227 protein-coding genes, 4 pseudogenes and 1 other annotated feature (1 of these 232 cut by a window edge) are annotated in these 230686 nt (G+C 38.0%); of the genes and pseudogenes, 84 read left to right on the top strand and 147 right to left on the bottom strand.

Going from position 1 to position 230686, the window contains the following annotated elements; all coding sequences use genetic code 11:
• The 8 genes from M1R56_RS01150 to M1R56_RS01115 form a co-directional block, all read left to right on the top strand.
• Positions 1-184, top strand: partial view of an XRE/MutR family transcriptional regulator gene (locus tag M1R56_RS01150; protein WP_248034291.1) — the final stretch only. The gene continues 680 nt to the left of window position 1, outside the view; 184 of the gene's 864 nt are visible here — the last part of the coding sequence; its start codon lies off the left edge, out of view; it ends in the stop codon at positions 182-184.
• Between the two features lie 75 nt (positions 185-259).
• Positions 260-1453, top strand: a complete 1194-nt coding sequence (locus tag M1R56_RS01145) for an MFS transporter (RefSeq protein WP_248034290.1) — start codon at positions 260-262, stop codon at positions 1451-1453.
• 409 nt (positions 1454-1862) lie between these two features.
• The gene (locus tag M1R56_RS01140; RefSeq protein WP_248034289.1) at positions 1863-2249 is read left to right on the top strand and encodes a hypothetical protein; all 387 of its coding nucleotides are present in this window, start codon (positions 1863-1865) and stop codon (positions 2247-2249) included.
• 14 nt (positions 2250-2263) lie between these two features.
• A complete protein-coding gene (locus M1R56_RS01135) occupies positions 2264-3235 on the top strand; it encodes a hypothetical protein (RefSeq protein WP_248034288.1) in 972 nt (323 codons plus the stop codon).
• A gap of 89 nt (positions 3236-3324) precedes the next feature.
• Complete coding sequence (locus M1R56_RS01130; protein ID WP_248034287.1) at positions 3325-4083, top strand: alpha/beta hydrolase; 759 nt, start codon at positions 3325-3327, stop codon at positions 4081-4083.
• A gap of 154 nt (positions 4084-4237) precedes the next feature.
• On the top strand, positions 4238-5119 hold the full coding sequence (locus M1R56_RS01125) for a DUF4300 family protein (RefSeq protein ID WP_248034286.1): 882 nt from the start codon (positions 4238-4240) through the stop codon (positions 5117-5119).
• A 93-nt stretch (positions 5120-5212) separates the two neighbouring features.
• Positions 5213-5356 (top strand): hypothetical protein, encoded by a 144-nt coding sequence (locus tag M1R56_RS01120; RefSeq protein WP_248034285.1) that lies wholly within the window; start codon positions 5213-5215, stop codon positions 5354-5356.
• A gap of 215 nt (positions 5357-5571) precedes the next feature.
• Positions 5572-5883 carry a hypothetical protein gene (locus M1R56_RS01115; protein WP_248034284.1) on the top strand — a complete coding sequence of 104 codons (312 nt, stop codon included), beginning with the start codon at positions 5572-5574 and terminating at the stop codon, positions 5881-5883.
• Positions 5884-5935: 52 nt separating this feature from the next.
• On the opposite strand, the gene M1R56_RS01110 is transcribed toward M1R56_RS01115, so the two are convergent.
• Entirely contained in the window at positions 5936-6955 is a 1020-nt protein-coding gene (locus M1R56_RS01110) for a hypothetical protein (RefSeq protein WP_248034283.1), read from the bottom strand.
• 119 nt (positions 6956-7074) lie between these two features.
• Between M1R56_RS01110 and M1R56_RS01105 the strand changes: the two genes are divergently transcribed.
• The 14 genes from M1R56_RS01105 to aguB all read left to right on the top strand — a co-directional run bounded on the left by M1R56_RS01105 (position 7075) and on the right by aguB (position 19674).
• Positions 7075-7581, top strand: coding sequence for a YfbM family protein (locus M1R56_RS01105; protein ID WP_248034282.1), 507 nt, complete (start codon positions 7075-7077; stop codon positions 7579-7581).
• Positions 7582-7613: 32 nt separating this feature from the next.
• Positions 7614-8465, top strand: a complete 852-nt coding sequence (locus M1R56_RS01100) for a CbrC family protein (protein ID WP_248034281.1) — start codon at positions 7614-7616, stop codon at positions 8463-8465.
• An 18-nt stretch (positions 8466-8483) separates the two neighbouring features.
• Complete coding sequence (locus tag M1R56_RS01095; RefSeq protein WP_248034280.1) at positions 8484-8957, top strand: hypothetical protein; 474 nt, start codon at positions 8484-8486, stop codon at positions 8955-8957.
• A gap of 26 nt (positions 8958-8983) precedes the next feature.
• Positions 8984-9538 (top strand): hypothetical protein, encoded by a 555-nt coding sequence (locus tag M1R56_RS01090; RefSeq protein ID WP_248034279.1) that lies wholly within the window; start codon positions 8984-8986, stop codon positions 9536-9538.
• A gap of 10 nt (positions 9539-9548) precedes the next feature.
• Entirely contained in the window at positions 9549-10046 is a 498-nt protein-coding gene (locus tag M1R56_RS01085; RefSeq protein WP_248034278.1) for a hypothetical protein, read from the top strand.
• A gap of 48 nt (positions 10047-10094) precedes the next feature.
• On the top strand, positions 10095-10889 hold the full coding sequence (locus tag M1R56_RS01080; protein WP_248034277.1) for a DUF4261 domain-containing protein: 795 nt from the start codon (positions 10095-10097) through the stop codon (positions 10887-10889).
• A 43-nt stretch (positions 10890-10932) separates the two neighbouring features.
• Positions 10933-11400: a hypothetical protein gene (locus tag M1R56_RS01075; protein ID WP_248034276.1), complete on the top strand. Its 468-nt coding sequence runs from the start codon at positions 10933-10935 to the stop codon at positions 11398-11400.
• Positions 11393-12409: a hypothetical protein gene (locus M1R56_RS01070; protein ID WP_248034275.1), complete on the top strand. Its 1017-nt coding sequence runs from the start codon at positions 11393-11395 to the stop codon at positions 12407-12409. Before M1R56_RS01075 ends, M1R56_RS01070 begins: the two co-directional genes overlap by 8 nt.
• Positions 12410-13008: 599 nt before the next feature.
• Positions 13009-14463: an aminotransferase class I/II-fold pyridoxal phosphate-dependent enzyme gene (locus M1R56_RS01065; RefSeq protein ID WP_248034274.1), complete on the top strand. Its 1455-nt coding sequence runs from the start codon at positions 13009-13011 to the stop codon at positions 14461-14463.
• Positions 14464-15324 (top strand): polyamine aminopropyltransferase, encoded by an 861-nt coding sequence (gene speE, locus M1R56_RS01060; protein WP_248034273.1) that lies wholly within the window; start codon positions 14464-14466, stop codon positions 15322-15324.
• Positions 15321-16580, top strand: coding sequence for a saccharopine dehydrogenase family protein (locus M1R56_RS01055; RefSeq protein ID WP_248034272.1), 1260 nt, complete (start codon positions 15321-15323; stop codon positions 16578-16580). Before speE ends, M1R56_RS01055 begins: the two co-directional genes overlap by 4 nt.
• Positions 16580-17707, top strand: a complete 1128-nt coding sequence (nspC, locus tag M1R56_RS01050; protein ID WP_248034271.1) for a carboxynorspermidine decarboxylase — start codon at positions 16580-16582, stop codon at positions 17705-17707. Before M1R56_RS01055 ends, nspC begins: the two co-directional genes overlap by 1 nt.
• Complete coding sequence (aguA, locus tag M1R56_RS01045; RefSeq protein ID WP_248034270.1) at positions 17704-18789, top strand: agmatine deiminase; 1086 nt, start codon at positions 17704-17706, stop codon at positions 18787-18789. The genes nspC and aguA overlap by 4 nt, the downstream gene beginning before the upstream one ends.
• A 9-nt stretch (positions 18790-18798) precedes the next feature.
• Positions 18799-19674: an N-carbamoylputrescine amidase gene (gene aguB / locus M1R56_RS01040; protein WP_248034269.1), complete on the top strand. Its 876-nt coding sequence runs from the start codon at positions 18799-18801 to the stop codon at positions 19672-19674.
• 31 nt (positions 19675-19705) lie between these two features.
• Here the strand turns inward: aguB and M1R56_RS01035 are convergent, their stop codons facing one another.
• From M1R56_RS01035 to M1R56_RS10040, 3 genes are read right to left on the bottom strand one after another with little or no spacing between them, the layout of a single operon-like run.
• Positions 19706-20521, bottom strand: a complete 816-nt coding sequence (locus M1R56_RS01035) for a TIGR03943 family protein (RefSeq protein ID WP_248034268.1) — start codon at positions 20519-20521, stop codon at positions 19706-19708.
• Positions 20518-21423, bottom strand: coding sequence for a permease (locus M1R56_RS01030; protein ID WP_248034267.1), 906 nt, complete (start codon positions 21421-21423; stop codon positions 20518-20520). The genes M1R56_RS01035 and M1R56_RS01030 overlap by 4 nt, the downstream gene beginning before the upstream one ends.
• On the bottom strand, positions 21424-21555 hold the full coding sequence (locus M1R56_RS10040; RefSeq protein ID WP_000268695.1) for an SPJ_0845 family protein: 132 nt from the start codon (positions 21553-21555) through the stop codon (positions 21424-21426).
• A gap of 155 nt (positions 21556-21710) precedes the next feature.
• Between M1R56_RS10040 and M1R56_RS01025 the strand changes: the two genes are divergently transcribed.
• The 6 genes from M1R56_RS01025 (at position 21711) to M1R56_RS01000 (ending at position 28196) form a co-directional block, all read left to right on the top strand.
• Positions 21711-23840, top strand: a complete 2130-nt coding sequence (locus M1R56_RS01025) for a Tex family protein (RefSeq protein ID WP_248034266.1) — start codon at positions 21711-21713, stop codon at positions 23838-23840.
• Positions 23827-24276 carry a SprT family protein gene (locus M1R56_RS01020; protein ID WP_248034265.1) on the top strand — a complete coding sequence of 150 codons (450 nt, stop codon included), beginning with the start codon at positions 23827-23829 and terminating at the stop codon, positions 24274-24276. The genes M1R56_RS01025 and M1R56_RS01020 overlap by 14 nt, the downstream gene beginning before the upstream one ends.
• 59 nt (positions 24277-24335) lie before the next feature.
• Entirely contained in the window at positions 24336-24608 is a 273-nt protein-coding gene (locus tag M1R56_RS01015; protein WP_045762960.1) for a PspC domain-containing protein, read from the top strand.
• Between the two features lie 113 nt (positions 24609-24721).
• The gene (locus tag M1R56_RS01010) at positions 24722-26356 is read left to right on the top strand and encodes a hypothetical protein (RefSeq protein WP_248034264.1); all 1635 of its coding nucleotides are present in this window, start codon (positions 24722-24724) and stop codon (positions 26354-26356) included.
• Positions 26357-26366: 10 nt separating this feature from the next.
• Complete coding sequence (locus tag M1R56_RS01005) at positions 26367-27095, top strand: hypothetical protein (RefSeq protein ID WP_248034263.1); 729 nt, start codon at positions 26367-26369, stop codon at positions 27093-27095.
• 3 nt (positions 27096-27098) lie between these two features.
• Positions 27099-28196 carry an AAA family ATPase gene (locus M1R56_RS01000; RefSeq protein WP_248034262.1) on the top strand — a complete coding sequence of 366 codons (1098 nt, stop codon included), beginning with the start codon at positions 27099-27101 and terminating at the stop codon, positions 28194-28196.
• Between the two features lie 134 nt (positions 28197-28330).
• Here the strand turns inward: M1R56_RS01000 and M1R56_RS00995 are convergent, their stop codons facing one another.
• The gene (locus M1R56_RS00995; RefSeq protein WP_248034261.1) at positions 28331-29026 is read right to left on the bottom strand and encodes a VIT family protein; all 696 of its coding nucleotides are present in this window, start codon (positions 29024-29026) and stop codon (positions 28331-28333) included.
• Between the two features lie 218 nt (positions 29027-29244).
• Between M1R56_RS00995 and M1R56_RS00990 the strand changes: the two genes are divergently transcribed.
• Positions 29245-30525, top strand: a complete 1281-nt coding sequence (locus tag M1R56_RS00990) for an O-acetylhomoserine aminocarboxypropyltransferase/cysteine synthase family protein (RefSeq protein ID WP_248034260.1) — start codon at positions 29245-29247, stop codon at positions 30523-30525.
• 62 nt (positions 30526-30587) lie between these two features.
• Positions 30588-31268, top strand: coding sequence for a DNA repair protein RadC (gene radC / locus M1R56_RS00985; RefSeq protein WP_248034259.1), 681 nt, complete (start codon positions 30588-30590; stop codon positions 31266-31268).
• 122 nt (positions 31269-31390) lie between these two features.
• Here the strand turns inward: radC and M1R56_RS00980 are convergent, their stop codons facing one another.
• The 7 genes from M1R56_RS00980 to M1R56_RS00950 all read right to left on the bottom strand — a co-directional run bounded on the left by M1R56_RS00980 (position 31391) and on the right by M1R56_RS00950 (position 36165).
• Positions 31391-32080, bottom strand: a complete 690-nt coding sequence (locus M1R56_RS00980; RefSeq protein ID WP_248034258.1) for a gamma-glutamyl-gamma-aminobutyrate hydrolase family protein — start codon at positions 32078-32080, stop codon at positions 31391-31393.
• 15 nt (positions 32081-32095) lie between these two features.
• Positions 32096-32737, bottom strand: a complete 642-nt coding sequence (locus M1R56_RS00975; RefSeq protein ID WP_248034257.1) for a redox-sensing transcriptional repressor Rex — start codon at positions 32735-32737, stop codon at positions 32096-32098.
• A gap of 81 nt (positions 32738-32818) precedes the next feature.
• Positions 32819-33034 (bottom strand): DUF4649 family protein, encoded by a 216-nt coding sequence (locus M1R56_RS00970; RefSeq protein ID WP_070460469.1) that lies wholly within the window; start codon positions 33032-33034, stop codon positions 32819-32821.
• Between the two features lie 9 nt (positions 33035-33043).
• Positions 33044-33391 (bottom strand): DUF1831 domain-containing protein, encoded by a 348-nt coding sequence (locus tag M1R56_RS00965; protein WP_248034256.1) that lies wholly within the window; start codon positions 33389-33391, stop codon positions 33044-33046.
• A 4-nt stretch (positions 33392-33395) separates the two neighbouring features.
• A complete protein-coding gene (locus M1R56_RS00960; RefSeq protein WP_248034255.1) occupies positions 33396-34511 on the bottom strand; it encodes a cysteine desulfurase family protein in 1116 nt (371 codons plus the stop codon).
• 15 nt (positions 34512-34526) lie between these two features.
• Positions 34527-35471: a ribose-phosphate diphosphokinase gene (locus tag M1R56_RS00955; protein WP_049526337.1), complete on the bottom strand. Its 945-nt coding sequence runs from the start codon at positions 35469-35471 to the stop codon at positions 34527-34529.
• A gap of 124 nt (positions 35472-35595) precedes the next feature.
• On the bottom strand, positions 35596-36165 hold the full coding sequence (locus tag M1R56_RS00950; protein WP_248034254.1) for a CYTH domain-containing protein: 570 nt from the start codon (positions 36163-36165) through the stop codon (positions 35596-35598).
• 134 nt (positions 36166-36299) lie between these two features.
• Here M1R56_RS00950 and M1R56_RS00945 point away from each other — a divergent pair, with 134 nt between their 5' ends.
• From M1R56_RS00945 to pta, 4 genes are read left to right on the top strand one after another with little or no spacing between them, the layout of a single operon-like run.
• The gene (locus tag M1R56_RS00945) at positions 36300-36971 is read left to right on the top strand and encodes a GTP pyrophosphokinase family protein (protein WP_049509203.1); all 672 of its coding nucleotides are present in this window, start codon (positions 36300-36302) and stop codon (positions 36969-36971) included.
• Positions 36955-37773 (top strand): NAD kinase, encoded by an 819-nt coding sequence (locus M1R56_RS00940; protein ID WP_025171265.1) that lies wholly within the window; start codon positions 36955-36957, stop codon positions 37771-37773. Before M1R56_RS00945 ends, M1R56_RS00940 begins: the two co-directional genes overlap by 17 nt.
• A complete protein-coding gene (locus M1R56_RS00935) occupies positions 37770-38669 on the top strand; it encodes an RluA family pseudouridine synthase (protein ID WP_248034253.1) in 900 nt (299 codons plus the stop codon). Before M1R56_RS00940 ends, M1R56_RS00935 begins: the two co-directional genes overlap by 4 nt.
• Before the next feature lie 15 nt (positions 38670-38684).
• Positions 38685-39659, top strand: a complete 975-nt coding sequence (gene pta / locus M1R56_RS00930) for a phosphate acetyltransferase (protein ID WP_248034252.1) — start codon at positions 38685-38687, stop codon at positions 39657-39659.
• Positions 39660-39763: 104 nt separating this feature from the next.
• On the opposite strand, the pseudogene M1R56_RS00925 reads toward pta, so the two are convergent.
• A pseudogene (locus M1R56_RS00925) lies at positions 39764-39964 on the bottom strand (transposase); the annotation flags it as partial.
• Positions 39965-40373: 409 nt separating this feature from the next.
• Here M1R56_RS00925 and M1R56_RS00920 point away from each other — a divergent pair.
• From M1R56_RS00920 to M1R56_RS00850, 15 genes are all read left to right on the top strand, one after another.
• Positions 40374-41375, top strand: coding sequence for a hypothetical protein (locus M1R56_RS00920; protein ID WP_248034251.1), 1002 nt, complete (start codon positions 40374-40376; stop codon positions 41373-41375).
• Positions 41372-41569: a hypothetical protein gene (locus M1R56_RS00915; protein ID WP_023942550.1), complete on the top strand. Its 198-nt coding sequence runs from the start codon at positions 41372-41374 to the stop codon at positions 41567-41569. The genes M1R56_RS00920 and M1R56_RS00915 overlap by 4 nt, the downstream gene beginning before the upstream one ends.
• 109 nt (positions 41570-41678) lie before the next feature.
• A complete protein-coding gene (locus M1R56_RS00910; protein ID WP_248034250.1) occupies positions 41679-42968 on the top strand; it encodes a DUF308 domain-containing protein in 1290 nt (429 codons plus the stop codon).
• Between the two features lie 9 nt (positions 42969-42977).
• The gene (locus M1R56_RS00905) at positions 42978-44072 is read left to right on the top strand and encodes an AI-2E family transporter (RefSeq protein ID WP_248034249.1); all 1095 of its coding nucleotides are present in this window, start codon (positions 42978-42980) and stop codon (positions 44070-44072) included.
• Between the two features lie 132 nt (positions 44073-44204).
• Positions 44205-44897, top strand: coding sequence for a YjjG family noncanonical pyrimidine nucleotidase (locus M1R56_RS00900; RefSeq protein ID WP_248034248.1), 693 nt, complete (start codon positions 44205-44207; stop codon positions 44895-44897).
• Positions 44898-44958: 61 nt separating this feature from the next.
• Positions 44959-45612 carry a uracil-DNA glycosylase gene (locus M1R56_RS00895; RefSeq protein ID WP_248034247.1) on the top strand — a complete coding sequence of 218 codons (654 nt, stop codon included), beginning with the start codon at positions 44959-44961 and terminating at the stop codon, positions 45610-45612.
• Positions 45613-45621: 9 nt separating this feature from the next.
• Positions 45622-46086: an 8-oxo-dGTP diphosphatase gene (locus M1R56_RS00890; RefSeq protein ID WP_001135768.1), complete on the top strand. Its 465-nt coding sequence runs from the start codon at positions 45622-45624 to the stop codon at positions 46084-46086.
• A 12-nt stretch (positions 46087-46098) separates the two neighbouring features.
• On the top strand, positions 46099-47370 hold the full coding sequence (locus tag M1R56_RS00885) for a dihydroorotase (RefSeq protein WP_248034246.1): 1272 nt from the start codon (positions 46099-46101) through the stop codon (positions 47368-47370).
• Between the two features lie 10 nt (positions 47371-47380).
• Entirely contained in the window at positions 47381-47641 is a 261-nt protein-coding gene (locus tag M1R56_RS00880; protein ID WP_248034245.1) for a hypothetical protein, read from the top strand.
• An 11-nt stretch (positions 47642-47652) separates the two neighbouring features.
• A complete protein-coding gene (locus M1R56_RS00875; protein WP_248034244.1) occupies positions 47653-48993 on the top strand; it encodes an MATE family efflux transporter in 1341 nt (446 codons plus the stop codon).
• 180 nt (positions 48994-49173) lie between these two features.
• Positions 49174-50142: a thiamine pyrophosphate-dependent dehydrogenase E1 component subunit alpha gene (locus tag M1R56_RS00870; protein WP_248034243.1), complete on the top strand. Its 969-nt coding sequence runs from the start codon at positions 49174-49176 to the stop codon at positions 50140-50142.
• Between the two features lie 16 nt (positions 50143-50158).
• A complete protein-coding gene (locus tag M1R56_RS00865; RefSeq protein ID WP_049548449.1) occupies positions 50159-51151 on the top strand; it encodes an alpha-ketoacid dehydrogenase subunit beta in 993 nt (330 codons plus the stop codon).
• A gap of 327 nt (positions 51152-51478) precedes the next feature.
• On the top strand, positions 51479-52522 hold the full coding sequence (locus M1R56_RS00860; protein WP_248034242.1) for a dihydrolipoamide acetyltransferase: 1044 nt from the start codon (positions 51479-51481) through the stop codon (positions 52520-52522).
• A 39-nt stretch (positions 52523-52561) separates the two neighbouring features.
• Positions 52562-54265: a dihydrolipoyl dehydrogenase gene (gene lpdA, locus M1R56_RS00855; RefSeq protein ID WP_248034241.1), complete on the top strand. Its 1704-nt coding sequence runs from the start codon at positions 52562-52564 to the stop codon at positions 54263-54265.
• Positions 54266-54460: 195 nt separating this feature from the next.
• A complete protein-coding gene (locus M1R56_RS00850) occupies positions 54461-55450 on the top strand; it encodes a lipoate--protein ligase (RefSeq protein ID WP_248034240.1) in 990 nt (329 codons plus the stop codon).
• A gap of 60 nt (positions 55451-55510) precedes the next feature.
• Here M1R56_RS00850 and xerS read toward each other — a convergent pair whose 3' ends face one another.
• The 14 genes from xerS to M1R56_RS00780 form a co-directional block, all read right to left on the bottom strand.
• The gene (gene xerS, locus M1R56_RS00845; RefSeq protein WP_248034239.1) at positions 55511-56581 is read right to left on the bottom strand and encodes a tyrosine recombinase XerS; all 1071 of its coding nucleotides are present in this window, start codon (positions 56579-56581) and stop codon (positions 55511-55513) included.
• A gap of 351 nt (positions 56582-56932) precedes the next feature.
• Entirely contained in the window at positions 56933-58483 is a 1551-nt protein-coding gene (locus M1R56_RS00840; RefSeq protein ID WP_248034238.1) for a ClC family H(+)/Cl(-) exchange transporter, read from the bottom strand.
• 15 nt (positions 58484-58498) lie between these two features.
• The gene (locus M1R56_RS00835) at positions 58499-59278 is read right to left on the bottom strand and encodes a ribonuclease HII (RefSeq protein WP_248034237.1); all 780 of its coding nucleotides are present in this window, start codon (positions 59276-59278) and stop codon (positions 58499-58501) included.
• On the bottom strand, positions 59265-60116 hold the full coding sequence (gene ylqF, locus M1R56_RS00830) for a ribosome biogenesis GTPase YlqF (protein WP_248034236.1): 852 nt from the start codon (positions 60114-60116) through the stop codon (positions 59265-59267). Before ylqF ends, M1R56_RS00835 begins: the two co-directional genes overlap by 14 nt.
• A gap of 250 nt (positions 60117-60366) precedes the next feature.
• The gene (gene imm40 / locus M1R56_RS00825) at positions 60367-60615 is read right to left on the bottom strand and encodes an Imm40 family immunity protein (protein ID WP_248034235.1); all 249 of its coding nucleotides are present in this window, start codon (positions 60613-60615) and stop codon (positions 60367-60369) included.
• Positions 60616-60691: 76 nt separating this feature from the next.
• Entirely contained in the window at positions 60692-62704 is a 2013-nt protein-coding gene (locus M1R56_RS00820) for a glucosaminidase domain-containing protein (RefSeq protein ID WP_248034234.1), read from the bottom strand.
• A 214-nt stretch (positions 62705-62918) separates the two neighbouring features.
• Positions 62919-63365, bottom strand: coding sequence for a hypothetical protein (locus M1R56_RS00815; protein ID WP_153225346.1), 447 nt, complete (start codon positions 63363-63365; stop codon positions 62919-62921).
• A complete protein-coding gene (locus M1R56_RS00810) occupies positions 63346-64257 on the bottom strand; it encodes a phosphodiester glycosidase family protein (RefSeq protein ID WP_049526308.1) in 912 nt (303 codons plus the stop codon). Before M1R56_RS00810 ends, M1R56_RS00815 begins: the two co-directional genes overlap by 20 nt.
• Positions 64254-65297 (bottom strand): bifunctional glycosyltransferase family 2/GtrA family protein, encoded by a 1044-nt coding sequence (locus M1R56_RS00805; RefSeq protein WP_248034233.1) that lies wholly within the window; start codon positions 65295-65297, stop codon positions 64254-64256. The genes M1R56_RS00810 and M1R56_RS00805 overlap by 4 nt, the downstream gene beginning before the upstream one ends.
• A gap of 224 nt (positions 65298-65521) precedes the next feature.
• A complete protein-coding gene (locus tag M1R56_RS00800; RefSeq protein ID WP_248034232.1) occupies positions 65522-66019 on the bottom strand; it encodes a YkgJ family cysteine cluster protein in 498 nt (165 codons plus the stop codon).
• Positions 66020-66146: 127 nt separating this feature from the next.
• Positions 66147-67325: a hypothetical protein gene (locus tag M1R56_RS00795; protein WP_248034231.1), complete on the bottom strand. Its 1179-nt coding sequence runs from the start codon at positions 67323-67325 to the stop codon at positions 66147-66149.
• Between the two features lie 16 nt (positions 67326-67341).
• Positions 67342-70989, bottom strand: a complete 3648-nt coding sequence (gene addA, locus M1R56_RS00790) for a helicase-exonuclease AddAB subunit AddA (protein WP_248034230.1) — start codon at positions 70987-70989, stop codon at positions 67342-67344.
• On the bottom strand, positions 70986-74237 hold the full coding sequence (gene rexB / locus M1R56_RS00785) for an ATP-dependent nuclease subunit B (protein ID WP_248034229.1): 3252 nt from the start codon (positions 74235-74237) through the stop codon (positions 70986-70988). Before rexB ends, addA begins: the two co-directional genes overlap by 4 nt.
• Positions 74238-74367: 130 nt before the next feature.
• Entirely contained in the window at positions 74368-75039 is a 672-nt protein-coding gene (locus M1R56_RS00780) for a CPBP family intramembrane glutamic endopeptidase (protein WP_248034228.1), read from the bottom strand.
• Positions 75040-75218: 179 nt separating this feature from the next.
• Between M1R56_RS00780 and M1R56_RS00775 the strand changes: the two genes are divergently transcribed.
• The gene (locus M1R56_RS00775; protein ID WP_248034227.1) at positions 75219-76028 is read left to right on the top strand and encodes a Cof-type HAD-IIB family hydrolase; all 810 of its coding nucleotides are present in this window, start codon (positions 75219-75221) and stop codon (positions 76026-76028) included.
• 51 nt (positions 76029-76079) lie between these two features.
• Here M1R56_RS00775 and M1R56_RS00770 read toward each other — a convergent pair whose 3' ends face one another.
• The 7 genes from M1R56_RS00770 to glmU form a co-directional block, all read right to left on the bottom strand.
• Positions 76080-76340: a SemiSWEET family transporter gene (locus M1R56_RS00770; RefSeq protein WP_049504794.1), complete on the bottom strand. Its 261-nt coding sequence runs from the start codon at positions 76338-76340 to the stop codon at positions 76080-76082.
• A gap of 171 nt (positions 76341-76511) precedes the next feature.
• Positions 76512-76808 (bottom strand): hypothetical protein, encoded by a 297-nt coding sequence (locus M1R56_RS00765; protein ID WP_248034226.1) that lies wholly within the window; start codon positions 76806-76808, stop codon positions 76512-76514.
• 85 nt (positions 76809-76893) lie between these two features.
• A complete protein-coding gene (pcrA, locus tag M1R56_RS00760) occupies positions 76894-79182 on the bottom strand; it encodes a DNA helicase PcrA (protein WP_248034225.1) in 2289 nt (762 codons plus the stop codon).
• A 292-nt stretch (positions 79183-79474) separates the two neighbouring features.
• Entirely contained in the window at positions 79475-80170 is a 696-nt protein-coding gene (locus M1R56_RS00755; protein WP_248034224.1) for a 5'-methylthioadenosine/adenosylhomocysteine nucleosidase, read from the bottom strand.
• Between the two features lie 10 nt (positions 80171-80180).
• Positions 80181-80492: a cell wall synthase accessory phosphoprotein MacP gene (gene macP, locus M1R56_RS00750; RefSeq protein ID WP_248034223.1), complete on the bottom strand. Its 312-nt coding sequence runs from the start codon at positions 80490-80492 to the stop codon at positions 80181-80183.
• Positions 80485-81048 (bottom strand): NUDIX hydrolase, encoded by a 564-nt coding sequence (locus tag M1R56_RS00745; RefSeq protein WP_248034222.1) that lies wholly within the window; start codon positions 81046-81048, stop codon positions 80485-80487. Before M1R56_RS00745 ends, macP begins: the two co-directional genes overlap by 8 nt.
• Positions 81049-81057: 9 nt before the next feature.
• Positions 81058-82437: a bifunctional UDP-N-acetylglucosamine diphosphorylase/glucosamine-1-phosphate N-acetyltransferase GlmU gene (glmU, locus tag M1R56_RS00740; protein WP_248034221.1), complete on the bottom strand. Its 1380-nt coding sequence runs from the start codon at positions 82435-82437 to the stop codon at positions 81058-81060.
• A 156-nt stretch (positions 82438-82593) separates the two neighbouring features.
• On the opposite strand from glmU, the gene M1R56_RS00735 reads away from it, so the two are divergent.
• The 5 genes from M1R56_RS00735 (at position 82594) to lysS (ending at position 87079) form a co-directional block, all read left to right on the top strand.
• On the top strand, positions 82594-83394 hold the full coding sequence (locus M1R56_RS00735) for a glycoside hydrolase family 25 protein (protein WP_248034220.1): 801 nt from the start codon (positions 82594-82596) through the stop codon (positions 83392-83394).
• 109 nt (positions 83395-83503) lie between these two features.
• Complete coding sequence (locus M1R56_RS00730) at positions 83504-84346, top strand: DUF368 domain-containing protein (protein ID WP_248034219.1); 843 nt, start codon at positions 83504-83506, stop codon at positions 84344-84346.
• A complete protein-coding gene (locus M1R56_RS00725; protein WP_248034218.1) occupies positions 84346-84831 on the top strand; it encodes an aminoacyl-tRNA deacylase in 486 nt (161 codons plus the stop codon). Before M1R56_RS00730 ends, M1R56_RS00725 begins: the two co-directional genes overlap by 1 nt.
• Entirely contained in the window at positions 84828-85448 is a 621-nt protein-coding gene (locus M1R56_RS00720; protein ID WP_248034217.1) for a histidine phosphatase family protein, read from the top strand. Before M1R56_RS00725 ends, M1R56_RS00720 begins: the two co-directional genes overlap by 4 nt.
• Before the next feature lie 140 nt (positions 85449-85588).
• Positions 85589-87079 (top strand): lysine--tRNA ligase, encoded by a 1491-nt coding sequence (lysS, locus tag M1R56_RS00715; protein WP_248034216.1) that lies wholly within the window; start codon positions 85589-85591, stop codon positions 87077-87079.
• A gap of 90 nt (positions 87080-87169) precedes the next feature.
• Here the strand turns inward: lysS and M1R56_RS00710 are convergent, their stop codons facing one another.
• From M1R56_RS00710 to M1R56_RS00700, 3 genes are all read right to left on the bottom strand, one after another.
• Positions 87170-88840, bottom strand: coding sequence for a formate--tetrahydrofolate ligase (locus M1R56_RS00710; RefSeq protein ID WP_248034215.1), 1671 nt, complete (start codon positions 88838-88840; stop codon positions 87170-87172).
• Positions 88841-89011: 171 nt separating this feature from the next.
• Entirely contained in the window at positions 89012-90487 is a 1476-nt protein-coding gene (locus M1R56_RS00705) for a hypothetical protein (RefSeq protein ID WP_248034214.1), read from the bottom strand.
• On the bottom strand, positions 90468-91667 hold the full coding sequence (locus tag M1R56_RS00700; protein WP_248034213.1) for a hypothetical protein: 1200 nt from the start codon (positions 91665-91667) through the stop codon (positions 90468-90470). Before M1R56_RS00700 ends, M1R56_RS00705 begins: the two co-directional genes overlap by 20 nt.
• 141 nt (positions 91668-91808) lie before the next feature.
• On the opposite strand from M1R56_RS00700, the gene coaB reads away from it, so the two are divergent.
• The 3 genes from coaB to M1R56_RS00685 are packed head-to-tail and all read left to right on the top strand — an operon-like array spanning position 91809 to position 93608.
• A complete protein-coding gene (gene coaB / locus M1R56_RS00695) occupies positions 91809-92498 on the top strand; it encodes a phosphopantothenate--cysteine ligase (protein ID WP_248034212.1) in 690 nt (229 codons plus the stop codon).
• Between the two features lie 11 nt (positions 92499-92509).
• Positions 92510-93061: a phosphopantothenoylcysteine decarboxylase gene (coaC, locus tag M1R56_RS00690; protein WP_248034211.1), complete on the top strand. Its 552-nt coding sequence runs from the start codon at positions 92510-92512 to the stop codon at positions 93059-93061.
• The gene (locus M1R56_RS00685; protein WP_075231311.1) at positions 93045-93608 is read left to right on the top strand and encodes an ECF transporter S component; all 564 of its coding nucleotides are present in this window, start codon (positions 93045-93047) and stop codon (positions 93606-93608) included. The genes coaC and M1R56_RS00685 overlap by 17 nt, the downstream gene beginning before the upstream one ends.
• A gap of 200 nt (positions 93609-93808) precedes the next feature.
• Here M1R56_RS00685 and udk read toward each other — a convergent pair whose 3' ends face one another.
• From udk to M1R56_RS00670, 3 genes are all read right to left on the bottom strand, one after another.
• Positions 93809-94447: a uridine kinase gene (gene udk, locus M1R56_RS00680; RefSeq protein ID WP_007555045.1), complete on the bottom strand. Its 639-nt coding sequence runs from the start codon at positions 94445-94447 to the stop codon at positions 93809-93811.
• 124 nt (positions 94448-94571) lie between these two features.
• Positions 94572-96305, bottom strand: a complete 1734-nt coding sequence (ptsP, locus tag M1R56_RS00675) for a phosphoenolpyruvate--protein phosphotransferase (protein ID WP_153225717.1) — start codon at positions 96303-96305, stop codon at positions 94572-94574.
• A 4-nt stretch (positions 96306-96309) separates the two neighbouring features.
• On the bottom strand, positions 96310-96573 hold the full coding sequence (locus M1R56_RS00670) for a phosphocarrier protein HPr (protein WP_000146952.1): 264 nt from the start codon (positions 96571-96573) through the stop codon (positions 96310-96312).
• Between the two features lie 363 nt (positions 96574-96936).
• Between M1R56_RS00670 and nrdH the strand changes: the two genes are divergently transcribed.
• The 6 genes from nrdH to M1R56_RS00640 all read left to right on the top strand — a co-directional run bounded on the left by nrdH (position 96937) and on the right by M1R56_RS00640 (position 104451).
• Positions 96937-97155, top strand: a complete 219-nt coding sequence (gene nrdH, locus M1R56_RS00665) for a glutaredoxin-like protein NrdH (protein WP_000259242.1) — start codon at positions 96937-96939, stop codon at positions 97153-97155.
• 68 nt (positions 97156-97223) lie between these two features.
• On the top strand, positions 97224-99383 hold the full coding sequence (gene nrdE / locus M1R56_RS00660; RefSeq protein ID WP_248034210.1) for a class 1b ribonucleoside-diphosphate reductase subunit alpha: 2160 nt from the start codon (positions 97224-97226) through the stop codon (positions 99381-99383).
• 173 nt (positions 99384-99556) lie between these two features.
• Entirely contained in the window at positions 99557-100519 is a 963-nt protein-coding gene (gene nrdF / locus M1R56_RS00655; protein ID WP_248034209.1) for a class 1b ribonucleoside-diphosphate reductase subunit beta, read from the top strand.
• 131 nt (positions 100520-100650) lie between these two features.
• Positions 100651-101418: a DeoR/GlpR family DNA-binding transcription regulator gene (locus tag M1R56_RS00650; RefSeq protein ID WP_248034208.1), complete on the top strand. Its 768-nt coding sequence runs from the start codon at positions 100651-100653 to the stop codon at positions 101416-101418.
• A 272-nt stretch (positions 101419-101690) separates the two neighbouring features.
• Positions 101691-104030, top strand: coding sequence for a Xaa-Pro dipeptidyl-peptidase (locus tag M1R56_RS00645; RefSeq protein WP_248034207.1), 2340 nt, complete (start codon positions 101691-101693; stop codon positions 104028-104030).
• Entirely contained in the window at positions 103981-104451 is a 471-nt protein-coding gene (locus M1R56_RS00640; RefSeq protein ID WP_075231622.1) for an arginine repressor, read from the top strand. Before M1R56_RS00645 ends, M1R56_RS00640 begins: the two co-directional genes overlap by 50 nt.
• A gap of 35 nt (positions 104452-104486) precedes the next feature.
• Here the strand turns inward: M1R56_RS00640 and M1R56_RS00635 are convergent, their stop codons facing one another.
• The 25 genes from M1R56_RS00635 to M1R56_RS00515 all read right to left on the bottom strand — a co-directional run bounded on the left by M1R56_RS00635 (position 104487) and on the right by M1R56_RS00515 (position 128662).
• On the bottom strand, positions 104487-104651 hold the full coding sequence (locus M1R56_RS00635; protein WP_000502583.1) for a hypothetical protein: 165 nt from the start codon (positions 104649-104651) through the stop codon (positions 104487-104489).
• Between the two features lie 9 nt (positions 104652-104660).
• Positions 104661-105971 (bottom strand): GTPase ObgE, encoded by a 1311-nt coding sequence (obgE, locus tag M1R56_RS00630; protein ID WP_248034206.1) that lies wholly within the window; start codon positions 105969-105971, stop codon positions 104661-104663.
• Positions 105972-106046: 75 nt separating this feature from the next.
• Positions 106047-106181, bottom strand: coding sequence for a DUF4044 domain-containing protein (locus M1R56_RS00625; protein ID WP_049548929.1), 135 nt, complete (start codon positions 106179-106181; stop codon positions 106047-106049).
• A gap of 30 nt (positions 106182-106211) precedes the next feature.
• Positions 106212-106403, bottom strand: a complete 192-nt coding sequence (locus tag M1R56_RS00620) for a PspC domain-containing protein (RefSeq protein WP_075229473.1) — start codon at positions 106401-106403, stop codon at positions 106212-106214.
• 26 nt (positions 106404-106429) lie between these two features.
• Complete coding sequence (locus M1R56_RS00615) at positions 106430-107746, bottom strand: glycosyltransferase family 4 protein (protein ID WP_248034205.1); 1317 nt, start codon at positions 107744-107746, stop codon at positions 106430-106432.
• Between the two features lie 8 nt (positions 107747-107754).
• The gene (locus M1R56_RS00610; RefSeq protein ID WP_248034204.1) at positions 107755-108807 is read right to left on the bottom strand and encodes a glycosyltransferase family 4 protein; all 1053 of its coding nucleotides are present in this window, start codon (positions 108805-108807) and stop codon (positions 107755-107757) included.
• A gap of 100 nt (positions 108808-108907) precedes the next feature.
• On the bottom strand, positions 108908-109237 hold the full coding sequence (locus M1R56_RS00605) for a metal-sulfur cluster assembly factor (RefSeq protein ID WP_000331926.1): 330 nt from the start codon (positions 109235-109237) through the stop codon (positions 108908-108910).
• Positions 109238-109254: 17 nt separating this feature from the next.
• Complete coding sequence (gene rpoD / locus M1R56_RS00600) at positions 109255-110364, bottom strand: RNA polymerase sigma factor RpoD (protein WP_000201894.1); 1110 nt, start codon at positions 110362-110364, stop codon at positions 109255-109257.
• Between the two features lie 2 nt (positions 110365-110366).
• Positions 110367-112127 carry a DNA primase gene (dnaG, locus tag M1R56_RS00595; protein WP_248034203.1) on the bottom strand — a complete coding sequence of 587 codons (1761 nt, stop codon included), beginning with the start codon at positions 112125-112127 and terminating at the stop codon, positions 110367-110369.
• 103 nt (positions 112128-112230) lie between these two features.
• A complete protein-coding gene (locus M1R56_RS00590) occupies positions 112231-112614 on the bottom strand; it encodes a hypothetical protein (RefSeq protein ID WP_248034202.1) in 384 nt (127 codons plus the stop codon).
• Between the two features lie 69 nt (positions 112615-112683).
• Positions 112684-113109, bottom strand: coding sequence for a hypothetical protein (locus M1R56_RS00585; protein WP_075231628.1), 426 nt, complete (start codon positions 113107-113109; stop codon positions 112684-112686).
• A 36-nt stretch (positions 113110-113145) separates the two neighbouring features.
• The gene (locus tag M1R56_RS00580; RefSeq protein ID WP_248034201.1) at positions 113146-113454 is read right to left on the bottom strand and encodes a hypothetical protein; all 309 of its coding nucleotides are present in this window, start codon (positions 113452-113454) and stop codon (positions 113146-113148) included.
• Positions 113455-113743: 289 nt separating this feature from the next.
• Positions 113744-114076, bottom strand: coding sequence for a DUF2185 domain-containing protein (locus M1R56_RS00575; protein WP_248034200.1), 333 nt, complete (start codon positions 114074-114076; stop codon positions 113744-113746).
• A complete protein-coding gene (locus M1R56_RS00570) occupies positions 114069-114608 on the bottom strand; it encodes an ankyrin repeat domain-containing protein (protein WP_248034199.1) in 540 nt (179 codons plus the stop codon). The genes M1R56_RS00575 and M1R56_RS00570 overlap by 8 nt, the downstream gene beginning before the upstream one ends.
• 138 nt (positions 114609-114746) lie before the next feature.
• Entirely contained in the window at positions 114747-115232 is a 486-nt protein-coding gene (locus M1R56_RS00565; protein WP_248034198.1) for a hypothetical protein, read from the bottom strand.
• A 31-nt stretch (positions 115233-115263) separates the two neighbouring features.
• Positions 115264-115791 (bottom strand): hypothetical protein, encoded by a 528-nt coding sequence (locus tag M1R56_RS00560; protein ID WP_248034197.1) that lies wholly within the window; start codon positions 115789-115791, stop codon positions 115264-115266.
• A 39-nt stretch (positions 115792-115830) separates the two neighbouring features.
• Complete coding sequence (locus M1R56_RS00555) at positions 115831-116454, bottom strand: TipC family immunity protein (RefSeq protein ID WP_248034196.1); 624 nt, start codon at positions 116452-116454, stop codon at positions 115831-115833.
• Positions 116455-116826: 372 nt separating this feature from the next.
• The gene (locus M1R56_RS00550) at positions 116827-117549 is read right to left on the bottom strand and encodes a TipC family immunity protein (protein WP_248034195.1); all 723 of its coding nucleotides are present in this window, start codon (positions 117547-117549) and stop codon (positions 116827-116829) included.
• Between the two features lie 86 nt (positions 117550-117635).
• Positions 117636-118358: a TipC family immunity protein gene (locus M1R56_RS00545; protein ID WP_248034194.1), complete on the bottom strand. Its 723-nt coding sequence runs from the start codon at positions 118356-118358 to the stop codon at positions 117636-117638.
• Positions 118359-118622: 264 nt separating this feature from the next.
• On the bottom strand, positions 118623-119381 hold the full coding sequence (locus M1R56_RS00540; protein WP_049530442.1) for an ABC transporter ATP-binding protein: 759 nt from the start codon (positions 119379-119381) through the stop codon (positions 118623-118625).
• Complete coding sequence (locus tag M1R56_RS00535; protein ID WP_223140889.1) at positions 119378-120244, bottom strand: ABC transporter permease; 867 nt, start codon at positions 120242-120244, stop codon at positions 119378-119380. Before M1R56_RS00535 ends, M1R56_RS00540 begins: the two co-directional genes overlap by 4 nt.
• Before the next feature lie 61 nt (positions 120245-120305).
• The gene (gene trpX / locus M1R56_RS00530; RefSeq protein ID WP_248034193.1) at positions 120306-121307 is read right to left on the bottom strand and encodes a tryptophan ABC transporter substrate-binding protein; all 1002 of its coding nucleotides are present in this window, start codon (positions 121305-121307) and stop codon (positions 120306-120308) included.
• Between the two features lie 435 nt (positions 121308-121742).
• On the bottom strand, positions 121743-124568 hold the full coding sequence (gene ppc, locus M1R56_RS00525) for a phosphoenolpyruvate carboxylase (RefSeq protein WP_248034192.1): 2826 nt from the start codon (positions 124566-124568) through the stop codon (positions 121743-121745).
• A gap of 25 nt (positions 124569-124593) precedes the next feature.
• The gene (locus M1R56_RS00520) at positions 124594-125805 is read right to left on the bottom strand and encodes an FtsW/RodA/SpoVE family cell cycle protein (protein ID WP_075231639.1); all 1212 of its coding nucleotides are present in this window, start codon (positions 125803-125805) and stop codon (positions 124594-124596) included.
• Positions 125806-125965: 160 nt separating this feature from the next.
• Positions 125966-128662, bottom strand: coding sequence for an SEC10/PgrA surface exclusion domain-containing protein (locus M1R56_RS00515; protein ID WP_248034191.1), 2697 nt, complete (start codon positions 128660-128662; stop codon positions 125966-125968).
• Positions 128663-128801: 139 nt separating this feature from the next.
• Between M1R56_RS00515 and M1R56_RS00510 the strand changes: the two genes are divergently transcribed.
• Entirely contained in the window at positions 128802-129140 is a 339-nt protein-coding gene (locus M1R56_RS00510; protein WP_153224722.1) for a helix-turn-helix transcriptional regulator, read from the top strand.
• Positions 129141-129187: 47 nt separating this feature from the next.
• Here M1R56_RS00510 and prsA read toward each other — a convergent pair whose 3' ends face one another.
• From prsA to ybeY, 16 genes are all read right to left on the bottom strand, one after another.
• Positions 129188-130129 carry a peptidylprolyl isomerase PrsA gene (gene prsA, locus M1R56_RS00505; protein ID WP_000728085.1) on the bottom strand — a complete coding sequence of 314 codons (942 nt, stop codon included), beginning with the start codon at positions 130127-130129 and terminating at the stop codon, positions 129188-129190.
• A gap of 74 nt (positions 130130-130203) precedes the next feature.
• Complete coding sequence (locus tag M1R56_RS00500) at positions 130204-130917, bottom strand: O-methyltransferase (RefSeq protein WP_248034190.1); 714 nt, start codon at positions 130915-130917, stop codon at positions 130204-130206.
• A 5-nt stretch (positions 130918-130922) separates the two neighbouring features.
• Complete coding sequence (gene pepF, locus M1R56_RS00495; protein WP_248034189.1) at positions 130923-132725, bottom strand: oligoendopeptidase F; 1803 nt, start codon at positions 132723-132725, stop codon at positions 130923-130925.
• An 18-nt stretch (positions 132726-132743) separates the two neighbouring features.
• The gene (locus M1R56_RS00490; RefSeq protein WP_248034188.1) at positions 132744-133700 is read right to left on the bottom strand and encodes a competence protein CoiA family protein; all 957 of its coding nucleotides are present in this window, start codon (positions 133698-133700) and stop codon (positions 132744-132746) included.
• A 96-nt stretch (positions 133701-133796) separates the two neighbouring features.
• Positions 133797-134945, bottom strand: a complete 1149-nt coding sequence (locus tag M1R56_RS00485) for a hypothetical protein (protein ID WP_248034187.1) — start codon at positions 134943-134945, stop codon at positions 133797-133799.
• Between the two features lie 203 nt (positions 134946-135148).
• Entirely contained in the window at positions 135149-136009 is an 861-nt protein-coding gene (gene tehB, locus M1R56_RS00480; RefSeq protein ID WP_248034186.1) for an SAM-dependent methyltransferase TehB, read from the bottom strand.
• 14 nt (positions 136010-136023) lie between these two features.
• Positions 136024-136491 (bottom strand): SsrA-binding protein SmpB, encoded by a 468-nt coding sequence (smpB, locus tag M1R56_RS00475; protein ID WP_153224728.1) that lies wholly within the window; start codon positions 136489-136491, stop codon positions 136024-136026.
• Positions 136454-138796, bottom strand: coding sequence for a ribonuclease R (gene rnr, locus M1R56_RS00470; protein WP_248034185.1), 2343 nt, complete (start codon positions 138794-138796; stop codon positions 136454-136456). Before rnr ends, smpB begins: the two co-directional genes overlap by 38 nt.
• 209 nt (positions 138797-139005) lie before the next feature.
• Positions 139006-139239 carry a preprotein translocase subunit SecG gene (secG, locus tag M1R56_RS00465; protein WP_000282514.1) on the bottom strand — a complete coding sequence of 78 codons (234 nt, stop codon included), beginning with the start codon at positions 139237-139239 and terminating at the stop codon, positions 139006-139008.
• A 39-nt stretch (positions 139240-139278) separates the two neighbouring features.
• Positions 139279-139428 (bottom strand): 50S ribosomal protein L33, encoded by a 150-nt coding sequence (gene rpmG, locus M1R56_RS00460; RefSeq protein ID WP_001809104.1) that lies wholly within the window; start codon positions 139426-139428, stop codon positions 139279-139281.
• Complete coding sequence (locus tag M1R56_RS00455) at positions 139428-140627, bottom strand: multidrug efflux MFS transporter (RefSeq protein ID WP_248034184.1); 1200 nt, start codon at positions 140625-140627, stop codon at positions 139428-139430. The genes rpmG and M1R56_RS00455 overlap by 1 nt, the downstream gene beginning before the upstream one ends.
• Positions 140614-141219, bottom strand: a complete 606-nt coding sequence (coaE, locus tag M1R56_RS00450; RefSeq protein WP_248034183.1) for a dephospho-CoA kinase — start codon at positions 141217-141219, stop codon at positions 140614-140616. Before coaE ends, M1R56_RS00455 begins: the two co-directional genes overlap by 14 nt.
• Positions 141219-142043: a DNA-formamidopyrimidine glycosylase gene (mutM, locus tag M1R56_RS00445; RefSeq protein ID WP_248034182.1), complete on the bottom strand. Its 825-nt coding sequence runs from the start codon at positions 142041-142043 to the stop codon at positions 141219-141221. Before mutM ends, coaE begins: the two co-directional genes overlap by 1 nt.
• A gap of 48 nt (positions 142044-142091) precedes the next feature.
• Positions 142092-142991: a GTPase Era gene (gene era, locus M1R56_RS00440; RefSeq protein WP_248034181.1), complete on the bottom strand. Its 900-nt coding sequence runs from the start codon at positions 142989-142991 to the stop codon at positions 142092-142094.
• Between the two features lie 16 nt (positions 142992-143007).
• Entirely contained in the window at positions 143008-143403 is a 396-nt protein-coding gene (locus M1R56_RS00435) for a diacylglycerol kinase (RefSeq protein WP_248034180.1), read from the bottom strand.
• Positions 143384-143881, bottom strand: coding sequence for an rRNA maturation RNase YbeY (gene ybeY, locus M1R56_RS00430; protein WP_000275150.1), 498 nt, complete (start codon positions 143879-143881; stop codon positions 143384-143386). The genes M1R56_RS00435 and ybeY overlap by 20 nt, the downstream gene beginning before the upstream one ends.
• 104 nt (positions 143882-143985) lie before the next feature.
• Between ybeY and M1R56_RS00425 the strand changes: the two genes are divergently transcribed.
• Positions 143986-145641, top strand: a complete 1656-nt coding sequence (locus tag M1R56_RS00425; protein WP_248034178.1) for an NFACT RNA binding domain-containing protein — start codon at positions 143986-143988, stop codon at positions 145639-145641.
• Positions 145642-145703: 62 nt separating this feature from the next.
• Complete coding sequence (locus tag M1R56_RS00420) at positions 145704-146561, top strand: YitT family protein (RefSeq protein WP_075231659.1); 858 nt, start codon at positions 145704-145706, stop codon at positions 146559-146561.
• A 244-nt stretch (positions 146562-146805) separates the two neighbouring features.
• On the opposite strand, the gene M1R56_RS00415 is transcribed toward M1R56_RS00420, so the two are convergent.
• Positions 146806-148185: an FAD-dependent oxidoreductase gene (locus M1R56_RS00415; protein ID WP_248034176.1), complete on the bottom strand. Its 1380-nt coding sequence runs from the start codon at positions 148183-148185 to the stop codon at positions 146806-146808.
• Between the two features lie 349 nt (positions 148186-148534).
• Here M1R56_RS00415 and M1R56_RS00410 point away from each other — a divergent pair, with 349 nt between their 5' ends.
• From M1R56_RS00410 to M1R56_RS00400, 3 genes are read left to right on the top strand one after another with little or no spacing between them, the layout of a single operon-like run.
• Positions 148535-149425 carry an FAD:protein FMN transferase gene (locus M1R56_RS00410; protein WP_282434651.1) on the top strand — a complete coding sequence of 297 codons (891 nt, stop codon included), beginning with the start codon at positions 148535-148537 and terminating at the stop codon, positions 149423-149425.
• A 33-nt stretch (positions 149426-149458) separates the two neighbouring features.
• The gene (locus tag M1R56_RS00405) at positions 149459-150064 is read left to right on the top strand and encodes an NADPH-dependent FMN reductase (RefSeq protein ID WP_248034173.1); all 606 of its coding nucleotides are present in this window, start codon (positions 149459-149461) and stop codon (positions 150062-150064) included.
• A gap of 17 nt (positions 150065-150081) precedes the next feature.
• Positions 150082-151317 carry an NAD(P)H-dependent oxidoreductase gene (locus M1R56_RS00400; RefSeq protein WP_248034171.1) on the top strand — a complete coding sequence of 412 codons (1236 nt, stop codon included), beginning with the start codon at positions 150082-150084 and terminating at the stop codon, positions 151315-151317.
• A 241-nt stretch (positions 151318-151558) separates the two neighbouring features.
• Here M1R56_RS00400 and M1R56_RS00395 read toward each other — a convergent pair whose 3' ends face one another.
• The 13 genes from M1R56_RS00395 to rplJ all read right to left on the bottom strand — a co-directional run bounded on the left by M1R56_RS00395 (position 151559) and on the right by rplJ (position 162754).
• On the bottom strand, positions 151559-151816 hold the full coding sequence (locus M1R56_RS00395) for a DUF896 family protein (RefSeq protein WP_248034169.1): 258 nt from the start codon (positions 151814-151816) through the stop codon (positions 151559-151561).
• Positions 151817-151845: 29 nt separating this feature from the next.
• Entirely contained in the window at positions 151846-153882 is a 2037-nt protein-coding gene (gene glyS, locus M1R56_RS00390; RefSeq protein WP_248034165.1) for a glycine--tRNA ligase subunit beta, read from the bottom strand.
• Positions 153883-154167: 285 nt separating this feature from the next.
• Positions 154168-155082, bottom strand: a complete 915-nt coding sequence (glyQ, locus tag M1R56_RS00385; protein ID WP_000038761.1) for a glycine--tRNA ligase subunit alpha — start codon at positions 155080-155082, stop codon at positions 154168-154170.
• 1065 nt (positions 155083-156147) lie between these two features.
• The gene (locus M1R56_RS00380) at positions 156148-156570 is read right to left on the bottom strand and encodes a hypothetical protein (RefSeq protein ID WP_248034163.1); all 423 of its coding nucleotides are present in this window, start codon (positions 156568-156570) and stop codon (positions 156148-156150) included.
• A 94-nt stretch (positions 156571-156664) separates the two neighbouring features.
• Positions 156665-157096, bottom strand: a complete 432-nt coding sequence (locus M1R56_RS00375; protein WP_248034161.1) for a hypothetical protein — start codon at positions 157094-157096, stop codon at positions 156665-156667.
• 296 nt (positions 157097-157392) lie between these two features.
• Positions 157393-157809, bottom strand: a complete 417-nt coding sequence (locus M1R56_RS00370; protein WP_248034159.1) for an immunity 70 family protein — start codon at positions 157807-157809, stop codon at positions 157393-157395.
• Positions 157810-158183: 374 nt separating this feature from the next.
• Positions 158184-158834 (bottom strand): DUF443 family protein, encoded by a 651-nt coding sequence (locus tag M1R56_RS00365; protein ID WP_248034157.1) that lies wholly within the window; start codon positions 158832-158834, stop codon positions 158184-158186.
• A gap of 234 nt (positions 158835-159068) precedes the next feature.
• A complete protein-coding gene (locus M1R56_RS00360; protein WP_248034155.1) occupies positions 159069-159491 on the bottom strand; it encodes an SMI1/KNR4 family protein in 423 nt (140 codons plus the stop codon).
• A 112-nt stretch (positions 159492-159603) separates the two neighbouring features.
• Complete coding sequence (locus M1R56_RS00355) at positions 159604-159990, bottom strand: barstar family protein (RefSeq protein ID WP_248034153.1); 387 nt, start codon at positions 159988-159990, stop codon at positions 159604-159606.
• Positions 159991-160336: 346 nt separating this feature from the next.
• Positions 160337-161095 (bottom strand): hypothetical protein, encoded by a 759-nt coding sequence (locus M1R56_RS00350; RefSeq protein WP_248034151.1) that lies wholly within the window; start codon positions 161093-161095, stop codon positions 160337-160339.
• A 251-nt stretch (positions 161096-161346) separates the two neighbouring features.
• Positions 161347-161670 carry a DUF2185 domain-containing protein gene (locus tag M1R56_RS00345; protein ID WP_248034149.1) on the bottom strand — a complete coding sequence of 108 codons (324 nt, stop codon included), beginning with the start codon at positions 161668-161670 and terminating at the stop codon, positions 161347-161349.
• Positions 161671-161812: 142 nt separating this feature from the next.
• The gene (gene rplL / locus M1R56_RS00340; RefSeq protein ID WP_075229428.1) at positions 161813-162178 is read right to left on the bottom strand and encodes a 50S ribosomal protein L7/L12; all 366 of its coding nucleotides are present in this window, start codon (positions 162176-162178) and stop codon (positions 161813-161815) included.
• 75 nt (positions 162179-162253) lie between these two features.
• The gene (rplJ, locus tag M1R56_RS00335) at positions 162254-162754 is read right to left on the bottom strand and encodes a 50S ribosomal protein L10 (RefSeq protein WP_070567620.1); all 501 of its coding nucleotides are present in this window, start codon (positions 162752-162754) and stop codon (positions 162254-162256) included.
• Between the two features lie 38 nt (positions 162755-162792).
• Positions 162793-162928: a sequence feature (ribosomal protein L10 leader region), on the bottom strand.
• 410 nt (positions 162929-163338) lie between these two features.
• Here rplJ and M1R56_RS00330 point away from each other — a divergent pair.
• Both M1R56_RS00330 and M1R56_RS00325 read left to right on the top strand, forming a co-directional pair.
• Positions 163339-163866, top strand: coding sequence for a hypothetical protein (locus M1R56_RS00330; RefSeq protein WP_248034147.1), 528 nt, complete (start codon positions 163339-163341; stop codon positions 163864-163866).
• A gap of 18 nt (positions 163867-163884) precedes the next feature.
• Positions 163885-164400: a transcription repressor NadR gene (locus tag M1R56_RS00325; protein ID WP_248034146.1), complete on the top strand. Its 516-nt coding sequence runs from the start codon at positions 163885-163887 to the stop codon at positions 164398-164400.
• Here the strand turns inward: M1R56_RS00325 and M1R56_RS00320 are convergent.
• The 4 genes from M1R56_RS00320 to uvrB form a co-directional block, all read right to left on the bottom strand.
• Complete coding sequence (locus tag M1R56_RS00320; RefSeq protein ID WP_248034144.1) at positions 164397-164864, bottom strand: 8-oxo-dGTP diphosphatase; 468 nt, start codon at positions 164862-164864, stop codon at positions 164397-164399. The genes M1R56_RS00325 and M1R56_RS00320 overlap by 4 nt on opposite strands.
• Before the next feature lie 22 nt (positions 164865-164886).
• A complete protein-coding gene (locus tag M1R56_RS00315) occupies positions 164887-165321 on the bottom strand; it encodes a hypothetical protein (RefSeq protein ID WP_248034141.1) in 435 nt (144 codons plus the stop codon).
• A gap of 1140 nt (positions 165322-166461) precedes the next feature.
• Positions 166462-167463 carry an acyltransferase family protein gene (locus M1R56_RS00310; protein WP_248034139.1) on the bottom strand — a complete coding sequence of 334 codons (1002 nt, stop codon included), beginning with the start codon at positions 167461-167463 and terminating at the stop codon, positions 166462-166464.
• 33 nt (positions 167464-167496) lie between these two features.
• Positions 167497-169485: an excinuclease ABC subunit UvrB gene (uvrB, locus tag M1R56_RS00305; protein WP_248034137.1), complete on the bottom strand. Its 1989-nt coding sequence runs from the start codon at positions 169483-169485 to the stop codon at positions 167497-167499.
• Positions 169486-169665: 180 nt separating this feature from the next.
• Between uvrB and M1R56_RS00300 the strand changes: the two genes are divergently transcribed.
• The 4 genes from M1R56_RS00300 (at position 169666) to zwf (ending at position 174563) form a co-directional block, all read left to right on the top strand.
• Entirely contained in the window at positions 169666-171840 is a 2175-nt protein-coding gene (locus M1R56_RS00300) for an ABC transporter substrate-binding protein/permease (RefSeq protein ID WP_248034134.1), read from the top strand.
• The gene (locus M1R56_RS00295) at positions 171840-172580 is read left to right on the top strand and encodes an amino acid ABC transporter ATP-binding protein (RefSeq protein WP_049503260.1); all 741 of its coding nucleotides are present in this window, start codon (positions 171840-171842) and stop codon (positions 172578-172580) included. Before M1R56_RS00300 ends, M1R56_RS00295 begins: the two co-directional genes overlap by 1 nt.
• Positions 172581-172695: 115 nt before the next feature.
• Entirely contained in the window at positions 172696-172962 is a 267-nt protein-coding gene (locus tag M1R56_RS00290) for a hypothetical protein (RefSeq protein ID WP_248034132.1), read from the top strand.
• A gap of 113 nt (positions 172963-173075) precedes the next feature.
• Complete coding sequence (gene zwf / locus M1R56_RS00285) at positions 173076-174563, top strand: glucose-6-phosphate dehydrogenase (RefSeq protein ID WP_248034130.1); 1488 nt, start codon at positions 173076-173078, stop codon at positions 174561-174563.
• 39 nt (positions 174564-174602) lie between these two features.
• Here the strand turns inward: zwf and ftsY are convergent, their stop codons facing one another.
• The 3 genes from ftsY to M1R56_RS00270 are packed head-to-tail and all read right to left on the bottom strand — an operon-like array spanning position 174603 to position 177667.
• Positions 174603-176054 (bottom strand): signal recognition particle-docking protein FtsY, encoded by a 1452-nt coding sequence (gene ftsY / locus M1R56_RS00280; RefSeq protein WP_248034128.1) that lies wholly within the window; start codon positions 176052-176054, stop codon positions 174603-174605.
• A gap of 3 nt (positions 176055-176057) precedes the next feature.
• Entirely contained in the window at positions 176058-176876 is an 819-nt protein-coding gene (locus M1R56_RS00275) for a Cof-type HAD-IIB family hydrolase (RefSeq protein WP_248034126.1), read from the bottom strand.
• Positions 176876-177667, bottom strand: a complete 792-nt coding sequence (locus M1R56_RS00270; protein WP_000594105.1) for an HAD family hydrolase — start codon at positions 177665-177667, stop codon at positions 176876-176878. The genes M1R56_RS00275 and M1R56_RS00270 overlap by 1 nt, the downstream gene beginning before the upstream one ends.
• A 331-nt stretch (positions 177668-177998) precedes the next feature.
• Here M1R56_RS00270 and M1R56_RS00265 point away from each other — a divergent pair, with 331 nt between their 5' ends.
• Positions 177999-178466, top strand: coding sequence for an 8-oxo-dGTP diphosphatase (locus tag M1R56_RS00265; protein ID WP_214254575.1), 468 nt, complete (start codon positions 177999-178001; stop codon positions 178464-178466).
• Between the two features lie 412 nt (positions 178467-178878).
• Here M1R56_RS00265 and M1R56_RS00260 read toward each other — a convergent pair whose 3' ends face one another.
• The 4 genes from M1R56_RS00260 to M1R56_RS00245 form a co-directional block, all read right to left on the bottom strand.
• On the bottom strand, positions 178879-179664 hold the full coding sequence (locus M1R56_RS00260; protein WP_003013947.1) for an ABC-2 family transporter protein: 786 nt from the start codon (positions 179662-179664) through the stop codon (positions 178879-178881).
• A 1-nt stretch (position 179665) separates the two neighbouring features.
• A complete protein-coding gene (locus M1R56_RS00255; RefSeq protein WP_003013825.1) occupies positions 179666-180460 on the bottom strand; it encodes an ABC-2 family transporter protein in 795 nt (264 codons plus the stop codon).
• Positions 180457-181443: an ATP-binding cassette domain-containing protein gene (locus M1R56_RS00250; RefSeq protein WP_248034124.1), complete on the bottom strand. Its 987-nt coding sequence runs from the start codon at positions 181441-181443 to the stop codon at positions 180457-180459. Before M1R56_RS00250 ends, M1R56_RS00255 begins: the two co-directional genes overlap by 4 nt.
• Before the next feature lie 1057 nt (positions 181444-182500).
• Complete coding sequence (locus M1R56_RS00245) at positions 182501-183715, bottom strand: MFS transporter (RefSeq protein ID WP_248034122.1); 1215 nt, start codon at positions 183713-183715, stop codon at positions 182501-182503.
• A gap of 398 nt (positions 183716-184113) precedes the next feature.
• Here M1R56_RS00245 and M1R56_RS00240 point away from each other — a divergent pair, with 398 nt between their 5' ends.
• The gene (locus M1R56_RS00240; protein WP_248034120.1) at positions 184114-184962 is read left to right on the top strand and encodes an Rgg/GadR/MutR family transcriptional regulator; all 849 of its coding nucleotides are present in this window, start codon (positions 184114-184116) and stop codon (positions 184960-184962) included.
• A 43-nt stretch (positions 184963-185005) separates the two neighbouring features.
• Here the strand turns inward: M1R56_RS00240 and M1R56_RS00235 are convergent.
• From M1R56_RS00235 to rnc, 5 genes and pseudogenes are all read right to left on the bottom strand, one after another.
• Positions 185006-185956 (bottom strand): annotated as a pseudogene (locus M1R56_RS00235) (helical hairpin domain-containing protein); the annotation flags it as partial.
• A gap of 78 nt (positions 185957-186034) precedes the next feature.
• On the bottom strand, positions 186035-186613 hold the full coding sequence (locus M1R56_RS00230; RefSeq protein ID WP_248034118.1) for an HD domain-containing protein: 579 nt from the start codon (positions 186611-186613) through the stop codon (positions 186035-186037).
• A gap of 138 nt (positions 186614-186751) precedes the next feature.
• Positions 186752-187411 (bottom strand): trimeric intracellular cation channel family protein, encoded by a 660-nt coding sequence (locus tag M1R56_RS00225; protein ID WP_000344917.1) that lies wholly within the window; start codon positions 187409-187411, stop codon positions 186752-186754.
• Positions 187412-187497: 86 nt separating this feature from the next.
• On the bottom strand, positions 187498-191037 hold the full coding sequence (smc, locus tag M1R56_RS00220; protein ID WP_248034116.1) for a chromosome segregation protein SMC: 3540 nt from the start codon (positions 191035-191037) through the stop codon (positions 187498-187500).
• The gene (gene rnc, locus M1R56_RS00215) at positions 191028-191726 is read right to left on the bottom strand and encodes a ribonuclease III (RefSeq protein ID WP_248034114.1); all 699 of its coding nucleotides are present in this window, start codon (positions 191724-191726) and stop codon (positions 191028-191030) included. Before rnc ends, smc begins: the two co-directional genes overlap by 10 nt.
• Positions 191727-191879: 153 nt before the next feature.
• On the opposite strand from rnc, the gene M1R56_RS00210 reads away from it, so the two are divergent.
• From M1R56_RS00210 to ffh, 3 genes are read left to right on the top strand one after another with little or no spacing between them, the layout of a single operon-like run.
• Positions 191880-192212 (top strand): putative DNA-binding protein, encoded by a 333-nt coding sequence (locus M1R56_RS00210; RefSeq protein WP_000402062.1) that lies wholly within the window; start codon positions 191880-191882, stop codon positions 192210-192212.
• Positions 192213-192214: 2 nt separating this feature from the next.
• Positions 192215-192430 carry a 2-oxoglutarate:acceptor oxidoreductase gene (locus M1R56_RS00205; protein WP_248034112.1) on the top strand — a complete coding sequence of 72 codons (216 nt, stop codon included), beginning with the start codon at positions 192215-192217 and terminating at the stop codon, positions 192428-192430.
• A 17-nt stretch (positions 192431-192447) separates the two neighbouring features.
• Positions 192448-194013 (top strand): signal recognition particle protein, encoded by a 1566-nt coding sequence (ffh, locus tag M1R56_RS00200; protein ID WP_248034110.1) that lies wholly within the window; start codon positions 192448-192450, stop codon positions 194011-194013.
• A gap of 29 nt (positions 194014-194042) precedes the next feature.
• On the opposite strand, the gene M1R56_RS00195 is transcribed toward ffh, so the two are convergent.
• The 6 genes from M1R56_RS00195 to M1R56_RS00170 form a co-directional block, all read right to left on the bottom strand.
• Positions 194043-194933, bottom strand: a complete 891-nt coding sequence (locus M1R56_RS00195) for an RluA family pseudouridine synthase (RefSeq protein WP_248034108.1) — start codon at positions 194931-194933, stop codon at positions 194043-194045.
• A complete protein-coding gene (gene lspA / locus M1R56_RS00190; RefSeq protein WP_248034106.1) occupies positions 194923-195384 on the bottom strand; it encodes a signal peptidase II in 462 nt (153 codons plus the stop codon). The genes M1R56_RS00195 and lspA overlap by 11 nt, the downstream gene beginning before the upstream one ends.
• Positions 195381-196289, bottom strand: coding sequence for a LysR family transcriptional regulator (locus tag M1R56_RS00185; RefSeq protein WP_248034104.1), 909 nt, complete (start codon positions 196287-196289; stop codon positions 195381-195383). Before M1R56_RS00185 ends, lspA begins: the two co-directional genes overlap by 4 nt.
• Positions 196290-196445: 156 nt before the next feature.
• Positions 196446-197051, bottom strand: coding sequence for a superoxide dismutase (gene sodA / locus M1R56_RS00180; protein WP_248034102.1), 606 nt, complete (start codon positions 197049-197051; stop codon positions 196446-196448).
• Between the two features lie 69 nt (positions 197052-197120).
• Positions 197121-198158, bottom strand: coding sequence for a DNA polymerase III subunit delta (gene holA, locus M1R56_RS00175; RefSeq protein ID WP_248034100.1), 1038 nt, complete (start codon positions 198156-198158; stop codon positions 197121-197123).
• A 33-nt stretch (positions 198159-198191) separates the two neighbouring features.
• The gene (locus M1R56_RS00170; RefSeq protein WP_248034098.1) at positions 198192-199127 is read right to left on the bottom strand and encodes a dihydroorotate oxidase; all 936 of its coding nucleotides are present in this window, start codon (positions 199125-199127) and stop codon (positions 198192-198194) included.
• A gap of 229 nt (positions 199128-199356) precedes the next feature.
• Here M1R56_RS00170 and gdhA point away from each other — a divergent pair, with 229 nt between their 5' ends.
• Positions 199357-200703, top strand: a complete 1347-nt coding sequence (gdhA, locus tag M1R56_RS00165) for an NADP-specific glutamate dehydrogenase (protein WP_248034096.1) — start codon at positions 199357-199359, stop codon at positions 200701-200703.
• A gap of 233 nt (positions 200704-200936) precedes the next feature.
• Here gdhA and alaS read toward each other — a convergent pair whose 3' ends face one another.
• The 10 genes from alaS to budA all read right to left on the bottom strand — a co-directional run bounded on the left by alaS (position 200937) and on the right by budA (position 211287).
• Complete coding sequence (alaS, locus tag M1R56_RS00160; protein ID WP_248034094.1) at positions 200937-203555, bottom strand: alanine--tRNA ligase; 2619 nt, start codon at positions 203553-203555, stop codon at positions 200937-200939.
• 16 nt (positions 203556-203571) lie between these two features.
• Positions 203572-204057 carry an LURP-one-related family protein gene (locus M1R56_RS00155; RefSeq protein WP_248034093.1) on the bottom strand — a complete coding sequence of 162 codons (486 nt, stop codon included), beginning with the start codon at positions 204055-204057 and terminating at the stop codon, positions 203572-203574.
• 273 nt (positions 204058-204330) lie between these two features.
• On the bottom strand, positions 204331-204582 hold the full coding sequence (locus M1R56_RS00150) for a hypothetical protein (protein ID WP_248034091.1): 252 nt from the start codon (positions 204580-204582) through the stop codon (positions 204331-204333).
• 247 nt (positions 204583-204829) lie between these two features.
• Positions 204830-205900 carry an ABC transporter substrate-binding protein gene (locus M1R56_RS00145; protein ID WP_248034089.1) on the bottom strand — a complete coding sequence of 357 codons (1071 nt, stop codon included), beginning with the start codon at positions 205898-205900 and terminating at the stop codon, positions 204830-204832.
• A complete protein-coding gene (locus M1R56_RS00140) occupies positions 205897-206670 on the bottom strand; it encodes an ABC transporter permease (RefSeq protein ID WP_075229404.1) in 774 nt (257 codons plus the stop codon). The genes M1R56_RS00145 and M1R56_RS00140 overlap by 4 nt, the downstream gene beginning before the upstream one ends.
• Positions 206667-207473, bottom strand: coding sequence for an ABC transporter permease (locus tag M1R56_RS00135; RefSeq protein WP_000754116.1), 807 nt, complete (start codon positions 207471-207473; stop codon positions 206667-206669). The genes M1R56_RS00140 and M1R56_RS00135 overlap by 4 nt, the downstream gene beginning before the upstream one ends.
• A complete protein-coding gene (locus M1R56_RS00130; protein WP_248034087.1) occupies positions 207454-208611 on the bottom strand; it encodes an ABC transporter ATP-binding protein in 1158 nt (385 codons plus the stop codon). Before M1R56_RS00130 ends, M1R56_RS00135 begins: the two co-directional genes overlap by 20 nt.
• A gap of 159 nt (positions 208612-208770) precedes the next feature.
• Positions 208771-209676, bottom strand: coding sequence for a UDP-N-acetylmuramate dehydrogenase (murB, locus tag M1R56_RS00125; protein WP_248034085.1), 906 nt, complete (start codon positions 209674-209676; stop codon positions 208771-208773).
• A gap of 117 nt (positions 209677-209793) precedes the next feature.
• On the bottom strand, positions 209794-210546 hold the full coding sequence (locus M1R56_RS00120; protein WP_075231709.1) for a YhfC family glutamic-type intramembrane protease: 753 nt from the start codon (positions 210544-210546) through the stop codon (positions 209794-209796).
• Positions 210547-210558: 12 nt separating this feature from the next.
• Complete coding sequence (gene budA, locus M1R56_RS00115) at positions 210559-211287, bottom strand: acetolactate decarboxylase (RefSeq protein WP_248034083.1); 729 nt, start codon at positions 211285-211287, stop codon at positions 210559-210561.
• A gap of 83 nt (positions 211288-211370) precedes the next feature.
• On the opposite strand from budA, the gene M1R56_RS00110 reads away from it, so the two are divergent.
• On the top strand, positions 211371-211697 hold the full coding sequence (locus tag M1R56_RS00110; protein ID WP_248034081.1) for a hypothetical protein: 327 nt from the start codon (positions 211371-211373) through the stop codon (positions 211695-211697).
• A 10-nt stretch (positions 211698-211707) separates the two neighbouring features.
• Positions 211708-213036, top strand: a complete 1329-nt coding sequence (locus M1R56_RS00105) for a PLP-dependent aminotransferase family protein (RefSeq protein WP_248034080.1) — start codon at positions 211708-211710, stop codon at positions 213034-213036.
• Between the two features lie 119 nt (positions 213037-213155).
• On the opposite strand, the gene M1R56_RS00100 is transcribed toward M1R56_RS00105, so the two are convergent.
• The 20 genes and pseudogenes from M1R56_RS00100 to M1R56_RS00005 all read right to left on the bottom strand — a co-directional run.
• Positions 213156-213971 carry an ABC transporter substrate-binding protein gene (locus M1R56_RS00100; protein WP_248034078.1) on the bottom strand — a complete coding sequence of 272 codons (816 nt, stop codon included), beginning with the start codon at positions 213969-213971 and terminating at the stop codon, positions 213156-213158.
• Between the two features lie 118 nt (positions 213972-214089).
• Positions 214090-214419: pseudogene (locus M1R56_RS00095) on the bottom strand (NUDIX domain-containing protein); the annotation flags it as partial.
• Between the two features lie 39 nt (positions 214420-214458).
• Positions 214459-216450, bottom strand: coding sequence for an ATP-binding protein (locus M1R56_RS00090; RefSeq protein ID WP_248034076.1), 1992 nt, complete (start codon positions 216448-216450; stop codon positions 214459-214461).
• A complete protein-coding gene (locus M1R56_RS00085; protein ID WP_248034075.1) occupies positions 216447-217499 on the bottom strand; it encodes a DNA cytosine methyltransferase in 1053 nt (350 codons plus the stop codon). The genes M1R56_RS00090 and M1R56_RS00085 overlap by 4 nt, the downstream gene beginning before the upstream one ends.
• A 121-nt stretch (positions 217500-217620) precedes the next feature.
• Positions 217621-217764 (bottom strand): annotated as a pseudogene (locus tag M1R56_RS00080) (DNA mismatch repair protein MutT); the annotation flags it as partial.
• Between the two features lie 91 nt (positions 217765-217855).
• Positions 217856-218509: a phosphate signaling complex protein PhoU gene (gene phoU / locus M1R56_RS00075; RefSeq protein ID WP_045763359.1), complete on the bottom strand. Its 654-nt coding sequence runs from the start codon at positions 218507-218509 to the stop codon at positions 217856-217858.
• Between the two features lie 11 nt (positions 218510-218520).
• Entirely contained in the window at positions 218521-219279 is a 759-nt protein-coding gene (gene pstB, locus M1R56_RS00070; RefSeq protein WP_248034073.1) for a phosphate ABC transporter ATP-binding protein PstB, read from the bottom strand.
• A 12-nt stretch (positions 219280-219291) separates the two neighbouring features.
• Entirely contained in the window at positions 219292-220095 is an 804-nt protein-coding gene (pstB, locus tag M1R56_RS00065) for a phosphate ABC transporter ATP-binding protein PstB (RefSeq protein WP_045763361.1), read from the bottom strand.
• A 10-nt stretch (positions 220096-220105) separates the two neighbouring features.
• Positions 220106-220990 carry a phosphate ABC transporter permease PstA gene (gene pstA, locus M1R56_RS00060; protein ID WP_000543058.1) on the bottom strand — a complete coding sequence of 295 codons (885 nt, stop codon included), beginning with the start codon at positions 220988-220990 and terminating at the stop codon, positions 220106-220108.
• Positions 220980-221897 carry a phosphate ABC transporter permease subunit PstC gene (gene pstC, locus M1R56_RS00055; protein WP_248034071.1) on the bottom strand — a complete coding sequence of 306 codons (918 nt, stop codon included), beginning with the start codon at positions 221895-221897 and terminating at the stop codon, positions 220980-220982. Before pstC ends, pstA begins: the two co-directional genes overlap by 11 nt.
• Complete coding sequence (locus M1R56_RS00050; protein ID WP_045763364.1) at positions 221897-222775, bottom strand: phosphate ABC transporter substrate-binding protein PstS; 879 nt, start codon at positions 222773-222775, stop codon at positions 221897-221899. The genes pstC and M1R56_RS00050 overlap by 1 nt, the downstream gene beginning before the upstream one ends.
• A 109-nt stretch (positions 222776-222884) precedes the next feature.
• Positions 222885-224198 carry an RsmF rRNA methyltransferase first C-terminal domain-containing protein gene (locus tag M1R56_RS00045; protein ID WP_248034069.1) on the bottom strand — a complete coding sequence of 438 codons (1314 nt, stop codon included), beginning with the start codon at positions 224196-224198 and terminating at the stop codon, positions 222885-222887.
• Positions 224199-224204: 6 nt separating this feature from the next.
• Positions 224205-224972, bottom strand: a complete 768-nt coding sequence (locus M1R56_RS00040; protein ID WP_248034068.1) for an inositol monophosphatase family protein — start codon at positions 224970-224972, stop codon at positions 224205-224207.
• Positions 224962-225240, bottom strand: a complete 279-nt coding sequence (locus M1R56_RS00035; protein ID WP_075231718.1) for a UPF0223 family protein — start codon at positions 225238-225240, stop codon at positions 224962-224964. Before M1R56_RS00035 ends, M1R56_RS00040 begins: the two co-directional genes overlap by 11 nt.
• Entirely contained in the window at positions 225241-225642 is a 402-nt protein-coding gene (locus M1R56_RS00030; RefSeq protein ID WP_045763368.1) for a Spx/MgsR family RNA polymerase-binding regulatory protein, read from the bottom strand.
• Between the two features lie 209 nt (positions 225643-225851).
• Entirely contained in the window at positions 225852-226475 is a 624-nt protein-coding gene (locus tag M1R56_RS00025) for a TIGR01906 family membrane protein (RefSeq protein ID WP_248034066.1), read from the bottom strand.
• A complete protein-coding gene (locus tag M1R56_RS00020; protein WP_248034064.1) occupies positions 226465-227238 on the bottom strand; it encodes a TIGR01457 family HAD-type hydrolase in 774 nt (257 codons plus the stop codon). Before M1R56_RS00020 ends, M1R56_RS00025 begins: the two co-directional genes overlap by 11 nt.
• 10 nt (positions 227239-227248) lie before the next feature.
• The gene (locus M1R56_RS00015; protein ID WP_248034062.1) at positions 227249-227986 is read right to left on the bottom strand and encodes an acyl-[acyl-carrier-protein] thioesterase; all 738 of its coding nucleotides are present in this window, start codon (positions 227984-227986) and stop codon (positions 227249-227251) included.
• 4 nt (positions 227987-227990) lie between these two features.
• On the bottom strand, positions 227991-229121 hold the full coding sequence (hemW, locus tag M1R56_RS00010) for a radical SAM family heme chaperone HemW (RefSeq protein WP_248034059.1): 1131 nt from the start codon (positions 229119-229121) through the stop codon (positions 227991-227993).
• A 175-nt stretch (positions 229122-229296) separates the two neighbouring features.
• Positions 229297-230686: LPXTG cell wall anchor domain-containing protein (locus M1R56_RS00005; RefSeq protein ID WP_248034057.1), on the bottom strand; the 1390-nt coding region annotated here is incomplete at its 5' end.

The raw sequence follows: 230686 nt of genomic DNA, 5'->3' as shown, positions 1-230686 counted from the left end.
GAGCATCAAACTCTATGAGCGTAATGTATTCCACTTTCTTAAGGGATTTGCTCTTTATCAGAAGGGGCAAAAAGAAGAAGGTTGTAAACAAATGCAGGAAGCCATGCATATTTTTGATGTGCTAGGTCTTCCAGAGCAAGTAGCTTACTATCAGGAACATTACGATAAATTTGTAAAAGATTAATTTCCCAAATACGGGAAAAATGAGAAACTCCTTCAAGTTTTGATACAATAGTTTCAAAATTTGAGAGGAGTTTTTATGAATCGATATGCAGTACAGTTGATTAGTCGTGGAGCTATTAACAAACTAGGAAATATGCTCTATGATTATGGGAATAGTGTTTGGTTGGCATCGATGGGAACGATTGGGCAAACCGTTCTAGGGATTTATCAGATTTCTGAACTCGTTACATCCATTCTAGTCAATCCTTTTGGTGGAGTGATTTCAGATCGTTTTTCCCGTCGCAAGATTTTGATGACAACAGACTTGGTTTGTGGGATTCTCTGTCTGGCCATTTCTTTTATCAGAAATGATAACTGGATGATTGGAGCTTTGATCTTTGCTAATATTGTCCAGGCCATTGCATTTGCTTTTTCTCGGCCTGCCAATAAAGCTATTATCACAGAGGTGGTAGCAAAGGACGAGATAGTGACCTATAACTCTCGCTTGGAGTTAGTTTTACAGGTTGTAGGAGTCAGTTCTCCGGTGCTTTCTTTCCTTGTTTTACAATTTGCAAGTCTCCATCTGACGCTCTTATTAGATGCTTTGACCTTTTTCATCGCTTTTGCCCTAGTCGCTTTACTTCCCAAAGAAGAATCAAAGGTTCAAGAGCAGAAGAGTTTTACAGGGAAAGATATTTTTGCAGATATCAAAGATGGCTTACACTATATCTGGCATCAAAAAGAAATTTTCTTTCTCTTATTAGTGGCTTCCAGTGTGAATTTCTTTTTTGCAGCTTTTGAGTTTTTGCTCCCTTTTTCAAATAAATTTTATGGTATAGACGGAGCCTATGCAACTATCTTAACCATGGGTGCAATTGGCTCAATCATCGGAGCATTGATTGCAAATAAATTTAAATCCAATATGAATACACTTTTGTTCTTATTGATCCTCACAGGAGTAGGAGTTTTCATGATGGGCTTGCCACTGCCAAATTTTCTAACTTTTTCAGGAAACCTAGTTTGTGAACTCTTTATGACAATTTTTAATATTCACTTCTTTACACAGGTACAGACCAAGGTTGACGGAGAATATCTGGGGAGGGTATTGAGTACCATTTTTACACTGGCAATTCTCTTTATGCCGATTGCGAAAGGGTTAATGACCTGTCTACCGAGCGTCCATTTAGCTTCCTTTTTAATTATCGGACTTGGAGTTATTTTACTTTCGTTGATATCGATAGTCTATATTCAAAGACGGAAGAAGGATTCGAGTGAGAAAAACCAAAATTGAAGATAAAATTGAGTAAATCTGCCCATTATAAAACGTATCGTATCAGTTCATTGAAGTCTTGATATTATACGTTTTTTTAATTTTAAAGACTTTTTAACTATTTTCTACGATTTGTTAAACTTATCAAGGTAAAAAAATGCTACAAGACAGTAGACATCCTGAAGTTTCTATCTTATTTTTAATACTAATTGAGTTATAAAAGGGCATGCTCAAATAACACCTCATCTGTATACAATAAAATGGACTAGGTAATCATTTTAGGGAATTGACCGATTACAATAGTATATATCCGTGAATGCCATCTGCTTCAGTCTTTTTTCTGTTAATGTAGTATAATAAAGGGTGTAGGGATTCTATTTTTTGAAAGGATTTTTCTAAGAACGAAACTCCAATTAGAAAGAGGAGAAGCATGAAGCAATCACTTGAATTTTTAAGAGAAAGAATCACCGATAAGATGTCCTTAGAGGATATGGTAGCTATCTTTGAAGACTTGTGTCGTGAGCCTATTGATGATGAGATGATTTTATTTGAATCAGGGACGTTTACAAGTATATCTGATAATCCCTTGTTTCAACTATCGTTGGTAAGGCAAGCTCCAAATGAAGATGAAGAGTTTTATCAAGTTCACCTTGATATTTTCTATGAAGCTAGTCAAGACAATCAAATCTTTAGTGAATCAACCTGGGATGAAGATTTAGAGGAAAATATTTTTGACTACATTAGAAATTCAGAAGTATTTGCCTATGCTAAAGAGCAGGAATACCTAGCAGTCAAAATGTATCTTGAAGAAACTTAAGAAAAGGTAGTAATATGTTTGATTTTTTTAGAAAGAAAAAAGCTAAGGTCCTTTCTATGAATTTACACGGAAATTCTATCGATGTTCTAGAAACAAGCTTGAATTTCCCTTTATCATTAAAGGATATTGAAACTGTTTTTGGAAAACCTGACCGATTTTTCAAAAAAGAAGGGCAGTTTATCAAATACATTTATGATGAACTTGGTTTCGTATTTGTGCATTCCTTTGAAGTTAAACAACACTTAAAGAGTTGTGAGGTCTATATTGATGAGGAGTATTTAATAACTTCGCTATATTTATATTTTGGAGAGAAGGTCAAACCCATGTGGGACGAGGAAGAATTACCTCTCAATCCTTGCAAGACCCTGATAACTTGTAATGGAAAAAGCCCTTATTTTATTTCTGATAGACAGAGAGTAGGGGATTTTAACTTGATTTTATGGACTCCTTACGGAACTAATTTTAATGGAATTGCAGAGACCATCACTGACACACTTTCTATTTCCTACTTTCCAGAGGTCAAACATGAACGGGAAAGCTACAAGTTAAAAGAAACTGACGAAGAACTGCTACACTTTGACAATATAAATTTTAAACTAACTATTATCCAAGTTTTGATGTATGATTTACTTGTACTGAAACCCTACTTTGACATCTATGATTTTGCGGAAGAATTTAGTGAAGAGGAAATCGACACAGAAAGTATGGAGATTATTCAGCCGGCCCTTGAATATATGATGAATCTTCCTATACCTAAGAAATATGCCGAACAAGTTCAAGAAATCTATATGGATGGCGGAAATGAAATTTATCTGAATTTGATTCCTCAGTGGGATGGAGAAGATGATGGTTTCGATCTAAATGAAGTGAGTCTTAAAGAACTGCAACAGTTTCCAAATCTGAAGCAAGCGACTATCATAAGCAATAATTTTGAACATGTCAAAGAAACGTTCGACAAGCAAGGGGTTCAAGTGAAGTTATTATAATTGTCGCATTTATCTGGATAAATCATAAATGGATGAGATAAGTTCTTTAAGGATAAGGGCTAAAAAGGAAAGAAATCTGGTGTTGGAAAATGAACATTCTTGATCTTAATTCTAATCAGAAAGAGACGATATTGTTAATCCACCCTATGTTATCATCTGCTCAAGGGATGAAGTCCCTTATTGCAGACCAGATGGGGCAAGAGTTTAGATATATCATTCCGGATTTGTCTGCGCATGGGCAATCAGCTTCGGATACTTACGAGTCAGCTCTTAAGGAAAGCCAGATGATCTATGATTATCTAAAAGAACATCAGATAAAAGACCTGAGTTTAGCCTTTGGTGCATCCTTGGGTGGAGTTGTGTTACTGAAATTATTGAATTACAAGGATATCAGGTTTGGGAAACTTGTTTTTGAAGGGGTTAGTTTATGGACCAATGCGCCCTTGCTTGATGTCTTTACTAGGTATTTATTGTTAATAAAGCATAGAAAAGCCTTGCGAAATAGAAATATAGCTGTTCATAAGATGGTTTCACTTTATGGAGAAAAAGGAGAGATGATGGCGGATTCTTTCATTGCTATGGCTGAAGAAAGTATCAGACATATTTCCCATGATTGTGCCTTCGTAGCTTTGCCTAATCTTACGCTAGAGGAACAAAAAAACTGTGTTTTCTTTTATGGTTCAAAAGAATTCGACTTGATAGCTGCTAAAAAAGTTCTTCCAAAAAAGTATCCTCATGCCACATTTCACATTTGGCAAGGATATGACCACTGTCGCAAGATCACTGAAAATTCGGCAGTTTACTCTAAGATCCTGCGAGATGAAATGTTAACTAATGTACAGTATTAGAACACACAAAAAAGACCTATGTGTAAGACCATAGAAATGAGTGAAAATAGATTGATGCAAGATCCTGTATGACCTTAACTTTATCTAAGAGCTGCTAAAATAGTTGCTCGCCAAAAGTGCTTGCAACTCCAAACATATTTAGAAAGATAAATTGATGAAAAAAAACAATCGACTGATAAAAATTGTCCTTTGCTCAACGTTTCTTTTGACCTTAGTAGCTTGCAGTCAACCACAAAAGGCAAGCGATGCTACTACGGAAAACTCAGTAACTCAAACACAGTCTGGTCAAGTTTCCTGGAAAGCGTCTTACACCAATATGAACAGTAAACCAAGTGCAGAAGAAGTTCGAAAAGCTTTGGCTGCGCATTTGGATAAGGACAGTGTGGATGCATTTTTCAACCTTGTAAATGATTATAACAATACTGTCGGTTCAGTTGGTTTAACTGGAGATTTTTCTACATTTACCAAAAACGAGTATGACGTAGAAAAGATTAGTAATCTTTGGACACCGAAAAAAGGTGATTTTGTAGGTACCAACTGTCGTATCAACAGTTATTGTTTATTGAAAAATTCCATCGAAATTCCTAAGTTAGAGAAAGATGATTCCCTTTTGTTTGTCGATAATGATGCTATTGATAAGGGAAAAATCTTTGGTGCAGAAGACAAGGATGCCTTTGATATTCTATTCTCAAGAGTCAAGACCCAAGCAACAACTGATGTCAAGGTTCATGCTGCTAAGATGGAAAACTTCCTTTCTCAATTCAAGTTTAATGAAAATGCAAGAATGTTGTCTGTAGTCGTCCATGATGACTTGGATGGGCAATCCCTCTTTATCGGCCATGTCGGTATACTTGTGCCAAGCGAGGATGGCTGCCTCTTTGTTGAAAAGTTGACCTTTGAGGAACCTTATCAAGCCATTAAATTTGCGACCAAGGAAGATTGCTACAAATATCTAGATACAAAATATGAAAACTATACAGGTGAAGGTCTAGCTAAACCATTTATTATGGATAATGATAAGTGGGTTCAACTCTAAAAGTAGTATTTTTGGGATGATTTGCCTAAAGAGTGGGATAAGAAGTTACCAATCGAATGATAGCTAAATTGATATGATTAGAGGACAGCAAGCATGGATGAACATACATTAAGAGTTGTAAAAATTGATAAGGAAGCTATTTTTGAATTGATCTACGAAACTTTTAGAGCGCAAGAGCAAGAACTGCTGGACCTGTCTCCAGTAGATGTTATCAATGATTGTGCTATGGATTGGTAAAAGGGAGAGTTTATCTTTGCAGCACATCTTCAGGAAAATAGTCTGGGAGAATTGAATCCTCTTCCCAACGATATTGATATCCAAGATTTGCTGCAAAAACTACCTGTTACAACAGATTCCGTTCTTGGCAAAGAAGTGATTTATAGAGACTTTTCATTCGATCAATTAAAAAAATAGTATAATAGTAGTAAATAAAATAGTTATAAGGAGACACAATGGATATTAAAGATTTTACAGAAAAAGAACAAGAAATGATTAAAAAGGGACTAACTTTCTCTAAGCTGAATGATAAGGAAACTGCCGATAAGATTATCGGTTTGATTCCTCAAGATATGATTAAACGGATTCCATTTTTTGTTAGAAAACATGCCATTACACGTACTGTTAAGAGAATCTCGCTCGAGTATCCAGAGTTGTACGCTGTAGCTGAACAAGAAGGCCAACTTCCTGAAAAGGAAGCTCAAGAATTGCGCCAAATTCTTACAGATATTTTCCAAGAAAAAATGAACAAACATAAGATTAAGTAGTTTTTAATTAATTACTAAATCTTATACTTGTTCGTATTGAAATGATAGTATTTTATTCCCACATGCTGTGTTGGGCTCTGACACCATAGCTATCTAGGGAACCATCTCTATTAAACTTAGCTTCAATCCGGTATCTTTTCCAGAGGTCGTAATCTGCTGTTTGGATGGTTAGGATAAAGTTGTTATCCTTATCAGAGACATTATAATCAGCAGGATTAACTTCAAAGATATCAATTAACTTTCGTGTTTGAAAATCTTGGAGTTTGAGATTTGCTAGCTTGATATGATTGATGGAAATTTCTTCTAGTTGCTTGCTATCCTTAGGTGTTCTGTAATAGGTGATGACGCAGTTTTTGAGCTGATCAGTATCTCTTCCCGTAGGAGTAAGGCTCATAAAGCCATAGGACTGATCATCCCGCTTGACTTCGAGAAGATGACCGTAGTAGAAGTGGTCGTTTTTGGGATTGGTGATGGAGCTCTCTGCGCCTTTATCTCCAAAGGTAAAGCCTTGGTCTAAAAGCTCGGAAGCCTTGGTTTCTCCGATAATGACAGTGGTATCTTGAATGGTTACTGGAACAGGTTGAGATGGAAGGCCACTCATCATCATGCAAAACATAAAAACATAGCTCGTTAAAAAAGCTGTTCCTATAAAAGCGTTGGTTGATGCATAGGCATGACTGTTTTGAAAGTTTTTGCTTATAGCCAGTACAACAAATTTGCCAATACTTTTTAAAACCATACTAACAAGTACGATAAAAAATTGTTTTTTCAAACATTCATAAATGGCTTGAGGAAAGCTATTACCATGATAGTAGAAGCCAGCCAATACGAGGAGATTTACGATTAGATAGATTAGAAAGAACCAATGAATCTCTTTAAGGGCATTAGCATCAGTGATTTCTTCATAGTCAACGTGAATTCTACCTTGAATGGCATGGCCGAGTTTATAGATCCATTTTGGGACATCTTTCCCTTGTCTGACTGCAACTACAAGTCTAATATAGAGATAGATAGTAAAGGACAAGGATAGAAAGAAAAGAGCATAAAAACCCAAAACAATACTAGTGAACATTACTATTTCCCCCTATTTAACATTCAATAAAACAATTTCTTAGCTCCATTATAGCATTTTCTATAGAAATGGAGCTAAAAACATCAGGATTATCCTACAAGATTCAAAGGAGAAAAATCATGGGAATGATTGCCAATTATCAATATTTACCAGACAATGAATTAGAACAAATAAAAGGTCTTTCTAACCAAGAAGATGACTTGTTAGACTTTGCTGAGGACTCCGCTGATGGTCATGATATCTTACTAGATATTGACAAAATGTGGGATGCCCTAGTCTTTGTCATGACAGGATTTAGTAGTTCAGAATTTTTGGATGACAATCCCCTGAGAGAAGCTGTTTTAGGGGTGACTCCTCTAGAGGATGTATCTGAATATATTGCCTATACTGAAAAAACCAAGATAGCCGAGATTGTAGAAGCTTTAGAAAGTTTTGACATGGACAGAGCTATGGCTAACTTTAGTATGGAAGCTTGTAAAAAAGCAGACTTGTATCCTGATATTTGGGATTATCTTGAGGAAGAGGAAGAAATCAAGGATGAAATCCGAATCAGTTTTGTAAATATGAAAGAGTTTTACAAAAAGATTCTGGAGCTCAATGGAAATGTCCTGGTCACTATTTGTTAAGATTTTATATCATCCATTAGAAAGGTAGTCCCATGAATCCATTTCTAGAAAAGTATATTACTTTAAAAAAGCAATACCTGGAACAAGATGGAAAGCCTTCAAGTGTCGCAGCCCTTTATGATTTGGCTGATGAATTAGCTAAGTCTGATGATTTAGAAGCGAAGAAAGTCTTAGTTGACCTCTATGAGCAATTGGGTCTCTACACTAGTGCCTATAGCTTATTTATCGAAATCTTAGACAAACCTGATCGAAAACAGATAAAGAAACTGAACCGTTTACAAGAAATGAGTCAGAGTCATGGCGATCGTTTTGCCCTTCTTCGTCCTCTAAGAAAAGAAGAGAAGAAGCAAAGGCAGGAGCTATTACAGTCTTTGCCACATTTTATCTATCATCCAGATCCTCTAGCTACAGGTTCATTTGTTGAAGGAGAAGCCAAGGTTTGTCCATCTTGTGGGAAAGAAAGCAATGTTTATTATGCCTTGATACCTTATTGTATTGACAACATAGAAAACCTTTGTCCATTTTGTATTGCAAACGGGCTAGCAGGCAAGAAATTCGATGCGGAATTTGTCCAAGATGCCGAGTGGCAGGGTGAATTGGATCCAGAAAAGAATCAGCTGCTTTTTTGTCAGACCCCAGGCTACTCTAGTTGGCAGGGAGAATATTGGCTTTCTTGTTGCCAAGATTATTGTGCTTACTTGGGTACAGTTGGAACTCGAGAATTGAAGGATATGGGAATCGCTGAGCAAGTCTTGGCAGACTATGAAGCGCGTGAAGAATATCAAGAGGTAGAAGACTACTTGGTCAAAGACGGGCCTATCTGTGGTTATTTGTTTAGATGTCTACATTGTCAAAAATACCAGATCTGGGTTGATGCAGATTAAATCGAAATGTGACTAGCTATGAAAATTAAAGAGAAGACTATGGAAGAACTAGAATTATTCGAAGCTGCCTCCAAAGATTTATTTGATACTATGCAGGGATTTAAAGACAATCTATCTGTTCAATTTCCCCTATTAGATAGTGATAACTGGCAGTATGATAAGGGAACAATAAAAGTTTGTAAGGCTGATGAGTCAGGATTCAAAAAAAGATGTAGGGTCGGAATCAGCTACAACTTGAAAGTCTCCCTATTAAACGAAGATGCCGAGCAAATCTGGTTACTGTTTAAAGACTGGTTCAATACTAGCAGATTGGGTCAAGTTGAAAGAAATCCTAATAATGAGGATTTGGGAAGATATGTCTTCTCAGCAAGTTCCTCTCTAGGTGATCAGGTAGATTGTTCGATTTATTTGCCTAATGAGTGGAATATCCCTCAGATTAGCTTTTCAGGCTATTTAACAGCTCGTTATAGGGCTTGTGATCTTGATAAATAGCAAGAATAAGATGGAGGTTTTTAGAGATGAGAAAGATTGATTGGGACAAGATAAAGACTCGCTTAGATGCCTTGCTGGTCATTGATGAGTATCTGACAGATCCGAGTGAGGATTGGCTTAGACTCGTGATTAAGACTGAGGAAGACTATGGACTCCGCTACCTTATTGACAATGGCTCTGGTGATTCTTTAGATGTGATTTTGACTGATAAAATGATCCTTATAAAAGGCTTCGATCATGAAAGTAGTTTAAGCCAGTTTGCTGCTGACGAGTGGAATCAATACGTCATTGATGGTTTTTATAAAGGACTGGATGAAAAGTATCTCTCACTTTATTCAGAAGACCAAAAAGATGAAACAACCTTCTTTATCTGGTATGATGGTCACGCGCATCAACAGACTTACCAAGATCAGGATGGCGGAGAATGGTTGCTATCTTACCTCTTTGATAGCTTTGAGAGATTTCATGAGTTTGTGACAGACTATTATGAAATTACAGTTGATAAAGATTTACTTAGGAAACTCTACATGGAAGGACAACTTTCAGACTTAGAATTAAAGCAATTAATCCAGGAGAGTTAAGAGAGTAATCATGAGAGTGAACTATAAAAATACCCCTGAAAACTATCGAGCTATGGTGGAAATAATCATCCCACCCTTGCTTGATTTACTCAAAAGTTTAACCTTGTTAGAAGAGGAAATTTTTGAGCGTAACAGAGTACTGGATAAGGAAAAAGAAGCCCTTGGAATCCCATCTAATCAACTTCACCCTTTGTGGAATGAACTTATGGATGACTATTTTCAGAGGCAAATGCAACTTCTAACTGGACGAGTGACTCAAAAATGCTTGGAAGGAGGAGTTCGAAATTCTTATGGCTCCCCAAGTGAGTATAACTATGTTCAAACGAATGATTTTTCTGTAGATTTTATCATGACAAAAGCTGAAGAAGCAAGAATTATCACCCATTTTCAAGAAGCATTAGAAATGAAGCATCAGTTTGTTCTTAGATTGGTGGATGGAAATTGGCTACTTGATGAGAAATTCTACGGTTTTGAGGATGAGGAAACTTGGTATCTCGACTCACTTTGACCAAGATAGCTTTGCTTCCCAACTAATATGAAAAAAAGGAGAAGTCCTATGAATTTTTTAAAAAATCTATTTGCTAGTAAGAAAGAAAAGTCAGAGAAGAAAAAACAACTGATCTTGTCCATGCCCCTCTTCAAAGGCAAGCAGGCCTATTCTTTAGACCAGGTCGTTCAGGAATTGAAAACTCACTGGGGGCTTGAAATTTCTGAAGTTTCTGGGGATGATTCTAGTGCAACCTTTGTGATTGATGGTGCTCTCGTTGCGCTGGCTTTGATGGATTTGCCTATCCCAAGTCAAGAATTTGAAAAATTGTATGCCTATTCTTACCTCTGGCAGGATGTTGAGAAGGAAACACAGGAGCACACACAACACGCCATTGTTTCTATATTGTCTGACAATCTTTCGCCAGTAGAAACTTATTCCTTATTAACTAAAGTCAATGCCTCTATTCTAAAAACTAGTCAATCAGCTATTGGTATTTATCAGGGTTCTACCACCTTGCTCTTGCCCAAAGATCTTTATCTAGACCTGGCTGACCTTTTGAAAGAAGAAATGCTTCCCCTTCAACTCTGGATTTATATGGGAATTATCAACCAGGGAGATAAAACTAGTATTTACACTTATGGTTTGAAAGAGTTTGGAAAAACTGAGATTGAAATCATTGATTCTGTCATGAATAGCGATGACTTATATTATTTCCTCTTGTCTATTCTTCAGTATGTTTTAGGCAGTGATGTCACCTTAAAGGATGGTGAAACCATTGGTTTTTCAGAAGATCAAAAAATCAAAATCACTGAATCAAAAGCCGTCTATTTGGAAGGCGATTCCTTGAAATTAGATGTTTAGACCATGATTTATAATTGAGTGTCCTTCCTAGATTGGAGGTTTTATGAAGCGTGATATAAAAAAGTATTTTCTCTACCGATTTTTGGTCTATAGATTTGAAAAATTATCTTGTAAGAATCCAAGTCTAAAAGAAATAAAACCAGAGAAGAGAGAAAAAATCGTTCTAGAGGCTACTCGAACTAGTCAAAAGATTATTCTAGTCCTTGGAATTCTTTATGTTTTGCTAAATTCTGCTTTGTTCATTTACCTAAGGCTCAATGATTTTCAAAATCCCTTATTGACTTGGTTTACTGATTACGTCGACTATTTAGGTGGACTGATAAACGGAGAATGGGGCGGTAGTTGGCGTCAAAAGAAAGCTAGTTTTTTGATGATTGCTCTACTGGCTTTGCCCATTGTGGTCATAGAAGGTGGCCCCTTCTTCTTGCTGGTTTTATTAGTTGGGAATTGGACATTAAAGAGAAAAATAAGATTTGAGAGAGAACATAAAGGAGTAGAGAGCCATGGCTAGAACGGTGATAATAGGTACTTTAATAGTTTTTGCAATCTTTAATCTGCTACTCGGTCTGGGCTTTTATCTCTTTCTAAAAAAGAGGAGAGAGAATGGGCAGTCATTGTACGAAACCCCTGTAAATCAACAAACTCGAACAGAAAAACTGGGTCTAGGCGAGATTTTGGTCTACCTGTCCCTGATTGCAATCGCAGGCGTCTTTGCTTTTCAGACCTTAAATAGAGGTGGTGTTGGGAATTCTATTTTAGCCAAAATGATCCTCCTCCCAGCTATAATGGCTCTTTTCAATGCAAGAAAAAGGACTGGAAAGTCTTTACTTGCCCTCCTTATAACCTTGATGGTCTTTCTAGTAGGAGTCATGTTTAATCTCACGATTGGACTCCCACCTCAAGCACCGATTTTGCAAATTAATGAAAGTAAAATCACGTTAGCAGAAACCAAAGCAAGTGATCTGATGGAAGTTGGATTTGATATCTATGTAAGACAGGGTGATGGTGCTAGCGACTACGAAGACCTCCTGACAGATGGCAATTTCCAAAAGTATTCAGGAGATAAGTCAGTCACTATCGAAAAAGGCTTCAGACTTGATAGCAATGCTGTTCCCTACGCTCCCTATCTCTTTGCAAAAGATGGCATAGTTCTTGGGAGTATTTCCTTTTACGGGGCAGAAGATAAGGACGTGGTTCTAGAAGATTCTAAGGTTATTCAGGTCCGATTTAACAAGGAAAGCATTGAAGCAGCTAAGGAACATTCTATCACTCTCAAATTAGATGAACTTGACTTGACTACTCAACTGGATGTTTCTCTTGTTCAAGAAACTTTTAAAAAGCATCTATGGTCAATTCCCCCATCACATACAAGTGATGTCACTCAATTGTGGTATGGATTAAAGTGGTCCAGCAACAGTGACTCTCTATTTTGGAATGAGTATTATAGTCTCATCCATCTGGATGAAAATTACTTGATGACTGATTTTGAGCTAGCTGTTCAAGTAGCGCGAGATGACTAGATAGGATTTTGAATAGTTGATTATGCTTATAATTCATTAAAGAAACTAATCTATTTAGTTTCTTTTTTTGTTTTTTGATTTAAATTTAAAACGATTTCCATTTTGAAACTAAAGCAATTTCACGAACAAAATATTAAATTATTTAAAAAAAGTTTCTAAAAATACTTTACAAGTATCTGAAAACATGATATAGTAATGAAGCTTAGAAAATGAGATGATGTTTTCTAGTAAATATAAACCCGAGTAAAAAATGCCTACGGACAGGCAGGGTTGAATGCCGAAGCGTGGTTGAAAAGCCACATTATTGATAGGGTTAAAAGCCTACTTTTATAAGTTGATGTTAGGACATTTGTCCTAATTCGTATAGATTTGTTAGTGTGGTGAAAGCACACGTCATCTTGTGAAACGATCAATAAAGTACGTAATATTTGCTACTAGAGAGTTAGGAAACATCAGGAACAGACATACTCAAAAGAAACAAACATAAACACGTCAGTAGATTGTAGAGCAGGTGCCAACCTGCTCTTTTTTCATAAGTATCCTTTAGAGGCTTGCATTGTCAAGGTGTAAAAAATATGATAAAGGAGTATGTCTTTATAATGTTAAATCAAAACCAAGCTCCCATCTATGAAGGATTGGTCAAGTTACGAAAGAAAAGAATTGTACCGTTTGACGTACCTGGTCACAAGCGTGGCCGTGGAAACCCAGAGTTGGTTGAACTTTTAGGGGAAAAATGTGTAGGCATAGATGTCAACTCTATGAAGCCCTTGGACAACCTAGGACATCCTATCTCGATTATCCGAGAAGCAGAGGAGTTAGCAGCAGAGGCTTTTGGTGCTGCTCATGCCTTTTTAATGATTGGTGGCACAACATCATCTGTTCAAACTATGATTCTCTCCACCTGTAAAGCGGGAGATAAAATTATCCTTCCTCGAAATGTCCATAAATCAGCCATCAACGCTCTAGTTTTATGTGGTGCTATTCCCATCTATATCGAGATGAGTGTGGATCCAAAAATCGGTATTGCTTTGGGGCTTGAAAATGATCGTGTAGCACAAGCTATAAAGGACCATCCCGATGCTAAGGCCGTCCTAATTAACAATCCAACCTACTATGGTATTTGTTCAGATCTTAAGGGGCTAACAGAGATGGCCCACGCTGCAGGAATGAAAGTCTTAGTAGACGAGGCACACGGTGCTCATCTCCACTTTACAGATAAACTTCCTCTATCTGCTATGGATGCAGGAGCAGATATGTCAGCCGTATCTATGCATAAGTCTGGTGGTAGCTTGACACAAAGTTCACTTCTTTTAGTTGGGGATCAGATGAATCCTGAGTACGTGCGTCAAATCATTAACCTGACCCAATCAACATCAGCATCCTATTTGTTAATGTCTAGTTTGGATATTTCACGCCGCAATCTGGCCCTTCGTGGTAAAGAGTCATTTGAGAAGGTCATTGAGCTATCTGAGTATGCTCGTCGTGAAATCAATGCCATCGGTGGCTACTATGCCTACTCAAAAGAGTTAGTAGATGGCGTGACCGTTTGTGATTTTGACGTTACCAAGCTGTCAGTCTACACTCAGGGAATTGGTTTAACAGGTATTGAAGTTTATGACCTCTTACGGGATGAATATGACATTCAGATTGAGTTTGGTGATATTGGCAATATCTTGGCCTACATTTCGATTGGGGACCGTATCCAAGATATTGAACGCTTGGTTGGTGCTCTGGCTGACATCAAGAGACTCTACTCAAGAGATGGGAAGGACTTGATTGCTGGAGAATATATCCAACCTGAGTTAGTGCTGTCTCCTCAGGAAGCCTTCTATTCAGAGAGAAGAAGTTTAACCCTGGACGAGTCCGTTGGGCAAGTCTGCGGGGAATTTGTCATGTGTTACCCTCCAGGTATTCCTATCCTAGCACCTGGTGAACGCATTACACAAGGTCTTGTCGATTATATTCAATTTGCCAAAGAACGTGGTTGTTCTCTCCAAGGAACGGAAGATCCAGAGGTCAACCACATTAATGTCATTGAGAGAAAGGAGAAGTAAATGGATTTATGGTTTTCTGAAGTTCATACTCCAGATGTGAAATTGTCTTTGAGAACAGCTAAGCAACTTTACGCAGGTAAAAGTGAATGGCAGGATATCGAAGTTTTAGACACGCCTGCTTTTGGGAAGATATTGATTTTAAATGGGCACGTCTTGTTTTCAGATGCAGATGATTTTGTCTACAATGAAATGACTGTTCACGTGCCTATGGCTGTGCACCCTAATCCTAAGAAAGTCTTGGTTATTGGGGGTGGTGACGGTGGTGTTGCCCAGGTATTAACTCTCTATCCAGAATTGGAACAAATCGATATCGTGGAACCAGATGAGATGCTGGTTGAGGTTTGTAGAGAATATTTTCCCGATTTTGCTGCTGGTCTTGATGATCCTCGTGTTACCATCTACTACCAAAATGGACTTCGCTTTTTACGAAACTGTGAAAATGATTACGACATTATCATTAACGATGCGACTGATCCCTTTGGTCATACGGAAGGGCTCTTTACCAAGGAATTTTACGGCAATAGTTATAGGGCTCTTAAAGAGGACGGAATCATGATCTATCAGCATGGTAGTCCCTTCTTTGACGAAGATGAGTCAGCTTGTCGAAGCATGCACCGCAAGGTTAATCAAGCCTTTCCAATCAGTCGAGTTTATCAGGCACATATCCCTACCAGTCCTGCAGGCTATTGGTTATTTGGGTTTGCATCGAAAAAATACCACCCTGTCAAAGATTTTGACAAGGAAGGTTGGAAAAAACGCCAGCTTTTCACAGAATACTACACTGCAAACTTACATGTAGGAGCCTTTATGCTGCCCAAGTATGTAGAAGACATTTTAGAAGAAGAGGAAGGAAGAAAATGAGTCGTTTATTAGTTATCGGATGTGGGGGCGTTGCCCAGGTTGCTATTTCAAAGATTTGTCAAGACAGCGAAACTTTTAAAGAGATTATGATTGCAAGCCGTACCAAGTCAAAATGTGATGACTTGAAGGCTAAATTAGAAGGTAAAACAAATACTAAGATTGAGACAGCTGCTCTTGATGCTGACAAGGTAGAAGAAGTGATTGCCTTGATTGAAAGCTACAAACCAGAAGCTGTTTTGAACGTAGCTCTACCATACCAAGATTTGACTATTATGGATGCTTGTTTGGCAACAGGTGTGCACTATATTGACACAGCTAACTACGAGGCAGAGGATACAGAAGATCCTGAGTGGCGTGCCATCTATGAGAAACGTTGTAAGGAACTTGGTTTTACTGCCTACTTTGACTACTCATGGCAGTGGGCTTACCAAGAAAAATTCAAGGAAGCTGGATTAACCGCTCTGCTTGGATCTGGTTTCGACCCAGGTGTGACCAGCGTCTTTTCAGCATATGCACTCAAACATTATTTTGATGAAATCCATTATATCGACATTTTGGACTGTAATGGTGGTGACCATGGTTATCCATTTGCGACAAACTTTAACCCAGAAATCAATCTACGTGAGGTTTCTGCACCAGGTTCTTACTGGGAAGATGGAAAATGGGTAGAAGTCGAAGCTATGTCTATCAAACGTGAGTATGATTTCCCTCAAGTTGGGCAAAAAGACATGTATCTCCTTCACCATGAAGAAATTGAATCATTAGCAAAGAATATTCCAGGAGTTAAACGCATTCGCTTCTTTATGACCTTTGGTCAATCTTACTTGACGCACATGAAATGTCTTGAAAATGTTGGACTCCTCCGTACAGATACTATTAACTTCAATGGACAAGAAATCGTTCCAATTCAATTCTTGAAAGCCTTGCTTCCAGATCCTGCAAGCCTTGGCCCACGCACTGTTGGTAAAACCAATATCGGCTGTATCTTTACAGGTGTCAAAGATGGCGTTGAGAAGACTATCTACATCTACAATGTTTGCGACCACCAGGAATGCTACGCAGAAGTTGGTTCACAGGCAATTTCTTACACAACAGGTGTTCCTGCCATGATTGGAACAAAATTAGTGATGGATGGTACTTGGAAACAACCAGGAGTTCATAACCTTGAAGAGTTGGATCCAGATCCATTCATGGAAGCCTTGAATAAATACGGTTTGCCATGGGTTGTGGTTGAAAATCCACAAATGGTGGACTAATGAAGTTAGAACAAGTACCAACACCTTCTTATATCATTGACTTAGGAAAATTAGAGGAGAATTGCCGCATTCTACAAGAGGTTCAAGAAAAGGCAGGCTGTAAGGTGTTGCTAGCTCAAAAGGCCTATTCCCTCTATAAAACCTATCCTTTGATTAGTCAGTATCTGTCTGGTACGACAGCTAGTGGTCTCTATGAAGCTAAGCTAGCTAGAGAAGAGTTCCCGGGAGAAGTCCATGTCTTTGCGCCTGCTTTCAAGGAAGCTGACATGGAAGAGTTGCTTCAAATATCTGATCATATTGTTTTTAACTCTGAGAGACAATTACGAAAATATGGTCAACCTTGTCGTGAAGCTGGTATTAGTGTAGGTCTACGCATCAATCCTCAATGTTCAACACAAGGAGATCACGCGCTCTATGACCCTTGTGCTCCTGGATCCCGTTTTGGAGTGACATCAGACAAGATACCGAGTGATTTGCTGGACTTGGTGGACGGCCTTCATTTTCATACTCTTTGTGAGCAAGGGGCAGATGATTTACAAACGACTTTGAAAGCAGTAGAAGAGCAGTTTGGAGCCTATTTGCATGAGGTCAAATGGCTCAATATGGGAGGCGGACACCACATTACGAGAGCCGACTATGATGTGGACTTGCTGATTTCTGAGATTAAACGTATTCGTGAAACCTATAACCTTGACGTCTATATCGAACCAGGAGAAGCGATTGCACTCAATGCTGGTTATTTAGCTACTGAAGTCTTAGACATCGTTGAAAATGGGATTGAGACTTTAGTCTTAGATGCTTCAGCAAGTTGTCATATGCCAGATGTCCTTGAGATGCCCTATCGTCCCCCATTGAGAGATGGCTTTGAAGCGAAAGAAAAAGCCTATACTTATAGATTATCTTCCAATACCTGCCTAACAGGTGATATTATTGGCGACTATAGTTTTGAAAATCCAGTTGAGATTGGAGATAGATTGTACTTCGAGGATATGGCAATCTACTCCTTTGTTAAGAATAATACCTTTAACGGGATTGGACTTCCAAGTTTGTATGTGATGGATAAAGAGGGTGAGTGCAGTCTAGTCAAATCCTTCGGCTACCAAGACTTTAAGGAGAGATTATCATGATGGATAGTCCAAAAAAATTAGGCTATCGTATGCCAGCAGAGTATGAACCCCACCATGGGACTCTCATGATATGGCCTACTCGACCAGGGTCTTGGCCTTTTCAAGGTAAGGCATCTAAAAAAGCTTTTAGTCAGATTATCAAAACCATTACTCAGGGAGAAACAGTTTATCTTTTGGTGGAGCAGGACTATCTATCTGAAGCCCAATCCTATCTTGGAGACCAGGTCGTTTATCTAGATATCCCAACAAATGATGCCTGGGCTCGTGATACAGGTCCGACCATTCTCCTTAATGATAAAAGGGAAAACTTGGCGGTAGATTGGTCTTTCAATGCTTGGGGTGGCTCATATGACGGTCTTTATCAAGACTATGAAGCAGATGACCAAGTGGCCAGTCGCTTTGCAGAAGTTTTAGAGATACCTGTTTACGATGCCAAACCTTTTGTACTGGAAGGTGGTGCTATACACAGTGACGGCCAAGGAACCATTCTTGTGACTGAAAGTTGCCTTCTTAGTCCTGGTCGCAATCCTCACATGACTAAAGAGGAGATTGAAAAGACCTTACTAGAGAGCCTTGGAGCTGAAAAAGTCATCTGGCTTCCTTATGGTATTTATCAAGATGAAACCAATGAACACGTTGACAATGTGGCAGCCTTTGTTGGTCCAGCGGAGATTGTTTTAGCTTGGACGGACGACCAAGACGATCCCCAGTATGCCATGTCTGCAGCTGATTTAGCTCTCTTAGAGAAGGAAACTGATGCAAAAGGCCGTTCCTTTACCATTCATAAACTTCCGATTCCAGCTATCCATCAAGTAGTGACGGAAGAAGATTTGCCAGGCTATTCATATGAAGAAGGCGAAGAGGAGCGCTATGCTGGTGAGCGTTTAGCAGCATCCTATGTGAACTTCTATATTGCCAATAAGTCTGTCTTGGTGCCACAATTTCAGGACGAAAACGACCAAGTGGCCTTGGATATCCTGAGTAAGTGTTTCCCAGACCGTGAAGTCGTCGGAATCCCTGCAAGAGATATTCTTTTAGGTGGTGGAAATATCCACTGTATTACCCAACAAATTCCAGAATAGGAGAAAAAGATGAGAAATGTAACGGTTGCAGCTATTCAAATGCAATGCGCTAAGGATGTGGATACGAATATCCAAACAGCCGAACGTTTAGTACGTCAAGCTACTGAGCAAGGGGCGCAAATTATTCTCTTGCCTGAGTTGTTTGAACGTCCCTATTTCTGTCAGGAACGTCAGTATGACTACTACCAGTATGCCCAGTCGGTGACAGAAAATACTGCTATTCAGCATTTTAAGGTGATTGCTAAGGAGCTAAAAGTCGTTTTACCAATCAGTTTCTACGAAAAGGATGGTAATGTTTTGTACAATTCTATTGCTATCATTGATGCAGATGGAGAAGTACTAGGCGTTTATCGGAAGACGCATATACCAGATGACCATTATTATCAAGAAAAATTCTTCTTTACTCCTGGAAATACTGGTTTTAAAGTTTGGGATACTCGCTATGCCAAGATTGGTATTGGGATCTGCTGGGACCAGTGGTTCCCTGAAACTGCCCGTTGTCTTGCCTTAAATGGCGCAGAATTACTCTTTTACCCAACAGCAATCGGTTCGGAGCCTATTTTGGATACAGATAGTTGTGGTCATTGGCAACGCACCATGCAGGGACACGCTGCAGCAAATATCGTCCCAGTTATTGCGGCTAATCGTTATGGCGTAGAAGAAGTTCAACCTTGCGAGGAAAATGGAGGGCAAAGTTCTATCCTTAACTTCTACGGTTCATCCTTTATGACCGACGAAACAGGAGCTATCTTGACCCAAGCAGAACGACAAGGCGAAGCCATCCTCTTAACAACTTATGACCTCAACAAAGGAGCAAATGAACGCCTAAACTGGGGCTTGTTTAGAGACAGAAGACCAGATATGTATAAAGATATTGTCAGATAATAACAAAAAGTAGCCAGCTCAGGCTACTTTTTTAAAATTCTTTGTAAACATAAGTATTTTCGGGTTTGTCTACTTTGATGAAGGACTGGACTTCAAGGGTTGGGAGGACTTGGTTGAGTTCTTTGTGATAGTGATTCCTAATCTTGCCTTTGACTCTCACCCAAGTGTTATTTTCGTAGTGATTAGTGTTTCCAGTGGTCAAAAGGCCAAAAACTCCAGAATCAGCGATACAGTGCATAATACCAAAGCGAAAAACAAATTGACTCTTGGTATGGTTTGGATCGTTGTAGACAAAGCCAGTAAACTCGATTTCCTTACCTTCAAATTCGTTTGGAAAATCGTAGATAGCTTCCATGACCTCCAGGTAATTTTCATCATTTATAACTATACTAGATTGAGCTAAGTATTTATCAGCACTCTTTCGAATAATATTTTCATGAGCTGTTTGTGAATAAAAGCGACTGGTATCCGGCTTAAGATACTGACTGCTCGTTCCTTCACTTGCTTGGATTGCCTTGTCAGTTCCTTCCGACAAAGGGAAATAATATCCTTTTGCCGATACTGTTTGTGAATCCAGAGTGACAGTTGGAAATGTAAATCCAACTAACAAGGGTAAACTTAAGAGGACAAAACTAGCAAGCTTGGCTGAAAAACTATGTAAGTGACTGTGTTCTTTCAAACGCTTGAAGCAAATATAGGCTTGAACGATGGCTAGTAACAATGACAAAACCATGCTGATATAAGCCAGATAAGAGTAGTGGAGGTTTATATACTGATTGAGCTTACCTGATAGGTGCAGATAAAGGGTTAAGATAAAATAGCCAAATAAGATAAAAAATCGTATCATAGCATCACCCCGACTAGATAAGAATAGACAAGAACAACAAGAGTTACAATTGTCATGAATTGCCAAATAAAGCGAGTTTTGAGATAATTCTTCATCATGAGGAGGTTCTTGACATCAAGCATGGGACCTATAACCAGAAAAGCAAGCACTGGAGCAAAGCCAAAACTTGATAGAAGAGAAGATCCAATAAATGCATCCGCTTCACTACAGAGTGATAGAAGGAAGGATAAGACCATCAGAAGAACAATCGCAAGTAGTGGTGTTGCGCTGATAGATGTCAGAACCCGAGTTGGTACATAGACCTGGACTATGCTGGCAAAAAGACAGCCAAAGACCAAGTAACGCCCCATATCAAAGAATTCATCAATAGCTTGGATAAAGACCTGAAGCAGTTTTTGACTTTTTGACAAGTGAGAAAAATCATGCTCATGGCAAGCCAATCTATTTTCCTTTTGAATAGGTTCCTCCCAGAAAAATCCAAGAAAGATACCCAATATAGTAGCAACTAGAATAGCGCCCAAAGATCTTAGGAAAACCATTTGAATTGAATTACCAAAGGCTGAATAAGTCGCAAAAAGTACGATGGGATTGATGATAGGAGCCGTTACTAGAAAAGATACCGCTGTATAGCTTGGAACCTTTTTTTCTAAAAAGCGATTGATGATAGGGACAATCCCACACTCACAAGAGGGAAAGAGGAAACCGATGAAGCTACCAAAAAAGATTCTCCCCAAACGATTTTTAGGGAGAAATTTATAAACCTTCTCAGGAGTCACATAGACTTCAATGGCACCAGAGATGATGCTACCGATTAAGACGAAGGGTAAAGCTTCAATAATAATTGAAAGAAAAATAGCGCCAGCTTGTAGCACACTAGAAGGTAAACTTTGAAAGAGTGTCATCTATTTTTTCTTTTCTGCCTTATCTTTCTTTTCTTTGTCATCTGGAAATGTTACTTGCTTCAAGTCAGGTAGTTTAGCGAATTCTTCGAACATCTTATCTAAGTCATCAGTTTTTGTAAATTTAACAGCCATAAGGCATACCTCGATTCTTTTAATTAACACTATTATACTATTATTTCTAAGAAATAGTTGGATTTTAAAATAAACATGGCTTTTATCTTTATAAAGTTGAAATAAAGCAACAAATTAATGAAAACAAGCTTTCGCGCTTATGGTATAATAGTTTCATGGATAAAAAATATGAAAAAATTTCCCAAGATTTGGGTGTAACTTTAAAGCAGATTGATACTGTCTTGTCTTTGACAGCAGAAGGAGCAACTATCCCCTTTATCGCCCGTTATCGGAAAGATATGACTGGAAGTCTAGATGAGGTAGCCATTAAGGCTATTATCGACCTCGATAAGAGTTTAACTGCTCTAAATGATCGTAAGGAAGCCGTCTTAGCAAAAATCAAAGAGCAAGGCAAGCTAACTAAGGAGTTAGAAGAAGCTATTTTAGCTGCTGAAAAACTCGCAGATGTAGAAGAACTCTATCTTCCCTATAAGGAGAAACGTCGCACCAAGGCAACGATTGCGCGTGAGGCTGGACTTTTTCCGCTTGCTCGTTTAATTTTACAAAATGTTTCTAACCTAGAAAAAGAAGCAGAAGCTTTTGTCTGTGAAGGATTCGAGACTCCACAAGATGCTTTAGCAGGTGCAGTTGATATTTTGATTGAAGCTCTCTCTGAGGATGTCAACTTACGTTCAATGACTTATCAAGAGGTCCTTAGACATTCTAAGATTACATCTCAACTTAAAGACGAAACTCTTGATGAAAAACAAGTCTTTCAGATTTATTACGATTTCTCAGAAACAGTTGCAAACATGCAAGGTTACCGTACGCTTGCCCTTAATCGTGGTGAGAAGCTAGGCATTTTGAAAATTGGCTTTGAGCATGCGACTGATCGTATTCTATCTTTCTTTAGTGTTCGTTTTAAAGTTAAGAATGCTTATATTGACGAAGTTATTCAGCAATCTGTTAAGAAAAAAGTATTACCAGCTATTGAGCGTCGTATTCGTACAGAATTAACAGAAAAGGCAGAAGAAGGAGCTATCCAACTCTTCTCAGAAAACCTTCGAAATCTTCTCCTTGTTGCACCTCTTAAAGGGCGCGTGGTCCTTGGATTTGACCCTGCCTTTCGTACAGGTGCTAAGCTTGCAGTTGTAGATGCGACTGGGAAGATGCTGACGACCCAGGTCATTTATCCTGTCAAACCAGCCTCTGCCCGTCAGATTGAGGAAGCTAAGCGCGATTTGGCAGATTTGATTGGCCAATACGGTGTTGAAATTATCGCTATCGGAAATGGAACTGCTAGTCGTGAAAGTGAAGCTTTCGTCGCTGAAGTACTTAAAGATTTTCCAGAAGTCAGCTATGTCATTGTCAATGAGAGTGGTGCGTCTGTTTACTCAGCTAGTGAACTTGCCCGTCAGGAGTTCCCAGAACTAACCGTTGAAAAACGTTCGGCTATCTCAATTGCTCGCCGTTTGCAAGACCCGCTTGCTGAGTTGGTTAAAATCGATCCTAAATCCATCGGTGTCGGTCAATATCAGCACGATGTTAGTCAGAAAAAACTGTCTGAAAGTCTGGACTTTGTTGTTGATACAGTAGTGAACCAAGTCGGTGTCAATATCAATACAGCTAGTCCAGCCTTGCTTTCACATGTCGCAGGACTAAACAAAACGATCTCAGAAAATATTGTTAAGTATCGTGAGGAAGAAGGAAAAATCACTTCACGCGCTCAAATTAAGAAGGTTCCTCGTTTAGGTGCCAAAGCATTTGAACAGGCAGCAGGCTTCCTCCGTATTCCTGAAAGCAGCAATATCCTTGACAATACTGGTGTTCACCCAGAAAACTATGCAGCGGTCAAGGAACTCTTCAAACGCTTAGATATTAAAGACCTAAATGAAGAAGCGCAAGCCAAGCTAAAATCCGTTTCAATCAAGGAAATGGCTCAAGAGCTAGAACTTGGCCAGGAAACTCTTAAAGATATTATTGCTGATCTTCTCAAACCAGGTCGTGATTTCCGTGAATCCTTTGATGCTCCAGTCCTTCGTCAGGATGTCTTGGATATCAAAGACTTACAAGTTGGCCAAAAGCTTGAGGGAGTTGTGCGCAACGTCGTTGACTTCGGTGCCTTTGTTGATATCGGTATTCATGAGGACGGTCTCATTCATATCTCTCACATGAGTAAGAAATTTATCAAACATCCAAGTCAGGTAGTGTCTGTCGGTGATTTGGTAACCGTTTGGGTTAAAAAAATCGATGCTGACCGTGAAAAAGTGAATCTGTCGCTTCTTGCACCAAATGAATCTAACTGATTACGTTAAACAGGTCTCTTTAGAGGATTTTGAAAAACCATTCAAACACCAAGCTCAATGGAATACTCGTCTACGGTCGACAGGTGGACGATTTTTCCCAAAAGATGGTCATTTGGATTTTAATCCCAAGGTTTATCAAGAACTTGGTTTAGAGGTTTTTCGTAAAATTGTTCGTCATGAGCTCTGCCATTATCATCTTTACTTTGAAGGTAGAGGCTATCAGCATAAGGATTTAGCCTTTAAGCAACTTCTAAAAGAGGTCGACGGTCTCCGCTTTGTTCCTTCCTTATCAAGTGCTAATCAAAAGCCAAACTTAGTCTATACTTGTCAGACTTGTCACCAAAACTATCAAAGAAAGCGAAAAATCGATACTAAGCGTTATCGTTGTGGTCTCTGTCGTGGAAAGCTCCTCTTGTTAAATCGGCCTAAGGACTGATGTAGCAAATCTAGCTTAGTGCTATACTAAGATTAAGAAATCCGAAAGAGGAATAAATTATGAATACAAAATTTTATAAAATGAGAAGAAATCGTATGGTATCAGGTGTACTTGCAGGTCTATCTGATAAGTGGAATCTTGATGTAACCCTAGTTCGTTTCCTTTTTGCAATCTTTACAATCGCAAACTTTGGACTCGGAATTATTATCTACATTATCCTAGCTTCGATCCTACCAACAAAAGAAGATATCGAAGCTGAAATGTATGGAACAGGCCCACGCAAGATCAAAGAAGCCCAGCCTATCAATGATGACGAAGGTTGGTTTTGGTAAAATAAATAATCAAATAATAAGCTAATTCTATATTGGATTAGCTTTTTTTATGATTGTTAAACTGACAGATAAAATGTTATAATATATTAAAAATGATTAGTTAGGATTTTATGATGGCAAACGAAAACGATTTGTTTGAATTACAAGTATCTGACCCTGATATTGATTATGAACAATTACTTGGTTTAGAGAGTTCTTTAGAAGATAACTTAAAAGACATAGCAGAACACATCGATCAACTTGATATAGATAGAGAAAAATTACAAAATAACGAATATCTTCAAGAATCTATTGAGAATATAGTTTGGGAACAAGTACAACTTCAACTTGCTGCCCAAATAGGTGAAGAGTTTATTAAAGTTAACAATGGCCAAACTCTAGATTTACGAAAAGAAGCACATATACAAACTGCTGAAAATTTTGAAAAGGGGAAATTTGCGACTCATAATAGAGACGTTGATTATCAAGAAAGATATGCTACTTGGCAGAATAATTTTACAACAAATAAAAATGGAGAAAGAGTTCTAAAAAAAGATGCTCGTACTTTTTTTGATAAGGGTAGAGATATGGGTTCTGCTGCCATTAATAAAGACCATACAGTATCCATTAAAGAACAATTAAATGATGTTGAAATGGCAACATTTTTCTCTAAAGATCAAGTTAAAGATTTTGCAAATAGTTCAAAAAATTTGCATGATTTAGATGCTTCTGCAAATAAATCAAAGGGTGACAAAACAATGACTGAATTTTTAAATTCGGAAAGAGATGGATTGAAGCCTGAAGAGCGCTTTAATATTGATAGAAAGCAGTTAGAGAAAGATGATCGAGAGGCTAGAGAAGAACTTCATAAAAGAAAACAAGAAAATAAAGAAAAAGCTATTCAATCTGGTAAAAAATCACGGCGTGATGAAGCATTGAAAGTTTCAGGTAAGGCATTAAAGGCTGCTATTTTCCAACTTTTATCAGAGTTTTTAAAGGAAATAATCAAGAAATTTATAGTTTGGTTGGGTGAAAAGCATAAGAATTTCAATTCATTCCTTGAAAAATTAAAAGAAGCTGTCTCTAATTTTGTTTCAAATTTATCAAACCATATTTTAAATGTTGGTAAATCAATCTTAACAATGCTTGTAACTTCTATTTTTGGAACAGTCGGTGAAGTATTTTTAAAGGTTTGGACATTTATAAAACAGGGATGGTCATCTCTAAAAGATGCTATTGATTATTTGAATAACCCTGAAAATAGTTCCAAAGATATTAATATTATTATTCTCGAACTTGGGAAAATAATTACTGCAGGTATAGTTGTCACAGGAGGACTGGCTTTGGGAGAAATAATTGGTAAATCTCTCATTGCCATTGCGCCTCCACTTGCAGTAGAAATACCTATTCTAGGCTCATTGGCTAGTATTATCGGAACATTTATGGGGGCTACTGTCGCTGGTATAACAGGTGCCTTCGTATTAAAAATGATTGATCAGCAAATTGTCAATAAACAAATTTCTGAACTAAGTTCTAAAAAAATTGATCAAAATAATGAAATGTTAGTCATTCAAGATCAATTGTTAGATGTCAAAAATATTAAGCTACAAGTTGAAAAAAATTCAATCGTTAGTACCATTAAAGAAAGACACGATGTGGCTGCAACTTTAATGAAAGAAAAACTATCTGATATTTTTTCTGAGTCTACAACAGACGATAAAAGTGATTTTGATGAGATTGATGCATTATTACAAGAATTATTAGATTAGGGAGATAAATATGGAAAAAGAAGTAATTGAGCAAGAACAGGAAAAATTCGAAATAAAACTTAGCCACCATGATTTCGATGAGGCAAAAAAACATCTGAAAGAATTTGCTGAACAAAGTCGAGATGATTTGTATTTTGATAAGGTTAGAACTCATGAAGAATTATTTGGTTTTGGTCTTGATTTTGTTGAGCATGGAGTTACTGGTAAAGAGTTTAACACTTTAGTAGAACAAGTTCAAAATTACATTTCAAGATTTTATGAAGATCAACAGAAATTAACTGAAGAATTTGGTCAAGTTTATAAAGCTTTAGAATCTCTAGATAAAGATTATATTCATGCAATTCTTTCTTCGGTAGCAGCAATCGATCATACCAATAAGAAAATTTTAAAAGAGCAAGCTCGTATTGATAAAACAATCGAGAAACAGACATCTACACTCTTAGCACTTAAGCAATTTAAAGAAAAATTAAATGAAAACAATCATAAAGAATCCATTGAGGAACATGAGGAGCGACTTTCTAAATTAGACGATAGAATCGTAAGCTTAGAGGATGCAGTAAGCACGCTTCCTTTAGAACCAGTCTCTCACACTGCTGAGATTGAAGAACTAAGAAAAGAGTTGAAAGAAAGTAGACAACAAATTCAATATATTTCTAATCGACTCCTTACACTTTTTATCATATCCGGAGTAACTATTGGAATGTTAATTATTGCATTACTTTTTATGTTTTTGAGGTAAATTATGAGTACATCCCGTGACAGGCTAATTGAAGCTGCTAAAAAATTAGATCGCCAGAGCCAGATGGACGGTGACGAATTTTATTTCAAAAAAGTTAATGAAATTATCAACGATCGTTATGACACGAAGAAAATATCTGAATTATATCAACATATATATATGCTTCAACATGTACATAGAAGAAATAAGATAACTCCAATGCTAAAAGAATTATCTGATACTTTAGCTTGTTATCTGGGTTACTCTTATATTTCCGAAATATTCGAGAAAGAAGCAGATAAGAAAAAAAACTCTTCCTTAGATGAGTTGATGAATGAATTGAATCAGTTAGTTGGTTTATCAAAAGTTAAAGAGGAAGTGCGTAGATTGGTTATCTACCAGAAGATTCAAGCCAAAAGAAAAGAGTCTGGGCTAAAAGTACCAAAGAGAACTTTACATATGGCGTTTATGGGGAATCCTGGTACTGGAAAGACGACAGTGGCCAGAATTGTAGGTCGGATGTATTATCAATTAGGTCTTCTTTCAAAGGGGCATTTTACCGAAGTCTCCAGAACAGATTTAATCGCTGGTTATCAAGGTCAAACTGCTTTAAAAGTAAAAAGTGTCATTGAAAAAGCAAAAGGTGGCGTTTTATTCATAGATGAAGCTTATAGTATTACAGAAAATGACAATACTGATTCATATGGAAGAGAATGTTTAACTGAACTTACAAAAGCATTAGAGGATTCAAGGGATGATTTAATTGTCATCGTGGCTGGTTATACAGAGCCTATGAATCATTTCTTTCAATCAAATCCTGGTCTGAAGTCCCGATTTAATTACTTTATTAATTTTGAAAACTATTCTTCTACAGAGCTAATAGATATACTCGAAACATTGGCAAGAAAAGATGACTATCAATTAAGTGATGAACTAAAAGAAAGATTATCTTCTTATTTTACCGATGAATTAGAAGCTAAGGTAGAAAATTTTTCAAATGGTCGCTTTGTAAGAAATTTATATGAAGATTTAATTATGAATCAAGCTGTTCGGTTAAATAATACTAAACAATATTCATCTCAGGAACTTTCATTGTTAGAATTAGAAGATTTTATTAGTTGATTAGGATTAATTTATAGACTTATAATTGAAGGACTTTCTAAGGATATAGATCTAACCAATATAGAACTTTAGTAATTAATATTCAAAGTTACTAAGGCATGACTAAGCAAAAAAGATACCGCGCGGTATCTCTTTTAAATACTAAACAACTGACCCAATAGATAGGTCACTCCCATGGTTAAAAGACCGATACAAAGGTTACGAATCATAGCTGTTTTCGTTGGGGCTTTCCCGAGTCTTGCACTGGTGTAACCTGTAATCAATAGAGAAATCGCAACGATAAAGACAGTAGCAGCGATTCTGTATTCGCTTGGGAAAATAATAATCGAAAGCATTGGTGGTAGGCTACCAAGAACAAAAGCGATGAAGCTAGATGTCGCAGCATGCCAAGGATTGGTAAACTCTTCATACTCGATTCCGTATTTTTCCTCAACTAAGGCTTTAAGTGGATTTTTTAGAAAGGCTTTATTGACTAAAAGTTGAGCTGAAGTTTCACACTCACCATTTTGAAGATAAGCAGCATAGAGAGATTTCTTTGCAGCTTCGATATCCTTATCTAAAAGTAATTGCTCACGGGCTACAGCAGCTTCTTCAGTGTCTTTTTGAGTTGATACAGAGACATATTCACCTCCAGCCATAGAGAAGGCTCCTGCAAGGATTGCGGCCAATCCTGAGAGAAAGATAATCCAGATATTGCTGGTTGCACTGGCAACCCCGATAACAACTCCAGCGATAGAAATAATCCCGTCATTAGCTCCAAGAACCCCAGCACGGAGGATATTTAGACGACCTGCAAAGTTTGTATCTATTTCATGTTTATTTTCTGACATAGTATTCTCCTTTATAACTATTATAAAGGATGGAAAAAATTAAGACAAACGTTTTAAACTATCTGAAAAAAGTTCTACAATTCTAATAAAAGATAGCTAGTTTTCTCAATCAGGCATAGCCATAGCTATTTCTTATGCCAAGATATAACAAAGTTGTATTTGTAACTGACTGCCATAGATGATACAATTAATTTGATGAAATCTTTGGAGGACTCACAATGACTCGTGAATTTAAATTTGAAACTCTTCAATTGCATGCAGGACAAGTGGTAGATGCCACTACCAAGTCTCGTGCTGTACCAATTTACCAAACAACATCTTTTGTATTTGAAGATACCCAAGAAGGAGCAGAACTTTTTGCCCTTCAAAAGGCTGGAAATATCTATACTCGTATTACCAATCCAACAACATCAGCCTTTGAAGAGCGTATCGCTGCCCTTGAAGGTGGAGTAGGTGCACTTGCAACAGCTTCTGGGATGGCAGCCCTTACCTATACAATTCTTGGACTAGCTCACGCAGGAGACCATGTAGTTGCGGCATCTACTATCTATGGTGGTACTTTTAACCTATTGAAAGAAACTCTTCCTCGTTATGGAATCACCACAACTTTTGTTGATATTGATAATCTAGAAGAGGTAGAAGCAGCGATTAAAGACAATACTAAACTTGTCTTGATTGAAACCTTGGGAAATCCTGTTATCAACATTCCTGATATCGAAAAAATCGCTGAAATTGCTCACAAACATCAGATTCCATTAGTTGCTGACAATACATTTGCAACACCTTATCTTATCAATGTCTTTTCTCATGGTGTAGACATTGCAGTTCACTCAGCAACTAAGTTTATCGGTGGTCACGGTACAACTATTGGTGGTGTCATCGTTGATAGTGGTAAGTTTGACTGGGCTGCTTCAGGGAAATTCCCTCAATTAGTCGAAGAAGATCCAAGCTACCACAATATCAGTTATACTCGTGATGTTGGTGCTGCAGCCTTTATCGTGGCTGCTCGCGTGCAATTGCTTCGTGATATGGGAGCTGCCCTTTCACCGTTTAACTCATTCTTACTCTTACAAGGTCTTGAAACACTTTCTCTTCGAGTTGAACGCCATGTTCAAAATGCTGAGAAAATCGTTGATTTCCTTGTGAACCATCCAAAGGTTGAAAAAGTCAACTATCCAAAACTTCCAGATAGCCCTTACCACGCATTAGCTGAGAAATATTTACCAAAAGGTGTTGGTTCAATCTTTACTTTCCACGTTAAAGGCGGAGAAGCAGAAGCACGTAAAGTGATTGACAACTTGGAAATCTTTTCAAACTTAGCTAATGTAGCAGATGCTAAATCATTAGTAGTTCACCCTGCAACTACAACACATGCTCAGTTGTCTGACTCAGATCTAGAAGCAGCAGGAGTAACTAAAAATCAAATCCGTCTTTCAATTGGTCTTGAAAATGCTGATGATTTGATCGAAGATTTGCGACTAGCTCTTGAAAAAATCTAAAAATAACTAGTTTTTATCTAATTAAGCATCCTTCTCACGAATAATAAAGTGAGGAGGATTTTATGTATAGTATTTCATTTCAAGAAGATTCACTCTTGCCAAGAGAACGGCTGGTGACAGAAGGAGTAGAGAGTTTGAGTAATCAGGAATTACTTGCTATTTTACTCAGAACAGGAACTCGTCAATCAACTGTTTTTGAAATTGCTCAAAAAGTATTGAATCAATTAAGTTGCTTAACTGATTTGAAAAAAATGACCCTACAAGAACTACAGGGATTATCAGGTATTGGTAGAGTGAAAGCTATTGAGTTGCAAGCCATGATTGAACTGGGCCATCGTATTCATAAACAAGAAACCATTGAGGCAGAGAGTATTCTCAGTAGTCAAAGGTTGGCTAAAAAGATGCAAGCTGAGCTGGGAGATAAAAAACAAGAGCACCTGGTGGCGCTCTATCTTAATACTCAAAATCAAATCATTCATCAGCAAACCATTTTTATCGGCTCAGCTACTAGAAGTATTGCTGAACCACGGGAAATTCTCCACTATGCTTTAAAGCATATGGCAACATCTGTGATACTGGTTCATAATCATCCATCTGGTGCTGTCATGCCAAGTAGAAATGATGACCATGTTACGAAGCTTGTCAAAGAAGCCTGTGAATTAATGGGTTTGGTCTTATTGGACCATTTAATTGTCTCACACTCCGATTATTTTAGTTATCGTGAGAAGACGGATCTCATATAAATGAATTTAATACAAAACTCATCTCTATAGAAAATAATTACATAATAAAAAGCATCATTTCGAGCTTTTTGAACACCTGAAATAATGCCTTTTTCTTTTTTAAACCTTTTTGACCCAGCCACTTACAATTTATTAACGACATAGTCAAAGAGCTTCTTATCCTTGGGACGATTTTCATAGAGACTCTCAGGATGCCATTGAACACCGAGAAAGCGGATCTGATCAGTTGTCATTACAGCCTCGATAATGTTATCTTTTGGATCATAGGCGATAACCTTGAGATTAGGAGCCAAGTCCTTAATGCTCTGGTGGTGGAATGAATTGATATGGGAGATTTCCCCGTAAATTTCTCTAAGAATGTTATCTGGCTCTGTTGCCAAGCGCTGAGTGGTGTATTCGGCAGTAGAGTCTTGCCAGTGGTCTTCAATATCTTGAAACAAGGTACCACCCATAGCAACATTAAAGAGTTGAGTCCCACGACAAACAGAAAAAATCGCTTTGTTTTGCTGGATAGCTTCTTTTATCAGAGCTAACTCAAATATATCTCTCTGTAAGTGGTAGTCATCACTGTCAATGGTTTTTTCTTCATTATAAAACTTAGGATCGACATTTTGCCCACCAGTAAGGATGAGCTTATCTACCATTGAAACATAAGCACGAGCCATGTCTTCATCACCGATGGGTAAAATAAGAGGTATACCACCTGCTTCTTTGACCCCTTCGACAAACCCCTTGATACAATAACTCATCATCAACTCATCATCAGGATGAGTTTTTTCATTTCCAGAAATCCCAATAATTGCTTTGGTCATATATGCTTTCGCTTTCTAATCCTCTTTTCTCATGAAATAGAGGAGAGTTTGCAATTCACTCGTTAAATCAACATACTGGACAACAACATCTTTTGGTAGTTGGAGGTGAACAGGTGAAAAGCTTAGAATCCCTTTGATACCAGCTTCAACCAGGAGATTAGCTACTTCTTGTGATTTGACGCTAGGAACAGTTAGGATAGCAGTTTTTACATCTGCATTTTTTATTTTATCTTTGATTTGGGAAATTCCATAAATTGGGATTCCATCGGGAGTTTTTGTCCCAACCTCAGGATGATCATCCAAATCAAAAGCCATAATGATTTTCATTTTGTTTCGTTCGTGGAAACGGTAGTGAAGGAGAGCGTGCCCCATATTACCAATACCCACCAACATAACATTTGTAATAGAATTATCATTTAGAAGATCAGCAAAAAACGTCATTAGTTTTTTGACATCGTAGCCAAATCCACGGCGACCAAGTTCACCAAAGTAGGAAAAATCTCGTCTAACGGTAGCAGAATCAATACCAATGGCCTCGGCAATTTGTTTTGAGTTGGCTCTTTCAATCTTTTCTGCATGAAATCTTTTAAAGATACGATAATAAAGAGAAAGTCTCTTTGCTGTTGCTTTTGGAATAGCAGACTGTTTTTCTTTCACAAAATCACAACCTTTCTAAATACTATTTTATAGAAAGATTGTGAAAAAATCAACAAAAATAAGAAAAAACTAAGAAAAATCTTAGCTTATCTTCGTAAAATCATAGTGAGATAGAAAACGATAGAGATTTCCCAGAAGCCCCTGATAGATTTCTTTTCCATTATAGGTCAGAGAAGTAATGACAGTAGTATCTGGAAGAGTCACACAGCCTGAAAGTGATAGCATGAGTGCTTCATAATCTTCGTATTCTAAAACGCGATCGACTTGATAGGTGTCTTTGTAAGTTAATCGAAACATGATTGCCTTCTATCTTTCGCTTTTAGTAAAGACATCACGTTCAACAAGACTATCCATCAAGAAGTAAAATTTCTCTTGGTGGATATGAGTTTTTTCTGACTTAAAGATATCGACTAAACGTAGACCAAATTTATCAGTGATGTTGATTTTTGCACCTGTTAAGTCTTTGTTGATGATAATCTTAAGTTGGAAACCTTCCCCACTATTTGGAACTTTTTCAAGAAGACGTGTTAGTTCATAGTTACCAACCTTAGTTTCAAAAAAAGTGTTATCTTTTAGAGTGAACTTTTTGACGGTTGGGCTAAGTGTGTAATTATAACGGCAATTTTTAAGACTAATGGTTTTTTCGAATGCCATTGAGTTAACCTCCAATGATTTCTTTTAGAGTTTGTGCGAGAGTGATTATTTCTTGCTCTGTATTTTGAGGTGAAATGCTGACGCGAACGGATTCGTGTAAGCGAGGAGAGTCTTCACCGTAGAAAGCCTGAAGAACATGACTAACTTGAACGACACCTGCAGTACAAGCAGAGCCAGTTGAAATAGAAATACCTTCAAGATCTAGACGAAGGAGTAGTAGATCATTACGTTGACCTGGGAATCCAATATTAAGGACATAAGGTAGCTGGTCATTTCCTTGATTGAGGTAATAGTCTGTGTCAGCCATTTCCTTTAAGAATGTTTCTTTTAGTTTTTGAACCTTTTCAAAGTTTTGTGCTTGGTTTTCAAGATCATCCTTTAGAGCTGCTACCATTCCCACAATGGCAGGAAGATTTTCTGTTCCTGCTCTTTTTTTCTGCTCTTGTTCGCCACCATGAAGGTAGGAGTCAAAATCTGTAGATGCAGCATAGAGAAAACCAACTCCTTTTGGACCATAAAATTTGTGTGCAGAAGCGCTAAGAAAATCAATTCCCAATTTTTCGGGAAGAATCTCTAATTTACCAACTGCCTGAACCGCATCGACATGATAGACGGCTGGATGATTTTTTAGAACTTCCCCAATTTCAGCAATAGGTAAAAGTGTACCAGTTTCATTGTTTGCAAACATAGTAGAAACAAGAATGGTATCTTCACGAAGTGCATTTTTGACTTGGTCTGCAGTGATTTCTTGATGTTCAGGCTGTAATATAGTCACTTCAAAACCGAAATTTTCAACCAAGTATTTGATGGGTTCTAGAACAGCATGGTGCTCAATCGCAGTAGTGATAATGTGCTTTCCACGATTTTGATGGCGAAGGCAGTAGCCGATGATAGCAGTATTATTGCTTTCAGTGCCACCAGTGGTAAAGAATATATGTTGTGGCTTTGTTCCTAGTAAACTAGCTAGTTCTTGACGAGCTTCTCGTAATAGTTTACCTGCTTGGCGCCCATGGCCATGAATACTAGAAGGGTTGCCATAAGTTTCTTGCATGACTTGAGTCATTGCTGAGATAGCTACTGAAGACATCGGAGTCGTTGCAGCATTATCCAAATAAATCAAAAACTCACCTAATTTCTATTTAAATAGTGGACTAACTGGTTTTCTTTCATGAATACGAACCATAGCATCACCAATCAATTCGCTAGCAGTGATGTATTGCACGTTTTTAGGTTTTCTACTTTCTGTCAAAACAGAATCTGTAACCAAGATTTCCTTAATATTTGTTGCATCTAATAACTCTGCAGCACCGTTAACAAATAGACCATGACTTGAAACCGCATAGATTTCAGTTGCGCCGTCACGCTCTAAAATTTTAGCAGCTTCAGAGAAGGTACGGCCAGTGTTCAGAATGTCATCAATCAAGATTGCCTTTTTACCTTCGACATCTCCGATAATGTAACCTTGACTGCGTTCAGAATCATCTTGTGCATAATCAATGATGGCAATTGGAGCATCTAGGTATTCTGCAAGACTACGCGCACGTTTTACACCAGAGTTTTTAGGACTGACAACAACCACATCTGAACCAGTCAAACCTTTATCGCAGTAATGTTTTGCAAAAAGTGGAATGGTATAGAGATTATCTACAGGAATGTCAAAGAATCCTTGAACCTGAACGGCATGGAGGTCAAGAGTCAATACACGACTAACTCCAGCTTTCACCAACATATTTGCAACCAGTTTTGCAGTAAGTGGTTCGCGAGAAGAAGCGATACGATCTTGGCGAGCGTAGCCGAAGTATGGAAGTACAACGTTAATAGTATTAGCACTAGCGCGAACACAAGCATCAACCATAATCAAGAGTTCCATCAAGTGGTTATTTACTGGATAACTAGTTGATTGGATGATATAAACATCATATCCACGAACACTTTCTTCGATGTTAACTTGGATTTCACCATCTGAAAATTGGCGTGAAGATACTTTTCCAAGTGGAACACCTGCAGCATCTGCGATTCTTTGAGCAATTTCCTGGTTGGAAGATAGTGCGAAAAGTTTCATGTTTTTTGTATCTGACATCGATAAACCGTCCTCTTTAAACTAAGTGAATCGCTGTAGTGAAACACTTTTAGTGATAAATGCTCTCTACAACAGATTCTATTATTTTTCATCCCTTTTATTTTATCAAAAAAAGAAGATTATTTCAGTATTTTTTCATATTTTCTATAAAACGAACCAATTTTGAAGGAGCTTTTTTGTAATGGATTTCATTGGCTTGTAAAAATTCTTGGAAATCAAGACTACCTTGGTTGCCATCTTCCACTTCTAATTCAAGCTCATAGTCAACAATATCAAAGTATTCGCTTTGATCAAGTGCCATGAGTCCGATCGGAGTTTGCTTTTCGTAGCGAACAGTAGTTAGACAACCTAAAACTACCCAGCCACTGGTTGAAAGTCCACGGCTAGTCAATTCGTCAAGAATCATTCCTTGCGGAAGTTTACATTCTTTAAGACAATGGTTTGCTTCCTCAAGGCTTAGATCTTGATTGTACTCCATATTTCCAACTTTTTGTGGGATTTTTATGGTCAATTCAGCGCTATTTTCAAAAGTACGAATGCGCATAGCGATTTTATGTTGGCGAAGGTAAAAATCAGGCGTGTCTAGGTAGTAATTTCTTTGTGTAATAGGTGTAACTCCTGAAAAGTGATCCTGCAATCTTTGATATTCATCCTTGTTTAGAAGTGTTTTCATTTCAATTTCTAAATGTTTCATTTTTTTTACTTTTTCCTTATCTTTGAAAGCGATTGTATGGTATAATAAGCATTGTATTTATTGTATAAGATTTTTCCTAGAAAATCAAAAACTAGATAAATCGAAGTGTATAGAGAATTGGATGAAAAAGATATATGATTACAGAATGGGAAGAATTTTTAGATCCTTACATTCAGGCTGTCGGAGAGCTGAAGATAAAACTCCGAGGTATTCGAAAACAATACCGCAAACAAAATAAACATTCTCCAATTGAGTTTGTAACTGGTCGAGTCAAACCGATCGAAAGTATAAAAGAAAAAATGGCTCGTCGAGGGATTGGATACGATACGTTGGAACAGGACTTGCAAGATATTGCAGGTTTACGCGTCATGGTTCAATTTGTAGATGACGTGAGCGAGGTTGTTGCCATCCTTCGAAAGAGGCAAGACATGAGAGTGGTACAAGAACGTGACTACATTACTCATCGAAAGGCTTCAGGCTATCGTTCTTACCATTTGATTATTGAGTATACAGTTGATACGATCAAGGGGGCAAGAACGATTCTGGTGGAGATTCAGATTCGTACCTTGGCTATGAATTTCTGGGCTACCATCGAGCATTCTCTCAATTATAAATATCAAGGGGATTTTCCAGAAGAAATTAAGAAACGTCTGGAAATCACAGCAAGAATCTCTCACCAATTGGATGAAGAAATGAGTAAAATTCGTGATGATATCCAGGAAGCACAGGCACTCTTTGATCCATTGTATAGAAAGTTAAATGACGGGGTAGGTAATAGTGACGATACCGATGAAGAATACAGGTAAACGAATTGATCTAATCGCTAATCGCAAACCTCAAAGTCAAAGAGTCTTATATGAATTAAGAGATCGACTAAAAAAGAATAACTTTATATTAAATGATAAACATCCCGATATCGTCATTTCCATAGGTGGGGATGGGATGCTTTTGTCTGCTTTTCATAAGTATGAAGACCAGCTGGATAAGGTTCGCTTCGTTGGTGTTCACACAGGTCATTTAGGTTTCTATACGGATTATCGTGATTTTGAACTAGATCAATTGCTTACAAATTTACAGTTGGATACTGGGGCTCGTGTGTCTTACCCACTGTTAAATGTAAAGATATTTTTGGAAAATGGAGAAGTGAAAATTTTCCGTGCTTTGAATGAGGCTAGTATTCGGAGAGCTGATAGGACTATGGTTGCCGATATTATCATTAACCAAGTGCCATTTGAACGTTTTAGGGGAGATGGCCTGACGGTATCGACGCCAACTGGCAGTACAGCCTATAATAAATCTCTTGGTGGAGCTGTTTTGCACCCTACTATTGAGGCCCTACAATTGACAGAAATTGCGAGTCTTAACAATCGTGTCTACAGAACCTTAGGTTCTTCTATCATTGTGCCTAAGAAGGATAAGATAGAATTGATACCAACTCGTAATGACTATCATACGATTTCTGTTGACAATAGCATTTATTCTTACCGTAATATTGAAAGAATAGAATACCAGATAGACCATCATAAGATTCATTTTGTAGCAACACCAAGCCATACTAGTTTTTGGAATCGTGTCAAGGATGCCTTTATTGGTGAGGTGGATGAATGAGGTTTGAATTTATTGCTGACGAACACGTCAAGGTAAAGACTTTTCTGAAAAAGCATGAAGTCTCTAAAGGATTGCTGGCCAAAATCAAGTTTCGAGGCGGAGATATTCGCGTAAACGGTCATCCACAAAATGCAACTTATCTTTTGGATATTGGAGATGTGGTTGTCATCGACATTCCTCCTGAGGAAGGTTTCGAGACACTGGAAGCAATTGATTATCCACTGGAGATTCTGTTTGAAGATGATCATTTCTTAATCCTAAACAAACCCTTTGGTGTGGCCTCGATTCCTAGTGTCAATCATTCCAATACCATTGCCAACTTTATCAAGGGCTACTATGTGAAACAGAACTATGAAAATCAGCAGGTTCACATTGTAACCAGACTAGATCGCGATACTTCGGGTCTCATGCTTTTTGCTAAACATGGTTATGCTCATGCTAGACTAGACAAGCAGTTGCAAAAGAAAGCCATTGAAAAGCGCTATTTTGCACTCGTTAAAGGAGATGGTTTTCTGGAACCTCAAGGTGAAATCATTGCCCCGATTGCCCGTGATGAAGATTCAATCATTACTAGACGAGTGGCAAAAGGTGGTAAATATGCCCATACTTCCTATCGAATAGTGCAGTCTTATGGCAATATTCATCTAGTTGATATTCGACTACATACGGGAAGGACACACCAGATTCGTGTTCATTTCTCCCATATCGGTTTCCCTTTGCTTGGCGATGATCTCTATGGTGGTAGTCTTGAACATGGCATAGAGCGTCAAGCTCTGCATTGCCATTACTTATCGTTTTATCATCCTTTTCTTGAAGGGCAGTTGGAGATGGAAAGTCCACTGCCGGATGATTTCAACACCCTTATTACTCAGTTATCAAATAATAATTTATCTTAAAAGGAGTAAAAACTCATGGAAGTTTTTGAAAGTTTAAAAGCCAACCTAGTTGGTAAAAATGCACGTATTGTCTTGCCTGAAGGTGAAGAACCACGTATTCTTCAAGCAACAAAACGCATCGTAAAAGAAACAGAAGTTATCCCTGTCCTACTAGGAAATCCTGATAAAATTAAAATCTATCTTGAAATTGAAGGAATCATGGATGGTTATGAAGTAATTGACCCAGCACATTATCCTCAATTTGAAGAAATGGTAGCATCACTTGTAGAACGTCGTAAAGGAAAAATGACTGAAGAGGAAGCGAGAGAAGTGCTCATCAATGACGTTAACTATTTTGGTGTTATGTTGGTATACATGGGCTTAGTCGATGGTATGGTTTCAGGAGCTATTCACTCTACTGCGGCAACTGTTCGCCCAGCTCTTCAAATTATCAAGACTCGTCCGAATGTTAGCCGTACTTCAGGTGCCTTCCTCATGGTTCGTGGTACTGAACGTTACCTCTTTGGTGACTGTGCCATCAATATCAATCCTGATGCTGAAGCTTTGGCAGAGATTGCGATTAACTCTGCAATTACAGCTAAAATGTTCGGTATCGAACCAAAAATTGCTATGCTAAGCTATTCAACTAAAGGTTCTGGTTTTGGTGAAAGCGTAGATAAAGTTGTTGAAGCAACTAAGATTGCTCATGATCTTCGTCCTGACCTTGAAATTGATGGGGAATTGCAATTTGATGCTGCCTTCGTTCCAGAAACAGCTGCTCTTAAGGCACCAGGAAGCAAGGTTGCTGGACAAGCAAACGTCTTTATCTTCCCAGGTATCGAAGCAGGAAATATTGGCTACAAGATGGCAGAACGTCTCGGTGGCTTTGCAGCAGTTGGTCCAGTATTGCAAGGTTTGAACAAACCAGTTAATGACCTTTCTCGTGGATGTAACTCAGATGACGTCTTCAAACTTACACTAATCACAGCAGCACAAGCTGTACACCAGTAAAATACAAGATAGCTCCTTTTCTGTTAAAGGAGCTTTTCAAGTAGGGAGTAATTGAAAAAGGCCTTTTGTTTTTTACTAGACTTTGGGGCAAGTTATACTCATACTCAATTATTTTCAAAAAGCAACCTAGTCCATTGTCTGCTGACAGTGGACTTTAAAACGGTTTTTTCCAGTCCTTGAATAACTTCTTGAAGCTTATCAATGACGACTTCTAATGTTTGGAAAGCCTTATTTTTAAAGCCTCGTTTTCGAATTTCTTTCCAGACTTGTTCAATAGGGTTCATTTCTGGTGCATAAGGTGGAATTAGAGGGGATTGCTTTGGGCAGTTCCTTTTTAATGTAAAAGGAGTAGAATCATAGTGTTTCTAAATTGTGAATCACTCAAAACTGATTGTGATGGGACTATTCTAGCTTTAGAATTCTTCAAAAATTAAAATTTAAGGCAATCAATGGCTTAGAATAGTACAAAAACATTTAGTTTATAGGAATTCTAGGCCTAGAATTACAGGGATATTTAGGAAAATAGAGGATTCGATCGTTAGGATTGTTCTATTCTGAAAGATTTGGGATGTCAATTGTATAGGATAGTGTTATTCTATGTTAGATTCCAGTAAAAATGATTGGATAAATAATATTAAAGAAAAATCAAAATCATAATTTTGTTTAATATGGTATAATATTTCTAATAATTTAAACATAATGAGGTAGTAATTTATGGATGAAGCTTTATTTTTTGGAGAAGATGACTTCGATATTCTTGATATTGATGGTTATGAACTAAAACCCTCATCGTTTTTTAATAAGTTACCAGAAATAGCCCAACCTTTAGCCAAAAATGCAAATAAAATCTTATCTGAAGTAGAAAAAATGTTATATTCTGCTCCAGCCTTTATCCATGTTGTCCAATCTAGTATACCTGAAGAGGTTTTTCAGGCAATTCTTTCTCCAGAACAACGGGAACAAATTGCTCAAGGAGTGTTAAAATTAATGACAAAGAAAGATGGCTCTCTCTTGGCGGTATTAGTAGATACTAATACTAATAAAGTCATCGGAAATGTACCATTGAAATCTGTTAAATTGACACCAGAATTAAATAAAGCGTTAGCTGATTATTCGTCGCAAATTCAAATGGCACAGATTGCAGAAGAGATTCAAAATGTACAATTTGCTATTGAGGACGTTAGAAAAGGACAGGAGTCAGATAGACTTGCCATAGCCTATAGTTGTCAACAGAAACTCTTGCAGGCTAGAGAGATATCAGATCCAAACATTAGAACAATGATGTTACTGCAAGTTATTTCAGATGCAGAAGATAGTCGAAACCTTCTAATGCTTAGTCAAAAATCTAATGTAAATTTTATTAAAGAACAACCAGATTCTACCTGGGGTAAGTTATTAAAAGGTGATAAACCAGATAAAATAGAAGCTCGTATGAATGAGATTAGAGATGGATTAGCAGCTGTAAATATCGTTTCACTATCAGCAGCAATAGCTTATAATGAGTTGGGCGAGAAAAAAGCTGCTCAAAAAAGTTTGGATTACTTTGGTAAATTTATTAACGAAACTTATCTCAGTTCTCAAGAATTAGTAGAGAGACTTGATTTACTTGATCCTTCGCCTACAAATTACTGGACAAAAGAATTGCCAAAAATTGAAACTTCTATAATGAAATTGCCAAATAAACCAGATTATATTGAGACAGAGGTGCTGGAATGAAAGAAATAAAAAAATGCAAGACATGTACTAGGGATTTACCATTAAGTTATAAGCACAATAAGTGCGAATCGTGTAGAAACAAAAAAATAGATGAAGCAAAAAAGATACTTAAAGTTGTTGGACAAGTTGGAAGTGTGGTTACTCCAGTTGTAGTTGGTATGTTGATGAATAAAACTAAGAAAAAGAAGAAATAAACTAATCTATTAAGTACCTAGAAAGGAAAACACCAAATTGTCCTACAAATTTCTACTTTTCGAAATGATACAATAAAGGAAATCAAATAATTATAGAGAGTGTATTAAAATGGAAAAAATTCTATCTTTAGGTCTGACAGGTAAGAAATTACTTGCTCAGGGGTTCTTGTTTGTTCTGCTAGGTCTCATCTTGATGGTCACGGGGACTTGGTTGCCAGTAACAGTTATTCGCCTGGTTCTGTTTTTAGCTTGGATAGCAACGGTCGTAGATTTGCTATTAAGAGTTTTCAAAAAAAGCCAGTCAACGGATACCTTGGGAGTTGCACTGGTTAAATTGTTAGTGCTGGGATATTTGCTAGGTTCTAATCTTGCGACTGATATACCGATTTATGTTCTGGCTCTTGTGATTGGAGTTTATCAGATTTTTAGGGCCACGATTAATCTTGTCACCTATGTTCTCTACCGTAAAAATAATATTCGACCTCGTTTTCGTCTCTTACTAGATGGTATTCTACTAGTTTTTCTTGGTGGAGCTAGTCTTTTGTCCTCTACGGGAAATTCTGTCTTTCAACTCTTTGTTTTAGGGGCTTATTTTTTCCTTTATGGTCTGTCCAATATCCGTGACGGTTTCTTATTTGAAGGGGAAATTGGGAAAAACCATCTCAAACGTCGCATTAGAATTAGCTTACCTATTGTCCTAGCCGCTCTCATCCCTGCAAGAACTTTAGCAAAAATTAACAAATTTATGCTGGAAAATGCTGATGAGGAAGAAGATATCCATCTTGGAATAGTGAAGTCTGGTAAGACAGCAGAGCTAGAAATTTTTGTTCATACAGCTGAGACCTCCCTGTTTTCAGCTATTGGTCATGTGGATATCTGCTATCAGGGCCGTGTTATTTCTTATGGCAACTATGATCCGTCATCTGAGACCTTATTTGGTATGGTAGGAGATGGTGTCTTATATTTCTGTGACCGCGATAAGTACATTGATCTATGTAAACGTGAGAGTCAAAAAACACTTTTTGGTTACGGAATAGATTTGACACCTGAAATGGAAAAAGCAATTCAAAAAATGTTGACTGAATTGAAACAACTGACGATTCCATGGGAGCCAAGTGCGGATAAAATCACGACAGGTGATGGTAAGGAAGACTACACCTACGCTTATAAAATCAGACATGAGACGGATGGGGAACTTTATAAATTTATCAAATCTAAGTTTAAATCCTACTTTGTCTTATCCACAAATTGTGTGCTCTTGGCAGATACCATAGTCGGTCAGGCTGGAACAGATATCCTCTCACCCAAAGGATTTATCGCACCAGGAACTTACCAAGCTTACCTTGACCGAGAGTTTGAAAAACCAAATAGTATAGTCGTATCTAAACATGTTTATTAAGGAGAATTTATGAATTTAGTAAAAAAATACACCCCATTAATACTTTTTATAGGGCTGGTTACTCTTGTAATTCTGAATGCATCAAGCTTTATATCAGGGGCAGTATCTCTCTTTGAAGTAACTTCTACCTTGATTTATGGTGCTGTTATTGCTTTTGTGCTCAATGTTCCCATGAAAAAAATTGAAGAATTCCTAGTTAAAATGAAGGTAAAGGCAGGGTTGCGTCGTCCGATTGCTATGGTGCTTGTTTTCCTATCTCTTATCTTAATCGTGATCTGTCTTTTGGTTTTGGTGCTTCCAACCCTTGCTCAGACTATTAGTCAGCTGGGAACAGTCCTTTCAACAGTCCTGACTCAACTTGGTAAACTACTAGACAGCTCGGAATTTGTAACCAAAGACACGCTGTCAACTATCGTATCAGGAATTCAGGGACAGTCTAGCTCTATTAGTCAAGCTTTGATAGCCTTCTTATCCGGTCTGACTAGTAATATAGGAAATATTTTTTCAAGTATAATGAATGCCTTTCTGATTATAGTATTTACCTTTTCATTTTTATCCAGTAAGGAACATCTGGCAGTGATGACGAGTCGACTTCTAAAAGTTATATTTCCAGAGAAAGTGGTGACAAAGTTAACTTACATTGGACAAGTAGCACTAGAGACTTATGACCAATTTTTGATGAGTCAGCTGATTGAAGCAGTCATCATAGGAGTTATGATAGCGGTTGGCTACAGCCTGTTTGGACTACCTTATGGGGTAATGACAGGTATATTTGCAGGAGTACTGTCTTTCATTCCTTATGTTGGTCCTATGATTGCTTGTATTCTGGGAGCGATTTTTATCTTTACAGTAAGTCCAAGTCAAGCCTTACTTTCTATTGTTCTTTATCAAATCATACAACTGATTGAGGGAAATCTTATCTATCCAAAAGTTGTAGGTCAGTCTATTGGTTTACCAGCTATTTTCACGCTTGCGGCTGCTAGTATTGGAGGCAATCTCTTTGGCTTACTTGGGATGATATTCTTTACACCGATATTTGCTGTTATCTATCGATTGGTTAAGGAATTTGTCGTTGCAAAGGAAAATCAGCTAGATAAAAAATAAATTTAATGAGACTTGTTAAATAAATTATCTGTGTGAAAGAAGAAAATAAAATAATTACTTGGACTTTGTCTCTTTTCCTGTTTTGAAGGTTCATGAGACTATTTTATCTCCTTAGAAAGGAAAACTCTCAAATTGTCCTACAAATTTCTACTCTTCGACCTTGACCACACCTTGCTTGATTTTGATGCTGCTGAGGATGTGGCTTTGACGCAACTTCTAAAAGAAGAAGGAGTTGCAGATGTTCAGGCTTATAAAGACTATTACGTTCCTATGAACAAGGCTCTCTGGAAGGAATTGGAGCTGAAGAAAATCAGTAAACAGGAGCTGGTTAACACGCGCTTTTCTCGTTTATTTGGTCATTTTGGACAGGAAAAAGACGGTAGTTTTCTTGCCCAACGTTACCAATTTTACCTAGCCCAACAGGGACAAACTCTTTCAGGCGCTCATGAACTCTTGGACAGCCTTATCGAGCGTGATTATGAGCTGTATGCTGCGACAAATGGGATTACTGCCATTCAGACAGGTCGTTTGGCTCAATCGGGTCTGGCACCCTATTTCAATCAAGTTTTTATCTCTGAACAGCTGCAAACTCAAAAGCCTGATGCTCTCTTTTATGAAAAAATTGGTCATCAGATTGAAGGTTTTAGTAAAGAAGAGACGCTGATGATTGGAGATTCCCTAACCGCCGACATTCAAGGTGGTAATAATGCTGGGATTGACACGATCTGGTACAATCCTCATCACCTCGAAAATCCCACACAAGCCCAGCCAACCTACGAAGTCCATTCTTACCAAGACTTGCTGGATTGCTTAGATAAACTGTAAAAAGTGGTTTAGATAGCCACTTTTTGCTATAATAGAGGCAGTAAAAACGAAGGAGTCGGCTATGGAACACTCGTCTTGGCATGCATTGATTAAGGAGCAATTACCTGAGGGTTATTTTGCGAAAATCAATCAGTTTATGGAGCAGGTCTATGCTCAGGGAACTGTTTATCCACCTAAGGAAAAGGTTTTTCAGGCTCTCTTGACAACTCCTCTGGAAGAGGTTAAGGTAGTGATTCTAGGGCAAGACCCCTATCACGGGCCAGGTCAAGCGCAGGGCTTGAGTTTTTCTGTTCCTGACTCTATCCCAGCTCCGCCATCCTTGCAAAATATCTTGAAAGAATTGTCAGATGATATAGGAGTTAAGAAATCCCATGATTTGACGGCTTGGGCTGAGCAAGGTGTCTTGCTTCTCAATGCTTGCTTGACTGTTCCTGCTGGTCAGGCCAATGGTCATGCGGGTCAAATATGGGAGCCCTTTACAGATGCTGTGATTCAGGTGGTCAATCATCTAGATAGACCAGTGGTCTTTGTACTTTGGGGCGCTTATGCACGTAAGAAGAAGGTCTTGGTTACCAATCCTCACCACTTGATTATCGAATCAGCCCATCCCAGTCCTTTATCTGTTTATAGAGGATTTTGGGGTTCCAAGCCTTTTTCCAAGGCAAATGCATTCTTAAAAGAGACAGGACAAGAGCCAATCAATTGGCTTAGATAAGGAGAAAATATGCCTCAGTTAGCGACGATTTGCTACATTGATAACGGAAAAGAACTGCTCATGCTCCACCGTAATAAGAAACCCAATGATGTCCATGAAGGGAAATGGATTGGTGTTGGTGGGAAGCTAGAGAGAGGAGAGACTCCTCAAGAATGCGCTGCGCGAGAAATCCTTGAAGAAACAGGGCTCAAAGCCAAGCCAGTTCTAAAAGGCGTTATCACTTTTCCAGAATTTACACCAGATTTAGACTGGTACACCTATGTTTTTAAGGTGACAGAGTTTGAGGGTGATTTGATTGACTGTAACGAAGGGACCTTAGAATGGGTTCCTTACGATGAAGTTTTAAGCAAACCGACCTGGGAAGGTGACCATACCTTTGTCGAGTGGCTTTTAGAAGATAAACCCTTCTTTTCAGCCAAGTTTGTCTATGATGGTGATAAGTTATTGGATACCCAAGTGGATTTCTACGAATAAAGGAGTATAGTTATGTTAGTAATCAAAAACGGCCGTGTGATGGATCCAAAGTCTGGTTTGGATCAAGTTTGTGATGTTTTGGTTGATGAAGGGAAAATCATTCAAATCGCTCCTGAAATCCAGGAAGAAGGTGCTCAAGTAATAGATGCTACTGGTCTTGTAGTTGGGCCTGGTTTGGTGGATATCCATGTCCATTTCCGTGAACCGGGTCAGACTCATAAAGAAGACATTCATACAGGAGCACTAGCAGCAGCTGCAGGTGGATTTACAACTGTCGTTATGATGGCTAATACCAATCCAACTATCTCAGATGTTGAGACTTTGCAGGAAGTTCTTCAATCTGCGGCAAAAGAAAAGATCAACGTTAAATCTGTAGCAACAATTACCAAGAACTTTAAAGGCAAAGATTTGACAGACTTTAAGGCGCTTTTAGAGGCTGGAGCTGTAGGTTTTTCTGATGACGGCATTCCGCTTGAAAGCAGTAAAGTGGTCAAGGAAGCTATGGAAGAGGCTAAAAAACTTAACACCTTTATTAGCTTACACGAGGAAGATCCTGGCTTGAATGGAGTTCTCGGTTTTAATGAAAATATCGCTAAAGAACACTTCCATATTTGCGGTGCGACAGGAGTAGCAGAATACGCCATGATTGCGCGTGATGTTATGATAGCATATGCAACTAAGGCTCATGTTCATATCCAGCATTTGTCTAAGGAAGAAAGTGTTAAAGTTGTAGAGTTTGCTCAAAATATGGGAGCAAACGTAACTGCAGAAGTTGCACCCCAGCATTTTTCTAAGACTGAAGCTCTGCTTTTGACTAAAGGAAGTAACGCTAAGATGAATCCACCTCTTCGTTTGGAATCAGACCGACGTGCAGTTATTGAAGGTTTAAAATCTGGAGTCATTTCTGTCATTGCTACTGACCACGCGCCTCACCATGCTGACGAGAAAAATGTTGAGGATATTACCAAAGCGCCATCAGGTATGACAGGCTTGGAAACTTCTTTGTCACTAGGTTTAACCTATTTGGTGGAAGCTGGCGAGTTGAGTTTAATGCAATTGCTAGAAAAAATGACCTATAATCCAGCAAAACTTTATAATTTTGAAGCAGGTTATTTGTCTGAAAATGGACCTGCAGACATTACCATTTTTGACGCTAAGGCAGACCGGATCATAGGATCACATTTTGCTTCTAAATCATCTAATTCACCATTTATCGGTGAAACCTTAAAAGGCCAGGTCAAATACACCATCTGTAAGGGCCAAATCGTTTATCAAGCGGATTAGGAGCTTGAGGATGAATTATTTTCGTAAACTTAGAAATCGTAAACGAAATGCTTGCCATGGAGTATATTGTCCAGCCGCAAACCGTGCTAAAATTCAGTATGAAACCAAGGAAAAAGCTGACCACGCCGTAGACTATGATAATGGTGGCTTGGTTAGGAGTTATTATTGCAACACTTGTAATTGTTGGCACACGACATCAAAAGTTAGTAGTCCGCCATTAAGCTTGAAAAAATACGGCTTAAAGCTTTTTGGCTTGGATGAAAAGGAGTAGAAAGAGTAGGTATGCATACAACAGAAACTATTAAAGACAAAATCATCTTATTTTTAAAAATATTCTTTCCGATATTGATTTACCAATTTGCTAATTATTCAGCTTCCTTTGTTGATACAACAATGACGGGGCAGTATAATACACTGGATCTAGCAGGTGTTTCAATAGCTACAAGCTTATGGAATCCTTTTTTCACCTTTCTGACAGGGATTGTATCAGCCTTAGTACCAATTATCGGACACCATCTGGGACAAGGAAAAAAGAAAGAAGTTTCTTCGGATTTTTATCAATTTATTTATCTATCATTAGCCTTATCCCTTATTCTTTTTATACTAGTCTTCTTTTTAGTACCAGTCATTTTGGGATATATGGGATTAGAGACAGCTGTAGCAAGTGTAACAACCCGTTATTTGTGGCTACTAGCTATTGGTATTATCCCGCTCTTACTTTTCAGTGTGATACGTTCTCTACTTGATACACTCGGATTAACAAAATTATCTATGTATCTCATGCTCCTCTTGCTTCCTTTTAATAGTGGTTTCAACTATGTATTGATTTATGGTGCATTTGGAGTGCCTGAACTTGGAGGTGCAGGAGCAGGTCTTGGTACCTCACTTGCCTATTGGGCTTTGTTATTGATTTCTATCTTAGTCTTGTTAAAGCATAAAAAGCTTAAGGAATATCATCTAGAAGTACCAATGCCCTTGCGAATAGAAAAAATCAAAGAAGCTATTCGTCTTGGGTTACCAATCGGAGGAACTGTCTTTGCGGAAGTAGCTATTTTTTCAGTAGTCGGCTTGATTATGGCGAAATTCTCATCACTTATTATTGCCAGTCATCAGTCAGCTATGAACTTTTCAAATCTGATGTATGCTTTTCCTATGAGTATTTCAACTGCCATGGCCATTGTGATTTCTTATGAGGTAGGAGCTAAACGGTTAGACGATGCAAAACAGTATATCCATATTGGTCGTTTAACAGCTATGGTGTTTGCGGTTTTAACACTTAGTTTTCTCTACATTTATCGTGAAAATGTAGCCAGACTATATGGTCAAGATTCAGAATTTATCCAACTGACAGCATCTTTTATGACCTATAGCTTGTTCTTCCAGTTAGCTGATACCTTTGCGGCACCTTTACAAGGAATTTTAAGAGGTTACAAGGATACGATTGTTCCTTTTTGTCTTGGTCTTCTCGGATACTGGGGCGTAGCTATTCCACTGGGAATAGTCTTAGATTACTGGACAGGATTAGGTGCCTATTCTTATTGGATTGGTTTAATTGTTAGTCTGGTGATTAGTGGAATTCTTTATCAGTGGCGTTTACAAGTTATTATGAAAAAATTCAAATAATTTGATGAAAAAAACTGGAAAAACAGTTTGTGAAATAGTTATTTTATGTAAAGAAAAGTCTTGATTTCATTGGCTTTTCTTTTTCTATATTGTGAAAAATTATCAAGCATAATCTTTGACTCTAGTTAACCTATAAGTTAGAATAGAACTATAAGAAATTAAACTTAGAAAGGCAAGATTATGTCAACTTTAGATAAAAGTCTTTTGCTTGAGATGTTCCGTAAGATGGAAGAAATTCGTCGTATGGATTTAAAAATTGCTCAATTAGTAAAAAAAGGAAAAGTGCCCGGTATGACGCACTTTTCTGTTGGTGAGGAAGCTGCTAACGTTGGGGCTATGTTAGCTCTAAACGAAGACGACCTCATAACATCGAACCACCGTGGTCACGGACAAGCCATTGCTAAAGGAATCGACCTCAATGGTATGATGGCTGAGATCCTTGGTAAATATACGGGAACTTGTAAAGGTAAAGGTGGATCTATGCACATCGCCGACCTTGATGCAGGTAACCTTGGTGCCAACGGTATTGTTGGTGGTGGTATGGGAATCGCAGTAGGGGCTGCCCTTACTCAACAAATGAAAAACACTGGTAAAATCGTTGTCTGCTTCTTTGGTGATGGAGCGACTAATGAAGGTGTATTCCACGAAGCTGTTAATATGGCTTCAATTTGGAATCTTCCGGTAATTTTCTACTGTATCAATAACGGTTATGGAATCTCTGCCGATATTAAGAAAATGACTAATGTCAAGCATATCCATGAGCGTAGTGCTGCTTACGGTATTCCTGGAATGTTTATCGAAGACGGTAACAATGTTATCGATGTCTACGAAGGATTTAAAAAAGCAGTTGACCATGTTCGTTCTGGTAAAGGTCCTGTCTTGATCGAAAGTGTAACCTATCGTTGGCTTGGTCACTCATCATCAGACCCTGGTAAATATCGTACACGTGAAGAAGTCGATGAGTGGAAGGAAAAAGATCCAATCGAAAATCTTCGCAAGTACCTTGTTGAGAACAAGATTGCAAGTGCAGAAGAACTTGAAGAAATTCAAGCGCAAGTTAAGGAAGCAGTGGAAGCATCTGTTAAGTTTGCAGAAGAAAGTCCATTCCCTCCACTAGAATCAGCTTTTGAAGATATTTACGCAGACTAAGGAGAGGTAGAGAAATATGGAAACTAAATTAATGTCTTTCCGCGATACCATTATCCTTGCAATGTCTGAGGAAATGCGTCGCGACGAAAATGTGCTTTTGATGGGTGAAGATGTCGGAGTTTTTGGTGGAGACTTTGGTACATCTGTAGGTATGCTTGAAGAATTTGGACCAGAACGTGTTCGTGACTGTCCGATTTCTGAAGCTGCTATCTCAGGTGCAGCTGCTGGTGCAGCCATGACAGGACTTCGTCCAATCGTTGACATGACTTTCATGGACTTTTCTGTTATTGCCATGGATAATATCGTCAACCAAGCAGCTAAAACTCGTTACATGTTTGGCGGTAAAGGTCAAGTGCCGATTACAATCCGCTGTGCCGCTGGTAACGGAGTAGGTTCTGCAGCTCAGCACTCACAATCATTGGAATCTTGGTTCACTCACATCCCTGGATTGAAGGTTGTTGCTCCAGGTACACCAGCTGATATGAAGGGGCTTCTTAAGTCTTCTATCCGTGACAACAACCCTGTTATCATTCTTGAATACAAATCAGAATTCAACCAAAAAGGTGAAGTACCAGTAGATCCTGACTATACAATTCCGCTTGGTGTTGGTGAAATTAAACGTGAAGGAACTGATGTAACTGTCGTAACATACGGTAAAATGCTACGACGTGTTATGCAAGCAGCTGAAGAATTAGCAGAAGAAGGGATCTCAGTAGAGGTGGTTGACCCACGTACTTTGGTTCCACTTGATAAAGAGATTATTATTAACTCTGTCAAGAAAACAGGAAAAGTAGTTCTCGTCAATGATGCCCACAAGACTAGTGGATTTATCGGAGAAATCTCAGCTATCATTTCTGAATCAGAAGCATTTGATTACTTGGATGCGCCAATTCGTCGCTGCGCAGGGGAAGATGTACCGATGCCATACGCACAAAATCTTGAAAATGCAATGATTCCAACAGTTGAAAGCATCAAAGATGCAATCCGTAAAACTCACAACAAACAATAATACATAAAATAAATTATGTAAACAAATTAATCAGACGAGAAGCTTTGTATCTATAGATGCAAAGTTCTCTACGTCCTTAGTATCTTAGATTAGAGCACGGGCTAAAGTCTGTGTGAAAAAGATAAACTTTCCTAGAAACTAAAGTCTCTTCGTCAAGTTTCCTATTTTCACTTTGACTTTTAACGCCCTTTGCATCATGTAATTGAATTCGGACGGAGGTCTGTGAAAAAAAATAGATTTCCTTGTGTTCATCGAACACATCGTCAATCTCCTATTTTTTCATTGTCCTCTTCGTCCTTAATATCTTAGTATAGAATAGGAGAGGTCATGGCTGATGATAAGCTAAGAGCGACTCCTGCAGCTAGAAAATTAGCAGATGATTTAGGAATTAATCTCTATGACATTTCTGGCTCAGGCGCAAACGGTCGTGTCCACAAAGAAGATGTGGAAACATATAAAGACACTAACGTGGTTCGCATTTCACCACTCGCAAAACGAATTGCATTAGAGCATAATATTGCTTGGCAAGAAATTCAAGGAACTGGTCACCGTGGTAAGATTATGAAGAAGGATGTTTTGGCATTCCTTCCTGAAAATATCGAGAACGAAACAATCAAGTCACCTTCTCAGATTGAAAAAGTGGAAGAAGTTCCAGATAATTTAACACCTTACGGTGAAATCGAACGTATTCCAATGACACCAATGCGTAAGATTATTGCTCAACGTATGGTCGAATCTTACTTGACTGCACCAACCTTTACACTTAACTACGATGTCGATATGTCTGAAATGCTTGCACTTCGTAAGAAAGTTCTTGATCCAATCATGGAAGCAACTGGTAAGAAAATCACTGTTACAGACTTGCTTTCACTTGCAGTTGTTAAGACTCTTATGAAACACCCATACATCAATGCGTCATTAACTGAAGATGGTAAGACAATTATCACTCACAACTATGTAAACCTTGCGATGGCTGTTGGTATGGATAATGGTTTGATGACCCCAGTTGTCTACAATGCTGAAAAAATGAGCTTGTCTGAGTTGGTAGTTGCCTTCAAAGATGTTATCGGACGTACCTTGGATGGTAAACTAGCTCCTAGCGAATTGCAAAATTCAACCTTCACCATCAGTAACTTGGGAATGTTTGGTGTTCAATCATTTGGTCCAATCATTAACCAACCGAACTCAGCAATCCTTGGGGTCAGCTCAACAATTGAGAAACCTGTTGTAGTAAATGGTGAAATCGTGATTCGTCCAATTATGAGTCTTGGTTTAACAATCGACCACCGTGTCGTAGATGGTATGGCTGGTGCTAAGTTTATGAAAGACTTGAAAGCTTTAATTGAAAACCCAATCTCAATGTTGGTTTAGAGAATTTATTTTTAGAAATATAGATAAAGGAAGTAAGATATGGCCTTAGAAGTAATTATGCCAAAAGCCGGCGTGGATATGACAGAAGGACAAATCGTCCAATGGAATAAAAAAGTCGGAGAATTTGTAAAAGAAGGAGAAATCCTTTTGGAAATCATGACTGACAAAGTCAGCATGGAATTGGAAGCAGAAGAAGACGGTTACTTGATCGCTATCCTGAAAGGGGACGGCGAGACTGTTCCTGTTACTGAAGTTATCGGTTATCTTGGTGAGGAAGGGGAAAACATCCCATCAGCTGGAGCAGCTGCACCAGAAGCTAGCCCAGCACCTGCAGCAAGTGCTTCGAACGATGATGGTAAGAGCGATGATGCTTATGATATCGTTGTTATTGGTGGTGGACCTGCTGGTTATGTTTCTGCCATTAAAGCAGCTCAATTAGGTGGTAAGGTTGCTCTTGTTGAGAAATCTGAACTTGGTGGAACTTGTTTGAACCGTGGATGTATCCCAACTAAGACTTACCTTCACAACGCCGAAATTATCGAAAATATCGGTCATGCAGCAAATCGTGGTATCGTAATTGAAAATCCTAATTTCACAGTTGATATGGACAAACTTTTAGAAACAAAATCTAAAGTTGTCAATACCCTTGTAGGTGGTGTTGCAGGACTTCTTCGTAGCTATGGAGTTGATGTTCATAAGGGTATCGGTACTATTACTAAAGATAAAAATGTCTTGGTAAATGGTTCTGAATTGCTTGAAACTAAGAAGATTATTCTTGCTGGTGGTTCAAAAGTAAGCAAGATTAACGTTCCTGGAATGGAATCATCACTTGTTATGACTAGTGACGATATCCTTGAAATGAATGAAGTACCAGAAAGCCTCGTTATCATTGGTGGTGGAGTTGTCGGTATTGAGCTTGGTCAAGCCTTCATGACATTTGGTTCAAAAGTTACTGTTATCGAAATGATGGATCGCATTGTCCCAGCAATGGATGCGGAAGTATCTAAGAATCTTCGCTTGATTCTTGAACGCAAAGGTATGACTATCTTGACAGGTACTAAACTTCAAGAAATCATTGAAGAAGATGGCAAACTTCGTATCAAGGTTGAAGGAAAAGATGATGTCATCGCAAACAAAGCCCTTCTTTCAATCGGTCGTGTTCCAGATCTTGAAGGAATCGGAGAAGTTGAGTTTGAGTTAGACCGTGGTCGTATCAAGGTTAACGAGTACATGGAAACTTCTGTTCCTGGTATTTATGCACCAGGTGATATCAACGGTACTAAGATGTTGGCTCACGCTGCCTTCCGTATGGGTGAAGTAGCTGCTGAAAACGCCCTTAAAGGAAACCACGCTGTTGCCAAATTGAACTTGACTCCTGCAGCTATTTACACACTTCCAGAAGTAGCAGCAGTCGGTTTGACTGAAGAACAAGCTCGTGAGAAATACGATGTCCAAATCGGTAAATTCAACTTTGCTGCAAACGGACGTGCCATTGCATCAGATGCTGCTCAAGGATTTGTTAAAGTCATTGCCGATAAGAAATATGGTGAAATCCTTGGTGTTCATATCATTGGTCCTGCTGCTGCAGAGTTGATCAACGAAGCGTCAAGTATCATCGAAATGGAAATCACTGTTGAAGAAATGCTTAAGACAATCCACGGTCACCCAACATACTCTGAAGTTATGTACGAAGCATTTGCTGATGTTCTTGGAATGGCTATCCATTCACCTAAGAAAAAATAAATAAGTTTTTCAACTAAATTTTCTTAAAGTAGTACGGACGGCAGCGACCTCTATTAGAGTTCCATGTCTAAAAATTGAGCCTCTTGTCTCAATTTTTCCGAGAAATGTAACGTGTTATCGTTACATTTCTTTTTACCACTTTAGAAAATTGGATTGTTATGAACAGAATTTAAAAACTAGATTTTTGGAAATACTATGAAATACATTATCAATCATTCAAATGACACTGCCTTTAATATTGCTTTAGAGGAATATGCTTTTAAACATCTTTTGGACGAGGATCAAATCTTCCTTCTTTGGATCAACAAACCATCTATCATTGTAGGACGTCACCAAAATACGATTGAAGAAATTAACCGTGACTATGTTCGTGAACACGGAATTGAAGTAGTGCGCCGTATCAGTGGTGGTGGGGCTGTTTACCATGATTTGAATAACCTTAACTACACCATTATTTCAAAAGAAGATGAAAACAAGGCCTTTGACTTCAAGAGCTTCTCTACTCCAGTTATCAATACCTTAGCTGAACTCGGTGTTAAAGCTGAGTTCACTGGCCGTAACGACCTTGAGATTGATGGCAAGAAATTCTGTGGAAATGCACAAGCCTATATCAATGGTCGTATCATGCACCATGGTTGTCTTCTCTTTGACGTGGATTTGTCAGTCCTTGCTAATGCCCTCAAAGTATCTAAGGACAAATTTGAGTCTAAAGGTGTTAAATCAGTTCGCGCACGTGTAACCAATATCGTAGATGAATTGCCAGAAAAAATCACCGTAGAAGAATTCCGTGATCTACTTTTGGAATACATGAAGAAAGAATATCCTGAAATGACAGAATATGTATTTTCAGATGAAGAATTGGCTGAAATCAATCGTATCAAAGAAACTAAGTTTGGAACTTGGGACTGGAACTATGGGAAATCACCTAAATACAATGTCCGTCGTGGAACTAAATTCCCAAGTGGTAAGGTTGAAATCTTTGCTAACGTCATTGAATCAAAAATTCAAGACATTAAGATTTACGGTGACTTCTTTGGTATCGAAGATGTTGCAGCAGTAGAAGATGTCCTTCGTGGTGTTAAATACGAACGTGAAGATGTTCTTAAAGCCCTTCAAACCATTAACTTAGGCCGTTACTTCGCAGGGATTACTGCTGAAGAAATTGCTGAAGCAGTTGTTGAATAAAGAAAAAAGAAGTTGGACTTTACCAACTTCTTTTTCAATTGTAACATAATTTATATTATGTTACAAACTATCTAAGGCATTCTTTTGCTCTTCATTAACGATATGGGTATACAAATCGGTAACTTGTGTGCTAGCATGTCCTAGCTGGTGGCTGACCAAAACTTGGGATTTGGTTGCATCATAGAGGCGAGTCGCAAGAGTGTGGCGTAATTTATGGGGCGTCACGCGGACTTTGAAGTCTTCTGAATACTTGGCTACCATTTTTTCAACACTAGAAGCATCGATGCGGTTTGGAACACCTCTATACATAGTTAGAAAGAGAGCTGTATCATTCTTTTCTGTCTTATAGCGTTTGTCGCGAATAGCAAGATATTGCTCCAAATAAGGCTTAGCAAAGGCAGCAACATTGACCGAGTCGCGTTTTCCACCCTTACGAGTAACATCAATCACCATCATTTTGAGGTTGAGATCACGAAGATCCAGGTTAACCGCCTCAGAGAGACGGACACCAGAGGCAAGAAGCAGTGCAATGATGGCTAAATCTCGCTCTTTATTCTTATTAAAGGAAGATAAGGCGCGATTTGAGAGTGTTTGCGGGTACTCCTGGTCGATGTAGTTAAGAAAACCTTCCGTTTCATCCCCTAAAAAGAGCTTTTGTTTGATATTTTCAGCTCTGGCCGCCAAGGTTTCTTTCTTTTTCTTAGTAGCAACCTTCTTCATGACGTTACGGTAGAAATAAGGTTCCCCTTGCTCGTTTTCAACTTCCTCAGTTAAATACTTATAAAGACTAGAAAGAGCTGATAAAGTACGGTTAATGGTTGTTTGGGAGACACCATTTTTAGTTGTATTAGCATTAAGCAAAGGACGTTCACGTAAGTAAAGAATAAAGGATTCCATGTCTTTCTTGGTCATGTGCTCCAGAACGTCTAAGGGAATATTGGCCATAGTGTCAGCATCTGATATACCAGATTCCAAGACCCAGTTGAAAAATCGATCGTATTCCTTTAAGTATTCGTACAAGGTCGTAAAACTATATGGAACGGCCAGTTTTGATTGGTAATATTCTAAGACGTACCAAGGCATGACTTGTTTAAGTCTATCAATCCGTTCTAATAAAGTCTCGCGTTTCATGTTTTTCTCCAAATATTCTATACTAGTAGTATAGCATAGCTAGTTATATTTTTCAAGAAAATTATAGTTTTTCGGAAAGATGTTGTAGGGGACATATAGGATTGTCTTAGTAAGCTATATAATGGAAAAACCGCTTAAAATTTGGTAATTCATTGCTTCATTGAACTTATAGTTTTAAAATTTCTAATCTTCTTCAGTCTATTCGAATATAATATAAAAACTCGATCTCATCATCTAGAGACCGAGTTTTGTTTAAAATCATTTCAATTTCTTAGAATCTATAAATTTAACTGCAAAATCTTTTTATTTAATTATTGAGTTACGTAAGATAAATTATGTAAACAAAGGCTTCTATAATAGCAAATCTTTTACTTTTCCAATTTCACTTTTTGGAATCACGAGATGAATCATATCACCTAGATACATTCTTGTAGATCCATTAACTGTTTTACTTTTACCATTATGTACTTGGGTTGTGATAAGCACATTGTGTGGTAAATTGAGTTCGTGTACTTGTTTACCAGCTATTTTATCTGATACTGGGATTTCTATTAGAGTAACTTCTCCATCATCAGTTGCTGATTCAGGTAGCATTTTCTCCAACATGGCTTCATAGACAGGTGCCCCTTTGAGCAAATCCATGACGATGTAGGCAACTAGTGTCACCATACCTAAAGGCATGAGATTGCGGATGTCACCAACCATTTCTGTCACAAGTATCATAGCTGTCAAAGGTGCTTTTGAGATAGCCCCAAAATAACCACTCATTCCAAGGATAACAAAGATAGGAAATTGCTGCTGACTAATAAGTCCAAGATTGACACAAATAACACCTACTAGGGCACCAAGTAAAGAACCTAAAGCTAAAATAGGTAAGAAAATACCTCCTGGCAGTCCACTTCCGTAACTAATCATGCTCCAGATAAAGCGAATGATAAAGTAAAGTAAGAGAATTTGGAAGCTATAATCTTGTTCTGTTAAGGATAAGACAACCTGATTGCCTCCACCAAGTATTTGAGGTAGAAATATTCCAACTGGAATAATCAGGATAAAAGCAAAAATCGGATGATAAGCTTTATCAATATGAACCTTTTGGCCAATCCAATCATAAACTTTTCCGACATTCAGAACGGTTTTTTCATAAAGAAAACCTGAGAGCCCAAGAAAAATTCCCATCACCAGATAAATCCAATATTGACTAAGACTCATAAGAGGGATATCATCCGGCATATCCAAAACAGGTGTTAAGCCGAAGATGAGAAGAGAGACGAAGTTTGCTACCAGACTGGCTGCCAAGGTAGAAACCCAGAAGAATCGTGAAAAATGGTGATAGACTTCTTCTACTACAAATAATAACCCCGCAATCGGTGCATTAAAGGCTGCAGCAAGTCCAGCAGCAGCTCCGCTAGCAATCAAAGAACGCTCCTCAACAGGGCTAGACTTGAGCCATTTAGCAATTCCTTTTCCTCCAACGGCACCTAGCTGAATACTGGGACCTTCACGACCGAGCATGAGCCCACTCGCAATGGCCAAGATACCTAGAATGTATTTCTTCCAGAGGACACTCCACCAGTTGAGAGACATGAGACCTTTTAACTCCGCTTCAACTTGAGGAATACCAGAACCTTTGATATCTTTTTCTGAACGTGTTAATTTGGCACTAAGTAACCAAATGAGGATATAAAACAATAAAATAATCAATAGATTCCGTATCAGATTCTCTTGGTCTTGATAAAATCCTTGAACGATATGAAAGCCTTTTTCGATCAAAAATCGAAATGATCCTACAATAATTCCTACGACTAATCCGACAATAATACCTCGCCCTACTTGAGCTAAGATCGTACTGGATGCGAAGGCAAATTCTTTCTTGGAGCTGAGTATTTCCGACTGTTCCCCCATAATTCTCTCCTTTAATTATCTTTTACTAGTTTCTGAAACGATCGTTTTAATCGGTTCAAAACTGGTGCGATGAATAGGTGTGACACCGTGTTTTTCAATTCCTTCTAGATGCTTAGCAGTTCCATAGCCAGCATTTTGAGCAAAATCATAGCCTGGAAATTCTTGGTCATAGTTAGCCATGATCTTATCTCTGGTAACTTTAGCTATAATCGATGCTGCTGCAATAGATAAGGAGTTGGCATCTCCTTTGATGATGGATGTCTGAGAAATCGGCAAATCCAACTTCATAGCATCAATCAAGAGGTGCTCTGGTTGAGGCTCAAGCTGATAAATAGCTTCTTTCATGGCTAGTTTCGTCGCTTCGTAGATATTGACTTGATCAATGACTTGATTGTCCATAATCCCAATACCGATTGCTAGGGCATTATCTTTGACAGCCTGAAAAATCTCTTCATGTTTTTTCTTGGGAATCTTTTTACTGTCATTCAAGCCTTTTATTTTACAATTTTTGGGCAGAATGACTGCTGCAGCAACAACAGGACCAGCTAAGGGACCTCTACCAACTTCATCAACTCCAGCAATGAAGCTTATTCCATTCTCGTAAAGCTCTTTTTCATAGCTAAGCATAGCCTCTAAGCGGAGATTTTCATCAATGTCAGATTGAAGGGCTTTTTTCCGCTTTTGAATTTCTTTTTGGACACCTGAACGAGAATCTTTTTCAAATTCCTTGAACAAGGGACTTTCAAGTTCAGTTATCTTTGCTAATGCTTCTCTTATTTCTTTAATCGTTGCCATTGAGGTCTTCCAATGTATCTAATGTATAGTTGCCTAGTTTTCCATCACGAACTTCCTTGACAAAGAGGTTGTAAAATCGATCGTAATCATCACGGAAACCAAGGATACGCGTCATATCCATGATAATTTCTGGAGCTTCATCATCCAGATTCATTTGTTTGAAACGTTCTTGAAGCTTATCGGGATAATGGGTTTTAAAGTAGTTGAGTCCAAAAATCGTCACTTCATCCATTGGAAGCAACTGATCTTTGATAGCTCCAGTCAATGCGAGTTTAAGGGCGACCGTTTCATCTTCGAATTTTGGCCAGAGAATCCCTGGGGTGTCCAAGATTTCAAGGTCCTTATTGGTTTTAAGCCATTGTTGGCCTTTTGTCACACCTGGCTTGTTACCAACTACAGCAATTTTCTTACCAGCCAAACGGTTCATCAGCGTTGATTTACCAGCGTTTGGAATCCCGATAATCATGGTGCGTAAGGTTTCAATTTGAATTCCACGTTCCTTTTGACGAGCAATCTTATCTGCCATGAGCTTCTTAGCAGCATCCGTTACGACTTTTACAGTAATTTGTTCTTTAGAATTAATGGCCAGTGTTTGAATTCCTTGGGATTCAAAGTGCTGACGCCATTCTTTTGTTAATGCTGGGTCTGCTAGGTCTGCCTTGTTCAAAATCAATAGTCTTGGTTTATCTCCTACAATTTTAGTTAGCATCGGATTTTGACTAGACAAGGGCAAACGTGCATCTACCAAAATAGTCACAAAATCAACAAATTTTAAATTTTCCTGAACCTGACGACGCGCCTTAGACATGTGTCCAGGAAACCATTGAATAGTTGCCATTCTGTAAAATTCCTTTCTCTTATTGGATTTATATCTATTTTTCCAGTTTCAAAAATTAAATACAAATCCTTTTTCTAAAATAAATCACTATCTTTTATTATAACATGATTTCTCGTATTTGACGCTTGATTCAATGCCGATTGTAAAATGTTTTCTAAGTAAATCAGTCACAAATGAAAATCGTCATCGTCTAAAACGATTGAAAAATAATAGTGTTCACCATGATTTTTTACATAGTTGCTAATAAACTTTATGTTTGGAAAAGGGATTTCCAGATATCAATAGTTGGATCTTGTTTCTCGTAATACCAATTATCATAAGTATGTGTCAGTTGGCCATTCTTGTAGCAAAAGACATCCCCACCTAGTATAATTTGATTATTGGCTTTGAGATTATCAAGTAAGTCTGGGATTACTGAATAATCATAAGCGTATGCATCAATCCCTAAGTCACGTAAATCAATTCCTCTTTTATTTATATTCTCAATATTCTGTTTCATAAAGTTCATTTCTCAAGTTTCTCTTGATAAGCAAAATCGATAACCACTTTGCAGTCGTTATCGATTTTAATGATTTTTAATCTTTTTCACCTAGCTGACTATTGATTCTCATCATGATACTTGCAATTTTTTCTCCCCAGTATGGATCTGAAGCATAAAGAACATTCATACCTGATGATTTATTTCCTAGGTATGTTCTGCCATTATCGATGTAATTTTCGCGAATCCACTTAGCTGCACCTAAGATACCCTTGTCAACATCGTCGAAGCTTTTAGCTGAATCATATGGTGTTGTATCGTAAGCTGCGATACCGAAGAAATTATTTTTATCCTTAGCAATTTGGCTACGTCCCCATGAACTTTCAAGGGCACTATGGGCGATTAGATAGAGAGCGTTGATCTGATAGCGTTCTTCAGCTTCTTTAAAGATTGCCCCCTTACCTGCCAGACGACTTCCCTTGATATTCATAAGAGAATAGACTTTATCTAATTCCTCAGCCGTGTAATTGCTTGGTTTTCTTAAATCTCTAAATAAGAAAGGATTTTTAACTGTAAAGTTTTCAAAGTTAATACCATCAGCTGAATAATACTTTTTACCAATAGTCATTGATGAACTATGTGGTGCAACTCGAATACTTGCGTAAGGTGACAACTCATGGTAAAGATAACGACCATCCGTAGTATAGTGAGGAATGAATTCACTATCTGAGCTGACCGCTACTAGATCACTCTTGTTCATATATCCTGAAAGTCCTGATATTTTGACTGGAAGTCGACCACCTTGAACTTCAGCCCCAGTAACCGAAACAATGCTACCTTGTGAGATATAGCTGAGTCTATCACCAGAAGCACTGTATACATAAGCTGTAATTGGTGTTACTTTATAATAGGATGATGGATCAGAAATCCATTTTCCATTTCTTTGGAATGAATAGTCTTTACCTTTGATTTTGAAAGTCCCTGTTACATATACCCCATCCTCTTTGAGGTAATACCAAGCATCATAGTTCTTATCAAAAATCCATTCATTCTTAGCCATATAGCCACCAGATTTTAGATAGTAAGCACCCTGCCATTGATTTTCAGCATAGGTGCCGTCCGACTTGAGGTAGAACCAGCTATTATATTTCTTATCAAAGATCCATTCACTCTCAGCCATAGCACCACTATCTTTTAGATAGTATTTAGATTTCCATTGGCTATTTAGCATGTCACCATCTTTATTAAAATAGTACCATGTACCGCTGATTTTTTCCCACTTGTCGCGAATAATTTTTCCTGATTCTGTAGCATAATACCACTTATCCTCAAGTTTTAACCAGGAATTTTCCACCATAGCACCACTACTTTTGAGAAGATAATCATTATAAATAGTATTGCTTAACATTGTGCCAGATTCATCAAATCGGTACCAAACACCAGCTATCTTTTTCCAACTATTACGAGTAACTTTCCCATCTTCATTGGCATAGTACCATTTATCAGCAATTTTTACCCAAGAATTTTCTGCCATAGCACCACTAGTCTTGAGAAGATAATCATTATAAATAGTATTGCTTAACATTGTGCCAGATTCATCAAATCGATACCAAACACCAGCTATCTTTTTCCAATTATTACGAGTAACTTTCCCATCTTCATTGGCATAGTACCATTTATCAGCAATTTTTACCCAAGAAGATTCTGCCATAGCACCACTACTATTCAATAGGTAATCATTAAAGATAATATTACTAAGCATGATGCCATCTTGATTGAAATAGTACCAGACTCCTGCTATTTTTTTCCAATTTGAAACAGGCTGATTATTTTCATAATAACGCCATTGGTTATTTTCTTTTTGCCAACCTTCTTTGTTAACTACCTCTACTATTGCTTCTTTTGAAGATTGTTCCTGGGTATCAGGAGTTTTAGAGGTTGCTTTTTCAGCTTCGCTTTGTTTTTTCTTCTCATTGCTTACTGTATTCGAAGAAGCTCTTTCTGATGATTGAATATTATTGGTAGCTTGAGAATCCTCGGCATAGACGGTTGTTTTTGCAAAACCTGCCATAGAGAGGGCAACCGTACTTGCCAGCAATATTTTTTTCATTCTTTTCTCCTAACAAATATCTAGATATTGTATTTGATGCTTCTATATATTGTGTAAAAAACAGTATTTATCCACTATATTATACAATATTCTGTTAAATATAAAAGTAGTATCTTTCAGAAGAAAAGAACTTGTAATATTTCTACAATATTTGAGAAATAAAAGTCAATAAAAAGTAGTCGAACATCAGCTGAACGACTACTTTTTTATAACATTATACCTGACTATAGACTTCTTTGCGATTTGTTTTTGTTGCTTTAGCAGAATTATTCCAAAGGTTTGGATTGATGAAAATAGTGAAGATCGCTAGTATTCCAAACCCAATCCCAACATACCAGTAGGGTGCATCCAAGGTTGTTGAGCGTCCTGAAAGGTTGACAATACCACGGAAAAGTGTACCCGCTGTAATAATCGCTACTGCCGAATTCCATAGATTTAGACTAATACGAGAGAAATGAGGGAGAACCTTGAGAAAGATTGCTAGTAGAATCCCCCCTACAAGAGGTGCAGTAAATAGATAGTGCATATGAACAGAAGTTTCTCCAAAGCTGAATGCTTCGTAAATTCTAGAAAATGCAAAGAAGAAAATAGTGATTAGTGTGTAAGAAATGACTGTTTTCTTAAAACGTTTTTTGCCAAGATTAGTAACCGATGTAGACAATATCACTCACCGCCCTTTCTGAAATTTTGTTTCCTCCAGTCGTTGGTTTATTGATAACCTGACCGTTGAAGTAAAGTGTAGATGATCCACCACCATCAAGGTTGTAGGCTGTTTTTGCTCCATAAGATTTCATGACCTCAGCAAGCTGATAAAGAGAGAGACCTTCACTTTCAGAGGTACGTCCATCTGAAACCACGATGATATAGTGGTTTTCATCGATAATACCAATAGCTGTACGAGGATTTGAAGCCATTGCTTGTCCTACTTCTGTATTGGTATCAACTGCAATTTCACCATTTTCGACCAAGGCTGGTCCAAAAGCCAAGAGATTGACAACACCGTCATTTACTAGTTGCTCAGCTGAGATTTGATCTTCGTAAATGACCTTGAAAGAGCCGTCTTTATAAATAGCTAAGTCCCCATTACTAGAATCTTCACGAACAGTATCACGATAAACTACTCCATTACGGATAACATAACCTGTAGAGTTAGCACCATAGTAATCCCCATTTACCGCTAAAATGGCATTGTTGTCAGCTGCGGTTACAGAGGTTTTTGCAGTTACGTTAGTTCCATAAGCATTTTGAGCAAAGGCAGTTTTCAGATAATCTGATGAACTCAGAGTAATATCTGCAACGTAGACTTGGGTATTATTGACTGTCGTTTCAGACAAATTGACGGAAATATTGTCATCTTTATAACTAGAGTCAGTGACAGTAGCTGTCTTAGCAGCTTGACTTGCTGCTGCTGCATTGGAACTTGTGCTAGTTGTGGCAACTGTCGAGATAGTTTCAGCGAGGACAAAGGTCTTTAGCATTGAGTAACTAAAGGATCCTGTCAAGAGTAGGCCAAGAACTGAGGCGTAAGCATAGCGTTTCTTTAAAAATTTCATAATACAGTTGATGTCCTTTCCTTAAAGATAAATTTCTTCTGAACTGTCCAAGAAACAGCGAAGAGAAGGATGCCGACGATAACTTTAGCAATTAGAAGGTTGATACCAAAGACTGTAAAGAAGAGACGAATCAGTAGTGTGTCTAAGATAAAGAGTCCGACTGCTAGACCAAAGTATCCCATCCCTGTTTTCACAAGACTATCGTCATTTTTAAAGACTAGTTTCTTATTTGTAGAATAATTGAAAATAGAGCTAGTCACACGAGCGACTCCGTTTGCTAGAAAGATTCGTAGACTCGCCGGAACTGTCGGCAAAATCAAGATTGCTAGGGCGTAAACGACATAGTCTACAACAAAGCTACTAAGAGATGATAAGGCAAATTTAAAGATATTTTTATAAATCATGAGCCCGTCTTGGATTGGACGGAAGTGTGAAGCCTCATTATCGTTGATATAGACAGTTTCAATAGGCACTTCTAGAATCTCGTATTCTTTTGTTGCTTCGAGCAACATATTCATTTCATATTCATAACGTTGGCCTTCTATTTTTAACATAAAAGGAATCAAGTTTGTCGTAAAAGCACGAAGACCTGTCTGCGTATCTGTTACTCCTACTCCTGTTTGAAGCTTAAAGAGAGCTTTGGTTAAGCTGTTACCAAAACGGCTACGAAGGGGAACTTTTCCAGAAAAGGCACGTACACCCAAGATTAGCTTGTTTGGATTTTCGGAAGCTTTATTAGCCGTGCGGAAAATATCCCATACCTTGTGCTGTCCATCCGCATCTGCTGTGACAACCGTACCATAAATGTTTTGTTCTTGGATATAAGTAAAGGCTGTTTTTAGAGCCTGTCCTTTACCTTGGTTCACCTGGTGACGAATGACAGTAGCAAATTGTTTTGCTTTATCAAAGATTTTTTGGCACTCTGATGAACTGCCGTCGTCTATGACTAAGATATGAAAATCACTCTTTTCGTGAATTTTTTCGATGAGTTTGATAAGTTTATTATCTGGTTGATAAGCTGGAATGACTATGTAGTTCATATCGATACCTCTTTCTTTGATGATGGTATAACTATACAGAACATCGCTTAAAAACACCTTATATCAGTTTTCTTTAAGAAAAAGTTTAAAAAACTTTAAGCTTTTAAAAAAGGACTTATCACTTAATAAGAAATTTAGTTTGAATTTTCAGATAAAAATAAATATACAAAAACCCTCAAATAACAAGAGTACTTGAGGATAAAATTTATTATTAAAAAGGAAATTTACTCTATTTTCTCTCTTAATCTTTCAACAAAGAGATAGGCCGCAGGACAAGTTAAAGTGTTTTTGATCGTTAGATTATTGATTTGGTAAATCTTCTTACGGTCAGTATGTGGAAATTCACGACAGGCTTTGGGACGGACGTCGTAGATGGAACAGAGATTATCGCCTCCTAAAAATGGACAGGGCATCGATTTGAAGACCTTATCTCCATCTTCATCTACTTGCAAAAACTCAGCTTCAAAGGCTGGCAATTTCATTTTAAAATACTTGGCAATACGTGTGATATCTGCTTCTTTGAAGTCTGGACCAAGACTCTTACAGCAGTTAGCGCAGGCTGTACAATCAATTTCAGTAAAAACTTCTTGATGGATTTCAAGCGCAATTTTATCTAAATTTTTAGGCGCTTTCTTCTTTAGATTTCCTAAAAACTTACGATGCTCTTTTTGTTTTTGCAAGGCTAGTTGGTGATAATATTCGATATCGATTTCTTTTGACATAGTTTCTTTCTAATTTTTAATGTTGATACAAAAATTTCAAGTTAATACATAAATAAAATTATGTCAAATGTTTTAGAGACATAATTTTAACAATAATGAGTCTCTCCATGCAGGACGAAAACTACCGCTATACTATCATTCTTTCTAAAAAAGGTTTGATGCAGTTGGTTAAAATGCCTTCTATCCAAGATTTTTGAGCGGATGATAGGTTTTCTTCATCTAAACATTCCTTTAGAAAATCACGTACCTGATCAGGTGCTATTTCAAATTCAAAAGCCTTCATTTTGTAGAAAAAGTCAAGCAAAGTGTTAGAGAGATAGTCAGTTGAAAATGGAATTTCTCCAGTTTTTCGATACATGATTAGAAGTCGGGAAAATCGAGCTTTTTCTTCGGGTATATCCTTAAAATACGAGTTAAGCAACCAGACTTGCTTTTGTTTTCTTTCAAGAGGATCTTGACTAGCAATGCGTTGATCCTTTTCGAGTTCTCTTTGGTACTGTTTTGATTTTATAGAACGTTCTGTCCGATTTTTACCGAAGAGAATCTTTTCCCACTGGCGCTCTTCTAGTGTCAGTGTTTCGCTCAGTCCAAAGTAATCCTGATAGGCACGTTCAGCTGGTCCCATTGCTAGAACCAGGTTATCCGCATATTGTTTAGCAATCTTGTCTCGCTTCTTTCGCTCCTTTTCAGCCTTGATGCGAAGTTCCTGCTCATAGTCAATTTTTTCTTTTCCTAGTTTAACAAGATAGAGCTGATCGTCAGATTTTCCAAGTAGAAAGGGTTTGATAAATTTTTCAAGGACTTCCTCCATACGAGCTTTCTTCAAAGGCTCTGCCCTACTCCAACTTCCACCTTGAAAAACTTCCAAAAAGAGTTGATAATCCTTTTCTGGTGAGAATTGATTGCCACGATTTGACTTGAAAGCTCCCTTTTCCCATAGCCAGTTGATTAGTCGCTCATCAAAATCCGTTTTATTAACTCGAATGACTTCTTTTTTCTGGGCCTTTCTGGTTAGATTTTCAAGCTTTCTGAGAAGTTTTTCTTCCTCTTCTAGCTGTTGATCTAGGCTAATTCTTTGGAAATGACGCACACAGTCACTCCCAATGGGGAAGAGGCGTTTGCCAGTAACTCCGTTAAAAAGTTCATAAGCATACTTAATAGCATTACCGCAGACACAATTGCTTCGACCGATTCCATTAAAAATCAAGGAAACTTCACTCCATTCTTTGGTAGCTTGTTCCCAAGTATCGGCTTTAGAGGCCTCTAAAACTGCATCATATAAGTTTTTTCTAACAGGAATGGACATGATGTCTCCTTTCTTTTTAAAGTTTAACGACTTCTACTTGGTCTTTACCAAGTAGAATCAAATATTTTTCAACGGTTTCTATCTGATATGAACGAGATAGAGCCTCTGCATAGAGTTCTAATTGACCACGATAACGTTCAACAAGTTGACTAGCATGCTCATAACGATCTGTCTTGTAGTCAAAGAGAGCAATCTTATCATTGTAGAGGAGATATCCATCTAAGATTCCACGGACAACAAAATCTTCCTGACTCTTAGCATCTCTTTTCAACATTGAGAAAGGTTGTTCTCGATAGAGTTTATCTTGATTTGCAAGAATCTCTTGACCTAGAGCTGTATCAAAGAAGGACAAAATTTTTCCTAGATTGATTTTGGATTTGACAGCTGAACTTACTTGAACTTGCTCTAAAGCATCTGTTAAAGTCTCTAAAGTTGGTTTCTTAGCTAGATTAATTCTCTGCATGAGTTCATGGGTAGCACTACCAATTTCAGCACCAGTAACTTTCTTAGTTTTAGAGAAATCAGGAAGGTTGAATTGAACCGTACTTTCTTTTAGTTGACTTTGACCAGCTACTACTACTACACCTTCCATATCCATGACAGGTTCATAGAATTTTTTAAGCTGACTAGGGGTTTGTACACTTGGAAGATTGATTGCTGCACGGTGGATATCATTATACACTTCCACTTCTTTTAGCATTTCCAACGCATCTTTGATGGTTTCTGACTGGCGATTATCTGCTTGGGATTGGTCTTGGAGCTGGCTTTTATTTTCCAATTCTCCGATAGCTTCTTGGGTTAAATCTTCTTCACCCTCAAAGCGCACAGTGAAGTGTAAATCCTCCTTAGAAAATGCTTGATAAATGGCCCAAATCCAATCTTGGAAATTACTAGCATCTAGTCTAGTTTCTCGAGTCAAAAGACCTTTTCCATTTGTCGGATATTCTTTGGCTTCTAATTTTTCACGAGATCCTTTTCCAACTAAATATAATTTTTTCTCAGCTCGCGTCATGGCTACATAAAGTAAACGCATGAGTTCAGAATAACTTGCTAACTGAAGTTCTTCTTCGTTTTGCGTATAGGTCAAGCTTGGGATAGATAATTTAATCGTAGATGGAACGTATTCCTCTTTGGCATCTGTAGCAACTCTAGCAACATACTTGAGACCAAGGCCATTTCTTCGACTTAAGATGACCTCAGACATGGAATCTTGCTTGTTAAATTGCTGATCAATATTAAGGATAAAGACATAAGGAAACTCAAGGCCCTTACTTTTATGAATACTCATAAGTTCTACAGCATCCTTAGGTGGTGCTACAGCAACATTGGCAAGATCATGCTGGGTTTCCAAGACTTGGTCAATCATTCGAATAAAGCGAGATAATCCCTTGTAATTACTCTTTTCAAACTGATCTGCTCGTAAAGCTAAGGCATAGAGGTTAGCCTGTCTGGCCTGTCCATTTGGTAAAGCACCAACATAGTCATAGTAAAAGCGGTCACTATAGATTTTCCAAATGAGATCATAAAGTGAGTGCGTTTTAGAATACAAACGCCAAGCCTGGACAGTTTCCATGAAGAAGTTTAGTTTCTTTTGTAATTCAGCTTTGATTAAATCCTTTTGAAGACCAATTTTCTTCTGAACATTAACTAGCTTCTCATAAAAGTTTTCTTGAACCTTAAACTCGGATTTCTGAAGAGCTAATCGAGCCAATTCATCTTCATCAAAGCTAAACATAGGAGACTTCATGAGAGCAACTAAAGCGAAATCTTGAAGAGGGTTGTGAATGACACGAAGAGTATCCAACATAACCTGCACTTCTAGGGATTGCAAATAGTTTGATTGGGCGCCGTCTGTCTTGACTGGAATACCATAGTCAGACAAGGCAAGTAGGACCTGGTCATTGCGACTTCTGCTGGCAGTTAAGAGAGCCATGTCCTTGAAAGGTACACCCTTATCATTATGAAGGTGAATTATCTCCTTAAGCACCATGCGCATCTCACCAGTCAGTTTGTTGCTTGTAAGTTCTTCCTCATCATCAGAATCGCTATCATCCTTATCATATAAGAGAACTTCTGCCTTGTTTTCAGGATTTGCTTGAATATCAGTATTTCCAAAAACAAGTTGATGCATACCGTCATAAGATATCTCTCCTACTTCCTCGTCCATGAGATGTTTAAAGACATCATTCGTAGCATCTAGAACTTCTGAACTGCTCCGAAAATTTTCTTTAAGTAGAATTAATTGACCTTCTTTGTCATCTTGAGCAAATCTATGAAATTTTTCGTTGAAGATTTGGGGATCTGCCTGTCTAAAACGATAAATAGACTGCTTAATATCTCCTACCATAAAACGATTATGGCCGTTTGAGAGGAGTTCCAACATTCTTTCCTGGATATGGTTGGTATCTTGGTACTCATCAACCATGACTTCATGGAAGCGTTCCTGGTACTCTTGACGAACCTGTGGGAAGTTTTCCAAAATCTCAATGGTATAATGGCTAATATCCGCAAATTCGAAAGCATTCTCTTCGCGTTTTCGTTGTCGATAGGCATCAACAAAATCTCTCATGAAGACTTGGAATGTCTTTGCCAAGTCCCAAGAATCTTGATGATAATCTTCTTGAAATTTCAATAAAGTGATTTGATCATTTAGTGCAATCAACTTTTCAATTTTTGCTTTTCTCTCTTGGTTGTAGGTTTCTTTCAAGTCTTGCAGTTCGGCCTTACGACTGGCATTTGTAAGAGCACGACCTCCCTTATCCTTAGAGATACTAACAACTCGGTCTAAAACTTCTTGATATTGATTAAAAGTTGATTCGTTGGTTAAAGCTCCGATTTCATCTAGAACTTGTTGGACAGATTCTAAATAAGCTGCTTTGCCAAATTCCTTGGCATCATTATCCAAATGATAACGGAAAAAGCTTTCTAAATCCCAAAGTCTTTCTTTTATATCCTCTGCAAGGGTTTCTTTAGCAACCGTAAAATCAGCCTTTTCAAAACCTTTTAGGAAAGATTCCTGTAGCCAAGCCTGAGGATTACTAGTGGATTGCAAAAAGTCATAAATCATATAGACCTGTTTACGCAGTCCACGCGCGTCTTTGCTTCTACCTGCAAAGTTCTTGACCAATCGACTAAAATTATCTTTATCCTTGCCTTGGTAGTGATGTTCAAAAACTTGTCGAAAAACCTCATTTTTTAAGAGAAGCTGCTCACTTTCATTCTGAAGAATGCGAAAATTTGGAGAGAGGTCAAGGAGATAACCATGCTTGGTCAGGAATTTTTGGGTAAAAGAGTCCATGGTCCCAATCGCAGCATTGGGTAAATCAGCTAACTGTCTGCCAAGGTGTTTTTTTATTTCCAAATCTTGTGTCTCTTGGATTTGTTGGCTGATTTTCTTTTCTAAGCGTTCTTTTAACTCAGTTGCTGCCTTGACTGTAAAGGTTGAGATAAAGAGTTGGCGAATTTCTACTCCACGCGCTAGTTGGTCAAGAATTCGTTCAGCCATAACAAAGGTTTTCCCTGAACCAGCTGAAGCTGAGACCAGAATATTTTGACCAGAGCTATAAATAGCTTGAATTTGTTCAGCTGTTTTCTTAGGTTTCTTGTTAGACTGAGCTTCTGCTACTTGTAAGGCTGCAATCTCTTCTTGGGTTAAAAATTTCATCGCTCCAACTCCTCTCTGATTTTATTAAACCAAGCTTCCTTGGCATTGCTCTTGGCAACTTTCTCTAAAAATCTCGCCTGACCTAGATGGTAATTGGCTTCAAAACCTGTAATAGCTTGATATTGTTGAACATAGGGTGCAATGCTTCTACCGTTTTCTGTATAAGGGTTGATCGCAAATTCACCAGATAAAATCTTCTCTGCCGCTTTTTTGTAGAGAAGGGCATTATAGTCTAACAATAACTGGAATTCCTCATCTGACAACTGATAAGTCTTATTTTTATTGTAAAACTCTCCAAGTTTTTTTATCTCTTTTTCAAGAAAGAGGCCTTGGTATTTCATAGTCTTATTGGTTTCTGCTACTGCCTTTGAAAGAGTTTTTGCAGTTTGCAATGACTGAATTGGTTCAGCCATTTCTAGGTACATAGCTCCAAAGAAATCCGTATTCCCTTCTTGCTTGAGGGCAGCTAGATAGGTTGGTAATTGCGAGTTAAGACCATTATAAAACATAGGGAACTTGAACTGAGTCAAAGAAGACTTATAATCTACAACACCGATAGCTCCATCTGATTTTAGACGGTCAATTCGGTCAACCTTACCACGGACATAGACATTTCGTCCATTATCTAGCTGAATAAAGGCTTGTTCCTTGCCACCAAAGACTGCCTCTTCCTGAATCGTTTCAACATCCGCATTATGTCGAAGAATGTGTCCTGTAGCGCGTGCGACATCTAAGAGAACTTCCTTAGTAAATTGAGCCTCCAAACTCTCCTGATAAATAGCTTGAAACTCACGTTCTTGACTGGTTTCAGAGATAGCTTGTTCTAAACGACGATCAAAGGATTCATCGCTCGGCATTTTCAATGCCCGCTCAAAGATACGATGCAAGAAATTCCCATGACTTCTTGCATCAGGACGGAGACGCAATTCTTCCTGCAAACCTAGAACATAACGGAGATAGTAACTGTATTCATTACGGTAAAATTCTGTTAATCCAGAAGTAGATAGATAGAAATCTTGTTCCTGTGGATATAAAGCTTCCAGTGTATCATTAGCTAAGGCCTTGCTTTTCGGACTTGTTGGTAGGACGGGATTTTCTAAACCTTTGTCTTCCAACTTTTTCCCCATCACACGAACTAAAACCTTGACAAAGGTTAAGTCTTGGTCACTTGTCTCCACCTCACCTTGCTGATGATAGGCAACAAGACTCGACAAGAGACTGTGATAAGAACCAATATCATCCTTTGTTAGATTTTTTCGGTCAATTCTCTTTTCAATCTTGCTAAAACCAAAATCCTGCAATTCTTTCAGATAAACCGACTCTTTACTCTCATTTTCATTGAGTAAGCTTGGCGCTGATAAGACTAGTTGCTTCCTTGCAGAGTTGACCAAAGAAAGCATGGTATAGCGATTCTTCTTGAGGTTTTCTTGACTTGCAATCAATAATTGAGAACCTTCTTGAGTTGCTTGGTTTAGCACTTCTCTTTCTTCATCGCTCAACAAACTAGTGTTTTGAGCAATTTTGGGCAAATGATCTTGAGTTAAACCAATTGCATAGATGTAATCAGCTGTCAAAGGTGCAATCAAATCATAACTTTGCACCAGGACAGTATCTACTGTTGCTGGGATTGTACGATAATTGGACAAGCTCATACCTGAATGAAGAAGTGCCAAGAAATCATCTAAAGTGACCTGGGAACCTTCAAACACGGTTGCAAATTGCTCCATTACGTGGCAAAAAGCCTTCCAGACCTCCTCTTGTCTTTCTTGCTCCGCTACTTCCATCGTTGCAGATAAGGTTTGTAACTGCTTGGTCAAATGAGCATCTTTCAAAAAGTTGTTCCATTTTGAAAGAAGATTCTCAGCTTTTTGCTTACGACTGGTTAATAAGGTTTCTAATGGATTTAAAACACGAACACGAAGCTCATTTAATTTGACCAAATCAAATTTTCCATGATGATTTTTTGTGAATTCTTGTTTAAAACTAGAAAGACCATCAATCCCTAGATAAAGAAGATATTGTTCAAAGCTATCAATTTCCTCTTGGTTAAGGTCAGTATACAAGCCAGTACGTAGCAGATTAATCAAATCTTCTTGACGGAAATTGTATCGTTTCAAACGCCCGATGGATTCTACGAATTGAGTTAGAGGATGATGAGCCATAGACTCACTCTTACCCAAATAAAAAGGGATCTGATATTGATTAAAAATTGTCTGCAGAGACAGTTTATAAGACCCTACGTCTCCGAGTAAAATGCGAAAATGCTTATAGCTCAGTTCTGGCTCTTGGTGCAATTTCTGGCGAATACTACGAGCAACTAACTCCAACTCTTCTTTTTGTGTCAGACAAGACCAGATTTGCAAGTCTTTTCTATCTTCGTCATTCACATCTAAACTAATTTCAGAATAATCATAAGCACTTTCCAGTAATTTTGAGGCTTTGGCAAAGGCATCAAGTTTCTCATGTTCTTGACAAGTATTTTCTGCCTTAGTCTGATATTTAAAGGCCAAATGTCTCAAAAACTCAACACTGGCTTGATAGAGGTTCCCTTCACTAAATGGGCTAGTATAGGCTCTCTTAGACGCATATACACCAATGACAATCTCAACACCCTTACGATGGAGCAGATCCACTAGGTGTTCTTCTTCTGAAGAGAAACGAGTAAAACCATCAATAACTAGGGCGATCTGACTAAAATCACTGCTTACCTTATTCTCTTCAATAGCATCAATCAGATACGATAATTGACTTCCTTGCGAAACTTGACCTTGATTGAGATAAGCTGTTACCTTTTCAAAAATCAAGAGTAAATCAGAACGTTTATCAGCGTCAGATAGACTTTCTAAATCCAAAAAGCTCATCTTCGCAGTTGTCATTTCATGATAAATCTCAATCAGTTGTTGGATGAATTGCGGATCTTGTTTAATAGCCCCGTAAACACGCAAATCCTTAGCGTCTATCTCAGACAAACATTTATAAAAAGCCATACCCAGACCAATATCATCGAGACTTGACTTCGCGGGTATATCGTTTAAAACCAAATAACGAGCCATTTGAGCGAAGCGCGTGACTGTAATAGCAAAAGAAGCCTGCTGACTCAAGTACTCCAGCACGGCACGTTCCTTTTCAAAAGAAAGAGAGTTAGGAGCTATGTAAAAGACTCGTTTGCCTTGGGCAACCAGTCCTTGAGCCTCCTTGGTCAGGATTTCTGTCAAAGAAGTCCGAATGTCGGTATAAAGTAGTTTCATCTCTGCCTCATTTGTTTTTGTCATTACCTTTTATTATATCATTTTTTAAGTCAAAACAGATTGATATAAAGTCCTACTTTTAACCTGTCCCATATCAAAAAAGTCGGAATAAAATACGACTTTTTAATATTTACCTAGAATTAAACAAGAGTACCCATAATTCCCAAAATGCTGTAATGTTAATCAAGATATGGAGCAAAATGGGATAATAGAGAGAGTGAGTTTTTCGGTAGAGGAATGCTAAAATCGTTCCACCACTTGCATAGGTGAAAAAGGCGAGTGGTGTTAAACCTGAACTGACATGCACATAGCCAAAGACACAAGCTGATAGTAAAACATCTCCATACCAAGGTGAATCTTTCAAAAATGTATTCATCAGAACTCCTCGGTAAACCATTTCTTCTGTAATTGGTCCTAGCAGACAAACAATAAGTAAAAGATAAGGTAACTCTTGTCGCCCTGTCATCTCAGTCAATTCATTTAAAGAGATTTGATTGGACGTTGCTGGGGTTAAAAAGGAAAACACAATACCTGAAAGATAACTGACTCCATAAGCAAGAAGCAAATAAACTGGATATCTCCATTTCCACTTCAACTCAAGAATTCTTCTACCTTCGAATACTAGTAAATAAAGAATAGCTAGAAAAGTAACGATGAGCTCTAAAAAAGCAAGAATCAAGAAATACTCTCGACTAGCAGCTACAAATCTAGCTGAAAAGTGATTAAAAATCCACCAAAACCATGTCTTCCTATAAATAATTACTAACAAGGCTAGTAAAATCTGTACTGTTCTTCTTTTCATGATAAACCCTCTGCTTTTTTATCCACTATCAGTATGTCGCGAGTTTAGTATAGCATATATTTGCAAAAAAGCTTCTTCCAATCATGAATTGTAATTGAAACGTCCTAAATTGACATAGTAATCCTTCTTTCCTCCAAAATATGCTATAATATAGACAAAATACGTGAAAAGGAAATACTATGATTAAATTACTTGCTCTTGATATGGATGGAACTCTACTCAACGAAGCCAAGGGAATCCCTCAGGCTCATATTGATGCCATTCATAAGGCTATCGAAAAAGGTGTTAAACTGGTTCTCTGTACTGGTCGTCCTCTCTTTGGAGTTCTTCCCTACTACAAGAAACTCGGTCTTGATTTGCAGAATGAATACGTCATCGTCAACAATGGTTGTTCTACCCATCAAACTAGCGACTGGAGTCTTGTTGACTGGAGAGAACTTAGCAAATCAGACATTGAATACCTAAATGAACTTGCTGAAAAGAGTGAGGTCCAATTGACTCTCTTTGACGAGGAACACTACTTCGTTCTCGGAGGCGAACCAAATCCTGTCGTAAAATACGATGCGACACTCGTCTTTTCTGACCTGACTGAAATTTCATTAGAGGAAGCTACCAGTGGTAAATATCGCATGTTCCAGGGTATGTTCTTAGGTACAAAAGAACAAACAGATGATTTTGAACAACGATTTGCTGATGAACTTTGTCAGAGATTTAGCGGAGTTCGTTCACAACCAGTTATCTATGAAGCAATGCCACTCGGTACAACCAAGGCTTCTGCTCTTTCTCGTTTGGCTGAGATTTTGGATACCCAACCTTCTGAAATCATGGCCATGGGGGATGCCAATAACGATATTGAGATGTTAGAATTTGCAGGGCTTGGGATTGCCATGGGAAATGCTAGCGACTATGTCAAATCTCTCGCGGATGCCGTAACTGCCAGCAATGAAGAAGATGGTGTTGCACGCGCTATTGAGAAATATATTTTGTAGAATATTAAAAAGCAACTAACAGTTCATTCTGCTAATTGCTTTTTTTCTGTATTAAATTAAAGCTGTCAAAGCTGTGATAATCCCAAAAACAATACCTGGTGCATTGGCTGCTGCCAAAGGAATATCACGTTCTTTTTTAAAGAGTCCGTAGTATACCCAAAGACTGCAGTTAATTGCAGCTACTGCTGGTTGGATAAAGTTTCCTTTTTGACCCGCAAGGTTGTTCATAATTTGAGGAATATATGAGATATACATCATAACAGACATAAAGGTTGCAATCCAACCTAAAGTTTTCATTTGTTTTTCAGTCATTTTCTTCTCCTTTCAAAAACAGTTCCAATTATACACTATTTTTTAAAATCATGTAAGCAAAATACTTTTTTGTTAAGAAAATGTAAACTATCACAAGATTGTGATCAGAGATAACTTTTTGTTCTTATCTTTAGAAAAGGTATGGTGGCTAACAGTTTTATCATACTATTATTATTTAAAAAATCTCGGATGACCATTTACATCCAAATAAAAAACTACCTTCGCCTCCTTATCTGAAATTACTAATGTATAGTCTTCGAATAAAAAATTATTTGGCGGATACTTAACTAACATAAACCATAATGTTGAACCTTTGTAATCCATCTTTTCAAACTCATATGGATAAGAGTGCTCTAATCTTAAAAGGTTAGGATCTAAAACACATTCACCCTCAAGTTTATTATTAGAATGAAAGTTTTTACCAATTTCAATAACCTGTAAAGGTGTTAAATTCGTCTTCTTTGTCATAGTTATATACCACTAAACTCTGTGGAATCAAATGAATCTGTTGTCATTGAAAAACATATTTATCTTCAAAAACTTAAACTATTGACTACTTCTTCTCAATCGGTGCTACACTGGCTAGGAGTTTTTTGAGGCCGACTTCTGGGAAATTGATTTTCAATTCCTGAGTAGATCCACTTCCTGAAACTTCTAGAACCGTTCCTTCGCCCCATTTCTTATGAAGGGCAATATCACCAATAGACCAACTTGTCTCACTAGAAGCCGATTTTGATCCAGCAGCAAATTGTCCAAAAGGTAGTCCTTTTGATTCAATTGATCTTGGAGCTGCGTTGCGTTTACGATCTTGTAGTGCTTGTGCTAGGCTCATGCCTTGACCAAAGGCGACACCTCCACTACTATAGGATGCTTTGAAGCTACTATTAGCAGGACGCGCCAAACCTTGATAAGTTAACAAATCTGAACTAATCTCATTGATAAAGCGTGTTGGACGATTATAGTTAGTTCGACCAAACAGCAAGCGTGAGTTAGCATTAGTCAGATAGAGAATTTTCTCTGCACGCGTGATACCGACATAGGCTAGACGGCGTTCTTCTTCTAGTTCGTCCACATCTTCTGCTGCACGACTAAGTGGAAAGACATTTTCTTCCATCCCAATCAAGAATACAACTGGAAACTCGAGTCCCTTGGCCGCATGGAGCGTCATCAAGGTTACTTCTGATGTTTCCTGACTGCCAGAGTCTGTATCTGCAATCAAGGCCAAATCGTTCAAGAAGCGACTGAGCTTATCCAAGCCAGTTTCCTCTTCCTGATTATCTGGATTATCATCGAAGTTCTTGGTAACAGAAAGGAACTCTTCGATATTTTCAACACGAGCCTTACTTTCTAAGGTTGCTTGAGCATTGAGAATATCCACGTAGCCTGTTTTTTCCAAGACTGCTTCCACTAACTCAGTAATGCTTAATTGATCCAGTTGCTCCCGCAAATCAAGAATCATATTGGCAAAATCCCAGATAGACTGGGCTGCCTTACCTTTAATCCCTGATAACATGATGTTAGCTGAAGCATCAAGCATCGACATATTTTGTAGGTTGGCAAAGTCACGGATTTTCTCTACTGTTCCTGGTCCAATGCCACGTTTTGGTTCATTGATAATCCGCTCAAAACTGATATTATCACTCAAATTGGCAATGAGATTCAGATATGCAATAACGTCACGGATTTCCTTACGGCTATAGAACTTAGTTCCACCGACCATAGTATAAGGGATATTGGACTTGAGCAGAGCTTCTTCAATGGTACGAGACTGGGCATTGGTACGGTAAAGAACTGCAAAGTCCTTGTGAAGGAAGTTTTGGCTTCGCCCAAGTTCATCAATTGTCTTGGCGACAAAGACAGCCTCGTCTTGTTCATCATTAGCACGATAGTAGACAATCTGTTCCCCATCCGCATTTTGAGTCCAGAGATTCTTAGGACGGCGATTTTTATTGTTTTTGATGACATCATTAGCTGCTTGGAGAATGGTTTTGGTTGAGCGGTAATTTTCCTCCAATAAAACAACTTTTGCTTTAGGATAATCCTTCTCAAAATCCAAGATATTCTGCATATCAGCACCACGCCAACCGTAGATAGACTGGTCAGCATCCCCAACTACGCAGATATTTTGGAAACGAGAAGCCAAGAGTTTAACGAGTTGATACTGAGCATGGTTGGTATCTTGATACTCATCAACATGAATGTACTGGAACTTCTGTTGGTAATAAGTCAAAACATCGGGATTTTGATCAAAGAGACGCAGAGTCAACATAATCAAGTCATCAAAGTCCACCGACTCTGACTGACGAAGTTCTTTTTGATAGGCCGTATAACACTTTGCTACAATTTGCGTGTACATATCTCCTGCCTGGGCAGCATAAGCAACATCGTCAATCAGGTCATTCTTAGCATTGGAAATGGTTCCCAAAATAGTCCGTTCATTCCATTTTTTAGGATCCAAGTTCAACTGCTTGAGGATGCGTTTCATGAGCGTTCGCTGCTCTCCAGGATCCACAATCGTGAAATTGCGATTGTAGCCAATATGATCCGCATCGCGACGTAGGATACGCACGCACATAGAGTGGAAGGTCGCGATCAAACAATCCTGAGTAGCTGGATTGAGTCCATAAGCACGCTCCTTCATTTCACGCGCCGCCTTATTGGTAAAGGTAATGGCCAAGATATTCCATGGGTTGACCATCTTTTCATCAATTAAGTAGGCAATACGGTGGGTTAAAACACGAGTCTTACCAGATCCAGCACCCGCCATGATCAGCAAAGGACCTTCTGTGGTTTGAACGGCCTCGGCTTGACGGTCATTCATTCCCTTTAATAATTCGTTCATTTTCTCTTCCTTATTCTTCAAGTCAATGTTTCTATTATATCAAAAAAGTTTGAAAATAACTTTTCTTAGGAGCCTTCTGATTATTTTAGTTGGCAAGACAAGAAAAGGCTGGGACAAAAGTCCTAGCCTCTCAATTCTCTTTTGATTGTCGAGCAAGACGCAGTGGTTGAGTGGGCTCTACTACGCTGATTTCATCAGCTTTTACAGCCCTACTCAACTGTGCGGAGGTGGGACGACGAAATCGAATTCTAACGAATTACCGATTTCTGTCCCACTCTCAGTAATTCTTCTATTAGTCCTTTATAGACTGCAAAAGCGTCATTAGGGCTTGGGCAGAACGACGTCCTGCTTCTACGATAAATTCATCAAAGGAAACGGATGCTTCATGATTGGCATTGTCACTCATGGCACGAACGACTAAGAAAGGAAGGTTCAAAGCCTGAGCTGCTTGAGCAATAGCTGCCCCTTCCATCTCTACAGCAAGAACTTGAGAGAAATGCTCTTTTATCGCTTTGATTTTATCTTCTCCAGCAACAAAACTGTCTCCTGTCGCAATCAAACCTAAATGCCAAGTTTGGTCCAGTTTAGACAAACTCTCTTGAATCAAACTGATAAACTTTTTGTCTGATTCAAAATAGAGAGGCTGTTGAGCCATTTGACCGTAATCATAGCCAAAGGCAGTCACATCAACATCGTGGTAGGCAAGCTTGTCTGCAATCACTACATCCCCTACTGCGATTCCACTTGCCACTGCACCAGCAGATCCAGTATTAATCACTGCATCAACCTGAAAGTGATCTGCTAAGATAGCGACACTCATTGCAGACATGACTTTTCCGATACCACTCTCTACGAGTACAAGTTCAACAGAACCAACTTTACCGGTATGATAGCTATTTCCCAGAACCTTTTCTTCGCTGGCATCGTCCAAGTGTTGAATCAAGTAAACCAGCTCTTCTGGCATAGCTGCAATAATTCCAATTTTCATGATAGACCCCTTAAATAAATCTCATTGCTAGAATCAACAAAATCAAGAGAAAAATAACTGCAAATAGAATTTTATTCAATTTAGAATTAAAGACATTTCTCTTAGTATTTTCAATCCGACGACTTTTGTGAATAGAAGGTTCAACTTCGATAGTCAGTGTATCTTGGCTAAATCCATGATCTCTGGTTCGTGAATAGCCAAAATTTTGAGAAGCAGTCGGTAAAATCTTAGTTTCCTCATCATCTAGCAAGGGAGGACCTGAGATGTCCTCTCCTCGATTGGCACGTTCAATCATTTCATCTGTTAATAAAGGTTTACCCATGGGCTCCTCCACTATTTATTTGTAATTCCCAGTACTGGATAGCCATAATGGTCTTAGCATCACAAATATGACCAGACTGGATCAGTTCTTTAGCTTGGTCAAGACTGACCTCGAGTAGCTCTAAAGTCTCATCTTCATCCTGAGGACGAGGATTTTCAACTTTTGTCAAATCGCTTGCCAAGTAAAGTTTTAAGCGCTCGTTACAAAATCCAATCGCAGAATAAAAATCATAGAGAAGATTTAATTTGCCCGTATAGGCTGCCTCTTCCTCTAATTCACGAAGGGCTGCTGCTTCTGGATCTGCATTTTCACCCACTTCAAGCTTACCTGCAGGAATTTCATAAGAAACTTTCTCAATTGCCTTACGATATTGTTTAACTAAGACAATCTTATTTTCTGGAGTAACTGCAAGGACACAAACTGCTCCATTGTGGAAAATCAAATCACGTTGTGCTCTACCTTTGCCAGAAGGTAGTTCAACCTGGTCTTGAACCAATTGGAAGATTGGTCCTTTATAAATTTCTTTACGACTAAGCGTCTTTTCTTCAAATTCCATCGTTAGCTCCTATTTATTGTTAGGATGATGAGGGAGGCGAGTTGCATATTCGTCCTTATTGACTTGGCGACCTCGTCCAATAGCGATGGCATTAGCTGGAACATCCTTAGTAATGGTTGAACCTGCCCCAACAAGAGAGTTATCTCCAAGCTCTACTGGAGCAATAATGGTTGAATTTGAACCAACGAAAACATTATTACCAATAGTTGTTTTAAACTTGTGTTGACCATCGTAATTTACAGTGATGGTTCCTGCACCGAAGTTGACATCACTACCAACTTCACAGTTACCAATATAAGTCAAATGACCAGCTTTTGTATTTTCACCGATGCTTGAACCTTTGACTTCAACAAAGTTCCCGATATGCACATCTTTTGCAAGGCTTGATCCTGGACGGATATGAGCATATGGTCCAACTGTAACACCATCAGCAACTGAGCTTTCCTCAATCATTGAATTGGTGATTACTGCTCCTGCTCCGATGCTACTATCAACGATATAAGTTCCGTTTGTCAGGATAGTTTCAGCACCAATCTTACTAGAACCTTTGAGGGTTACATTTGCTTCTATTTGAACTTCTGGAGCAATTTCAACATCGATGTCAATGTAAGTAGCTTCAGGATTCACAAAGCTAACTCCATTGACCATATGCGCTTGGTTAATACGGCGACGCATGATGCCTTCAGCTGTCGCAAGGGCAACACGGTCATTAACTCCGAGACTTTCATCAAAGTCTTTCAGAGTATAGGCTCCGACTTTTTCTCCAGCTTCACGGAAAATGCCGATGACATCAGTAATGTAGTATTCGCCTTGGGCATTGTTAGTGTTGATATTCTTCAAAGCTTCAAAAAGACGAGCATTATCAAAGACATAGGTTCCTGTATTGATTTCCTTGATTTGTTTTTCAAAATCAGTCGCATCCTTCTGCTCCACGATACGAAGCACTTCAGCATTCTCGTTACGAACAATACGCCCATAACCAAACGGATCATCAGCTTCTGCAGTTAGGATTGTCGCTACATTTTTGTGATTTACGTGGAAATCAATCAAGTTCTTTAGACTTTCACCAGTAATGAGTGGTGTATCACCAGCAATAACCAATGTTTGTCCAGAAAGTCCTTCAAGAATTGGCTCAGCCATCATAACCGCATGACCAGTTCCTAATTGCTCAGACTGTCTTACAAAATCAGTTTGACCAGCTAAAACTTGCTCCACAAGTTCTGCCTTATGACCCACAACCGTTACTGTTTTTTCAGGATTGATGGCCCCTACACTACGAAAAACATGCTCAAGCATTGAAATTCCTGCAACCTTGTGCATGACTTTTGGTAGATCTGATTTCATACGAGTACCTTTACCCGCTGCTAAAATAACTGCATAATTTGCCATATTTTTCTCTTTTCTATAAAAATTCCCTTATATTATATCATAAATTTGCTTTTTCAAACACAAAAGAGGGCAAATGCTTTAAAACATCGCATTCTCTAGATGATTTCGAGTATTTTTTTTTGATTTTTTTCACCATTTACGATACACTATAAAAGTATGAGAAAGAAAATAAATCCTGTTTTTATTTTTACTGTATTAGCTACTCTCGTGGGTATTTTAATCATTAATAGACCCAAATTCGAAGACCATCCAGTCAAAACAAAGCAAAATCCAGTTCAAGTAGAAACTCAAGCTTTACATAATATCAACAAGCCGATTATTGATGTTTCTGGCTGGCAAAGACCATCAGAGATCAATTATGACACCTTAACTCAAAATATTTCAGGTGCAATCGTTCGGGTTCATAGTGGAGCTCAAGCTTCTGTTGAAAACGATGCTTCATTTAAAAATGGGGTTGATAAGGCTTATAAAGAACATATCACAGAATTTCAAAAACGGAATATTCCAGTCGCTGTTTATGCCTTTGTAGCTGGTAAAAATGTCGAAGAAATGGAAAAAGCTGCCGAAGTTTTCTATAATGCTGCTTCTCCCTATAATCCTAGCTACTATTGGTTGGATGTTGAAGACAAGACTATGTCTGACATGAACAAGGGTGTTGAGGCCTTTCGTGCTAAATTAGCTTCATTGGGAGCTAAAAATATTGGCATCTATGTTGGTGTCTACTTTATGGAGGAGCATAGTATCAGTACGGAAAATTTCTCAGCAATCTGGATACCGTCCTATGGAACCAACTCGGGTTACTACGAGAGTGCTCCAAAAACAGATCTTAACTATGAACTTCACCAATACACCTCTCATGGAAGCCTTGGAGGCTTTGAAAATCATCTGGATTTGAACCTTATTTCTTCATCAAAGAACAAGGAAGAAACCTTTAGAAAATTATTTTTAAATCCTTAATCACTATCACCATAAGCAAGTCAGACATTGCTTTCTGCTTGCTTTTCTTTATTTTTCAGTATTAAATCACTGTTTTATCTTTATAGAATATGAATCTCGGAGGAACTCTATGTTATCATGGCTATCAAAAATTATTAAGGGAATTGTTATTGCTCTCGGTTTCATTCTACCAGGGATTTCTGGTGGCGTCCTTGCTGCTATCTTGGGAATTTACGAAAGAATGATTCGTTTTCTTGCCCATCCTTTTAAGAATTTAAAAGAAGATGTGCTCTTTTTCCTTCCTGTCGGTATTGGGATGCTTCTAGGTATCGGACTTTTCTCCTATCCAATCGAGTATCTTTTAGAGAATTATCAAGTGTACGTATTGTGGAGTTTTGCTGGAGCTATCATTGGTACCATCCCAAGTCTTGTCAAAGAATCAACTCGTGACTCTGATAGAGACAAGGTTGACCACATATGGTTTTGGGCAACCTTCATCATCTCAGGTATCGCCCTCTACGCCTTAAACTTTGTCGTCGGATCGTTGTCAGCTAGTTTTCTTAACTTTACTCTTGCTGGATGCTTATTAGCACTTGGAATTTTAGTGCCAGGACTCAGCCCTTCCAATCTTCTCTTGATTCTTGGCCTTTATGGGCCTATGTTAACAGGGTTCAAGACTTTTGATTTATTTGGTACCTTCCTTCCAATAGGAATTGGAGCTGCTGCTACTCTTATAATTTTTTCAAAATTTATGGACTACGCTCTCCGAGTCTATCAATCTCGTGTCTACCACTTTATCATAGGGATTGTTCTTTCAAGCACAATCTTAATCCTCATTCCAAATGCTGGTAATGCTGAAAGCATCAGCTACAGTGGATTATCTCTTGTGTCTTATGTCATCATTGCCTTTTTCTTCGCTCTAGGTATTTGGTTAGGTATTTGGATGAGTCAATTGGAGGATAAATACAAATAATGGCAAAAAAAGTAAAAGTCAAGAAAACCTTGGTTCAACAAATTTTAACCAAGGCAGGAATAAACCATACAGGTATTCAAATTAATGCCCTGGAAGGTGAGATGCCTCAAGGTTATGAAAAGAGTCAGATTTTCAAGACTCTAGCACTTCTGGGAGATAAAACTGGACCAATTATTGGAATCGTGCCTATCACTGAACATCTTTCTGAAAAGAAACTGGCTAAGATTTCTGGTAATAAGAAAGTCAGCATGATTCCACAAAAAGACCTAGAAAAAACAACAGGTTATATCCATGGTGCCAATAATCCAGTTGGAATCCGTCAAAAACATCACTATCCTATCTTTATCGACCAAACTGCTCTTCAACTGAATGAAATGATTGTTTCCGCAGGGGAGGTTGGTCATAGTATCATTATCAATCCTCAAGATCTAGCATCCTTTGTTAAAGCTGAATTTGCAGATATCTTGGAGGCAAGTAACACATGAAATTCTATTTTATTCGTCACGGTAAAACACTTTGGAATCTTGAAGGCCGTTTTCAAGGAGCAAGCGGGGACTCTCCACTCCTTGAGAAATCCATTGAGACCTTAAAACAATTGGGCCAGTATCTCCAGGAAATTCCATTTGATGTGATTTATTCTAGTGATCTTCCTCGTGCCGTAACTTCTGCTCAGATTATCCAAAGTCAACTGAAAAACAGCTGTCCATTAGAAGAGATACCCTCACTAAGAGAATGGCAACTTGGAAAACTTGAAGGTGCAAAATTTGCAACCTTGGAAGCCATCTATCCCGAGCAATTAAAAGCTTTTCGTACCAATCTAGCGAAGTTTGATTCGACTATGTTTGGTGCAGAGTCTGTCTATCAAACAACTAAACGAACCATTCAATTTATCAAATCATTAGAGTCTAAACCTTTTGAACATGTCATGATTGTCGGTCACGGAGCCAATCTCACAGCCAGTATTCGAACTCTTCTAGGCTATGATACTTCACTACTTAGAAAAGATGGCGGTTTAGCAAATGCTAGTGTGACTATTGTCGAAACAGAAGACTTTAAAAACTTCAACCTCTTAGTCTGGAACGACACTTCTTATCAAAATTAGAACTGAACTTAACAATCACTGTTAAGTTCTTTTTAGATTTTGTAGAATATCCGTGAATTTATTTGACTTTTATGATAAAATGGGAGTATCGCAAAAAAGACTCATCGTATCAAGAATTGAGTAAAAACTAGGAGGAAACCATGTCAACAGAACATATGGAAGAACTAAATGACCAGCAGATCGTTCGCCGTGAAAAAATGGCTGCGCTCCGCGAACAAGGAATCGATCCATTCGGTAAACGCTTTGAACGCACTGCTAACTCACAAGAATTAAAAGATAAATATGCTGACCTTGACAAAGAACAACTACATGAATTGAACGAAACTGCTACTATCGCTGGACGTTTGGTAACAAAGCGTGGTAAAGGTAAAGTTGGATTTGCCCACCTTCAAGACCGCGAAGGTCAAATTCAAATCTACGTTCGTAAAGACGCTGTTGGTGAAGAAAACTACGAAATCTTTAAAAAGGCTGACTTGGGAGATTTCCTTGGTGTCGAAGGGGAAGTGATGCGTACTGATATGGGGGAACTCTCTATCAAGGCTACACATATCACTCACTTGTCCAAAGCCCTTCGTCCGCTTCCAGAGAAATTCCACGGTTTAACAGACGTTGAAACTATTTACCGTAAACGTTACCTTGATTTGATTTCAAACCGCGAAAGCTTCGAACGTTTTGTTACTCGTTCAAAAATCATCTCTGAAATCCGTCGTTACCTTGATCAAAAAGGTTTCCTAGAAGTTGAAACACCTGTTCTTCACAACGAAGCTGGGGGTGCTGCTGCCCGTCCATTTATCACTCACCACAATGCCCAAAACATTGACATGGTGCTTCGTATCGCGACTGAGCTTCACTTGAAACGACTTATCGTTGGTGGTATGGAGCGTGTTTATGAGATTGGCCGTATCTTCCGTAACGAGGGAATGGATGCTACACACAACCCTGAGTTTACTTCTATCGAAGTTTACCAAGCTTATGCTGACTTCCAAGACATCATGGACTTGACCGAAGGTATAATTCAACACGCTTCTAAAGCTGTTAAAGGAGACGGTCCAGTCATCTATCAAGAAACTGAAATCAAGATCAATGAACCATTTAAACGTGTACACATGGTTGATGCAATCAAGGAAATTACAGGTGTTGATTTCTGGAAAGATATGACTTTCGAAGAAGCTAAAGCTATCGCAGCTGAAAAGAATGTTCCTGTTGAAAAACACTATACTGAAGTTGGACACATTATCAATGCCTTCTTTGAAGAGTACGTTGAAGAAACATTGATTCAACCAACATTTGTCTATGGACACCCAGTAGCTGTATCACCACTTGCTAAGAAAAATCCAGAAGATGAGCGTTTTACAGACCGTTTCGAGCTCTTCATTATGACTAAAGAATACGGAAATGCCTTTACTGAGCTCAACGATCCAATCGATCAGCTTAGCCGATTTGAAGCCCAAGCAAAAGCTAAAGAACTTGGTGACGACGAAGCGACTGGCATTGACTACGACTACATCGAAGCCCTTGAATACGGTATGCCGCCAACAGGTGGTTTGGGAATCGGTATTGACCGTCTCTGCATGCTCCTCACAGATACTACAACTATCCGTGATGTCTTGCTCTTCCCAACTATGAAATAAAATACAAATCTCCTAATTACTTTCTAGGAGATTTTTTAGTAATCTCAAAAAAGACAAACTCAATTTTGAGCTTGTCTTTAAATTTTCTTATTAGAATAATCCAAGAACTGTACCATCACTTTCAACATCCATGTTGAGGGCTGCTGGACGTTTTGGAAGACCCGGCATGGTCATAACATCACCAGTTAAGGCAACGATGAAGCCTGCACCTAATTTTGGGACCAATTCACGAATGGTAATTTCAAAGTTTTCAGGTGCTCCAAGTGCATTTGGATTATCTGAAAAACTGTATTGAGTTTTAGCCATACAGATTGGCAATTTGTCCCAACCATTTTGTACGATTTGTGCGATTTGAGTTTGAGCTTTCTTCTCGAAGTTTACTTTGCTTCCACGATAGATTTCAGTGACAATTTTTTCAATCTTTTCTTGAACAGAAAGGTCATTATCATACAAACGTATATAGTTAGCTGGATTTTCGTCAATTGTTTTGACGAGAGTTTCAGCCAAAGCCACTCCTCCTTCAGCTCCATCAGCCCATACGCTAGCTAATTCAACTGGAACATCGATTGAAGCACAAAGTTCTTTCAAGGCTGCGATTTCTGCTTCTGTATCAGATACAAATTCGTTAATTGCAACAACTGCTGGAATACCAAACTTACGGATATTCTCAACGTGACGCTTCAAGTTAGCAAATCCTGTACGAACTGCTTCTACATTCTCTTCTGTCAATGCATCCTTAGCAACCCCACCATTCATCTTAAGCGCACGAAGAGTTGCAACAATGACTACTGCATCAGGAGAAGTTGGCAAGTTTGGAGTTTTGATATCCAGGAACTTCTCAGCACCAAGGTCTGCACCAAAGCCAGCTTCTGTCACTGTGTAATCTGCTAAACGTAGAGCCGTTTTCGTTGCCAAAACTGAGTTACATCCATGAGCAATATTGGCGAATGGGCCACCATGTACAAAGGCAGGTGTTCCATAGATGGTTTGAACCAAGTTCGGTTTGATAGCATCTTTCAAAATCAATGCCAAGGCACCTTCAACCTGTAAATCACCAACTGAAACAGGTGTACGATCATAACGGTAACCGATGACGATATTTGCCAAACGACGTTTCAAATCTTCAATGTCAGTTGCCAAGCAAAGGATAGCCATGATCTCAGAAGCAACTGTAATATCAAATCCATCTTCACGTGGAATACCATTAAGAGGACCACCGAGTCCAACAGTTACATGACGAAGAGCACGGTCGTTTAAGTCAACAACACGTTTCCAAAGAATACGACGTTGGTCAATTCCTAGCTCATTTCCTTGGTGCAAGTGATTGTCAATCAAGGCAGAAAGAGCATTGTTGGCAGTTGTGATAGCATGCATATCACCAGTAAAGTGAAGGTTTATATCTTCCATTGGTAGTACTTGAGCATAACCACCACCAGCTGCACCTCCTTTAATCCCCATTACAGGACCAAGAGAAGGTTCGCGAATAGCAATCATGGTTTTCTTACCAATCTTATTTAAAGCATCAGCAAGTCCGATGGTAATGGTTGACTTTCCTTCACCTGCTGGCGTTGGGTTAATAGCTGTCACCAAAATCAACTTACCAACTGGATTTGCCTCAACCTCACGAATTTTATCAAAGCTAAGTTTAGCCTTGTACTTTCCATACAACTCCAAATCATCGTATGAAATACCGAGTTTCTCAACAACATCAACAATCGGTTTTAACTCAATACTCTGTGCAATTTCAATATCTGTTTTCATAACAAACTCCTCTACCTCAAATGTGTTAATTCATTATAACACAAAACAAGATTTTTAACAGACATAAAGCTTGATAACGTTCGTAAATATACCGCTCTTAAAGGATTTATCGGCTACTATTTAAATTTTTATATGCCTTTATAGGTTTTAACTATATTTGAAAGCTTTCTACTAACTCAGAAAGTAACTATCAATTTCGGATAAATCATGTAGAATTTCGTCATCAGAAACTCCTATATACTCAGCTAATTCAATTGAATACTCAAAACGAAGACGTGTATTGATAGATAGATCAAAAGAGTAATCCTGTAATCGTCCTAGTTTATGATATTTATCCATAATATCATTAAAAATAATCTTGTATTTATCATCTAAGTTTTTGATATGGTTATCTAAGTTTTCCCTGTAATTTTGAATTAATTCCTGTTCCCTATCACTTAAAATCCCTTTGCCTATTTCCCAAATTATTGAAGTAGCAATTGAACCTACTACTGCTCCTAAGACAGGGACAGGAATAAGTGTTTGCCCAACACATGAACCAATTGTCGCTAATGTTGTATCCAATGTATTGATAGTTATAAAATTTATAAATTCATCCTCAGTAATCTCATTTGTTCTAAGTTTAGTAATAATATCTACCATACCGTAACTTGCTGTTACAAACGCACTTGCATTAGGAGCACTCATTTTAAAAACATTAGTGAGACCATAAATCACGTAACCTGATATACAACCTTTTACCGCACCTTCCACTGTTTCTAATCCACAGTCTAACCAATCTGATTGTTCAAATTCAAAAATTGTTTTTCCTTCTTTGTATTTCCCATACACAGCTGACATTAATGCTAAACCACCTTGTAAAAGAAAAGTATTTTTTGCAATCTTGTTAGCTTCTCTTAAATTTGGTAAAGAATTTTTTTTGGCAAGAATTTTCTTCTTAGCTAATTCTCTCCGCTTTACTTTGACCTTTTTATCAATTTTTATTTTCTCTAAGTCTAATACTTTATTAATTGAATTTCTTTTAGCATCATCATAATTTAGAACAGATGATTTCATCCAAGATTTATATGAAGTAAGTCCCTTGCTTTTGGTAATATCATTGATCATTTGTCGTATATCAGTAATTTGTTTAATAGACAATTTTTTACCATTAAATTCAACTTCTTTGGCCCCAGCCATTATCTTTTCGTATATTAACACATGATCTTTCGGAAACATCATTTTCATTTTTTTACTGTAATGAAACGATTGAGCTAGTTCATCACGTAAATTATTATAAAACTTCATTTGAATGGTATTTCTACCAATTAATAAATCGGCTGGTCCATTATCATTCAATACTTTTACAATAGGATTTAATCCTTCAAAAGCTCTTCTCGCATTCACAATTCCTGCTTCTGCAAATTCAGCAATAAAACCGTGACCGCCGTATTCACCTCCACGATTCTTTAGAATAACGTCTTCAATGTTATCTCTAGCATAGTTTAAGATTTTAGAAGCATTGTCCTTGTTTAAAATGACATGTTGAGCTTCATCCTCAATCATTTTCATAGTAATTTGTAAGTCTTGAATTCTCAAGTTGTTTAAACAATTGACATATGCACCTATCCCTTGATAAAATGCTCTATTAACAGCCTGATTCATCATTTATTCTAATTTCCTTATTAATCATCGAAGTAAGTGAGAGGGTTGAATTTACTAAACTACCTGCTTGATACTTTTCATCATCTGTAAATAAGTTATAATCTTTTCCAATTAAAGAAAGATTAGCTAAATAAATCCCCTCAGTTTGCTTTTCAATTAAATTAATTAATTCGCTAATTTCTATTATTGATTTTTCAGTTTGTCTAATTAATAACTCAATTTTCTTTTGTTCATCAAGCGCTTCTTTAGCTACTTCTTCATTTTTTTTATTAGCAAAAACACCTGCTCCGACAGATGCTGTTAACATTAAGCCAGCAATCCCCCAACCAACAGGGCCCGCCATGGCTAGAAAGGCATTGCCAGCAGCCATACCTCCTCCGCCTGCTGCTAGGCTTCCTCTACCTAACCAAGCTAATGCCGCACTATTTCTTGCTGCACCTGTCAAACTAGAAATTGCTGTTCCTGTTGATGCAACACCAAAAGTAGTGGCAACCCCCATAGCCGCAGTAGGACCTAAAGTTGCGACTGTCACACCTAAAGCACTTAAAGAAGCTGTAGCTGCCGTACTACCGCTGGCTAATTCTGCTTCTTTGATTGCCTGAGTAATAGCTAACTGCTTATCTTCGAAATTCTGTATTTCAACAATTATTTCGTCTAATTTTGTTTCAAATTCTTTCGGTTTATTTGCTAATTTACTAATTCTTTCTTCAATGATTTTGACAACTTTGATCGCCTTGTCTCTACTTTTATAAAGCTCAGTCGATTTATTCGTTAGATCTGTAGCTTTTTCATTATATGTTTGAATAGATTCATGATAATTCGCAACAGCTTCGGACCTTAGTTTACCATTAAAAATATCTATTGAATCAATTTGTGTTTTTGCTTCCGTTGCAACTTTACCAGCTTGATTAAGCGTGCCAGATGCAACCTCTGTTACTTGTTGAACAGTATCATTCGCTACTGTAGCAGCTTGACCTGAAACGTCTGAAACAACATTTCCTATCTTATTTGATACATCTCCTATTACTTTTACAGAATCTGATAATAAATCTCCTGTAACTTTCCCAGCGCTATCTAAAGCTTTTCCAGCTTCATTAAGTACGCTACTAGTTGTCTTACTAGCATCATCAATTACTTTACTAGCTTCTTTAACCATATTATCTGCAAACTTAAAAAAGTCCATAACGGCTTCCCCTTTTCATATATAACTAAAATAATTATCTTATATCTTAAATTAATTGTCAATAATAATATAGTTATAAAGTTTAGTTATATTTTATCGCTTTCATTTTACTTACTGTTCATTTTTTTGTACAATAGTTCTATGAAAATTTTAGTTACATCTGGTGGTACAAGCGAGGCCATTGATCGAGTTCGCTCCATTACCAACCACTCTACTGGTAGACTTGGTAAAGTTATAACTGAGACTTTACTAAAAGCCGGTCACCAAGTTTGCCTGATTACTACGCAACAAGCTCTAAAACCAGCATCACACTCGAATTTATCCGTTATCGAAATCAAAAACACTTCCGATTTACTCCAAGAGATGAAACGGATTGTCCCTGATTATCAAGTCTTGATCCATTCAATGGCTGTTTCTGACTACAGCCCAGTTTACATGACAGGTCTTGACCAAGTTCAAGCGAGCCAAGATTTAAGTGAGTTTTTGCATAAGAAAAATATGGAATCAAAGATCTCCTCAAAGGATGAGGTGCAAGTCCTATTTCTCAAGAAAAATCCAAAGATCATCTCTCTTGTTAAAGAATGGAATCCAAGTATTCATCTCATTGGCTTTAAACTGCTTGTCGATGTTACTAAGGAACATCTGATTCAAATCGCTAGAGAAAGTCTTGTAAAGAATCAAGCTGACTTGATTGTCGCTAATGACCTCACTCAGATTAATGCTGATCAACACCTGGCTTATCTAGTAGAGGAAAAAGATTATCAGATTGCTGCTAGCAAACAAGAAATTGCTGACTTATTAGTGAAAAAAATTCAGGGATTTGATCGTTAGAAAGGAAAATTATGGCTCGTATTACACTCGCTGTGACAGGCTCTATCGCCTCTTACAAGGCTGCTGATTTGGTAAGTGGCTTGAAGAAACAAGGACATTCTGTTACTGTACTTATGACCCAGGCTGCGACTGCCTTTATCCAACCTTTAACCCTTCAAGTCTTATCTCAAAATACCGTACATCTCGATCTTATGCAGGAACCTTATCCTGACAAAGTCAATCATATCGAGTTAGGCAAAGAAACAGATTTGTTTATCCTTGCCCCTGCAACCGCTAATACGATTGCGAAAGTCGCGTACGGTTTTGCCGACAATATGGTTACTGCTACTGCTCTTGCCCTGCCCAACTACGTACCAAAACTAGTAGCACCTGCCATGAATACCAAAATGTATGACCATCCAGCAACTCAAACAAACCTAAAAACTTTAGAAACTTATGGTTATACAATTATTTCCCCTAAAGAATCCCTACTGGCCTGTGGCGATGTAGGACGGGGTGCTCTTGCTGATCTTGATACTATTTTACAACAGATAAAGGAAAAACTTCATGAACAAACGCTCTAATATTGCTCCAATTGCTATCTTTTTTGCCAGCATGATCGTCATTCATCTGCTGAGCTCTATTGTCTTTAATGTCTTGCCCTTTCCAATTAAACCGACCATAGTCCATATCCCAGTCATCATTGCTAGTATCATCTACGGACCACGGATTGGGGCTATCTTAGGTTTCTTGATGGGAATGATTAGCTTGACAGTCAATACAATCACGATTCTCCCAACTAGCTACCTCTTCTCTCCTTTTGTACCAAATGGGAATCTAGCTTCACTTGCTATTGCTATTATTCCTCGTATCTTAATCGGTTTGACACCATACTTTGTCTATAAACTCCTCAAAAACAAGGTAGGGCTTATCTTTGCGGGAGCTCTCGGTTCACTTACTAATACTGTATTTGTACTAGGCGGTATCTTCTTCCTTTTTGGAAATGTTTTTGATGGAAATATCCAGAAACTATTAGCTACTGTTATCTCAACAAACTCTATCGCAGAACTGATTATCTCAGCAATACTCACCTTAGTTATTGTTCCGAGACTTGAAAAAATCAAAAAATAAGAGGTCGGGAAAATCCCGACCTCGACTTTTATTTGCACCGAAACTATGCTCTAGCATCTAGTTGATCTTAAAGACTCAAAAAATCCTTTGAAACAATATTTTTCTCTATCTAAAAGCATGATTGTAAAGATTCACGGATATAAGAAAAAGGTTCAATCTTGATAAAATCATTACTTTCCCACAGCCTTTTTATCTGCTTATTATTGGGCAAGACGTGCTTCTTCTAAAATCTTTTCAATCTTTGTTGTCAGCAAATCGATAGCTACTGTGTTGGTTACTCCTTCTGGAATAACGATATCTGCATAACGCTTTGTTGGCTCAATAAATTGATGATACATGGGTTTTACCACACCAAGATACTGGTCAATAACGCTATCCAGGCTACGACCACGTTCTTCCATATCACGTTTAATACGGCGAATGATACGAACATCATCATCTGTATCTACGAAAATCTTGATATCCATCAAATCACGAAGTCGTTTGTCCTCCAAAACCAAGATTCCTTCTACGATAAAGACATCCTGAGGTTCTTGACGATAAGTTTTAGAACTTCTGGTATGGGCAGCATAATCATAGGTAGGAATATCAACTGGACGACCTGCCAACAACTCTTTGATTTGCTCAATCATCAAATCAGTATCAAAAGCAAAAGGATGGTCATAGTTGGTCTTAATACGCTCTTCAAAGGTTAGATGAGATTGATCTTTATAGTAGGAATCATGCTCAATCATAGAGATTTTTTCATTTGGAAAATGCGACAAGATTGCTTTAGATACGCTTGTCTTTCCTCCTCCAGATCCACCTGTTACTCCGATAATGATTGGTCTATTTTGCATTGTAGCCTCCTTGTTTTTTCCCTTGTCTATTTTACCATATTTTTGATAAATTTTACAGATGGAGTTTTCTAGAAAATAGAAGAAAAAAACCTCATAGCTAGAAGCTACAAGGATTTGTAATTGATTAATCGAAGTTAACGTATTCTTTAGAAAGTTCAAGAACTTCTTCCATTGTTGAACATTCAGTAAGAGCACGGTTAGCGTATTCTTGCATTTTAGCAGTGTCGAGTTTCTTCATCAAGCTACGTGTACGAAGTACAGATGTTGCTGACATAGAGAACTCATCCAAGCCCATTCCGACAAGAAGTGGAACAGCTGTTTGGTCACCAGCCATTTCACCACACATACCAGCCCATTTACCTTCAGCGTGAGCTGCTTTGATAACGTTATTGATCAAACGAAGGATTGATGGGTTGTATGGTTGGTAAAGGTATGAAACTTGTTCGTTCATACGGTCTGCCGCCATTGTGTATTGGATCAAGTCGTTTGTACCAATTGAGAAGAAATCAACTTCTTTTGCAAATTGGTCTGCAAGCATAGCTGCTGCAGGAATTTCGATCATGATACCAACTTGGATGTCATCCGCAACTGCAACACCTTCAGCAAGAAGGTTAGCTTTTTCTTCATCGAAGACTGCTTTAGCTGCACGGAATTCTTTCAAAAGCGCAACCATCGGGAACATGATACGCAATTGACCGTGTACAGAAGCACGAAGAAGAGCACGGATTTGAGTGCGGAACATTGCATCTCCTGTTTCAGAGATAGAGATACGAAGAGCACGGAATCCAAGGAATGGGTTCATTTCATGTGGCATATCGAAGTAAGGAAGTTCCTTGTCACCACCGATATCCATTGTACGGACAACAACTGGTTTACCGTTCATTCCTTCAAGAACAGCCTTGTACGCTTCGTACTGTTCGTCTTCAGTTGGGAAGTCTTGAGAATCCATGTACAAGAACTCTGTACGGTAAAGACCTACAGCTTCTGCACCGTTTTCGTTAACACCTTCAACGTCTTTTGGAGTACCAATGTTTGCAGCCAATTCGAAGTGTTTACCGTCAGCAGTAACTGTTTGAGCATCCTTCAAGAGTGCCCACTCAGCTTTTTGTTGAGCGTAAGCTTCACCAGCTGCTTTAAATTCAGCTGCTTGTTCTTCAGTAGGGTTGATAATCACTTCACCTGTAATACCATTAACAGCAAGTAGGTCACCATCTTTAACGATTTCAGTGATATTGTTTGTACCCAAAACTGCAGCGATTTCAAGTGTACGAGCCATGATAGCTGAGTGACTTGTACGACCACCAATGTTTGTTACAAAAGCTTTAACAAAGTTTTTGTCCAATTGAGCTGTATCAGATGGAGTCAAGTCGTGAGCAATCACGATTACTTCTTCATTGATAGAAGCTGGGTTTGGCAATTTTTTACCAAGGAGGTTAGCCAATACACGTTTTGTTACGTCGCGGATATCCGCTGCACGTTCTTGCATGTATGGGTTGTCTTCCATGCCTTCAAAGATTGTGATAAACATGTCTGTAACTTCTTTCAGACCTGCTTCTGCATTCACTTTCTTAGCACGGATAGTTTCTTTGATTTGACCGATCAATTCAGGGTCAGCAAGAACCATCAAGTGAGCGTCAAATACTTGTGCCGCTTCTTCACCAAGCGTACCTACAGCCTTCTCGCGGATAAGAGAAAGCTCGTTTTGAGAAGCTTCAAGAGCAACATCCAAACGAGCCTCTTCTGCATTTGTATCTTCGACTGTAACAGTCTCGAATGATAAATCCGGTTGAACGAGTAGATATGCTTTTGCAACTGCAACACCGTCAGATGCTGCGATTCCTTTAAGCATTTCTGTCATTTCCTTATGCCAATCCTTCTTTTTCCATTGTTTCTGAGATTGCAGCGATAGCGTCATCAGCGTCTGCACCTTCAGCAGTGATTGTAACGTCAGCACCTTGACCAACACCAAGGCTCATTACACCCATGATAGATTTAAGGTTAACTGATTTACCTTTGTACTCAAGAGTGATATCTGAAGCAAATTTGCTAGCTGTTTGTACCAACAATGTTGCTGGACGTGCGTGAATACCTGTTTCTGCCACTACGTGGAAATCTTTAGAAGCCATAGTTTGACTCTCCTTTAATAGTTTTCTTGTTGAGTTACATATCTGATAACCCTTACAATTTAGTATTATATCACCTTCATTGATATTTTTCAAGTATTTTATGGACTTTCTTCAATTTCCTTTCAGATAACTTGCTGAAAATCTTCTATTAAATTTAGCAAAACACAGTATGTAGTTTTTGTCGAGACACCTATAATGAAATCATTGCTTTTTCTGTAATTATTTTTTAATGCTACACTATATATTGTGTTTGTTAGTAAAATCAGTAAAATAAGTACACAAGATTTAGTTTTAGAAAGTTGACAAAGTTTTTTTTTCTGATATACTAAGAAAGTAATAATTTTTTAAAGAGGAGTTACAGAAATGGTAACCGTATATTCTAAAAACAACTGTGTCCAATGTAAAATGACGAAACGTTTTTTAGACAGTAATAATGTTGAATATAAAGAAATCAATCTTGATGAACAACCTGAATACATTGATCAAGTAAAAGAGCTCGGCTTTAGTGCTGCTCCTATTATTCAGACACCAACAGAAGTTTTCTCTGGTTTCCAACCAGGTAAACTCAAACAACTTGCTTAAGAACCAGGACAAAAGCTTCTATGTCTACCTTAGAAGCCTTTCTTTTGTAATTAGATAAAGGATTTTTTATGGGATTAAAACAACTTGAAGATGTGACTTACTTCCGTCTTAATAATGAAATTAACCGTCCTGTTAATGGACAAATTATGCTTCACAAAGACAAGGAAGCTTTAGAAGCCTTCTTTAAAGAAAATGTTGTACCTAACACAATGGTTTTTGACTCAATAACGGATAAAATCAACTTCCTCATTGAGCATAACTACATTGAGACAGCATTTATCAAGAAATACCGTCCAGAATTTTTGGAAGAACTGCATCAATTTATCAAGGATCAGAACTTCCAATTTAAGTCTTTCATGGCTGCCTATAAATTCTATAATCAGTATGCTCTGAAAACTAATGACGGAGAGTACTATCTTGAAAGCATGGAAGACCGTGTCTTCTTTAATGCCCTTTACTTCGCGGATGGTGATGAAGCGATTGCTATTGATATCGCTAATGAAATCATCCACCAACGTTATCAACCTGCTACTCCTTCTTTCTTGAATGCAGGTCGTGCACGTCGTGGTGAATTGGTATCTTGCTTCTTGATTCAGGTAACAGATGATATGAACTCTATCGGACGTTCTATCAACTCTGCTCTTCAACTTTCACGTATTGGTGGTGGTGTGGGAATTTCCCTCAGCAACCTTCGTGAAGCTGGAGCTCCTATTAAAGGCTATGAGGGTGCTGCTTCTGGTGTCGTACCAGTTATGAAGCTTTTCGAAGACAGCTTCTCTTACTCTAACCAACTCGGTCAACGTCAAGGTGCTGGGGTTGTTTACCTCAATGTCTTTCACCCAGATATCATCGCCTTCCTTTCAACTAAGAAGGAAAACGCCGATGAAAAAGTGCGTGTCAAGACTCTTTCACTTGGTGTTGTGGTTCCAGATAAATTCTACGAATTGGCTCGTAAAAATGAAGAAATGTACCTCTTCAGTCCTTACTCTGTAGAGCTTGAATACGGCGTGCCATTTAACTACATCGATATCACAGAAAAATACGATGAGCTAGTTGCAAATCCAAACATCCGTAAGACAAAAATCAAAGCGCGTGATTTGGAAACTGAAATTTCTAAATTGCAACAAGAATCTGGCTATCCTTATGTAGTAAACATCGATACTGCTAACCGTGCAAATCCTGTCGATGGTAAGATTATCATGAGTAACTTGTGTTCAGAGATTCTTCAAGTCCAAGAACCAAGCTTAATCAACGATGCGCAAGAATTCCTTAAAATGGGTACTGACGTTTCATGTAACCTTGGTTCAACAAACGTAGTCAACATGATGACGTCACCTGACTTTGGTCGTTCTATCCGTGCTATGGTTCGTGCCCTTACTTTCGTAACAGATAGTTCACACATCGTTGCTGTACCGACTATCGACCACGGAAATAGTCAAGCTCATACCTTTGGTCTTGGTGCCATGGGACTTCACAGCTACCTTGCCCAACAATTGATCGAATATGGATCGCCTGAGTCCATTGAATTTACAAGCATTTACTTTATGCTTATGAACTACTGGACCTTGGTTGAGTCAAACAATATCGCACGTGAACGTGGTGTTACCTTCCACAACTTTGAGAAATCAGACTATGCTAACGGAAGCTACTTTGATAAGTATTTGACCGGAGAATTTCTTCCGAAATCAGACCGTGTTAAAGAACTTTTCAAAGATGTCTTTATCCCAAGTGCTGCTGACTGGGCTGAACTTCGCGACAAGGTTCAAGCAGATGGTCTTTACCACCAAAACCGCCTTGCTGTAGCGCCAAATGGTTCTATCAGCTACATCAACGATGTTTCTGCCTCTATTCACCCAATTACGCAACGTATCGAAGAACGTCAAGAAAAGAAAATTGGTAAGATCTACTATCCTGCTGCTGGTTTGTCAACAGAAACAATTCCTTACTACACTTCTGCTTATGACATGGATATGCGTAAGGTAATTGATGTTTATGCTGCTGCGACTGAGCACGTGGACCAAGGACTTTCACTCACACTCTTTATGCGTAGTGATATTCCAACAGGCCTTTACGAATGGAAGCACGAAAACAAACAAACGACACGTGACTTGTCTATCCTTCGTAACTATGCCTTCAACAAAGGTATCAAGTCTATCTACTACGTCCGTACCTTTACAGATGATGGTGGAGAAGTCGGTGCTAACCAATGTGAGAGCTGTGTGATTTAATTCAACTCTCAAAAAAATTACATTTACTTAATCCATTTAACGTATTTTGCTGATAAAATCATGTAAGAACATAAAAGTCGGGCCTCCGACTTTTTGTTCGATTATAGAATAGAATTATGATAAAATAAGAATGATTATGTTATCGTATTACTACACACAGAAAGAGATTTCAAATGAAAACTTACTACAAAGCTATTAACTGGAATGCCATCGAAGATGTCATCGACAAATCAACCTGGGAAAAGCTGACTGAGCAATTCTGGCTCGATACGCGTATTCCCTTGTCAAATGACCTAGATGACTGGAGAAAGCTTTCTAACAAGGAAAAAGACCTTGTTGGTAAAGTTTTTGGAGGTTTGACCCTTTTGGATACCATGCAATCAGAAACTGGTGTTCAAGCCCTTCGTGCTGATATTCGTACGCCTCACGAGGAAGCTGTTTTTAACAATATCCAATTTATGGAATCTGTTCATGCTAAGTCTTACTCTTCTATCTTCTCAACCTTAAATACCAAGTCTGAAATTGAAGAAATTTTTGAATGGACTAATACCAATCCATATCTTCAGAAAAAAGCTGAAATTATTAATGAAATCTACCTAAACGGAACGCCACTTGAAAAGAAAGTAGCTAGTGTTTTTCTTGAAACCTTCCTCTTCTACTCTGGTTTCTTCACTCCTCTCTACTATCTTGGAAACAACAAGTTGGCCAACGTAGCTGAGATCATCAAGTTGATTATTCGTGACGAGTCTGTACACGGAACCTACATCGGCTACAAATTCCAACTTGGTTTCAATGAATTGCCAGAAGATGAGCAAGAAAAACTCAAAGAATGGATGTACGACCTTCTCTATACTCTTTATGAGAATGAAGAAGGCTACACAGAGAGCCTCTATGACGAAGTCGGATGGACTGAAGAGGTTAAAACCTTCCTTCGCTACAATGCAAATAAAGCCCTTATGAACTTGGGACAAGACCCTCTCTTCCCGGACTCAGCGGACGATGTAAACCCAATTGTTATGAACGGGATTTCAACTGGTACATCAAACCACGACTTCTTCTCTCAAGTTGGTAATGGTTACCTACTTGGTGAAGTTGAAGCTATGCAAGATGACGACTATAACTATGGTCTAGATTAATACAAGACTTTAAAAAAACATCTGACTTGTTTAAAAAACTCAGATGTTTTTTGTTTTTGTTTATTTTTGTTCTTTACATTGATTGATTTTCTAGTTTATGGTATTATAGTAATAGATATGGAGGTGATCCGATGCTTAAGCAAGAAAAATTAGATACTATCTTAGAAATTGTTAATACAAAAGGAACGATCACTGTTAAAGAGATTATGAGTCGCCTAGATATTTCAGATATGACTGCTAGACGATATTTACAAGAGTTGGCAGATAAAGATTTACTGGTTCGTGTTCATGGTGGAGCCGAAAAACTTCGAACAGGTTCCTTATTAAATAATGAGCGTTCTAATGTTGAAAAACAAGGACTACAAACAGCAGAAAAACAAGAAATTGCTCGCTTTGCTAGTCACTTAGTTGAAGAAAGAGAAACTATTTTTATTGGTCCAGGTACTACCTTAGAGTTCTTTGCGCGTGAGCTTTCTATCGATAACATTCGTGTTGTTACTAATAGTTTACCTGTATTTCTCATTCTAAACGAGCGTAAGCTAACTGATCTCATTCTAATCGGTGGTAATTATCGTTCAATTACAGGAGCTTTTGTCGGTACTCTCACTCTTCAAGATATCGCTAGTTTGCAATTTTCAAAAGCCTTCGTTAGTTGTAATGGTATCAAGGATCAAGCTATCGCTACTTTTAGTGAAGACGAAGGTGAAGCGCAGAAATTAGCACTTGAAAACGCCAACAAAAAATATCTCCTAGCTGACCATAGCAAATTTGATAAATTTGATTTCTTCACATTTTACAATATCTCAGATATCGACACCATTATAACGGATTCAAAATTAAGTGACCAAACACTCCAATCACTGTCTAAACAAACTAAAATTATCAAGTCAAAACCTTAAACTCTACAACTAGTCATAGAATTTAGTAGCTACTACTAATTCCATGGCTAGTTTTTTATTTTATATTAAGCGTGCAATCTAAAATATTTCAATTATTTTTCAAATCTATGATTTCTGTATTTTTAATTTAATAGATTCCTCGAATCTGTCTTTTTATATTCCATTTCACGAAGTCATCCTTTTTAGTTTATTATAACAGTTACTTGTATTTTCTATCATTTTCCCTAATTTTTTGATATAATAAATTTAATGATTCTTCAAAGGAGGCATCTATGCGTTTTAATCAATTCAGTTACTATCCTGTAAGCCAGCAACAAGCTTTACAGGAATTATCCAGCCTTGGATTCAAGCTAGACCAATCAAATTCTGCGAAAGAACTGTTTGAAGCTTTTGTTAGAACTTGTTTTTTCAATTACAAAAATACAGATTATCCCCTCTCAACTTTAGCTGTTGATAAAGAAACTGATCTGCTCACTTTCTTCAATTCTGATCGTGAATTAACTGCAGAAATTTTCTATACTGTTGCTTTTCAGTTGCTTGGTTTCAGCTACTTAACGGACTTTGAAGATGGTCTTGTTTTTCACAAAGAAACGGCATTCCCTATTGTATACGGAGATTTGATTGACAATCTCTATCAACTCCTTAACACACGCACTAAAAAAGGAAATACCTTGATCGATCAATTGGTTAGCGATGGTCTTATCCCTGAGAACAATGATTACCACTACTTTAACGGCAAGAGCTTGGCAACCTTCTCTGCAAACAATGCTATTCGTGAAGTAGTTTATGTAGAAAGTCGTGTTGATTCTGATAATGATGGACTGCCTGATCTCATCAAGGTGAACATTATCCGTCCATCTTACCATGGCAAAATTCCAGCTGTTATGACGGCAAGTCCTTACCATCAAGGAACCAATGATAAAGCAAGCGATAAAGCCCTTTACAAAATGGAAGCTGAGCTAGAAGTCAAGGAACCACATCACATTTCGCTAGAAGAACCAACATTAGACTTGGTTGAACCTGTTGGAGAAGCTGAACTTGTTTCAGAAGCTGAAGAAAGACTCACTCATATCAATAGCAGCTACACACTTAATGACTACTTCCTTCCAAGGGGATTTGCCAATATCTACGTATCTGGTCTTGGAACCAAGGATTCTCAAGGTCAAATGACCAACGGAGATTACCGACAAGTTGAAGCCTATAAAAATGTCATTGATTGGCTCAATGGTCGTTGTCGTGCCTTCACAGACCACAGTCGTAAACGTCAGGTCAAGGCTGACTGGTCAAATGGAAAAGTTGCAACTACTGGTCTTTCTTATCTAGGAACAATGTCTAATGGTCTTGCTACTACAGGAGTTGATGGTTTAGAGGTCATTATTGCTGAAGCAGGTATTTCTTCTTGGTACAACTATTATCGAGAAAATGGTCTGGTAACAAGCCCTGGAGGCTATCCAGGTGAGGACTTCGATTCATTAGATGAATTAACTTATTCTCGTAATCTCTTAGCTGGTGACTATATTCGCGGAAACGAAGCTCATAAAGATTCTGTAGAAGAACTCAAGAAAAATCTAGACCGTAAAACTGGCGATTATAACCAATTTTGGCATGACAGAAATTACCTTCTTAATGCTGAAAAAGTTAAGGCTGAAGTTGTCTTTACCCACGGTTCGCAAGACTGGAATGTAAAACCACTTCATGTCTATCAAATGTTCAATGCTCTTCCGAGCAGTATTAAGAAACATCTCTTTTACCATAACGGCGCCCATGTCTATATGAACAACTGGCAGTCTATTGATTTCCGTGAATCCATGAATGCTCTTTTGACGCAGAAATTATTGGACCAAGAAACTGACTACCAACTTCCAAGAGTCGTTTGGCAAGACAATACTGCTCCTCAAACCTGGATGACTCTTGAAGATTTTGGAAATCAAAGTGACCATAAAACTTTCTCTTTAGGTACTGAAGAAGCTGTCATTGAAAATCATTACCAAGAATCAGACTTTGAACGTTTTGGAAAAACCTATCAAACCTTTAATAATGAACTCTATCAAGGGAAAGTCAATCAGGTAACTATTGATCTGCCAGTGACAGAGGACCTTCATCTCAATGGGCGTGTTAAACTAAACCTCCGTCTCAAATCAAGTACCAATAAAGGCTTACTATCTGCCCAACTTCTCGAACTTGGTCAAAAGAAATACCTACAACCATATCCAGGAGTTTTGGCTGCTCGTACTATTGATAATGGTCGTTACCACATGCTGGAAAACCTTTGCGAACTACCATTTAGCCCAAATGCACAGCGTGTTATCACCAAAGGCTATCTCAATCTTCAAAATCGTCATGATTTATTGAAAATTGAAGAAATTAAGCCAGATGAATGGTTGGAATTCCAATTTGAACTCCAACCAACTATTTACAAACTAAAAGAAGGCGATACAGTACGTCTCGTTCTTTACACAACAGACTTTGAGATTACTGTACGTGACAATACAGACTATCACTTGACTGTCGACCTTGAACAGTCCAATCTTGAGATACCTTTTCAAAGGGAGGTAACTGTAGATGAACAAAGCCGAGCAAAGACACCAGCTCATCCGAGCCTTAATCACTAAACAAAAAATTCATACCCAAACTGAATTACAAGAACTACTGATTGAAAACGGAGTACAGGTCACACAAGCAACACTTTCAAGAGACATTAACCTGATGAATCTTTCTAAGATTCGTGAAGGTGAACACTCCTATTATTCAATCAACACTGACTCTACATCCAAGTGGGAAAAACGGCTAGAAGTCTATATGGAGGAAGCACTCTACATGATGCAACCCGTCCAACACCAGGTTGTTATCAAAACCTATCCAGGTTTGGCACAATCCTTCGGATCTATCTTGGACGCCCTAAACTTCCCTGAAATAGTGGCTACTATCTGTGGAAATGATGTCTGTTTGGTTATCTGCGAGGATAAGGAACAAGCTCAATCTTGCTTTGAACGCCTCAAACAATTTGCACCACCTCTATTTTTTGATCGGTAACAAAAACCCGTGATGGCTATCATCACGGGTTAATTTTATGATTTGCTATTTTCAGCTTGCTTTTTAGTTCTTGCAAGTCTCAAAGCTCTATTTGGATTGAGACGATTAAACAGTTCTTCTAACTTCTTCTCATTCCAGACATCTGCTGCAGAAACAAAATTTCCATCAGCATCACGGAAAGATATTGGTTTATCTCCCATAGCTATCTCCTAGTCCACAAATTCAAACTCAAACTTACCGATACGAACCAAATCTCCATCCTTGGCACCACGGGCACGGAGAGCTTCATCAACTCCCATACCACGCAACTGACGAGCAAACTTCATGACAGACTCATCACGATCAAAGTTAGTCATGTTAAAGAGTTTAATGAGTTTTTCACCTGAAAGTACCCAAGTTGCATCGTCATCACGACTAATTTCAAATGGTTTTTCTTCTTCGTCAAAGCCATAATAAACTTCTTCTTCCATTTCTGACTCGTCATAAAGAAGGAATTCTGGCGTCTTATCAAGCAGCTCTGCTGTTGCATCCAATAAAGTTGCCAAACCTTGTTTGGTCAAACCTGAAATTGGGAAGATGGCTGGAAGATCCTCAAATTCATCATAGTTAGCTGCTAATTTTTTCTTGAATTCTTCAAGATTCTCTTGGCTTTCTGGCATATCCATCTTATTAGCAACAATGATTTGGGGACGCTCCATCAGACGAAGGTTGTAAGATTCCAACTCTTTGTTAATAGCTAGATAATCTTCGTAAGGATCGCGACCTTCACTGGCTGACATATCGATGATGTGAAGGATAACGCGAGTACGCTCAATATGGCGAAGGAATTGAGTTCCCAAGCCCACGCCTTGACTTGCTCCTTCAATCAAACCAGGAAGGTCTGCCACTGCAAAGGACTCACCTGATTGAGTACGGACCATTCCCAGATTAGGAACGATTGTTGTAAAGTGGTAGGCACCAATTTTAGGTTTTGCAGAGGTAATTACGCTGAGCAGAGTTGATTTTCCAACTGAAGGGAATCCAACCAAACCAACATCAGCAAGAATTTTAAGTTCTAACTGTAATTCGCGCTCCTGACCAGGTTCTCCATTCTCAGAGATCTCTGGAGCAGGATTTTTGGGTGTTGCAAAACGGATATTTCCACGACCACCTCGACCACCGTGAGCAACGATAAACTCTTGGCCGTGCTCAATCAAGTCAGTGATGACTTTTCCAGTCTCAGCATCACGCACAGTTGTCCCTTGAGGTACACGAACAATCAAGTCTTCTGCACCGCGTCCGTGCATTCCTTTGGTCATCCCTTTTTCACCCGATTGGGCTTTAAAATGACGATTGTAACGGAAGTCCATCAGGGTACGTAAACCTTCATCTACAACAAAGACAACGTTACCTCCACGACCTCCATCACCTCCCCATGGACCGCCATTAGGGACGTATTTTTCACGGCGAAAGGCAACCATGCCATCGCCACCATTTCCAGCCTTGACCTTAATCTTGGCTGTATCTAAAAACATACTCATATTCTTTTCTCACTTTAAAAAGGGCTGGGAAATCCCAGTCACCAACTATTACTACTTGCTAGAAATTCTAGCTTCTTAGAATCTGCTAAATACACCAATGGCCGTAGCAAAGATACCTGCTAAGGTTACAAACAACATAATCAAAACGACGAATAGTGTCAATTTCTCAAAAAATGTTTTTTTACGTTTTCCATTATCACCAAATGCCATTATTTTCTCCTTTTCTATAATTCCCTATTTTTAATATTCTTCCGAAACTGGAGCAATTGCCCATAAAATTAAGTAAGCAATCAGTCCACTACCATAACAAAAAGCTAGAACTCCCCAGATCACACGTACGATTGTCGGATCAATATCAAAATAATTAGCTAAACCAGCGCATACTCCACCGATTTTTTGATCTCGACTACTTCTCATAAATTTCTTTTTCATTTCTTCATTTCCTTTCTTCGAAGACCTTAGTCATTCCAATAATCTCTCAAATCATTCAACTGTTTCTTGGATGCTTTTAACATTCGTTTAGAACTTTTGACTGGAACTGAAACTGCCTGTTGTGGCAAGTAAAATACTGTCTTTAAAATCCGTTGTGTCATCGGCTCATCACGAGTTAATTCTTTTTCAAAATTGTTTGAGATGATAGCATCCAAATAAAACTCATGGACTCTCTTAGCAAAATTCTCAGCTGAAATTTCATACAATTTTTCAGCCAAAAGTTTTTCATCCATCTTTGGAGTTGCAATTAAAGCTTCTAAAATAGCCCCTGCTAGATCTCTCTCTTCATAATAAAGAGTTCCAAACATCTTATCGCTAATCAAATTATCTAGATAAGGATTTCCATGAGCTATTACCGGAGTCTTACTTGCAAGACTTTCAAGATAGGTCAAGCCTTGCGTCTCACTAGTTGAAGCTGAAATGAAGAAATCAGCCGCCTTATAGTAAAGTGCTGTCTCGCTTGGAGCGATCATACCTGTAAAGATAACAGAATCCTGAATCTGCAAATCTTCTGCTTGCTCCTTGAGGTTTTCCAGATAAGGTCCATCTCCAGCTACGACTAATTTAACATTTTGCTCTTCTTTTAGAACATCTGGAAGTGCTGCCAAAACAGCTTGAATGTTCTTTTCGTAAGACACCCTCGAAAGGCTGAGAAGCATCTTTTCGTCTTTCTTAATACCTAGTTTATCTCGTAGATCACTGATGTGCTCTGGTCCAATTTCAGGACGTTCAAACTTGGCAAGCTCAATACCTGTAGGAATGACACGCTTTTCAACTTTGACCTTATAGTCAGATAAAAGGTCGCGCACAATTTCACTCGGACAAATCACACCATCAACATCATGAAGGAAGCCTCTTACAAGATACCTGACCATACCTGGACGAATCAACATCCCTTTAGCGATATAGTGAACATAATCTTCGTACTGGGTATGATAGGTATGAATAACAGGGATTTTCAACTCACGCGCTATCCAAATCCCTAATAAACCAAGAGAAAATTCGGTCTGCGTATGAATAATATCCAGCTTGTATTGCTTTGCTATCTCAAGAGCTTTCGTAAATCCACGATAGGCGAAACGACGATCCTTAAAGGCAAAGAAAGGAACACTAGGGATACGGATAATCTGCCAGTCTTCATAACGATTAACATCCTTGTCTGTTGTTGTAAAGATAAAGACAGCATGGCCTTGCTTTTCAAGTTCTGTTTTTAAGGTTCGAATACTGGTCGCAACACCCGACACCTGTGGGAAATAAGTATCTGTAAATAATCCAATTCGCATATACTACCTCATTTTTTTCCTAAAGCCGCTTGCTCCCGATAGAATTTTAGCCATATTTCTAAAAGATGCTCTTCTGAGTATTCTCTTGAAATGGCCTTAGCCTTTTCTTTTAATTCTTTTAGTTCTTCTGGATGCTCCCGATATTCCAAGATAGCCTCTTTCATCTCTTCTACATCACTTGTTGGTCTGTAATTTCCTTCGAGAATGACCTTGTAAAGATCTAGATCACGAAGCATAATGGGTGCTTCACAACTCGCAGCTTCTAGAATAGTCATTGGAAAGAGCTCGTTATAACTTGGAAGCAAGAAAAGATCAGCCAAGGCATAGAGTTCTCTCATCCGTTCTGGATCAACAATCCCTGGGAAAATTAGATTTTCTGGAGGATTATCCATAATCTTTTTATAGCGTTCATATCCATCGGTTATTCCCCCAAAAGAGAAGCCACCAGCCCAAATAAAAGTGATATCAGGTAATTCCTCAGCTAGAGTGATAAAGTCATCTATTCCTTTACGCTTCTGAACCTGACCTGCACCAACGACTACAAACTGATTCTCATCAATCCCCATATCTTTACGAAGTTGCTCAACTTGCTCTATAGGAAGCGGATGCCATTTTTCTTTGTTAACAAAGTTAGGAATATAGGTCACTTTTTCACGTGGAATTCCAGCAGCCACCAAATCCTCAATGAAAGTAGGATTGACCACAACCAGATGCTCCATACGGTCATAAAAAGAAAATACATAGCGTTTGACAATCCCCTTTAAGAAGAATGGAATCTTCAAACTACCTTCCAAGGTATCAGGTAAGAAGTGAACATAGCCAATCTTACGTCCAGAACGTTTTTTCTGAAAGGTCGAGAGATAATAAGGAAAATCAATCGTATGAAAATGAGTAACGTCCGCCTCAATCGGTAGATTTTCCGTTACTATCAGTTGGTCTTTCGCATCTCGTTTCAAAAGCTGCACCAGTTCACGGTAAGCACCAGACACACCTTGACCAGCTACCTTTTCACTTGAACTTAGCATATTGATGCGTAATTTCTCTTTTTCCATAGTAACCATTATACCATTTTCTTCAAATAAAATCAGCAAATTAAAAGAGAGATAGTATAAAAGCTGGGAATTTCCTGGCGTCAACACTATTTCTCTTTTTATAATTTATTTACTTGATACCTAATGCAATGCGAGCATAGCGGCTCATTTTCTCAACTGTCCAAGCTGGATACCAAACTAATTTTACTTCAACGTTAGTAACCTCTGGAACATCCGTCATAGCATCATAGATTTGGTCTGTTAAGAGATCTGCTAGTGGACATCCCATTGTCGTTAGCGTCATATCAATCTCAGTCTCACCTGTATCTCCATCAAAACGAATCTCGTAGATCAAGCCTAGATTGACGATATCAATTCCCAATTCAGGGTCAATAACTTCTTCTAACGCTGTCAAAATACGTGTTTTGATGTTTTCAATCTGTTCTTCTGTATAAGCCATTTTCACTCTCCTTCAGCTTAATCTTCAATGAAGTCGCGGAGTGGTTTACTACGACTTGGCTGGCGAAGTTTTCTCAAAGCTTTTGCCTCAATCTGACGGATACGCTCACGAGTCACGTTGAAGACTTTACCAACATCTTCCAAGGTACGCATTTTCCCATCATCAAGACCAAAACGGAGACGCAAGACATTTTCTTCACGATCTGTAAGAGTATCCAAGACTTCATCCAACTGCTCACGCAAAACGATACGAGTTGTGTAGTCAACTGGATTTTCAATCACTTCATCTTCGATAAAGTCACCAAGATGGCTATCGTCCTCTTCACCGATTGGTGTTTCAAGAGAAACCGGCTCTTGGGCAATCTTGAGGATTTCACGAACCTTGTCAGGTGTCATATCCATGCGTTCAGCGATTTGTTCAGGAGTTGGATCTTGTCCCAACTCTTGAAGAAGATTACGTTGTTCACGAACAAGCTTGTTAATGGTTTCCACCATGTGTACTGGAATACGGATGGTACGAGCTTGGTCAGCAATGGCACGAGTAATGGCCTGACGAATCCACCAAGTCGCATAAGTTGAGAATTTGAACCCTTTAGAGTAGTCAAATTTATCAACGGCCTTCATCAAGCCCATGTTTCCTTCTTGGATCAAGTCAAGGAACTGCATTCCACGTCCAACATAACGTTTAGCGATAGATACTACCAAACGAAGGTTCGCTTCTGCAAGGCGTTGTTTAGCTTCGATATCACCCGCTTCAACAGCAAGGGCCAACTCTTTTTCCTCTTCATTTGTAAGCAGAGGAACAACCCCGATTTCCTTCAAGTACATACGGACAGGGTCATTGACCTTAGCAGAGGTTGAACCGATCAAATCTTCATCCGTCAACTCTGGTTCTTCCTCAGTGCTTAAAACACGCGCACTTGGATTTCCTTCGTTGTCCGTAATTGAGATACCAGCATCTTGAATACGTTGCAAAAGATTCTCAATACCTTCCACGTCTAAAGTGAAGGGAATTACTAGGGCGTTATTGATTTCGTCATCTGTTGCTGTACCAGTTTTTTTATGATTGCGAATAAATTCCGCTACTTGGACGTCAAAGGTTGTTACTTCTTTTTGTTTTGTTGCCATTCTTACTCCATTCTTCTTTTTTGGGCAATTAAGCGTTCTAGCTCTTCTAATGCGGTGTCTGTATCACCGACATGGCTAGCTTCCTGAACTTTCTTTTTAATTTGCAGATTTTCCTGATTCAAAAGAGCTCTTTTTCGAGATTCTTCCACTTCGGCTAACTCGTGAGGGGACATCTCAGGTGGCAAATCTAAGGCTAGGACTTGATACCAAGCACTCTCCACTTCTCTGGTCTGATGAGCCAAATCCTCAGACGAGATACTTCCATTATCAATCAGGAGTCCATACAAGGTCTGAAACTCTGGTGTTTCAAAGATAAAGTCATCTCTTAAGCGGTAGTCATTGAGCACCAAGGGATGTTCCATCATTCGGTAGAGGATATGGGCCTCTGCTCTCATCACTGCTGTCAGTTGCTTGGTAACAGACATGGTGATAGGACTCGGACTATAGGATTCCTTAACCTTCTCCTTTCTCTGTCTGACTCGACTTTCATTGACAATATGTTCGACTTGCTGATAGTCAAAAGATGGCAAGTGATCCGTCAAAATGTGAATGTAGGAATTCTGAGCTGTGATAGAGGGTTCCTTGGCGATTAAGGGAGCAATTTTCTCTATAAATTCAATTTGAGCTTGTAGATTTTCACTGTTTTCCGGTCTGAAATGATGGATGTAAAACTCAACAGGACTGATGCGTGTATTGGTTAAGAGATAAGCCAAGTCTTGAGGAGAGTTTTTCTGCAAATATTCATCCGGATCCATTGCGTCAGGAATCTGGACTACTTGGACAGGTATATCTTTAAGCTCGTCCAAGGCTTTAGCTGTGGCAGCTTGCCCAGCCTTATCTCCGTCATAGGTGACGATCACTTTTTTGGTAAAGCGTTTCAGATGCTCCACATGTTCACTCGTCAGTGCGGTACCCATAGAAGCAACTGCATTTTCAATACCAGCACGATAAGCCGCAATGACATCCATAAACCCTTCCATCAGGTAGATTTCAGGAGCCTTGCCCGATCCTTTTTTTACCCTCTCCAAATGATATAATTCGTAACTTTTGTTAAAAATTGCCGTCGCTCGACTATTTTTATACTTTCCAGTTTGAGAATCAGTCTCTTGCCATACACGACCAGAAAAGGCAATCACCTTTCCTTGATCATTTGAAAGAGGAAACATAATGCGATTATGAAAGGTATCAAAGAATTGGTTACTCTCAGATAGATAAAACAAACCTGAATCCAGCAAGTCCTTCTCACTATAATCATCTGCTAAACGCTGATAGAGATAAGAGCGTTCTGCTGGAGCCAAACCAATCATAAAATGCTTGAGAACATCATCTGTTAAGCCACGTTTATAGAGATAGTTTCTCGCCTCTTCACCCATCTTAGTCGTCATGAGAATGGCATGATAAAAACGAGCGGCTTTCTCATGCATATCGTAGAGATTTTGATGGGGCGACCTAGGCTGTACAGAACCTTGAACAGGCGCTGCCATCTGAATCCCAAGTCTCTCAGCTAATATCCTCACCGCATCCGCAAAAGTTACTTGCTGATACTCCTCGATAAACTTAAAAACATCTCCAGAACGACCACAACCAAAACAGTGGTAAAACTGCTTATCTTCGACCACGTTAAAGGAAGGGGTCTTTTCACCATGAAAAGGACAGAGCCCTAAAAAGTTCCGTCCAGATTTTTGTAAAGAAATCACTTCTCCTATGATTTCGACAATATTGGTATTGTTTTTGATCTCTTCGATGAGTCTCTTGTCAACCATAGACAATACCTCCATTTTATCACAGTTTACTCTAACTAGTATAGCTTATTTCTGAAAAAAAGTAAACCATTTCATACACTTTACATGAGACTATTTCATAAAACTAGCTAGTCACTTTCTCCACTTTTACATCGTTTTCAGATACAATATCCACTAAAAAATGCGTCGACATTAATTTGTAGTGATGGAGCTTTTTATTAACTATATTTGCAGAAGCGACCAAGTCCCCAAATTCTGCATTCTCGACTTCATAGATATAGTTGGTCAGATAAAGTGGTCTGTTCTTTGCTAATCCTTGCTCCCAGTAACTATCTATTAATTCTAAACTTTCGTAGACTGAACGGAAAGCCCAAACTTTTGTAAAGGTAAATTTAAATTTTTCTGAATCTTTCAAGTAGGCAATTAGAGTATCCCCATCTATATTTATCTCGATGCCATAGTCACCAAAAAGGATGAATCCCGGTTTAATTTCCGTCCATTTTTCCATATCATTTCTCCAAGTTCTATTGTCTGATAATTATACTACAGTGGTATACATGTTTGATTAGCAAATTTTTTAGTATTGACTGATACTTAATTTCAAATTTGCAGAAACAAGAATATCCAGTACACTATCTTGAGTTATGATGATATAATGCCGTGAATGCAAAGTTCCTGGGTCATAATATGATGTGTATTCCAGTTTCTTCACTAATTGACTATTCTTGACTTCGTAAATGACATTTTGGAAATTATTTTTTTCAAATTTTTTAAACATCTCTTTATCCAGAATTGCAGATAAATACAATTTCCTGCTAAAGACTCGTGCTTCATCATAATAAATACATGATAATTTAAAACGGTTCTGCTCTCCAATCAGCCTAATTTCTTGAGCATCTGACAAATTTGTCAACAAGACCTTTAATCTATAGTTATCTACAGGAATCAAACCTTTAAAGACTTCTACCCATTCTTCATTTTTAGTTTCTAGCTCTGATGTCATATATACCCCCATTATTCCATTTTACGTTTTAAACCTCTAATTTTCATCTATTTCATTTGATACTTCAATCAGTAAATCTTGAAGTTCCTCTAAATCAAGATACAGATTTCTAACTCCTACAAGTAACTGAGAAAAGGCTTGTCTATCTAATTGGCGATTCTCACTTAATGACTCAACAATCCAAGAATTTCCCTTCTCTATCCATTTCAAATGAAGGGGTAAATAATCATTTAAAATATCATTTATATTTTCTAAATTAGTAGAAGATATCTTGTTAGAGGTTTGACTGTCATTTATTAAAGATAAACTTTTACTTATTTTTTTCAACTCTGTTTCTATCGTCACTTTAATATCCTCCCTTGTGAGCCAATATCTAAGACTCCAAATCATCCAAAGACTAGATGCTATAGTCTAAATGAAGGCCTTATTCCTCAGCAAACTCCCTAGTAAAATAGTCCATCTTAAATCCAATGAGGAAAATCCATTCTTGGAAATATTCTTGTGTGTATGCCATGTTTTATCTCCTGCTTTTTTATAAAACAGTGCTTTATCTGAATTTCTAGATTTTTTTAAAGTTACTTGGCTTAATCATTCATTTGTTTTTTTAAAATATACCATAGTCATTCAGAAAAGATTATTGCAAAATCTCTGTAATGGTAACTTCTCTTTCTGACTTTAAATCATAAAATCCTATATGTACATTGTCCTTGTATAGCCAAAACAAATCTGTTCCATATTTTGCAGGAAAAATTTCTAGTAGAACCGGAGCAATTTGCAGTATACTTGTCGCACCTAGAATCGTAAAGTTAGCAGGATTAGAAATATATTCTTCATCATCAATAGAAGATAATATTGTCCATCCATTTAACTGAGAAATTGAAGATTTCTCTCTATAAGTGTACTGAATAGGATAGCCATTTATTACATTATTTGAAACCATAAATCCACCAAAATCACTATTATTCATCAGCAAGTAACCCTCCATTTTCAGATAATAAATCTTGTCTCCAACTGAATTCTCTCGCATAATCTATAGCTGACTTCCCTTGAAAATCTTTATGGTGAATATCAGAACCACTAGCAATCAACATCTCATATAAAGGCAAGGCTTCCTTGGTTGTTAATTTCAAGACTGTAATCGCAGCAATCAATGGAATTGCCCCATATTTATCAACTTGGTTAACATTTATCCCTGCTTTCAACAACATTGACATGACCTTAGTTGCATACTCAACATCTACTCTCCAATTCGCTTTAAATTGAAACAAATTATGTAAGGCATTTCTATTATATGAGTCTAAACAATTAACATCAATTTTTTCATCAATAAGAAACTGAATAATCTTTAGTTTTTCATCTAGCAAAGTATTGCTAGTTAAAACCATCTTTAACAGATTCAATTTCTCATGTGTGATTTGATTCACATCGCCCTTGTAGAGCGAATGAAACTCTTCAAACGTTCCTTCTTGAGCTGCATCAAATATGTCTAGTAATATCATTTCTTTCTCCTATTCATATTTATGACTTCTATTTGATTTTGATACTTCAATTTGAAAATTAGCAGGATTTGACTGGTTTGATTCTAATCAATCTAGTATTTGAATCTATTGCTTGCTAAACTATCAACTTCCCAAATCTTAATCATATGTCACTTTTACTTTAAACTCAACTGTCTGGTCAGATATATTCTTTATTTTGATTTCAAATCCCTTTTTTGAAGCAAATGAAAAAAGTGTCTTTTGAGGTGGATCCATGATAATACCTTCACAATCGACACCAATGCCATTATGAGGATTCTCTAACATCGTTACATCCCAGCTTTGTGTTTTTTCATTGTAATGATAGGTTTCAATCCGAGAATCCTTAACATTATATCCAATTCCTTTTTCAGGATCAAACCAATCATCACCTCGCACAAGCTTTATCTTCCCATCTGTAGTAACTGGAATTACCTCTACATGGATTATGGAGTCCAAACTCTCGGAGTGTCCGTTTACATGCACCTTTGTCTCTTTATTTGCACCTAGAGTGATGATTTCCCATTTTATATTACAAATCACAAGAGTTAGGATGGATACAGTAAACAGTAAGATGGTTAAAATAACAAAATCTGATTTTTTCAATTTATTCCTCATTTAAATTTTTCAAAGAAACTCAACTTGATACAATCTCAAAACAAAAATACCCATATGGGAGGGATGCTGCATCTAGTTTAGTCATATCGTAAAGCCATTCCATCATTTGAGGAATCCCTCGAATCATCAGATAATCCATGTATCTATTAATACTATCTTGAAAACCAGTAATATCTTTCTTTTCTACTAAAAAATTAGTATGTTCTACATCTTCCATTGATATGTAATTTTCAAGGATTTTATAATCAGAATCTGGATGTAACCAATACATTTGTTTTCTTAAAAAGTTCTGTTTATCTTCTACAGTTACAGTGTCCGCACACTTGAGATAGAAAACTCCAATATCTAATTCTTCCTGAAAATCCAATTTTTCGTTGATATAGAAAGGGGTAATCAGAATGCTTTCTGTAGTTTCTTCTGTTTGGATATTTTCTCTCAAAATACCAAATAAATTTGTTATTGTCGGATAAATTCGACACTTTGAATCCTGGTAACTTGTATTCACATAAATAATATTATTTATCACGCCTTCTTTTTGTTTCTTCATATGATTCACCTCATCCGTAAACAGTTTTAGGATTTTTCTTTAATCCAGTATGTATTCGGTAATCATCTTTACATTCCCCCAATTTTCAGCTGAAAATTGACTAGGATAGACGGAAAGCCAGCCTGGAATAATCTTATTTCGTAACAATTCTTCACTTTTAGTAAAGTATGGTGAAAGATCCATTTTTTTATCTTGTGCATACTCCATAATTTGATTAGGTTCTGTCAACCTTTTTTCATCAATAATGCTTAGAGACTGAACCAATTCATCAGATTTGTGATTATACTTATAATATATATCTATAATCACTCCACTACTATGCATGAATCGGAAATTTATAGACATTTCTCCACTATCTAGTTTACCATCTGGATAATAAAAACTGTACGAAATACTCTCAACCCCTGTAGGTAAAACTTCTGAACGATACTTTTCTATAGTTGAACCGTAAAGTAGACCTCCTGTTTTATTTACTTCCATATCAGGTATTCTATTTAAAGTAGAATTCGTACGTAAAAAAGAAGTTGTGGCATGACGGTACTCGTCATGATAAATTTCTTCAAAAACATTACTATAGCGCGGCTTTAAAAAAATGAAAGTGAGCGGTAGTAGCATGATTACAAATGCCCCTATAGATAAGGTATAAAACATTTTTTTATTCATTTTGCGATCTCTTTCTTGTTAATCAATATAATCTTGCAAATCAGTTTTTTATAAAAAGATTTGAAAAATTCTTATAACTCCTACTACTACATTTTTATCATCTTCTATCATAAAACTTAAAAGAACTCCTTAAACACAAAACCATATTCTCCCTTCAATCAAGTTACATTACTTATCCAATCTATAATTAGCTCCAATAAACTGAATTAGGAATATCCTTCGATATTTTTTCCGTAGAACATGGAAGATAACCATTTACCGTATTTAAACACAAAATTTCGATCATCATCCTAAAATATAGATATAAACATCTTTTTCCAAGTCATACATTTTACACTTGATAGAAAGTACTTTTTACATAAGTAGGACAATCTATTTGGAAACATTCAATGGCACAATCTCTACATCTCCAAGATTATCAACGGAGTAACGTTGACTACCATTTTTAAACCAGCGTTCTAGAACAACATCATAGAGTATGAAGTGGGATTTTTCTTTAATCCAAGCTTCATCAATCCCATGAGGTTTTAAATACTCTAGTACTTCGTTGGGATCTGTTAGCTGAAAACTTGGTAAACCTTTAGTCGAGCTAAAACTATAGGAACTTTTTAAATGTAGCTCTAAATCAGATTCTTTTCCCCTCTTCACTTCTATATTATAACCAATTAACCCGTAAGCTAATGATTGATCAGATTCCGAAATTTCAATAGTTTGTTTGAGCATCTTATCTCTATAATCATAATCAATAAAAAGGTATCTACCATCAGGTAACGCCCGCCTATACTCAATTAGAAATGTTTTTTCAATACCTACATACACTAATATAGTTTCACTCTCAGATAAGCCTGCTTCAGGACTCAGACCAACTATAATATCCTTATCGCGATATGATTGGCCTCCGTCAACGGCTTTACTAAAATCAGCAAGTCCAGGTAAAATACCACTATGGGTTTCTGCATAGTTCATTTCTAAAAAGACATTACTTAAAGATTCATACACTCTCTTATAATAATTCTTTTGATAGACACGATCTAGACTAAACAAAGTTAGAAAACCTACTACAGTTATGAGTACGATTTTTAAAAATTTTTTCATTGACTTTTTTCCTTACTTAAATCTTGGATAAACTGATAAGCAACATTATTCTTCTCTTTTAACAGCTCCATTGCTTGGGTATCATCCTATTCAGAAAAACTGAGTGGCACAATCTCTACATCCCCAAGATTATCAACTGAATAACGTTGACTGCCATTTTTGAACCAACGTGCCAGAACAACATCATAAAGCATGAAGTGGGATTTTTCTTTAATCCAAGCTTCATCAATCCCATAAGGCTTTAAATACTCTAGTTCTTCGTTGGGATTTGTTAGGTAAAAATTGGGTATCGAGTCCCCTGTTTTTGACTGACGTGATAATTCTTTATATGCCTCTAAATCTAGTTTTCCCCCATCCTTGTGTAGTATATTGTAACTAGCTAAGTCATATGCTACCGACCATTTAGAATCTGAGATTTCGACTGATTGGCTGAGTTTCTTATCATTGTAGTCATATTTTATATAAAGATATCTCCCATCAAATAATAGTTGCTGGTATTCAATAATAAAAGTTTCTTCAAAACCTACAATCACTTTTAAACTTTCATTTTCAGACAAGCCTGCATCAAGTCCTATGGGAATTATCCAATCTGGATCTCTAAACGACTGACTTCCGTCAACAGCTTTACTAAAATCAGCAAGTCCAGGTAAAACACCACTATTTATCTCTGCATAGTTCATTTCTAAAAAGACATCACTTAAAGATTCATACACTCTCTTATAATAATTCTTTTGATAGACACGATATAGACCAAACAAAGTTAGAAAAACTACTACAGTTATGAGTACAATTTTTAAAATTTTTTTCATTGACTTTTTCCTTATCTAGAACTTATATAATTTACAAAGTAAAAATACATTTTAGATACCTTATTTTAGAGACAAGATAAAATTTAGACGCAAAACTCTTTTTTATAAGTTTTTTATCTTTAGTAACATTTTCCTTATAATCATTATACTATAAAATCTTAGACGGTGGAATCAAGACCATTTTTAGATAATCTCCCTTTAATACAAAAAACTTAGAAGCAAAAGCCTACTTCTAAGTTTTTTATCTCAATTATTTAAAATCAATTACTCAAACAGTTGATAGTAATCGGAAATTTTCATCTTGGCTTTTTCATCCTTATTCAAATCTTGGATGATTCGCCCTTCTTTCATGACAATGAGGCGATTTCCATACTTGAGAGCATCTTCCATATGGTGGGTAATCATCAAAGCAGTCAGATGGTCCTTACTGACAAAGTCATCTGTCAATTCCATCAAGGCCACACTTGTCTTAGGATCAAGAGCAGCTGTGTGTTCATCCAATAAAAGGAGCTCTGGACGTTTCAAGGTCGCCATCAATAAACTCAAGGCCTGTCTTTGTCCACCTGACAAGAATTCAATCGGTGTATCCAAGTGTTTCTCTAGCCCATTTCCAACCTTCTCAATAGTTGCTTGAAATTCTTCCTTGTAAGCTGAGAGTCTTCTTGGAAAAAGACCACGTTTTTCCCCACGGAACTTAGCAATCAAGAGATTTTCTGCAACGGTCATACGTGGAGCTGTCCCCATCTTAGGATCTTGGAAGACACGAGAGAGGTACTTAGCACGCTTTTCAGGGCTGAAATGAGTCACATCCTCACCCATGATGCGGATACTACCACTAGTCAATGGCAGAGTCCCTGCAATGCTATTAAAGAGGGTTGATTTCCCTGCACCATTTCCACCCAAGATTGTAATAAAGTCATGTTCATAAATATCAAGTGAAACATCGTTTAGAATAATCTTTTCTTCGTCAAAGCCATTTGTCACAATTTTTGTGGCATTTCTTAATTCTACAATTGCTGTCATTTGCTTAACTTGACTCCTTTCAAGTATTTATCCTTAAGGGTTGGAATTACCAAGCAAGTTGCTAGGATAAGGGCACTGTACAAACGGAGGTAGCTAGTGTTAAAGCCGAGAGCAATGACTCCCCATACCAAGAATTGATAGCTGATGGAACCAACTACAATAGTAACCAAGCGTTCTGCTAAGGTAAGACTCTTAAAGAGAACCTCACCGATAATCAAGCTGGCAAGACCAACAACGATAACACCGATACCACGAGAGACATCCGCATAACCTTCTTGTTGAGCGATAAGTGCGCCAGCAAGGGCAATGACACCATTTGATAAAACCAGACCCATCAACTCCATACGTCCTGTATTGATACCAAAACTACGAGCCATGTCTGGATTATCCCCTGTAGCGATATAGGCCTGTCCAAGTTTGGTATCTAGGAAGAAAAGCATGAGAAGGATAACCAAAGTCACAAAGATTAAACCTGTTAGTAATTGATTAACCTCTGATGAGAATGGAAGAACATCTTGGATTTGCTTGGTATTTAAGAGTCCAAGGTTAGCCCGTCCCATAATCATGAGCATGATAGAATGACAAGAAGTCATGACTAAAATTCCTGATAAAAGAGTTGGAATTTTCCCTTTGGTATATAATAACCCCGCTGCTAAACCAGCAAGACACCCTGCTCCTACAGCCGCTAAAGTCGCAAGAAAAGGATTAACTCCTTGGGTAATTAGAGTAACTGCTACAGCTCCTCCCAAGGGGAAAGAGCCCTCCGTTGTCATATCTGGAAAGTTCAGGATACGAAAGGTCATAAAGATTCCTAAACCTAGGATAGCCCAGACCAATCCCTGTGAAATAATTGATATTAGCATGTTTGATACGTTTCCTTTATTCTAAAAATTGGAGGAGATGTCTCCAACTCCTCCTTCATTCTTATTCGATTACTTGACCTGCTTCTTTGAGAACTGATTCAGGAATAATGATTCCAAGTTCTTGAGCAACTTTTTTGTTGATCACTGATTTACCAGTTGAGAAGACATTAACTGGTGTATCTGCAGGTTTTTCACCCTTCAAGACTTTGGCAATCATTTTCCCAGTAGCAACACCAAGATCGTGTTGGTCAACAACGACTGATGCCAAACCTCCAGCTTCTACCATGGCAGTCGCACTTGGATAGATTGGTTTTTTAGCTGTTTGATTGCTTGAAACAACAGTTGAGAATGCAGATGCGATTGTGTTATCGATTGGAACCCAGATTGCATCAACTTTGCCAGTCATCACGTTTACTGTTGAAGCAATTTCGTTCGTTGATGGAACTGCGAATGTTTCTACTTTCAAACCAGCTTTTTCTGCGTAAGCTTTAAACTCTTCGACTTGTGATTTTGAGTTATCTTCGCTACTTGAGTAAAGAGCTCCAACTGTCTTGACATCAGGAGTCAATGTTTTAATCAATTCAACCTGTTGTTGAGCAGGGTTATGGTCAGATACCCCTGTGATGTTTCCACCTGGTTTTTCCAAGTTTTGTACAAGGTTAGCACCAATTGGGTCTGTGATAGCTGCCATGATAACAGGAAGGTCTTTTGTTGCACTTGCAAGACCTTGAGCTGCTGGTGTTGCAATACCGACAACGACATCATTTCCATTTGCCACCAACTGCTTACTCATTGTCGCAACCTTACTTTGGTCACCTTCTGAGTTCATAAAGTCGATTTTAACTTGGTCACCTTTATAGCCTTCTTCAGCAAGTCCATCTTGGATACCTTGGTAAATCAAGTCGAGTGATGGGTGGCTTACAAACTGAAGAACACCAACCTTAGCTGTTTTATTAGCTGTCTCAGTTTTAGTTTCTTGTTTCGTTAAACTAGAATATACCAAGCTTCCACCAACTACAAGTGCTAATACTACGATAATACCGAGTAGACGTTTGTTTTTCATAATTTTCTCCTTATTTCTTCTTAACTTATTATTTTTTTATTCAATCACTTATTCAAGCGACGCCATCGTTTGATTTCCATAATTTTTTCCTCCCCATAGAAAAAGTCCTCACACAAAAAACTTGTGTGAGGACGTCGATGCGCGGTGCCACCTCAATTATAGGAACTAGTCCTATCGCTCTTACTCGCTAAAACGAGTTGCACTGTAAGGTGTGCTCACCGAATTCTTATGATTTCAAATTCTTAATAACATTCAGCCCAATTTTCATCACTTCCACCTATCTGTTTCCACCAACCACAGACTCTCTAAAAAATTTCAATGATTACTTTCTGAATGCTTAAATTATATCATTTTACTAAAACTTGTCAAGGGTTTTCATAAAATATTTTAAATATTAACAAAAATCCCCACGTTTTTTATAAAATCTAACTTGTATCAACCTGAATTACGTAATCCTGTAGCAATTCCGTTGATAGTTGTATGGATTAATCTTTCTTCATCTGAAGATAACTCACCACGGCGTTGACGCTTAATCAATTCCAACTGAATATAGTTAAGGATATTGAAATAAGGCATGCGGTAGTTGAGACTGTCTTTCAAATAGGTATTTTCTGCCAAGAGCTCCTCATGGCCTTCAATAGCCAAGATAACGTCCTTAGTCAACTGCCATTCATCTAAAATGGTATAGTAAATTGCTTGTACTTCTTCACTTTCACACAGTTTAGCGTATTCAAAGGCAATGTTCATATTTGATTTTGACAAGACCATATCGACATTGGATAGGAGTGATTGGAAGAATGGCCAGTTTTGATACATTTCACGAAGGAATTCAATATTTTTAGGATCTTGATCGATAAATTCCTTAAAGCTTGAACCAACTCCATACCAACCTGGGAACATGACACGACTTTGTGACCATGAGAATACCCAAGGAATAGCACGTAGACCACCGATTTCGGTAATTGTTTTACGAGCTGCTGGACGAGAACCAATATTGAAACTTGAAATAGCCTTGATTGGACTAGATTCAAAGAAATAATCATAGAAATGTTCATTTCCAAATACAAGTTCACGATAAATATCGTAGCTACGTTCTACTACTTGATCCATGATTGCTTCATAACGATTTGACGTATTGGTATCACTCTTCTTCTTGGTAATCATACGGTTGATAGCTGCTGAAACCAACATTTCAAGGTTATAGTAGGCTGCATCCTTGTTTCCGTATTTGTTGCCGATAACTTCTCCTTGCTCTGTCAATCGAATACGATCCTTAATTGACTTGAGCGGTTGAGAAGCAATGGCATCATAAGTAGGACCACCACCACGGCCAACGGTACCACCACGACCATGGAAGAAGGTTACTTTGACTCCAAATTCGTCACCAATAGCAGTCAATTGTTGTTGTGCCTTATAGAGTGTCCAACAAGATGATAGATAACCGCCATCCTTGTTACTATCAGAGTAGCCAAGCATGATTTCTTGGTAATTGTTTTTAGAAGCAATCCATTTCTTAGCAAGTGGTAGAGAGAAATACTTTCTCATAGTTTCTTCAGAATGATCCAAGTCTTCGATTGTTTCAAAGAGTGGTACAATCTGAACACGCGCTTTTTCAGCATCCACAAGACCGACTTCTTTGAGCATAATAGCCAACTCAAGCATATCTGACACACTTGTTGCATGTGAGATAATCGTTTGACGAATGACATCTTCTCCTAAACGATCTTTTAATTCACGTGCTGTTTGGAAAATAGCCAGTTCTTTTTCGAGAAGTTCAGACTTCTCAGCATGAGTTGCAGACAAGATTCGAGGATCTTCTAATAATTCATGCAAAAGCAAGTCACATTTTTCATCTTCTGATAAATCACTATAGTGGTCATTGATTCCAGCAGATTCCAATAATTCTGCTACACAGGCTTCGTGGACGCTTGAATCTTGACGCATGTCGATGGAAGCCAAGAAGAAACCAAAGACTTCTACAGCTTCTAAAAGTTCTGCAAATTCACCTGTGAGTAAGGCCTCTGCCTTATTTTCAAGTAATGAGTCCTTAATAATGTATAGATCTTGCTTAAACTCTTCAACTGTTTCGTAAAATGGTGGACGATCTTCAGCTAGCTCTTGAATAGCTCCTGAAAGTCGATTACTAATATAGTCTGTAATCACTCCTTGTTGATGTCCTTGAGTACCTAGAAGACGTTCAACAGGATGACGTTCATCAGCTGACGAGCCAACAACAGACCATTCTTTTAAATTCAAGAGAGTTTGAATCAATTTGGATTGAATCAAATGAAAGGCACGACGATAGGGTTCTTTCTCACGAAAGACTGATGTATCACCAGACTGAGCAGCCATTTCTTCAACAGCTTTACTAGTTTTTGATAAATTCGTTGAAAGAGAGAAGGTACGATACAGACTAGAAATCTTACTGATATAATAGTTCAAAACCACTTCACTTTGAATGGTAGCAGAACGCAGAAGTGTCTCAGCAGTTACAAATGGATTTCCATCACGGTCTCCGCCGATCCACATTCCCATAGTAATTGGTTTGGCTTGTTTAAGATCAATTCCTTGCTCTTTTGCTAGACGTTTGTACTCTAGCATCAAGTTAGGGACAGCCTGTAGGAAGGAACTATTGTAGTACTCCATCACATTGGTGATTTCGTTGGTTACTTTTAGTTTCTTCTCACGAATCATATCTGTCTGCATGATAATCTCAATATAGCGACGAAGATCATTATGCCATTTTTCCTTGTTAATGAGTCCCATTCTAACGTCACGATATTTACGTAAAAGGGTATGGATATGAGTGGTCAAATCCAACATACTCTTACGTTGAACCTGAGTTGGATGGGCTGTCAAAACTGGTACCACATTCAAGTGTTCAAGAATCTCGGCAGCATTTTCTTTTTCAGCCACCATTTTAATAGTTGTTGACAATTTACCCAAATAGTCTTGATCAACATTATTTAGGTGGTTAATCTCATAAGCCAAGTCAACATCTTCAGAGATGTTAATTAAAAGAGGCAAAATAGAGAAGTATCTAGAAATGTAGACCATCTCATCATTTGAAAGCCCTGTTACTACTTTATCTAGCCCTTGATAGTCTGCTGCAGTCGAAAGTTCTTTTAACTGCATGATTTTATCAAAGGTCTCTGGTGCAAGCATGTTTCTTGTAATATCTTCGAGCATTTCTGTCAAGATTTGCACTTCTTCTTGTACGACCGTTTTGTTACTATAATTTTCTAACTTTTGAAGAGACATTTTTTTCTCCTTGTTATATTATGTCTTAGAGTTGCGCTTCTAATTCGCGATAGAGTTTGGCACGTTTTTCACTGGCATCAATATTCAACACAAAAGCGATGGCTACTGATAGCACCAAGAGACTATTTCCTCCTTGCGATAGGAAGGGGAAGGTTACCCCTGTTGAAGGGATCAAGCCTGATATACCGCCAATGTTAACGAATACCTGTATCAGAATCATTCCACCAATACCGATTGCCACCATTGAGTTGAAAGGATCTCTCGCTCGAATACCTACCAAAATAATACGAAGAATCAAGAAGAATAGAAGAGCCAAAATAAGACTAGCTCCTACAAATCCAAACTCCTCTATCACAATCGAAAAGACAAAGTCTGTATGGGCTTCTGGTAGATAACCTCGTTTTTCAATGGAATTTCCTAAACCAAGACCAAACCAGCCACCATTAACCATTGCATAATAAGAATTAGCTAACTGATGTCCAGATCCTGCTAGGTCATTAAAGGGGTTGAAAAAAGCACTGAAACGCTTGGCAACATAACCAAAGACAGGAATCTTAGAGAATTTTTCAACACCGATAAAGCGAATGGCTGTTAAGGAAATCATAGAGACACCAGCTAGTAAGCCCAGAATAGTTGAGAACCAGCGATAGGCAATCCCACTAATGGTATACATGAGTAAGGATACTAAAATCAAAATGGTTGCATTTCCAAGGTCAGGGAAGATTGCCAAACTACCAATCATGACCAAGAGGACAAAACGCCAATCATTAAAGGCTCTTGGCAACCACTGATTGAGGGTTAAAACTTGGAAGTCATAAACTGCTATCTCATCTTGTTGTTTTGAAAAACGCTGAGCCAAGTACCAAATGATAATAATCTTTAGATACTCTGCTGGTTGAATCGTGATGGGACCAACCTTGATCCAGCCATATGCTCCATTGATGGGACTACCTATTAACCGTGCCAGAGCTAGGAGTATCAACTCGACAAACATAACGATAAAGAGCAACCGCTCATTACGAAGAAATCCTAATTTTAATTTATAGATTAAGGCTATTAAGAATAAACTGGCTATCCAAAAAATCCCCTGATTTCGCACTAGATATAATGCACTTTTCCCCTCCTGAATAAGGGTCGCACTAGTTGTCGAATAAACTACTATCAATCCTAAAACGGATAACAGTAAATAAGGAATCAAAATGGAATAATTCAGCAGGTGCCTTTTACTTATTTTCATATGTCACCTATCTTTCGGAAAAATATTTTTATTTTCCCTTATTATTTCTAGTTTTACATGCTATTATACCATTTTTTAGCCTAGAAAAAAACTCTTACAGTATAAACATTCGAATTTTACTCAAATATAGCATAAAAAGGGCAGTAACGCCCTTTCTATTTTATCTATATTTTCGTTTTCCAGCTAAAGCAAGTAGTCCAACACTTGCTCCAAGCAATGCTAAAAGTCCTGACTCTTTCGTTCCTGTATTTGGAAGCTGTTTCTTAGGTTCTGCTTTTGCATTTGTAGCTTGTGCAGGCGCTTGATAGGTTTTATCGTCTTTAGTTCCTACAGTAACTTGATCTACTGTGTAATCAACAATATTACCCTTTTCATCCAAAACTGGGACTGGTTGGTAGCCAGCTTTTTCAAGCTCTTTACGTTTTTCTTCTGCAAGTGCAACCAAGCGTTTGGCTTCCGCTTCTTCAAACTTCGCTTTGGCAGTTTCATAAGTAGTCTTAGCTTGACCTGCTGCAAGACTCTTAACTTCATAGTCTACTTTAGCTTCGTTTTGTGCTTTATAAGCATCTTTAAGCTCTGCTTCTGCTTTTTCAAGTTCTGCTTTTACTTCTGCTAAGCGAGTATGCGCACCGTTAAGGTCTGCAAGCTCTTTTTCTGCTTGTTTAACTTCTTCTTGTGCATCTTGAAGGGCTTTCTTAGCAGTGGATACCGCTTGGGCTTTGTTTGAAGCAATAGCTTCAAGCTCTTTCATCTTATCTTCTTCTGCTTTAAGCGCTTCTTGTGCAGTTTGAAGAGCTTTCTCAGCATCTTTAAGAGTTGCTTGTGCATCTTTAAGAGTTTCCTCTTTTGTAGCTTTTGAAGCAGTCAAATTATTGACAAGAGCGTTAGCGTTAGAAAGAGTTACTACTGCCTTATCATGACGGTCTTTTGCTTCATTAAAGGCTTTTTGTGCGTTTGCAAGTGGGTTTTCCCCATTGTTCAAGGCAGACAAAGTAGCTTGAGCGTTTTGAAGAGAAGTCTCTGCATCTGATACCGCTTTGCTTGTTGCTTCAAAAGTGGCTTGTGCATTGTCGCGAGCAGTCATAGCATCAGCAAGAGCTTGACGAGCTTCACTCAATTTACGCTCAATCGCTTCGTTACTAAGTGGGTTAGCAATAGGTGTTTTGTTCCATTTAGTGTCCTTTACTTCTTCATTACGAATAGCAGTTAAGAAGTGAGTAGTATAGAAATCATCAGTCTTACTTTGCGCTACACCACCGAAGTAGATAGTTTCATTTGCGTGAGTAAATTGAAGGATACCCTCTGTATGTCCATAATCACCTTTAGTTGAAACGAGCATTACAAGGTCTTCGTACAACTTCTCTTTCATTTCGCCAAGAGTTTTACGGTAAACCCCATCAGCATCGTCAAAGTTATGGAAGGTATAAGTCGTTACAGTATTTTCATAATACTGTTGACCCTTGCTTTCTTCCTCTGCATCTGTTGTAGGCATACCATATTCTTTGGCAACTTTGTTGATACCGATAGCATAGTGTCCGACACCACCCTTAGAACGATAGTCATCTTTCATTGCTTTAGAGAAGTTAGCTTTCACATACTCTTTAGCAACCTTATCAGCGAATTCAAGAGAAGTTTTTGAAAGAACAACATCTGGGAGTCCAAGTTGGCGACGCATTTGGTTAATAAGGTCAACCACAAAGTAGTTCAACTCATCTTTAATCTCTTGTGGGAGATTGTTGATGTCATAGCGAGTTTCATCTGCTTGGTCGGCTTTGGTTGGAACGTATTTATTGAGTTTCTTGTGTTCTACTTGTGAACCAACGATACGATCATAAATGTCATCGCTCTTAGCGTTACGCTCTTCCTCAGTCATTTCGACACCTGAACGAATTTGACGAAGGAATTCCATTTTATCTTTCACTGCTTGAATGAAAGCTGGTGAAAGAGTGATGATTTGTTTCTTAGAGCTATCTTGAAGAGCATCAAGAGTAGATACCGCTTGGTTATAAGTTGCAAGAGCGTTATCGCGGTTAGTTTTGGCAGTTTTAGCTTCGTTTTCTGTACGCTCTACATCTTGTGTAGCAGTTTTAACAGTGGTTTCTGCTTTCTTGAGTTGGTCAGCAAGTTCACCATCCAACTTCTTAGCTTCATCAAGAGCTGCTTGTGCATCTTCTTGTGCTTGTTTGCTTGCAGCTTCTTCTTCAATCGCTGCGTCTTGCTTTTCTTTAGCATCAGCAAGACCAACACCCTTCAAAGCATCTTCTGCATTTTTAACGGCTACTTTCGCATCAGTAACTCCAGTTTGTGCTTGAGTCACTTCTGCTTGTTTAGTACCAACAGTTTTACCTTGAATAGCTACATTACGGTCTGCATCGTCTTTTTCAGCTTGCGCAGTTGATACCGCTTGTTCAGCAGTTGGAACTTTTGCTTTAGCAGTTTCCACTTTCTTCTCTGCGTTTTGAATCGCTTCTGGTGTTGCTTTGTCAGCAATCTTTTGAGCATCGTCTTTAGCTTGTTTCAAGCTTTCAACTTTCTTCTCTGCTTTATCAGAAGTTTCATTAGCTCGATCCAAAACCTCTTTAGCCTTATCGGCATCTTCTTGAGTTTGTTTAGCAGTAGCACCAAGTTCAGCAACGTCTTCCTTAGTAGGAGTTTTCACTTCCACTTTCTTAGGCGCTTCTTTCTCTACCAAAGCTGGTTCGGTTTTAGCATCAGTAATGTTAAACGCTGGCTCAGTTTGAGCAGTACGAACACCACCTGCATTATCTACATTGGGTTCAGCTACCTCATTTGCACTTACAGTTGTTGCAAGGCACGTTGCTGCTATGGCAGTCAAAGCAATCAATTCTTTTTTCATAGGTTTCCCCTTTTTATTTTTTTATACCTTCATTATACCACAATATACAACTTTTTAAAGTCATTTTATTAAAATGTAACTATTTAAAGTCTAAAAAATGCAGTCGTTTGACTGTATCATGTAAGTAGCGAGGTACTACATGGTCAAAAATAAAAGTAATTTGCAAGACTACATTTCTAAACGCATCCGTTTACTCAGAATAGAAAGAGGATATACCCAAGAACAATTAGAGGAAATGGCTGACTTAGGAACAAATTATGTTTACAAATTAGAAAATCTATCAACAAACTTAAAGATTCAAACTCTAGAAAAAGTCATGGAAGCATTAGAAGTAGATTTAGACACTTTCTTTGATATCCAACTGAAAGAAGAAGACCCCAAAATATCCCGTCTGATTGACGAATTGAAACTTCTTCCTACAGAACAAAGATCTCGTGTACTAGATGCACTACTGCTAATTCTGAAAGAAGTCCAATAGAAAAAAACTATCTACTTTCTAAAAAAGAAAGATAGATAGTTTTTTTATTAGTTTGAGGCGCTACTGCTACTGTCAGAAGTTGTTTCGCCTTTGATGTATTGTGTAAAGATATTTTGGAAGGCCTGATCTTTAACTTTAATGTTGGCATCTTGTAATTCTTTACTAATAACACCTTGAACAAAGGTTGCATCATTTTGTTTTTGAGTCAAAATGATTGTTTTAAGTTTTTCTTTATAATCATCCAAGTTTGAAGATTTTTCTGACTTCTTCGTTAACTTAACAATGTAGAAACTACTTGTATAAGCTTGAGTTCCTGGAGCGGTGATAACATCTGAAATTCCGTTGACATCAAGAGCAAAAGCTGCTTTCTTAACTACATCTGGTAATTCTGTTGATGCAGAGTCAAAAGTAATTTCTCCACCATTTTCTTTTGTCTTTTCGTCTGTAGAATTGTCTTTTGCAAGTTGTGCAAAGTCAGCTCCAGACTCTTTTGCTTTGGCAAGAACTTCCTTAGCCTTATCTTCACTGTCAAGTTTAATAATTTGAGCCGTTACTTCTGGAGTATACTCTTCAAAAGCTTTTTTGTAGTTTTCATCTGTTAATTCAGCTTCAGCAGCTTTCTTAACAGCATACTCAACTAATTTACTTGTACGAATTTGAGCTTTACGGCTTTCTGCAGTCATACCTGAACGGGCGAGAATCGTTTGATAGCTATCACCGTATTTCTTTTGTTCTTCTGCAACTGCATCATCTACTTCTTTATCACTTACTTCTGAACCATATTGTTTTTCAAAAACTTTTTGAATGGTCATATTCAGCAAGACTTGTTGAGCAGTCGCATTATTTTTGACTTCTTCAAAGAATTGATGCTCAGTAATAACATCGCCTTTCATGCTAATCAAGTCAGTTCCTTCAGAACTGTTTGAACAAGCAGCCAAAGTAGCTACTGACAACAATGTGATGGCTCCTGCCATTAGTTTTTTCTTCATGTTTACTCCTTTTGTATACTAAATAAAGGTTTACCTTATCTATTTTACTGAATTGTCTTAAATTTATCTGAAAATCAATCAATCTCGGGTAGTTCAATCTCTGCTGTATTTTTTCTCAGCATGAGAATTCCGTCTCCAAGAGGAACCAAAGTAGCGGTTAATCCTGGATTGTCCAAAGTCGCATCAAAGAGGCGTTGCAAGCCACGATAGATGGTTCTTTGTCCTCGACGAACTTCCATGATATCCTTAGCCACATCCCCACCCTGGAATATATCATCCAAGACTACCACTCCTCCAACTTCCAAACGTTTGAGGATTTCTGGTAGAAAGATGATGTACTTGGATTTAGCAGAATCCATAAATACAAAGTCGTAGGACTCCGTTAAGGTCGAAAGGACATCGACAGCATCGCCTTCTAAAAGGGTAATCTGCTTGCGACTATCAAAGCGAGCAAAATTCTCCTTGGCAAAACCAATCATCTCAGGATTTCGGTCAATAGTGGTAATTTTTGAATTAGGTGAATGCTCTGCCATTAAAAGTGCTGAAAATCCAATAGCCGTCCCGATTTCCAAAATGTTTTTTGGTTGAATGGTTTCCATAAGGAAACAAAAATAAGCGACGGTTTCGTGAGGGATGATAGGGATATTCTCCATGCGAGCAAAGTTTTCTAGTTCTTTTAGGGAACCCGTCACCTGCTTTTGTCTGTGGCGCATGAACTCGACAATCTCATGCTTGACAACAGGACGTCGCATGTTATGATTGGCATTTTTACTATAAGACTTTACCATCTGTCTTATGCCAATCCTAATTTTTCAACAAGAGCTTCAAACTCATCTAAACGACGTTCAAAGACAGCAAAGGCATCGTTGAGGTAGTCTTCCTTCTCCATATCAACGCCTGCTTTTCTCATGACATTAAGTGGATAGTCTGACTTCCCTGCTTTGAGGTAATCGATATAGCGATCACGATCTTCTTGGCTACCATGTACAATCTTTTCAGCCAAGGCTGAAGCTGCTGCAAAGCCTGTTGAATATTGATACACATAGTAGTTGTAGTAGAAATGTGGAATACGAGCCCATTCATATTGAATTTCAGGATTGTCTTCTTTACTCAAACCATAGTAGGCTTCATTCAAGTCGGCATAAAGCTCATTTAAGAATTCACTGGTCAAGACTTCACCATTTTGGTCAGCTTGGTGGATGGCATGCTCAAATTCAGCAAACTGAGTTTGACGGAAGACTGTACCACGGAAGCCATCTAGGAAGTTATTTAAGATTGCAAAGCGAGTTGCATCATCTTGAACTTCTTCTAACAGTTTTTCTGTTAGGATATTCTCATTAGTTGTTGAAGCAATTTCTGCTAAGAAAATCGAATAGTCTCCATAAACATATGACTGGTTTTCACGTGTATAGCTAGAGTGCATACTGTGACCAGTTTCATGGACAAGAGTAAAGAGATTATCTAGGTTGTCCTGCCAGTTAAGAAGCATGAAGGCATTTGTATCGTAGGAACCACCAGAGTATGCACCTGAACGCTTGCCTTGGTTTTCATAAACATCAATCCAACGTTCGTTGAAGGCACGTTTAACTCGGCTCAAGTAATCCTCACCAAGAACTGCCAAAGCTTCTTCTGCCTTCTTCAAGGCCTCCTCATAAGTAAAGCTGTAGTCTACTGAAGAAAGTGGTGTATAGACATCGTACATCTTGAGGTCTGGAATACCCAAGATTTTTGAACGTAGTGCAAGATAACGATGCAAGAGTGGCAAGTGTTTGCGAACTGCTGACACTAAATTGTCATAGACACTTTCTGGTACAAAGTTAGCCGCAAGAGCAGCCTGACGAGCACTCTCATAATTGCGCACTTTAGCACGGTAGTTTTGAACTTTAACATTGGTCTGCAATGTCTTAGCATAGGTGTGTTGGAACTGCTCGTAAGTTGCATAAAGTGCTTCATAGGCACAACGACGTACCTCACGATTTTTTGATTCCATCAAACGTATGTAAGTTCCGTGAGAGAGTTGCACTTCATTGTCTTCGTCATCCAAAACGTAAGGGAAAGTAAGGTCAGCATTGTCTAGGATAGCAAAGGTTTCACTTGCCGACCCAAAGATTTCACTGGCTCCTGCAAGCAATTCTTCTTCACGCTGTGAAAGAACATGATCTTTCTTTTGTAAGAGCTGATCAAAAAAGTGTTTATAGAGCTCAAGTTTAGGTTCAGCAGCCAAGAAAGCAGTCATTTGTTCCTCAGTAATCTCCATAAACTCTGGCTCGTAGAAAGAAAGTGCCTGATCAAGCTGGCTATAAAGCGTCATAGCCTTAGCATAGTATTCTTGATACTTAGCTTCGCGCGTGTCTTGGTCATTTTTCATATGCGCATAGACATAAAGCTTCTCCAACTGGCGTTCTAACTCTAGAGAACGTTCAGTGATTTCAAGCAAGCTCTGAGCGCTGTCTAAAAGATGACCTACATATTGGTCAACTGTTTCCACTTCCTCTGACAGTTGGTTGAGGGCATCTTCCCAAGCCTGATCAGTAGCAAAGATCGTTGATAGATCCCATTTGTCTTTTTCATTTATTTCATTTCGTTGTAATACCATAAGATTCCTCCATCCTTTCTATTTTACCATATTTTTTAAGAAATATTGCTGATAAAAGGCAGGTGGATAGAGCTTTTGTAACTCTGTTTGAGGATTTTTTTGATAATAAATTCGAAAGTTTCGATAATAATCACTAATATCCTGTTTAATTTGACAAAAAGAATCATTTTCTATCGGCCTTACTTGAGGATACCAGTCCTGATTCTTCAGATTCAAAAGGTTCTCCCCTTTCAAGTATGCCTTGGCTTGTTGCTTCATCCAATAAGGAGTTTGATAGTAGAGTTGTTTTTGAATGTAATGGCAAATGTTCTTATCTTGTTCAACCGAAAAAGTGATAAGATTTTGTTGCTGATAAGGAGTCCGTAATATTTCTAGAAGATTTCCTTTGTCATAAGAAAATTCCTTGACTTGATAATGGAGTTTCCCTTTCAAATCTTGGTGTAGTAGGTACTTAAGTCTCAAAACTTGTCTTTTATGGTCTAACTCCCAAAGATAAAAACCCATATTATTACTGAAATAAAGAAAACCTCTCTGAAGTTTAGTTAGACGCTCTCCTAGCCATAGTTTTTCTCCAAGTAACCACAAAACTTGAATCCCGAGACTTCGATAACCATTGCTTCTCTCCCTTAAAAGTTCACAAGAAATGGGACTGCACTGAATTTCTAGAGCTAGTTGCTTATTGATAAAGATATCTGCGATTTGCTTCAGTTCAGGTATGGGATATTCCATCTCAACTTCATCATTCTCCTTAGCCCAATAAAACAATCTTTTCTTGTTTTCCAGATGCTCTGGTCCTTCATTTTCATGGAAAAAATCACATTGTTTGAGACTTTCATGGGCAAAATGCCTTCGCACGTTTTTTCCTTTCCTCAAGCGAACACTTGTTCCACAAGCTGGACAATAATAAGCTTGTTTGACTAGTTCATCCTCCAAGGCATTGACTAGGCGCCCGTTTTTATCTCTAGCTAAAAACATAAAACCTCCTTTTCTACTTTATTCGAAAAGGATAAGAAAAAGGCTGAGAAAAACAGCCTTTTCATAGATTATTTAACGACTTAAGAGAGAGTTTTTTTATCTGCTTTTTCTTTTAAGTTTCTTTTCCAACATCGGAATGATGTTAGAAATCTGATCATTTTTTATGACCAAGACTCCGTATTCATAGCAACGATTGATGTATACTGGATTTATTTTCCCAGAACAAACAATTAGTTTTAGACAACTTTCCCCGGCAAAATGGGTGGCATAAAGTTCTAATTCATTTATAGCCTCTACTGATAAGTCTGTCATTTTACAGGAAATAAAAACAATGGACCTACCTTTACGAAGGACAACATCAATCTCATTTTGTACATTATCAGCCTCAGGGAAAATACCATTCCAATCAATTTCAGCCCCAATCATACATTCATCAAAATACTCTGACTCTAGCGCTAGAAGGTAAAGATAGAGTTCTAAAATATGGCCTTTGCTCCGACAAAGCAGTTGGGCCTCGGGGGTAGAAAAAGTATAACTAACCTGTTTAGAAGTTTCCTCCTCAATATGGAGCAAGTCAGCATCTGTTAATAGGGAAATGATAGATTTAGGGTAAGAATAACGTTTCCCATTATTCTCTAGCTCTTTTCCTGTTTCAGAATGAAGATTACTTGTCCTTGCCGAAGCAAAAAATTGTGTTACTTTTAACCACTCTTCAGGATTTGTAAGGGCAAAATTTGCCAGTTTTTTGATAGCAGCAATCTGTTTAGGTGTATGGAAAGGTTGCTTGGACTTTAGTAGTTTACCACCCCGTAAGGCCATCAACTGTTCAATGGTTAGGTTAGGAATCACTAACTCTTCCTTCTCCACTTTACCCATTTTCCATTTAAATTGTTTTCCTTGCTCAATATCTATTGCAATAATCGGTAATTGCTTTTCCAAACCATACTGATACAGAAAAATAGCTAATATCGAATCTCCTCCAAAAACATCTAAGGTCACTGAATCATAGTTAGTCAAGAAAAGATTCAAATCATCCGTAATCTTATCTAGACTTATTTGCCTAAAATGCACTTGCTTTACATGGGAAACTTGATCCAACAAAAAATGTTTCAAGGCCAATCTTTCATCTTCTGTAATTTTTTTCAGGGAGAGAAATAAAACCTCATCACAATCACAAATAAAAGTCTGATAAACATTTTTCTCGATAGTGTGATGATCAAAAAGTTCGACTAAAAGACTAGGCATGGCGCTACCTCCCTATTAAAAATTTGCTAGTTGTATGGAAAATTTAAAATTTCTTATTATAAACTTCATAGAAATATGGGTTAAGAGATTGTCTTAAGCATTTTCTACACATCTAGTATAGCATAATTCAGTTGATTGGCCCTCAAGTCTTTATATGAAAAAACGAATAGAAGATTTTTCTATCCTCTATTCGTTTTATTAGCTTATTTTACCTTTTTAGCCAACATGGTCGCAAATCGTAGTTGGATACGATTGCCATTTTCGTCACGACGGTGCAAATGACCAGGATTTTCATTGTACTTCACTAACTCCCAGTCCTGGTAGTAATTTGCCAATTCCCCTTCTTTAAAGGTGAATGGGAAGTTCACTGAACATGGATAATCTTCTGTATCCATAGCACACACTATCAAATTGTAACCTCCAATTGAGGTTTGTTCTTGCATGTTTTGGATAATAGCAGGAATACGTTCTGCTTGTAAAAACATGAGCACAACCGTTGATACGATAAAATCATAAGTTTGTCCAATGCTAGCTGAATTGATATCGTAGAGACCTACAGGCATTTCTAAATCTTCTTGCTCTACGATACTTTGCAACATTTCAAGGGATAGCTCATTTTGATCTACAGCTGTGACATCAAATCCATGTTGAGCGAGAAAGAGGGCGTTTCTTCCTTGACCACATCCTAGGTCAAGTGCCTTACATGGCTTCACCGTCTGCATAGCTTCTAAAACCTCCGAATGAACTGGATTGCTATTGTATTTCTTTGGGAAATAATCCTCTGGTTTACAATAAAATTCCAGATACCATTCTACATCATCTGTGGCAGCTTCCACTCTGTGCCAAGCTTGAGGTTGCGCCATAGGATTATCGGCACCTGCTTCAAAGAGGTGCTCAGCTATAACTTCCCCCTCCTCAGTCAATTCAATAAACTTAAGAGCCCCTTTTAATACGGTAATCTTGCCCCAGGTTCCGACCTTAGTATTGTGTTTTCTTTGAACAGCTTCTGGCATGGTGTCTTTATTCCAGACAGGCATGCGTTTATAGGCAACTAGTTTTTCCATTTACTTCACTCTTTCTATCGATGGTTAACTGCTTTCATAACACGCGCAATGTCTCGGTCTTGCTCACGACGTTTAATCGACTCACGTTTATCGTAGTCATGTTTTCCTTTAGCAAGTCCTAAAAGAAGCTTGGCATAGCCGTCTTTGATGTAGACTTTAAGTGGAACCAGAGTCATCCCTGTCCCTTTGGTTTCTTGCTCCAATTTCTGGATTTGTTTTTTATGAAGGAGAAGTTTACGACGACGTTCTGGCTCCTGGTTCCAGATGTTGCCCTCCTCATAAGGAGCGATATGGACATTGCTCAGCCAAACTTCCCCATTCTTAACCTGAGCAAACCCATCTTTCAGATTGATGCGGGCTGCTCGAACACTTTTGATTTCTGTACCAGTGAGGACCATTCCTGCTTCAATGGTATCAACAATTGTATAATCGTGGCTTGCTTTCTTATTTTGTGCGACGACCTTTCCCTCGCCCTTTGCCATGCTTAGCTCCTTTCTTTGCTACTTCCTTATAAAAAGGTTTCTTGCTCTTTTTCTTCTTGTCTTTTGATGAATGCTTGCGCTTATCACTTGAGCGACCAGCTTTTCTCTTGTCTTCTTTCTTATCCGAACGACTACCTCTATCCTTGCGGCCAGAGTCTTTCAAACCTTTCTCAATCACATCAAATTCGCTTGGAATAAAGGAGAAATCAATCTCCCCTGTCATCTTATCGGCTCTTTCGACACGAATGCGTATCTGTTGTCCCACACGGAAGGTTGTCCCTGATTTCTCCCCACGAAGAGTCAAATCACGTTCGTTAAAATGATAGAACTCAGGTAAATTAGTAATGTGAATCAAGCCTTCGACTGTATTTGGCAATTCAACAAAAAGACCAAACTTGACGATACTTGAAACGACTGCATCATACTCTTCACCCACAAACTCTTCCATGTATTCAGCTTTTTTCATGGCTTCAACTTCACGCTCTGCCTCAATAGCTCTGCGCTCACGATTTGAAGACTGGGTCGCAATCTCAGGAATTACTTGTTCAAAATGCTCCGCTACTTCCTTAGAACGTCCATAGTCACGAATCATACGATGAACAAGGAGGTCCGGATAACGGCGAATCGGACTGGTAAAGTGAGTGTAATAGTCCGCAGCTAGTCCATAATGACCGTGATTATGCTCAGAATAACGAGCCTGTTGCATAGAACGCAGAAGCATCATAGAGAGAACATCCGCATAAGGCTCACCTTCAACAGCACGCATGATGTCTTGAAGAGCTTCCTGACTAATCTCACTAGCAGTCCCATAAATTCTCAAGCCAAAACTTGAAGCATAATCAATAAATTTCTGAACTTTCTCAGCTTTAGGCTCCTCGTGAATTCGATAAATAAAAGGAAGTTCCAACTTGCTAAAATGCTCAGCAACTGTTTCATTGGCAATCAGCATAAAGGACTCAATCATACGTTCTGCAGTACCGCGATGACGAAGAACAATATCTACTGGTTTCCCTTGCTTGTCAACCAAGATTTTAGCTTCATTGGTATCAAAATTAAGAGCTCCACGCTTAATCCGCATACCTTCAAGAATTTCATGGAGCTTGGCCATGAGTTCGATGCTAGGAACAATTTTCTTATACTCTTGTCTCTTCTCTTCATCACCTTCTAGGATATCATTCACATCACTATAAGTCATACGGAAACTTGTCTTGATAACTGTCTGCGTAATGGTGTAATTACGAACCCGACCATTTTTGTCAATCTCCATAATAGCAGATTGAGTCAAGCGGTCCACTTGAGGATTAAGAGAACAGATGCCATTTGAAAGGCGTTCTGGTAGCATTGGAACTACTCGGTCTGTCACATAGACAGAGGTCGCTCGATTGAGGGCTTCCTTGTCAAGGGCAGAACCCTCTGTTACATAGTATGAAACATCCGCGATATGAACTCCTAGTTCAAAATTTCCATTCTTCAAGTGCTTGATGTGAACTGCGTCGTCCAAGTCCTTAGCATCTGCTCCATCTATGGTAAATGTAATTTCATCTCTCAGGTCCAGACGGCCTTCCATGTCTTTTTGGGATGGAGCATCAGGTACACTTTCTGCTTCTTTAATAACAGCCTCTGGAAATTCTGAGACAATGTCCATTGATTCCAAGACCTCAAGAACGTCAATTCCTGCATCCGTTGAATGTCCCACAACATCTAAAACACTCGCCACAAAGAAGTCGTGTTTCTTACTTGGGTATTTATCGATAAAGACCTTGAGAACTTCTGTCCCTTCTAGTTTGAGAGATGGCTTTTTCACATAAATCGGTTGACTAATCTTTTGATTTTTAGAACGGATATAACCCGCATACTTTGGTTTCTCTTCATCAAGAATAATTTGCCCAACAACTGTTGTTAAACTGTGCTCTAGGATGTCGATAATCTTTGCTTCTGCAGCAGTTCCTTTGTTACGGTCAGCAACTTTCTTGATGACAACTTCAACAGTATCACCATCAATGGCATAATTAACATCACTTTTTCCAACAAAAAGATCGTCTTCTTCGCCTTCAAGACTTACAAAACCGAACCCATTTTTATGGGCATGGAAAATTCCTTTTAGGGTAATCTCATGTTTTTTCTTCTGTTCTAGGGTTAAACTACCATCTTCTTCAAAGCGAATCTGGTGCTTACGTTCCATCAAGGAAAGAGTTTTGATTAACTCACGGAAGTCCTTTGAACCATCCTTCCCGAGAGCACTGGCCAAGTCATTAACTGTGACACTCCCCTTTTCTTGTAAATATTCTTTTATTTTATCTTTCATGTTTACTTTCTAGATTTATAATATTTTCTTTTTGGTGTAAAACCTTCTCAAACATCATTTAATACTCAATAAAAATCAAAGAGCAAACTAGAAAGCTAGGCGAAGGCAGTACTTGAGTACGACAAGCCGACGCTGACGTGGTTTGAATTTGATTTTTGAAGAGTATAAAAATAAAAATAGGCAAAGATCCAGTCCCGCCCATTATTTTCTTATCTACTTGATAATACCGTCAATGCTAAGGCAATGGCTAGCCAGAAAAAGACTAAAATTCCTGTCAAACGTTGCATCACAGCTTCAAAACCGCGCGCTTTGCTACGTTCAAACAAATCACCTGCACTGGCATCAAATACATTGCTAGATTGGTTTTTAGTTGGTTGCATAAAAATTGCAATCACAATCACAACAGATAATACTAATAGAATGGTTAATAATAGGTTATACATATCAAACTCCTTAAAATCCCTATTATTCTACCATAATTTCTACTTAGATTCAAGATGTAGAGTCACTTTTCTTTCTTTAGGACAATACTTTAAGACCTCAATCTTGTCTGGATGGGTTTTGGAGTTCTTACTGGTTAGATAATTGATGCTGCCACAAGAGGAGCATTTGAGATTGATTTTTACTCGCACTAGATTTCCTTCACTTTTAATAATGTTCTAAATTGGATAAGATTAAATAAACAACTGAGAGCTACACAAAGAGCTGTTGCATAAAATACTGAGTGATAGCCAAATTGTCCCGCTACTACTGATCCTGCTAAGGGACCTATCACTCCTCCTAGATAAAAGAAGACTTGATTAAAGGCAAATACCCTTGAAATGCCAACTTTAGGAGTCATTTTGCTTAGGAGAGCATTGACACCAGGGATCAGAGCTCCTGTCCCCAGACCAAATAGAAAACGATAGAAGCCTAATTGGAATGGGCTAGTCGCATTTGCACATAATAGATATATGAAAACTGAATATACCTGAGCTACGACAAGGAGTCGATGATTGCCCACTTTATCACCTAATTTACCCATGATACCTGCACTCATCATACTTGAAAATCCCATGCTGGATACAATCAAACCAGAGACAAAGAGAAGATTCTCTTTCTGTCCAAGGTCTCGTACATACAGGGCAAGGATGGGACCAATAGATTGGGCAGCAAATTGAATCACAAAGCTAGTTAGAAATAAATTTATCAGGAGAAAAGGATATTTAACAGAAGTAAAGAGCTCTCTTGTAGGGAGTGCTTTTTCTTTTGGCACTGGTTGAAAGTTTTCTTTGATAAAAAGAATGGTTAAGATAGCTGCCAAGAACAGGAAACTACCAACCAATAAAAAGACATTCCGAATGCCAAAAATTTCGGCAATGAAACCACCGACAAAGGGACCAGTCAAAGTTCCAGCGACAACACCAGTTGATAAAGTCCCTAGAGCGTATCCTGACCTATCTTTGGGGACTTGACTAGCAATTAAAGCTGTCGCATTGGGTACAAATCCTGTAAAAACTCCATTAAGAAACCTTAAGAACAAGAGCCAGAAAACATTTGGAACAAAGGCCAGACCTCCCATAGTAATAGTCATGGCTAGCCCTGCACGAATCATCATGGGTTTTCGACCATACTTGTCTGCTAAGATACCCCAAATTGGTGATACAAAGGCTGCAGAAATGGCTGAGACTGATATAGCTAAACCTGAATAAAAGGCAACTTGATCTCCTTCAATTCCTAACTGTTCGACAAAAATAGGCATGAAAGGAACAACGAGAGAAATGCTAGCTCCTGTTAAAAAACAACCAAACCAAACAATACGAAGATTATCCTTCCAACTAATCTCTTGCATGGGCATCGCCTCCTTCAAGTAAGGTCACTACTTGACTCAAAAGCTGCTCTCGACTGCCGTTATTGTCTAATATATAAGTAGCAAATTTCTTCTTTTCTTCTAAAGGCCACTGTGAAGCTAAACGAGTTTCAGCTGACTCTTTGGATAACTGATCACGGTTCATTAAGCGATCCAGCTGGGTATCTCGCCTTACATAAACTAGCCAAGTTTCATCGAACCATGAAGCATAGTCCTGTTCAAAAAGCAATGGAATATCCATAAAAAATAGTTCTTCTGTTTCATTGAACTTATCTTTCAAAACCCTCAATTCTTCACGGATGATTTGTCCTTGAGTTTCTTTAGACCATTCTCTCTCCTCAGAGTTAGAAAAAATCAGACTGGCGAGTAATGGACGATTCAGTTCCCCATCTTCTAGAAGGACTTTTTCACCGAAATGCTCTACTAAAATCTGATAAAGGCGACCATCAGGTTTTTGAAGTTGGTGAACAAGAGCATCCGCATCTACCACTTCAAACCCTTTTTGTCTTAGAAAATTTGTGACAGTGGACTTACCTGACGCAATACCACCAGTGATTCCGATTATTTTTCCCATCACTTTCTCCTTTGACATTTTGGACAAAAATGGGTTCCACGACCACCGAGTTGAATTTTTTCGATGATGGCTCCACAGCGAGAACATGCCTCTCCAGTCTTATCATAGACCTGATGAAAGTCTTGCATGGTCCCATCCTCGCCAAAAGCATTGGTATAGGTGCGAATTGTTGAACCACCCTTTTCAACCGCCTGACCCAATACTTCAATAGTCTGTTCATGAATAGCTGTCGCTTCAGCTCTTGTCAAACTCTGAGAAGGACTAGCTGGATGAACTTTCGCTCTCCAGAGAACTTCATCCACGTAGATATTCCCCAATCCAGCAACCAAAGTCTGATCGAGAAGATGCGATTTGATAGGTTTTTTAGATTTCTTCAAGGCACCTATAAAAATCTCTAAATCAAAATCCTCTTCAGTAGGTTCTGGTCCAAGTTTTTTAGATACAAAGTAAGCATCTAAGAGTTCAGGAACAAGCAATTCCATAGTTCCAAACTTGCGTACATCTTCATAAACTAAAGTGCCACCGTCTTCGAACTGGAAGAAAACATGGGCATGCTTACGTTCAGGAACCTGGTCTGGATAGTAAAAATACTTCCCTTCCATCCGTAGATGGGAAATTAAAACCTTGTCTGTTAGATAGAAAAGCAAATATTTTCCACGGCGCCCCATCGATTGAATCTCTTGACCTGGCACTTCCTTTCGAAACTCGTCCAAATCCGTCTTAATCATCTTGGGATAGCGAATGTCAAGACTAGCAATCTTCTTCCCTAGAATCAATTTTTCAAGACCTCGTCGAACTGTCTCGACCTCAGGTAATTCAGGCATAGCTCCTCCTTCTCTAAAAACAAGAAGCAGGCTAGTGCCCACCTCTTCTTAATATTCTTTTTCGTTATAACCAAAGTCAGCCAAATCTAGCTTTTTATCTCGCCAGTTTTTCTTAACCTTGACCCAAGTCTCTAGGAAGACCTTGTCCCCTAGCATGAGTTCGATATCACGACGGGCCATGGTCCCAATTTTCTTAAGCATGGCACCACCTTTACCGATGATAATCCCTTTTTGGCTATCACGTTCGACCATGATGGTTGCTCGAATATGAACTTTATCAGTTTCCTCATCTCGTTTCATCGAATCTACTACTACTGCAACTGAGTGTGGGATTTCTTCACGAGTAAGGTGCAATACTTTCTCACGAATCATTTCGGATACCAAGAATCGCTCTGGGTGGTCTGTAATTTGATCGGCTGGGAAATATTGGAAACCTTCCTCAAGATTTTCACTGAGAATATCGACTAAACGTGAGACATTATTCCCCTGAAGGGCTGAAATAGGAACAATTTCCTTGAAATCCATCTGATTACGGAAATCATCAATTTGAGACAATAGCTGGTCAGGATGAACCTTATCAATCTTATTGACCACCAAAATCACTGGAACCTTAGCAGCCTTAAGACGCTCGATAATCATGTCATCGCCCTTACCACGCGCCTCATCTGCAGGCACCATAAATAGAACTGTATCCACTTCACGAAGGGTACTGTAGGCAGACTCAACCATGAAATCGCCAAGAGCTGTTTTGGGTTTGTGAATTCCTGGAGTATCAATAAAGACGATTTGTTCCTTATCAGTGGTGTAAATACCCATGATTTTATTGCGCGTTGTCTGCGCCTTATCACTCATGATGGCAATCTTTTGCCCCATAACGTGATTTAAAAAAGTTGACTTCCCTACATTTGGACGTCCTAAAATGGCTACAAAGCCTGATTTAAATGTCATAATTTCCTCTTACTGTTTAAAATAATATGTCCCAAATCCGTGGGAGAAAGATAAGCGCACCTGTCAAAGCGGCAAAAATTGAGACTACAAGCACGGCACCTGCTGCCATGTCCTTAGCTTTCTTTGCCAACATAGAAAAGTGATAGTGACTAGCCAAATCTACTACATTTTCAATAGCTGAATTAATAATCTCAAAAGCTACCACCATGAAAATGCTCATAAGTAGAAATAACCATTCGATTCGTGACACCTGAAAAACAAAACCTGCAAGAACAACTACAAGAGCTGTCGCTGCATGCTTTCTCATGTTACGTTCTTCCTTAATCGCAGTAAAAATTCCTGTAATGGCAAATTCTAAACTGGAGATTAGGTCACGATTTTTCCATTTTCGTTTATTGTCTTGTGAGTCCATAGGCTGTCAAAATTTCTTCTTGTAAACCGAACATCTCCGCTTCTTCTTCGGGAGTGTAGTGATCATAGCCGTTAATGTGTAAAAAGCCGTGCACTGCCAAGAAGCCCATCTCACGCTCAAAACTATGACCGTACTCCTCAGCCTGCTCATGTGCCTTATCAATAGAGATGAACAGTTCCCCAATATAGGCATCAAATTCTGACATCATATCTGCCAAGTCGGGATCATTTTCCAGATCTTCCTCATCAAAGGCAATCTCTAACTCCGGCTTATATTCAAGACTGATAACATCTGTTGGACGATCGGTATCACGAAACTCTAGATTGAGTTCATGGCTTCGTTCGTTGGTCACAAATGTGACCGCCATTTCCTTGTCTTCTTTTCCAATTTTTTTTGCAGCAAATTCTAAAATTTCCTGTGTTTGTTCTAAAATTTCTTTTGAAACTTGTCCAGTTTCATCTACCATTTCAATATACATGTGCTTCTCGATTCTCTTTACTTGGCTTTATTATATCACATTTCTATGATTTTATTCTACCTTTTTGATATAATACTATGGAATACATTTCCGAGGAGAGAACCATGTCATTTGATGGATTTTTTTTACACCACATGGTTGAGGAATTGCGATCTGAACTACTAAATGGTCGCATCCAAAAGATTAATCAACCCTTTGAACAAGAACTGGTCTTGCAAATCCGTAGCAATCGTAAAAGTCATCGTTTGCTCCTGTCTGCCCATCCAGTTTTTGGACGCATCCAATTAACAGAGGCAACCTTTGAGAATCCTGCTCAGCCATCTACTTTTATTATGGTATTAAGAAAGTACCTTCAAGGAGCAGTTATTGAATCTATCGAGCAAATCGAAAACGACCGTATCGTGGAAATCACGGTTTCCAATAAAAACGAGATTGGGGACCATATCCAGGCCACGCTTATTATCGAGATTATGGGCAAACATAGCAATATTCTCCTTGTAGATAAGTCTAGTCACAAAATTCTTGAAGTTATCAAGCATATCGGTTTCTCTCAAAATAGCTACCGTACCTTATTACCAGGTGCTACTTATATCGCTCCTCCAAGTACAGAAGCTCTCAATCCTTTTACCATCAAGGACGAAAAACTCTTTGAGATTCTACAAACCCAAGAGTTAACTGCTAAAAATCTTCAAAACCTCTTTCAAGGTTTGGGAAGAGATACAGCAACCGAGTTAGAAAGACAACTGCTTAATGATAAACTAGCCACTTTCCGGAACTTCTTTGGACAAGAAACCAACCCTTGCCTAACAGATAAATTCTTTTCTTGTGTGCCTTTTTCTAGCAAAACAGCAGAGAATTTTGACAGTCTTTCACAATTACTTGATATCTATTATAAGGATAAAGCCGAACGTGACCGAGTGAAACAGCAGGCTAGCGAACTCATACGTCGCGTCGAAAACGAACTACAAAAGAATCGTCAAAAACTAAAGAAACAAGAAAAAGAACTTCTGGCTACCGAAAATGCAGAAGAATTTCGTCAAAAAGGTGAGTTACTAACCACTTTCCTCCATCAAGTTCCTAATGACCAAGATCAAGTAATTTTGGAAAACTACTACACCAATCAACCTATCACGATTGCACTTGATAAAGCTTTAACACCAAACCAAAATGCTCAAAAATACTTTAAACGATATCAGAAGTTAAAAGAAGCTGTAAAATACTTGACTGAACTAATCGAAGAAACCAAGGCTACTATTCTTTACCTAGAAAGCGTGGAGACAGTTCTCAACCAGGCTGGACTAGATGAAATTGCTGAGATTCGTGAAGAATTAATTCAAACAGGATTTATCCGCAGAAGACAACGCGAGAAAATCCAGAAACGACAAAAACCAGAGCAGTATCTAGCTAGTGATGGAAAAACGATCATCTACGTGGGGCGCAATAACCTACAAAACGAGGAATTGACCTTTAAAATGGCCCGTAAAGAAGAACTCTGGTTCCACGCTAAGGACATCCCTGGAAGTCATGTTGTTATCTCAGGCAATCTCAATCCGACTGATGAGGTTAAAACAGACGCTGCAGAACTTGCAGCCTACTTCTCTAAGGGGCGTCTCTCAAATCTCGTTCAGGTAGATATGATTGAAGTTAAAAAACTCAACAAACCAACTGGTGGAAAACCTGGTTTTGTCACCTATACTGGGCAAAAGACCCTCCGTGTCACACCAGACCCTGAAAAGATTCAGTCCATGAAAATCAAATAAAGTCTTGTATACTGGTGGGCTGTTACTGCTATAGACTCAAATAAAAATGGGAGGTGTGTTCAATGCTACGGCATATCAAATCTATTTTAACTATTATATTCGGAGCTGCCATTTATGCCTTCGGACTCACGTATTTTGTTGTGCCCCACCACTTATTCGAGGGGGGAGCAACAGGAATCACCTTGATTACCTATTATCTCTTTAACATCCCTATCTCCGTGATGAACCTCATCATCAATATCCCATTATTCATTCTAGCCTGGAAAATATTTGGTGCGAAGACCCTGTACAGCAGCCTACTCGGAACCATTTCCTTATCCATTTGGTTAGCAATCTTTGAAAAGATTCCTCTCAGCTTTAATCTTGAAGGAGATCTGGTCATCGTTGCTTTAGTTGCGGGTGTTCTTTTAGGACTTGGTCTAGGTATTATCTTCAATGCTGGTGGTACCACTGGAGGGACAGATATCGTTGCTCGAATCCTGAACAAGTACACCAATATCTCCGTAGGGAAATTACTCTTTGCACTAGACTTCCTCATCTTAATGCTCATTTTAATTATCTTCCAAGACCTTCGTCTCGTTACTTATACACTTCTATTTGACTTCATCGTTTCAAGAGTTATTGACTTGATTGGTGAAGGCGGATATGCTGGAAAAGGTTTTATGATTATCACTCAAAAGCCTATGGAAGTGGCAGATAAAATCAATGAAGAGTTAAGTCGAGGTGTCACCTTCATATCTGGACAAGGTTACTACAGTCAAAAAGATTTAAAAATTATCTACTGTATCGTAGCAAGAAATGAAATGATTAAGATGAAAGAATTGATTCATACGATTGATCCTAAAGCCTTTATCACCATCACTGAAGCTCACGAAATTCTTGGAGAAGGCTTCACCTTTGTAAAAGAAGAAACTTCATAACATCTAGATATCAAAAATGAGGCTGGGACAAAAGTCCTAGCCTCTCAATTGTCTTTGGATTGTCGAACAAGACGCAGTGGTTGAGTGGGCTCTACTTCGCTGATTTTATCAGCTTTTACAACCCTACTCAACTGTGCGGAGGTGGGACGACGAAATCGAATTCTAACGAATTACCGATTTCTGTCCCACTCTCATTTTTTTGATGATAAAAACGGAAGAATTAAATCTTCCGTTTCACAAATCATTATTTTTCAGCTGTCAATGCTGCCATAGTGATGTAGTTGTATGGTTTATTGAAGTGTGGCAAGAAGAATAGGTCTGTCAAGGCCAATTTTTCAATTGTAACGTGTTCTTGGATAGCAAGTGAGAACATGTGGATTCCCATAGCGATTCCAGGATCACGTGATACCATTTGAGCACCAAGGATTTCACGGCTATCTTTGTCGAAGACAATCTTGATAGCTACTTCATGGTTGTCATGTTTCATAAATTCTGGTTTTTGAAGATCGTTGAAGCCAGTTTCAGTTGCATTGTAGCCTGCAGCTTTTGCTTTTTCAAGAGTCAAACCAGTTGAAACCATGTGAAGACCGTAGATAGAGATACCGTTTGATCCTTGAACACCGATTCCTTCAAGTTCATGTCCACAAGCGTTGTAAGCACCTACGATACCAGTACGAACTGCGTTTGATGCAAGAGCGATGTAGCTAGTGTCTTTACGAGCGTTATCATAAACAGTCGCACAGTCACCCACAGCAAATACACCTGGGATAGATGTTTCTTGTTTTTTGTTAACAAGGAAAGCACCGTTGCGGAAGAGTTCAATCTTACCATCAGCAAGAGCTGTGTTAGGACGGAAACCAACTGCAAGGATAACCATATCAACGTCAAAGCTTTCTTTGTCAGTGATCAAGCGTTCAACTTTACCATCACCTTCGATAGCTTTTACAGTTTGACCAAGTGCCAAGCGGATGTTGTGGTCTTCCAAGTTTTTAGCCATCAATTGAGTGAAGTCTTTGTCGTAGTATCCGTTCAAGACTGTATCTACGATATCAACAAGAACAACTTCTTTTCCAAGACGTTCGAATGCTTCAGCAAGCTCAACACCAATGTATCCACCACCAACAACAGCGATACGGTTAAGATTTTGGCTCTTATCTGCAAGTTTGTTGATAACTTCTTCAGCGTTTTGATACAATTTAACGAATTGTACATTTTCAAGAGTAGCTTTGAACTCACGGTTACCTTTAACAATTTCAACACCTTCAATTGGTGGCAAGATTGGTGTAGAACCAGTTGCAAAGATCAATTTTTCGTATGATTCTTTGTGTTCTTTTCCTTCAACTTCTGCAGTAACAACTTTGTTATCGTAGTCGATTGAAAGTACAGGTGAGTTCATGTAAATTTTCGCACCTTTAGCTTCAAGCGTTTCTTTATCAGAGTAGAACAAGCCTTCAGGACCGTCGATTTGCTCACCGATCCAAAGAGCCATTCCACATCCAAGGAATGAAATATTTGAGTTTTGGTCAAATACAACGATCTCGTTTTCGTTTCCAAAGTTGTCCAACATAGTGTTGATACAAGCAGTTCCAGCGTGGTTAGCGCCCACGACTACGATTTTACTCATAAGATAATTCCTACCTTTAAATTTTTTATTTACCTTCCTAGTATATCATTTTCTGTGAGCGTTTACAAGTTTTTTACTTATTTTCCTTTATTTTTGGAAATATCGACAACATATATTAATTTATTTTCAGCGCTTTCAAATTTTATTTTAAGGAAATTTAGTTTGTTTGAGCATATTTCTTGACTTTTTGTAAAAAACAATTTGTGAAAACGCTAACTTTATGATATTCTATTTATATGGAAATGAAATATAAATCTTCAGATTGCTTTCATATCTGGATTTACAACTATTTCCAATTGATTTGAAGGGAGTTGATTTTTTGCCTTTCAGTTCATTATCTGAACGGTTAATGGGAACTACGATTACTATTTCCTTGGTACATGAACAAGCGGATAATCTTCTCCGTCAAGCTTTTAATTTGCTCAAGGAACTTGAATTTCGATTTAATGCGAATAGCACCGAATCGGAATTGATGGAAATTAACTATCAGGCGGGAATTGCCCCAGTTAAGGTCCACCCTGATTTGTTTGAACTGATTTCCTTAGGTTTAGACCATAGTCTAGCGCCTGGAAGTCATCTCAATATCGGTATCGGTCCCTTGGTTCAAACCTGGCGTATTGGTTTTTCCGATGCGAAAGTTGCTAGTCCTGAAGAAATTTCTTCCGTTTTACCATTGATAGAGCCCCGTTTTATCAAGCTTGATTCAATTGATTCTACTGTTTTTTTAGAAAAAAAAGGGATGAAAATTGATTTAGGTTGTTTAGCGAAGGGCTATAGCGCAGATAAGGTTGCTACTTTCTTAAAAGAAAATGGTGTCACTTCTGCTCTTATCAATCTTGGGGGAAATATCCTTACCATTGGCAATAACCAAGCCAGAAATGGACAACCTTGGCAAATTGGTATTCAAGACCCTAATCATCCACGTGGTAATCACCTGATGACCTTATCTATTACTGGAAAATCCGTTGTTACTTCTGGAATTTATGAACGGCATCTTGAAATCGATGGAAAGGATTATCATCACATTTTCGATAGTGAAACGGGCTATCCTATTGAAACGGATTTGGCTAGTTTAACGATTATATCTGACCGCTCAGTTGATGGTGAGATATGGACTACACGATTGTTTGGCCAACGTAGCGCATCAATCATGTGGCAAGTCGAAAATATTGATGGTATCGAAGCCATCCTCATTGACAAAGATGGACGCATCGCTTGTTCATCTGGTATCCAACGGTAATTAATTAATAATGCAAAAGAGAAAGGAAAGCCCATGCTTAAACTTATTGCTATTGTAGGAACTAACTCTAAACGTTCCACAAACCGCCAACTGCTTCAATATATGCAAAAACACTTTGCTGATAAAGCAGAAATCGAATTGGTCGAAATTAAAGATCTTCCAGTTTTCAACAAACCAGCCGACAAACAAATCCCGGCTGAGGCTATGGAAATCGTAGCTAAAATCGAAGCAGCTGATGGTGTTATTATCGGTACTCCAGAATATGACCACTCAATTCCAGCTGTACTTATGAGCGCCCTTGCTTGGATTTCTTACGGAGTATTCCCACTTTTGAATAAACCAGTCATGATTACTGGTGCTTCATATGGTACTCTTGGTTCTTCACGTGCTCAATTGCAACTTCGTCAAATTTTGAATGCGCCAGAGATTAAAGCAACAGTTCTACCTGATGAATTCTTGCTTTCTCATTCTCTTCAAGCATTTGATAAGAATGGTGACTTGGTAGATCTTGATGTTATTAATAAATTAGATGCCATCTTTGATGACTTCCGTATCTTTGTCAAGATTACTGAAAAATTGCGTAATGCACAAGAACTTCTTCGTAAAGATGCAGAAGAATTTGACTGGGAAAATTTGTAAGATAGGAGATCGAAAGAATGAAATTTGTTGGACTTGTTGGATCAAACTACGACCAATCATATAACCGCAAACTCTTGGAATTCATCCGTCGTAACTTCAAACTGAAATTTGAATTAGAAGTTCTTGAAATCGATGAAGTTCCAATGTTTAACCAAGACGAAAAATGGGACGAAAGCTTCCAATTGCGCCTTCTTTACAATAAAATTACTCGTGCTGATGGTGTGATTATTGCTACTCCTGAGCACAACCATACCATTTCTGCTTCACTCAAGTCAGTTCTTGAATGGCTTTCATATGAAGTACATCCATTCGAAAACAAACCAGTGATGATCGTGGGTGCTTCTTACTACGACCAAGGAACTTCTCGTGCGCAAGTTCACCTTCGTAAAATTCTTGATGCACCAGGAGTAAATGCCTACACTCTTCCAGGGAATGAATTCCTTCTTGGAAAAGCTAAAGAAGCTTTTGATGCTAACGGAAATATTATCAACGAAGGAACTGTTAAATTCCTTGAAACTTGCTTAGATAACTTTGTCAAATACGTAGGAGTCGTTTCTAAATTGAAAAAACCAAAACCAATTGAACCAGAGGACTTGGATTGTGGAAAACCAATCGCTACAACTATTACAGAAGTTGACCCTGATGATCCAAACTGGGTAGAAAAAGTCGCTGAAATCACAGGAGCTGTATCTGGTGATACATACGTTAAACTTGACCATGGTATCCTTACAGTTAACCAAATCGATATGTTCTTGAAAGCTATGCCTTTTGAGTTGACATACGCTGACGATAACAACCAATTCCTCTACTACAACAACGCTCATCAAGATCCAGAAACAATGTTTGCGAAACGTGTACCACCTCAATCTGGTAGCCGTATGTCAACAGTTCACGGTTCACTTCCACCAGTACGTATGAAAAATGTTGAGTGGGTTATCGGAACTCTTAGAAACGGTAACCAAGAATACGTACGTACAATTGTTCCTGGTTCGCCTGCTGGTGTTATCAACACTCACAACTACCAAGCAATGTACTATCCTGATGGTTCATATGCTGGTATCAATGAAATTGTCTTTAACTTCCAACCATGGCTTGACTGGTACTTGAAAGAAACTGGTCAACGCTTGGTAGGAGGAAGCGGACCGTTTGCTCCTGCTGGAGGTCATGGCGACGCAGATGCTACTTCTGGCGCTTCTGACTCAGCTGATGGCGGCCATGGAGATGCAGACGCTACTTCTGGTGCAAGTAACTAATACTCAATGAAAATCAAAGAGCAAACTAGGAAGCTAACCGCAGGTTGCTCAAAGCACTGCTTTGAGGTTGTAGATAGAACTGACGAAGTCAGTAACATATATACGGCAAGGTGAAGCTGACGTGGTTTGAAGAGATTTTCGAAGAGTATAAAATTTAATACTAAAGGAACCTCTCTAGGTTCCTTTTTTTAAAACAAAAACTCGGTTAGATTTTACTAACCGAGTTTTCTATATCTCAAAATTATGAATTTGGATCGTCAAGACCACGACCATGCAAGCCTTTTTCACGTTGTACCTGACGAAGTTTCTCAGGAGTCACATCATTTCCATCTTCATCTACGATTTTGATTCCTTCAATGTGATGACGAACAGAACGACGATAGCCTTCGATATATTCCTCACGAAGTTTAGCTTGTTCTACTTTTTCTTCTGCAGTCAAGCCTTCTGTTTTTTTCTTTTTAGCAAGCTCATTAATACGAGCGATTTTTTCTGGTGTCATATTTGGACCTCCAATCTACTTTTTAATTTCTATTTTGTATTAAGAAGATTAAAAGCAGCGACTGTTTTCGCTTTATTCACAAGTTCAGTTAGAATAGCTAGACGATTATTCTTAACATCAACATCCTCTGCCATAACCATAGTATTGTCAAAGAAAGCATCAATTACTGGACTAAGAGCAAATAGTTGCGTTAATTTATCGTTAGCTGAGCCCTTCAATTCTAGATTTTCTACTGCTTGAGCTAGTTCTTTTTCTTGTTCATTTTCAAAGAGGCTAGTATCAACTTTGACTAAACCTTCTGCTTTTTCCGCTAGGTTGAAGGCACGAGATAATGATTCAACTGATGATTTGTAGTTTTCAGTTTTTGCAACTTCAGTTAAGGCTTCTGCTGCTTCAATCATATCTGCAACAACAAAGTTTGAACTTGCAAGAACAGCCTCTTTAATATCTTTTGCAGTAGAACCCATCATCTTATCAACACGAGCTTTGATGAAGTTAAGCACTTCTTCTTGATTATCGTAAGTTAGGCTATCAAATGATAAAGCATAAAGGCTAGCAATCAATTCGTCCATTGGAATATTCCAGCCGAAGTCTTCTAAGATACGGACAATCCCTTGTGTTGCACGACGAAGAGCATAAGGGTCATTTGAACCAGATGGAATCAAGCCAACAGAGAAGAAGGACAAGAGAGTATCCAATTTATCAGCTAGTGCAAGGATAGCTCCGACTTTAGACTCAGGAAGAGCACCATCTGCAGAATCTGGAAGGTAGTGTTCACGAATAGCTTGTGCTACTGCTGCATTCTCACCAGCGAGAAGAGCATATTTCTCACCCATGATCCCTTGAAGCTCATCAAATTCACCAACTATACCAGTCAAGAGGTCAAACTTATAAATGGCTGCAGCACGAGCAAGATCAACAGTTTCATCAACTGATAAACCTGCTTTTTCTGCCAAAAGGATAGCAATTTGCCCTGTACGAATCATGTGCTCACGAAGTGAACCAATCTTTTCATGGAAGGTTACGTGTGATAATTTAGCTACAAGATCTTCAATCTTGAGTTTTTGGTCTTCACGCCAGAAGAATTCACCATCTTCAAGACGTGCCACCAAGACTTTCTCATTTCCTCGGATAACATTATCCAAATACTCTGCATTTCCGTTACGAACAGAAATAAAGTTTGGTTTTAGATTTCCATCAAGGTCACGAACTACAAAGTAGCGTTGATGAGTCTCCATTGAAGTGACCAAAACTTCTTCTGGAACCTCTAGGTACTTAGGGTCAAAATTCCCCATGAAGGCAGTTGGGTATTCAACCAAATTCAGAACTTCATTCAAGAGTCCTTCATCAATTTGTACCTGAACACCTTCTTCAGCTTCAATAGCCTTAATTTGCTCACGAATCATATTTTCGCGCTCAGTGCTATCAGCAATAACATAAACTTTGCGCAGGTCTTCTTCATAGCTGTCAGCATGCTGAATTTCTACTTCGTGACCAAGGAAACGATGTCCACGGCTAACTCTTCCTGAGTGAATATCTAGGAAATCCATATCAAGTGCCACATCATCCAAAAGAACTGTCAACGTATGGACTGGACGGATATATTCAAAGGTATTGTTTGCCCAGTGCATACTTACTGGGAAGCTTAAACTAGCCAACACTTCTGGAATTCCAGTCAAAACTTCCTCAGCTGGTTTTCCAGCTTCATGCTTAGTTACGTAGACATATTCTTCACCTTTGATTTCACGGAATTCGATATCATCTACCGTCAAGCCTTTACCACGGACAAAGCCTTGCGCTGCTTTAGAAAAGTTTCCTTCTGCATCCAAAGCAATTTTTTTAGAAGGTCCTTTAAAATCTTCAGTCAAATCCGTTTGTTGGTCTGCCAAGCCAAGTACGCGAACAGCCAAACGACGTGGAGTTGAAAAAGTTTGAATTCCTTCGTATGAAAGGCGGTTATTATCCAAGAAGGCTGCCATTTTTTCACCTAGTTGTTTTTCACTTGGTGTGACAACGTAGGCTGGTAACTCTTCGAGTCCTAGTTCTACTAATAAATTTTTTGCCATGTTTTTTCCTTTACAAAATTTCTTCTTTTTGATAGGCACCTTAGGTACTGGAGACGTTGCTAACTAACTTTGTGAGTCTGTGGGGAAATCTTCTATCTTCTTGACAAAGATTTCCAACAATCTCATCAAAGTGGATTTAGCCAACTGATTTTTGAACCTAAAGTTTCAAAAATCCCCAGATATCAGTACGGCGGTGTCTATCCCTTTAGCAAGTCTTCGACTTGCCTCTGGGTGCCATACGGGCTCACTTTGTTCGCCCTTTTTCTATTCTTGTAACTATTTTTATTATTCCTCTTCTGCTAGGAGTTGAGCGCGTGTGGCTTCGTCAAGAAGTGGGTAGCCGAGTTTCTTGCGTTCAGCTACAAATGTCTTAGCTACGACACGGGCTAAGTTACGAATACGAGCGATATAACCAGCACGTTCTGTAACGGATACAGCACCACGAGCATCAAGCAAGTTGAAAGTATGTGAACATTTCAAAACGTAGTCATAGGCTGGATGCACAAGACCTAGTTCTAATGCACGTCCAGCTTCTTTTTCAAATTTTTCGAAGTTTTCAAGAAGCATGTCTTGATCTGAAACTTCGAAGCTGTATTTTGAATGCTCATATTCTGGTTGAAGGAAGATTTCTCCGTATTTAACACCTGGAGCCCACTCAATATCATAAACTGAGTCTACTTCTTGGATGTAAGAAGCCAAACGTTCCAATCCGTAAGTAACCTCAGCTGTAACAGGACCAGTTGCCAAGCCACCGACTTGTTGGAAGTAAGTGAATTGAGTGATTTCCATACCGTCAAGCCAAACTTCCCAACCAAGACCTGCTGATCCAGTTGATGGGTTTTCCCAGTTATCTTCAACGAAGCGAATATCATGTTCCAAAGGATTGATTCCCAATTTTTCCAATGACTCAAGATAGAGCTCTTGAATGTTCGATGGTGATGGTTTCATAACCACTTGGAATTGATGGTGTTGGTAAAGACGGTTTGGATTTTCCCCGTAACGACCATCTGCTGGACGACGTGATGGCTCTACATAAGCTGCATTCCATGGCTCAGGACCAATAGCACGAAGGAAAGTATAAGGGCTCATAGTTCCCGCACCCTTTTCATTATCATAAGCCTGCATGAGCATACAACCCTGATCATTCCAGTATTGTTGCAAAGTCAAAATAATTTCTTGAAATGTTAATTTCTTAGACATTGTTTACTCCTTTTTCTATAATTTCTTGCGACCTAGAATACAAAAAGAACCGTGTCTTTGCTCCTAAGTCAAGTGACCTAGGGGCGTCAGAAACGCGGTTCCACCCTAATTTATTACTTCATTATTTTTTAAAATTTACCAAAAGCGCCACACTCATCTCTCAATCACCTGACTCTCACTATCACAGGCTCGCTTGGGATTTACTGATAAGATATTCTTTCTTGTCGTCTATTATAACAAAAAGGAATGAAAAAGTAAAATTATTTTATCATCACTCTTGTATTTTTCTCAGTATTAATTCTTACTAATCTTTCCAATTCTTTAGAATATTATCAATAGCATTCACTGATCCTATTCCTAAAACTAAAACTACAGACCGCAATGACACATTGCTTTAAGAAGGGCTGATAAAAAATACAAGATAATTGCTTTTAGACGATATGATCTTCTACTTTCTAGAAGCATTTCTAAATACTTCTTCGTTATTGAAGAACGATTATTAAATGGGTAAAAGAAGCAGCTAAGGAATCAATATCTAAAAAGTCAAATCCACTAATAAGCTAGATTGCTTAAAAGAGCAGTAAAATATCAATTTTTTCAGTATTTCAAGTGCAGAGGGAAAAATTTCTCTTCCTTGATACTGAGAAATTACTTACAGCATAGACGGCAATCAGATATCCATTTTGGTGACTGGCGAGATATCTCCTTTAGTACCTGAGCCAATAGTTTTCATTTCATAATTATTGCGATTGTATTGAAAGATTCCCTGCCAATATGTTGGTTTCCACAAATGGTCACACCTTTCTTCTTCATCATAAATCGAGTCCTGATATGGTCCTTTTGCGACAACTCTTTTCTTTTTTGAAATGGATTCGAGCTTTCTCAATAAAAAATTTCTTCATCCCTTGTATGCATATGATAAGCTCCATTTTCTTGAACGATTTTAATTCTATTCATCCAGTTTTCTTCATATACCGATTTTGACTGAAGGGTCAGTCTTAATGATTTCTGCAAAAAGTTTTTAACTTAGAGTTTTTCTAGTTTAAACATTTATCATTATCAAATCTAAACCTTCCAAAAGAAGTTCTGTTCACTCACTAAAACCTTAGAGACTTGAATATCTTGGCATACAATCTCAATTAACATACTTGATAAAGTAATTGTAGCTTGTATCATATTATTTTTCTCTTCGATAAGTCTAATGTCATGCACAGTGTGAGACATGAGATTGTCAAATGGAATATCTTTCATATTGAAATTTCTTGTGTCAGTCTCACTTTCCCAACATGTCCAACCCGCGTCCGTCTCATAGTTTACCTTAAAGCACCGATAGAAAACTATCTCCCAGCAATACTGATCCGATTTACCATTTTCAACCTCGATATAAAGTCTACATTCATCTCCAAAAAATGAAGCTCTAAAGTCTAATGCATAGGCGTCCCAGTAGTTCGTACCCTCAATCTCTTCCTCTAGTTTTAAAATGTCCACGAGTCACTCCCCTTCAATTTTTGAATTAAAATCTAATAAAAAAATGTATACATCTATAGAATAAACGAGAAACGCTTGCTAATTCATTACATTTCTAGTTAATTTCATGATGCAATTTAATCTCTCTCCTATAGTCTTTTGAAAAAATTCTAGGCAAATTATTTCTAAAATACTTTAGATTTTCCAATTGAGTTTTGACATAAAATTGACATCGATGGAGCCCCTCGTCATTATCTGCTACTTCCATATCCACTTCAATATTTAACTCTTCTTTTTCATTAATAGGTGCAAAAGTAAAAACAAAATAACCACTTCCACCAACCCTATCATCTCCAAAAATGATCTTTCTTGCTAGATTAGGATTTTCTATATAGTCATCCATGGTCAGTAATACCTTCGTCATCTCATCCTCAAAGAGATAGCATACTTGATAAATTGTTAGAAACTTTGTTTCACAAGTAAGCCTAACTTCGCAAAATTTTTCCGATTCATCGAACCACTCACTTCGTAGTACTATATTATCCAATTTCTTCCCTCCTCTACACAATTACATATAACACATCACTCTATATTATAAAATTTAACAATAAAAATATGACCATAGATAGGTGATTCAGCGTTTAGCATTTAAACAAATAGTTTCCATGATAGTGTTTAATAAGTCAGATTTTATTTACAACCGTATTCAAAATGATGACATTTCAAAAATCTCCAAAATCAGTTTATTCTTTTACAACTTAGAGTCATTTGAAATAATAAAAATCGGAGTTTCAATAATTTTAATGGTTCATTGGATTTAAAAAATTTTTAGAAAATCCATCTTCAGATACTTTTTACAACTACATTTTGACCTTCCTCGAGTGCGAATCTAAAACAAGTTAACATGACTTCAAATAAGTCACTGCCTGAACTAGTTATGAAATATTGTGATAAATTTGTGATATGGGAAGCAATTTGATTACCCCAAGGAGGAGTGACTGACAAATCTTCAAAATCCCATATGATGTCGTGAGGTGGAAATTTTTTCAACTCTTCTTGGATAGATAACAACTCTGCTATTCCACTCTCAATGTCTTCCAAAGGAATATCGCCAAAATAAAGTTTATTCATGATAACGGGGTACTTACTTCCCCAGTCTTTATTCTCCAACTGAACATAAATAGTCGAAAAGAATGAATTAAAAAAGCTCCCTTCTCCTACTGTCCACCAATTATAACCTACCATTAAGCCTACAGACATAAAATCCACCTCCAAATTATTCTTAAATATTACTTCTACATCAACAGATGTCCTATTATTGTTAATAAAATCATCTGTCTACTGAAGATTAGCAAATGCTATCCCCTTATTCTATCTATTATGCGCTATCTCTAGCAAATTGTCTTTCCAATCTTTATGGTCGAGATCAAACTTTTATACATCTATGCTTTAATTGTCAATATCCTATTCAATCTTTAATTTCCTTTGATTTCCTAGGAGACCACTTTGCCAGATAAGTAAGATTATTGATTACTTTGGTCGTGTCTGACTAATTTATTTCTTAAACTTCCTCTAATATTCTTAACTGTAACCAATGGCATCGTACTAGTAATTTTAAAGATTAGATGGAATTTTTACTTAGATTTTAAAACTATCCGATATTCCTTTAAATCCCAGAAAGAGATATTGGCGAACATTACTATAAATAATAAAAACGGAATTATTCCTAATATAATAAAAGAATCAACTTCATCTGTTACCACAATAGTATAAACAGACCACAAGAGTAGAAATAAGAGGATGAAATAACCCATTATTTTACCAACTGCCATTTTCCAGTTAGCAGGGAACATTTTGACAAACACATAGGGTCGACCTTCGTAGTCGAGTGAAAGTCTTTTTTTATGAGAATATTGAAATCTAAACCCCAACACGAAAAATAAGATTATAAATAATAAACCGAATTTCGATACTGCTGCTACATTTGGAAGTTCAGGTAATAAAACCTTAACTAAATACCTCCTTAATAGTGTTGTACCGGAAATAATACATAAAGTTGCTCCTACAAACTGATACGGTTTTATATCAGAATAGGTTGAAGAAAGCAACGTCTTATATTCTTCAGGCTCTATACAATAACATTTATGAGCTCTAAAAAAAGCAAACAATGGAAAGAAAAGCAATAAAATACTAGCATCACAATCCAATAAGTAGTACTTGCTATTCCATTCAAAAACACGATATCTTACATTTTTATACAAGCTGTTTATAAGTACCAACTGCACTTTTACCTCCGTCCTAAGCACTTTTTAGGATCAAATAATGAGCCAGTCCCATTATCTATTTTACTTCCCAGCCAATCAAGTCCGTCATCAAGGCAAGCAATATTGTGATTATATTTTACAATAGTTACCACATCATCTACATAGCCAAAACAAAATCTTATCGACTGATGTTCTTTAGAATTCCTATCTATCATTATTGAGCATAATACCTACTTTTTTAGCTCAATAGATTCACTAGCCGTCTATTCTTTTTATGAGAAATTCAATAAAATCGCTAGCATAGTATTCTCCATCTCTAAAAACTGCTAACTCATTGGTCAAACTTTCCTGTTTTTGAAAATAAAACATGCCATCTTCCCCTTCACAGATGACTAATTGTTCAGAGTTACTAAATCCTTGCTTTCTATTCAGTTCGTTTATGTAAACAATATCACCTCCCACAACCGTATCAAAATCTAATCCATAAATACTGAATATTTCTTCTCCATAAATTTCTCCACCCATATAATTTTTCAGCCACCACTTATATGTTTCAGGAAAAGTAAAATGTAATCTTTCCTCAGCTTTTGTAATCCATTCATCAGAAACCCCCTCTCCAAACGGCCCAAAGTCCACACCACCAGTAGAAGCAATCTTCTTTTTTAATTCATCAATCATAATCCACCTATATTTATTTAAATTTTTTGAACTATTAGCATTTGTACAACTTGTCTAGCGATTATCTTCCTCACAGAAATGCTTGTATTTCTATCATATCAAACAATTAGTATTAATCTAGCAGATATACATTGAATGTTTTTCTTTTTCCATCAACTATATATCTTTCAACATCTTCTTTCCACCATGAAACTGTGTCAGATAATATTTCTAAAAAAATATTTTTAGAGTTTTCATCCTTGATAAAAAGATCTTTTGAATTGTTTATAAAAATATTAATCCTCTCTGGATGTATATAATTAGAACGCTGGAGTCTATCAGATAATGCATCCCAATTACCATCTTGAAGATCATCAATATTAAAACTTTTGGCTAATATCTCTATCGCATCTCTTTCACTTTGTACTTTTTTTCCATCAATATTTAGATTGAAATCATTAGAGCACTTAACCATTAAATTGTTTTTCTCTACCTTTGTTATTCTTCTATAAATATTCACTTAAAGTTCCCCTTCATAAACTGTTTAAAAATTTTTTCAAATTCATACTAGTATCACTTTTTTTATCCAGCACTCCGCAACTCTAGTAGTTCTTGTTTGCCTTTCTCCATTCCCATTCAAGCATTACTTTATACATTTTTGGGAATAATCTAATGGTTAACTTTTGATAAACGAAAGAGGCCTCTAGGAATCGATTAGTCATTCTACAACTCTTACTACAACCTTGATATGCTTATTAATATGTATATCGATAAAGTTCTTGGCTGTTAGGATTTGTTGGGGTATTGGGTGAATTTTCTAAAGTATTCAAGTCTATTACTAGAATCTCTGTTTTTTAACAATTTGGTTAGTCTTGAGCATCGCTCTCATAAACTAATAAATAGGCATTGTAATTTAAAGTATTTATAACCTTATAACTCGACAAAATAGATTGGGCAAGCCCCATAAATCCACCATTTAAAACTTGATAAACAAAATGATTTTCGGGATGAATAGTAGCTATATCTAACTCATATTCCGATTCAATTGAACGTAAATCCAGTCCTTCATCAATCAATCTAAAAGCAACATAATCGTCACATTTTATAAGTTTATCACTGATTTTCAAATAGAGTTCACCATCATTGGTTAAACTAGCTTCTACATAATATAAACCTTCCTCGATGTTCCCTACTTCACTTATTTTCAAAGGGACGCCCGATATTTTTTGCAGTTCAGTAGCTGTTTTTTCAAATTTAAATGTCAAGGAAACATTTATGAGTATTTCCATCATGCCTTTCTTAGAAAGAAAAACATAATGATTAAAATCATCAGCTGACCATATACCACAAGAACGATAACTAACTTCTTTCGATAATTTACTATCAAAAACTTGGTAGATTCCATAGCCATCAAGTTCATATTCTTTATTATATAGTTCGCTATACTTTTTACTAACAAACGATAGATACTTAATATAATTAACTGATAAATTGAATGTCTGGGTTCCATCAAATATCTGAACTATATCTGCATCTTGGGTTTCATGAGCAATCTGAAAGGCAAAATCCATGTACTCTGAAGAAATCGTATCCGTAAATAATTTTATTACTCTACACACTTTCATACCTCAATATCTCATTTTTATATCTCAAACGTCAATTTTGCTATTTTATCTGATGCTTTAAAACCTAAATCGGTTCTCTGACTATCATAATAGCTTGTGCATCAATTGTCAAGTTCAGATTTCTCTCAAACTTATTCTTTAGTAGGAATATTTCTCAGATAGTTTAGACCAAATCTATATAGTATCTATTTTAGCTTCATAGCACTCATCATTCTATGCAATAGTAAGTAGATGAAGTTGGCTTCAATACCCTAGTAAGATAATTTTTGACCACTATTTGTATCTATGAAATACTTCTTCTCACCTTCGTAAATAAGTATGAGTTCTGTTCCAATAGGCATGTTAAAAATTGATAATACCGCAGGTTCTATTTCAACAATTGTACTCCAGTCACATGTCGACATATTTTCAGCATGTGATAGATATTCTTCTGTATCTATTTCGGATAAAAAACGCCATCCGTTATCTAACTCATTAACACTGCTCTCGCGTAATATCCATTTTATATTCGCCTTATTTTCTAAAATATTATTCGATACTATTGAAGCACCTAATCCCATTCCTATTTTACTCACATTTGTCACCTCTATTTGTTTTAGTTAGTTCTCCACTTGAATTAGATAAGGTAAACAACTCAGATCCAAACCCCTATATATTCTATATATGATAAAAAAACCGAAGCGCAAGCTCCGGTTTTCATTTTTTATGGAAACTCTATTATTTAAGAGTAACTGAAGCTCCAGCTTCTTCCAATTTAGCTTTAAGTTCTTCAGCTTCTGCTGCTGCAACACCTTCTTTAACAAGTGCTGGTGCACCATCAACAAGTTCTTTAGCTTCTTTAAGACCAAGACCAGTGATTTCACGTACAACTTTGATAACGCCGACTTTTTTGTCGCCTGCAGCTGTCAATTCAACGTCAAATGAATCTTTAGCAGCTTCTTCAGCACCACCAGCAGCAGCTACAGCTACAGGAGCAGCTGCAGTTACACCAAATTCTTCTTCGATAGCTTTTACAAGGTCGTTCAATTCAAGGATTGAAGCTTCTTTAATTTCAGCAATAATGTTTTCAATGTTCAATGCCATTGTTATTTCCTCCAAATAAGTTTTAAAATTAGTTTTTATTTTTTTCGTAGCTAGGCTACGCTGCGTAGCTTAAGATTAAGCTGCGTCTTCTTTGCTTTCTGCAACCGCTTTGACTGCAAGAGCAACGTTGCGCACTGGCGCTTGAAGTACAGAAAGGAGCATAGAAAGAAGTCCTTCGCGGTTTGGAAGAGTTGCAAGAGCAACGATTTCTTCTTTTGATGCGACAGCGCCTTCGATTGCACCACCCTTGATTTCAAGTGCTTCAGCGTTTTTAGCAAAGTCGTTCAAGATTTTCGCTGGTGCGATAACATCTTCGTTAGAAAATGCTACTGCAGATGGTCCAACAAAAACAGATGCAAGATCTTCAAGACCAGCTTTTTCAGCTGCACGACGTAAGATTGAGTTTTTGATAACTTTATACTCAACTTCGCTTCCACGAAGCTCACGACGAAGAACTGTATCTTGTTCAACTGTCAAACCACGAGCGTCTACAACGACGATTGATGCAGCAGCTTTCATTTTCTCAGCTACTACGTCAACTAGTTCCGCTTTTTTAGCAATAATTGCTTCACTCATTAGTGTGTTCACCTCCGTAATTATTTTGCTTGGGGAATTTTTCCAAAAGAAAAACGCGCCCAAACCTAGACACGAAAGTACAATACGCTTCTTTTTACATGATACGTTTTGTCCTCGGTAGGATATTTATGAGTCTCGCTCCCCTACTGTCTTAGGCAGTTTTTTCAAACCGTCTATAAGTATAGCACATTGTAAATGATAAAGCAAGAGTTTTTTGCTGATTTTTTAAAAATTTCTTTTATCTTTATAATTACACTCTTATTAGAAAAATCTAGCTGTTTTTTTCTAGATTCCTTAGAGTTGACACCTCATTTTTTAAAATCATGTATAAAATGAACCACAGATGGATCACAATCTCAAAGCTAGAGCTCAAGAAAATGATTACTTTTAGTCAATTAAATACCTATCCAAAATTTTGTTAAGATTTCCTAGAAAACTAAACCTTACAGACTTCTCATAGATTCTTTACCATACTTTAACTGAAATTTTCTTTTAATGTAATTTTACCCCTTGACTTGATCAAAAATTTATTGTACTATACATCTGTATATACAGTTAAAATATACAGATAAAAAGGAGTTATTATGAACCCACAAAAGAAAACACAATTTATGACTTTTACAGCTATACTGACGGCTATCGCTATTTTGATCCCTTTGGTCATGCCCTTTAAAATTGTCATTCCTCCCGCTTCCTACACTTTAGGAAGTCACGTTGCTATCTTTATCGCTATGTTTCTCTCACCTTGGATGGCAATTTTTGTCATTATAGCTTCTAGTTTAGGATTTCTCATGGCTGGGTACCCCATTGTCATCGTACTTCGTGCCTTCTCTCACATCTTCTTTGGAAGTCTAGGTGCTTTCTATCTCCAAAAATATCCTCAAACCTTGGATAATGCCAAATCTTCTTTGCTTTTTAACTTTATCCTAGGTTTGGTTCATGCCATCGCTGAAGTTTTTGCATGTATTATCTTTTATGCAGGGACTGGAACCAATGTAGAAAATATGTTCTATGTCTTGTTTGTCTTGGTTGGATTTGGTACTATTATCCATAGTATGGTAGACTATTATCTAGCCTTGGCTGTTTATAAAGCATTGAGAAAACGCCGTTAAGCGTTAAGAAAGAAGAATATGACAAAAAATCGAAAAGAAGCACTTCTACAACTCTTAAAAGAAGCTCAAAAACCTCTAAACGGAAAAAGCTTAGCAGAACATTTTCATGTCACTCGCCAGATTATCGTTCAGGACATTGCTGTTCTTCGTGCAGATGGTGCTCCTATCTTATCAACCAATCGTGGCTATATTTATAAAGAAAGCAAAACCAGTCCGTATGTTCACAAGCTGTTTAAAGTAAAGCACGAGATGGAAGAAATCGGTCAAGAACTTCTAGCTATCGTCGATAATGGAGGACGTGTTCAGAATACCTTGATTGATCATCCTGTCTACGGTGAAATTGAAACCTTGCTCAAACTCTCTTGTCGTCGGGACGTTCAGCATTTTTTAGAGCAAGTCGAAAGGTCTGACTTTAGACCACTTTCTGAATTAACAGATGGCGTCCATTATCACCTAGTCGAAGCTGAAAACGAACAAGACCTCCTCTATATCCAGCAGGCCTTGGACAAATTAGGATATTTGGTAAAGGATTAGAAGATTTTCATTTCCCAATCGTCTTCTGTACGGCGAGGGTAGAAAAATTCAGACTTATCTGGTGCTTCCATCATTTCCATCAAGGGTAACATATCATAGGCCAGATCCAAATTTGGAATCTGGTCTTTTTGCACCCAAGAAACTTCCCCCTCATCTGAAGAGCGAAGGGTACCAGAGAACTCAGTCGCCTTATAACAAACGACAATATAGCGGCCACCTGTATCTAGTGGCCAATTTTTAATGCCGACCAGTTGAGGATTTTGAATCGTCAGACCTGTTTCCTCATATATTTCACGAATAACAGATTCTGCAAAAGCCTCTCCATTTTCAACATGGCCTCCTGGGAAGGCATAGCCAGACCAGCGGTTGCTTTCAGGCGATCGATACTGCATAACCACGCACTGATTTTCAAGATCTTCTATTAGACAAATATTAGTTAGAATGGTTAATTGTGCTCGAGACATACATAGACTCACTTTCTAATGTTTAATTTTCTATCTTATTCTTAACTTTAGACTTCATTATCAAAGGATTAACTAAATCGTGATATTCATGAATTTCATGGAGTAAGAATCCTCTGATGATTCTTATTTCATTTTTTTCCCTAATCACATAGTAGTCTAAATTGATAGGCATAGATGAATCTGGAACCGTGGAGAAAAATAAAAATATCATAAACCAGATTATGAGAGCAACGAATCCACTGAGAGCTTGAAAAATCAGATGATGCCATTGAAAGATTCTAGATTTATAAAAGATAGTCCACGGATGGATAAATAGGGTTAAACAAAGACCAAAGAACCAGAGATTCCACAAGACTGGTGTAAAGGCTAAACCAAAGAGGCCTAAGATAAAATGAAGCAGTACAAATACTAGGCACAAAAGGTAAATAATTCTAAATATAGTTAGATGTTTCATCATGATTGACTCCTTTTCTTTTCAATATATTTCATTACTAGAGTTATAATAGACGCCAAACTGAAAAAGATCAGATAGGTTGCTATAGGGAACCAGATATAGCGGTGATCTAGGGATAAGAGAGGAGGCAAAAGCCCCTTACTATTTTTCCCACCAACTCCTAAAAATAGATGAACTATTAAACCGATACTATTAAGATAGATAAATAATTCTGCATATCTTTGTATTGTCATCCTTGTCCTTGACAAGTCTAAGAACCAATAGTCAAATAATCTATAGACCAGACAAAAAAGATTTATATATATTGGAAAACTATAGTTGATATCTCTGTAGGGCGACGGAATAGGAAGGAGTTTAAAAACAAGATTGACACCTAGTCCTATTCCTAAGATTAGACCAAGGACCAGTAGGAAGCTTATAATTTTATGAGAATCCATCCAAAGCCGAAAACTTTCTTTCCTTGATAGATTCTTTTTTGTATTTGACTTTCTTTTGTTACTTTTATTTGATTGTATTTTTCCCATTTTCTTCTTTTCTCTTTTTCTTTTCAATATACTTGTAAATTATAATTGTCACAATAGGCACTAGAAAGAAAATGAAATAAGTAACGAGGGGAAACCAGATATAGCGATAGTCTAATGCCCATATCGGAAGTAATCTTGTTCCTCTTTTAGAGGTCATCCCAATCGTTAACTGGAATACACAAGCAATTCCGTTAGGATATAAAAACATTTCTGCAAAATTTCGCAAGGAAATCCAGTCTTTCCTAAAGGTACGAAGGAAAGTATGATAAGATGCATTCACCCAAAGGACGATATTTAAATAAAGTGGAAAACTATAATGCAGTTCCCGATAGGGACTTGGAATAAGGGTTGTTCCGTACAATAGACATAACATTCTTAGAGCAGAGCAGAAAAGAACAGAACGCTTGCATCAAGGATCCAGGTAATTGTTGAATGTAGCACAAACCACAGATTCATGCGGTCTAACCAACCTATTTTTCACTTTGATTTAGAATGCTTTTTGTGTGCACTAACATTCTTTCTCAATCGTTTCTTCTCTCTCCTTCTAATTCATCATAAACACATAAACATTCAACCTATTTAATACAAATTTTTTATCGTTAGGGAATAATTTTTGATCTTATAATTTACCAGAAATATATATAAATAGTTTTTTTCTTAAATACTCAATAAATGCACCTACAATAAATATTAGAAGTGTCATTAAGAGAATGATCGTGACAAATATAACGAATTTCTGTCCGTCAACTAAAGAATAAATGTTGGGTAAAATCCTTCTAAAAATCAGAGGGTGAACATGAAACAAATAGACTCCTAATGTTAATGGAGATAATGTTAAAACTATTTTTTTCAAAGTTAATGGAAAATTTTTGAGACTTAAAAATAGTAGAAATATTGATATTCCTTGAAGAATTACTGTTGGAGATGTATAACTTCTCCACTGTTCATAGCCAAGACTGTGCAATAGAAAAGTTAAACTTGTCAGTAAGATAATCATTCCAGCAACTTGCCAAACTTTAAAACGATTTTCAAAGTCTAATCTATTGATGATAGCTCCTATCATATAAAGGAGTATCATCCATAAAACACTATATCCACCCCACAATCCTAACGAATCTTGTTTAAATATTGTTGGAATAATAGAGAAATATACAAATCCACCACTAACAAAAAGTAATAACAATTCTTGTTTTACTGTTAATATAGCTTGATTTAAAAATGGAGCCACTAACATTAAACCGAAATAACAACTCATATACCAGTATTGACCATGGCTAATTGGCGTAAAAGCAGAGAGCCAATCGCTTAGTTTAACGGATGACTTTGAAAAAAGTGCGAATATTAATGTGATTGAAATCGTATAAAAAATGATTTGCAACCAAAAACTAAACATTTTTTTATAACTAAATTTAGAATGAAGTCCGACATAGCCACTGATTAAAATATAAATATTTACTGCCGAATAAGAAAATGCTTCTAAATAATTTGCAAAAATATAATAAAAATTCTTTTGAATGGCAAATTTTTCTAAAATTCCTCCCATGCCCAGAACATGTAGATTGCAAATCATCAGCATTGCTAAAATTCTACAAGCTTCAATTCCTAGGTGTCTATTTTTCATTAATATACCTTTCCACACTATTTATATAACTTCTCAATCTAACGCCTTGACTTCCAACATCATATCACGTATTTGCGCTGCCAACTCAAAGTCAAGCACTTCGACGGCTTCTTGCATTTGTTTTTCCAGTTTCTTGACTAGTTCTTTGCGCTCCTGTTTGTTGAGGCTATTGATATCAACTTCCTTGTCCTCTTCTTTAGCCACAGTTTTTGTGACAGAGATAAGGTCACGGATTTCCTTCTTAATAGTTTGTGGGACAATGCCGTGTTCTTCATTATAGGCCATCTGAATTTTACGACGACGAGCTGTTTCATCGATGGCTTTTTGCATAGACTGGGTCATAGTGTCAGCATACATGATGACATGCCCTTCACTATTACGGGCTGCACGTCCAATGGTCTGAATAAGACCACGTTCATTACGGAGAAAACCTTCCTTATCAGCATCGAGAATAGCAACCAGACTTACTTCAGGAACGTCAATCCCTTCACGAAGGAGATTGATTCCAACCAAGACATCAAAGACTCCTAATCGTAAATCTCGGATAATCTCTGTCCGCTCTAAAGTCTTGATATCCGAGTGCATGTATTTGACCTTGATCCCCATTTCTTTGAAATAGTCGGTCAAGTCTTCAGCCATTTTCTTAGTCAAGGTTGTAATAAAGGTCCGTTGGTTCTTTTCAACACGGGCATTGATTTCACCCAAAAGGTCATCAATCTGTCCCATAGTTGGACGGACTTCAACTTCTGGATCCAAAAGACCTGTCGGACGTATGATTTGCTCAATCACAGTGTCGGTCTGTTCCATCTCATAATCACCAGGTGTCGCTGAAACGTAGACAATCTGGTGGACATGACTTTCAAACTCTTCACGACGAAGGGGACGATTGTCCAAGGCAGAAGGTAAACGGAAACCATAATTAACCAACATTTCCTTCCGAGAACGGTCACCATTGTACATGCCCTTGATTTGCCCCATGGTCATGTGACTCTCATCAATCATAATCAGGAAATCATCAGGGAAGAAATCAAGAAGTGTGTACGGAGGCTCTCCTTCACTTCGACCATCCATGTGACGTGAGTAGTTTTCAACGCCGTTTGTATAGCCCATCTCACGGAGCATCTCAATGTCGTATTCTGTTCGTTGTTTCAAGCGTTGAGCTTCCAGCAGTTTACCTTCTTTCTCAAAGATAGCTAACTGCTCCTCCAACTCGGCCTCAATCTTGGCAATGGCAACTTCCATGTGGTCGTCATTGGTCACAAAGTGAGTCGCTGGGAAAATCGCCAAATGATCCACTTCTCCCAACACCTGACCTGTCAGAGCCTCAACTTCACGAATACGGTCAATTTCGTCTCCAAAAAATTCTACTCGAAAGGCATGCTCATCACGGGAAGCTGGGAAAATCTCTACCACATCCCCACGCACACGGAATCTTCCACGCTGAAAATCAATGTCATTGCGTTCGAACTGAATATCCACCAAGTCATTGAGCAGTTTATCTCGAGAAATCTCAAGACCCGGACGCAGACTTACGACGCTATCAGCATATTCCTTAGGCGAACCCAAACCATAAATACAAGATACAGATGCTACAACGATGACATCGTTACGCTCCAAGAGCGCTGATGTAGCGGAGTGACGAAGTTTATCAATCTCGTCATTAACAGAGCTATCCTTCTCTATGTAGGTATCACTAGACGGAACATAAGCTTCTGGCTGGTAATAATCATAGTAAGATACGAAGTACTCAACAGCATTTTCAGGGAAAAATTCTTTGAACTCCCCATAGAGCTGGCCCGCTAGGGTTTTATTGTGGGCGATGACCAGGGTCGGTTTATTGACCTGGGCAATGACCTGACTCATGGTATAGGTCTTCCCCGTACCAGTCGCCCCCATCAGGATTTGGGCCTTTTCTCCACCCTCGATATTATCCACCAACTGCTCAATGGCCTGTGGTTGGTCACCAGATGGCTGGTATTTAGAAACCAGTTTAAATTTGTTGTCTGTAATTCTATTGATCATAATTGCCTCATACATCTTTTCTATTCTTCTATTTTACCATAAAAAGGATCGACTTACTGATTCTCAACTTCTTGCCGCTTAGCATCCTATGTCACATCTTCTTACATAAAAACACTAAATATTTGCCAACTTTTTTATTTTCTGCTATAATGGGTAAATATTCTAAAAAGGAGACTAAACATGAAGAAAAAAATCCTTGCATTTTTATTATTTTTATTTCCCTTATTCTCTTTAGGCTATGTTAATGCGGACACTATCAAGATTGTTAGTGATACCGCTTATGCACCCTTTGAGTTTAAAGATACAGACCAGACTTATAAAGGAATTGATGTCGACATCATCAATAAAGTCGCTGAGATAAAAGGATGGAATATTCAAATGTCTTATCCAGGCTTTGATGCTGCTGTCAATGCGGTCCAAGCAGGGCAAGCAGATGCGATCATGGCTGGTATGACAAAAACCAAAGAACGTGAAAACGTCTTTACCATGTCTGATACATACTATGATACAAAAGTTGTCATCGCAACGACTAAGTCTAACAAAATCACTAAGTATGAAGAACTCAATGGTAAAACTGTTGGTGTAAAAAACGGTACTGCCGCACAACGTTTCCTAGAAAGCATCAAAGATAAATATGGATTCACTATCAAAACCTTTGATACTGGTGATTTGATGAATAACAGTCTCAGTACAGGGGCTGTAAATGCCATCATGGATGACAAACCAGTCATCGAGTACGCTATTAACCAAGGGCAAGATCTCAGTATCAACATGGACGGAGAAGCCGTTGGAAGCTTTGCTTTTGGAGTTAAAAAAGGTAGCAAGTACGAATACCTGGTTACAGAATTTAACGAAGCTTTAGCTCAGATGAAAAAAGATGGTAGCTTGGACAAAATTATCAATAAATGGACAAGTTCTTCTAAAACTAGTTCACAAGTAACTTCTCTCACTTCTACTACAAGCGCAGGGCAAAAAGCTACCCCAGTCAAATCAAAATACGTTATCGCAAGTGATTCTTCATTTGCACCATTTGTTTTCCAAAACTCAAGCAACCAGTACACTGGTATTGATATGGACTTGATCAAGGCTATTGCCGAAGACCAAGGTTTTGAAATTGAAATCACCAACCCAGGTTTTGACGCTGCTATTAACGCGGTTCAATCTGGTCAAGCTGATGGTATGATTGCTGGTATGTCTGTTACAGATGCTCGTAAAGAAACATTTGATTTCTCTGATTCTTACTATACAGCTAATACTATTCTTGGAGTTAAGGAATCAAGTACCATTTCTTCTTATGAAGATTTGAATGGTAAAACCGTTGGTGTAAAAAACGGTACTGCTTCTCAAACCTTCCTAACTGAAAATCAAAGCAAATATGGTTATAAAATTAAAACCTTTGCAGACGGTTCATCTATGTATGACAGCTTGAACACAGGTTCAATTGACGCTGTGATGGATGACGAACCAGTTCTTAAATACTCTATTAGCCAAGGGCAAAAATTAAAAACACCAATCGAAGGTACTCCAATCGGTGAAACTGCTTTTGCAGTTAAAAAGGGAAGCAATCCTGAATTGATTGAAATGTTCAACAACGGTCTTGCAAATCTTAAAGCAAGTGGTGAATTCCAAAAGATTCTTGATAAATACCTTGCAACTGATTCAACAAGTGAATCATCAACTGTTGACGAAACTACTATCTTGGGCTTGTTGAAAAACAACTACAAACAACTCCTAAGTGGACTTGGAATTACCCTTTCTCTAGCTTTGATTTCCTTTGCAATTGCGATTGTTATCGGGATTATCTTTGGTATGTTTAGCGTTAGTCCTTATAAATCACTTCGTATTATTTCAGAAATCTTTGTCGATGTGATTCGTGGTATTCCATTGATGATTCTTGCTGCCTTTATCTTCTGGGGAGTTCCTAACTTTATCGAATCCCTTACAGGCCAACAGAGTCCAATCAATGATTTTGTCGCTGGTACAATCGCCCTCTCGCTAAACTCAGCTGCCTACATCGCTGAAATTGTTCGCGGTGGTATTAAGGCTGTTCCTATAGGACAAATGGAAGCTAGTCGAAGCCTTGGTATCTCATACAGTAAAACCATGCGTAAGATTGTCTTGCCACAAGCAACCAAACTTATGCTTCCAAACTTCGTCAACCAATTTGTTATCGCACTTAAAGATACAACTATCGTATCTGCAATCGGTTTGGTCGAACTCTTCCAGACTGGTAAGATTATCATTGCTCGTAACTACCAAAGTTTCAAAATGTATGCAATTCTCGCAGTCTTCTATCTTGTGATTATCACTCTTCTTACTAGACTTGCAAAACGCTTAGAAAAGAGGATTCAATAATGGCTAAATTAAAAATCGATGTCGATAATTTACATAAACAATATGGTAAAAACAAAGTCCTTAAAGGAATCTCAGCAAAATTCTATGAAGGAGATGTTGTTTGTATCATTGGACCTTCTGGTTCAGGTAAATCAACTTTCTTGCGTAGCTTGAATCTCCTTGAAGAAGGTACAAAAGGTCATATCACGGTTAATGGTTATGATTTGACAGATAAAGCAACCAACGTGGACCACGTTCGTGAAAATGTCGGAATGGTGTTCCAGCACTTCAATCTATTCCCACACATGACGGTATTAGAAAATATCACTTTCGCACCAGTAGAGCATAAGTTGATGACTAAGGCCGAAGCTGAAAAATTGGGAATGGAACTCCTTGAAAAAGTTGGATTGGCTGATAAGGCTAATGCAAATCCTGAAAGCCTATCAGGTGGTCAAAAACAGCGTGTGGCTATCGCTCGCGGTCTAGCCATGAACCCTGATATCATGCTCTTTGACGAACCAACTTCTGCCCTTGACCCTGAGATGGTCGGTGACGTTCTTAACGTTATGAAGGAATTGGCTGAACAAGGCATGACCATGATCATCGTAACCCACGAAATGGGATTTGCCCGCAAAGTTGCCAATCGTGTTATCTTTACTGCAGATGGTGAATTCCTTGAGGACGGTACACCTGACCAAATCTTTGATAACCCACAACATCCTCGTCTTAAAGAATTTTTAGACAAGGTTCTAAACGCCTAGAAGAAGTTAGGCAAAAAGTCTTTATAATCAAAAAAACGCATTGTATCAGATATTAAAAACTTGATATTATGCGTTTTATTGTGGGAAAATTTACTTCGGTTTCTCCTAATACTCAATGAAAATCAAAGAGCAAACTAGGAAACTAGCCGCAGGTTGCTCAAAGCACTGCTTTGAGGTTGTAGATAGAACTGACGAAGTCAGCTCAAAACACTGTTTTGAGGTTGTAGATGAAACTGACGAAGTCAGCTCAAAACATGGTTTTGAGGTTGTAGATGAAACTGACGAAGTCAGTAACAATATATACGGTAAGGCGACGCTGACGTGGTTTGAAGAGATTTTCGAAGAGTATGAAATTGAGTTTTTGCCCAGGCTCTTAGTATAGACGTATTGGATTTTTGGATTTTTTAGAAAATTATGATAAAATAAGGGATATGAAAAATGGGGATTCCTCATGCCTAGTTTAACTAGGAAACAAAATAGAAATTAGGTAGCTAGATGTCATCAAAAGTTATTGTTACAATTTTCGGTGCAAGTGGGGATTTGGCCAAACGTAAGCTCTACCCTTCACTTTTTAGACTTTATAAATCAGGTAATCTTTCTGATCATTTTGCTGTTATTGGAACTGCTCGTAGACCTTGGAGTAAGGAGTATTTCGAATCTGTCGTTGTCGAATCTATTTTAGACTTGGCAGATAGTGTGGAAGAAGCTCAAGCATTTGCGAGTCATTTTTACTATCAAAGCCACGATGTTAATGACACTGAGCACTACATCGAACTACGCAAACTTCAGGCTGAATTAAACGAAAAATATCAGACTGAGCACAACAAGCTCTTCTTCCTCTCAATGGCACCTCAGTTCTTTGGTACCATTGCTAAACACCTCAAATCAGAGCAGATTGTTGATGGTAAGGGTTTTGAACGTTTGATCGTTGAGAAACCTTTTGGAACAGACTATGGGACTGCAAGCAAACTAAATGAAGAACTCCTAGCTACTTTTAACGAAGAGCAAATCTATCGTATCGACCACTATCTCGGTAAAGAAATGATTCAAAGCATTTTTGCCATTCGCTTTGCCAATATGATTTTTGAAAATGTTTGGAATCGTGAACACATCGATAACGTTCAGATTACCTTTGCAGAGCGTCTAGGTGTTGAAGAGCGTGGTGGCTACTATGATGAATCTGGTGCCCTTCGAGACATGGTTCAAAACCACACACTTCAGCTTCTGTCACTCCTTGCCATGGACAAGCCAGCAAGCTTTACCAAGGATGACATTCGCGCAGAGAAAATCAAAGTCTTTAAAAATCTTTACCACCCTACAGATGAGGAACTCAAAGAGCAATTCATCCGTGGTCAATATCGTTCTGGTAAAGTTGATGGCATGAAATACATCTCTTACCGTAGTGAACCAAATGTTAACCCTGAATCTATGACAGAAACCTTTGCTTCAGGTGCCTTCTTTGTTGACACTGATCGTTTCCGTGATGTACCTTTCTTCTTCCGTACAGGGAAACGCCTCACTGAAAAAGGAACACACGTAAACATTGTCTTCAAGCAAATGGATTCCATTTTCGGAGAACCACTAGCACCGAATGTGCTTACTATCTACATCCAACCAACTGAAGGATTCTCTCTCAGTCTTAACGGAAAAAAGGTTGGAGAAGAGTTTAGCCTTGCGCCAAATTCTCTTGACTATCGAACAGATGCGACTGCTACAGGTGCTTCACCAGATCCATATGAAAAACTGATCTACGATGTTTTGAACAATAACTCAACAAACTTTAGCCACTGGGATGAAGTGAGTGCATCATGGAAATTGATTGACCGTATTGAGAAGCTTTGGGATGAAAACGGTGCTCCACTCCATGACTACAAGGCTGGTAGTATGGGACCTCAAGCTAGCTTTGATTTACTTAAAAAATACGGAGCTGAGTGGACTTGGCAACCAGATATCGCCTATCGTAAAGATGGTCGTTTAGAATAATCAAAAACAATCCTGCAAGAATTCTTGCAGGATTTTCTTTTATATCAAACCTTCTAGAAGGCCCTTCATAAAGTTTTCAGAGTTAAACTCACCGATATCATCGATTTTTTCACCAAATCCAATCAACTTAACAGGAATATTGAGTTCTTCACGGATAGCCAGAACGACACCACCTCGGGCAGTTCCATCAATTTTGGTTAAGACAATTCCTGTAACAGGAGTAATTTTTGAAAACTCTTTGGCTTGTACAAGAGCATTTTGACCTGTTGAGGCATCCAGGGCTAGGAAGGTTTCATGCGGAGCTTCTGGAACGACACGTTTAATGATACGACCAATTTTTTCCAACTCTGCCATCAAGTTTTCCTTGTTTTGTAAACGGCCAGCTGTATCAATCATGAGAATATCAACACCTTCAGCCACCGCACGTTCCATCCCATCAAAGACAACACTAGCTGGATCTGCTTTTTCAGGTCCAGTAACCACAGGAACATCTACACGACGACCCCATTCTGCTAGCTGGGCTACTGCACCAGCACGGAATGTATCCGCAGCAACAAGCATGACTTTCTTGCCTGCTTGCTTGTAGCGGTGCGCTAATTTACCGATTGAAGTTGTTTTCCCTACACCATTAACACCTACAAAGAGCATAACTGTCAAACCATCTTGGAAGTTAATGCTTTCATTGTATTGTCCATCTTTTTCGTAGAGCTCTACCAATTTTTCAATGATAACACGACGGAGGGCATCTGGTTTCTTGGCATTTTCAAGCTTAGCTTCGTAACGTAGCTCTTCTGTTAAGTTTGAAGCTACCTGTACACCAACGTCACTCATGATTAAGAGTTCTTCTAGTTCTTCGAAGAATTCTTCATCAACAGAGCGGAAGTTAGCAAAGAAGGCATTCAAACGAGCACCAAATCCCGTACGAGTTTTCTTTAGACTACGGTCATATTTTTCCTGTACAGTCTCTTGGACTTGAGGAATTTCTTCGATTACTAGATCTTCTTCCACTTCTTGAGAAGTGTCTGCTTCCGTTTCGTCTGATTGAGCTTGATTAGCTTCTTCATCGTCGCTATCACTTGAAGGTACTTCTTCGACTGGTGACTCAGGTTCTTCTGCAACAAATTCCACTACTTCTCGAGAGCTGGCTTCAGTTTCTTCAACTTCTGTTGACTCTGACTCTTCCTGACAGCAATGACACTCAGTTTCTTTTTCAAGCTGAATTTCTTCCTGAGGAGTTGCTATTGGTTCAACTGTTTCTAGAGTTGTTTCTGCTACTGGTTCTTCCGACTCACTATCTTCTTTAAAATAAGTTTCCTCAAATTCTGAACTTTGGTCGATTTCTTCAGTAGTTTTCACTTCAACTTCTTCATTTACAAGTGCTTCAACTTCCTCGCCAGGTTCTGTCAGATCCAAGTTTTCCAAAGCTTCTTTAACAACTTCTTCGATTTTTGGTTCTTCTTTTCTACCAAATAAACGGTCAAATAATCCCATACTTTAGTTCTCCTTCAGTACATATTTTTCAATGGCCCAGGCAACAGCTTCCTCGTCATTGGTCATAGGGGTGACTACATTTGCAACTTCCTTGACCTCAGGCACTGCATTTTGCATAGCAACACCGAGTCCTGCCCACTCAATCATGGAAAGGTCATTGGCCTCATCTCCACAAGCCATCACCTGACTTCGGTCAATTCCTAGGTGGTCAATCAATTTATCTAATCCAGTAGCCTTATGAACGTTCTTTGGTGACCATTCCAAAAGCATGTCACGAGATTTAAAAATTTCATAATTGTTAAACAAGTCTGGAGAAATATTAGCAATTGCGGCATCCAGTGGTTCTTGGGCAAAAGCGGTCACACATTTGTTGTAGGTCATTTGACTAGACAAATCTTCAAAGTCAATTGGAACAAAAGTCAGAGCAGGATTAAATTTAGCATACAGACTCTCTTGATCTGATTGGATTTGGTAAACGGTTCCTTCTGAAATAGCATCTAAAGGAATGCCTAGTTTTTCAGTTTCCTCATAAATACGTGTCACATCATCAATCGAGAATACTGTCTTATCAAGGATTTCACCCGTATTTTTCTGAACCAATCCACCATTAAAGGTAATGGTATATTCATCATCATGACCGTCTGTCCCTAGCTCTTTGAGGAAGAAATCCATAGCCTTGAGGGGACGTCCAGTTGTCAGTACCACTTTGACTCCCTGATCACGCGCAGCCTTTAAAGTTGCCTTGGTACGATCAGTTAATTTCTTGTCTGTCGTCAGCAAGGTTCCATCTAAGTCCAAAGCAATTAATTTAATATCTGCCATTACAATTCCTCCATATAAGCAATAACTGATTGGTCCTTGTGGTGTCCAATAATTGTTTCAGCAAGTTCTAAAATCTCTGGACGAGCATTTTCAGGTGCTACTGGATGCCCAACCACTTGCATCATGTGAAGATCATTTAGATTATCACCAAAGGCCATCACTTGATCCATATCCAGATTTAATTTCTTAGCCAATTCGACAATAGCGACTCCCTTATCAACATGGTCTAAAACGATATCAATGGATTCAAAGCCTGTCGTCATAGCCTTGACCCCAGGAACATGTTCATTAACCCAAGATTCTCCAGCGTCAACCGTTTCTTCAGTGAAGTTAGTTGTGAATTTGAAAATCTCATCGGTAATCTCTTCAAGACTGGCTACTTTTTTGATATTTTCATTGTAATGATGACTAAACATAAGATAGGTTTCATCTACTGTGTCTAATACATAGCAAGCCTCTTTACCAGTCAAGAGCATCTTTTTCTCATCAAAATAAGGTGAAGTCTTTAGTTTTTCAAATGTTGATAGGTAAAAATCTCGAGGCATGGTTGCTTCATAGAGGTCCTCTCCATGGAAACGAACGAGACTCCCATTTTCAGCAATGAAAATAATCTCATCTTTAACATCCGCAAAATGCTTTTCAAGTGACAAAAGCCCACGACCAGATGCAACAGCAAAGTAGATTCCTTTTTCTTGATAAGAATGGAGCAACTTTTTCAGACGCTCCATATCAAATTGACCGGCACCATCCAAAAAAGTACCGTCCATATCCGTTGCTACTAATTTAATCATAAAATTCTTCATACTCCAATTAATAAATCTACCTTCTATTATACCATAGAAAAAGTAAAAAAAGACGTGCTGAATTGACACATCCTTGTCTTCTATAAATCAATCCATATGCCATTTTTAAGGCCAGGCTGATTTGCCTGCCTTCTTTTAATCCAACCTCTCAACACTTTTCTTCCAAAGTTCTTGATTGAAGTCTATTCTGAGAGTTAATCAGCTATTGCGTAAAAATTATCAATCTTTGTCTGAGATACATTTGTCGCAATCATAAATAGCATATAGTTCTTGACATATAATCTTGCATATGAAAAAATACTTGTTGGAGGTTGATCATATGACTGAAAAAATCAAAAACTGGGTTAATATTTGTGTTTTGAAAAATCAAGAAATTTTATTACTTAATAGACAGCACGATAATTTTCCTGGCTGGATTCCACCGGGCGGAAAAGTTGAATTCCCTGAAAGTTTTTTTGAAGCTGCATTACGGGAACTTAAGGAAGAAACTGGACTTACTGCATTAAATCTTGAATTAAAGGGAATTTCAGGCTTTACTAATTCAATTGGTAATGAGAGATTTGTCTTCTATGACTTTTTATGTACTCAGTTTACTGGTGAACTAAACACATCAGCTGAAGGTGAACCAAAATGGTGGAATCTAAAAGATATTGATAAAATACCAATGCAAGATGAAATAAGAAAAAGGCTACCGCTTTATTTAAGAAAAGGCAGCTTTGAAAGTATTAACTATTGGGATGATAATAAGAAATGCATTAGTGAAAACAAAACAATTTTATTTGACTAATATTTTCTACAGTATCATCAAATGCAAAAGTCTTAATCCATTAGTAATTTTTGTATAATTCAATACTCAACACAATCTGTCTTTAATAACATATAATTTAACGTTATACAAAACAAGGGTATCTAAACTCTAACAACTTTTTCCTTGTATCTATAGATAGCTAAAAAGCCTTGGAAACATTCCAAGGCTTTCTCTATATTCTATTGTATCAATTTCCATATTCCCTGCAGGAATCGAAAAACAGGACTCAAACCCTTGATTTAAAGGCTTTTCTAACTTACTTGGTCAATTTTTGGTCAAAAATTTCGCTTACTTTTTTTCAAACTCACTCCGGCAATTCCACCTTCAAGCTCATATCCGAAAGTACAGCGAATCACTTCCTTTAGTCAAACATATAACTGAACAACATTGTTTATCTTCCTGCACTTTCATATTTTTTCAATCCTTTTCTAAAAATTGTACGACTGATAATAATCAAAAAAACTGTAAAAACTATTTGATAGAAAAATAGGTTCAATGTATCTTTCCCTAAAAATATTAATACTGCAGGATTGGCAATTAATAAATTGGGAACAAATAACATAGTGATCAATCTGTTAATACCTGTAAAAATATTATATGGATACTTAGAAATTCCAATATAATTCAAAAATACATCTACTTTTGAAAATTTAGTTGGGAACCAAAATGAACTAATCGTTATTAGAAACCAAATTGAATAATATATAATACAACCACACATTAAAGAAAGGATATAAAATAATATTTTTAATGAATTTAAATGTACATTTAAATTTCCATAACTTATAAAAATGATCGCAAGACCAAAAAAAGTATTCACGAATTGAACTAAATTAAATGATCTAAAAATATAGAACAACTGAGTATCAAACGGCCTCAATAAAATTTGATCCAAGTTACCACTCAAAATATCTGATTCTAAAATTCCCATACTTCTAATTAACAATCCCATCATAACTCCATCTACAATAGTGTAGGAACCTACCAAAAATAAAATTTGATAATAGTCCCAACCATTAAAAGAGTCTATGTTTAAGAAAATCAATCTAAAAAATACAATAGGTAAACCAATCCACAGTATCGACGAAAATAGACCACAAAAGAAGTCAAAATGAAAATTCATATCAGATTTAAAACCAAAATGAAGTAGCCTAAAAATTACTTTTATTCTAAACATTTTATCCTCCCACATTTGAGAAGTGCTCCACTCCTTTTCTCAATATGAATCTTGATATAATATAAAAAATGATGCACCAAATCAATTGAATACAAATAATTCTCAAATAGTCTATTAATTTATATGTATCATTACTAAACATCTGAAGCGGTTCATATACTAAGTATTTAAAAGGTAATACATCTAAAAACAGACGAAAATTATTTGAAAAAAAACTTAAAGGCAATAATATTCCTGATAAAAACTGAATTACTATTTCTTTAACAGTAAGGACAAAAAATATATTTTCTAACCAAAAAGAAAGCATACCTACACAACATGATATTAAAAACCATAGAACCATAGATAGAATAATTGCAATACTTCCTAAAATAAGAATTTCAATGGTTAATAACTCATTCTTGTAATAAACACTGGAGAATAAAATGACAGGAATGATGATAAATAATAAATGAGCAAGCCTATCTCCAAGCATTTTACAAAAATAATACTTATAAAAAGTAACAGGTTTTATTAATATGCTAAAAAAATTTCCTGAATGAACATCGTCATTGATTTCCCAATCAACTGGATAAAAAACAAAATATGAAAAAATTATAGTCCCCAAATAGTATTGAACCATTGAGGTAAAATCATATCCTGCTATATTTATCTGGTTACTCTGATATATATACGTCCATAAAAATACTGATATCATAATTTGTATACTTGCCTGTAACATTAACAATAGTACACTTGATTTATAGTTCAAAATAGATCGAAATGATATCAGAATAATAGACATTTCTTTTTTCAATTGTGCTCCTTTTTTGTAAAATAGTTTTGTAAAATAATTTCTTCTAAAGAAAGATTTGATATTTCAAAATCTTCTATATCTACAAGCTTATTGATTGATTCTAATGTCTCAAAGACAAAATCTCTAGGTATTTTTAGTATACATTCCGATTTTGTTTGAGAAATGACTACTACTCCTTTAACAGAGCATAACTCTGGTACCAAATCTAATGTCATTTTTATCTTTAAATATTTAAAATCAGAAAATTTAGATAAAATAACATCCATTGACTCCTGCAAAATAATTTTTCCTTTGTCAATGACGATTAATTCGTCACAAACAGACGAAATATCATCCATATCATGACTCGTTAAAATAATAGTAGTATGACATTCTTCATTCATTTTCTTTAAAAATGTTCTGATATCTTTTTTAGACTGTATATCTAACCCTATAGTAGGCTCGTCTAAAAATAATATTTCCGGACTTGTTAAAGATGCCGCGATAAACTCCATTTTCATTTTTTGTCCAAGAGAGAGGGTCCGGACCTGCTGGTAAAGCTGATCTTTTACATTCAACAAATTGCTTAATTCCTGAATTCGTTCTTGTAAAATCGCCGGTTCTACCTCATATAAAGTACCAATCATTTGAAAATAATCCATAGCCGAAACATCTTGAAATAACTGTAATTTATTTCCTACTACTATTGAAATTTTTTTTCTAAAATTTATACTTCTTTTAAATGGAATTTCTCCATTCACTTCTAATTTTCCGGAACTAGGATAAAGAGTCCCAGTCAACATTTTAATCGTTGTGGATTTACCAGCTCCATTACTCCCAATAAAGCCAACTATACTCCCTCTCTTAATCGTAAAACTAATATCTTGAACAGCTCGAATCGTTATTTGATTACGTTTCAAAAATCTCTTGATAAATGGGAGTCTTGAATCAAAATTATAAAAATTTTTAGATAAATTCTGAGCATTAATAACTATTTCACTCATATATCTCTCCTTTCGATAAAATATATTTACTTGTACTTTTTCCATACTTTACCAAAATGCTAAAGATTGAGCTAAAATCTTCGGGATGGGTAAAATAATAGATGTTAAATATATGTCTTCGTGTACTTCTGTTATTAAATCAATAATCCTCTGACTACTCTTAGAAGATATCAAAAATTCCGACCACAACGTTTCTTATTGATTTTATAACGGTTATAGTAATCATACATTTAAAGATTCAAATTCCATAATCCATTCCTTGCTATTCATAAATTACCTCCATTTTTTATAGTCAGTCTAATATCTACAATTTTCTATATAATATTATTGTATCATTATTTTATATATTCGTATATAAATAAGACAATATTCCTCATAACTAATTTACATTAAACAGAGATAAATCAGTCAAAAATTAATTTTTTAACTAACATAGCGAGCATAAATAACTTATACCTATAAAGACTTACTCCTATGATCTACTTAACCTCATAATCATCAAAATCAAAACAAATATTTAGTCAAATTTTGGTCACACTTTGGTCACACTTTGGTCAAAAATTCCAAAAATACTAAGTTATTTTAAGGATATTAAAAACCCTAACAATCGCTGTTATATCAACACTTTTAAGAGTGGTTGGTCAAATTTTGGTCAAAATAGTGACTAACTTATTTTTTGACTAACCTTCATTTTTTTTTAAGAAATGAAATTTGACTAGAACTTTTTTCTTTTTCTGCCTCACTATTTTTAAATATAGTTGTTCTTGTTTGAACAGACTTTTCACTCGATTTCATTTGGATTATAACATCTTAAATTGTTTAGCTAGAATAGCTAACTCTTATTAGACAGGAAGTATAATCTAGCATATCATACTTATTTTTAAAATACTTATAGAAATCATAGTGATTTTCTTGTTCATAGATAATATTGCAATACTCTGTTTCTGCACACTTAATAATTATTAAATCTAAATTATATAGTACATTATGTAAAACCTTTTTCAATTTTTTATTTTACTACGAATTAATATTATTTTTTCTAATGATAATTAATCCACTAATCTTCCTTTATAAATATTGCAGTTCTTTTCTTAGTTAGCTTTTTTTCATAACTCTTTATAAGAATAACCAATAAACTACTTAGTAATCCCAAAATAACTAGACTTAATCTCGGGTTTAAAAGCCAATTAAAATAAGCAGCCAGTATCCCTCCAAAAGGAGCAAAAATGGTAGCTATTACAAAAGAACTAGAAAGTATTTTACCAATATTATACTCAGTACTTTCTTGTTGCTGTATTGTTGTAATTGAGACAGAAGCTATTGTAATTAGTCCACTCAAAATTGAGTAACAAATTCCAAAAAAAATCCAATTTTCTACTATTCCGCTTGCCATAATGACAAGTGGGATAGTTGCCATTGATATATTCATTAGGATAAAGGTATCCTTCTTATTCAAAAAAGTAGAAAGAAGGGTTACTGCTATCAAACTACCAAATCCAGCAATGGAGTAAACAATCCCAACAAGACTATTGGATAATTTTAATTGATCCTGTAAATAATAAATAATCGTTGCATTGAAACCTAGCATAGCGATATTCACAACAATAGTAAATAGTAAAGAAATCCTCAACTTAATATTTGTAAAGTTCTCTTTAAAACCTACAAAAATTTCTTTTATATCATCATTACCATTCTCCTTGTGTTCTTGATCTGGAATATATGAAATTAGTATTGAAAGAAATAATAACAAGAAAGAAGCACTATTAATAAAAAAAATGCTATTAATATTAAACTTTAACATTAGTATCCCTGCTATAGCTGGAGAAATTAATTTTGAAATAGTTCGGACACCTTGAAACTGAGAATTATATTTTTGCAATTCTTCCTTCTCAAATAAGGCAGGAGTAATGACTGAGAATCCTGTTTGAAAAAGTGTCGAAAATAAAGGTATCAAAAATGCAATAACATAGTAAAAAAATATAGAAACTGAATATTTAGATAATATCGGTATTACACTACATAATAATGCCGGCATTAATGTAGACCATAATAGTATTTTTTTCTTATTGAAATTATCTAATAAGTAACCCATAACAAATCCCAAGAAGAATTGAGGTAGCAATTCAATAATCACCATTCCTCCCATTGCAAAAGACGAATGAAATTCTTGGTAAATTAAGATTGGAAAAGCAATTTTCTGAAATCTATCTCCAATATTTGATATAAATTCACCAAAAGTTATTGTATAAAACGTTTTCTTGTTAATATCCAAAATGTCCCTTCTTTCTAGTTAAACCACGATGAATATCACTTTTTATTAAATCGGTAAGACTTATTCCAAACCTCTTTGCAAGAGTTGGTACCGCACTATTTTCACTTAAACCATACATATTTACTAACTCAATGAAATATACATCCTCGCCAGATACTCTAAAATCAAGATAACAAGTACCATCTATTTCGTAATAATCCAAAATAAGTGTTAAGTTATAACTAAACACTTACCTGTACAGGTAAGAATCAACCTCCGACTATAATGATAATATCCATAATCAATAACAATATTGATGTAAATTTTAAAAGTTTTTTCATACTGAACCTCCCTTTATTTTTTTATTTATTGTATAATAAATAAAAAATCCTTGTAATTTTGTTGGGAATATGGGAAAAATGAAATCAAAACTTGGTATAACACTCAGAAAAATTCGAAAAGGGAAGAAAATAAGTTTAAGTTCAATTGCTGATAGTAATTTATCTAAATCTCAAATCTCTAGATTTGAACGGGGAGAATCAGAAATCTCTTGTATTCGACTAATCAATATTTTAGATAAATTACATATAACTTTGGATGAATTTATTATTCTTCATGACAATAATTCTACTAGAACTGGATCATTCGCTAACTTGGTGCAATATATTCGAAAACACTACTCCACAAAAAATTTTGATAGTATTATTGAATTACTATCAAAATCTTCAAGTTATAACTTGGGTCCTTATGAAAAGACAATGGTAAAATCGATTCTCTATACAACAAATAAAAATTTTCTCCCCTCGGACGAGGAGTTATTACAGCTTACAGATTATCTTTTTAAAGTTGAAAACTGGGGTTACTATGAAATTATCTTATTAGGTAACTGTGTAAGAACAATTAATTATAACTCCTTTTTCCTATTAACTATAGAAATGTTAAAAAATTATATCTATTCAACATTAAATAAGACAAATAAACGGCTTGTTACACAATTGGCAATCAATTGCCTAATTGTTAGTATTGATAAAGAAGAATTTCAAAATTGTAGTTTTCTAATCAAAGAAATAAAAAAATTACTAAATAATGAATTAAACTATTATGAACAAACCGTCTTCTTATATACATGTGGATACTTTGAATTTAAGTGCAATCTTGCGAACGGAATCGAAAAGATGAAACAAGCACTTCAGGTATTTGAAATTCTAGGAGAACATAATATAAAAGCACAGTACCAAGAGCACTATGACAAATATATTAATCAATGACACAAGGATAGTTAATCTTTAACCACCATAGGATTAGTTCTTGTTATTCCAATAGTATTTCTATACTAAATTTTTTATCAAAATCCTTATCATTCAGTACTTTTACAAACATTTCTAAATTTTTTATTAAGTTCTCATACTCATAAAGATAATGATTTAGCTCCTCTTGAAACGCTCTTATTTCTTCACTTACTTGTTCTACTGTAATTGATTCTGGCAAATTTAATTTTAAAAAGTCATATCTTGCAAGCTTTCGACTGCTCACATCTTCACTCTTCAAATTAATAAGCACTTCCGCCATCTTATTTAAGTTGGCGATTTTTTCATTAATTTGATTTAGTTTTATATCTATCTCTGCTATTTCTTTTACTAACTCATCTTTAATGTCTTGGTATTTCTTATCTGCTTCAGTTAATTCAATGAAGAGGTTAATCTCAGTAATCTTTTCCTGTAGACTCTTAACTGTAGGTCTTCTGTATGGTATTACTCGACTATCGTTGGTTAGCTGTCTTATCAATGTTCGTCCTTTGACATACTGATTCTTATCCGAATGTTCTTTGTTATAGACAAAGTATGAGGTTGTCTCACGTATAAAGATTTTATATTTTGTTTGATTCTCTTCTTCCAGAATATCTAATTGATAATTGGGAATGAAAATGAGACCACTCTGCTTAATACCAAAAGACACTTTGATATAAATGCCCTCATCAACTAGCTTCGCTATTTGGTTCTCTGCAAGTTCCACTTCAAATTCACGAACGGTATCTCGTTTTTCTTTAAATGTCTCAAAGGCTTCCTCAATCTCTTCAGTGGATACTTTATCCTTATCTCGTTCTTCTTGGAAAGCATGGTACTGTTCCTGTAAATTCTCTAATCCTTCTGAAGCACCGACTTCCTTATTTTTAAAATAATCTTGAAAAAATTTGACATCATATAATTTCTTATCACTTATTTTTTGATGACCCAAACTTATCTTTTGATTATCTTCTTCCAAAGATTCAGGATGACAAATTTAATCATATATATTTCCATTCTCCAGTTAAAAATCTATCTTCTATTGGGCTAATTGTTATTAAAAATATAAGCCCTTTTCCACACTTTCCTGAATCAAGTCTTCTATCAGTTTCCATAATTCTTCTGATTCACTTTTTATGAACTTTTTCTTTTCTAATACCATGTCTGCACTGATATTATCAGGATTATAATTGAATTCTGACACTTCCAAGTGATTTATCAGTGGTACCAAGGCGTCGATCACTCTTGCATATCTTGCTTCAGCACTATGCCCTTTTTCAAATTCCAACCACAAATTTTTCATATTCAAATATTTCTCTTCTGGAAGGAGGCTCATTGTTTTTTCTATAGATGCTAGTTCTCTATCATGAGAATGAAGCTTTTTTTCATCATCAAAAACCCAAGTATTTCCGGCATAAATCTCACCTAAATCATGAATCAAAAACATAGGAATCACTTTTTCCATATTCAATTTTTCAGGATAATAATCTTGAAGAACCATTGCAGCTATGGCACCCTGCCAGGAATGCTCGGCACTATTTTCAAATCTGCCATCAAGAGTTCTATTAAATCTTGTGACTGCCTTTAATTTCTCTATTTCTTTAATAAAATTAACTGAATGTTTCAAATTACTCATTGCTATTCCTACCTTATTCGAAATTACAAATATAATAGCAAAAATTAATCTTTACATCATTCATTTTCCGTATTTGCAAAAAAATAACGCCTAATCCACATGAGATTAGACGCTGATAATATAACTCTCGCTTATTCATCAGTTCAAGGTTCTCTTATCCATATTTGGCAAAGAGAGCTTGAACTTAATAATACAAAGTCGAATCACAAAGCCAACTATCGAGAGAATGATAAAGGCAGTAATTCTTGGAAAGTGAAGGACAAAGGCCAACCAGTAATAAATAACTCCGATTACGAAAGATAGAAGGGCATAAATGTCTTCTTTAAGAACACTCGGAACTTCGTTGATTAATAGGTCTCGGATAATACCACCACCGGCTCCTGTTAGACAAGCCAAAATCCCTGCAGACATTAGATTTAGCTTACTATCCACTAAGGCTGTCGCTCCAATCAAGGAGAAAATAATCAGCCCAATAGAGTCAAAGATGAGATAGGCTTCCCTCAACCACTTATAGAACTTTTTATCATGACTGGCATTGGCCTGTTTTGAAGTTACAAAGACATACATAATAACCGCTACCAGGATAGAGACATAAATGGGGCTAGGATCTGCTAGAGAAGCTGGAAAGCGACTAATAATGGAATCTCTTAGGATTCCTCCGCCTACAGCAGTTACAATTGCCAATAAACTGATTCCAAAAATATCTAAACGTTTACCAAATCCTTTGATGGCTCCTGAAGCAGCAAAGGCTATAGTTCCAATATAATTACAGATCATTAGGAATAGGTCAAAATCCATATAAGCTCCTCAATTTATTTTTGTAACCCTCCGACTTCTTGAAGGTTATTTAAATGCTTAGCTTAAAAATTGGTAACGAGCACTAACTAAGCATCCATATTATCTAAATCTTTTAGTTTAACAGAGACAATCTTAGAAACACCAGATTCTTGCATGGTCACACCATAGATAGAGTCTGCTGCCGCCATAGTTCCCTTACGGTGGGTAACGACGATAAACTGACTATCCTTATCAAATCGGTTGAGATAATCTCCAAAGCGTTTAACGTTTGCTTCATCAAGTGCAGCTTCTACTTCATCCAAGATAACAAATGGGATGGTCTTGACACGAATGATTGAGAAGAGCAAAGCCAGAGCTGACAGGGCCTTCTCTCCACCACTCATAAGATTGAGAGACTGAATTTTCTTGCCTGGAGGTTGAACAGAGATTTCGACACCTGCTGTCAATAAATCACCTTCTGTCAGAATTAGGTCTGCTTGACCACCACCAAACATCTGCTTAAAGGTTACTTTGAAGGATTCACGAATAGCTTCAAAGGTTGATTTAAATCGTTCCTTCACTTCATCGTTCATCTCTGTAATGGTTTCAAGAAGAAGATTTTTGGCAGAAAGAATGTCATCACGCTGACTATTTAAGAATTCCAAGCGTTCGTGAACTTCGTCAAACTGTTCAATGGCATCCAAGTTAACCGGACCAAGTGAACGAATGGATTTCTCCAAATCCTTTACCTTTTGTTCAGCGATTGCCAAATCTTCCAATTGGTTGGCTTGTTCTAATGCTTCAGTATAACTAATCTGGTATTCTTCAGTCAGTTGACCTTGAAGATAGCGAAGGCGGTCTGTAATCTTCTCTTTAGTCGCTTCTGCTCGTGTTTGCTTACGAATCCATTCTTCATTTTGCTGACGAGCTTGTTCTAAATGACTAGCAATATCATCCAATTGACCTTCAATATCATCTAGTTCAAACTGCTTACGAATCAATCCTTGTTGAATTTCTTCCTTTTGACTCTTAGCTTCTGCTTCCTGCTTGGCTAAAAGTTCAGTATCAACTTTTTCAAGATTGTCTACTTTTTCTTGCAAAAGACGTTCAATCTCTTCTTGTTCAATATTGAGGTTCTCAAGTTCTTTATTGATCCGTTCAATATCTGAAACTTCATAACGCTTTTGACCTAACATTTCTGTTTTACGAAGACGCTCTTGGGAAAGTTTTTCCTGTAAGTTTTGATAGCGTTCCTGAATAGCATTTTTATTGAACTTGATTTCTTCAATCTCAGATTCCAGCTTTTGCTTTTCGGTGGCAATAACTGCGAGACGTTCTTGGCATTTTTCTTTTTCAGCTTGCCAATCTCCACCTCTGAGATTGTTTAATTCTTGCTCCTGAAGTTTCAAGAGTGTCTCAAGTTCTTCAACTTGCTGGCATGTTTGTTGATAAGCAAGATACAAGCCTTGCTCTTCTATACGAGCTTGTTCCCCTTTGGACTTAATAGTCTCCAAAGTTTGACTAAGTTCGTTCAAGGATTCTTGAACTGACTTCAGATTTTCTTCCTCTTGATGCAGAAGCTTTTCTTCTTGAGCAATCTCTTTTTGCAACTGCTCCAATTCAGGCTTGATGAAAATGCTGTTATTTTGACGATTAGCACCACCAGCATAAGAACCACCTGTTCGCAATTCTGTACCATCTAGGGTTACCATGCGAACTTGATAACGCACCTTACGAGCTGCATCACGCGCATGTTCCACTGTATCAAAGATGGCTGTCGTAGCTAGCAAGTTTTTAAAGATAGCTTCATGTTTGGCATCAAAAGTAACTAACTCGTCAGCCATACCAAGAAAGCCTGGACTTGAGGCAATCACATCTTGGTTTTGACCTGAAATACTACGTGCCTTAATGGTTGTCAAAGGTAGGAAAGTCGCACGACCAGCTCGATTTCTCTTAAGAAAATCGATGGCCTTTGTTGCTGCCTGTTCATCTTCAACGATGATGTGTTGGCTACTTGCACCGAGAGCAATCTCAAGGGCTGTCTGATAATGAACGTCAAAGGTTAAATGTTCACTGACTGCTCCGATAATACCACCCAAGCGATTTTTTTCTTGTAGTACACTCTTAACACCTGCATAAAAATTGCTATGGTTTTTAAGAATGTTCTCCAAACTTTTCGCCTTGGCCTGTTTGTTTTTCAGGCTATCCAAACGGTCAAAGAGTTGATTTTGTTGACTTTGATAAGCCTGCTTTTGTGCTTCTTCTTCTTTGGCACTGGTTTGATAGTCAGCAAGTAAGTTCTGTACTTCTTCTTTAGCTGATTTAAGGGCAAGCTCTTGCTCACTAGCCTTGGATTTGGCAGAAGCCAATTGTTCCTTCAAGGATTCTAATTGTTCTTCTTGCTTTTGAGTCTGTTGGCGACTATTTTCAAGGTCATTTTCAATCCGTGTCAATTGGTTAGAGACATCCGCTTCTTCCTGTAAGAAAGCCACGAAACGTTCACGCAATTGCTCAATCATTTGGTCTGGATCATCAGAAAAAGCTAATAATTCTGCTTCTAAACGATTGAGTTCCTTCGTATTGACCACTAAATTTTCTTCTAACTGACTGAGATTTGCTTCTTTTTCTTCCTTCTCTTGAATGAGGGCATTTCTCTTTTCATCCAAACTAGCCAAACGTACTTGAGCCTCTTGTTGATTGAGGGCAACCTGTTCAGTTTCTAGTTTTGATAAAGCTAACTTACGTTCTAAATCACTGATTAAACTAGTCAAATCCATCAAGCTTGACTGGTCTTTTGCCATCTCAGCTTGCAAATCATGACGTTTCTTTTTGAGTGTTTGGTTTTCTTCTTCTAAGTCTTGACGTTTTTGATAATAACTGGTCAAAAGTTCTTGGACTTGGTTTAATTCTTCTTCTGTCACATTCAATTCAGCCTTATTAGCTTGAATCTGAGCAACCAAAACATCCAAGTAGATCGCTTTACGTTGACTATCTAGTTCCATAAATTTGCGAGCTGTTGCTGCTTGCTTTTCCAAGGGCTTGATTTGATTGTCCAGCTCATAGATGATGTCTTCTAAACGATCCAAGTTGTCTTGGGTTTGTTGGAGTTTACTTTCCGTCTCTTTACGACGAGTTTTATACTTTAAAACTCCGGCAGCTTCTTCAAAAATAGCCCGACGTTCTTCAGGTTTAGAATTGAAGATTTCTTCGACCTTCCCTTGGGAAATGATGGAGAAAGAATCACGTCCGAGTCCAGTATCTAAGAAGAGGTCATGGATATCACGGAGACGAACTTTTTTGCCGTCAATCTTGTACTCACTATCTCCACTCCGATAGATATGACGTTCAACTTTGATTTCCTGGCCTGCATCCTTGATAAAGCCATCTTGGTTATCCAAAGTAACAATAACAGAAGCGTAGTTTAGAGGCTTCCGACTTTCTGTTCCTGCAAAGATGACATCAGGCATCTTCCCACCACGCAGACTCTTGACACTAGATTCACCAAGTGCCCAACGGAGGCTTTCAGTGATATTTGATTTCCCAGAGCCATTTGGTCCTACAACCGCTGTCACCCCTTGGTCAAAAACAACCTTGGTCTTGTCAGCAAAGGACTTAAACCCTTGGATCTCAATTTCCTTTAAATACATGAATCCAGCCCTTTCTCAACTGCATTTTTAGCGGCTTCCTGCTCGGCCAATTTTTTAGAGCGTCCTTTACCTGAACCTAGACTTCGCCCCTCAACAAGGACTTCAACCTCAAACATCTTATCATGGGCTGGCCCAATCTCTGAAATCACCTGATAACGAATATCAACATCTCCATTAACTTGGAGCAATTCTTGCAGGTGAGTCTTATAATCCTTGATCATCTCAAAATCGCCAGCTTCAACCTTTGGAATCATGACTTGGTAGATAAAGGTTTTTACAGTCTTTATATCCTTGTCTAAAAGCAGAGCACCCAAAAAGGCTTCAAAGGCGTCGCCCAAGATCGTGTCTCGGTTACGACCACCAGACTTTTCCTCCCCCTTACCAAGCTTGATAAACTGGTCAAACTGACAATCACGGGCAAAACCAGCCAAACTCTCCTCACGGACAATCATAGCACGGAGTTTTGACAAGTCCCCTTCTGGTTTTTTAGGGTATTTTTTAAACAGATATTCTGAAATCAATAATTGCAGAACAGCGTCTCCTAAAAATTCCAAGCGTTCGTTGTGTGAAATTTTTAAGAGGCGGTGCTCATTGGCATAACTGGTATGGGTAAAAGCTGTTTCAAGTAAGCTTTTATCTGTAAAAACAAGTTCAAAACGGTCTTGTAACACTGATTCTAATTCTTTCATGATTACCTCTTTCTAAATCATTATAATCCTATCCATTATATCAAAAAAAGCCTTCATAGTCAGAAAAGAACAGTGAAAAGCTTATTTTCTAACTTCTATCTAAAATCAGCCCCCAGCTAGCGGATTAGGCTTTTTTTTGGTATAATAAATCTTATGGAAATTGAAAAAACCAATCGAATGAATGCTCTGTTTGAATTTTATGCAGCCCTTTTGACTGATAAACAAATGAACTATATCGAACTCTACTATGCAGACGACTATAGTTTGGCTGAAATTGCTGAAGAATTTGGTGTTAGTCGTCAGGCTGTTTATGACAATATCAAACGAACTGAAAAGATTCTTGAAGATTATGAGATGAAGCTCCATATGTACTCTGACTACATTGTTCGCAGTCAGATTTTTGATCAGATTTTGGAGCGTTATCCAGAGGATGCTTTTCTGCAAGAGCAAATTGAGATTTTGACCAGTATTGATAATAGGGAGTAATCATGGAAAATCTTGTTGTCTATAAAGGAATACCTTGCAAACTATTAGCTGCAGAGGAACCATTTCCTACTCGACTACAGATTATCTCGCCCAATGATATCTCCAAAGCTATGCAAATAGGTTTTAGCTGTTGGGGATATCCAAATGAAATCATGAAAGAAGTCACAACCGAAGAACTAGAGAGTTTGCAACATTTCGGACGATTTCCATTGAATTGAAAAAATAGGAGAAAATAATGGCATTTGAAAATTTAACAGAACGTTTGCAGAACGTCTTTAAAAACCTACGTAAAAAAGGAAAAATTACAGAGAGCGATATCCAAGAAGCAACCAAAGAAATTCGTCTGGCTCTTTTAGAAGCCGACGTTGCTTTGCCTGTGGTTAAGGATTTTATCAAAAAGGTTCGTGAACGTGCCATTGGGCATGAAGTCATTGATACCCTCAATCCAGCTCAACAAATCATCAAGATTGTCAATGAAGAATTGACAGATGTCCTTGGTTCGGACACAGCTGAGATTATCAAGTCACCAAAAATCCCAACCATTATCATGATGGTCGGTTTGCAAGGGGCTGGTAAAACAACTTTTGCAGGTAAACTTGCTAATAAACTCAAAAAGGAAGAGGATGCTCGTCCTTTAATGATCGCAGCTGACATCTATCGTCCTGCTGCTATTGACCAGCTCAAGACACTGGGACAACAGATTGACGTACCTGTATTTGCTCTTGGTACTGAAGTCCCTGCAGTTGAGATTGTTCGCCAAGGTTTGGAGCAAGCGAAAGCTAACCATAACGACTATGTTTTGATCGATACGGCAGGTCGTTTGCAAATTGATGAACTTCTCATGAATGAGCTCCGTGACGTTAAAGCACTTGCTCAACCAAATGAGATTCTCTTGGTCATCGATGCCATGATCGGTCAGGAAGCTGCAAACGTTGCGCGTGAATTTAACGCTCAACTAGAGGTCACTGGCGTCATCCTTACAAAGATTGATGGTGATACTCGTGGTGGTGCGGCCCTCTCTGTTCGTCACATCACAGGAAAACCAATCAAATTCACTGGTACTGGTGAAAAGATTACCGACATTGAAACCTTCCACCCTGATCGTATGGCTAGCCGTATTCTCGGTATGGGGGATATGCTGACTCTGATTGAGAAAGCTTCCCAAGAATACGACGAGCAAAAAGCCATTGAAATGGCTGAGAAGATGAGAGAAAATACCTTTGATTTCAACGATTTCATCGATCAGTTGGATCAGGTGCAAAATATGGGACCAATGGAAGATTTGCTCAAGATGATTCCAGGTATGGCCAACAATCCTGCCCTTCAAAATATGAAGGTGGATGAAAAACAAATTGCTCGCAAACGTGCCATCGTTTCATCTATGACTCCTGAAGAACGTGAAAATCCAGATTTGCTCACTCCAAGTCGCCGTCGTCGTATTGCAGCTGGTTCTGGTAATACCTTCATCGAAGTCAACAAGTTCATCAAGGACTTTAACCAAGCCAAACAACTCATGCAAGGTGTTATGTCTGGTGACATGAACAAGATGATGAAACAAATGGGCATCAACCCTAACAATCTTCCTAAAAATATGCCTGGAGGTATGGATATGTCAGTCCTTGAAGGTATGATGGGACAAGGTGGTATGCCTGACTTATCAGCTCTTGGCGTAGCAGGAATGCCAGATATGAGCCAAATGTTTGGTGGAGGTCTCAAGGGAAAAATCGGGGAATTTGCTATGAAGCAATCCATGAAACGCATGGCTAATAAAATGAAAAAAGCTAAGAAAAAACGCAAATAAAAAGGGACTCGCTTGAGTCCTTTTTCTGTCTAGTTATTTCGAAGTTTTTCCAAAGTCTCTTTAAAGATATCTGGAATATCAGCAGTAAATTCCATAGTTTCCCCTGTTTTAGGATGAGTAAATCCAAGCGTTTTGGCATGAAGAAATTGCCCATGTCCTTTCAAGGTTTTACGAGGGCCATAAACCTCATCACCAGCGACTGGATGACCGATGTAGGCCATATGCACACGGATTTGATGAGTTCGTCCTGTTTCCAGTTGCAACTCCAGCAATGTATAATCACCAAAACGTTCTAAGACTTGAAAACGTGTCACTGCTGGTTTGCCTTTAGCAGTCACAGCTTGTTTCTTACGGTCTTTTTCACTACGTCCAATCGGCGCCTCAATGACTCCACGGTCGTTAGGAAGATTCCCATGAACGATGGCCCAATATTTTCGAAGAGACTTCTTGTCCTTCAATTCTTGAGCTAGTGCTAAATGGGCATCATCGTTTTTAGCAATCATCAAGAGTCCAGATGTATCTTTATCAATACGATGGACAATCCCTGGACGCAAGACACCATTGATGCCCGATAGGTCCTTGATATGATACATAAGGGCATTAACCAAGGTACCACTGGTATGACCAGCACTTGGATGAACAACCATTCCTTGAGGTTTATTGACTACTGCTACATCCTCATCTTGGTAAATAATATCTAAAGGAATATCCTCAGCTACATACTCCAAAACCTCTGGTTCTGGCACCTGATAAGTAACGACATCGCCCTCTTGGACCGTATACTTGGCTTTCTTGACCTGGCCGTTGACCAAGACTTGGCCTGATTTGATTTGTTCATTGGCGAGACTTCGCGACAGTTCTGTCAAATCTGACAAAGCCTTATCTAAGCGTAGTCCACCTGTTTCAATTTTAATTTCCATTCATTTCCTCTTTTAGCATTGCAAGCAATAACACAACTACTCCTACTGTCAGATAACTATCAGCTACATTGAATATCGCGAAATTGATAAAGTCTAAGTGGAACATATCCACGACAAATCCTTGGCTAATGCGGTCAATAAAGTTCCCTAGACCACCTGCAATAATCAAAACCAATCCAGAGACAGTCCATAAGGAATCCTCCATGTGTTTATGGAGATACCAAATGGCACCTACCACGACGACCAGGGTAATGACAGCGAATAACAACTGCTGATCTTGTAAGATAGAAAAGGCTGCCCCCCTATTTTGCAGATAGGTCAAACTGACCAGATTTGGGATCCATGATTTAATTTCACCAAGAGAAATATTCTGAACGACATAAGCCTTTACCAATTGATCTAACACTATTAAGATTGCTATGACTCCTGCTACTATTCCTCTTTTTTTCATGCTTTCCTCTTCTGATCAAAATACTCTTGCATAACCTCTACAAATAAAGTCCCTGCTTGGCTCAAGTCTACTTCCTCACGCTTGACATAAACCATGCGATTATTGAGATTATCATTTAGCGGAATAACGGTAATTCCGTTCACACTATCGCTATCTAAGAATCCAGATCCAGTCGCATAAGCATCTGTTCTTTCAAGAATCCCATTCAAGGTAGCTCGGTCAGTTACATTGAACATTTGAGAACTTGCACTTGTATCCACAAAGTTCTCTGAGTAATAAAGATACTCATCTTTTTCCTGTGTGAATCGAACTGTTGGCAAATCTGCCAAATCCTCCATAACCAACTCTTTTTTCTTGGCTAAAGGATGTCCTTCACGCAGATAGATATGCGTCTGGAAAGGAATCAACTCAATCACTTCAAGGCCTAACTTTTCAACCCGTTGCATGATACCCTTTTGGTTTTGATTATTAAGGTAGATAATTCCAATCTCACTATGTCCTTGGGCTACTTCATCCAAAATCTGAACAGTTGTAGATTCAAAAATACGGAAATTTTTATAGTCTGGGTACCGTTGAGAAAAAGTTGTGATAGTCGGTGGCAAGAAATCATAGTGCTGGCTGGCTATTGAAAACTCATCCTTTTCCTCTTCAGGATTGGCATACTGGTTCTGGAAAATATCAAATCCTTTAACCAACTCTTGGGCCTTTTCATAAAATTCCATTCCACGACGAGTAAGAAAAGTACCTGAACTAGTTCTACGGAAAATCTTGAACCCTAGCTCTTTCTCCAGATCTCTTACAGAAATAGATAGGCTGGGTTGGCTAACGTACATTTTCTCAGCCGCTTCACGAAAAGTACCACTATTTGCAATAGCAACAACATAACGTAATTGTTGAATATTCATGATTTCTCCTTCGATTTCTATCTTATCATTATACCATAAATCAAGCCTATCCAACAAAGGAAAATCATGTATCTTAGACTTCTAAGCAGAGTAAACAAAAAACACCTTTAAAGCTAGACCCAAAATCCAACTAAAAAGGAGTGTTACCAAATGCGATTATTTAGCTGCTGCGTAAAGCTCGTCTACTTTGTTCCAGTTGATAACTGAGAAGAAAGCTTTGATGTAGTCAGGACGAACGTTGCGGTATTTCACGTAGTAGGCATGTTCCCAAACGTCCAAGCCCAAGATTGGTTTTTTACCTTCTGAGATTGGTGTGTCTTGGTTTGCAGTTGAAGTCACTTCAAGCTTACCTTCTTTGTTAACAACCAACCATGCCCATCCAGAGCCAAAACGAGTTGTTGCTGCTGCAGTGAAGGCTGCTTGGAATTCTTCGAATGAACCGAAAGTTTCATCGATTGCTACTGCAAGTTCTGCTGATGGAGCTGTTTTCTCAGGAGTCATCAATTCCCATAAAAGAGCGTGGTTCAAGTGTCCACCACCATTGTTGATAAGCGCTTGACGGATATCAGCTGGGATAGATTCAACATCTGCAAGCAAAGCTTCAAGGTCTTCACCGATTTCAGGGTGTTTTTCAAGAGCTGCATTTGCATTGTTAACGTAAGTTTGGTGGTGTTTGTCATGGTGCAAATGCATTGTTTCAGCATCGATGTATGGTTCTAATGCATCGTATGCGTATGGAAGTTCTGGTAAGATAATAGCCATCTGTAATACCTCTTTTTCTTTCTATATAAAGATGATAACGCAATCATCCTATTTTTTCAAGTTATTTGCTCAATTTGACTGGCTAGCAATCTGTAACAAAGCCTTCTCAAACAAGTAGCCTTTCTCATAAACTCCTGTCTTAATTTGGTAATCAGCTTGGATGAGATGACGAATAGAATTCTGGAGAAAATCAAGGGATAGTCTTCGAGAATCACGAAGGGCAAATTTGATTTGGTAGGGATTCGGATTACGACCAAGATAGTGACCTAAACTGCTGACCATCTGGGACTCTGACTGACCAGACTCTTGCAAAATTTTCACTTGTGTATAGAGTCTGAACTGCCCCAACATAATGGCAATCAGTTTAATCTCATCTTCTCCCTGCAAGGTCAAATCTTTGACTAAATCACGTGCCTGATCAATCTTCTTAGTCAATATTAACTGAGTTAAATCAAAAATATTATCCTGCAAAGTCTTTGGTATGGCTTCAACAATGTCTTCTTCGGTAATCCGGTCATCATCCTTATAAGACTGTAAGAAGAGTAGATTTTTCTGAATTTCACTGAATTGAAAACCTGATTTGATAAGCAACTGTTCGAAAGATTTTCCATCAAAGGAAAGTCCTTGTTCCTGAGACCACTTTTGAAAATAAGCGAGCATCTCTTGCTCTTTTGGTTCAAGAGCTTCAAAAATCTTGGCATCCCTCTTGAGTAATTTGACTAGACGTCTCTTACTATCCAGCTTCCCTTCCGCAAAAATGACTAATTTACTCGTCGGAGATGGATTTTCCAAATATTCTTCAAAAGCCTTAAGCTCGTCATCAGATAGATAGCGCTTTTTAGCTGTTGTTATATCGAGAAAATGATCTAAAATAACAATTTTTTCATCCGCAAAGAAAGGAAGACTGACCAGCTCTAGTTCCAAGCTTTTGTAGTCTACTTCTTTCATATCAAAATAAGCAAAGTTCAAATCAGCAGAATCGTAGCCGATTTGCTTTAGCACCTGAGTTTTCATGACTTCATACTGTCCTTGATCAGCGCCTGTAAACAAGGTCAAACTAGGTAAATTTGATAAAGATAGCTTTTGGCTTTCTTCTATTGCTAGCATCTTCTCTCCTTTCTATTCGATAAATTCATTTCTCTAATCAATATAATTCAATTTACCACGGAAATCTTCAAGGCTTTCATAAGCTTTTTCCGCCATGATTTCTTTGAGTTCCTTGGTAATACGCTCAAAAGCACCTACACCTTCTTTGTGCAGGGTAGTTCCTACCTGCACCATGCTAGCACCACATAGGATATGTTCAAAGGCATCACGTCCTGTTAATACTCCACCAGTTCCGATGATCTGAATTTCTGGATTCAAGCGTTGATAAAAAGCATGGACATTAGCAAGGGCTGTTGGTTTGATGTATTCTCCACCAATCCCACCAAAGCCATTCTTAGGACGAATCACGACAGACTCGTCTTGAATATAGAGACCATTTCCAATAGAGTTGACACAGTTGACGAATTTGAGTGGGTATTTGTTAAAAATAGCTGCCGCTTGATCAAAATGTACAATATCAAAATAAGGTGGAAGCTTAATTCCAAGAGGTTTTGTAAAGTAGGCAAAGACTTCTGACAAGATACGGTCTGTTGTTTCAAAATCATAGGCAATCTGAGGCTTACCTGGAACATTTGGGCATGAGAGATTGAGTTCGGTTAAACCACGGAAATCACTTTCTTGCACTTTTTTTAAGATGGTATGAGTTTCCTCTGGAGACATTCCAACTAAAGATAGAAAGAAGGTACAATTTGGTTCCTTTTCTTGCAATTCCAATAGATAGTTCAAATAATAGTCTAAACCATTATTTGGCAGCCCCATAGAGTTAATAGAACCAAGTGGAACATCTTGATAGCGTGGTTCAGGATTTCCCTGACGAAATTCCAAGGTTGCAGTCTTAGTGACAAAGGTTCCTGCTGCTGAATTTTTGACACCTTCCAATTCCTCAATTGTCATACAAGCAACACCTGCTGCATTCATCAAGCAATTATCAAACTCAAAACCAGCAATCTGTGTTTTAGTTGATACCATGATTCTGTTCCTCCAGATTCCTTTTTATGTCTATTATTATACCATACTTTAACTTTTGCTTTTCAATAAAACCATTTCCATAGAAAAGGTTCGTTTTTTAGCAAGTTTTGAATCAGTTGTGTCAAATTGAAAGAATTTTTAGAAAATTTGTGTTTTTTTCTTTACACTGAAAAAATTTTCTGCTATAATGACTCATGTAATAAAATATGACAACAAAAAGGAGAACGATATGACATCTGCTAAAGAGTATATCCAAAGCGTGTTTGAAACTGTAAAAGCTCGTAACGGGCATGAGGCTGAATTTCTCCAGGCAGTTGAAGAATTCTTCAGCACTTTGGAGCCTGTCTTTGAAAAACACCCTGAGTATATTGAAGAAAATATCTTGGCACGTATCACTGAGCCAGAGCGCGTAATTTCTTTCCGTGTTCCTTGGGTTGACCGTGATGGAAAAGTTCAAGTTAACCGTGGTTACCGTGTTCAATTCAACTCAGCTGTTGGACCATATAAAGGCGGACTTCGTTTCCACCCAACTGTAAACCAAGGGATCTTGAAATTCCTCGGATTCGAACAAATCTTTAAAAACGTTTTGACTGGACTTCCAATCGGTGGTGGTAAAGGTGGATCAGACTTCGATCCTAAAGGCAAAACTGATGCTGAAGTGATGCGCTTCTGCCAAAGCTTCATGACTGAATTGCAAAAATACATCGGACCATCTCTTGACGTACCTGCTGGTGATATCGGTGTTGGGGGACGTGAGATTGGTTACCTCTATGGTCAATACAAACGCCTCAACCAGTTTGACGCAGGTGTCTTGACTGGTAAACCACTTCCATTTGGTGGTAGCTTGATTCGTCCAGAAGCAACTGGTTACGGACTTGTTTACTACACAGAAGAAATGCTCAAGGCCAACGGCAACAGCTTTGCAGGTAAAAAAGTTGTCATCTCTGGTTCTGGTAACGTAGCTCAATTTGCCCTTCAAAAAGCAACTGAACTTGGTGCAACTGTTATCTCTGTATCTGACTCAAACGGTTACGTTATCGATGAAAATGGTATCGACTTTGACCTTTTGGCAGATGTGAAGAATAAACGCCGTGCTCGTTTGACTGAGTATGCAGCTGAAAAATCTACTGCTACCTACTACGAAGGTTCTGTATGGACTTACGCTGGTAACTATGATATTGCCCTTCCATGTGCAACTCAAAATGAAATCAACGGTGAAGCTGCGAAACGCTTGGTTGCTCAAGGCGTTATCTGTGTATCTGAAGGTGCCAACATGCCTAGTGACCTTGATGCTATCAAAGTCTACAAAGAAAATGGCCTTCTTTATGGACCTGCTAAAGCTGCCAATGCTGGTGGAGTAGCTGTATCTGCCCTTGAAATGAGCCAAAACAGTCTTCGCCTTTCATGGACACGTGAAGAAGTTGACGGTCGTTTGAAAGATATCATGACTAACATCTTCAACACAGCTAAAACAACTGCAGAAACTTACGGTCTTGGTACTGACTACCTTGCAGGTGCAAACATTGCAGCCTTTGAAAATGTAGCAAATGCTATGATTGCACAAGGGATTGTTTAATTCCAAAAATGAACTCCTCACAATTCGTGGGGAGTTTTTCTGATGCAAAAAGAGAGTGGGACAGAAATCGGTAATTCGTTAGAATTCGATTTCATCGTCCCACCTCCGCACAGTTGAGTAGGGCTGTAAAAGCTGATAAAATCAGCGTAGTAGAGCCCACTCAACCACTGCGTCTTGCTCGACAATCCAAAGACAAATGAGAGGCTAGGACTTTTGTCCCAGCCTCTAAGTGATTATAATTTACCTGCTACTGCATCCAACAACTCTTGGATCTTGGCTTGGTTGCTTCCTCCTGCCATGGCCATGTCTGGTTTACCACCACCACGTCCATCGACGATTGGAGCCAATTCTTTGACCAAATTACCTGCGTGGATGTCTTTAGTCTTGCTGGCTACAAGAAGGTTGACCTTGTCACCGATGGCTGCGACAAGAACAAGCACATCTGAGTAGTCTTTTTGTTTCCAGTTATCTGCAAAGGTACGAAGGGCACCTGCATCTGAAACAGAAACTTGGCTTGCAATATAACGGTGGACATTTGCTTCTTGAACATTCTTGAAGACATCGCCTGCTGCCGCTGCTGCTGCTTTTTCCTTCAATTCTGCATTTTCTTTTTGCAATTGACGGAGTTGTTCTTGAAGTCCTTCAACCTTGTGAGGTACTTCTTTGAGTTGAGGAGCTTTCAAGGTTGCTGCGACTGCTTTCAGTGCATCTTCTTGTTCACGATAAGCTTCAAAGGCTTCCTTACCAGTCACTGCCAAGATACGACGAGTTCCTGATCCGATTCCTTCTTCTTTGACAATCTTGAAGAGACCGATTTCAGAAGTGTTACCTACGTGAGTACCACCACAAAGCTCTACTGAGTAGTCACCAATGGTCACAACACGAACTTCTTTACCATACTTCTCACCAAAGAGGGCCATAGCTCCCATTTCTTTGGCTGTGTCAATGTCAGTCTCAACTGTTTCTACTGTGATGGCTTCCCAAATCTTCTCATTGACTTGTTGTTCAATAGCACGCAATTCTTCTGGAGTCACGGCTTGGAAGTGGGTAAAGTCAAAGCGAAGGAATTCTACTTCGTTGAGAGATCCTGCTTGGGTTGCGTGGTTACCAAGGATATTGTGAAGAGCCGCATGGAGCAAGTGAGTTGCAGTGTGGTTCTTCATAACACGATGACGACGATTGGTATCGATAGCCAAGGTGTATTCTTGGTTCAAAGCAAGAGGAGCAAGAACTTCAACGGTGTGCAATGCTTGTCCGTTTGGTGCTTTTTGAACGTCTGTTACAGTCGCTACGACATTTCCTGCAGCATCCAAGATTTGACCATGGTCCGCAACTTGTCCACCCATTTCAGCGTAGAAAGGTGTCTCTGCAAAGATAAGTGACGCAGTTCCTTCAGCTACACCTTCTACTTCAGCATTTTCAGCTACGATAGCAACCAACTTAGAAGACAATTGACTAGCATTGTAGTTGAAGACACTCTCAACAGTGATGTTTTGAAGGGTTTCATTTTGCATGCCCATAGATCCACCTTTGACAGCAGACGCACGCGCACGTTCTTGTTGTTCCTTCATGGCTGCTTCAAAACCTTCACGGTCTACAGTCATACCAGCTTCTTCAGCGATTTCTTCTGTCAACTCTACTGGGAATCCGTATGTATCATAGAGTTTAAAGACATCTGCACCAGCGATGACAGATTGACCTTTTTCTTTCAAGTCTGCTACGATGCCTTGGGCAAAGTGTTGACCTGAGTGAAGAGTACGAGCAAATGACTCTTCTTCGCTCTTAACGATTTTCTCAATAAACTCACGTTTTTCAAGAACTTCTGGGTAGTAGCTTTCCATGATTTTTCCAACAGTTGGAACGAGTTTGTAAAGGAAAGGCTCATTGATACCCAATTTTTGACCATGCATAGAGGCACGACGAAGGAGACGACGGAGGACATAACCACGACCTTCATTTCCAGGAAGCGCACCATCACCAATCGCAAATGAAAGAGAACGGATGTGGTCTGCAATAACCTTGAAGCTCATGTTGTCGCCATCTTGGTCGTAAACCTTACCAGATAATTTCTCAACTTCACGGATAATTGGCATGAAGAGGTCTGTTTCAAAGTTAGTCTTAGCCCCTTGGATCACTGCTACCAAACGCTCTAAACCAGCGCCCGTATCAATGTTTTTGTGTGGCAATTCTTTGTACTCGCTACGAGGTACAGCTGGGTCAGCGTTAAATTGTGACAATACAATGTTCCAAATTTCGATATAACGGTCGTTTTCGATATCTTCTGCAAGAAGACGAAGACCGATGTTTTCTGGGTCAAAAGCTTCCCCACGGTCAAAGAAGATTTCTGTATCAGGTCCAGAAGGTCCCGCACCGATTTCCCAGAAGTTGTCCTCGATTGGAATCAAGTGACTTGGGTCCACTCCCACTTCAATCCAGCGGTTGTACGAATCTTTATCATCTGGATAATAAGTCATGTAAAGTTTGTCTTTAGGGAAGTCAAACCACTCAGGACTTGTCAAAAGCTCATATGCCCATGTAATTGCTTCGTCACGGAAATAATCCCCGATTGAGAAGTTCCCCAACATTTCAAACATAGTATGGTGACGAGCAGTCTTCCCTACGTTTTCGATGTCATTGGTACGGATGGCTTTTTGCGCATTGGTAATCCGTGGGTTTTCAGGGATGATAGTCCCGTCAAAGTATTTTTTAAGAGTAGCAACCCCTGAGTTGATCCACAAAAGTGTTGGATCATTTACAGGAACCAAACTTACTGATGGTTCTACTGAATGACCTTTAGTCGCCCAGAAATCAAGCCACATTTGGCGGACTTGTGCACTAGATAATTGTTTCATTTGTATCTCCTTTTTACTAATTTGATTGGCTTTCTAGCATTTCTACATAGTCAATAGCGACACAGAGGGAAATGACTAGGTCTGCATAAGAGTCTTCATAGACAGTTACGGTATAAGTTGAGGTTAAATGGAAAAGTTCCTTGGTAATCTCAGCAATCACTTGGTCACGATCATCCAGCAATTTAAAATTTAAATCCCAGACATTTCCTTCGATACGAAGACCGAGATTGTCAAACTCATACTTATCCTTCCAGAAAGTCAACTTCTTCCGAATATAAAAATGATCGCCGTTACTCAGTTGAATCTCAAAACGAGGTAGGAAAGTTAAGACTTCCTTACTAATCTCACTGACCTGTTCACCAGCAACATCATAGATGGTAAAGGTTTTAGGAATCTTAAAAAATGAACCTTCAACCTGATAGGCGACATTGCCCAACTCATCCTTGATATCAAAGCGTTCACCACCTAGGCGAAATTTTTGTTTGACAAGAAATCTTCTCATATGCACCTCCAAAAATAAAAGACAAATCCATATCACGAAGGGCGAAAAACCGCGGTACCACCTTCATTCAATGAACTTGTCATTCTTGATTCTTATGCAATTGTTACAATCGAGTAGCATGATTTTCTATCTTAGATGGCTCGCAGCACCGCCAATTCTCTGAACTAAGATGGAGAGAAAATCAATTCTCAACTTTCTTATTATATCGTTTTTTTAAGTCTGCGTCAACTGGAAATAATCCTCATTTAAATAACCAACTCCCTATATCTCTGATTACTTTTTCAGGATATATTTTTTCTTACTGCCATTTTTCTTTTTATCCCAACTTTTATTCCAAAGTTTTGAATTGTTAAAGATAGCTATGAAAATATTTGCAAATATAAAGTAACCTATCACCAAATGTATGGAATCAGTTGTTAGGTATTGTCGATCCAAGCCATCCTTTAAATGGAATAGTATAATTGTTTCGTTAACAATCAAAAAGATTGGCCAGTAACTTTTTTTGAAAAAAGTAGACATTTTCATGATTTGTTACCGCTTTCTATTATTATAAACTTAGTATACTACTAGGCTATAAAATAAGCAAATAGGATAGTATAGTGTATTGAATCTAGAGCAGTACACTACAACTGCTAAAAATATTTCTAGAAATTAGTTTGACTTTCCTAATCTCTCTGTTCGCATCTTATTTTAATTCACTATAAAAATATACAGCTATACAACTATTCAAAAAACGAACCAGCTGTTACTGATTCGTTCTTTTTATCTATTCCTACTTCCGATACATTTTAAATTGTAGGAAGAGGTCACTATATTTTCCTGTCCATTTATGGTCAAACTTCTCATAGACTTCCAAGTGTTTTATAGTGTCTGCATCAGGATAGAAGGACTTATCCTCTTTTGTCTCCTCAGGGAGCATTTCCTTAGCAGCATTGTTTGGTGTTGAATAGCCGACATATTCTGCATTTTTTAGAGCATTTTCGGGCTTCAACATAAAGTTGATAAAGGCATAGGCTGCGTCCTGGTTCTTAACTGTCTTAGGTATCACCATATTGTCAAACCAAAGGTTGCTGGCCTCTGTCGGAACAACATAGCGGAGATTTTCATTTTTCTCTAGCATCTGACTGGCTTCACCAGAGAAGGTCACACCGATGGCAGCGTTATTCTGAATCATGTACCCCTTCATCTCATCCGCCACAATAGCCTTGATATTTGGAGTTAGCTTGTAGAGCTTATCGACCGTTTCCTCCAACTGCTGTGGATCTTTAGAGTTGAGGCTATAGCCTAGTGAGTTAAGACCTAAACCAAGTACTTCACGCGCCCCATCAAAAAGCATAATAGAGTTTTTATACTCTGGCTTCCAAAGGTCATCCCAATGTTCAGGCGCTTCTTCCACCATAGTCTCATTGTAGACGATTCCCAAGGTCCCCCAGAAGTATGGGATAGAGTACTGATTGTTTGGGTCAAAGGACTGGTTGAGAAACTCTGGACCGATATTCTCAAGGCCCTCAATCTTACTATAATCCAGTGGAACTAGAAGGTCTTCATCCTTCATCTTGTTAATCATGTACTCACTTGGGATGGCAATATCATAGGTTGTACCCCCCTGCTTAATCTTGGTATACATGGCTTCGTTGGAGTCAAAGGTCTCATACTGGACTTGGATTCCTGTTTCTTCTGTAAATTGTTCAATCAAGTCTGGATCGATATAATCTCCCCAGTTATAGATGACCAATTTTTGACTATCACGACTATTGATTTTACTGTCCAAATGGTAGGAAATTCCCCACAAGACTAGGATAATCGCTAAAATTCCTGCTAAAAATGAATAGAGTCGTTTCATGCTTGATCCTCCTTATCACGTGAAATGAAGTAATATCCAACAACCAGGATAATACTAAAAAGGAAGACCAAGGCTGAAAGAGCATTGATTTCTAAGGAAATCCCCTTACGAGCCCGAGAGTAAATCTCGACTGAGAGGGTTGAAAAACCATTCCCCGTTACAAAGAAGGTCACGGCAAAGTCATCTAGGGAATAGGTGAAAGCCATGAAGTAACCTGCGATGATAGACGGCGTTAAATAAGGAAGCATAATTTCCTTAAACATTTGGAACTGACTGGCACCAAGGTCATAGGCCGCATGAATCATATCTCCATTCATCTCTTTTAATCGAGGCAAGACCATGAGCACTACGATTGGAATGGAGAAGGCCACATGACTAGACAGAACCGTCAGAAAGCCAAGAGAAAACTTGAGTTGTGTAAAGAGAATCAAGAAGCTGGCACCAATCATAACGTCTGGGGCAACCATCAAAATGTTATTGAGTGATAGGAAGGCTTCTTGATATTTTTTGCGTGATTGGTAGATGTAGATAGCACCGAAAGTCCCAATAACAGTCGCAATCAGGGCTGATAGGAAGGCTAGTAAAAATGTCTGAACCAAGATGAGCATGAGTCTTCCATCGCCAAACATGGTTTCAAAGTGAGACAAACTAAAGCCTGTAAAGCTATTCATATCATCCCCAGCATTGAAGGCATAACCAATCAAGTAAAAGATTGGCAGATAGAGGACGATAAAGACAAAGGCTAGGTAAAGATTTGATAATTTTTTCATCGTTCTCTCCTTTCCTTAGTCACCCACATGGTGATAAACATGGTCAGGATAAGAACAACACCGATAGTTGAACCCATACCGTAATTATCGTTTGTCAGGAAGTTCTGCTCGATGGCAGTCCCTAAGGTAATCACTCGGTTCCCCCCAATCAAACGTGTCAGCATGAAGAGACTTAAACTCGGGATAAAGACAGATTGGACACCACTTCGCACTCCATTCATAGACAGAGGAAAGATGACATGACGGAAAGTTTCCCACTTGGTTGCACCAAGGTCATAGCTCGCATTGATAAGGTTATTATCCATATCATCCAAGACATTGAAGATAGGTAAAATCATAAATGGAAGCTCGATGTAGCTTGCAACAAAGATAAATGAGAAATCCGTAAAGAGTAACTGCTGCGAACCGATTCCGATAAATTCAAGGAATTGGTTGATAGAGCCATTTTGCCCAAAAATCCCGATAAAGGCATAGGCTTTAAGGAGCAGGTTGATCCAAGTTGGCAAGATGATCAGCATGAGCCAGAGTTGACGGTGTTTGAGGCGGGTCAAGAAAAGGGCTGTTGGGTAGCTGATAAGTAGCGTCACTAGAGTTACAATCCCTGCATAAAGAACTGAGTTAAAACTCATTTTGAGATAGGTCAAGTTTTGTGACGCAAAATAAGATTTATAGTTTTCTAAACTGAACTGGCCTTCGATGTTGAAAAAGGATTGCCCAAAAATCAAGACCAAAGGTGCCAAAACAAAGAGTGCAATCCAAAGCATGTAGGGCACTACAAAGAGTTTAGAGGTTGTTTTCTTCATCTCTTTCCTCCTCGATAGCATTAATCAAACCTGCTTCTTGCTCTTCGATTTCTACGTACTCTTCGATACGAGCATCGAACTCTTCTTCTGTTTCATTAAGACGCATGATGTGGATGTCTTCTGGTTCAAAGTCCAGACCGATTTCCTCACCCACGATGGCTTTACGAGTCGAGTGGATCATCCATTCGTTGCCAAGTTCGTCATAGGCGATAATCTCATAGTGAACCCCACGGAAAAGCTGAGTATCGACCTTCACTTGAAGTTTTCCTTCTTCTGGAAGGGTAATGCGCAAGTCCTCTGGGCGAATCACAACTTCGACCGGTTCATTTGGCTTCATCCCACCGTCGACCGCTTCAAAGCGTTTGCCATTGAACTCAACCAAGTAGTCCTCAATCATAGTTCCAGGCAGGATATTGGATTCACCGATAAAGGTGGCTACAAAGTGGTTGATAGGCTCATCGTAGATGTCAACTGGTGTTCCTGACTGAACAATTTCACCATCATTCATAACGAAAATCCAGTCACTCATAGCCAAGGCTTCTTCTTGATCGTGGGTAACAAAGACAAAGGTAATCCCCAATCGCTGTTGCAGTTCACGCAGTTCGTACTGCATGTCTGTTCGCAATTTCAAGTCCAAGGCTGACAAAGGCTCATCCAAGAGTACCACACGAGGTTGGTTGATAATCGCACGCGCAATGGCCACACGCTGACGTTGTCCTCCAGATAGTTTACGGATTGAACGTTTTTCGAAACCTTCCAACTGTACCATTTTGAGAACTTCTAATACACGTTGTTCGATTTCTTTTTTATCGACCTTACGCAATCGCAATGGAAAAGCAACATTTTCAAACACATTCATATGTGGGAACAAGGCGTAAGACTGGAAGACCGTATGAACATCTCGTTTATTGGTTGGGATATCATTGATACGGACACCGTCTAGCATGATATCACCAGTTGTTGCATCCAACAAACCCGCAATGATATTGAGGATGGTTGATTTACCAGATCCTGAGGCACCGAGAAGTGTGTAGAACTTCCCTTCTTCCAACTCAAAGTTAATATCCTTGAGAACCTTGGTGTTGCTATCTTCAAAAACTTTAGAAACGTTTCTGAATTCGATAATTGGTTTTTTCAATTGGCATAAATTCCTTCTTTTTCATAGATTAACAGATCAGGGCTCTGTCAGGCCGCCACTACCTCTTGCAGGGAGTTATACCACCTGCATGCATCTTCGCTACCGATAGGCTTTCACCCCCTCTACATTCTAGTTAGCAGCAGCTAGGCTATTTTTATTTTATTCATGCTCTCCTAGGATTCGAACTTCTCTCTCGAGGGTAACGCCTGAGTGCTCTTTAACCTTCTCAATGACAGACTCGATTAATTCCTCATAGTCCTTAGCAGTTCCATCAGCAATATTGACCATAAAGCCTGCGTGCTTTTCTGAGACTTCGACGCCACCGATACGATAACCTTTCAAGCCTGCTTCTGCAATCAATTGACCTGCAAAATGATCCACTGGACGTTTAAAAACTGATCCACATGAAGGATACTCTAAAGGTTGCTTGAGTTCACGAAGGTGAGTCAAGCGATCCATCTCCTGTTTGATGACTTGGTGATTACCTGGAGCTAGGGCGAACTTAGCAGAAAGGACTACTGCCCCTGATGCTTGAATAGCTGAATGACGGTAACCAAAGTTCAAGTCTTTAGCAGACAAGGTTTCGATTTCACCTTCCTTAGTCAAGATTTGACAAGACTGGAGAACATGAGCAATCTCACCACCATAAGCGCCAGCATTCATAAAGACAGCACCACCGACGCTTCCTGGAATACCACAAGCGAACTCAAAACCAGTCAAACTATGACGAAGGGCAATACGTGTAGTCTCAATCAAGTTTGCTCCAGCTTCAGCCTCAATAGTGTAACCATCAACAGAAACATTATTGAGCTTGTCACACATGATTACAAAGCCACGTACTCCACCCTCACGGACGATAATGTTACTTGCATTTCCAAGAACCATCCAAGGAATGTTTTCCTGATTGGCAAATTTTACCACACGAGCCATCTCATAGCGATTGCGTGGAAAAACTAAATAATCTGCCTTCCCTCCAACTTTGGTATAGGTATAAGTTTTTAGCGGTTCATCGAATCGAATATCGATTCCTTCTAAGGTTTCTTTTAGTTTATCTAATACGGTCATTTTTCTATTCCTTTTATAAAATTCATTCCATTATACCATTTTTAGCGTTTTTTTTCGATGATTTGGTTAGCTTTTTCAAAAGCTCAAACTAAAAAGAGGATGAACCTCTTTTTTGTATTATTGCTTTTTATAAAAGATCGTTTTTGTAAAGTAAATAAAAATAATAACTTCCACTGCTAACAATCCTTCTACGAGAAGTGGATTTGACAACCAACCAACTTGAGATAGGCTCGGAGCCAAATCAAATAGGGCGTGCAAACCATAAGCCGCTACTAGGTAAATCCATTTCTTTTGGCGAACTGCTTGATAAACCCAGAAGGTCAAACCGACTTGAAGAAGTAAGGCTAGGATTCTCTCTAGTCCCAAAAGGTAAATCTGCCATGCTGCTAGATTGTTAATCGTAGCAAGCGTACTCTCAGGTAAGAGTTGCATGATGGCTGGATTTTGCGATTCTACTGCTGAAAAGAGGATGAAGAGATTGAGTAAACTTGCAATTCCGATATAAATCATTTCTAGCCCACCATGACCAAGACCATAGGCGAGGGCATCTGAATCTTCCATCTCTCTTTTTTTGTTCAACCATTTGAAAAAGATTAGTCGAGCTGTTTCTTCAAACAAAGCAGCCATACAGATCCCGTAAATCACATATAGAAGGGGATTTTCCGTCATGAGTGGAACTGTCCCATCCTTTTGTGGATGAAGAACCAAGAGATGAACGATTTTCTCCAAGACCTGAGATGAAGCAAAAAATGCAACTGCCCCAAGTCCCAAAACTGCAAAATTAATCTTGTATTTCTTTCTTGCGTACCAAACTGCTGCAATGAGGACGGCAAACAAGGCCACCATCGTTATTATTACATGAATTTTCATATTTGACTCCTTTTATTCTGACTTATCGATATCTTTTTTCATCTCGTCAACATTAAACTTAGCAAATAGATATTGACGATCCTGAACAGGAAAACGTTGATCCAACTGGTCAACTGCACCCACTTCTACAATACCTTCCTTGATGACAAAGTCCATAACGTGGCCACCAAAGGTTAGGTCATCTGAGATAAAGTGTAGATGGTAACCAGCAACACTAACTCCATGGAAAATTTCAGGTGTCCAAAAACCGACGATGGTTCCTGAAACATTTTCGCGACTATACTCTGGCTGATGCGTTGCTACTTCTGCAAACTTAGTTTCAGAGGTTGACTTAGGAATCATGCGCACATGCATGTGTTTAAAATCACCATGAATCTTGATGGAACGGAAAAGATTCTCTCCATCATAATAGGACTCAATACGTTTTTCAAGTTCCTGATCAGTCATTTCAAAACGCTGACGGAAAATAACTTCTGCCTGGTGGGGTACAACTGCTGCATAGGGGATCAAAGCATCTGGTGAAACTTCCACAATTTCAGGTTTCTCACCTGATCCCTTAGCCTGATAAGCTTTCCCATCTAAGACAATCAATTCTCCATCGATAGAATCCAGGGTTCCTAATCCTAAATCACCATGTTCAAGCAATTCACCAACGGTCATGGTTCCACCGTAAAGTCCCGCCATCAAGGCTCCCAAAGTATTGTATTGGAATAATTTAACTGGTTCTTGCACCTTCATCATCTCACTCTTCTTTGAAAATTTTACTTACTAAGTATATCACATTTCTGATTAGAATTGAATGCTAGACTGCCTTTTAATACTCAATGAAAATCAAAGAGCAAACTAGGAAACTAGCCGCAGGTTGCTCAAAACACTGTTTTGAGGTTGTGGATAGAACTGACGAAGTCAGCTCAAAGCACTGCTTTGAGGTTGTAGATGGAACTGACGTAGTCAGCTCAAAACACTGTTTTGAGGTTGTGGATAGAACTGACGTAGTCAGCTCAAAACACTGTTTTGAGGTTGTGGATAGAACTGACGAAGTCAGTAACCATACCTACGGCAAGGCGACGTTGACGCGGTTTGAAGAGATTTTCGAAGAGTATAACATTGCCAAACTTCTAAAAAAAAGGTACAATGTAACAAAATCATGAGAGGTCTAGGATGAAGCAAGAAAGCAAGTATGAACAAGTCGTTCACTATCTAAAAAACGAGATAGAATCAGGTAGATTTCACACTGGAAGTCGCCTACCATCTATCCGAAAACTCAGTCAAGATTTTCACTGTAGCAAAGACACCATACAGCGCGCACTCTTAGAACTCCGATACGAGAAATATATCTACTCAAAACCTCAAAGTGGTTATTATGTATTGGAGCAACAAACCAGTCATGAAGACTTAATTATCTCAGTTAACGATGAACACGCAGCAGCCTATGATGATTTTCGTCTGTGCGTTAATGAGAGCTTGATTGGGCGAGAAAATTATCTCTACAACTACTATGAACACCAAGAAGGCTTAGAAGAATTACGTCAGTCCGTTCAGAAACTACTCTTTGAGCAAGCTATCTACAGTAAACCAGACCAATTGGTTCTTACATCTGGAACCCAACAGGCTCTCTTTATCCTTTCTCAGATAGACTTTCCGAGTCAGGCGCAGGAAATTCTTGTTGAGCAACCTACCTATCATCGAATGAACCAACTTCTGCTGGCTCAGGGGCTTCCTTATCAAACCATTGAACGACGGATTGATGGGATTGACCTAAATGAACTAGAAGAACACTTTAAAACTGGAAAGATTAAGTTTTTCTATACCATTCCACGCTTTCACTATCCTCTAGGACATTCCTATACGGACCAAGAAAAACGAGCTATTCTAGATTTGGCTGTCAAGTATCAGATTTACATCGTAGAAGATGACTATCTGGGAGACCTAGATCCCAAAATGGGTCAAACCTTTCATTACCTTGATCAAAATGATTTAGTCATCTATATCAAATCCTTCTCTACCAGCCTTTTTCCTGCTCTTCGGATTACTGCCCTCATTCTTCCAAATGCCATCAAAGAAGCCTTTGTATCCTATAAAAATATCCTTGACTATGATAACAATCTCATTATGCAAAAGGCCTTATCTCTCTACATTGATAGTCAATTATTCGAAAAAAATAGACTAGCTAGACTAATACTCCAAGAAAAGAATCAAGCTAAGATTCAAAAACTTTTAAAAAGCAATCCTATCAATCTCCCAAGTTATCCACTCCACGATGGAATCTTACTTGATTTGAGACAGTTTCCTAAAATTGCTAGTCTCAAACACAGTTCTCTAGGTCTTGACTTTTTCGAATCATCCTACATAGGGACTTGTCCTTATCATTTTGCAAAAGTTCCCCTAGAAAATATTGAAACAACATTAAGCTATTTAAAAACAGAGAGTGGGACAGAAATCGGTACTTCGTTAGAATTCGATTTCGTCGTCCCACCTCCGCACAGTTGAGTAAGGCTGTAAAAGCTGATGAAATCAGCGTAGTAGAGCCCACTCAACCACTGCGTCTTGCTCGATAATCCAAAGACAATTGAGAGGCTAGGACTTTTGTCCCAGCCTCTGTTATTTTTTTATTGTTCTACTTCTGTTAGCTTAGCAGCTTTTTCAAGATAAGTTTGGTAAGTTCCATCATCTTTCAATTTTTGGATAACCTTATCAACCACTTCCTTCAAATCTGAGTTACCTTTTTTGATAGCTACAGCATTTGCTTCGCCCTCTTTCATAGTCAAATTTACTGTAGCTACTGCCAAATCTGAGTTCTTAGCAGCATAGCTTAAAGCGACTGGTTCATCCATGTGAACTGCATCAACTTTACCAGATTGAAGCTCATTAACTGCTTCTCCCATGTTGGTCAATGAAGTCAACTGGGCTTTTGGAAGTTGCTCTTTAACCATTGATTCTGGAACAGTTCCTTTCTGAGCTGCAATATTAGCACTTGCTAGAGAGTCCAAATCCTTGTATTTTTCAAGATCTGATTTTCTGATCAGGAAGCTAATTTTATTTTCATAGTAAGGAATTGAGAAATCAAAGACTTCTTGTCTTTCTTCAGTTGCACTGATTCCCGCAATTGCTAGGTCTGCTTTTCCTGTTTGAAGACTGGTCAAGACATTATCAAAACTCATGCTTGAAACTTCCAATTTCACTCCAAGTTCATCAGCGATTGCTTGCGCCATGTCAATATCCGCACCTACGACTTGGTTTTTACCATCCACAAGTGCTTGAAACTCAAAGGGAGCATAGTCGGGACTAGTTGCGACCACTAATTTTCCTTTTTGCTTGATGGCCTCCACTGCAGACTGCGAGCTTGAGCTAGACGATTGGCAAGCTACCAATAAGAAGCTTGCAAGAAAACTACATAAGACAAATATCCATTTTTTAAAATTCATAAATAAACAACCTCTCTGTTAATTTTGTATAATTATAACTTATTTAGAAGTACTTGTCAACATTTTCTTGCGTTTTCCATAAAATAAATTTATAAAAAATACAAATTCAATGATTGGTTTATCTATCTATTGGGAACATATTTTCAAAAAAATCATTTATCATATCTCGATGTTGCTGGTTTACAATTGTGATATTTTGTATGTCCCTATGTTCAAAAAATCCTAATTCTAAAGTTTCGTCACTCGTAAAAACATTTGTAGAGATAGAAGTTTCAGATGCAACTAAATACAAAATTGTAAGAACTTGAGCCTCATCACCATTTGGATAACTATCTGAATATTTTGTATAAACATTTAAAAGTTTTTTCACTGTCACTTTCAGTCCAGTTTCTTCGTAAAACTCTCGAACTAACGCTTCTACAGCCGATTTACCTAATCCAATGGAACCCCACAGTAAGGGGAATAAGGCTTATTAAATAAAAAAATTTTACTCTCTTACTCTATCACTATAAACTCTTTCAGCTTGTCTAATAATCTCTTGATATGTTTTTAATTCGATATTGTTATTTTTCAATTCAATTAAATCTAAATCTTCTAGTTTTTCCTTAGATTTCTCACCACAAATAAAATAAGCTTTTATATCATTAGTATTTGAGATTCTTAAAGAACTATTTGATCGGTTTATTTCATCACTAATAAATCGTCTGTATTTATAGATCTGACTGGTTATTTCGGAAATTTCAGGTGTAGAGTACGCAGTAACTTTCTCTCTTTTTAGCTCACAGATAATTGGATAAGGCTCATCTGCAACTTTTGTAATAATATCGGTTCTTCCACTAACCTTACGTTCTTGAATAATTGCTTTATATGTGTTTTGTGTTTCAATCACAATTTCATTACTTGGTTTATCCCAATATTGATTAATCAACCATGGATTTTTAGCTAGATGTTCCTCAAAAACACTCTCAACATCCTCAGTGTCAATAATTAGTTTTAGTTTATTGATAATACTAATACGATCTTCAATATTAGATTTCATACGTAAAGCAGCATTTAGTTCCGTTTTCTCAAATAAGCTATAGAATTTCTTTAAGATCTCTCCAAAAGTCTCCGTATCTGTATCTATAGTAATTTCATTTATAACTTTATTATTTACAAGTGCAAAGATTGCTTGTCCATAAACTCTATATTCAGCATCTGAATATTTTTCATCATTATCAAAAACTCTTTGTGCAAGCTTTGCAACCTGTTTTTGCTGTTTATCGTTATAAAATTTGAATGCGGTCCCCAATCCACTATCAGTACTTAACATTTTATCAAGAAAATCAAGTTTTTCTATATCTCTGTTAGCACGCAAATCATTCCAATTTGAATTTAACTTATTACTTATTTTAGATAGTTTTTCAATTAATAATTTAACATTTGGTATTTCTTTATTTAAACCCTCTCTACTACTAAGCACAGGGTCTTCTTCTTCATTTTGAAGAAAATCTGCATTGACTTCGCCTAAAAAGTATGAGTTTGTTATCCTATTTTTTAATTTATCCCGTAAAATATCCTCATCAGCTAATTTTCCATGAATATAGACTATTACGCCTGAAATACTTATATTTTCATCAGCAAGTAATTGACTGGGAATTTCGACAGTACCGAGCCATCCACTAATTGAATGATTAGTAAAGAATTCATCATCTTCTTTGTAAAAATTCTTTTCTGGAACATTAGGGAAGCGTTGTTTGATTTCTTCTAACTCTGTACCGAAATAATAAACAAACTCTAAATTATCATCATAAAAATGCTGGCTCAAATCTACAATTTCTGAATTAATTTTAAGACTAAAATCATGATTATTAATTACATTTATAGAGAATCTTCTAGAAATTAAATTCTTCAATCCCTCAATACTTGATGAGATAATTTTTCTTCTCATCTTAGGTATATAAACAATTGTTCCAGTAGTATTTTCCTCTAAATCTGGAAAAAACTCTTTCAATTCTTGCAAAGAATCAATGTATTCCACAGCAATTGGAACAGTCGGTCTGTCTTCAAGTAATAATTCATATCTAAAAATCATTTTTTTCCATTGAGTATCTATGTCACTCTTTGTATAAAGTACATAACTATCACCTAAACTAAATGCTGAAAATTTTCCGATACCTTTTCTACCCATATAAGGTCTAAGGGGAATTCCATCAGGACGTCTAACTGAATCAGTATTTTTTTCTGTACCAGAAATAGCATATCTACCAGACAACTCTTCATCTGTCATACCAATACCATCATCAACAATTAGCAAAGAAGTTTTTTTATCCCCATCATTTTCAGTATCATTGTAATAAATATTACACTCTGTACAATAAGCATCCCAAGAATTTGCAATCAATTCTGTGATTGCTGGTGGATTTGATGTATATAAATTTCTGCCAAAATGCTTTACAGCACCAAAGGCAATTTGCAAGTCTATTTTCTCAATACTCATTTAATTTTCTCCAAATGCTTCAATATACTATTTCCAATAACTTCACCTAACTTCGGAGGGACAGCATTCCCAATTTGTAATGCTACCTGTGAAATAGGATATTTTCCCCCAAGTTCAGGTTTTGTAAATAAGTAATCTCTCGGAAATGTTTGTAACATTGCACCTTCACGTAAACTTAAAGCTCTATCTTGATCAGGATGTCCAAATCGCCCATTTCCTATTCCTGGGAATTGTGTTGTAATTGTATTAGCAGGTTTATCCCACTCTAAACGACCATATACCGATCCAAAAGAAGCTCCGCTTTTTTTCTTATAAGCTTCCAGTAATAGCTCCTCGTCCCAATCCTTCCAAGTTCCACCAGGTTTTGACTGCTTTATTCTCTTCATATTCAATTCAGATAGGTTTCTGCTTCTGTGAAGGGGGTCATTTAAATCAGTATCTCCTGCCTGCAATTTTGGTAAATTTCCAATTGTATCTCGAAGTGTTGGGTAATTATCTTTATTAAATTGTGCGGGGATTAATTTGATTTCTCCTAATTTTGAAGCTAAAAGTAATAATCTCTTTCTTTTTTGAGGAACACCGTAATCTGGCGCAAATACCACTTTGTAATCAATTAAGTAATTATTATCATTCAAAATCTGGATAAATTTTTTAAATACCTTTTCATTGACCATTTGTGGAACATTTTCCATCGAAACAATATCGGGTTGAACATACTCTATTTGTTTCCCAAAATAGTCTAAAAGATCCATCTTCTGAAGTGTATTCTCACTATTCTTGTACTTATGACTATAAGTTGAAAAGGGTTGGCATGGGGCACAACCCATTAAAATTTTTATATCAGTATCATTCGGATAAAGAGCAGTAATTTCCTTGCTATCAATTTCTTTAACATCTTTTAAGATGAATCTCGCTTTATTATTAAATTCATATGCAAATTGACTACGAGGATCTATATCATAACCTGCAATTACATTTATACCTGCTTGCTGAACACCACAGGTCAACCCTCCAACACCGCAAAATAAATCTACAGCATTAATTTTCATGGTAATATCCTCCATTTTAAATTATAACATTCTTTTTGAACTTTTTACAGTAAGTATAATTTGTAAAACACTCAACCACTTAATTTATCAGAGTTTTAAACACCTGTTATTATTATGCAAAAGCACCACCTGGTAATCCCAAAGTTCCTTTATCTGCTCGTTTTTGTAATAATATTTTTCCTGATTGACTTAATATTCCACATGTGAAATTTAAAATAATTTTATCTTTTCCAACTTTTTTTCTTATATTCTGTATGTAGTTCATTATTCACCTCTGACAAAGTAAATTATCTATACAATGAAAGCTTACTCTAGTAAAAAGTAAGCTTTCACAATAATTTTAGCATTTGAATACTTTATAATTCTACAATCTTACCTGTTTCAAAGTAAACAACCCATTCACAGATATTCTTTGCATAGTCACCGATGCGTTCCAAGTAAGAAATAACTTGGAAATAATCACGTCCTGTGACGATAGCTTCTGGATGTTTTTTGATTTCCTCTGTAGCTAGGTCTCGAATGTTATCAAAGTAATGGTTGATATTTTCATCCATGGTTGCAACTTCATAGGCTTGATCCACAGAACCATTCAAATAAAGTTCTAAAGCGGCTTCAACAAAGTTTTTTACTTCACGACCCATTTTTTTAATTTCTTCTTCAACTGCAGGGATACGCTGCTCACCCTTCATACGAATCGTTGCTTTTGCGATAGATACAGCATGGTCCCCCATACGTTCTAAGTCTGACACAGCTTTTAGAACTGTTAAAACTGTACGTAAGTCTTGTGAAACTGGCTGTTGTAGGGCAATCATTTCAAATGATTTCTTTTCAAGTTTCACTTCGTATTCGTTTACTTCTGCATCTTCCTCAATGACTTCTTTAGCCATGTCACGGTCATGCGTTACAAAAGCACGTACGGTACGATTGATTTGGGAAAGAACTTCTTGTCCCATAGCATAAAACTGATTATGCAATTTCTCTAAATCTTCTTCAAATTGAGATCGTAACATCTTCTCACTCCTTATCCAAATTTACCTGAAATGTAGTCCTCTGTCTCCTTATGTTGAGGATAGAGGAACATATCCTTGGTATCGTTAAATTCAATCAAATCTCCATTGAGGAAAAAGCCTGTCTTATCGGAGATTCGAGATGCTTGCTGCATAGAACGCGTAACCAAGAGCATGGTGTATTTGTCTTTTAGACCATACAAGGTTTCCTCAATCTTACCAGCAGAAATAGGGTCCAAGGCTGAGGTAGGCTCATCCAAGAGGATAATCTTTGGACTAGTCGCCAATACACGGGCTACACAGACACGTTGCTGCTGTCCACCTGAAAGTCCAATAGCTGAATCATGCAAGCGATCCTTAACCTCATCCCAGATTGAAGCACGCTGTAAAGCTTTCTCCACAGCTTCATCCAAAACGTTCTTATCTTTTTCCCCATTAATGCGGAGACCATAAACAACATTTTCGTAGATAGACATAGGGAAGGGATTTGGTTGTTGGAAAACCATCCCGATTTCCTTACGTAATTCAACCGTGTCGGTACGCGGACTATAGATATTGTGCCCATTATAAACCACTGATCCAGTTGTCGTCACTTCAGGATTAAGGTCACCCATTCGGTTAATAGCCTTTAGAAGTGTTGATTTCCCAGATCCAGACGGACCGATAAGGGCCGTAATTTCCTTGGGGTGGAAGGATAAGGAAACACTATTCAAGGCCTTCTTTTTATTGTAATAGACTGACAGGTCTGAAACCTGTAAAATCGGTTCTGTCATACTGTTTCCTCTCTAACCAAAGTGTCCAGTTACATAGTCATTTGTTGACTGTAGCTTGGCATTTTGGAAAATATTTGCAGTTTTATCATACTCAATCAAGTCACCCAGGTAGAAGAATCCTGTATAATCACTAGCACGCGCAGCTTGTTGCATACTGTGAGTTACGATGATAATGGTAAAGTCCTTCTTCAACTCAAGCATGGTTTCTTCAAGTTGAGCTGTCGCAATCGGATCCAAGGCTGATGCTGGCTCATCCATTAAGAGAATGTCTGGTTTTACAGAAATAGCACGCGCGATACAGAGACGTTGCTGCTGACCACCTGAAAGCGTTAAGGCTGACTTATGAAGATCGTCTTTGACCTGATCCCAGAGGGCAGCCTGACGAAGTGATGTTTCTACAATTTCATCTAGGACTTTCTTGTCCTTGACTCCTGCACGTTCATGTGCAAAAGTAATATTACGATAGATTGATTTAGCAAATGGATTTGGACGTTGAAATACCATTCCGATATGTTTACGCATTTCATAAACATTAATTTCTGGACGGTTAACGTCAATACCTCGATAGAGAATCTGTCCTGTAACCTTTGCAATATCAATGGTATCATTCATACGATTGAGACTGCGTAGGTAGGTTGATTTCCCTGATCCCGACGGACCAATCAGGGCCGTGATTTTATTTTTTTCGAATTGCATATCGACGCCCTTTATGGATTCGTTTTTACCGTAGTAAACATGTAAATCCTTAGTAGAGAGGGCCACTTTTTCTTCTGGAAAGGTAATGATATGCTTTTCATCCCAATTATATTTTGACATGGCTTCTCCTTTAGGCAGCGGTTAATTTCTTGTGTAGGTAGCTTCCGAGTTTGCGAGCTCCAAAGTTAAAGATCAAGATAAAGATTAGGAGCACCGCAGCAGAACCTGCTGAAACAAGTGTTCCATCAGGAATAGTTCCTTCACTGTTGACTTTCCAGATATGAACAGCCAAGGTTTCTGCTTGACGGAAGATTGAGATTGGACTGGTTACGCTTAGGACATTCCAGTTTGACCAGTCAAGAGCTGGTGCTGATTGTCCTGCCGTATAGATAAGAGCCGCAGCTTCACCAAAGATACGACCTGATGCAAGCACGATACCTGTTACAATACCTGGTAGTGCTTCGGGGATAACGACATGAAGAACTGTTTCCCAACGAGAGAGTCCAAGTGCTAAACCAGCTTCACGTTGTGTATGGTGAACGTGTTTCAAACTGTCTTCAACATTACGCGTCATCTGGGGAAGGTTAAAGACAGTCAAAGCCAAGGCACCTGAAATAATTGAAAATCCATATTCAAACTGAACTACAAAGATAAGGTAACCAAAGAGACCGACTACGACTGATGGCAGTGAAGACAAAATCTCAATACAGGTACGAACGAAGTTGGTAACACGACCTTTTTTGGCATATTCAGCCAAGTATATTCCAGCTCCCATTGACAAAGGCACAGAGATGAACAAGGTGATGACCAAAAGGAAGAAGGAATTATAAAGCTGGATTCCAATCCCTCCACCTGCTTGATAAGAAGATGATTTTCCAGTCAAGAAGGACCAAGAAACATGAGGTAAGCCTCGAACCAAGATATAAAGAATCAAGGAAGCTAGAATGGTCACAATGATTCCCGCGATGGTATAGAGGACAGCTGTTGCAAGTTTATCTAATTTCTTAGCGTGCATAGTTTTTCTTTCCTCTTTCTTTCGTAATCAGTTTAATCACACTGTTAAAGGCCAAACTCATCAAGAGCAATACTAGGGCCAGTGACCAAAGAACATTATTATCAACAGTTCCCATAACGGTATTACCAATTCCCATGGTCAATACAGATGTTAAAGTCGCTGCTGGTGTCGTCAATGAAGTTGGAACAACTGCTGAGTTTCCGACAACCATCTGAATCGCAAGGGCTTCACCGAAAGCACGCGCCATACCAAAGACTACAGCCGTAAAAATACCTGAACGAGCAGCCTTCAAAGTAACACGCCAGATTGTTTGCCAACGAGTTGCTCCCATAGCTAAACTAGCTTCACGATAGTGACGAGGAACTGCACGTAAGCTATCAGTTGTCATAAAGGTTACAGTCGGCAAGATCATAACAAAGAGAACGAAAATCCCCGATAAAATACCAAAACCTGTTCCACCAAAGACACTACGTACAAAAGGTACGACGACCTGCAAACCGATAAATCCGTAAACTACCGAAGGAATCCCAACTAGAAGTTCGATAGCTGGTTGCAAAATCTTAGCTCCTTTTGGCGATACTTCTGTCATAAAGACTGCCGCACCAATTGCAAATGGTGTTGCGATAAGAGCTGATAGGATGGTAACGATAAAGGAACCTAAAATCATTGGAAGAGCACCAAATTGCTTACCTGAAGGGTTCCAAGTTGCACCAAAGAGAAAATCAAAGATATTCACACCATTGACAAAGAAGGTTGACAAACCTTTTTGGGCTACAAAGATTAAAATCATAGCCACAATGATAACAATCAAAGAGAGGCAGGCAAAAGTCAGACTTCTCCCTAATTTCTCAAGACGAGAGTTCTTTGACGGAGAGAGCAATTTTTTAGATAATTCTTCTTGATTCATTATTGACTCCCTTCTAGCGCTGTTACAGTTCCTGCAGCATCTTTTTCAACCTTCATTTCCTTAACAGAAATATAGCCCATTCCTTTAACGATTCCGTTCTGAGCTTCGTCTGAAAGGATAAAGTTTAAGAATTCGGCAACCAATTCATTTGGCTCACCAAGTGTATACATATGTTCATAAGACCACAAAGGCCAATTATTCGTGGTCACATTCTCTGAAATTGGTTCATAACCATTGAGTTTGATTGTCCCAACCGAATCATCGACATATGCAAAGGCTAGGTAGGAAATAGCTCCAGGGGTTTGAGAAACGATTGATTTGACCATCCCGTTTGAATCCTGTTCCTGACTTTGCATTGCTGATTGACCATTCATGATCACACTATCAAAGGTTGCACGAGAACCTGAACTAGCCGCACGGTTGATTATAGAGATGGCTAAATCTTTCCCGCCGACTTCTTTCCAGTTGGTAATTTCTCCAGTGAAGATTTGTCGGAGTTGATCTGTCGTTAGATTATCAACATCTACTTCTTTATTGATAATAACAGCCAAACCTGCAACAGCTACCTTATGATCGACCAAGGCTGAAGCATCAATACCGTCTTTTTCCTCAGCAAATACATCCGAGTTTCCGACATCTACTGCTCCTGACTGAACCTGCGATAGTCCTGTACCAGAACCTCCACCTTGAACATTGACCGTTTTACCGATATGAGCTGATGCAAATTCATCTGCTGCCGCCTCGACTAAAGGTTGGAGGGCAGTTGAGCCAACAGCCGTCATTGACTCCCCACGATCAATCCAACTTGCACATCCTGCTAGTGAACCAGCAAGTAAAAAAGTTGCAAGAAAGAGGGTGAGTTTTTTAAATTTTTTCACTATTTGTCTCCTTGAAAATAATGATGAATAGCTTGGAATTTCGCCCTATTTTCTAATGTTTTATGCAAAAAATCCATACTTCCACTATAACATAGAATACTGATTTTGACTAGTTTTTTACCTTAAACCTCAAACCCTTAGGGAAATAGTTCTTCAAGGTATTTCCGGTCATTTTTGCAAAACCTAGACCATTCCCACCAACCAAAACTTGGTACCAGCCATTTGGCAAAGTTTCAGCCAGCTGAACTGTTTCACCAGCTACGTATCTAAAGAAGTCTTCTTGATGTATTTCAATGACTTGATTGACTAAACTTGGTTTCAAAGCTAGGCCAAGTGCAAAACTTGGTTCAAAACGTTTTTTCTTAAAGGTTCCAAGATGAAGTCCGTTTCGTGCAATCCTAAGTTTACCCAAATCTGGTAGAACTTCAGGCAAGAGATACAGTTGGTCACCAAAAGTCTGTAAAATACCTGGCAAATTAATCTTTAGGTGTTTTTTTTCAAAATCTTGCCATAAAGAAAGCTGCTCTCGAGAGAGATTAGACTTAGATGGCTTGAATTTAGAGGCCTTATTTTCCCCTCGAAATTGCAAATGGGCAACAAACTGGCCCTCTCCCTTAAAGTGATGTGGGTACATTCTAGCTGTCTCAGAAAAATCAATCCCAGGAGCCATACCATTGATAGGTTCGATTGGAATCAATTCAAAATCATAACTATCCAGTAACCATTTGATAATTTCTTCGTTTTCTTCTGGGGCCCAGGTACAGGTTGAATAGACCAAACGTCCACCATTAGCCAACATGGTGACTGCATCCTCTAGAATTTCACGCTGCAAGTCAGCACATTGGCTTGGATATTCTACACTCCAATAATCCATAGCATCTGGCTGTTTTCGGAACATTCCTTCTCCAGAACATGGAGCATCTAGAACAATTAGGTCAAAATATCCCTTAAACACTTTAGCCAAACGATCGGCAGATTCATTGGTCACAACTACATTTGACGCTCCAAACCGTTCCATATTTTCAACCAAAATCTTTGCTCGCTTGCTAGAAATTTCATTGGAAACAAGAAGACCTTCGCCTGCAAGATAGGCTGCCAGTTGAGTGGATTTCCCACCGGGAGCCGCTGCCAAGTCCAAGACCTTCATACCTGGTTTTGGTTGAGCTACTTGTGCAACCATTTGTGCAGCAGGTTCTTGGGAATAGACCAAACCTGTTACATGCTCAGGAGATTTTCCAGAAACCTTTCCATAGTAGCCCCAGGGTGTATTTGGAATAGCATCTGAAAAAGAAACTTGTCTTTCTTTTAAGGGATTGATGCGAAAGGCGGAAACTGCCTCATCATCAAAAGAGGCAAGAAAAGCTCTTGCCTCATCTCCCAATATTGCTTCATATTTTTTTACAAATCCTTCTGGAAATTGCATGTAAGTTTATTTCCTTTCATAGATATAGGATTGGATTTCTGCCAACTTGTCAGTTGGAACCATCATAATTGGTTGTCGTGTCTGAAAATCCACCGGTTCTCCAGTTAAGGTTACAATCTGATACCCTAAACTTTCTCCTATGATACTAGCTGCAGCATAGTCCCAAGGTTGGAGATAGGTGATATAGGTCAATAGCTGACCAGATAATATTTTTGAAAAACTAATAGCCGCACTTCCATATATTCGCACACCAAGTGAAGCATTAGCCAATTCTGCTACACCCCAAGCGTTTGTTTCCAACATACCAGCATTACTCGCAATTAGAAAATCTCGCAAGGGCTTATCCTTAAAGTTCGGCAAGAGTTCTTCATTGAGACAGGCCTGAAAAGCACCTCCTCCATGATAACAATGACCTTTCATGACATCATAAATGATCCCAAACTGACCCACACCGTTTTCAAAATACGCTACCATAATGGCGAAATCTTCACCTTGGGCGACAAAGTTGTTAGTACCATCAATGGGATCAATGACCCAAACAGATCCATATCCAACTGAAGCACGCAGACAACCCTCTTCTGCACAAAATTGGTCATCAGGATAATTCGAACGAATCCTATCAACCAAAAAATTCTGGACTTCCTTATCCAAACGAGTCACCAAGTCTGTCGGCGAGGTTTTTCTCTCAACATGAAGATCATCCTTCATATGTTTTCGAATATAGCTCGCTGCTTCCTTGACAATCTCTTTGGCAAACGCAAATTTATTTTCCAAGCGAAATCTTCCCTTCCTCTTGCTCTTTGGCTAATTGGACAACTCGATAGAAGGAATAACCACTCGCAGTTTCAAATTCACGGCCCAAGCGTTTTTCTTCACTCTTACTTGGAACAACTGCTTTGAATCCCTTATAGGAATCTAGTAGTTTTTTTGCCTCTACCTTAGTCTCATAGGCTGCTTCAACATCATTAAAAAAAGAAAGCACTGAAGCAAGTTCTTCAGTGCTCCACGACAAATCTAGTGGGTAACTATACTGTTTATTCATCTAATTAATACCAGCTCTCAATGTAGCTTCTTTCAGTTCTTGTTTACGGTAACTACGAGGGAGAAAAGCACGAATCTCATCTTCATTAAAACCGATTTGCATCCGCTTTGCGTCAATAATAATCGGACGACGCAAAAGACTCGGATACTGCTCAATTAAATGAAGCAACTCCGATACTGAGATACTCTCTACATCAATATTCAATTTTTGAAAAATCTTTGAACGAGTCGAGATGATGTCATCAGTACCATTTTCGGTCAAGGAAAGAATGTGTTGCAGTTCTTTTCTCGTTAAAGGGCTGGTCATAATATTATGCTCTTGGAATGGCACTTTATGATTCTCGAGCCAGGCCTTTGCTTTACGACATGATGTACAACTCGGTGATAAAAATAGTGTAATCATGCTTTCCTCTTCTTTACATACTTTTCTATTTCTATTATACAAAAAAATAAAGCGCTTGACTAGTTATTTCCGTAAAAAAACCTACTTTTTCAAGAAAAATAGGTTTTTTAGAATCACATATGAATGTTTTGCTTAAATATAGAAATATTTATGTTATAAACGATAGTTTTTCCTACATTTTATTTGGAATCAGTAATACTTTTCTTCACTTATCTATTTGTTTTTCGACTCTGTAGGTACATAAATCCAAAAATCAATTCATACAAGCAGAAAAATAGGAGAAAGGCATGGAGGAAAAAGTTCTCTGGTAGGATGAGAATGACAGGATCTTTTGCTGGATCAAACAGCCAGGTATCATCACCTACAAAAAGAATCTGATGAAATAAGGTAAAGAATTGTTCAAAACCAATGAAGACACCAACTAAACCAAGAACCAAAGGTAGAGAAAGTATGATTAAGAGTGCTCTACGATAAAGTGGCAGAAAACCTTTCTGAATAACTTGCTTCCAAAAAAGATAGAAAATCGGTAGAGTTACTACTGCTACTCCTTGAGCAAGATGGAAAAGTCCCTTCACAACTGCAAAATGATGGATTCCAGATGCAGATGAAGGAAAATCCGGCATTTCCAATACTTGACTCAATGGATTGGTCAAATAATCCATCAAAGCATTAAAATTATGCTGGATGGTCTGAGGTTGCAGATGAACACGATTTGTCAAGTTTAACCAAGAAATCTCCAGAGGGTAAACCAACCAAGCCAGGTAAATGGTCAATAAAATCGCAAGCGAGAGGAGAAAGAGAATACTTCCTACAAAAGTAAACTTAGTTTTCATCGAAATTCCACTCCGCTAGACTTGAAAGGACATGAGTTGGTTCAATTGGCAAATCCTCTACTTCTTCAGGTTTTGTAAATCCTGTCGTTACCAAAAGACTAGGAATGCCATTGTCAATACCAGCTCGAATATCAGTAAGATAATTATCTCCCACCATGACAATTTCTTGGCGTTTAAGTCCTAGGTGTTCAACAGCCTTGTCCATAATAATCGCATTAGGTTTTCCAATATAAACTGGTTTTACACGAGTTGCTGCTTCAAGAAGAGTAATCAGTGAACCGGCACCAGGCAAAAGTCCACGTTCCGTCGGGATGTTCAAATCAGGGTTGGTACCGATAAAGTGAGCACCTTTATGGATAGCTAGGGTTGCCTTAGCAAATTTTTCATAGTCTACTTGCCAGTCCAAACCAACAACCACATAGGCTGGATTCTCTTTATCTTCGACATACCCTGCTGCTTGAATGGCCTCCTTTAGGCCTGCTTCTCCGATGACATAGACTGTCTTTTCAAGTCCTAGGTCATTCATGTAATCAATAGTCGCTAAAGTTGCAGTATAGATCGTCGATACAGGCGTGTCAATGTTAAACTGATTGGCTAACATCTCTTGAACACTTTCAGGTGTACGAGTGGTGTTGTTTGTTACAAAAAGATAAGGAATCTCTCTTTTTTGTAACTCGTGAACAAAAGCCTCTCCCGCAGGGATTCTATCTTTCCCCTTATAGATCGTTCCGTCTAAATCAATTAAATATCCTTTATAAGTCATATCTTTCTTTCTAATCTTCGTTAATTTCTTGCCAAGTTATCTTTGCCTGGGCATTGATATCGCCATCACTTGTGACTTGATGATTACTCTCTAATCCATTTAATTCATAACTAGAAGTAATCATTCCACCTGGTCGAACTTCCTTAACATATTTGAGGTTAATTTTTTTAGGGATATGGTTAATCAGGAAATCGGCTCCCATGACCTCAAAAATCCAATCTAGGTATTTGCTGTTATTGACGTGACCATTCATATCTAAGTCATAGAAACGAACGTGATAATCCTTGCTTATCGCTTCTTCCAGCTCTCTATATTTTGGCCCACGGACCAGTTTCTTAGAAAACTCAGATTGATAAGGGGCGACAATTTCTGCTACTACAGGATGAACCTTTCGACTCTCACGATCCATAAGGACAAAGGTAGCTGCCATATGAACGATCTCTTGACCAGCTCCATCGTAAATGGTAAAGCGTCGGTAGCAAAATAGACGATTATAGGTCAAAGCTTCTGTTTCAATGGTGATTTCCTCAGAAAAACGAGGCAAACGAACCACATCGATATCATAATCTGTGATAATCCAGACCAGATTATACTGTTCTAAAACATCCTTGTCACTCACTCCCAGTTCAATTGACTGCATACCAGATACCTGGAGGGACAACAAGATAAGGTCTGGTAGCTTGATATGACCATTCATGTCAGCCATATCAAAAGGAATTTTCATCTTCATTTGATAAGTTAAGCCCATAATTTTACTCCAATATAAATCGTTCCGCTACTGTATCTCCTAAAAAGAGACCTCTCTTGGTCATACGAACACGGTCACCATCAAGCTGCATGAGACCTTGTTGAATCAAGTCTTTGACGATTTCTCCATACAGTTCCTGGAAAGACCGTTCGAATTTTTCTTCAAAGCGTGCCATCGAAACTCCTGACTTCTTGCGAAGGCCGAGAAACATCTCTTCTTCCATTTGCTCCCTTTGACTCAGGTGTTCTTCATTGATACGAGCACTTCCCTCTTCTACCGCCTTTAAATAATGGCGGATAGGACCATGATTTTTATAGCGAACACTATCTACATAGCCAGACGCACCTGCACCTATTCCATAATACTCGGCATTATCCCAGTACATGAGATTATGTCGACTTTCAAAGCCTGGCTTAGAAAAATTAGAAATTTCATAGTGCTCAAATCCAGCTCGTTCTAGTTCTGCAATGATATACTCAAACATCTCTGCTTCTAATTCTTCCTTAGGAAGAGGTAATTTCCCTCGTCTCATACGATTCATAAAGACCGTATGATTTTCTAAAATTAAGCTATAGAGACTCATATGAGGAATATCAAGGGCAATTGCCTTAGCGACATTGTCCTTTACCTGATCCATGGTCTGCCCAGGAAGTGCGTAAATTAAGTCAATGGAAATATTGTCAAAACCAGCCAGTTTGAGACGATCAATATTTTCATAAATATCCTTTTCCGTATGACTACGCCCTATCTTTTTCAGCATTTTATCATCAAAGGTCTGAACACCTAGTGAAACACGATTAACTGCAGAATTTTGCAGAATAGCAATCTTATCAGCATCCAGGTCACCAGGATTAGCCTCAATAGTCAATTCTTCTAAGACTGACAAATCTAAGTTTTTAGTCAATCCTTCTAACAAAACTTCCAATTGAGAAGCGGACAAGGCTGTCGGTGTCCCACCACCAATATAGAGTGTACGCAATTTGTGAATATCATAAGAATGAAATTCTTGCAGTAGATGCTCTAGATAACTGTCTACTGGCTGATTTTTAATAAAGACCTTGGAAAAGTCACAATAATAACAAATCTGTGTGCAAAATGGTATGTGCACGTAGGCTGATGTCGGTTTCTTCTGCATAGTATTTATTATACCACAAAAGCGAACAATACTTAGAATTCCGTTTAACAAAATCCTAGCATTGTTCGCTTTCTTTATCTAAACATTCTTTTTATTTTACGACTAACATGATTCCCAGAACCAATCTAGTTTGTCTTTATAACACAAAAGAATGAATGTTTATTTGACTAAATTTTTAGTCTTCTTTTTTCTTTCCAAGAGCAAGTCCGAGACCGCCTAGTATACCAAGAAGTCCTAGAGATGCAAGAGTCGCATTTGATTCTGTTCCTGTATTTGGCAATACATTTTGAGAATCATTTGATTTAGCTCCATTATCATTAGTAGTCTTAGTATCTACCTGATCCGCATTCGGAGTAACTGCATTTGGAGTTGTTGGTGTAGGTGTATCTTGACCAGAGCCTCCATTCGTATCAGGTTTGACTGGCGTATCAGGTGTCACTGGTGCAACTGGAATTGTATCTGTTGGGGTATTTGGTGTTACCTTAGCTGGAGTTTCTACTGGAACTTCCACTGCTGGTTTACCTGGTTCAGTAATCTTACCTGTACCTGGAACATCTCCTTCTGGTAGGTCACTGTTTGGTACTTTACCTTTACCGTCTTCACCGATTGTAACAGTGATTGGGTTACCATCTTTACCTGGGATTTCTACCTTAGTTCCTGGTGGGAATGTTGAGCCATCTGGTTTCTTCGGTGTTACTGTAACGTCACCTGTCTTAGGATCTTGTTCAACATCTACTGTTGGTGTCTTTTGACCTGGTGTTGTTACATCCACTGGTTGTGATGGTTTCTTGTTCGGTTCGGTTACTGTTCCTGTACCTGGGACATCTTTCTTAGGAAGCTTGTCATTTGGTACTTCACCTGAACCATTGTCGCCGATTGTGACTTCGATTGGTGTGTTGTTTTCACCTGGAATCACTACCTTGCTACCTGATGGGTATGTTGAACCATCTGGTTTCTTAGGCGTTACAATCGCATCACCATTTGGTTTGCGTGTGATTTCAATCTTACCTGGTTTTTCAGTTCTTGGTGCATTTGGTGTTACCTTAGCTGGAGTTTCTACTGGAACTTCAACTGTTGGTTGACCTGGCTCAGTAATCTTACCTGTACCTGGGACATCTGTCTTAGGAAGTTTGTCATTTGGTACTTTACCTTTACCATCTTCACCGATTTCAACAGTGATTGGACCATCTTCACCTGGGATTTCTACCTTAGTTCCTGGTGGGAATGTTGATCCATCTGGTTTCTTCGGTGTTACTGTAACGTCACCTGTCTTAGGATCTTGTTCAACATCTACTGTTGGTGTCTTACGAGCTGGTGTTGTTACATCTACTGGTTGTGATGGTTTCTTATTAGGTTCTGTTACTTTACCTGTACCTGGGACATCTTTCTTAGGAAGCTTGTCATTTGGTACTTCACCTGAACCATTGTCGCCGATTGTGACTTCGATTGGTGTGTTGTTTTCACCTGGAATCACTACCTTGCTACCTGATGGGTATGTTGAACCATCTGGTTTCTTAGGCGTTACAATCGCATCACCATTTGGTTTGCGTGTGATTTCAATCTTA

The sequence above is a fragment of the Streptococcus sp. oral taxon 431 genome, assembly GCF_023115445.1.
Taxonomy (GTDB): domain Bacteria; phylum Bacillota; class Bacilli; order Lactobacillales; family Streptococcaceae; genus Streptococcus.
Note: the sequence above shows the minus strand (reverse complement) of the source record. Positions and strands in the feature narration are given on the sequence as shown.

What these genes read in the sequence shown, in the direction of transcription:
- M1R56_RS01145 (WP_248034290.1), top strand. Translation starts at nt 260, where the DNA reads ATGAATCGATATGCAGTACAGTTGATTAGTCGTGGAGCTATTAACAAA.
- M1R56_RS01140 (WP_248034289.1), top strand. Translation starts at nt 1,863, where the DNA reads ATGAAGCAATCACTTGAATTTTTAAGAGAAAGAATCACCGATAAGATG.
- M1R56_RS01135 (WP_248034288.1), top strand. Translation starts at nt 2,264, where the DNA reads ATGTTTGATTTTTTTAGAAAGAAAAAAGCTAAGGTCCTTTCTATGAAT.
- M1R56_RS01130 (WP_248034287.1), top strand. Translation starts at nt 3,325, where the DNA reads ATGAACATTCTTGATCTTAATTCTAATCAGAAAGAGACGATATTGTTA.
- M1R56_RS01125 (WP_248034286.1), top strand. Translation starts at nt 4,238, where the DNA reads ATGAAAAAAAACAATCGACTGATAAAAATTGTCCTTTGCTCAACGTTT.
- M1R56_RS01120 (WP_248034285.1), top strand. Translation starts at nt 5,213, where the DNA reads ATGGATGAACATACATTAAGAGTTGTAAAAATTGATAAGGAAGCTATT.
- M1R56_RS01115 (WP_248034284.1), top strand. Translation starts at nt 5,572, where the DNA reads ATGGATATTAAAGATTTTACAGAAAAAGAACAAGAAATGATTAAAAAG.
- M1R56_RS01110 (WP_248034283.1), bottom strand. Translation starts at nt 6,955, where the DNA reads ATGTTCACTAGTATTGTTTTGGGTTTTTATGCTCTTTTCTTTCTATCC.
- M1R56_RS01105 (WP_248034282.1), top strand. Translation starts at nt 7,075, where the DNA reads ATGGGAATGATTGCCAATTATCAATATTTACCAGACAATGAATTAGAA.
- M1R56_RS01100 (WP_248034281.1), top strand. Translation starts at nt 7,614, where the DNA reads ATGAATCCATTTCTAGAAAAGTATATTACTTTAAAAAAGCAATACCTG.
- M1R56_RS01095 (WP_248034280.1), top strand. Translation starts at nt 8,484, where the DNA reads ATGAAAATTAAAGAGAAGACTATGGAAGAACTAGAATTATTCGAAGCT.
- M1R56_RS01090 (WP_248034279.1), top strand. Translation starts at nt 8,984, where the DNA reads ATGAGAAAGATTGATTGGGACAAGATAAAGACTCGCTTAGATGCCTTG.
- M1R56_RS01085 (WP_248034278.1), top strand. Translation starts at nt 9,549, where the DNA reads ATGAGAGTGAACTATAAAAATACCCCTGAAAACTATCGAGCTATGGTG.
- M1R56_RS01080 (WP_248034277.1), top strand. Translation starts at nt 10,095, where the DNA reads ATGAATTTTTTAAAAAATCTATTTGCTAGTAAGAAAGAAAAGTCAGAG.
- M1R56_RS01075 (WP_248034276.1), top strand. Translation starts at nt 10,933, where the DNA reads ATGAAGCGTGATATAAAAAAGTATTTTCTCTACCGATTTTTGGTCTAT.
- M1R56_RS01070 (WP_248034275.1), top strand. Translation starts at nt 11,393, where the DNA reads ATGGCTAGAACGGTGATAATAGGTACTTTAATAGTTTTTGCAATCTTT.
- M1R56_RS01065 (WP_248034274.1), top strand. Translation starts at nt 13,009, where the DNA reads ATGTTAAATCAAAACCAAGCTCCCATCTATGAAGGATTGGTCAAGTTA.
- speE (WP_248034273.1), top strand. Translation starts at nt 14,464, where the DNA reads ATGGATTTATGGTTTTCTGAAGTTCATACTCCAGATGTGAAATTGTCT.
- M1R56_RS01055 (WP_248034272.1), top strand. Translation starts at nt 15,321, where the DNA reads ATGAGTCGTTTATTAGTTATCGGATGTGGGGGCGTTGCCCAGGTTGCT.
- nspC (WP_248034271.1), top strand. Translation starts at nt 16,580, where the DNA reads ATGAAGTTAGAACAAGTACCAACACCTTCTTATATCATTGACTTAGGA.
- aguA (WP_248034270.1), top strand. Translation starts at nt 17,704, where the DNA reads ATGATGGATAGTCCAAAAAAATTAGGCTATCGTATGCCAGCAGAGTAT.
- aguB (WP_248034269.1), top strand. Translation starts at nt 18,799, where the DNA reads ATGAGAAATGTAACGGTTGCAGCTATTCAAATGCAATGCGCTAAGGAT.
- M1R56_RS01035 (WP_248034268.1), bottom strand. Translation starts at nt 20,521, where the DNA reads ATGATACGATTTTTTATCTTATTTGGCTATTTTATCTTAACCCTTTAT.
- M1R56_RS01030 (WP_248034267.1), bottom strand. Translation starts at nt 21,423, where the DNA reads ATGACACTCTTTCAAAGTTTACCTTCTAGTGTGCTACAAGCTGGCGCT.
- M1R56_RS10040 (WP_000268695.1), bottom strand. Translation starts at nt 21,555, where the DNA reads ATGGCTGTTAAATTTACAAAAACTGATGACTTAGATAAGATGTTCGAA.
- M1R56_RS01025 (WP_248034266.1), top strand. Translation starts at nt 21,711, where the DNA reads ATGGATAAAAAATATGAAAAAATTTCCCAAGATTTGGGTGTAACTTTA.
- M1R56_RS01020 (WP_248034265.1), top strand. Translation starts at nt 23,827, where the DNA reads ATGAATCTAACTGATTACGTTAAACAGGTCTCTTTAGAGGATTTTGAA.
- M1R56_RS01015 (WP_045762960.1), top strand. Translation starts at nt 24,336, where the DNA reads ATGAATACAAAATTTTATAAAATGAGAAGAAATCGTATGGTATCAGGT.
- M1R56_RS01010 (WP_248034264.1), top strand. Translation starts at nt 24,722, where the DNA reads ATGGCAAACGAAAACGATTTGTTTGAATTACAAGTATCTGACCCTGAT.
- M1R56_RS01005 (WP_248034263.1), top strand. Translation starts at nt 26,367, where the DNA reads ATGGAAAAAGAAGTAATTGAGCAAGAACAGGAAAAATTCGAAATAAAA.
- M1R56_RS01000 (WP_248034262.1), top strand. Translation starts at nt 27,099, where the DNA reads ATGAGTACATCCCGTGACAGGCTAATTGAAGCTGCTAAAAAATTAGAT.
- M1R56_RS00995 (WP_248034261.1), bottom strand. Translation starts at nt 29,026, where the DNA reads ATGTCAGAAAATAAACATGAAATAGATACAAACTTTGCAGGTCGTCTA.
- M1R56_RS00990 (WP_248034260.1), top strand. Translation starts at nt 29,245, where the DNA reads ATGACTCGTGAATTTAAATTTGAAACTCTTCAATTGCATGCAGGACAA.
- radC (WP_248034259.1), top strand. Translation starts at nt 30,588, where the DNA reads ATGTATAGTATTTCATTTCAAGAAGATTCACTCTTGCCAAGAGAACGG.
- M1R56_RS00980 (WP_248034258.1), bottom strand. Translation starts at nt 32,080, where the DNA reads ATGACCAAAGCAATTATTGGGATTTCTGGAAATGAAAAAACTCATCCT.
- M1R56_RS00970 (WP_070460469.1), bottom strand. Translation starts at nt 33,034, where the DNA reads ATGTTTCGATTAACTTACAAAGACACCTATCAAGTCGATCGCGTTTTA.
- M1R56_RS00965 (WP_248034256.1), bottom strand. Translation starts at nt 33,391, where the DNA reads ATGGCATTCGAAAAAACCATTAGTCTTAAAAATTGCCGTTATAATTAC.
- M1R56_RS00955 (WP_049526337.1), bottom strand. Translation starts at nt 35,471, where the DNA reads ATGTCAGATACAAAAAACATGAAACTTTTCGCACTATCTTCCAACCAG.
- M1R56_RS00950 (WP_248034254.1), bottom strand. Translation starts at nt 36,165, where the DNA reads ATGAAACATTTAGAAATTGAAATGAAAACACTTCTAAACAAGGATGAA.
- M1R56_RS00945 (WP_049509203.1), top strand. Translation starts at nt 36,300, where the DNA reads ATGATTACAGAATGGGAAGAATTTTTAGATCCTTACATTCAGGCTGTC.
- M1R56_RS00940 (WP_025171265.1), top strand. Translation starts at nt 36,955, where the DNA reads ATGAAGAATACAGGTAAACGAATTGATCTAATCGCTAATCGCAAACCT.
- M1R56_RS00935 (WP_248034253.1), top strand. Translation starts at nt 37,770, where the DNA reads ATGAGGTTTGAATTTATTGCTGACGAACACGTCAAGGTAAAGACTTTT.
- pta (WP_248034252.1), top strand. Translation starts at nt 38,685, where the DNA reads ATGGAAGTTTTTGAAAGTTTAAAAGCCAACCTAGTTGGTAAAAATGCA.
- M1R56_RS00920 (WP_248034251.1), top strand. Translation starts at nt 40,374, where the DNA reads ATGGATGAAGCTTTATTTTTTGGAGAAGATGACTTCGATATTCTTGAT.
- M1R56_RS00915 (WP_023942550.1), top strand. Translation starts at nt 41,372, where the DNA reads ATGAAAGAAATAAAAAAATGCAAGACATGTACTAGGGATTTACCATTA.
- M1R56_RS00910 (WP_248034250.1), top strand. Translation starts at nt 41,679, where the DNA reads ATGGAAAAAATTCTATCTTTAGGTCTGACAGGTAAGAAATTACTTGCT.
- M1R56_RS00905 (WP_248034249.1), top strand. Translation starts at nt 42,978, where the DNA reads ATGAATTTAGTAAAAAAATACACCCCATTAATACTTTTTATAGGGCTG.
- M1R56_RS00895 (WP_248034247.1), top strand. Translation starts at nt 44,959, where the DNA reads ATGGAACACTCGTCTTGGCATGCATTGATTAAGGAGCAATTACCTGAG.
- M1R56_RS00890 (WP_001135768.1), top strand. Translation starts at nt 45,622, where the DNA reads ATGCCTCAGTTAGCGACGATTTGCTACATTGATAACGGAAAAGAACTG.
- M1R56_RS00885 (WP_248034246.1), top strand. Translation starts at nt 46,099, where the DNA reads ATGTTAGTAATCAAAAACGGCCGTGTGATGGATCCAAAGTCTGGTTTG.
- M1R56_RS00880 (WP_248034245.1), top strand. Translation starts at nt 47,381, where the DNA reads ATGAATTATTTTCGTAAACTTAGAAATCGTAAACGAAATGCTTGCCAT.
- M1R56_RS00875 (WP_248034244.1), top strand. Translation starts at nt 47,653, where the DNA reads ATGCATACAACAGAAACTATTAAAGACAAAATCATCTTATTTTTAAAA.
- M1R56_RS00870 (WP_248034243.1), top strand. Translation starts at nt 49,174, where the DNA reads ATGTCAACTTTAGATAAAAGTCTTTTGCTTGAGATGTTCCGTAAGATG.
- M1R56_RS00865 (WP_049548449.1), top strand. Translation starts at nt 50,159, where the DNA reads ATGGAAACTAAATTAATGTCTTTCCGCGATACCATTATCCTTGCAATG.
- M1R56_RS00860 (WP_248034242.1), top strand. Translation starts at nt 51,479, where the DNA reads ATGGCTGATGATAAGCTAAGAGCGACTCCTGCAGCTAGAAAATTAGCA.
- lpdA (WP_248034241.1), top strand. Translation starts at nt 52,562, where the DNA reads ATGGCCTTAGAAGTAATTATGCCAAAAGCCGGCGTGGATATGACAGAA.
- M1R56_RS00850 (WP_248034240.1), top strand. Translation starts at nt 54,461, where the DNA reads ATGAAATACATTATCAATCATTCAAATGACACTGCCTTTAATATTGCT.
- xerS (WP_248034239.1), bottom strand. Translation starts at nt 56,581, where the DNA reads ATGAAACGCGAGACTTTATTAGAACGGATTGATAGACTTAAACAAGTC.
- M1R56_RS00840 (WP_248034238.1), bottom strand. Translation starts at nt 58,483, where the DNA reads ATGGGGGAACAGTCGGAAATACTCAGCTCCAAGAAAGAATTTGCCTTC.
- M1R56_RS00835 (WP_248034237.1), bottom strand. Translation starts at nt 59,278, where the DNA reads ATGGCAACGATTAAAGAAATAAGAGAAGCATTAGCAAAGATAACTGAA.
- ylqF (WP_248034236.1), bottom strand. Translation starts at nt 60,116, where the DNA reads ATGGCAACTATTCAATGGTTTCCTGGACACATGTCTAAGGCGCGTCGT.
- imm40 (WP_248034235.1), bottom strand. Translation starts at nt 60,615, where the DNA reads ATGAAACAGAATATTGAGAATATAAATAAAAGAGGAATTGATTTACGT.
- M1R56_RS00820 (WP_248034234.1), bottom strand. Translation starts at nt 62,704, where the DNA reads ATGAAAAAAATATTGCTGGCAAGTACGGTTGCCCTCTCTATGGCAGGT.
- M1R56_RS00810 (WP_049526308.1), bottom strand. Translation starts at nt 64,257, where the DNA reads ATGAAATTTTTAAAGAAACGCTATGCTTACGCCTCAGTTCTTGGCCTA.
- M1R56_RS00805 (WP_248034233.1), bottom strand. Translation starts at nt 65,297, where the DNA reads ATGAACTACATAGTCATTCCAGCTTATCAACCAGATAATAAACTTATC.
- M1R56_RS00800 (WP_248034232.1), bottom strand. Translation starts at nt 66,019, where the DNA reads ATGTCAAAAGAAATCGATATCGAATATTATCACCAACTAGCCTTGCAA.
- M1R56_RS00795 (WP_248034231.1), bottom strand. Translation starts at nt 67,325, where the DNA reads ATGTCCATTCCTGTTAGAAAAAACTTATATGATGCAGTTTTAGAGGCC.
- addA (WP_248034230.1), bottom strand. Translation starts at nt 70,989, where the DNA reads ATGAAATTTTTAACCCAAGAAGAGATTGCAGCCTTACAAGTAGCAGAA.
- rexB (WP_248034229.1), bottom strand. Translation starts at nt 74,237, where the DNA reads ATGAAACTACTTTATACCGACATTCGGACTTCTTTGACAGAAATCCTG.
- M1R56_RS00780 (WP_248034228.1), bottom strand. Translation starts at nt 75,039, where the DNA reads ATGAAAAGAAGAACAGTACAGATTTTACTAGCCTTGTTAGTAATTATT.
- M1R56_RS00775 (WP_248034227.1), top strand. Translation starts at nt 75,219, where the DNA reads ATGATTAAATTACTTGCTCTTGATATGGATGGAACTCTACTCAACGAA.
- M1R56_RS00770 (WP_049504794.1), bottom strand. Translation starts at nt 76,340, where the DNA reads ATGACTGAAAAACAAATGAAAACTTTAGGTTGGATTGCAACCTTTATG.
- M1R56_RS00765 (WP_248034226.1), bottom strand. Translation starts at nt 76,808, where the DNA reads ATGACAAAGAAGACGAATTTAACACCTTTACAGGTTATTGAAATTGGT.
- pcrA (WP_248034225.1), bottom strand. Translation starts at nt 79,182, where the DNA reads ATGAACGAATTATTAAAGGGAATGAATGACCGTCAAGCCGAGGCCGTT.
- M1R56_RS00755 (WP_248034224.1), bottom strand. Translation starts at nt 80,170, where the DNA reads ATGAAAATTGGAATTATTGCAGCTATGCCAGAAGAGCTGGTTTACTTG.
- macP (WP_248034223.1), bottom strand. Translation starts at nt 80,492, where the DNA reads ATGGGTAAACCTTTATTAACAGATGAAATGATTGAACGTGCCAATCGA.
- M1R56_RS00745 (WP_248034222.1), bottom strand. Translation starts at nt 81,048, where the DNA reads ATGGAATTTGAAGAAAAGACGCTTAGTCGTAAAGAAATTTATAAAGGA.
- glmU (WP_248034221.1), bottom strand. Translation starts at nt 82,437, where the DNA reads ATGGCAAATTATGCAGTTATTTTAGCAGCGGGTAAAGGTACTCGTATG.
- M1R56_RS00735 (WP_248034220.1), top strand. Translation starts at nt 82,594, where the DNA reads ATGAGAAAGAAAATAAATCCTGTTTTTATTTTTACTGTATTAGCTACT.
- M1R56_RS00730 (WP_248034219.1), top strand. Translation starts at nt 83,504, where the DNA reads ATGTTATCATGGCTATCAAAAATTATTAAGGGAATTGTTATTGCTCTC.
- M1R56_RS00725 (WP_248034218.1), top strand. Translation starts at nt 84,346, where the DNA reads ATGGCAAAAAAAGTAAAAGTCAAGAAAACCTTGGTTCAACAAATTTTA.
- M1R56_RS00720 (WP_248034217.1), top strand. Translation starts at nt 84,828, where the DNA reads ATGAAATTCTATTTTATTCGTCACGGTAAAACACTTTGGAATCTTGAA.
- lysS (WP_248034216.1), top strand. Translation starts at nt 85,589, where the DNA reads ATGTCAACAGAACATATGGAAGAACTAAATGACCAGCAGATCGTTCGC.
- M1R56_RS00710 (WP_248034215.1), bottom strand. Translation starts at nt 88,840, where the DNA reads ATGAAAACAGATATTGAAATTGCACAGAGTATTGAGTTAAAACCGATT.
- M1R56_RS00705 (WP_248034214.1), bottom strand. Translation starts at nt 90,487, where the DNA reads ATGATGAATCAGGCTGTTAATAGAGCATTTTATCAAGGGATAGGTGCA.
- M1R56_RS00700 (WP_248034213.1), bottom strand. Translation starts at nt 91,667, where the DNA reads ATGGACTTTTTTAAGTTTGCAGATAATATGGTTAAAGAAGCTAGTAAA.
- coaB (WP_248034212.1), top strand. Translation starts at nt 91,809, where the DNA reads ATGAAAATTTTAGTTACATCTGGTGGTACAAGCGAGGCCATTGATCGA.
- coaC (WP_248034211.1), top strand. Translation starts at nt 92,510, where the DNA reads ATGGCTCGTATTACACTCGCTGTGACAGGCTCTATCGCCTCTTACAAG.
- M1R56_RS00685 (WP_075231311.1), top strand. Translation starts at nt 93,045, where the DNA reads ATGAACAAACGCTCTAATATTGCTCCAATTGCTATCTTTTTTGCCAGC.
- udk (WP_007555045.1), bottom strand. Translation starts at nt 94,447, where the DNA reads ATGCAAAATAGACCAATCATTATCGGAGTAACAGGTGGATCTGGAGGA.
- ptsP (WP_153225717.1), bottom strand. Translation starts at nt 96,305, where the DNA reads ATGACAGAAATGCTTAAAGGAATCGCAGCATCTGACGGTGTTGCAGTT.
- M1R56_RS00670 (WP_000146952.1), bottom strand. Translation starts at nt 96,573, where the DNA reads ATGGCTTCTAAAGATTTCCACGTAGTGGCAGAAACAGGTATTCACGCA.
- nrdH (WP_000259242.1), top strand. Translation starts at nt 96,937, where the DNA reads ATGGTAACCGTATATTCTAAAAACAACTGTGTCCAATGTAAAATGACG.
- nrdE (WP_248034210.1), top strand. Translation starts at nt 97,224, where the DNA reads ATGGGATTAAAACAACTTGAAGATGTGACTTACTTCCGTCTTAATAAT.
- nrdF (WP_248034209.1), top strand. Translation starts at nt 99,557, where the DNA reads ATGAAAACTTACTACAAAGCTATTAACTGGAATGCCATCGAAGATGTC.
- M1R56_RS00650 (WP_248034208.1), top strand. Translation starts at nt 100,651, where the DNA reads ATGCTTAAGCAAGAAAAATTAGATACTATCTTAGAAATTGTTAATACA.
- M1R56_RS00645 (WP_248034207.1), top strand. Translation starts at nt 101,691, where the DNA reads ATGCGTTTTAATCAATTCAGTTACTATCCTGTAAGCCAGCAACAAGCT.
- M1R56_RS00640 (WP_075231622.1), top strand. Translation starts at nt 103,981, where the DNA reads ATGAACAAAGCCGAGCAAAGACACCAGCTCATCCGAGCCTTAATCACT.
- M1R56_RS00635 (WP_000502583.1), bottom strand. Translation starts at nt 104,651, where the DNA reads ATGGGAGATAAACCAATATCTTTCCGTGATGCTGATGGAAATTTTGTT.
- obgE (WP_248034206.1), bottom strand. Translation starts at nt 105,971, where the DNA reads ATGAGTATGTTTTTAGATACAGCCAAGATTAAGGTCAAGGCTGGAAAT.
- M1R56_RS00625 (WP_049548929.1), bottom strand. Translation starts at nt 106,181, where the DNA reads ATGGCATTTGGTGATAATGGAAAACGTAAAAAAACATTTTTTGAGAAA.
- M1R56_RS00620 (WP_075229473.1), bottom strand. Translation starts at nt 106,403, where the DNA reads ATGAAAAAGAAATTTATGAGAAGTAGTCGAGATCAAAAAATCGGTGGA.
- M1R56_RS00615 (WP_248034205.1), bottom strand. Translation starts at nt 107,746, where the DNA reads ATGCGAATTGGATTATTTACAGATACTTATTTCCCACAGGTGTCGGGT.
- M1R56_RS00610 (WP_248034204.1), bottom strand. Translation starts at nt 108,807, where the DNA reads ATGGTTACTATGGAAAAAGAGAAATTACGCATCAATATGCTAAGTTCA.
- M1R56_RS00605 (WP_000331926.1), bottom strand. Translation starts at nt 109,237, where the DNA reads ATGGCTTATACAGAAGAACAGATTGAAAACATCAAAACACGTATTTTG.
- rpoD (WP_000201894.1), bottom strand. Translation starts at nt 110,364, where the DNA reads ATGGCAACAAAACAAAAAGAAGTAACAACCTTTGACGTCCAAGTAGCG.
- dnaG (WP_248034203.1), bottom strand. Translation starts at nt 112,127, where the DNA reads ATGGTTGACAAGAGACTCATCGAAGAGATCAAAAACAATACCAATATT.
- M1R56_RS00590 (WP_248034202.1), bottom strand. Translation starts at nt 112,614, where the DNA reads ATGGAAAAATGGACGGAAATTAAACCGGGATTCATCCTTTTTGGTGAC.
- M1R56_RS00585 (WP_075231628.1), bottom strand. Translation starts at nt 113,109, where the DNA reads ATGACATCAGAGCTAGAAACTAAAAATGAAGAATGGGTAGAAGTCTTT.
- M1R56_RS00575 (WP_248034200.1), bottom strand. Translation starts at nt 114,076, where the DNA reads ATGAATAATAGTGATTTTGGTGGATTTATGGTTTCAAATAATGTAATA.
- M1R56_RS00570 (WP_248034199.1), bottom strand. Translation starts at nt 114,608, where the DNA reads ATGATATTACTAGACATATTTGATGCAGCTCAAGAAGGAACGTTTGAA.
- M1R56_RS00560 (WP_248034197.1), bottom strand. Translation starts at nt 115,791, where the DNA reads ATGAAGAAACAAAAAGAAGGCGTGATAAATAATATTATTTATGTGAAT.
- M1R56_RS00555 (WP_248034196.1), bottom strand. Translation starts at nt 116,454, where the DNA reads ATGAATAAAAAAATGTTTTATACCTTATCTATAGGGGCATTTGTAATC.
- M1R56_RS00550 (WP_248034195.1), bottom strand. Translation starts at nt 117,549, where the DNA reads ATGAAAAAATTTTTAAAAATCGTACTCATAACTGTAGTAGGTTTTCTA.
- M1R56_RS00545 (WP_248034194.1), bottom strand. Translation starts at nt 118,358, where the DNA reads ATGAAAAAAATTTTAAAAATTGTACTCATAACTGTAGTAGTTTTTCTA.
- M1R56_RS00540 (WP_049530442.1), bottom strand. Translation starts at nt 119,381, where the DNA reads ATGACAGCAATTGTAGAATTAAGAAATGCCACAAAAATTGTGACAAAT.
- M1R56_RS00535 (WP_223140889.1), bottom strand. Translation starts at nt 120,244, where the DNA reads ATGCTAATATCAATTATTTCACAGGGATTGGTCTGGGCTATCCTAGGT.
- trpX (WP_248034193.1), bottom strand. Translation starts at nt 121,307, where the DNA reads ATGAAAAACAAACGTCTACTCGGTATTATCGTAGTATTAGCACTTGTA.
- ppc (WP_248034192.1), bottom strand. Translation starts at nt 124,568, where the DNA reads ATGTCTCTTCAAAAGTTAGAAAATTATAGTAACAAAACGGTCGTACAA.
- M1R56_RS00520 (WP_075231639.1), bottom strand. Translation starts at nt 125,805, where the DNA reads ATGAAAATAAGTAAAAGGCACCTGCTGAATTATTCCATTTTGATTCCT.
- M1R56_RS00515 (WP_248034191.1), bottom strand. Translation starts at nt 128,662, where the DNA reads ATGAAAAAAGAATTGATTGCTTTGACTGCCATAGCAGCAACGTGCCTT.
- M1R56_RS00510 (WP_153224722.1), top strand. Translation starts at nt 128,802, where the DNA reads ATGGTCAAAAATAAAAGTAATTTGCAAGACTACATTTCTAAACGCATC.
- prsA (WP_000728085.1), bottom strand. Translation starts at nt 130,129, where the DNA reads ATGAAGAAAAAACTAATGGCAGGAGCCATCACATTGTTGTCAGTAGCT.
- M1R56_RS00500 (WP_248034190.1), bottom strand. Translation starts at nt 130,917, where the DNA reads ATGGTAAAGTCTTATAGTAAAAATGCCAATCATAACATGCGACGTCCT.
- pepF (WP_248034189.1), bottom strand. Translation starts at nt 132,725, where the DNA reads ATGGTATTACAACGAAATGAAATAAATGAAAAAGACAAATGGGATCTA.
- M1R56_RS00490 (WP_248034188.1), bottom strand. Translation starts at nt 133,700, where the DNA reads ATGTTTTTAGCTAGAGATAAAAACGGGCGCCTAGTCAATGCCTTGGAG.
- M1R56_RS00485 (WP_248034187.1), bottom strand. Translation starts at nt 134,945, where the DNA reads ATGCCTAGTCTTTTAGTCGAACTTTTTGATCATCACACTATCGAGAAA.
- tehB (WP_248034186.1), bottom strand. Translation starts at nt 136,009, where the DNA reads ATGGAAAAACTAGTTGCCTATAAACGCATGCCTGTCTGGAATAAAGAC.
- smpB (WP_153224728.1), bottom strand. Translation starts at nt 136,491, where the DNA reads ATGGCAAAGGGCGAGGGAAAGGTCGTCGCACAAAATAAGAAAGCAAGC.
- rnr (WP_248034185.1), bottom strand. Translation starts at nt 138,796, where the DNA reads ATGAAAGATAAAATAAAAGAATATTTACAAGAAAAGGGGAGTGTCACA.
- secG (WP_000282514.1), bottom strand. Translation starts at nt 139,239, where the DNA reads ATGTATAACCTATTATTAACCATTCTATTAGTATTATCTGTTGTGATT.
- M1R56_RS00455 (WP_248034184.1), bottom strand. Translation starts at nt 140,627, where the DNA reads ATGCAAGAGATTAGTTGGAAGGATAATCTTCGTATTGTTTGGTTTGGT.
- coaE (WP_248034183.1), bottom strand. Translation starts at nt 141,219, where the DNA reads ATGGGAAAAATAATCGGAATCACTGGTGGTATTGCGTCAGGTAAGTCC.
- mutM (WP_248034182.1), bottom strand. Translation starts at nt 142,043, where the DNA reads ATGCCTGAATTACCTGAGGTCGAGACAGTTCGACGAGGTCTTGAAAAA.
- era (WP_248034181.1), bottom strand. Translation starts at nt 142,991, where the DNA reads ATGACATTTAAATCAGGCTTTGTAGCCATTTTAGGACGTCCAAATGTA.
- M1R56_RS00435 (WP_248034180.1), bottom strand. Translation starts at nt 143,403, where the DNA reads ATGGACTCACAAGACAATAAACGAAAATGGAAAAATCGTGACCTAATC.
- ybeY (WP_000275150.1), bottom strand. Translation starts at nt 143,881, where the DNA reads ATGTATATTGAAATGGTAGATGAAACTGGACAAGTTTCAAAAGAAATT.
- M1R56_RS00425 (WP_248034178.1), top strand. Translation starts at nt 143,986, where the DNA reads ATGTCATTTGATGGATTTTTTTTACACCACATGGTTGAGGAATTGCGA.
- M1R56_RS00420 (WP_075231659.1), top strand. Translation starts at nt 145,704, where the DNA reads ATGCTACGGCATATCAAATCTATTTTAACTATTATATTCGGAGCTGCC.
- M1R56_RS00415 (WP_248034176.1), bottom strand. Translation starts at nt 148,185, where the DNA reads ATGAGTAAAATCGTAGTCGTGGGCGCTAACCACGCTGGAACTGCTTGT.
- M1R56_RS00410 (WP_282434651.1), top strand. Translation starts at nt 148,535, where the DNA reads ATGGGAACTACGATTACTATTTCCTTGGTACATGAACAAGCGGATAAT.
- M1R56_RS00405 (WP_248034173.1), top strand. Translation starts at nt 149,459, where the DNA reads ATGCTTAAACTTATTGCTATTGTAGGAACTAACTCTAAACGTTCCACA.
- M1R56_RS00400 (WP_248034171.1), top strand. Translation starts at nt 150,082, where the DNA reads ATGAAATTTGTTGGACTTGTTGGATCAAACTACGACCAATCATATAAC.
- M1R56_RS00395 (WP_248034169.1), bottom strand. Translation starts at nt 151,816, where the DNA reads ATGACACCAGAAAAAATCGCTCGTATTAATGAGCTTGCTAAAAAGAAA.
- glyS (WP_248034165.1), bottom strand. Translation starts at nt 153,882, where the DNA reads ATGGCAAAAAATTTATTAGTAGAACTAGGACTCGAAGAGTTACCAGCC.
- glyQ (WP_000038761.1), bottom strand. Translation starts at nt 155,082, where the DNA reads ATGTCTAAGAAATTAACATTTCAAGAAATTATTTTGACTTTGCAACAA.
- M1R56_RS00370 (WP_248034159.1), bottom strand. Translation starts at nt 157,809, where the DNA reads ATGTCTGTAGGCTTAATGGTAGGTTATAATTGGTGGACAGTAGGAGAA.
- M1R56_RS00360 (WP_248034155.1), bottom strand. Translation starts at nt 159,491, where the DNA reads ATGATTGATGAATTAAAAAAGAAGATTGCTTCTACTGGTGGTGTGGAC.
- M1R56_RS00350 (WP_248034151.1), bottom strand. Translation starts at nt 161,095, where the DNA reads ATGAAAGTGTGTAGAGTAATAAAATTATTTACGGATACGATTTCTTCA.
- rplL (WP_075229428.1), bottom strand. Translation starts at nt 162,178, where the DNA reads ATGGCATTGAACATTGAAAACATTATTGCTGAAATTAAAGAAGCTTCA.
- rplJ (WP_070567620.1), bottom strand. Translation starts at nt 162,754, where the DNA reads ATGAGTGAAGCAATTATTGCTAAAAAAGCGGAACTAGTTGACGTAGTA.
- M1R56_RS00330 (WP_248034147.1), top strand. Translation starts at nt 163,339, where the DNA reads ATGAACCCACAAAAGAAAACACAATTTATGACTTTTACAGCTATACTG.
- M1R56_RS00325 (WP_248034146.1), top strand. Translation starts at nt 163,885, where the DNA reads ATGACAAAAAATCGAAAAGAAGCACTTCTACAACTCTTAAAAGAAGCT.
- M1R56_RS00320 (WP_248034144.1), bottom strand. Translation starts at nt 164,864, where the DNA reads ATGTCTCGAGCACAATTAACCATTCTAACTAATATTTGTCTAATAGAA.
- M1R56_RS00315 (WP_248034141.1), bottom strand. Translation starts at nt 165,321, where the DNA reads ATGATGAAACATCTAACTATATTTAGAATTATTTACCTTTTGTGCCTA.
- M1R56_RS00310 (WP_248034139.1), bottom strand. Translation starts at nt 167,463, where the DNA reads ATGAAAAATAGACACCTAGGAATTGAAGCTTGTAGAATTTTAGCAATG.
- uvrB (WP_248034137.1), bottom strand. Translation starts at nt 169,485, where the DNA reads ATGATCAATAGAATTACAGACAACAAATTTAAACTGGTTTCTAAATAC.
- M1R56_RS00300 (WP_248034134.1), top strand. Translation starts at nt 169,666, where the DNA reads ATGAAGAAAAAAATCCTTGCATTTTTATTATTTTTATTTCCCTTATTC.
- M1R56_RS00295 (WP_049503260.1), top strand. Translation starts at nt 171,840, where the DNA reads ATGGCTAAATTAAAAATCGATGTCGATAATTTACATAAACAATATGGT.
- M1R56_RS00290 (WP_248034132.1), top strand. Translation starts at nt 172,696, where the DNA reads ATGAAAATCAAAGAGCAAACTAGGAAACTAGCCGCAGGTTGCTCAAAG.
- zwf (WP_248034130.1), top strand. Translation starts at nt 173,076, where the DNA reads ATGTCATCAAAAGTTATTGTTACAATTTTCGGTGCAAGTGGGGATTTG.
- ftsY (WP_248034128.1), bottom strand. Translation starts at nt 176,054, where the DNA reads ATGGGATTATTTGACCGTTTATTTGGTAGAAAAGAAGAACCAAAAATC.
- M1R56_RS00275 (WP_248034126.1), bottom strand. Translation starts at nt 176,876, where the DNA reads ATGGCAGATATTAAATTAATTGCTTTGGACTTAGATGGAACCTTGCTG.
- M1R56_RS00270 (WP_000594105.1), bottom strand. Translation starts at nt 177,667, where the DNA reads ATGATTAAATTAGTAGCAACGGATATGGACGGTACTTTTTTGGATGGT.
- M1R56_RS00265 (WP_214254575.1), top strand. Translation starts at nt 177,999, where the DNA reads ATGACTGAAAAAATCAAAAACTGGGTTAATATTTGTGTTTTGAAAAAT.
- M1R56_RS00260 (WP_003013947.1), bottom strand. Translation starts at nt 179,664, where the DNA reads ATGTTTAGAATAAAAGTAATTTTTAGGCTACTTCATTTTGGTTTTAAA.
- M1R56_RS00250 (WP_248034124.1), bottom strand. Translation starts at nt 181,443, where the DNA reads ATGAGTGAAATAGTTATTAATGCTCAGAATTTATCTAAAAATTTTTAT.
- M1R56_RS00240 (WP_248034120.1), top strand. Translation starts at nt 184,114, where the DNA reads ATGAAATCAAAACTTGGTATAACACTCAGAAAAATTCGAAAAGGGAAG.
- M1R56_RS00230 (WP_248034118.1), bottom strand. Translation starts at nt 186,613, where the DNA reads ATGAGTAATTTGAAACATTCAGTTAATTTTATTAAAGAAATAGAGAAA.
- M1R56_RS00225 (WP_000344917.1), bottom strand. Translation starts at nt 187,411, where the DNA reads ATGGATTTTGACCTATTCCTAATGATCTGTAATTATATTGGAACTATA.
- smc (WP_248034116.1), bottom strand. Translation starts at nt 191,037, where the DNA reads ATGTATTTAAAGGAAATTGAGATCCAAGGGTTTAAGTCCTTTGCTGAC.
- rnc (WP_248034114.1), bottom strand. Translation starts at nt 191,726, where the DNA reads ATGAAAGAATTAGAATCAGTGTTACAAGACCGTTTTGAACTTGTTTTT.
- M1R56_RS00210 (WP_000402062.1), top strand. Translation starts at nt 191,880, where the DNA reads ATGGAAATTGAAAAAACCAATCGAATGAATGCTCTGTTTGAATTTTAT.
- M1R56_RS00205 (WP_248034112.1), top strand. Translation starts at nt 192,215, where the DNA reads ATGGAAAATCTTGTTGTCTATAAAGGAATACCTTGCAAACTATTAGCT.
- ffh (WP_248034110.1), top strand. Translation starts at nt 192,448, where the DNA reads ATGGCATTTGAAAATTTAACAGAACGTTTGCAGAACGTCTTTAAAAAC.
- M1R56_RS00195 (WP_248034108.1), bottom strand. Translation starts at nt 194,933, where the DNA reads ATGGAAATTAAAATTGAAACAGGTGGACTACGCTTAGATAAGGCTTTG.
- lspA (WP_248034106.1), bottom strand. Translation starts at nt 195,384, where the DNA reads ATGAAAAAAAGAGGAATAGTAGCAGGAGTCATAGCAATCTTAATAGTG.
- M1R56_RS00185 (WP_248034104.1), bottom strand. Translation starts at nt 196,289, where the DNA reads ATGAATATTCAACAATTACGTTATGTTGTTGCTATTGCAAATAGTGGT.
- sodA (WP_248034102.1), bottom strand. Translation starts at nt 197,051, where the DNA reads ATGGCTATTATCTTACCAGAACTTCCATACGCATACGATGCATTAGAA.
- holA (WP_248034100.1), bottom strand. Translation starts at nt 198,158, where the DNA reads ATGCTAGCAATAGAAGAAAGCCAAAAGCTATCTTTATCAAATTTACCT.
- M1R56_RS00170 (WP_248034098.1), bottom strand. Translation starts at nt 199,127, where the DNA reads ATGGTATCAACTAAAACACAGATTGCTGGTTTTGAGTTTGATAATTGC.
- gdhA (WP_248034096.1), top strand. Translation starts at nt 199,357, where the DNA reads ATGACATCTGCTAAAGAGTATATCCAAAGCGTGTTTGAAACTGTAAAA.
- alaS (WP_248034094.1), bottom strand. Translation starts at nt 203,555, where the DNA reads ATGAAACAATTATCTAGTGCACAAGTCCGCCAAATGTGGCTTGATTTC.
- M1R56_RS00155 (WP_248034093.1), bottom strand. Translation starts at nt 204,057, where the DNA reads ATGAGAAGATTTCTTGTCAAACAAAAATTTCGCCTAGGTGGTGAACGC.
- M1R56_RS00150 (WP_248034091.1), bottom strand. Translation starts at nt 204,582, where the DNA reads ATGAAAATGTCTACTTTTTTCAAAAAAAGTTACTGGCCAATCTTTTTG.
- M1R56_RS00145 (WP_248034089.1), bottom strand. Translation starts at nt 205,900, where the DNA reads ATGAAACGACTCTATTCATTTTTAGCAGGAATTTTAGCGATTATCCTA.
- M1R56_RS00140 (WP_075229404.1), bottom strand. Translation starts at nt 206,670, where the DNA reads ATGAAAAAATTATCAAATCTTTACCTAGCCTTTGTCTTTATCGTCCTC.
- M1R56_RS00135 (WP_000754116.1), bottom strand. Translation starts at nt 207,473, where the DNA reads ATGAAGAAAACAACCTCTAAACTCTTTGTAGTGCCCTACATGCTTTGG.
- murB (WP_248034085.1), bottom strand. Translation starts at nt 209,676, where the DNA reads ATGACCGTATTAGATAAACTAAAAGAAACCTTAGAAGGAATCGATATT.
- M1R56_RS00120 (WP_075231709.1), bottom strand. Translation starts at nt 210,546, where the DNA reads ATGAAAATTCATGTAATAATAACGATGGTGGCCTTGTTTGCCGTCCTC.
- budA (WP_248034083.1), bottom strand. Translation starts at nt 211,287, where the DNA reads ATGATGAAGGTGCAAGAACCAGTTAAATTATTCCAATACAATACTTTG.
- M1R56_RS00110 (WP_248034081.1), top strand. Translation starts at nt 211,371, where the DNA reads ATGAAAATCAAAGAGCAAACTAGGAAACTAGCCGCAGGTTGCTCAAAA.
- M1R56_RS00105 (WP_248034080.1), top strand. Translation starts at nt 211,708, where the DNA reads ATGAAGCAAGAAAGCAAGTATGAACAAGTCGTTCACTATCTAAAAAAC.
- M1R56_RS00100 (WP_248034078.1), bottom strand. Translation starts at nt 213,971, where the DNA reads ATGAATTTTAAAAAATGGATATTTGTCTTATGTAGTTTTCTTGCAAGC.
- M1R56_RS00090 (WP_248034076.1), bottom strand. Translation starts at nt 216,450, where the DNA reads ATGAGTATTGAGAAAATAGACTTGCAAATTGCCTTTGGTGCTGTAAAG.
- M1R56_RS00085 (WP_248034075.1), bottom strand. Translation starts at nt 217,499, where the DNA reads ATGAAAATTAATGCTGTAGATTTATTTTGCGGTGTTGGAGGGTTGACC.
- phoU (WP_045763359.1), bottom strand. Translation starts at nt 218,509, where the DNA reads ATGTTACGATCTCAATTTGAAGAAGATTTAGAGAAATTGCATAATCAG.
- pstB (WP_248034073.1), bottom strand. Translation starts at nt 219,279, where the DNA reads ATGACAGAACCGATTTTACAGGTTTCAGACCTGTCAGTCTATTACAAT.
- pstB (WP_045763361.1), bottom strand. Translation starts at nt 220,095, where the DNA reads ATGTCAAAATATAATTGGGATGAAAAGCATATCATTACCTTTCCAGAA.
- pstA (WP_000543058.1), bottom strand. Translation starts at nt 220,990, where the DNA reads ATGCACGCTAAGAAATTAGATAAACTTGCAACAGCTGTCCTCTATACC.
- pstC (WP_248034071.1), bottom strand. Translation starts at nt 221,897, where the DNA reads ATGAATCAAGAAGAATTATCTAAAAAATTGCTCTCTCCGTCAAAGAAC.
- M1R56_RS00045 (WP_248034069.1), bottom strand. Translation starts at nt 224,198, where the DNA reads ATGCAATTTCCAGAAGGATTTGTAAAAAAATATGAAGCAATATTGGGA.
- M1R56_RS00035 (WP_075231718.1), bottom strand. Translation starts at nt 225,240, where the DNA reads ATGAATAAACAGTATAGTTACCCACTAGATTTGTCGTGGAGCACTGAA.
- M1R56_RS00030 (WP_045763368.1), bottom strand. Translation starts at nt 225,642, where the DNA reads ATGATTACACTATTTTTATCACCGAGTTGTACATCATGTCGTAAAGCA.
- M1R56_RS00025 (WP_248034066.1), bottom strand. Translation starts at nt 226,475, where the DNA reads ATGAAAACTAAGTTTACTTTTGTAGGAAGTATTCTCTTTCTCCTCTCG.
- M1R56_RS00020 (WP_248034064.1), bottom strand. Translation starts at nt 227,238, where the DNA reads ATGACTTATAAAGGATATTTAATTGATTTAGACGGAACGATCTATAAG.
- M1R56_RS00015 (WP_248034062.1), bottom strand. Translation starts at nt 227,986, where the DNA reads ATGGGCTTAACTTATCAAATGAAGATGAAAATTCCTTTTGATATGGCT.
- hemW (WP_248034059.1), bottom strand. Translation starts at nt 229,121, where the DNA reads ATGCAGAAGAAACCGACATCAGCCTACGTGCACATACCATTTTGCACA.